General features: G+C 39.3%; 198 protein-coding genes, 2 pseudogenes and 1 riboswitch (2 of these 201 cut by a window edge). Of the genes and pseudogenes, 43 read left to right on the top strand and 157 right to left on the bottom strand.

Annotated features, from left to right (window positions below; translation table 11 throughout):
- From mgrA to EM808_RS02390, 8 genes and pseudogenes are all read right to left on the bottom strand, one after another.
- On the bottom strand, positions 1–34 hold the 5' portion of the coding sequence (gene mgrA / locus EM808_RS02355) for an L-glyceraldehyde 3-phosphate reductase (RefSeq protein WP_127735254.1). Its footprint begins 965 nt before the window's first position; only the first 34 of its 999 coding nucleotides appear in the window; the start codon lies at positions 32–34; its stop codon lies beyond the left edge, outside the window.
- A gap of 13 nt (positions 35–47) precedes the next feature.
- Positions 48–671 (bottom strand): SGNH/GDSL hydrolase family protein, encoded by a 624-nt coding sequence (locus EM808_RS02360; RefSeq protein ID WP_127735257.1) that lies wholly within the window; start codon positions 669–671, stop codon positions 48–50.
- Between the two features lie 232 nt (positions 672–903).
- The gene (locus EM808_RS02365) at positions 904–1,842 is read right to left on the bottom strand and encodes a metal ABC transporter substrate-binding protein (protein WP_127735260.1); all 939 of its coding nucleotides are present in this window, start codon (positions 1,840–1,842) and stop codon (positions 904–906) included.
- Between the two features lie 72 nt (positions 1,843–1,914).
- Positions 1,915–3,092: pseudogene (locus tag EM808_RS02370) on the bottom strand (GTP-binding protein).
- Positions 3,093–3,263: 171 nt separating this feature from the next.
- Complete coding sequence (locus tag EM808_RS02375; RefSeq protein WP_127735263.1) at positions 3,264–4,319, bottom strand: Gfo/Idh/MocA family protein; 1,056 nt, start codon at positions 4,317–4,319, stop codon at positions 3,264–3,266.
- An 18-nt stretch (positions 4,320–4,337) separates the two neighbouring features.
- Positions 4,338–5,306 (bottom strand): sugar phosphate isomerase/epimerase family protein, encoded by a 969-nt coding sequence (locus EM808_RS02380; protein WP_127735266.1) that lies wholly within the window; start codon positions 5,304–5,306, stop codon positions 4,338–4,340.
- 30 nt (positions 5,307–5,336) lie between these two features.
- Positions 5,337–6,368 (bottom strand): Gfo/Idh/MocA family protein, encoded by a 1,032-nt coding sequence (locus tag EM808_RS02385; RefSeq protein ID WP_127735269.1) that lies wholly within the window; start codon positions 6,366–6,368, stop codon positions 5,337–5,339.
- 23 nt (positions 6,369–6,391) lie between these two features.
- Positions 6,392–7,108 carry a ThuA domain-containing protein gene (locus tag EM808_RS02390; RefSeq protein ID WP_285849810.1) on the bottom strand — a complete coding sequence of 239 codons (717 nt, stop codon included), beginning with the start codon at positions 7,106–7,108 and terminating at the stop codon, positions 6,392–6,394.
- Positions 7,109–7,279: 171 nt separating this feature from the next.
- Here EM808_RS02390 and EM808_RS02395 point away from each other — a divergent pair, with 171 nt between their 5' ends.
- From EM808_RS02395 to EM808_RS02405, 3 genes are all read left to right on the top strand, one after another.
- Positions 7,280–8,185 carry a helix-turn-helix domain-containing protein gene (locus tag EM808_RS02395; protein WP_127735275.1) on the top strand — a complete coding sequence of 302 codons (906 nt, stop codon included), beginning with the start codon at positions 7,280–7,282 and terminating at the stop codon, positions 8,183–8,185.
- Positions 8,186–8,288: 103 nt separating this feature from the next.
- Positions 8,289–9,158 carry a hypothetical protein gene (locus EM808_RS02400; RefSeq protein WP_127735278.1) on the top strand — a complete coding sequence of 290 codons (870 nt, stop codon included), beginning with the start codon at positions 8,289–8,291 and terminating at the stop codon, positions 9,156–9,158.
- Between the two features lie 145 nt (positions 9,159–9,303).
- Positions 9,304–11,313: a metallophosphoesterase family protein gene (locus EM808_RS02405; protein ID WP_127735281.1), complete on the top strand. Its 2,010-nt coding sequence runs from the start codon at positions 9,304–9,306 to the stop codon at positions 11,311–11,313.
- Here the strand turns inward: EM808_RS02405 and nadE are convergent, their stop codons facing one another.
- The 5 genes from nadE to EM808_RS02430 form a co-directional block, all read right to left on the bottom strand.
- The gene (nadE, locus tag EM808_RS02410; protein WP_127735284.1) at positions 11,314–12,138 is read right to left on the bottom strand and encodes an ammonia-dependent NAD(+) synthetase; all 825 of its coding nucleotides are present in this window, start codon (positions 12,136–12,138) and stop codon (positions 11,314–11,316) included.
- A 21-nt stretch (positions 12,139–12,159) separates the two neighbouring features.
- Positions 12,160–12,774, bottom strand: a complete 615-nt coding sequence (gene nadD / locus EM808_RS02415) for a nicotinate (nicotinamide) nucleotide adenylyltransferase (RefSeq protein ID WP_127735287.1) — start codon at positions 12,772–12,774, stop codon at positions 12,160–12,162.
- A gap of 6 nt (positions 12,775–12,780) precedes the next feature.
- Positions 12,781–14,241, bottom strand: coding sequence for a nicotinate phosphoribosyltransferase (locus tag EM808_RS02420; RefSeq protein ID WP_205685830.1), 1,461 nt, complete (start codon positions 14,239–14,241; stop codon positions 12,781–12,783).
- Positions 14,241–14,810 carry a cysteine hydrolase family protein gene (locus EM808_RS02425; protein WP_127736675.1) on the bottom strand — a complete coding sequence of 190 codons (570 nt, stop codon included), beginning with the start codon at positions 14,808–14,810 and terminating at the stop codon, positions 14,241–14,243. Before EM808_RS02425 ends, EM808_RS02420 begins: the two co-directional genes overlap by 1 nt.
- A 127-nt stretch (positions 14,811–14,937) precedes the next feature.
- Positions 14,938–15,735 (bottom strand): NUDIX domain-containing protein, encoded by a 798-nt coding sequence (locus EM808_RS02430; RefSeq protein WP_127735293.1) that lies wholly within the window; start codon positions 15,733–15,735, stop codon positions 14,938–14,940.
- Positions 15,736–16,062: 327 nt separating this feature from the next.
- On the opposite strand from EM808_RS02430, the gene EM808_RS02435 reads away from it, so the two are divergent.
- The gene (locus EM808_RS02435; protein ID WP_127735296.1) at positions 16,063–18,036 is read left to right on the top strand and encodes a methyl-accepting chemotaxis protein; all 1,974 of its coding nucleotides are present in this window, start codon (positions 16,063–16,065) and stop codon (positions 18,034–18,036) included.
- 51 nt (positions 18,037–18,087) lie between these two features.
- Here EM808_RS02435 and EM808_RS02440 read toward each other — a convergent pair whose 3' ends face one another.
- Positions 18,088–19,686 carry an ATP-binding protein gene (locus EM808_RS02440; RefSeq protein ID WP_127735299.1) on the bottom strand — a complete coding sequence of 533 codons (1,599 nt, stop codon included), beginning with the start codon at positions 19,684–19,686 and terminating at the stop codon, positions 18,088–18,090.
- 264 nt (positions 19,687–19,950) lie between these two features.
- Here EM808_RS02440 and dpaA point away from each other — a divergent pair, with 264 nt between their 5' ends.
- On the top strand, positions 19,951–20,811 hold the full coding sequence (dpaA, locus tag EM808_RS02445; protein WP_127735302.1) for a dipicolinic acid synthetase subunit A: 861 nt from the start codon (positions 19,951–19,953) through the stop codon (positions 20,809–20,811).
- 51 nt (positions 20,812–20,862) lie between these two features.
- Here the strand turns inward: dpaA and EM808_RS02450 are convergent, their stop codons facing one another.
- From EM808_RS02450 to xylA, 3 genes are all read right to left on the bottom strand, one after another.
- The gene (locus tag EM808_RS02450; RefSeq protein WP_127735304.1) at positions 20,863–21,846 is read right to left on the bottom strand and encodes an aldo/keto reductase; all 984 of its coding nucleotides are present in this window, start codon (positions 21,844–21,846) and stop codon (positions 20,863–20,865) included.
- A gap of 20 nt (positions 21,847–21,866) precedes the next feature.
- Positions 21,867–23,357, bottom strand: coding sequence for a xylulokinase (gene xylB / locus EM808_RS02455; RefSeq protein ID WP_127735307.1), 1,491 nt, complete (start codon positions 23,355–23,357; stop codon positions 21,867–21,869).
- Positions 23,358–23,436: 79 nt separating this feature from the next.
- Positions 23,437–24,768, bottom strand: a complete 1,332-nt coding sequence (gene xylA, locus EM808_RS02460) for a xylose isomerase (RefSeq protein ID WP_127735309.1) — start codon at positions 24,766–24,768, stop codon at positions 23,437–23,439.
- A gap of 270 nt (positions 24,769–25,038) precedes the next feature.
- Between xylA and EM808_RS02465 the strand changes: the two genes are divergently transcribed.
- Positions 25,039–26,208 (top strand): ROK family transcriptional regulator, encoded by a 1,170-nt coding sequence (locus EM808_RS02465; protein WP_127735312.1) that lies wholly within the window; start codon positions 25,039–25,041, stop codon positions 26,206–26,208.
- 39 nt (positions 26,209–26,247) lie between these two features.
- Here EM808_RS02465 and EM808_RS02470 read toward each other — a convergent pair whose 3' ends face one another.
- The 12 genes from EM808_RS02470 to EM808_RS02525 all read right to left on the bottom strand — a co-directional run bounded on the left by EM808_RS02470 (position 26,248) and on the right by EM808_RS02525 (position 41,714).
- Positions 26,248–26,880: a YesL family protein gene (locus EM808_RS02470; RefSeq protein WP_127735315.1), complete on the bottom strand. Its 633-nt coding sequence runs from the start codon at positions 26,878–26,880 to the stop codon at positions 26,248–26,250.
- A 19-nt stretch (positions 26,881–26,899) separates the two neighbouring features.
- Entirely contained in the window at positions 26,900–29,020 is a 2,121-nt protein-coding gene (locus EM808_RS02475) for a glycoside hydrolase family 52 protein (protein WP_127735318.1), read from the bottom strand.
- Between the two features lie 23 nt (positions 29,021–29,043).
- Positions 29,044–29,940 (bottom strand): carbohydrate ABC transporter permease, encoded by an 897-nt coding sequence (locus EM808_RS02480; RefSeq protein ID WP_127735321.1) that lies wholly within the window; start codon positions 29,938–29,940, stop codon positions 29,044–29,046.
- Positions 29,941–29,959: 19 nt separating this feature from the next.
- Positions 29,960–30,838 carry a carbohydrate ABC transporter permease gene (locus EM808_RS02485; RefSeq protein ID WP_127735323.1) on the bottom strand — a complete coding sequence of 293 codons (879 nt, stop codon included), beginning with the start codon at positions 30,836–30,838 and terminating at the stop codon, positions 29,960–29,962.
- 74 nt (positions 30,839–30,912) lie between these two features.
- Positions 30,913–32,217, bottom strand: a complete 1,305-nt coding sequence (locus EM808_RS02490; protein ID WP_127736678.1) for an extracellular solute-binding protein — start codon at positions 32,215–32,217, stop codon at positions 30,913–30,915.
- A gap of 102 nt (positions 32,218–32,319) precedes the next feature.
- The gene (locus EM808_RS02495) at positions 32,320–33,105 is read right to left on the bottom strand and encodes a response regulator transcription factor (RefSeq protein WP_127735326.1); all 786 of its coding nucleotides are present in this window, start codon (positions 33,103–33,105) and stop codon (positions 32,320–32,322) included.
- Positions 33,084–34,850 (bottom strand): sensor histidine kinase, encoded by a 1,767-nt coding sequence (locus tag EM808_RS02500; protein WP_127735329.1) that lies wholly within the window; start codon positions 34,848–34,850, stop codon positions 33,084–33,086. Before EM808_RS02500 ends, EM808_RS02495 begins: the two co-directional genes overlap by 22 nt.
- A gap of 255 nt (positions 34,851–35,105) precedes the next feature.
- A complete protein-coding gene (locus EM808_RS02505) occupies positions 35,106–36,107 on the bottom strand; it encodes an MsnO8 family LLM class oxidoreductase (protein ID WP_127735332.1) in 1,002 nt (333 codons plus the stop codon).
- A 15-nt stretch (positions 36,108–36,122) separates the two neighbouring features.
- Positions 36,123–36,410 (bottom strand): DUF3219 family protein, encoded by a 288-nt coding sequence (locus tag EM808_RS02510; protein WP_127735335.1) that lies wholly within the window; start codon positions 36,408–36,410, stop codon positions 36,123–36,125.
- Positions 36,411–36,434: 24 nt separating this feature from the next.
- On the bottom strand, positions 36,435–39,605 hold the full coding sequence (locus tag EM808_RS02515; protein WP_127735338.1) for a DEAD/DEAH box helicase: 3,171 nt from the start codon (positions 39,603–39,605) through the stop codon (positions 36,435–36,437).
- Between the two features lie 105 nt (positions 39,606–39,710).
- On the bottom strand, positions 39,711–40,643 hold the full coding sequence (locus EM808_RS02520) for a TRM11 family SAM-dependent methyltransferase (protein WP_235856547.1): 933 nt from the start codon (positions 40,641–40,643) through the stop codon (positions 39,711–39,713).
- 162 nt (positions 40,644–40,805) lie between these two features.
- A complete protein-coding gene (locus EM808_RS02525) occupies positions 40,806–41,714 on the bottom strand; it encodes a S8 family peptidase (protein ID WP_412758962.1) in 909 nt (302 codons plus the stop codon).
- A gap of 345 nt (positions 41,715–42,059) precedes the next feature.
- Between EM808_RS02525 and EM808_RS02530 the strand changes: the two genes are divergently transcribed.
- Entirely contained in the window at positions 42,060–43,274 is a 1,215-nt protein-coding gene (locus EM808_RS02530) for an MFS transporter (protein ID WP_127735343.1), read from the top strand.
- Between the two features lie 41 nt (positions 43,275–43,315).
- Here EM808_RS02530 and EM808_RS02535 read toward each other — a convergent pair whose 3' ends face one another.
- The 4 genes and pseudogenes from EM808_RS02535 to EM808_RS02545 form a co-directional block, all read right to left on the bottom strand.
- Positions 43,316–44,863 carry a histidine kinase N-terminal 7TM domain-containing diguanylate cyclase gene (locus EM808_RS02535; RefSeq protein ID WP_127735346.1) on the bottom strand — a complete coding sequence of 516 codons (1,548 nt, stop codon included), beginning with the start codon at positions 44,861–44,863 and terminating at the stop codon, positions 43,316–43,318.
- A gap of 185 nt (positions 44,864–45,048) precedes the next feature.
- Positions 45,049–46,233, bottom strand: coding sequence for a methyl-accepting chemotaxis protein (locus tag EM808_RS02540; protein ID WP_268926485.1), 1,185 nt, complete (start codon positions 46,231–46,233; stop codon positions 45,049–45,051).
- 15 nt (positions 46,234–46,248) lie between these two features.
- Positions 46,249–46,794: pseudogene (locus EM808_RS29435) on the bottom strand (cache domain-containing protein); the annotation flags it as partial.
- A gap of 15 nt (positions 46,795–46,809) precedes the next feature.
- A complete protein-coding gene (locus EM808_RS02545) occupies positions 46,810–47,028 on the bottom strand; it encodes a hypothetical protein (protein WP_127735352.1) in 219 nt (72 codons plus the stop codon).
- Between the two features lie 262 nt (positions 47,029–47,290).
- On the opposite strand from EM808_RS02545, the gene EM808_RS02550 reads away from it, so the two are divergent.
- Entirely contained in the window at positions 47,291–48,496 is a 1,206-nt protein-coding gene (locus EM808_RS02550) for an MFS transporter (protein WP_164849557.1), read from the top strand.
- A gap of 318 nt (positions 48,497–48,814) precedes the next feature.
- Here EM808_RS02550 and EM808_RS02555 read toward each other — a convergent pair whose 3' ends face one another.
- Positions 48,815–49,837: an asparaginase gene (locus tag EM808_RS02555; protein WP_127735358.1), complete on the bottom strand. Its 1,023-nt coding sequence runs from the start codon at positions 49,835–49,837 to the stop codon at positions 48,815–48,817.
- 186 nt (positions 49,838–50,023) lie between these two features.
- On the opposite strand from EM808_RS02555, the gene EM808_RS29440 reads away from it, so the two are divergent.
- Positions 50,024–50,149: a hypothetical protein gene (locus tag EM808_RS29440; protein WP_259347133.1), complete on the top strand. Its 126-nt coding sequence runs from the start codon at positions 50,024–50,026 to the stop codon at positions 50,147–50,149.
- 80 nt (positions 50,150–50,229) lie between these two features.
- Here EM808_RS29440 and thrS read toward each other — a convergent pair whose 3' ends face one another.
- The 3 genes from thrS to EM808_RS02570 all read right to left on the bottom strand — a co-directional run bounded on the left by thrS (position 50,230) and on the right by EM808_RS02570 (position 54,642).
- Positions 50,230–52,152, bottom strand: coding sequence for a threonine--tRNA ligase (gene thrS, locus EM808_RS02560; RefSeq protein WP_127735361.1), 1,923 nt, complete (start codon positions 52,150–52,152; stop codon positions 50,230–50,232).
- An 801-nt stretch (positions 52,153–52,953) separates the two neighbouring features.
- Complete coding sequence (locus EM808_RS02565) at positions 52,954–53,853, bottom strand: PhzF family phenazine biosynthesis protein (protein WP_127735364.1); 900 nt, start codon at positions 53,851–53,853, stop codon at positions 52,954–52,956.
- Positions 53,854–53,880: 27 nt separating this feature from the next.
- On the bottom strand, positions 53,881–54,642 hold the full coding sequence (locus EM808_RS02570) for a GNAT family N-acetyltransferase (protein WP_127735367.1): 762 nt from the start codon (positions 54,640–54,642) through the stop codon (positions 53,881–53,883).
- A 231-nt stretch (positions 54,643–54,873) separates the two neighbouring features.
- Between EM808_RS02570 and EM808_RS02575 the strand changes: the two genes are divergently transcribed.
- Positions 54,874–55,332 carry a hypothetical protein gene (locus EM808_RS02575; RefSeq protein ID WP_328590367.1) on the top strand — a complete coding sequence of 153 codons (459 nt, stop codon included), beginning with the start codon at positions 54,874–54,876 and terminating at the stop codon, positions 55,330–55,332.
- Positions 55,333–55,487: 155 nt separating this feature from the next.
- Here EM808_RS02575 and EM808_RS02580 read toward each other — a convergent pair whose 3' ends face one another.
- The 4 genes from EM808_RS02580 to EM808_RS02595 form a co-directional block, all read right to left on the bottom strand.
- Positions 55,488–56,519 carry a MupG family TIM beta-alpha barrel fold protein gene (locus EM808_RS02580; protein ID WP_127735373.1) on the bottom strand — a complete coding sequence of 344 codons (1,032 nt, stop codon included), beginning with the start codon at positions 56,517–56,519 and terminating at the stop codon, positions 55,488–55,490.
- Positions 56,516–57,877 carry a PTS transporter subunit EIIC gene (locus tag EM808_RS02585; RefSeq protein WP_127735376.1) on the bottom strand — a complete coding sequence of 454 codons (1,362 nt, stop codon included), beginning with the start codon at positions 57,875–57,877 and terminating at the stop codon, positions 56,516–56,518. Before EM808_RS02585 ends, EM808_RS02580 begins: the two co-directional genes overlap by 4 nt.
- Positions 57,878–58,072: 195 nt before the next feature.
- Positions 58,073–58,981 (bottom strand): N-acetylmuramic acid 6-phosphate etherase, encoded by a 909-nt coding sequence (murQ, locus tag EM808_RS02590; RefSeq protein WP_127735379.1) that lies wholly within the window; start codon positions 58,979–58,981, stop codon positions 58,073–58,075.
- 551 nt (positions 58,982–59,532) lie between these two features.
- Positions 59,533–60,228, bottom strand: a complete 696-nt coding sequence (locus EM808_RS02595) for a glycosyltransferase domain-containing protein (RefSeq protein ID WP_127735382.1) — start codon at positions 60,226–60,228, stop codon at positions 59,533–59,535.
- 453 nt (positions 60,229–60,681) lie between these two features.
- On the opposite strand from EM808_RS02595, the gene EM808_RS02600 reads away from it, so the two are divergent.
- A complete protein-coding gene (locus EM808_RS02600) occupies positions 60,682–62,397 on the top strand; it encodes a methyl-accepting chemotaxis protein (RefSeq protein ID WP_127735385.1) in 1,716 nt (571 codons plus the stop codon).
- A 23-nt stretch (positions 62,398–62,420) separates the two neighbouring features.
- Here EM808_RS02600 and EM808_RS02605 read toward each other — a convergent pair whose 3' ends face one another.
- From EM808_RS02605 to EM808_RS02620, 4 genes are all read right to left on the bottom strand, one after another.
- Positions 62,421–62,903 (bottom strand): methylated-DNA--[protein]-cysteine S-methyltransferase, encoded by a 483-nt coding sequence (locus EM808_RS02605; RefSeq protein WP_127735388.1) that lies wholly within the window; start codon positions 62,901–62,903, stop codon positions 62,421–62,423.
- 22 nt (positions 62,904–62,925) lie between these two features.
- Entirely contained in the window at positions 62,926–63,597 is a 672-nt protein-coding gene (locus tag EM808_RS02610) for an HAD family hydrolase (protein ID WP_127735391.1), read from the bottom strand.
- 107 nt (positions 63,598–63,704) lie between these two features.
- Positions 63,705–64,820, bottom strand: a complete 1,116-nt coding sequence (locus EM808_RS02615) for a 5-methyltetrahydropteroyltriglutamate--homocysteine S-methyltransferase (protein ID WP_127735395.1) — start codon at positions 64,818–64,820, stop codon at positions 63,705–63,707.
- A 110-nt stretch (positions 64,821–64,930) separates the two neighbouring features.
- On the bottom strand, positions 64,931–65,845 hold the full coding sequence (locus EM808_RS02620; protein ID WP_127735399.1) for a LysR family transcriptional regulator: 915 nt from the start codon (positions 65,843–65,845) through the stop codon (positions 64,931–64,933).
- A 286-nt stretch (positions 65,846–66,131) separates the two neighbouring features.
- On the opposite strand from EM808_RS02620, the gene EM808_RS02625 reads away from it, so the two are divergent.
- Positions 66,132–66,401: an excalibur calcium-binding domain-containing protein gene (locus tag EM808_RS02625; RefSeq protein ID WP_127735402.1), complete on the top strand. Its 270-nt coding sequence runs from the start codon at positions 66,132–66,134 to the stop codon at positions 66,399–66,401.
- Positions 66,402–66,659: 258 nt separating this feature from the next.
- Complete coding sequence (locus EM808_RS02630) at positions 66,660–67,262, top strand: YflT domain-containing protein (RefSeq protein ID WP_164849558.1); 603 nt, start codon at positions 66,660–66,662, stop codon at positions 67,260–67,262.
- 657 nt (positions 67,263–67,919) lie between these two features.
- Here EM808_RS02630 and EM808_RS02635 read toward each other — a convergent pair.
- The 4 genes from EM808_RS02635 to EM808_RS02650 all read right to left on the bottom strand — a co-directional run bounded on the left by EM808_RS02635 (position 67,920) and on the right by EM808_RS02650 (position 72,971).
- Positions 67,920–70,511, bottom strand: a complete 2,592-nt coding sequence (locus tag EM808_RS02635; RefSeq protein ID WP_127735407.1) for an ABC transporter permease — start codon at positions 70,509–70,511, stop codon at positions 67,920–67,922.
- On the bottom strand, positions 70,508–71,191 hold the full coding sequence (locus tag EM808_RS02640) for an ABC transporter ATP-binding protein (RefSeq protein WP_127735410.1): 684 nt from the start codon (positions 71,189–71,191) through the stop codon (positions 70,508–70,510). The genes EM808_RS02635 and EM808_RS02640 overlap by 4 nt, the downstream gene beginning before the upstream one ends.
- 82 nt (positions 71,192–71,273) lie before the next feature.
- Positions 71,274–72,287, bottom strand: a complete 1,014-nt coding sequence (locus EM808_RS02645; protein WP_127735413.1) for a sensor histidine kinase — start codon at positions 72,285–72,287, stop codon at positions 71,274–71,276.
- Entirely contained in the window at positions 72,288–72,971 is a 684-nt protein-coding gene (locus EM808_RS02650) for a response regulator transcription factor (RefSeq protein WP_127735416.1), read from the bottom strand.
- A gap of 178 nt (positions 72,972–73,149) precedes the next feature.
- Between EM808_RS02650 and EM808_RS02655 the strand changes: the two genes are divergently transcribed.
- A complete protein-coding gene (locus EM808_RS02655) occupies positions 73,150–74,130 on the top strand; it encodes a ribose-phosphate diphosphokinase (RefSeq protein WP_127735419.1) in 981 nt (326 codons plus the stop codon).
- Positions 74,131–74,178: 48 nt separating this feature from the next.
- Here the strand turns inward: EM808_RS02655 and EM808_RS02660 are convergent, their stop codons facing one another.
- Positions 74,179–74,712, bottom strand: coding sequence for an NADPH-dependent FMN reductase (locus tag EM808_RS02660; protein ID WP_127735422.1), 534 nt, complete (start codon positions 74,710–74,712; stop codon positions 74,179–74,181).
- 62 nt (positions 74,713–74,774) lie between these two features.
- Positions 74,775–75,395 carry a superoxide dismutase gene (locus tag EM808_RS02665; protein ID WP_127735424.1) on the bottom strand — a complete coding sequence of 207 codons (621 nt, stop codon included), beginning with the start codon at positions 75,393–75,395 and terminating at the stop codon, positions 74,775–74,777.
- Positions 75,396–75,640: 245 nt separating this feature from the next.
- On the opposite strand from EM808_RS02665, the gene EM808_RS02670 reads away from it, so the two are divergent.
- The gene (locus EM808_RS02670; protein WP_127735427.1) at positions 75,641–76,264 is read left to right on the top strand and encodes a helix-turn-helix transcriptional regulator; all 624 of its coding nucleotides are present in this window, start codon (positions 75,641–75,643) and stop codon (positions 76,262–76,264) included.
- A 38-nt stretch (positions 76,265–76,302) separates the two neighbouring features.
- Here the strand turns inward: EM808_RS02670 and EM808_RS02675 are convergent, their stop codons facing one another.
- From EM808_RS02675 to EM808_RS02730, 12 genes are all read right to left on the bottom strand, one after another.
- Positions 76,303–77,190: a pirin family protein gene (locus tag EM808_RS02675; RefSeq protein WP_127735430.1), complete on the bottom strand. Its 888-nt coding sequence runs from the start codon at positions 77,188–77,190 to the stop codon at positions 76,303–76,305.
- Positions 77,191–77,232: 42 nt separating this feature from the next.
- A complete protein-coding gene (locus EM808_RS02680; protein ID WP_127735433.1) occupies positions 77,233–77,478 on the bottom strand; it encodes a YuzB family protein in 246 nt (81 codons plus the stop codon).
- Between the two features lie 184 nt (positions 77,479–77,662).
- Positions 77,663–78,400 (bottom strand): tRNA pseudouridine(38-40) synthase TruA, encoded by a 738-nt coding sequence (truA, locus tag EM808_RS02685; protein WP_127735436.1) that lies wholly within the window; start codon positions 78,398–78,400, stop codon positions 77,663–77,665.
- 88 nt (positions 78,401–78,488) lie between these two features.
- On the bottom strand, positions 78,489–80,003 hold the full coding sequence (locus EM808_RS02690; RefSeq protein WP_127735439.1) for a glycine betaine uptake BCCT transporter: 1,515 nt from the start codon (positions 80,001–80,003) through the stop codon (positions 78,489–78,491).
- 201 nt (positions 80,004–80,204) lie between these two features.
- Complete coding sequence (locus tag EM808_RS02695) at positions 80,205–81,185, bottom strand: aldo/keto reductase (RefSeq protein ID WP_127735442.1); 981 nt, start codon at positions 81,183–81,185, stop codon at positions 80,205–80,207.
- Between the two features lie 292 nt (positions 81,186–81,477).
- Positions 81,478–82,443, bottom strand: coding sequence for a glycoside hydrolase family 43 protein (locus tag EM808_RS02700; RefSeq protein WP_127735445.1), 966 nt, complete (start codon positions 82,441–82,443; stop codon positions 81,478–81,480).
- Positions 82,444–82,457: 14 nt separating this feature from the next.
- Positions 82,458–83,096, bottom strand: coding sequence for a YesL family protein (locus EM808_RS02705; protein WP_127735448.1), 639 nt, complete (start codon positions 83,094–83,096; stop codon positions 82,458–82,460).
- A gap of 3 nt (positions 83,097–83,099) precedes the next feature.
- Complete coding sequence (locus EM808_RS02710) at positions 83,100–84,362, bottom strand: arabinan endo-1,5-alpha-L-arabinosidase (RefSeq protein ID WP_205685832.1); 1,263 nt, start codon at positions 84,360–84,362, stop codon at positions 83,100–83,102.
- A 20-nt stretch (positions 84,363–84,382) separates the two neighbouring features.
- Complete coding sequence (locus EM808_RS02715) at positions 84,383–85,219, bottom strand: carbohydrate ABC transporter permease (protein ID WP_127735451.1); 837 nt, start codon at positions 85,217–85,219, stop codon at positions 84,383–84,385.
- A 13-nt stretch (positions 85,220–85,232) separates the two neighbouring features.
- Complete coding sequence (locus EM808_RS02720; RefSeq protein ID WP_127735454.1) at positions 85,233–86,180, bottom strand: carbohydrate ABC transporter permease; 948 nt, start codon at positions 86,178–86,180, stop codon at positions 85,233–85,235.
- 59 nt (positions 86,181–86,239) lie between these two features.
- On the bottom strand, positions 86,240–87,577 hold the full coding sequence (locus EM808_RS02725) for an ABC transporter substrate-binding protein (protein ID WP_396898649.1): 1,338 nt from the start codon (positions 87,575–87,577) through the stop codon (positions 86,240–86,242).
- A 930-nt stretch (positions 87,578–88,507) separates the two neighbouring features.
- The gene (locus tag EM808_RS02730; RefSeq protein ID WP_127735461.1) at positions 88,508–91,597 is read right to left on the bottom strand and encodes an efflux RND transporter permease subunit; all 3,090 of its coding nucleotides are present in this window, start codon (positions 91,595–91,597) and stop codon (positions 88,508–88,510) included.
- Between the two features lie 101 nt (positions 91,598–91,698).
- Here EM808_RS02730 and EM808_RS02735 point away from each other — a divergent pair, with 101 nt between their 5' ends.
- Complete coding sequence (locus EM808_RS02735) at positions 91,699–92,538, top strand: TetR/AcrR family transcriptional regulator (protein ID WP_127735464.1); 840 nt, start codon at positions 91,699–91,701, stop codon at positions 92,536–92,538.
- A gap of 56 nt (positions 92,539–92,594) precedes the next feature.
- Here EM808_RS02735 and EM808_RS02740 read toward each other — a convergent pair whose 3' ends face one another.
- The 12 genes from EM808_RS02740 to EM808_RS02795 form a co-directional block, all read right to left on the bottom strand.
- Positions 92,595–94,268 carry a sigma-54 interaction domain-containing protein gene (locus EM808_RS02740; protein ID WP_127735467.1) on the bottom strand — a complete coding sequence of 558 codons (1,674 nt, stop codon included), beginning with the start codon at positions 94,266–94,268 and terminating at the stop codon, positions 92,595–92,597.
- A 137-nt stretch (positions 94,269–94,405) separates the two neighbouring features.
- Positions 94,406–95,869, bottom strand: coding sequence for a sodium/proline symporter PutP (gene putP, locus EM808_RS02745; protein WP_164849559.1), 1,464 nt, complete (start codon positions 95,867–95,869; stop codon positions 94,406–94,408).
- A gap of 187 nt (positions 95,870–96,056) precedes the next feature.
- Positions 96,057–97,625, bottom strand: a complete 1,569-nt coding sequence (gene pruA, locus EM808_RS02750; protein ID WP_127735473.1) for an L-glutamate gamma-semialdehyde dehydrogenase — start codon at positions 97,623–97,625, stop codon at positions 96,057–96,059.
- Positions 97,626–97,678: 53 nt separating this feature from the next.
- Positions 97,679–98,593, bottom strand: a complete 915-nt coding sequence (locus EM808_RS02755; protein WP_127735476.1) for a proline dehydrogenase family protein — start codon at positions 98,591–98,593, stop codon at positions 97,679–97,681.
- Positions 98,594–98,914: 321 nt separating this feature from the next.
- The gene (locus EM808_RS02760; protein WP_127735478.1) at positions 98,915–99,685 is read right to left on the bottom strand and encodes a transporter substrate-binding domain-containing protein; all 771 of its coding nucleotides are present in this window, start codon (positions 99,683–99,685) and stop codon (positions 98,915–98,917) included.
- Positions 99,686–100,411: 726 nt separating this feature from the next.
- A complete protein-coding gene (locus EM808_RS02765) occupies positions 100,412–101,122 on the bottom strand; it encodes a GntR family transcriptional regulator (protein ID WP_127735481.1) in 711 nt (236 codons plus the stop codon).
- A gap of 76 nt (positions 101,123–101,198) precedes the next feature.
- The gene (locus EM808_RS02770) at positions 101,199–102,017 is read right to left on the bottom strand and encodes a fructoselysine 6-kinase (protein WP_205685833.1); all 819 of its coding nucleotides are present in this window, start codon (positions 102,015–102,017) and stop codon (positions 101,199–101,201) included.
- Between the two features lie 94 nt (positions 102,018–102,111).
- A complete protein-coding gene (locus EM808_RS02775; RefSeq protein WP_127735483.1) occupies positions 102,112–103,080 on the bottom strand; it encodes an SIS domain-containing protein in 969 nt (322 codons plus the stop codon).
- 138 nt (positions 103,081–103,218) lie between these two features.
- Complete coding sequence (gene pduL, locus EM808_RS02780; protein WP_127735486.1) at positions 103,219–103,785, bottom strand: phosphate propanoyltransferase; 567 nt, start codon at positions 103,783–103,785, stop codon at positions 103,219–103,221.
- A 160-nt stretch (positions 103,786–103,945) separates the two neighbouring features.
- The gene (locus tag EM808_RS02785; RefSeq protein ID WP_127735489.1) at positions 103,946–105,151 is read right to left on the bottom strand and encodes a M20 metallopeptidase family protein; all 1,206 of its coding nucleotides are present in this window, start codon (positions 105,149–105,151) and stop codon (positions 103,946–103,948) included.
- A gap of 122 nt (positions 105,152–105,273) precedes the next feature.
- The gene (locus EM808_RS02790; RefSeq protein WP_127735492.1) at positions 105,274–105,480 is read right to left on the bottom strand and encodes a hypothetical protein; all 207 of its coding nucleotides are present in this window, start codon (positions 105,478–105,480) and stop codon (positions 105,274–105,276) included.
- Between the two features lie 251 nt (positions 105,481–105,731).
- Positions 105,732–106,931, bottom strand: coding sequence for a phosphoglycerate dehydrogenase (locus tag EM808_RS02795; RefSeq protein ID WP_127735494.1), 1,200 nt, complete (start codon positions 106,929–106,931; stop codon positions 105,732–105,734).
- 121 nt (positions 106,932–107,052) lie between these two features.
- Positions 107,053–107,133: riboswitch (ZMP/ZTP riboswitch) on the bottom strand.
- 505 nt (positions 107,134–107,638) lie between these two features.
- Between EM808_RS02795 and EM808_RS02800 the strand changes: the two genes are divergently transcribed.
- Positions 107,639–108,031 (top strand): (deoxy)nucleoside triphosphate pyrophosphohydrolase, encoded by a 393-nt coding sequence (locus EM808_RS02800; protein ID WP_127735497.1) that lies wholly within the window; start codon positions 107,639–107,641, stop codon positions 108,029–108,031.
- Positions 108,032–108,158: 127 nt separating this feature from the next.
- Here the strand turns inward: EM808_RS02800 and EM808_RS02805 are convergent, their stop codons facing one another.
- The 9 genes from EM808_RS02805 to EM808_RS02845 all read right to left on the bottom strand — a co-directional run bounded on the left by EM808_RS02805 (position 108,159) and on the right by EM808_RS02845 (position 121,912).
- Positions 108,159–109,073 (bottom strand): dihydrodipicolinate synthase family protein, encoded by a 915-nt coding sequence (locus EM808_RS02805; protein WP_127735500.1) that lies wholly within the window; start codon positions 109,071–109,073, stop codon positions 108,159–108,161.
- A 171-nt stretch (positions 109,074–109,244) separates the two neighbouring features.
- The gene (locus tag EM808_RS02810) at positions 109,245–110,264 is read right to left on the bottom strand and encodes a threonine aldolase family protein (RefSeq protein WP_127735503.1); all 1,020 of its coding nucleotides are present in this window, start codon (positions 110,262–110,264) and stop codon (positions 109,245–109,247) included.
- Positions 110,265–110,380: 116 nt separating this feature from the next.
- Positions 110,381–111,964 (bottom strand): PTS sugar transporter, encoded by a 1,584-nt coding sequence (locus EM808_RS02815; protein ID WP_127735506.1) that lies wholly within the window; start codon positions 111,962–111,964, stop codon positions 110,381–110,383.
- A 331-nt stretch (positions 111,965–112,295) separates the two neighbouring features.
- Positions 112,296–115,031: a glycosyl hydrolase 53 family protein gene (locus EM808_RS02820; protein ID WP_127735509.1), complete on the bottom strand. Its 2,736-nt coding sequence runs from the start codon at positions 115,029–115,031 to the stop codon at positions 112,296–112,298.
- Positions 115,032–115,162: 131 nt separating this feature from the next.
- Positions 115,163–117,226 (bottom strand): beta-galactosidase, encoded by a 2,064-nt coding sequence (locus EM808_RS02825; protein WP_127735512.1) that lies wholly within the window; start codon positions 117,224–117,226, stop codon positions 115,163–115,165.
- Between the two features lie 31 nt (positions 117,227–117,257).
- The gene (locus EM808_RS02830) at positions 117,258–118,109 is read right to left on the bottom strand and encodes a sugar ABC transporter permease (RefSeq protein WP_127735515.1); all 852 of its coding nucleotides are present in this window, start codon (positions 118,107–118,109) and stop codon (positions 117,258–117,260) included.
- A gap of 3 nt (positions 118,110–118,112) precedes the next feature.
- Positions 118,113–119,369, bottom strand: coding sequence for a carbohydrate ABC transporter permease (locus EM808_RS02835; RefSeq protein ID WP_127735518.1), 1,257 nt, complete (start codon positions 119,367–119,369; stop codon positions 118,113–118,115).
- 87 nt (positions 119,370–119,456) lie between these two features.
- Positions 119,457–120,734: a sugar ABC transporter substrate-binding protein gene (locus tag EM808_RS02840; protein WP_127735521.1), complete on the bottom strand. Its 1,278-nt coding sequence runs from the start codon at positions 120,732–120,734 to the stop codon at positions 119,457–119,459.
- Between the two features lie 185 nt (positions 120,735–120,919).
- Complete coding sequence (locus EM808_RS02845; RefSeq protein ID WP_127735524.1) at positions 120,920–121,912, bottom strand: LacI family DNA-binding transcriptional regulator; 993 nt, start codon at positions 121,910–121,912, stop codon at positions 120,920–120,922.
- 268 nt (positions 121,913–122,180) lie between these two features.
- Here EM808_RS02845 and EM808_RS02850 point away from each other — a divergent pair, with 268 nt between their 5' ends.
- Genes EM808_RS02850 through galT form a run of 3 tightly spaced genes read left to right on the top strand, consistent with a single transcriptional unit; the run spans position 122,181 to position 125,846 of the window.
- A complete protein-coding gene (locus EM808_RS02850) occupies positions 122,181–123,350 on the top strand; it encodes a galactokinase (protein ID WP_127735527.1) in 1,170 nt (389 codons plus the stop codon).
- A gap of 16 nt (positions 123,351–123,366) precedes the next feature.
- Positions 123,367–124,368, top strand: coding sequence for a UDP-glucose 4-epimerase GalE (galE, locus tag EM808_RS02855; RefSeq protein ID WP_127735530.1), 1,002 nt, complete (start codon positions 123,367–123,369; stop codon positions 124,366–124,368).
- Positions 124,365–125,846, top strand: coding sequence for a UDP-glucose--hexose-1-phosphate uridylyltransferase (gene galT, locus EM808_RS02860; RefSeq protein WP_127735533.1), 1,482 nt, complete (start codon positions 124,365–124,367; stop codon positions 125,844–125,846). The genes galE and galT overlap by 4 nt, the downstream gene beginning before the upstream one ends.
- Before the next feature lie 33 nt (positions 125,847–125,879).
- On the opposite strand, the gene EM808_RS02865 is transcribed toward galT, so the two are convergent.
- From EM808_RS02865 to safA, 3 genes are all read right to left on the bottom strand, one after another.
- Entirely contained in the window at positions 125,880–127,037 is a 1,158-nt protein-coding gene (locus EM808_RS02865; protein ID WP_127735536.1) for an ROK family transcriptional regulator, read from the bottom strand.
- A gap of 94 nt (positions 127,038–127,131) precedes the next feature.
- Entirely contained in the window at positions 127,132–128,022 is an 891-nt protein-coding gene (locus EM808_RS02870) for a cation diffusion facilitator family transporter (protein ID WP_127735539.1), read from the bottom strand.
- Positions 128,023–128,299: 277 nt separating this feature from the next.
- A complete protein-coding gene (gene safA, locus EM808_RS02875) occupies positions 128,300–128,890 on the bottom strand; it encodes a SafA/ExsA family spore coat assembly protein (RefSeq protein ID WP_127735542.1) in 591 nt (196 codons plus the stop codon).
- Between the two features lie 175 nt (positions 128,891–129,065).
- Between safA and EM808_RS02880 the strand changes: the two genes are divergently transcribed.
- Entirely contained in the window at positions 129,066–129,458 is a 393-nt protein-coding gene (locus EM808_RS02880; protein WP_127735545.1) for a tautomerase family protein, read from the top strand.
- A gap of 41 nt (positions 129,459–129,499) precedes the next feature.
- Here the strand turns inward: EM808_RS02880 and EM808_RS02885 are convergent, their stop codons facing one another.
- From EM808_RS02885 to EM808_RS02905, 5 genes are all read right to left on the bottom strand, one after another.
- A complete protein-coding gene (locus EM808_RS02885) occupies positions 129,500–129,796 on the bottom strand; it encodes a putative quinol monooxygenase (RefSeq protein WP_127735548.1) in 297 nt (98 codons plus the stop codon).
- A gap of 125 nt (positions 129,797–129,921) precedes the next feature.
- Complete coding sequence (locus EM808_RS02890; RefSeq protein ID WP_127735551.1) at positions 129,922–130,356, bottom strand: MarR family winged helix-turn-helix transcriptional regulator; 435 nt, start codon at positions 130,354–130,356, stop codon at positions 129,922–129,924.
- A 133-nt stretch (positions 130,357–130,489) separates the two neighbouring features.
- Positions 130,490–131,704 (bottom strand): Bcr/CflA family multidrug efflux MFS transporter, encoded by a 1,215-nt coding sequence (locus tag EM808_RS02895; RefSeq protein ID WP_285849586.1) that lies wholly within the window; start codon positions 131,702–131,704, stop codon positions 130,490–130,492.
- A gap of 118 nt (positions 131,705–131,822) precedes the next feature.
- The gene (locus EM808_RS02900) at positions 131,823–132,845 is read right to left on the bottom strand and encodes a C45 family autoproteolytic acyltransferase/hydolase (protein ID WP_127735555.1); all 1,023 of its coding nucleotides are present in this window, start codon (positions 132,843–132,845) and stop codon (positions 131,823–131,825) included.
- A 190-nt stretch (positions 132,846–133,035) separates the two neighbouring features.
- Entirely contained in the window at positions 133,036–134,748 is a 1,713-nt protein-coding gene (locus EM808_RS02905) for a methyl-accepting chemotaxis protein (protein WP_164849560.1), read from the bottom strand.
- A gap of 244 nt (positions 134,749–134,992) precedes the next feature.
- On the opposite strand from EM808_RS02905, the gene EM808_RS02910 reads away from it, so the two are divergent.
- Positions 134,993–135,961 carry a Gfo/Idh/MocA family protein gene (locus tag EM808_RS02910; RefSeq protein ID WP_127735561.1) on the top strand — a complete coding sequence of 323 codons (969 nt, stop codon included), beginning with the start codon at positions 134,993–134,995 and terminating at the stop codon, positions 135,959–135,961.
- Positions 135,962–135,998: 37 nt separating this feature from the next.
- Here EM808_RS02910 and EM808_RS02915 read toward each other — a convergent pair whose 3' ends face one another.
- The 22 genes from EM808_RS02915 to EM808_RS03020 form a co-directional block, all read right to left on the bottom strand.
- Positions 135,999–136,805, bottom strand: coding sequence for a histidinol-phosphatase (locus tag EM808_RS02915; RefSeq protein WP_127736692.1), 807 nt, complete (start codon positions 136,803–136,805; stop codon positions 135,999–136,001).
- 129 nt (positions 136,806–136,934) lie between these two features.
- The gene (locus EM808_RS02920) at positions 136,935–137,402 is read right to left on the bottom strand and encodes a PTS sugar transporter subunit IIA (RefSeq protein WP_127735563.1); all 468 of its coding nucleotides are present in this window, start codon (positions 137,400–137,402) and stop codon (positions 136,935–136,937) included.
- 26 nt (positions 137,403–137,428) lie between these two features.
- Complete coding sequence (treC, locus tag EM808_RS02925; protein ID WP_127735566.1) at positions 137,429–139,102, bottom strand: alpha,alpha-phosphotrehalase; 1,674 nt, start codon at positions 139,100–139,102, stop codon at positions 137,429–137,431.
- 191 nt (positions 139,103–139,293) lie between these two features.
- The gene (gene fba, locus EM808_RS02930; RefSeq protein ID WP_127735569.1) at positions 139,294–140,163 is read right to left on the bottom strand and encodes a class II fructose-1,6-bisphosphate aldolase; all 870 of its coding nucleotides are present in this window, start codon (positions 140,161–140,163) and stop codon (positions 139,294–139,296) included.
- Positions 140,164–140,199: 36 nt separating this feature from the next.
- A complete protein-coding gene (locus tag EM808_RS02935; RefSeq protein ID WP_127735571.1) occupies positions 140,200–141,045 on the bottom strand; it encodes a sugar phosphate isomerase/epimerase family protein in 846 nt (281 codons plus the stop codon).
- A 14-nt stretch (positions 141,046–141,059) separates the two neighbouring features.
- A complete protein-coding gene (locus tag EM808_RS02940; RefSeq protein WP_127735574.1) occupies positions 141,060–141,935 on the bottom strand; it encodes a sugar phosphate isomerase/epimerase family protein in 876 nt (291 codons plus the stop codon).
- Between the two features lie 68 nt (positions 141,936–142,003).
- Entirely contained in the window at positions 142,004–143,041 is a 1,038-nt protein-coding gene (iolG, locus tag EM808_RS02945; protein WP_127735577.1) for a bifunctional inositol 2-dehydrogenase/D-chiro-inositol 1-dehydrogenase, read from the bottom strand.
- 72 nt (positions 143,042–143,113) lie between these two features.
- A complete protein-coding gene (locus tag EM808_RS02950; protein ID WP_127735579.1) occupies positions 143,114–144,532 on the bottom strand; it encodes a sugar porter family MFS transporter in 1,419 nt (472 codons plus the stop codon).
- Positions 144,529–145,443, bottom strand: coding sequence for a myo-inosose-2 dehydratase (gene iolE, locus EM808_RS02955; RefSeq protein WP_127735582.1), 915 nt, complete (start codon positions 145,441–145,443; stop codon positions 144,529–144,531). The genes EM808_RS02950 and iolE overlap by 4 nt, the downstream gene beginning before the upstream one ends.
- A 15-nt stretch (positions 145,444–145,458) precedes the next feature.
- Positions 145,459–147,369 (bottom strand): 3D-(3,5/4)-trihydroxycyclohexane-1,2-dione acylhydrolase (decyclizing), encoded by a 1,911-nt coding sequence (iolD, locus tag EM808_RS02960; protein WP_127735585.1) that lies wholly within the window; start codon positions 147,367–147,369, stop codon positions 145,459–145,461.
- Between the two features lie 11 nt (positions 147,370–147,380).
- Complete coding sequence (iolC, locus tag EM808_RS02965) at positions 147,381–148,376, bottom strand: 5-dehydro-2-deoxygluconokinase (RefSeq protein ID WP_127735588.1); 996 nt, start codon at positions 148,374–148,376, stop codon at positions 147,381–147,383.
- Positions 148,377–148,397: 21 nt separating this feature from the next.
- Positions 148,398–149,216, bottom strand: a complete 819-nt coding sequence (iolB, locus tag EM808_RS02970) for a 5-deoxy-glucuronate isomerase (RefSeq protein WP_127735591.1) — start codon at positions 149,214–149,216, stop codon at positions 148,398–148,400.
- Between the two features lie 82 nt (positions 149,217–149,298).
- Entirely contained in the window at positions 149,299–150,768 is a 1,470-nt protein-coding gene (gene iolA / locus EM808_RS02975) for a methylmalonate-semialdehyde dehydrogenase (RefSeq protein ID WP_127735594.1), read from the bottom strand.
- A 613-nt stretch (positions 150,769–151,381) separates the two neighbouring features.
- Positions 151,382–152,620, bottom strand: coding sequence for a sn-glycerol-1-phosphate dehydrogenase (locus EM808_RS02980; protein ID WP_127735597.1), 1,239 nt, complete (start codon positions 152,618–152,620; stop codon positions 151,382–151,384).
- Between the two features lie 44 nt (positions 152,621–152,664).
- Complete coding sequence (locus tag EM808_RS02985; RefSeq protein WP_127735600.1) at positions 152,665–153,714, bottom strand: aldose epimerase family protein; 1,050 nt, start codon at positions 153,712–153,714, stop codon at positions 152,665–152,667.
- A 22-nt stretch (positions 153,715–153,736) separates the two neighbouring features.
- Positions 153,737–155,245, bottom strand: a complete 1,509-nt coding sequence (gene arfA / locus EM808_RS02990; protein WP_127735603.1) for an arabinosylfuranosidase ArfA — start codon at positions 155,243–155,245, stop codon at positions 153,737–153,739.
- Positions 155,246–155,286: 41 nt separating this feature from the next.
- Entirely contained in the window at positions 155,287–155,556 is a 270-nt protein-coding gene (locus EM808_RS02995; protein WP_127735606.1) for a DUF6171 family protein, read from the bottom strand.
- Positions 155,557–155,565: 9 nt separating this feature from the next.
- Positions 155,566–157,056, bottom strand: a complete 1,491-nt coding sequence (locus tag EM808_RS03000; RefSeq protein ID WP_127735609.1) for an alpha-N-arabinofuranosidase — start codon at positions 157,054–157,056, stop codon at positions 155,566–155,568.
- 170 nt (positions 157,057–157,226) lie between these two features.
- Positions 157,227–158,717 (bottom strand): L-arabinose isomerase, encoded by a 1,491-nt coding sequence (araA, locus tag EM808_RS03005; RefSeq protein ID WP_127735612.1) that lies wholly within the window; start codon positions 158,715–158,717, stop codon positions 157,227–157,229.
- Between the two features lie 21 nt (positions 158,718–158,738).
- Complete coding sequence (gene araD / locus EM808_RS03010) at positions 158,739–159,464, bottom strand: L-ribulose-5-phosphate 4-epimerase (protein WP_127735615.1); 726 nt, start codon at positions 159,462–159,464, stop codon at positions 158,739–158,741.
- Positions 159,448–161,151 (bottom strand): ribulokinase, encoded by a 1,704-nt coding sequence (araB, locus tag EM808_RS03015; protein WP_127735618.1) that lies wholly within the window; start codon positions 161,149–161,151, stop codon positions 159,448–159,450. The genes araD and araB overlap by 17 nt, the downstream gene beginning before the upstream one ends.
- A 265-nt stretch (positions 161,152–161,416) precedes the next feature.
- Positions 161,417–163,657 carry a glycoside hydrolase family 127 protein gene (locus EM808_RS03020; protein WP_127735621.1) on the bottom strand — a complete coding sequence of 747 codons (2,241 nt, stop codon included), beginning with the start codon at positions 163,655–163,657 and terminating at the stop codon, positions 161,417–161,419.
- 363 nt (positions 163,658–164,020) lie between these two features.
- Here EM808_RS03020 and EM808_RS03025 point away from each other — a divergent pair, with 363 nt between their 5' ends.
- On the top strand, positions 164,021–165,136 hold the full coding sequence (locus tag EM808_RS03025) for a GntR family transcriptional regulator (RefSeq protein WP_127736695.1): 1,116 nt from the start codon (positions 164,021–164,023) through the stop codon (positions 165,134–165,136).
- A 46-nt stretch (positions 165,137–165,182) separates the two neighbouring features.
- Here EM808_RS03025 and EM808_RS03030 read toward each other — a convergent pair whose 3' ends face one another.
- Together EM808_RS03030 and EM808_RS03035 are read right to left on the bottom strand one after the other, a co-directional pair.
- The gene (locus tag EM808_RS03030; protein ID WP_127735624.1) at positions 165,183–166,460 is read right to left on the bottom strand and encodes a glycoside hydrolase family 27 protein; all 1,278 of its coding nucleotides are present in this window, start codon (positions 166,458–166,460) and stop codon (positions 165,183–165,185) included.
- A 109-nt stretch (positions 166,461–166,569) separates the two neighbouring features.
- Entirely contained in the window at positions 166,570–167,451 is an 882-nt protein-coding gene (locus tag EM808_RS03035) for a helix-turn-helix transcriptional regulator (protein ID WP_127735626.1), read from the bottom strand.
- A gap of 236 nt (positions 167,452–167,687) precedes the next feature.
- Here EM808_RS03035 and EM808_RS03040 point away from each other — a divergent pair, with 236 nt between their 5' ends.
- Positions 167,688–168,542, top strand: coding sequence for an STAS domain-containing protein (locus EM808_RS03040; protein ID WP_225314761.1), 855 nt, complete (start codon positions 167,688–167,690; stop codon positions 168,540–168,542).
- A gap of 55 nt (positions 168,543–168,597) precedes the next feature.
- On the opposite strand, the gene isdG is transcribed toward EM808_RS03040, so the two are convergent.
- From isdG to EM808_RS03100, 12 genes are all read right to left on the bottom strand, one after another.
- On the bottom strand, positions 168,598–168,930 hold the full coding sequence (isdG, locus tag EM808_RS03045; RefSeq protein ID WP_127735629.1) for a heme oxygenase: 333 nt from the start codon (positions 168,928–168,930) through the stop codon (positions 168,598–168,600).
- A gap of 13 nt (positions 168,931–168,943) precedes the next feature.
- The gene (locus tag EM808_RS03050) at positions 168,944–169,711 is read right to left on the bottom strand and encodes an ABC transporter ATP-binding protein (protein ID WP_127735632.1); all 768 of its coding nucleotides are present in this window, start codon (positions 169,709–169,711) and stop codon (positions 168,944–168,946) included.
- Complete coding sequence (locus EM808_RS03055) at positions 169,711–170,709, bottom strand: FecCD family ABC transporter permease (protein WP_127735635.1); 999 nt, start codon at positions 170,707–170,709, stop codon at positions 169,711–169,713. The genes EM808_RS03050 and EM808_RS03055 overlap by 1 nt, the downstream gene beginning before the upstream one ends.
- A gap of 2 nt (positions 170,710–170,711) precedes the next feature.
- Complete coding sequence (locus EM808_RS03060) at positions 170,712–171,662, bottom strand: ABC transporter substrate-binding protein (protein ID WP_235856548.1); 951 nt, start codon at positions 171,660–171,662, stop codon at positions 170,712–170,714.
- A gap of 8 nt (positions 171,663–171,670) precedes the next feature.
- Positions 171,671–172,426, bottom strand: a complete 756-nt coding sequence (gene srtB / locus EM808_RS03065; RefSeq protein ID WP_127735638.1) for a class B sortase — start codon at positions 172,424–172,426, stop codon at positions 171,671–171,673.
- A gap of 16 nt (positions 172,427–172,442) precedes the next feature.
- Complete coding sequence (locus tag EM808_RS03070) at positions 172,443–173,210, bottom strand: ABC transporter ATP-binding protein (protein WP_127735641.1); 768 nt, start codon at positions 173,208–173,210, stop codon at positions 172,443–172,445.
- On the bottom strand, positions 173,200–174,183 hold the full coding sequence (locus EM808_RS03075) for a FecCD family ABC transporter permease (protein ID WP_127735644.1): 984 nt from the start codon (positions 174,181–174,183) through the stop codon (positions 173,200–173,202). The genes EM808_RS03070 and EM808_RS03075 overlap by 11 nt, the downstream gene beginning before the upstream one ends.
- Before the next feature lie 17 nt (positions 174,184–174,200).
- Positions 174,201–175,082, bottom strand: a complete 882-nt coding sequence (gene isdE / locus EM808_RS03080) for a heme ABC transporter substrate-binding protein IsdE (RefSeq protein WP_127735647.1) — start codon at positions 175,080–175,082, stop codon at positions 174,201–174,203.
- A 105-nt stretch (positions 175,083–175,187) separates the two neighbouring features.
- Complete coding sequence (locus EM808_RS03085; RefSeq protein WP_127735650.1) at positions 175,188–178,478, bottom strand: NEAT domain-containing protein; 3,291 nt, start codon at positions 178,476–178,478, stop codon at positions 175,188–175,190.
- A gap of 112 nt (positions 178,479–178,590) precedes the next feature.
- Positions 178,591–179,049, bottom strand: a complete 459-nt coding sequence (locus EM808_RS03090; RefSeq protein WP_127735653.1) for an NEAT domain-containing protein — start codon at positions 179,047–179,049, stop codon at positions 178,591–178,593.
- 58 nt (positions 179,050–179,107) lie between these two features.
- On the bottom strand, positions 179,108–179,767 hold the full coding sequence (gene isdC / locus EM808_RS03095) for a heme uptake protein IsdC (protein ID WP_164849561.1): 660 nt from the start codon (positions 179,765–179,767) through the stop codon (positions 179,108–179,110).
- A gap of 237 nt (positions 179,768–180,004) precedes the next feature.
- On the bottom strand, positions 180,005–180,604 hold the full coding sequence (locus EM808_RS03100) for a thioredoxin fold domain-containing protein (protein ID WP_127735659.1): 600 nt from the start codon (positions 180,602–180,604) through the stop codon (positions 180,005–180,007).
- Positions 180,605–180,780: 176 nt separating this feature from the next.
- Here EM808_RS03100 and pepT point away from each other — a divergent pair, with 176 nt between their 5' ends.
- From pepT to rpe, 3 genes are all read left to right on the top strand, one after another.
- Entirely contained in the window at positions 180,781–182,010 is a 1,230-nt protein-coding gene (gene pepT / locus EM808_RS03105; protein WP_127735662.1) for a peptidase T, read from the top strand.
- A gap of 182 nt (positions 182,011–182,192) precedes the next feature.
- Positions 182,193–182,663 carry a hypothetical protein gene (locus EM808_RS03110; protein WP_127735665.1) on the top strand — a complete coding sequence of 157 codons (471 nt, stop codon included), beginning with the start codon at positions 182,193–182,195 and terminating at the stop codon, positions 182,661–182,663.
- A 214-nt stretch (positions 182,664–182,877) separates the two neighbouring features.
- Positions 182,878–183,525 carry a ribulose-phosphate 3-epimerase gene (rpe, locus tag EM808_RS03115; RefSeq protein ID WP_127735668.1) on the top strand — a complete coding sequence of 216 codons (648 nt, stop codon included), beginning with the start codon at positions 182,878–182,880 and terminating at the stop codon, positions 183,523–183,525.
- 40 nt (positions 183,526–183,565) lie between these two features.
- On the opposite strand, the gene EM808_RS03120 is transcribed toward rpe, so the two are convergent.
- The 6 genes from EM808_RS03120 to EM808_RS03145 form a co-directional block, all read right to left on the bottom strand.
- Entirely contained in the window at positions 183,566–184,717 is a 1,152-nt protein-coding gene (locus EM808_RS03120; protein ID WP_127735671.1) for a M20 family metallopeptidase, read from the bottom strand.
- 889 nt (positions 184,718–185,606) lie between these two features.
- The gene (locus EM808_RS03125; protein WP_127735674.1) at positions 185,607–186,308 is read right to left on the bottom strand and encodes a GntR family transcriptional regulator; all 702 of its coding nucleotides are present in this window, start codon (positions 186,306–186,308) and stop codon (positions 185,607–185,609) included.
- A 75-nt stretch (positions 186,309–186,383) separates the two neighbouring features.
- The gene (locus EM808_RS03130; RefSeq protein ID WP_127735677.1) at positions 186,384–187,793 is read right to left on the bottom strand and encodes a glycoside hydrolase family 1 protein; all 1,410 of its coding nucleotides are present in this window, start codon (positions 187,791–187,793) and stop codon (positions 186,384–186,386) included.
- A gap of 279 nt (positions 187,794–188,072) precedes the next feature.
- Positions 188,073–188,348 (bottom strand): YqhV family protein, encoded by a 276-nt coding sequence (locus EM808_RS03135; RefSeq protein ID WP_127735680.1) that lies wholly within the window; start codon positions 188,346–188,348, stop codon positions 188,073–188,075.
- Between the two features lie 92 nt (positions 188,349–188,440).
- The gene (locus EM808_RS03140; RefSeq protein WP_127735683.1) at positions 188,441–188,650 is read right to left on the bottom strand and encodes a heavy-metal-associated domain-containing protein; all 210 of its coding nucleotides are present in this window, start codon (positions 188,648–188,650) and stop codon (positions 188,441–188,443) included.
- A gap of 360 nt (positions 188,651–189,010) precedes the next feature.
- Positions 189,011–189,127, bottom strand: coding sequence for a DUF4023 family protein (locus EM808_RS03145; protein ID WP_127735686.1), 117 nt, complete (start codon positions 189,125–189,127; stop codon positions 189,011–189,013).
- A gap of 291 nt (positions 189,128–189,418) precedes the next feature.
- Between EM808_RS03145 and EM808_RS03150 the strand changes: the two genes are divergently transcribed.
- Positions 189,419–190,912, top strand: coding sequence for a peptide MFS transporter (locus tag EM808_RS03150; RefSeq protein WP_127735689.1), 1,494 nt, complete (start codon positions 189,419–189,421; stop codon positions 190,910–190,912).
- Between the two features lie 46 nt (positions 190,913–190,958).
- Here EM808_RS03150 and EM808_RS03155 read toward each other — a convergent pair whose 3' ends face one another.
- The 12 genes from EM808_RS03155 to nagA all read right to left on the bottom strand — a co-directional run bounded on the left by EM808_RS03155 (position 190,959) and on the right by nagA (position 203,548).
- Entirely contained in the window at positions 190,959–192,668 is a 1,710-nt protein-coding gene (locus EM808_RS03155; RefSeq protein WP_127735692.1) for an adenine deaminase C-terminal domain-containing protein, read from the bottom strand.
- 12 nt (positions 192,669–192,680) lie between these two features.
- Positions 192,681–193,742: an ABC transporter ATP-binding protein gene (locus EM808_RS03160; RefSeq protein ID WP_127735695.1), complete on the bottom strand. Its 1,062-nt coding sequence runs from the start codon at positions 193,740–193,742 to the stop codon at positions 192,681–192,683.
- 16 nt (positions 193,743–193,758) lie between these two features.
- Positions 193,759–194,547, bottom strand: a complete 789-nt coding sequence (locus EM808_RS03165; protein ID WP_127735698.1) for an ABC transporter permease — start codon at positions 194,545–194,547, stop codon at positions 193,759–193,761.
- Between the two features lie 6 nt (positions 194,548–194,553).
- Complete coding sequence (locus EM808_RS03170; protein ID WP_127735701.1) at positions 194,554–195,375, bottom strand: ABC transporter permease; 822 nt, start codon at positions 195,373–195,375, stop codon at positions 194,554–194,556.
- 24 nt (positions 195,376–195,399) lie between these two features.
- Positions 195,400–196,329: a nucleoside hydrolase gene (locus EM808_RS03175; RefSeq protein WP_127735704.1), complete on the bottom strand. Its 930-nt coding sequence runs from the start codon at positions 196,327–196,329 to the stop codon at positions 195,400–195,402.
- An 18-nt stretch (positions 196,330–196,347) separates the two neighbouring features.
- Complete coding sequence (locus tag EM808_RS03180) at positions 196,348–197,391, bottom strand: ABC transporter substrate-binding protein (protein ID WP_127735707.1); 1,044 nt, start codon at positions 197,389–197,391, stop codon at positions 196,348–196,350.
- 219 nt (positions 197,392–197,610) lie between these two features.
- Entirely contained in the window at positions 197,611–197,925 is a 315-nt protein-coding gene (locus EM808_RS03185; RefSeq protein WP_285849607.1) for a DUF2294 domain-containing protein, read from the bottom strand.
- 497 nt (positions 197,926–198,422) lie between these two features.
- Positions 198,423–199,877 (bottom strand): N-acetylglucosamine-specific PTS transporter subunit IIBC, encoded by a 1,455-nt coding sequence (gene nagE / locus EM808_RS03190; protein ID WP_205685836.1) that lies wholly within the window; start codon positions 199,875–199,877, stop codon positions 198,423–198,425.
- 75 nt (positions 199,878–199,952) lie between these two features.
- Complete coding sequence (murQ, locus tag EM808_RS03195) at positions 199,953–200,873, bottom strand: N-acetylmuramic acid 6-phosphate etherase (RefSeq protein ID WP_127735716.1); 921 nt, start codon at positions 200,871–200,873, stop codon at positions 199,953–199,955.
- A 4-nt stretch (positions 200,874–200,877) separates the two neighbouring features.
- A complete protein-coding gene (locus EM808_RS03200) occupies positions 200,878–201,594 on the bottom strand; it encodes a GntR family transcriptional regulator (protein WP_127735719.1) in 717 nt (238 codons plus the stop codon).
- Entirely contained in the window at positions 201,591–202,343 is a 753-nt protein-coding gene (gene nagB, locus EM808_RS03205; protein ID WP_127735722.1) for a glucosamine-6-phosphate deaminase, read from the bottom strand. The genes EM808_RS03200 and nagB overlap by 4 nt, the downstream gene beginning before the upstream one ends.
- The gene (nagA, locus tag EM808_RS03210) at positions 202,343–203,548 is read right to left on the bottom strand and encodes an N-acetylglucosamine-6-phosphate deacetylase (protein ID WP_127735725.1); all 1,206 of its coding nucleotides are present in this window, start codon (positions 203,546–203,548) and stop codon (positions 202,343–202,345) included. The genes nagB and nagA overlap by 1 nt, the downstream gene beginning before the upstream one ends.
- A 343-nt stretch (positions 203,549–203,891) precedes the next feature.
- Between nagA and EM808_RS03215 the strand changes: the two genes are divergently transcribed.
- Positions 203,892–205,439 carry a glycosyltransferase family 2 protein gene (locus EM808_RS03215; protein ID WP_127735728.1) on the top strand — a complete coding sequence of 516 codons (1,548 nt, stop codon included), beginning with the start codon at positions 203,892–203,894 and terminating at the stop codon, positions 205,437–205,439.
- A gap of 254 nt (positions 205,440–205,693) precedes the next feature.
- Here EM808_RS03215 and melA read toward each other — a convergent pair whose 3' ends face one another.
- The 5 genes from melA to EM808_RS03240 form a co-directional block, all read right to left on the bottom strand.
- Positions 205,694–206,995 (bottom strand): alpha-glucosidase/alpha-galactosidase, encoded by a 1,302-nt coding sequence (melA, locus tag EM808_RS03220; RefSeq protein ID WP_127735731.1) that lies wholly within the window; start codon positions 206,993–206,995, stop codon positions 205,694–205,696.
- A gap of 13 nt (positions 206,996–207,008) precedes the next feature.
- A complete protein-coding gene (locus tag EM808_RS03225) occupies positions 207,009–207,593 on the bottom strand; it encodes a YesL family protein (protein WP_164849562.1) in 585 nt (194 codons plus the stop codon).
- Between the two features lie 62 nt (positions 207,594–207,655).
- Positions 207,656–208,543 (bottom strand): carbohydrate ABC transporter permease, encoded by an 888-nt coding sequence (locus tag EM808_RS03230; RefSeq protein ID WP_127735736.1) that lies wholly within the window; start codon positions 208,541–208,543, stop codon positions 207,656–207,658.
- Positions 208,530–209,402, bottom strand: a complete 873-nt coding sequence (locus tag EM808_RS03235; protein WP_127735739.1) for a carbohydrate ABC transporter permease — start codon at positions 209,400–209,402, stop codon at positions 208,530–208,532. Before EM808_RS03235 ends, EM808_RS03230 begins: the two co-directional genes overlap by 14 nt.
- 64 nt (positions 209,403–209,466) lie before the next feature.
- Positions 209,467–210,771 carry an ABC transporter substrate-binding protein gene (locus EM808_RS03240; RefSeq protein WP_235856549.1) on the bottom strand — a complete coding sequence of 435 codons (1,305 nt, stop codon included), beginning with the start codon at positions 210,769–210,771 and terminating at the stop codon, positions 209,467–209,469.
- Between the two features lie 476 nt (positions 210,772–211,247).
- Between EM808_RS03240 and gntK the strand changes: the two genes are divergently transcribed.
- A complete protein-coding gene (gene gntK, locus EM808_RS03245; RefSeq protein ID WP_127735744.1) occupies positions 211,248–212,792 on the top strand; it encodes a gluconokinase in 1,545 nt (514 codons plus the stop codon).
- A gap of 38 nt (positions 212,793–212,830) precedes the next feature.
- Here the strand turns inward: gntK and gnd are convergent, their stop codons facing one another.
- Positions 212,831–213,793 (bottom strand): phosphogluconate dehydrogenase (NAD(+)-dependent, decarboxylating), encoded by a 963-nt coding sequence (gene gnd, locus EM808_RS03250; RefSeq protein ID WP_127735747.1) that lies wholly within the window; start codon positions 213,791–213,793, stop codon positions 212,831–212,833.
- Between the two features lie 85 nt (positions 213,794–213,878).
- Here gnd and EM808_RS03255 point away from each other — a divergent pair, with 85 nt between their 5' ends.
- The gene (locus EM808_RS03255) at positions 213,879–214,724 is read left to right on the top strand and encodes a MurR/RpiR family transcriptional regulator (RefSeq protein ID WP_127735750.1); all 846 of its coding nucleotides are present in this window, start codon (positions 213,879–213,881) and stop codon (positions 214,722–214,724) included.
- Between the two features lie 58 nt (positions 214,725–214,782).
- Here the strand turns inward: EM808_RS03255 and EM808_RS03260 are convergent, their stop codons facing one another.
- Positions 214,783–216,114 (bottom strand): GntT/GntP/DsdX family permease, encoded by a 1,332-nt coding sequence (locus EM808_RS03260; RefSeq protein WP_127735753.1) that lies wholly within the window; start codon positions 216,112–216,114, stop codon positions 214,783–214,785.
- Between the two features lie 234 nt (positions 216,115–216,348).
- On the opposite strand from EM808_RS03260, the gene EM808_RS03265 reads away from it, so the two are divergent.
- From EM808_RS03265 to EM808_RS03280, 4 genes are all read left to right on the top strand, one after another.
- Complete coding sequence (locus EM808_RS03265; RefSeq protein ID WP_127735756.1) at positions 216,349–217,203, top strand: manganese catalase family protein; 855 nt, start codon at positions 216,349–216,351, stop codon at positions 217,201–217,203.
- 259 nt (positions 217,204–217,462) lie between these two features.
- Positions 217,463–217,915, top strand: coding sequence for a MarR family winged helix-turn-helix transcriptional regulator (locus EM808_RS03270; protein WP_127735759.1), 453 nt, complete (start codon positions 217,463–217,465; stop codon positions 217,913–217,915).
- Positions 217,912–218,562 carry an HlyD family secretion protein gene (locus EM808_RS03275; protein WP_127735762.1) on the top strand — a complete coding sequence of 217 codons (651 nt, stop codon included), beginning with the start codon at positions 217,912–217,914 and terminating at the stop codon, positions 218,560–218,562. Before EM808_RS03270 ends, EM808_RS03275 begins: the two co-directional genes overlap by 4 nt.
- 9 nt (positions 218,563–218,571) lie before the next feature.
- Positions 218,572–220,422 carry a DHA2 family efflux MFS transporter permease subunit gene (locus EM808_RS03280; RefSeq protein ID WP_127735765.1) on the top strand — a complete coding sequence of 617 codons (1,851 nt, stop codon included), beginning with the start codon at positions 218,572–218,574 and terminating at the stop codon, positions 220,420–220,422.
- Positions 220,423–220,466: 44 nt separating this feature from the next.
- Here the strand turns inward: EM808_RS03280 and fabI are convergent, their stop codons facing one another.
- Positions 220,467–221,246: an enoyl-ACP reductase FabI gene (gene fabI, locus EM808_RS03285; RefSeq protein WP_127735768.1), complete on the bottom strand. Its 780-nt coding sequence runs from the start codon at positions 221,244–221,246 to the stop codon at positions 220,467–220,469.
- Positions 221,247–221,515: 269 nt separating this feature from the next.
- Here fabI and EM808_RS03290 point away from each other — a divergent pair, with 269 nt between their 5' ends.
- From EM808_RS03290 to EM808_RS03305, 4 genes are all read left to right on the top strand, one after another.
- Positions 221,516–221,719 carry a hypothetical protein gene (locus tag EM808_RS03290; protein WP_127735771.1) on the top strand — a complete coding sequence of 68 codons (204 nt, stop codon included), beginning with the start codon at positions 221,516–221,518 and terminating at the stop codon, positions 221,717–221,719.
- A gap of 21 nt (positions 221,720–221,740) precedes the next feature.
- A complete protein-coding gene (locus EM808_RS03295) occupies positions 221,741–222,037 on the top strand; it encodes a spore coat protein (protein ID WP_164849563.1) in 297 nt (98 codons plus the stop codon).
- Between the two features lie 627 nt (positions 222,038–222,664).
- The gene (locus tag EM808_RS03300; RefSeq protein WP_127735777.1) at positions 222,665–224,122 is read left to right on the top strand and encodes an amino acid ABC transporter substrate-binding protein/permease; all 1,458 of its coding nucleotides are present in this window, start codon (positions 222,665–222,667) and stop codon (positions 224,120–224,122) included.
- Complete coding sequence (locus tag EM808_RS03305; protein ID WP_127735780.1) at positions 224,109–224,837, top strand: amino acid ABC transporter ATP-binding protein; 729 nt, start codon at positions 224,109–224,111, stop codon at positions 224,835–224,837. The genes EM808_RS03300 and EM808_RS03305 overlap by 14 nt, the downstream gene beginning before the upstream one ends.
- A gap of 46 nt (positions 224,838–224,883) precedes the next feature.
- On the opposite strand, the gene EM808_RS03310 is transcribed toward EM808_RS03305, so the two are convergent.
- On the bottom strand, positions 224,884–225,642 hold the full coding sequence (locus EM808_RS03310; protein ID WP_127735783.1) for an SDR family oxidoreductase: 759 nt from the start codon (positions 225,640–225,642) through the stop codon (positions 224,884–224,886).
- Between the two features lie 189 nt (positions 225,643–225,831).
- Between EM808_RS03310 and EM808_RS03315 the strand changes: the two genes are divergently transcribed.
- Both EM808_RS03315 and EM808_RS03320 read left to right on the top strand, forming a co-directional pair.
- Complete coding sequence (locus EM808_RS03315; RefSeq protein ID WP_127735786.1) at positions 225,832–226,443, top strand: TetR/AcrR family transcriptional regulator; 612 nt, start codon at positions 225,832–225,834, stop codon at positions 226,441–226,443.
- A gap of 212 nt (positions 226,444–226,655) precedes the next feature.
- Positions 226,656–227,177: a DoxX family membrane protein gene (locus EM808_RS03320; protein WP_127735789.1), complete on the top strand. Its 522-nt coding sequence runs from the start codon at positions 226,656–226,658 to the stop codon at positions 227,175–227,177.
- Between the two features lie 51 nt (positions 227,178–227,228).
- On the opposite strand, the gene nrdG is transcribed toward EM808_RS03320, so the two are convergent.
- Positions 227,229–227,714: an anaerobic ribonucleoside-triphosphate reductase activating protein gene (nrdG, locus tag EM808_RS03325; protein WP_127735792.1), complete on the bottom strand. Its 486-nt coding sequence runs from the start codon at positions 227,712–227,714 to the stop codon at positions 227,229–227,231.
- Positions 227,711–229,555, bottom strand: coding sequence for an anaerobic ribonucleoside triphosphate reductase (locus tag EM808_RS03330; RefSeq protein ID WP_127735795.1), 1,845 nt, complete (start codon positions 229,553–229,555; stop codon positions 227,711–227,713). The genes nrdG and EM808_RS03330 overlap by 4 nt, the downstream gene beginning before the upstream one ends.
- Before the next feature lie 201 nt (positions 229,556–229,756).
- Here EM808_RS03330 and EM808_RS03335 point away from each other — a divergent pair, with 201 nt between their 5' ends.
- Together EM808_RS03335 and EM808_RS03340 are read left to right on the top strand one after the other, a co-directional pair.
- Positions 229,757–230,479 (top strand): alpha/beta hydrolase, encoded by a 723-nt coding sequence (locus EM808_RS03335; protein ID WP_127735798.1) that lies wholly within the window; start codon positions 229,757–229,759, stop codon positions 230,477–230,479.
- Positions 230,480–230,646: 167 nt separating this feature from the next.
- Positions 230,647–230,686: the 5' end (the start) of a 2'-5' RNA ligase family protein gene (locus EM808_RS03340; RefSeq protein ID WP_127735800.1), read on the top strand. Its footprint extends 473 nt past the window's final position; only the first 40 of its 513 coding nucleotides appear in the window; the start codon lies at positions 230,647–230,649; its stop codon lies beyond the right edge, outside the window.

Below are 230,686 nucleotides of genomic sequence, written 5' to 3' on the forward strand. Positions count from 1 at the left end.
ATTCGTAGCGATTTTCACTTGCTTGATATCCCATTCTCTTTCCCCCTTTACCTTTCATTTAAAAAAGCTTGAAGCCAGGTTTGTGCCATCAGCATATTCCCCGTGGTATTCATATGAACACCATCCGTTGTTAGCACTTGGCGGTCTGGCGTATTTAAATAGTCAATAAATGCTTGATGTGTTGGCACCAACAGGCAATTAAACTCTGCAGCGAGTTCCTGTACTGCCGTCACATAAGGCTTTAACAGTTTGTTTCCTTGTGCATTCACATCCTCCAGAATAACTGTCGGCTCCATTAAAATAACTTTGGCATTTGTATGTGTATGAACTTGCTCTATTAAGTCTGCATAGATGGCCTTAAAGCGGTCGTGTGACAATGCTTCTTGCTGAGGAGAATCGAGCTGTCGCCATACATCATTTATGCCAATTGATATCGACACATAATCTGGCTTTAAATCCAAGACATCCTCTTTCCACCGCTCTGCTAAATCAGGAACTCTGTTACCGCCAATACCCTTGTTAATGATTTTCGGGAGAGTCTCTGGCTTATTTATGGCAAGAAAGTCTCTTACATACCGGACATAACTGTTACCAATTTGCTCAGGGTCTTCATATCTGCCTGCTTCTGTAATGCTGTCACCGATGAACAGCAAAAGATCATTTTTATTCACGAAAGACCTACCTCTTTCCCATCACATTATGTAGCTGTCACTTTTGTATATTTTAAGCTGCCTAATAACTTTAAACGCTTTCATCCTGTTGTTTGCCCCAATACTAGCATTCTCTCACTCTATTTGCAATTGATTTTTAGACATTTACAAAAAATGAAAACGAATAGTTTATAATTAGACCCCTTTTTGCACAGATAAAGAGGATACCTAAATAAGGCATCCTCTTTTTGGTTTATGCAGACTGTGCTTGAACAATGGCATCTAAATTATTTTTCATGATAGAAATATAATCATGCCCGTTCTTTTGATCTTCCTCACTTACTAATTCTAGCGTGTTTAATACGGTCGTTTTCGCACCGATTTCTTTTGCAAGTGTCTCTGCAACCTTTGGTAATGCTACCTCTTCAAAATAGATAACGTTAATATCATGCTCCATAGCGAATGTTTTTAATTCAGCAAGCTTCGCTGCGGTTGGTTCTTGCTCTGGTGAAAGCCCTGCAATAGCAATTTGTTCAAGACCATAGTCGTGTGCCAAATAACCGAATGCTGCGTGCTGTGTAATCATTTCCTTTTTCGGGACTAAAGCAAGCTTTTCCTTATACTCGCCATCAAGCGCTGAAAGCTCCTTTAAGTACGTCTCACTATTCTTTTTATATTCGTCCTCATGAGTTGGATCTGATTCCATAAGGCTTGCTGTGATTGTCTTGACTTCTTTCATTGCCAAAGCTGGGCTCAGCCAGACATGAGGGTCCATTTCATGACTATGATCATGGTCATGATGCTCTTCCTCTTCTTCTGATCCTTCCATAAGGGTAATTCCCTTGCTAGCTTCCACAAAGACTGTGCCTTCACTCTCTGCTGCAGCCTCGATTGTTGGGACAAATGTCTCCATATACTCACTGTTGTAAATAAACAAATCTGCATCATGCACCTTTTTTATATCCTTCGGAGTTGGTTCCCAATCATGCGGTTCTGTTGATGACGGTATTAGTAGCTCCACATCAGCTTGATTCCCTGCAATTTTCTTCGTAAATTCGTACATCGGATAAAAGCTTGTCATTATTTTAAGCTGCTTTTCCCCATCGTTATTTGTTTGGACATTTTGTGCTCCACAGCCTGCCAGCAGTGCTACTGTTGCTGCGAGTACAATGCCCCATTTAGTTCTTTTCATGCTCTGTTCTCCTCCGATATCTACTATCCTTTTATAAATTTGTAATCATACGACTTAAAACCTAACCAGCTTTTACGTATACAATGGCAATGGATCTTGAAATGTCTGCCAGTCACCCCTCATTTCTTGATCTGTTAACAAACAGTCATCAAGCCCACTCTGGATTGCTTGCTTATCCATATTCAGACCAATAAATACTAACTCTGTTTGCCTGTCACCCCATGTTTCATCCCAACTACCCTGAACTTCCGGTTCCTCTGCCAGAACTGCCTTCCTCTCCTTATCTGGAAGACAGGCAATCCATTCTCCTGCTCCTTGAATGGACACAGAAGAACCGGCTTGTGAAAGCAGACCAATCTCATCATTTCTTGTCGCCAGCCAAAAGAATCCCTTTGCTCTGACTATTACAGATGGCCAATTTTCTAGCCACTTCATAAATCGCTCTGGATGAAATGGTCGTGCTTTCTTGTATACAATGGAAGAAATGCCATATTCCTCCGTTTCTGGAATATGCTCCTCCTGAAGCTCCTTTATCCAGCCAGCTGCTTGGCTTGCTTCATCTAAGTTAAACACATTTTTGTTCCATATATGCTCTAATGATAGCTTGCTGAATCGCGTTGGATGAATAGCCGCATCTGGATTAAGTCTCTTCAACACCTGCTGTAATTCGAAAACCGAATGCGCTGGTACAAGATCAATCTTGTTCAAAATAATGATATTCGCAAACTCAATTTGGTCAATCAGCAGATCTGCTATCTCTCGATCATCATGGTCATCTCTCCCAATATGTCTGTCTACTAACGTTTCTCCAGATCCATAATCATGCCAAAATCTATTGGAATCCACCACTGTTACCATTGCATTGATTTTGCAGATAGCTGCTAAATCAATGCCTGTCTCTTCATCCAAATATGTAAACGTCTGTGCGACAGGAACAGGTTCACTTATGCCTGAGGATTCGATTAAAATATGGTCGATTTCCCCTTCTTCTGCAAGCTTTTTTACCTCCAATAGCAAATCCTCTCTTAATGTGCAGCAAATGCAGCCATTTTGCATTTCAACAAGCTTTCATCTGTTCTTGTGAATCCGCCTTGCTCAATAAGTTTACCGTCGATATTCACCTCGCTCATATCATTGACGATAACGGCAATCCTTTCACCGTGCTTACTTGTTAATAGATGATTTAACAAGGTCGTTTTTCCTGACCCAAGATAACCACTGAGTACAGTCACTCCTATCCGTTCATTCAAAATTAACTCCCTCTTTCTTTAAAACGTAATAATTACGATTTACATAGTAGTTTATACTTAATTTGATCTTTTTTTCCTTTCTTATATTAATCGTAATCATTACGATTTGTAAAGAGGTTTTTTATTATATTGGAAAAACCTTTGCGGAAATAATCCCACAAAGGTTTAACATTAAGCTATTTCTTCCTGTGCATTTTCTTGGAAAATAACTCTTTCTCGTTTCTTTCCAGATTCATAAATGGCACAAATCATTTTTTGTGTTTTTAATGCATCCTCGCCCGTAATATCAGGTGCTGCTCCTGATTTCAATGACTCATAGAAATTATTGATTTGCTTCACATGGCTTACACCCCAGTATCCCTTTGCTCCATTGTCATAATGGAAGGTTTCCTGTGGATTATTGTCTGCGATGAACTCTCTTCCGTCCATTAACCTGACAGTCGCACGGTCTGCGACCATTTTCGCAATTCCTTGTTCACAATGCAGTTCAATTTCAACAGGTGCATCATATGTGTAGTAGTTAACTGCATGAAAGGCAGATACTACTCCATTTTGGAAAGAGATAACTCCTTCGGCCGAGTCCTCTACTTCAATAATTTCATGGGCACGGTTGCTGATAGTAGCATCCACATATTTAATGTCACTGTCAACGAACCATCTCATTAAGTCCAGCGTATGGATAGCCTGATCGATGATCACGCCGCCGCCTTCTTTTTCCCATGTGCCTTTCCAGTCGCTTTTTAAGTAATATTCATCAGAACGGTCCCATGTTACCGACAGTTTACCTGATTTAATTGCCCCGAGCTCTCCATTCACCAGCATGTTTTTAATAAGCTGGGAGCCTGGATTATAGCGATTTTGGAAGATGACTCCTAATGTAGTGCCATTTTCCTTTGCTGTTTCCACCATTTCTCTGGCATCGTCAAATGCAATTGACATCGGCTTTTCTGTCAAAACATGAATCTTTCTTTTGGCTGCTGCAATCGCAACAGGTGCATGCAAATGGTGTGGCAGACAAATATGGATAACATCAAGCTGCTCACTGTTAAACATTTCCTCATAATCTGTGTATGATGCACAATTATAAATTGCTGCTTTTGCGTCTGCTCTGTCCTTTTTAACATCACATACTGCGACAAGCTGTGCATCCTCTCTTGTTACTATTGATTGAGCATGCATCGGAAAAATATTGCCGCACCCTACGATTCCTACTTTATATGAAGTCATACTTAACATCCTCCTTTATTATGCCCACCACATTTGAGATGGCGCTTCTTCAATAACAACTGACTTAAGTGTTGATACAGCTCTTGCCAGTCCTTCTCGGATAGACATAAGCGGATCCTCATGTTCAATGCTGACAACATAGTCATAGCCATATGTTCGCAATGCACTCATCATATCAGACCATTCAGATGCACTGTGTCCGCAGCCTACTGACCGGAAAGTCCATGCTCTTGTTTGAACATTGCCGTATGGCTGCATATCTGTTAAACCATACATATTGGCATTATCCTGGTCGATATAAGTATCCTTTGCATGAAAATGATGGATGGCATTAGCCTTTGCTAATATTTTAATTGCTCCAACAGGATCAATTCCTTGCCACCATAAATGACTTGGATCAAGATTGGCGCCGATCGCGTCACTCGTTTCTTCCCTTAGTTTCAGCAGGGTATATGGTGTGTGAACCAAAAATCCGCCATGCAGCTCAAGACCGATTTTCACACCATGCTCGCTCGCATATTGGCCAACTTCCTTCCAATATGGAATAAGCTTTTCCTCCCATTGCCATGTTTTCACATCACTGTATTCTGTTGGCCATGGTGTTACAGGCCAATTCGGGAATTTTGCTCCCTCATGATCACCAGCTGTTCCAGAAAAACAATTAACGACAGGCACATTCATAAGAGAAGCAAGCTTAATCGTTTTCATCAATGTTTCGTGTGATTCTAATGCAAAATCCTTTTCAGGTGAAATCGGGTTTCCATGACAGCTGAATGCACTGATTACCAAGCCCCGCTTCTCTACCTGCTTCAAATAATCCTGTCTCTTTTCTTCGTCCTCCAGCAAGCCGTCCAAATCACAGTGAGCATTGCCTGGATATCCTCCTGTACCGATTTCAACAGCCTGAAGGCCAGCTTCTTTCACCGCATCAAGCATTTCCTCGAAATTTTTATCAGAAAACAGAACTGTAAAGACTCCTAGTTTCATAGCTATTCTCCCCTTTCAAACGTCCATAATCTATTTATTAATTTTCGCAATTTGCTTCGTTTCGTTTGATTTGATTGCACCTAATATAACCTCAAGGGATTTTTTCCCCTCTGCTCCTGTGATTAAAGGCTCTGTGTCAGACACGATGGAAGATACAAAGTGATCAATCACACCTGTTGCATTTTGGCCGCCAGCATCATTTGATTGGATTTTGCCAAGCTCATAGTTTACTATTTCGCCTGTTGCATATTGTACAATCAATGAATACTGCGGATGATCCTCTAGCCTAAGAATCGCCTTTTCACCATAAATAATCGTTGAGTTATCCTCTTTGCTTGTATAAGCCCAGCTTGCTGCCAATGTCCCAATGACACCACTTTCTGTTTTAAGAACACATACAGCGTTATCGTCAACATCTGCAAAGTCCTTCGCATTCGTTTCTACAAATGCCCCTACTTCCACGAACTCTTCTCCAAGCACATAGCGAAGCAGGTCTGTTTTATGAACACCTAAGTCTCCCATTGCCCCGATAAATGCTTTCTCCTTTTGGAAGAACCAGCTTTCCTTGCCGTCCACACTCCATTGCTCAGGTCCGCCATGTCCAAATGCAGACCGGAAGCTGTAAATTTTGCCGACTTCTCCAGATTTGATAAGTTCACGAGCTTTTTGATGCGATTTAACGAAGCGTTGGTTATGGCCGATCATTAGTTTCTTTCCGTTCTTCTTTGCTGCCTCGATCATCTGTGCTGCCTCTTCTGATGAAGTTGCCATCGGCTTTTCACAAAGAACATGCTTACCTGCATTAAGTGCATCAATTGAAATTGGCGCATGCAGATAGTTCGGCGTACACACACTGACTGCATCTATGTCTTTATCAGCAAGCAGCTCCTTATAATCTGTATAAGCCTTTGCACTGTACTCTTTGCCGATTTCAATGGCACGCTCTTCGTTAATATCACAAACAGCAACGATTTCGACTGCCTTATTCCAGCTGTATTCCTGCAAATGTCTATGCTGAGCAATACTGCCGCAGCCTATTACACCAATTTTTAATGTACTCATTATATTTTCCCCCAATTTATTGTTTAGTTTGCTGTTGGATTTTCTAACGGCTGACTGTTTCCATACACAGGTCTGTTTCTCGCTACAGGTTTCGCCCATTTCACTGCATTAATGATGACCTGCTGTACGTCTTTATGATGATATGTAGGATATGTCTCATGACCTGGTCTGAAATAGAATATCTTGCCATTTCCGCGCGTGTACGTGCAGCCGCTTCTAAATACTTCTCCGCCTGTAAACCAGCTTGTAAAAATCAGCTCATCTGGAGCAGGAATATCAAAATGCTCGCCGTACATCTCTTCTTTTTCTATTTCGATGTATTCACCAATCCCCTCTGCAATTGGATGACCTGGTGCTACAACCCACAGTCTTTCTTTGTCGTCCGCTTCTCTCCACTTCAAATCACAGCTTGTTCCCATAAGCAATTTGAATATTTTAGAGAAATGACCGGAGTGAAGAACAATAAGTCCCATACCATCAAGAACGCGCTGCTGTACCTTTTGTACAATTTCGTCCTTTACCTCTCCATGAGCAATATGACCCCACCAAATCAAAACCTCTGTCTTATTAAGCACTTCATCTGTAAGACCATGCTCAGGCTCATCCAATGTTGCTGTTTTCGTCTCAAAGCCTGCATTTTTCAAAATACTTTCAATACAGCCGTGTATACCTGTTGGATAGATTTCCGCTACAGTAGAATTTATTTTTTCATGGCGATTTTCATTCCATATAGTTATCAAGTTAGCCACACTCCAATATCGATTTATGGTATCATTATAAGAAATGAAAGCGATTTAATAAATGCTCAAAAATGGCTTCTTTTTATTCAAATGTGTCATTTATGAAAAATATAAAAAATATATTTTCATATGGAATAATGCCAGTATATTTTGAGTCGGGGGTCTTAACGCATGATTAAAAATACATATGAAGAGCTAGTAAATGAAGTCGTTCACTATGAAAATCCTTTATTATCTTTAAAGGTGTGGGAAATCAATGAAGAACCAGCATACACAGCTGCCATCGAAAAGGAGACATGGCATTTCCATAAAGAAGTTGAATTTCTGGCAATAATAGAGGGGAATTTGGCGATCCAGCACCAATATCAATCGACTGTCATTGGCGAGGGCGATACCTATATTATGGGTGCGTCCCAACCACACAGGACATGTAAGCAGTTTGAGGGGAATTTAAGATATATCGTGTTTCAAGTGGATTTATTGAAGCATTTTGACCAAAGCATACTTCCTTATCTGCACTGCTTTTCAGAGGTTACAACACCACTTCAGCATTTGAATTATATATTTAATCAGAATGACGCAACAAAGAAGCAGGTTTACAACCTCATTATTGAAATTTACATGGAGGCACAAAAAAAGGAAAAAGGGTACGAAATTGCCATTAATGCAGCAATTAAGAAGCTGCTCCTTCTTTTAATTAGGAATGACGAGGAAAACCTCCTAAAATTTGCGGATGCTGATTCCTTCACTCGCCTTAAGCCAGTGCTTGATTATATTGAGGACCATTTAAAGGATAAGCTTTTTGTCGAGGAGGCATGTGCCATCTTAAACTTAAGCTATCATTATTTTATTAAATATTTCAAAAAAAGCATGGGGGTTTCCTTTATTGACTATGTCAATCTAAAAAGAATAAAAAAAGCAGAGCTGCTTTTGTTAACAAGTGAAAAAAGTATTATGGAGATTAGCTTCGATGTAGGAATAAGCAATATTGCTCAATTTTATAAGCTTTTTAAACGACATAATCTCTGCTCTCCAAAGGAGTACCGGCTTCGCATGCAGCAAAATGCCGTAGTTTAAAGTACGTCTATGGCATAACTTAAGAAATTCTTAAGGTTTCCTCTCTATTATTAATACGGCTTATATTTTATGGTGCCGATTTCTAATAGAAGGGAATTTTTTTATGTCATTATCAGTTAGTAATTCTACTGCAGCTGCCTACTTACAATGGGCACAAAAGACTGCAGCAGAAGCAGCTTCAACGCAGGACAGCTCCCAGCAATCTTTTCAGGACATGCTTATTTCAAGCAGTCAGGTGAGTAATGTGCCGTCAGCTTACACACTTGCAGGTGTGAACGACACGACAGACTATGCATCATTAACAACAGACCAAAAGGTTGCTTTTCTTGAAAATATGCAAGCAAAAGCAGCAAAAGTTGGAAACGCAACAGATGCTTCACTACCTGAAGGTTTGCAGACTGCTTTCAGTACAATAAGTAACCTGCTTTCAGGCTTTACTGCAAACGAAAGCTCAGAGGAGGATGTCACTTCCCTATTTGATCAAGTCACAAAAGTTTTAGAGGATTCTAAACCAAAGGGAACAGCAATGCCTTTTGGCGCAGCGCCACCGCCAAATTCTGCGGAAACATCAGTTACGGACGAAAGCTATTCCGTTGAGCAGATGAGTCAATTTCTTGCTAACCTTATCAGCAGCTTAAATACGGAGGAAGAAGAGGATAAGGAGAATTCACTCCTTACAGATTCACTATCTGAAAATACAATAAACCAGCTTTCAAGCCTGGATTTAGGTTCTGCAGAAGAAGAGCAGGTCACTTCCCTTTTCGCTAGCATAATTGCTGATTTAGAGGCAGCAAAGCAAGAACAAATCAATACAAGTTCTGCAAGTATGAAAGATTCTGAAACAACGGATGAAGCATTTCCAAACAGCATCCAGCTATCTGGAACTTCTCTTCCACCAATAAATTGGAAACCAGCTACCAATACTGCTGCTGCCAGCACTTATGCTGCCATAAACAGCACATCGTTTTATTAAGCACTACAATATAAGGATGACGGGATTTACTGTCATCCTTTATTACCAGCTTAGTCACAGGTTTCTTCATCCACCAGTTAAAAATTCTCACATTTCTTGCACTAGGTGAATAGCCTAGAGTAAAAAGTGCGGGACGGTGATACCAGTGAATTTTCCTGACATATTAGCTGGTCCAATTTTGAGAAGAACAGAGAAAAAGGAGATATACTGCTGGATTGCTTTAAGCAAGTTAATCGATACACGGACAGTGATATATACTGTCCAGCAAAATGGTGACGAATTCTTCCTTAACTGTGTTAGCAGCAATTGTGAAACAACTATTGCCAGAATGGGAGAAAACCTATTTATCTATTTAATGAAGGCAACACCTAAAGAAGAAGCTTTTCCGACAGAGCAGCTTCTTGGATATAATGTGTTCTTTAGCGATAAATCTATCGAATGGAACTTAGCAGACTATCAATTACTCGACCACCATCATCCAAGCTCCATCGTTTATGGAAATTTGCCTCTTCCGTCCTTTTTCATCACAGAAGCTGAATCTGCCAGCTTTCTTTACGGCTCCTGTCAAAAGCTGCATGGAATCGGTAAGGATGCCCTTACGAAAGGAGACAGCCTGCTTGCAGACTGCTGGTCTGATTTAACGAAGAGACCATCCTCCCTTTTTCTTTTAGGTGACCAAATCTACGCAGATGATGTCGCCGACCCAATTACCCCTTTTATCCAATTACTTGGTGAAAAGCTGATTGGCAAACAAGAAGCTTATAAGGAATTACCAATTGTACTTGGACCAGTCTATGATATTACCTTTTCTCAAGTGAATGGCCGTGCAGAAATAATGAAGGAATTATGCTGCTTTACCTCAACAAAAGCAGCCAATCATCTGATTACATTAGGTGAATATGCAGCAATGTACTTGTTAAGCTGGAGTCCGGCTCTTTGGGAAACAGCAAAGGAAGCTAATTCGTTTTTGTCATTTGATGAGCTGTTAGCTGAGGATAAATATTATATGGATGAGACGTTAAACACAGACAAAGCATTGGAATCAAGACGAAAAGAATATGAAGAGCAAGCAAATTCACTGGCTCAATTTGCAAATTCTGTTCCCAAAATTCGCAGATTACTGGCAAATCTGCCTGTCTATATGATCTTTGATGATCATGACATAACAGATGATTGGAATATCTCTAAGGATTGGATGCAAAAGGTTAGCAATGCGCCGCTTGGCAGGCATGTAATCGCAAATGGATTGACTGCATACTGGGCATTCCAAGGTTGGGGCAATGCACCTGAAGCCTTTTCCGAACGATTTTTGGGTGGCATTCATGTAAGAATAAAAGGAAGTAGTATCCAAACAAAAGACTATCAATATTGGCTCTCGTCAATGTGGTTATTCTCCAATTGGCATTATACAATACCATCCACTCCTGTTACGTTAGTACTTGATACACGAACACAGCGCTTCTACCCTGAGAAAAGACCAAATTTAATTGGTTCCTATCTCAGCAAGCGGACGAAGGGTCCAAATCTTATAAAAAAGGAAGCATGGAAAAACTTAGAAAAAAGCCTTTATGCGTCTAACTGGAAAAAAGGAGAGAAGCTGATACTTCTGTCAGCAACCCCCTTATATGGTGTAGATCTTATCGAATCGTTCTTAAAAAGAATCGTCCTGCCAATCTCTAACACGATCCCAAAGCTGCAGGAAACAATGGATTTAGAATGGTGGAAATTTAATGGGCGTGGATACCATGAATTTCATAATTGGCTGGCAAAATGGGATCCCTCTGAATGTATCATTCTTTCTGGGGATGCACATATGGCATTTGCGCTTCATTCAGAGGTGGAGCATCAAAATCATGGCAGCAGAACGATTCATCAATACACGAGCAGTCCCATTAAAAATGAATCCTTTCGCGGACTTGCTAGTGTTGCTTTAAAAGGATCTCTTTTCTTAGGGAATCAGCTTATCAAAAAGAATGTCACACATCGCTATTGTGACCATCATTATCTCCTATGTGAAGGTGAAACAACATCTGATTATATTTGGAAGGAAAGAATCCAGCACGAGACACTGGACAGTGGCTTTATCATTAAAACAAATAATAATCTGGGCCTGCTTGAAGTTTCTCCACCTGGCATTACGAACAAATTCCTGTGATTATTGCCACGGATCGAACAAGGTGACAGGGCTTAAGCGCTTATGCTTTGTCACCACATATCTTGCTTCAATCCGCTCGGCAGATTCATAATCGATTTCTTTACCTTCCAAGTAATCGTCAATCACATCATAACGTAAGCCTAGCGCTGTTTCATCTGGAATTTGCGGCTTATTATCCTCTAAATCCGCTGTCGGTGTTTTTGTATATAAATGTTCTGGACAGCCTAACTCTTTCAAAATTTGTTTGCCTTGGCGCTTGTTTAGCCGATACAGTGGTAAAATGTCTGCCGCGCCATCACCGAATTTAGTAAAAAAGCCTGTCACTGCCTCTGCAGCATGATCTGTCCCCACAACAAGACCGTCTGTCGCACCAGCAATATCATACTGGACCTTCATTCTTTCCCTTGCTTTCACATTTCCCTTAAGAAAGTCTGCCTTCTCTCCCCTTCTAATGGGAACAGACGCAAAGCTTGCATCTACACTTGCTTGAATATTCACTGTAATTACCCTTGATGGCTTAATAAACTGGATAGCATCAAGACAATCCTGTTCATCAAGCTGAATACCGTATGGCAGCCTTACTGCAATAAACTCATACATCTGTTCTTGCTGCTCCAAGTTCAATTCATTGATAGCAGTCTGACACATAAAGCCTGCAAGTGTTGAATCCTGCCCGCCAGACAGTCCCAATACAAGTGCTTTACTTGCCTTATTTCTAGTTAAATACCCCTTTAAAAAATCAACACTTTTTCTAAACTCAATGGCTGGATCTATGTTTGGCTGGACATGAAGTGTTTTAATAATTTCTGCTTGAAGCTGTCTCATCTTTCCCTCTCCCTATTTACTCTATTTGTAAAGTTTGTTCTCTTTAATATATCTGTAGCAAGCGTCAGGCAATAAATACCGTGGCTCTCCCCCCATTGCCAGTTCTTCGCGAATATAGGTAGAGCTTATTTCCATTGCCAGTCCTTTATCAAGAAGATGAAAAGTACTGCCATCATCATTATTCCTCAATATAGGAGAGTGACTGATTGCCTTTAGCATGTCAATGCCATCTCTTGCCATAACAATAAACTTATTTTCGGCAATAAGCTCCTCCCCCTTCGCCCACTTCCCCTTCCCAATATCCACTAGCAAATCTGCTCCCATAATAAAATAGACATCATCATTAGGAAAAACTGCTTTAAAGTGCCGAAGCGTATTATAAGTGTAAATATTCCATGCCTCTTCCTTCATTTCATACTCATCTGCAGTAAATTTCGGATTGTTTTCGATTGCTAGCTCAAGCATTTTCCAGCGATGACTATCATCAATATGAAGCTGTTTATCCCGTCGTTTGCTTGAGCACGGCAGAAAAATCACTTTATCCAGCTTACAGCGGTGTGCAACAGTGCTTGCCGTCCATAAATGGACATTTGTGACTGGATCAAAGGAAGAGCCATAAATACCGATTTTCCCCATTTCTGATTACCTCCTTCCCATGCTTTTTTCAACTTCTTCTTGGACTTCTTTAATAAGCTTCATTTTGTTATTCCAGCATTTCTCGCTAAGATCAACTGGATATTCCTCTGGATTCAGCATGCGTTTATATTCATCCCAAAACAGCTTGAGATTATCTGCTGCATACCTTTGAATCTCTTGGAGAGACGGCTGTTCATAACAGCTCTTTCCATCCTTAATTGCTGTCACATGCAATTCTTTTGCCGTGTAATCTGTGACGAACTTGCTGATATATGTGTGAACAGGATGAAACATTTTCAGTCGTTCCTGTGTGACATCCTCACTAGCAAGTGCAAGATAGTCTCCTTCCGCATGACCGTTCCCTTTATTAATGATGCGGTAAAGCCTTTTTTGACCAGGTGTTGTTACTTTTTCCGGATTAGCTGAGATTTTTATCGTATCGGCCATTTCTCCATTATCTTCTTCAATACTGACAAGCTTGTAAACACCGCCAAGTGCCGCTTGGTCATATGCGGTAATCAGCTTTGTGCCAATACCCCACACATCAATTCTCGCACCCTCTGCTTTTACATTCATAATCGTATATTCATCCAGGTCATTGGACGCAATTATCTCTGTATTTGTAAAGCCTGCCTCATCGAGCATTTGTCTTGCTCTTTTTGATAAATACGCAAGATCGCCACTGTCCAGTCTTATCGCCTTAAAGTTGATGCGACCCGCAAATTCCTTAGCTACCTTGATTGCATTTGGCACCCCTGAGCGTAAAGTATCATACGTATCGACTAAAAAAACACAATCCTTATGGCTGCTTGCATAGCTCTTGAATGCTTTATATTCATCGCGATATGCTTGCACAAGCGCATGGGCATGTGTACCTGCAATCGGAATATCAAAGAGCTTCCCTGCTCTTACATTACTGGTTGCCGAAAAACCGCCGATATAAGCTGCTCTTGTTCCCCACAATGCAGCATCCAGTTCATGTGCCCTTCTCGTTCCGAATTCCATTGCCGTATTTTCACCAATTACCATTTTGATACGAGAAGCCTTTGTGGCAATCAAGGTTTGATAGTTTACAATATTGAGGAGAATTGTTTCTAACAGCTGTGCTTCTGCTAATGTTGCTTCAACCCTCAGCAGTGGTTCATTGGCAAACACGATTTCTCCCTCTTTCACACAATGAATGTCACCAGTAAAGCGAATTTCACTCAAATAGCTCAAGAACTCTTCTGAATAGCCAACCTCTCGCAAATACTCAATATCTGTTTTTGAAAAATGAAAGTTCTCGATTATGTCCATAACCCGCTCAAGTCCTGCAAAAACCGCATACCCATTTCCGAAAGGAAGCTTGCGAAAATACATTTCAAACACAGCCTTCCGTTCATGAACATTGTCCTTCCAGTACGTTTCTACCATGTTAATCTGATATAAGTCTGTGTGCAGCATTAAGCTGTCATCTGAATATCTCATTATTCATCCGCTCCATTTCTCTGAATGATTTTCGCTCCTAAAACTGTCTTAAAGTGCTCGATTGCCCATTCATGCCCCTTTAGTGAAAAGGAAGCAACCGCATCCTCATATATGACGAGGCTAAAGCCTTTATTATATGCATCAACTGCAGTATGAAGCACACATATATCTGTGCATAAGCCGACAAGATGAAGCTCCGTAATACCTCTTTCTCTTAACTTCAACTCCAAATCTGTCCCTGTAAAAGCTGAGTATCTTGTTTTGTCTAAATAATAAATATGATTGAACTGGCTATTTCTTTCATAAACCTCCCGCAAACTGCCGAATAAACTTCTGCCTGCTGTGTTCCTAATATTGTGGGGTGGAAATAATGCATACTCTGGATGATGTGTATCCCCCGCTTCATGCACATCAACAGCAAATACCGTATAATCACCATTCTGAATAAATTTCTCTGTAATAGATGTAACTTCTTTTTCTATTAATTCCCCCATCTCACCGCAGGATAATCTTCCATCAATTGAAGCAAAATCAACAGTATAGTCAATATTTATTAACGCCTTATTCACCATTTATTATTCCTCCCTAATTAAAATATTGTGGGTATTCATTTTGTTATTTGTAATTATTAAATTTCAAATTACTATAGTTAAAAAGAAGGAGGAAAGCTTTTTCTTTCCCTTCTTTTTATATACATTAATGATAAATGGATTCCATAATTTCATAATTATTAAAAACATATAGCTGGGATGGTCTAAATGAATTTCTTTTCGTCTTTTTAGGCGACCCGTCTACATCGATTGCTTTTTCAATAAATGGAAGCTTTGGTGCTTTTGTGAAAAAGACCGAATCATTCGAAATCCTTAAATCTTCTCCAACAGTCAGCAGCACCCGCTGCAGCTCTGACAGTGTAAATTCCTTTGGCAGGAAGCTTTTGGCTGCAGTAGTCGTAATCATGTCCCGCTTTATAAAGCGCAGTGCATCTTGGATAATTTCTTGATGATCAAAAGCCAAATTTAAAGCTGGTATCTCCTCTACATCAAACAACTCTACTTCTGCTGCATCATCATTTGCCTGACGCTTTTTTATATCTTCTTCTGGAACGATTGCATAAAAAGCATTTGATATCATCCAGCCCCTTGGATCCCGTTTAAAATTGTCATATACGCCAAAATGCATTATATGCAAACCATCCACATTTGTTTCTTCCTTTAATTCTCTTTTTGCTGCCATTAAAGCCGTTTCTTCCTTTCGTGCATCAACAAATCCCCCAGGAAGAGCCCATTTTCCACCCTCGATATTTGGATTTCCTTCTTGGTCTGTTTCAGCCCGCTTTATAAGCAAAAGCTTCAGTGTCATGGATGGTGGTGCTTTTTCCTCTGTTTTTTCTGAAACAATCGTGAAAATGGCAATATCAGCAGTATAGCCGTCAGGCGTTCGGTATTTTGTTGAATCATAATTTGCCAGTGCTTCTTTTTCTGTTTTATATTTCATGCTAAACCCTCTTATCGAATAGTAATTTGTAATTCATTAATTACTTGTTAATAACAATATACCTCCTTTTCCTTCCAATTGCAAGCCTAAAAATTATTAAATTTCCAAATTATAAAATGAAAGTCTCCTATCTTAAAGCACCTATTATATTGAAGTGTTAACAAATAAAGCATTTTCATTTCAATGATTTTGACAATAATATTTTTTTTCAGATTAAGTGCTTCAATTTCCTATCTTCAATGCCGAAATAAATCGTAATAAGATTGCAATCTCACCATAATTGGCTTTGATTGCTTTCTTGAAATTAAACTTAAGGAGAAAGCAGCAATGAAAAAATTACACATCACATGGAATTTAAGGGCAAAGCTTTACACAGCATTTGCTATTATTCTTTTAATTCCAACAATAGCAGTGGGCCTCCTTTCGTATAACAGTGCTAAAAATGAATTAGAAAACAGTTTATTAAAAAGTGCTGAAGAAAATGTTAAACTGCTTAGTTCAAACATAGACAATACGCTTTCCCCAAAGGTGCATGATGCAGGATTTTTTAGTGATTTACTGACTGCAGACATGTTTACAGAAGGAGACGATAATTCACAAGGAGTCCAAAAGCTCACCCAATATATCGGATTACATCCAGAAGCACAATCCATTTATATCGGTACAACAGATGGACGAATGATTTCATATCCAAAAACAGACCTTCCAAAGGATTATGACCCAAGGGAGAGACCTTGGTATCAAGCGGGAATGGATAGTAATGATGTAGTTGTTACAAGTCCTTATAAGGATTCAAGCACAGGAGATATGGTTGTTACTGTCACGAAAAAGCTGAAAGACGGAAGTGGCGTTTTGGCAATTGATATCAATATAAAAAGACTTGCAGAGACAGCGAGTAATGTTAATATCGGTGAAGATGGATATGCCCTGCTCCTTGATGCACAGCAGCTATTTATCGTGAATCCAAAAGGAGAAGCTGGTGCGAAGGCTGAACAAAGCTATTATAAGGAGCTTTACAAAGCAAACAGCGGGATCATCAACTATACCGCTGATGGCAGCGAAAGTGTTATGTATTACACGACAAATAAACTGACAGGCTGGAAAATAGCTGGAACTATGTATTCATCAGAAACAGAAGAAGCGGCTTCACCAATTTTAAACACTACCTTCCTTGTGATTGCTGTAGCAGTAGTTATTGGTGCAGCAATTGTCATGGTGATAGTAAGATCGATTGTCATCAGAGTGAGGGCACTCCAAAAGACAGCACAGAAAATCAGCAGTGGTGATTTAACAGAAGATATTAAAACGAATTCGAATGATGAAATTGGCAAGCTTGCTTTATCCTTCATTGACATGCAGACAAGCTTAAGAAGTTTGTTAGGAACTGTTGAGCATAACGCCGTTCAAGTGGCTGCTTCAGCCGAACAGCTTAATGCAAGTGCTGTGCAGACAAGTGAAGCAACAGAACAAGTGGCAGAAGCTATTCAAGAGGTTGCATCAAGCGCTGAAAAACAAACGTCAGGAATGGAAGAAAATATTTTAGCATTAAACAGAATTTCGGCAGGGACTGCTTCCATTTCTGAAAGCACTACTGCTGTTTCCGATTTGACAAGAGAAACAACCGAAAAAGCGGAAACAGGGGGCCGTTCTGTTAAGCTGACTGTTGACCAAATGAATCTTATCCATGCATCTGTACTAGATTCAAATGCAGTCATTCACTCCTTGTATGACCGTTCTAAAGAAATCGGAACTATCTTAAATGTCATTACAGCTATTTCGGAACAGACAAATCTTCTAGCATTAAATGCAGCAATTGAAGCTGCAAGAGCAGGCGAATCTGGCAAAGGTTTTGCCGTTGTTGCAGAAGAAGTCCGAAAACTCGCTGAACAATCCCAAAGCTCAGCAAGTCAAATTTCAGATTTGATTAAGGCCATCCAGCAGGACACAGAAAGCACTGTTCAAAAAATGGCTACTGTCGTTGAAAACGTTCAAAGTGGACTATCTGTATCGGAGGATGCTATTGAAAAGTTTGGTGATATTCTGTCCAGCATGAAGGAAATCTCACCAAAAATGGCTGATGTATCTAACACAATTAAGGAAATGCTTGTAGTCGTTAAGGAAGTAGAAGAAACAGCTTATGATGTTTCAGATATTGCGAAAAGCAATGCAGCTTCCTCAGAAGAGGTCGCTGCATCGACAGAAGAACAACTTGCAGCAATGGAGGAGATTTCCTCTTCGTCCCATACACTCTCTGTTATGGCAGATGAGCTACACGACATTATTAAAAAATATAAATATTAAAACAAAGCCGCCGCAGATTTGTCCTAAATCTGCGGCGGCTTTTCACTATCATTATTTTTCTGCAAGCGGAAGTCTAATTTCAATAGTCGTTCCTTGATTAACAGCACTTTCAATATGAAGATGACCTTTATGCTGTTCAATAATTTTGAATATCACCATATAGCCTAATCCTGTTCCCGTATCCTTTGTCGTGTAAAATGGAAGTCCGAGTTTTTTGATTTGCGCAGGGGTCATACCAATGCCATTATCCTCAATTTGAATAATCGCTTCCTTTTCCTCTGTCACATCTGTAAGAATTTTAATCGTTCCCCCATATGGCATTGCTTCCACACTGTTTTTAAAAACGTTCATGAAAACTTGCTTTAATTGGTTTTCATCACATTGGACTAGTATGCTATTCTCGTTATAATTTCTTTCCATTAAGATATTGTTCATATTGGCACTTGCCTGGAATAAGGAAACTGTTTCATCCATAATCTTCTGCAAGTCTTGTTTAACAAAGTGAACAGCATGCGGCTTAGAAAGAATCAAAAATTCCCCTACAATAAAATTAATTCGTTTTAACTCAGACATGATAAGGTCATAATGAGCTTTTTTATTGAAGTCATTTTCTAAATACTGAATGAATCCTTGTATCGTAGTGAGCGGATTGCGGATTTCGTGTGCAACACTTGCAGCCATCTGTCCGACAGCAGTCAGCTTTTCTGAATTCAACAAAAGCTGTTCTGTTTTCTTGCGATCAGTAAAATCCCTGAATTGAGCAAATGCACCCACTAGCGTCCCGTTGTTCAGAAAGATCGGAAAGCAATCAAGCAAGAAAATAAGGGTCTCCTTATCCTTTTCTCGCGTAAAGGAAATTTCAATATCTGTATAAGGTCTTTTCGTGTTAAGTACATTCTGCAAATATTCTCCAAAATACTTAAGATCCAAAATGCTCGCACCGATAATATCCTCTTTTTTCCATCCTGTTATATGTTCTGCAAATGCATTAAAATCAAGCAACCTACCACTTTGAGCAGCAACTAATATTCCGTTTCTCGTCGTATCCATGATGATCTTATTCAAAATATTTAACTCATGGTTTTGCCTAATTAAATCAATTTCCCTTTCAATCGTTTGATTCACAGTGGACAAGAGCGTCAGCATCAGAGGGCTTGCATGTTCAAGCTCTGTCATAATGGAGATGGTCCCAATAACCTTATCCTCCGTCCAGTCCATAATAGGCACTGCATAACAGGCTTTCGTATGGAGATGTGTATGATAATGCTGAAATCCTACTATTTCAACGCTTTTTTTATGCTTTAACGACAAAGAAATGGCATCAATGCCACAATCCTCTTCTTTAAAGCGTACTCCTTCTGCAATTCCGATTATTTCTGCATTCCGCATGCTTTGTTCATGACCAAGATTCCTCAGCAAATACCCCTCTGCATCACAGACAGAAGCGATAATCGGCATCTCCTTTAAAGAATCGAGGAATTTATCGAGAAAATACACAACGACATCCAAGATTTCCTGGTACTCCATATGCTTTTGAAGTAATTCCTCTTTATTCAGCCTCTCCGAAAAAACTGTCATCGCAGTTGGATTTAGTCCATTTTCCAGGCACTTTTGTTTAAGTGATTTAAAATCAATAGATGCTTTCTCCATAAAATTGCTCCCGTTTCGTTACATATATAATGAGTATTAATGTTTTATTAAGATTAAATTAATGAAAGGCGTTACTGCCATTTGCGTCGAATTATATCATAACAAAAAATTCATCCTTTTAGAGGAATAAATTGTTTATAACAATAAATATGTATCAACATTTCTTTGTTCTATGAAAATATATATTACCATAAGAACAGGACTATTTATCATAATTGTTTACTATTATTAAAGAGAATACACTTTTCATTTAGGAGGTCCAAGATGATTGATAACTCTACAATCCTGATTATCGGCGGTGATCAACGCCAGCTTCAAGTGATTGATAAGCTTGCCAAAACAGCTGGAAAGATTATTTTGATAGGCTTTGATCAAATACAGCTGGAATATGCTAATGTCCTCAAACAACGGATATCTGAAGTTGATTTCAGCAGTGTGGACAGAATCCTTTTGCCTATCCCTGGCATTGCAACTGATGGAAAAGCAGAATCAAAGTTTTCTAGTGAGGAAATTATTTTGACAGAAACTATGTTTCGGCAGACAAAAGAGGATTGCAAGATTTATTCAGGCATCATTACGCCATTTCTCGAATACATAAAAAAAACAACAGGACGAAGCATCATCCCCATCTTTTCACGAGATGATGTCGCTATTTTGAACTCCATCCCCACAGCAGAAGGTACATTAAAGATTGCCATAGAAGAAACAGACTATACGATACATGGTGCCAATGTAGTAGTATTAGGCTTTGGCAGGGTTGGCATGACCGTTGCTCGTCTTTTTGCAGCTGTCGGTGCCATTGTCAGTGTTGCCGTCAGAGAAACAGCTGACAAAGCAAGAGTACAGGAAATGGGCTTAAAGCCAATCTTGTTTAATACCTTATCGGAAGAGATAGCTACTCAAAACATTTGTATTAATACCGTTCCCTTTCATGTTGTCACAAAAGAGCTGATTGATGCCATGCCAGCACAGGCTTTCATTATTGATCTTGCCTCAAAGCCTGGTGGAACAGATTTTGCTTATGCAGAGGAAAAAGGAATAAAAGCCATTCATGCTCTCGGTCTGCCAGCTAAGGTTGCACCGACAACAGCAGGTGAAATCATCGCCGATATTGTCCTCGAATAGCATCTGATAATGCTTAAAAATGAGAAAAAGGGGCAGCTGCCCCTTTTTACGTTAATATGGTCCCCTAATATTGTTTTTCACTTTTTGTTGATAAAAGTCCTGCAGCCTTGTTTTTTCGGCTTGTGAAAAGGATTTTTCCTGCAATGCCACTAAGTTACCGATAACTTGCTGCTCATTTTTGAAGCCTGGGATTATACATGATACCTCCTCATGGTCAAGTATCCATCTTAATGAAGCTGATGCCATGGATTGGCGACCTTCTGCAATCCAGCGAAGTTCTTCTACTAGCTCCACTCCCTTTGAAAAACCAAGGCCAGCAAATGTCTCTCCAATATTAAAAGACTCTCCATTTTCATTAAATGCACGATGATCGTCCTCTTCAAAACGATGCCCTTGCGTAAATTTCCCTGTTAACAGCCCGCTCGCAAGCGGCAAGCGCACCAAAATCCCTGTGCCTTTCCGCTTTGCTTCTGGCAAAAGTGTCTCTAATGGCTTTTGGCGGAAAATATTAAAGATGACTTGCAGTGCATCAACGCCCTCATGATTGAGACATACCAATCCTTCTTCCACTGTTTCTACACTGACGCCATAGTGCTTAATTTTCCCTTCCTTTTTCAGACGGTCAAGGACTTCAAAAACACTGCCATCCTGAAGGATTTCAAGCGGCGGACAATGAATCTGATATAAGTCGATCGCCTCTCTGTTCAAGCGCTTCAAGCTATTTTCGCAAAAGGTCTGAACATTTTCGAATGTGTAAGTGTCAGCTGAATGAATATCTCCGCTCCGGCAAAATTTTGTCGCAATGTGAATGTCTTCTTCCTTACCCTGCGTCGCCATCGCAAGCAGTTCTTCACTATGCCCATTTCCATAGACATCAGCTGTATCAAAGAAGTTCACACCTTCTCCTATCGCCCGATCAAGCGATTTAAGTGCTTCAGCATCATTTGTTTTCCCCCAAGAGCCGCCAATCGCCCAAGTCCCAAAACTTACTTCACTTACCTTTAGACCTGTATTCCCCAGATGTCTATACTTCATTATTCAGCCTCCTATTTGTATTACTTTCGAAACTGTGTTAACTCCTCAGACAGCGTTTTTGTTTGACTGTACACCTTTTGGTAAATTCTATATAAAACTTCATACCTTGTAACATTCTCTGGAATGGGCTCAAATTCCTTCGCAGGCTGAAGCATTTTTTCAGCGCATTCCTGAAGGGAGATGTACCAGCCTGTACCAACTGCTGCAAGCATTGCCGCACCCATTCCAGGCCCCTGTTCACTTGATAGCTTTTGCACCCTTGCCTTAAAAATATCTGCCTGCATTTGCAGCCAGTCATCGTTTTTGGCTCCGCCGCCAATCGAGATAATCGTGTTGATTGTCTTTCCGCTCGCTCGAAAAATCTCAATCGATTCATTCAATGAAAAAGTGATTCCTTCCAGCACTGCACGAACAAAATCCCTGCGTTTGTGAGCAGCATCCATGCCAATAAAGCTGGCGCGAATTGCAGCATCTGGATGCGGTGTTCTTTCACCTGCCAAATAAGGAGTAAACAACAGTCCGTTTGCTCCAATCGGAACATTATTTAGTTCTTCCAGCAGTTCGTCAAAACCAATATTTTCAGCAAACGTTTCTTTAAACCAGCTTAAGCTATGCCCTGCTGCTAATGTTACTCCCATCGTATAGTAGGCATTTTCCTCACCATGATTGAAATAATGTACCTTCCCTTCAAAATCCTTGTCTGCTTTTTCTTCATAGGAAAGAACGACACCAGATGTGCCGATGCTGCAAAGTGTTTTTCCATCTGCAAGTATACCTGCCCCAATCGCGCCACAAGCATTGTCAGCGCCACCAGCGAACACTTTGCAGGATAAACCTGTTTGCTTCGTAATTTCCGCAGTAACAGTACTAACAAAAGCATGTGATTCCACAAGGGGAGGACAAAGGCTGCTATCAATTCCAAACAGTTCACAAAGCTCTGTACTCCATTCCTTTTTACTTATATCCAAAAGCAGTGTGCCTGCTGCATCGGAGTATTCTGTATGTATGTTTCCAGTAAGTCTAAAGCGCAAATAATCCTTTGGCAGCAGGAAAACAGCCGCTTGATTGAATATCTCCTCTTCGTATTGCTTAACCCATAGCAGCTTAGGCAGGGTAAAGCCTTCCAATGCTGGATTTTTTGTTATTTCAAGCAGTTTGTCCCCTGCTTTGTCGATAATAATTTGGCACTGCTCTGTCGTTCTCGTATCATTCCATAGTATGGCGTTCCGCAATACCTGCTTCTCCTCATTTAACAAAACAAGGCCATGCATTTGCCCTGAAAAGCTGATGCCTTCAATGTCCTCTTTCTCCCCTTCAAACACTTCCATTATTTCCGTTAATCCTGCAAGCGTTTTTTGGAACCATTCCTCAGGGTCTTGTTCACTATAGCCCGATTTTTCATGAATGAGCGGATAAGATTTTGATACTTCATGAACAACCTTCCCCTCTTTATCTACAAGCAAAATCTTTACAGCACTTGTACCTAAATCTACTCCTAAGCAATACTTCATATAAATCACCTCATTTTGTCATTTGTGTTTTAAAAAATGTGCTGGCAACAATCGTCCCAGCACATTCTTCCTTCTCCTTTTATACGCGTACAGTTGATAATGTTTCCAGTAAATATTGATTCACAATCGCTTTTAATCGCTCTTGACGTCCTGATTTATTTGTTACTTCCCCAGCTGCAAGTGCATATTGCTCTAATTTATGGAGGTTTGTTCTACCTTCGACAATATCCAGACCAATTCCTTCATTAAAGCTTGCATAACGATCGGCAATAAAGTCTTCCAGCACTCTGTCTTCTATCAGCTTATTTGCCACCTTAAGACCGATAGCAAATGAATCCATTCCTGCAATATGAGCATGGAAAAGATCTTCTGCCTCAAAGGAACCTCTGCGCACCTTTGCATCAAAGTTTAAGCCGCCTTTGCCAAGTCCGCCATTCATCAAAATTTCATACATCGCCAATGTCGTGCTGTACAAATCAGTCGGGAATTCATCTGTATCCCAGCCAATCAATGTATCTCCTTGGTTTGCATCAACAGAGCCAAGCATGCCGTTAATTCTCGCCACTCGCAATTCATGCTCAAATGTGTGGCCAGCAAGCGTCGCATGGTTTGCTTCAATATTGAATTTAAAATGATCCTGAAGATCATATTTCTGCAGGAATGCCAATCCTGTCGCCACATCAAAATCATACTGATGCTTTGTCGGTTCTTTTGGCTTCGGCTCAATTAGGAACGGGACATTAAAGTTAATTTCTTTCGCATAATCAATGGCCATATGGAAGAAACGAGCCAGGTTGTCTTGCTCTAATTTCATATCAGTGTTCAGCAATGTGTCATACCCTTCACGGCCACCCCAGAACACATAGTTTTCTGCACCTAATTCCTTGCCGATTTCAAGGCCTTTTTTCACTTTTGCTGCAGCGTATGCAAACACATCCGCATTATTTGATGTTGCAGCACCATGAACGTATCTTGGATGCGTAAACATATTTGCTGTATTCCAAAGCAGTTTCGTTTTGCTTGTTTTCATATATTCCTTAATCATCGCTACGATCGGATCGAGATTATCATATGTTTCTTTTAATGTATTTCCTTCTGGTGCAATATCAGAATCATGAAAGCAGAAAAACGGAGCGTTCAGTTTTTCAAATAATTCAAAAGCGGCTTCCACACGAGCCTTTGCCAAATCTAGGCCTCTTAAGTGATTCCACGGGCGGATGGCTGTACCACTTCCAAACGGGTCTGTGCCATCCGCTGTGAATGTGTGCCAGTATGCTACAGAGAAACGAAGCTGCTCTTCCATGGAAGCGCCATTTACGATTTCCTCTGGATTATAGTACTTAAAAGAAAAAGGATTTTTCGATGTAGGACCTTCATACTTTATTTTGTTAATGTTTTCAAAATACGCCATAGTTAACTGCCTCCCTATTACATTCATATTTTTGATATCGCTTACAAAATACAAGAAAAAGAAGAATCATATTTTCCATTCTCTTTCTATCTTCTTGTTAGCTATGAACCTATTATATCAGCGTCAACTTAGTTTGTCTATTGAATAAACTAAGTTTATTGCACTTTGTTTGTTTATTAGATAAACTTAGTTTAATTGTATTACTGTTTTGCCCTATTAATGATAAAATGGGGATATTATTTTCAAATTAAAGGGGGCTAAAATACATTCATGCCAATCACTTGGAACCAACAGCTCGTAAAAAAAGAAAACAAATCACTTGTACTTTCGCAAATTATCAATCATGCTCCCCTCTCCCGTGCAGATATCGCCCAGCGTTCTGGCCTTAATAAAGGCACTGTTTCTTCGCTTGTAGCAGAGCTCATTGAGGAAAAACTTATTAATGAATCTGGTCCAGGCGAATCAAGCGGCGGCAGACGCCCCGTCATGCTCCACTTTAATCATGGAGCTGGACATACGATTGGAATCGACCTTGGTGTCAATTATATCCTCGGCGTGCTGACGGATTTGAGCGGTAATATTGTTGTACATAAAAACGAAGCGTACAAAAACATCTCCTATGCAGATACGATAAGCCGAGTAGTAAATATAATCAAATTCTTAATAAGCGCAGCCCCTCCCTCTCCTTACCATATTGTTGGAATTGGGGTAGGCACACCAGGTATTGTTGATAACAAAGGCACACTTTTACTTGCACCAAACCTAGGCTGGCACGATATCCCTTTTCAAACAGAGCTGGAGAAAATCTTTCAAATCCCGGTTATTGTTGAAAACGAAGCGAACACTGGTGCTTACGGGGAAAAACGGTTTGGAGTTGGTCAGCATGCTGATAACTTGATATACATTAGCGCAGGTATCGGTATTGGTGCTGGAATTATTATTAATGGCGAGCTTTACAGTGGATTTACCGGCTATTCTGGTGAAGTCGGACATATGACAATTGATCGAAATGGTGCTAAATGTACGTGCGGCAACAAAGGCTGCTGGGAGCTTTATGCTTCAGAACAGGCTTTACTATCAAAAGCAAACACTAAGAACTCCCCAAAGGAAGTCGGTTTGGATGATATTATCAGCCTTGCAAAAGAAGGAAACAAAGAAATTCTAGAGACATTAGCAGAAATTGGCGAAAACCTGGCTGTCGGTATTATTAATATTATTCATGCCTTCAATCCAGAGCAAATCATTATCGGAAATCGGCTCGCTTCCTGTAAACAGTGGCTAGAGCCAAAGGTAAAGGAAGTCATCCAGCAATATACTTCTCCTTTTAATCAGACAGATATCAGAATTGATTTCTCTAGTCCATCTATGCCAGTGTCAGCCATTGGGGCAGCGGCGTTTTCGGCAGAGGCGTTTTTGAAGGCACAGCTTGAAATTAAATAAAAAAAGCGTGAGCAACGGAGCTCACGCTTTTTTATGCACCTAAACAGCCAGTCCTTTCCCCCCTCTTTTCTCAATCAACCTAAAGCTATAACTCCCTCCTGCCATCCATATCCACGCAATGGAAATACCACCGTAAAACGGAATAAGCCCGGGCATATATAATAAAAGACAAGCTGTCGCTATTGTAAGAACTAGCATCAACAGTGTGATATGCAGATGATATGCCCCAAGGAGCAGGGCATATTTAAGATAATCGCCAAGCTTTAAGTCATAATGGACAAAAATAGGAAAGAAGTATCCCAGCAGTGTGAGAAAAATCGCTGACAGCAGCAATAGCATACCTGTCATCATCCCTTTGATCAGGCCATCTGTATACTGGAGAAACCAATAATCCAAACAGAGAATCACACCAATTACCATTAAGAAAAGTCCTAATAAATTAGCTTTAAGAAATTCCTGTTTATAAATAGTATGAAATGTCCTCCACACAGGTATATCTGTTTCTCTATGAAGCCATTTCCTTATCACCGCAAACAAAGCTGTGGTTGCAGGCATAAACCCGAATACAAGCAGACCTGCTATTGTATATGCGATCCAGATGATATTAAGGTATGCTGTCTTCATGATCCACTCACATGCAATGAATAGTTTTCCCATCGATTTTGCCCACATATTTTCACCTCTTTTTGTTCTACTTACTTTCTGCAAGCCAAAGGATGCTTGTTACACCACGAGGGTAATATTTGCTTCCTGCAATCTCTCCTGCAATGATTTGATCGCTCCAGCTCCAAACTGAAAGTACTGGATGTGTCAGCCATTTAACATGGGCAGCGTCTGCTTTTGCCCCAGTTTCATCCCATTGCCATCCGAGAATTTCTCTTGCGATGAATTGGCTTAAGTAGATTTTGCTGAGCCATGAATTGCTGCTTGTTGACGAGATCTTCCAGCCACCGTCTTCAAACAGGCAAACCCCTTCTGTCATCACTGTTTCTAAATGCTTTTTCAATGCTTGAATATAAGGACCGAATCTTCCTGTATCTTCAAGTGCTTCCTTGCAATTGGTGAAGTATGGGAAAATAAGCCCTTCAATTGCTGGAATTATCTTCGAATCATTGCCCTCTCCAATTACTGCTGGGATATAGCCTTCTTCTGTCACATTTTCCACAATTGTATTGGCACATTTTTCTGCTTGGATGCCTGCTTGCTCTGCAAGCTCTGTCAGCCCATGCTCACTGAATATCTTTTCAAGAGCGACATAAGAGGCCCAAATTTTCCCTGCAAGATAAATATTATTTCTTGCTTGCCCTAATGAAACATCTAAGCTGTCATATGTCGTTATTTCAGCTCCTCCCATTACTCTGGAGGAATCAAGTCCCATTAAACCATTTCTCTTTTCAGGAATTGGATGATCCCTGTTCATTAAGCTTTCAAAACAGCTCTCTACTATCGGCATGTTCGTCTTTAGCCATGCTTCATCCTCCGTATGTGTCACATAAACAGCAGCACATAATACCCAGTTTACGAGCTGTTCATGTGTCATATAGGAAAAGCAGCCGTCAAGCCCATACAGCTCATAGGAAGAATAATGTGGACGGGAAATAGTATTAGCAACACCCATATCATGGGTAAAGCTGATGCCGCCATGATATTCGGTATCACTGTCAGGGAATCGGACTTTATCTTCGTAGCTGAAGCGCTCCACAAACATATCTAATTCATTTTTGACTGTCCATGGGTTCATTTTCAGCTCAAAGAATAGTTGATCAACAGTTAAATCAAATGTATTCATCATTCTGTATTCCCCTTCGTTGACAACCCAGAACGGCTCGTCATCGACACTTAGGAGCTGTGTGGAACCATAGTAGCTGCGAATAGAATGTATCAGCATGAATTTTTGGTCTGCCGATAAATGGTCAGCAGTAAGCAGACGATCGTCTGCAGCTTCCGCTCTTTCGGCAATTTCAGCAAAATGCTCCAAGGCAAAAGCTGCAACAGACTCGATATTTTTAAAGTACTTCGTATAGTAATAGGATGTATCCATTCCAGCCGTAGCAATGCCGCCGCGATAGAAGCAGACAGCAAACCGGTATGTCCTCACCTCTCCTGCAGGTACATCTGCGACAAGGGCACCGAGCGGACCTAAGCCGAATGTCCAGTTTTCCTCATTCGGTGTCGTCAGGATATTTTCCATGCTGAAATGCATTGCTGATTTCATGTCTGCATTACTTGCGGCAATTGCCGTTAGTCTGCCTTGTCCGATTCCGGCAATTCCGTCCATTGTATCATCGAGCCGTCGCATCGAGCTGTACGGGTCACTGCCTTCATAGCCAAAAAATGCTCGCCTAGCTTTTGTTCCGTTTGTATTATCAACCGTCAATTCTGCGAGAACAGCAGGCAGGAGAACTTTTTTCATTTCCTCCTCATTACCCGCTCCCGGCTCTGGTACAGATTCTACTTGTGTATAAATCTTGAAGGTTAAGTCCCCTGCTTTCCATGTATCTGTGCCTAGCTTAAATTCCCTTGTTATCTTCTCCTTTGGAAACGGAAAAATGATATTTGGCTTATCAGGATCAGGGTCCATGTTTTCAATATCATACCGTTTGCTTTCATCGTCTTCCTGATAGGCGAAAAACGGAAGTGCCTCGTAAACACCTTCTTTATCTAGGCTTTCAACACCAATATAAACATTCTTTTTTGGTGAACGTCCAAGCTCCAAATCAAGTCCCCCGCCTGCACCTGGAAATCCAAGTGTAAAGCTTGAGAATGCTCCAATTGGGGAGTGATGTGCGTTAAAAAACATATTTTCCGGCATAAATCACAGCTCCTTTTTCGTTTTTATCCTTTGACAGACCCTGCTGCTAATCCTTCGACAATTCGATTACTCAATGCAATAAAGGCAATTAATATTGGGATGATGCTAATCATTAACGTTGCTCCGATTGCTCCCCAATCTGTCAAATATTGACCGACAAAATTATTAACTCCAACAGTTAATGTCTTCCACTTATCAGAGCTGATAAAGGTATTGACGAAGACGAATTCATTCCAGTTATAAATCATATTAATAATGACGATTGTTGCCATAACTGGTGTTGTCATTGGCAAGGTGATTTGAAAGAAAATCCTGTGAATGGAACAACCGTCCATAACTGCTGCCTCTTCAATTTCCCGTGGTAGTGTTTGATAAAAGCCTAATAAAATCATTATCGTTAATGGCAGATTAAAGGCAGTGTAGGAAATGATGATAGAAATGGGATTATCAATCAGATGTATATTGTTAAAGAAGCTGAATAATGGAATCAAGGTGGAATGCAGCGGAATCATAATCCCTACCATAAACAGCCCAAGAACAAGCTTGCTAAATTTCCAATACATTCTTGTAATCGCAAATGTCACAAAGCTTGCTAGTATGACCGTCAACAAAACTGCGACAACAGTAATCCAAACACTGTTAAAGAAATACAGACTGATATTGCCCTGTGTCCAAACCTTTGCATAATTGCTCCATTGCGGATCCTTAGGCAAAGCAAACGGTGATAAACCAAACACTTCCTGATTTGTTTTCAGAGAAAAAAAGAACAGCCAGACTAATGGATAAATTTGAAATACTGCAATGATACCTAAAATAAGGTATAGGAAGCTGAAGCCGATTTTTGATCCGATAGAGCTCTTCGCCTTCGGTGAAAATGACTTACTTGTTTTCAGTCTTTTTTGTACGGATAGCTCACTCATTTTTATCACTCCCTTCGTATTAATACTGGACATCTTCCTTCGATGCAGTAAGCTTCTGAATGACCCAAGTCATAATTAGGCAAATGATAAGTAAGGCAAAGCCAATGGCACTGCCATAGCCAAAGTTATACGTTTTAAAGGCCTCTTTGTACATATAGGAAGCAATCACTTCACTCGAACCGTTAGGCCCGCCTCCTGTCATGACATAAATGAGGTCAAAGTATTTCAGCGAGCCGACAATTGCAAGAACAATCGTTACTTTAATAACTCCTGAAATGAGCGGTAGCTTTATTCTGTACGCTATCTGCAAAGGTGTTGCACCATCTATTCTTGCCGCCTCTATCACTTCCTCCGGCACGTTTTTTAATGCGGCATAATAAATAATGATATAGAAGCCAGCATACTGCCAAATAATCGGAACAAAGATGGCAATAAGCACAAGATTAGGATCTGCCAGCCATGTTGGTGTATTTTCCATACCGAACAGCTCGAGCAATTTATTAAGCATCCCGTTTGTCGGATCAAAAATTTTCAGCCACAGCTGTGCAATCGCAACAGATGATAACAGCATTGGAATTAAATATATTTTCCGCAGCAAATTGGCTCCTTTAATTCTGCTTGCAAGGATGATGGAAATAACTAAGTAGAAAATCAAACTTATCGCTGAAAATAACGCCAATAAGACAGAATGATATGTACTGTTCCAAAACATCTTATCCTTTATCAGCTGCACATAATTATCTAAACCAATAAACTTCATCGCACCAATTCCATCCCAATCCATCAGCCCGTAATAGCCTGTAAGGACAATCGGAATGTAAATCAGCACGAGAACCAGAATTAAAGCAGGCAGCACATATAAGCAAATGGCAAGTTTATTAGACATGACCGTTTTCATTCGCTAATCTCCCCTCCTTCTTTACTATTAGGGGCATAGGAATAATGCCCCTAAATGCATGTAACTTATGTTCGTTACTCCTCTTCTGATAATGCCTCTTCCTGCTTTTTCACAAAATCCTTTGGTGTCGCCTGACCGCCAAACAAGGATTGAATCATATCCAAATGGACTTGTGCAACACTTGAACTCATTTGTACATCTGCATAAAGAGTCAAGTTGGATGCACTGCCTAAATCATTAAGGATATCAATATACATTTGGTCAAGCTCTGTACTGGAAGTGTCAACAACTGTTGCCGGAATCACTCCAGCATCTGAGACTGAACGCTTGCCCCACTCCTTCACAAGGTAGGAAACAAAATCCTTTGATTCGTCCTTTACTTTGGAATTCTCTGATACAAATAAACCAACTCCAGGTCCGCCAACATAGCTGTTAATATCTCCTTTACCGCCTTCATATGTTGGAAATTTGAAATAGCCTACTTTATCTTTGAATTCTTGCGTAACATCAGGACTAGTTGTGTAGTTTGGCAGCTCCCATGTTGCCATTAAATACATGGCTGCCTGTTCATTCATGAAATAGCCTTTTGCCTCATCGTTTGATAAGCCATTGAATCCTTTGACAAATGCCCCCATGTCAACAAGCTTCTTCACTTCTTCCGCTGCTTTCAACAAAGCCGGATCTTCAAAGCTTCCAGAACGATTAATCGCATTTGCGAGAGCTTCAGAACCGCCAATGCGGTCGGCAAGGTACATATACCACATAGATCCTGTCCATCTGTCCTTGTTTCCAAGCGTAATTGGTGTTACCCCTTTGTCTACTAACGTTTTTACTACTTCAACGAATTGATCATATGTTTCTGGTATTTCAAGATTGTATTTCTCGAAGATTTCTTTGTTGTAGTAAACTGGTGTTATGTTCAGCTCAAGTGGCAACCCGTATGTTTTCCCATCCACTGCATATGCTTCTGTCGTCCCTGCAACAAACGAGTCCTTGAAATCGCTTTCGATTTTATCATCTAAAGGTGCAAGCATGTTTCCTTCCACGAAAGGCTTTAAGTAGCCGGCAGCCCATGTTACCCCAACATCAGGAAGTTCATTTGATGCAGATAAAACTTTGATTTTATCTTTGTATTGCTCATTTCCAAGAATTTCAGTTTGAATTTTTATATCTGGATGATCCTTTTCATATTGCTTGATGATATTATTTACTATCGTGTATTGTGCCTTTGAAGATCCTTCTGGCCATAGGTGCATAAATTTAATGACGGTTTTACCATCACTTGAAGCGCTTTCATTTGTAGACGATGAACATCCTGCTAATGCTAAGACAACTATCATGACAATGGACATCATAACGAAAATAGATTTGCGTCTAATCACTTTTTTGCCCCCTTTTTTTTAGTTTCTTTACACTATGAGTCTACCATCTTTTCTTATTGCCCTGAAAGGTCACTGTCATTAGGAAAAATACTACTTTTTTTAGAAAACCGTTACACTGTTTGTCCTTCTGTACATGCTTGGTGTGACTCCTTCTAACTCTCGGAAAATCTTAATAAAATATTTAGCTGTTTTATAGCCGCATTCCTCCGCAATATCTGCAATTGGATGCTTAGTGGAAATCAGCAGCTCCTTTGCATACTGAATTCTGCGCCTTGTTATATATTCACTAAAAGTTACTTTCATTTGTTCCTTAAAGAGCACACTTAAATAGCTTGAATTTAAATGGACATGCTCTGCGACTCCTTTTAAACTCAGCTCTAATTTTAAGTGCTGGTCAATATAATGAATTGCTTCTAGCACTGGTTCCTTCGTAGTTGTTTCTTTCAAGTTGAGCTTGAGCAGCTTTTCATCGACGACCTTTTCCATCATTTCTGCTCTTGTTTGCTTTGTTTCGATGGTAACAGCAGCTTCGACTGCTTCAATCAGCTTCTTTTTACTGACAGGCTTAAGTAAATAATTAACAACACCTAAGCGGAGTGCTTCTTGTGCATACTCGAACTCGGAATAAGCAGAAATAACGATTGCAACTGGTGATAGGCTTTGCCTTTTTATTTCCTGCAATAGCTTAAGGCCAGTTATTTGCGGCATTCTGATATCTGTTATTAATATATGAATCTTGTATTGCTTGACGAGTTCAATCGCTTCCTCGCCGTCTGCTGCAGCAATTATTTGCCACCTTTTATCTGCCCAAGCCTCCAGAGTATTCTTCATTCCTTGCCTTGCTTTAGGCTCATCATCGACAATTAAGATTGTTTTTGTATACATTCCTTTTCTCCCCCCATAATTGGAATTTCGAAGGAAACAGTTGTCCCCTTATCGCGCATACTCTTAATCTCCAGCCCCTCATGTCCATCCTCTTGGTAGTAGAGCTTCAACCTTTTAAATACGTTGGAAATAGCCATACCCTTGCCTTTAACCGAGGTAATCCCGCCTTTTGCCATCGCTTTCTTGATTTTCTCCAAGCTGTCTTCGGCTATACCTGCACCATCATCTTCAACCGTTACCAACAAGTTTTGTGTGTTTGACACATGTCTGACAGAAATGATAATATAACAAACCCCTATCTTGTTACCTGCACCATGTATAACGGCATTTTCTACCAGCGGCTGAATTAAAAACTTAGGTACCCTTACCAGTTCATAAGCCGTATCCATCTCAATGCGCCATTTTAGCTTATCGCCAAAACGCATTTGCATGATTTCCATATAATCGTTTATATGATTAAGTTCATCCTTCAAAAATACCCATTCATCCTCTTGGCTGTTCGTAATGGTATATCGAAACAAATTAGACATGGCCACAACTGTATCTGCTAGCTCCTCCTCTCCCTTTTCCTCAAGCGACCAATGAAGAGCATTAAGTGTATTGAAGAGAAAATGGGGATTAATCTGTGCTTGGATTGCTTTCAACTCACTTCTGCTCTTGACGATTTCCTTTTCATAAACCATTTTGATTAAATGATTTGTTTCTTTAACAAGTTGGTTATAGGTGCTATTTAACTCATTTATCTCATTAACAGACGGAAGCTTTGGATTCATCTCCAGTGATCCTTGACTCGCATGTCTCATTGTATTTGTGAGCCTGATTATGGGTCTTGTGATAATGGTCGATAAAAATAAAGAACAGATAAAATAAATCAGCAGACCGATTAGTCCAGAAACGAAAATGCTTGAACGAAGAACAGAAATTCCGCTTGTCAAAGCGGTGACAGGCGTTAGGATAAGCACAGTCCAACCTGTAATATCCGATTCCTCTCTTGTTACCATATAATCCTTTTTATTGATTTCAACAGTCGTACTGTCATTATGTATGATGGATTGTAGTGGCTTGTCATAATCAGTAATAATCGGCTCAAGCGCTTTATCAAGCAATATCGAATACTGATTTGTTTTATTAGTCAAATCTTTATTTACAAATTGGAAATACTCTTTATACATACTGATAAGGATATATCCGCCATTGGCATAGTTTTTGTCCATCAGATTAACTCGTCTGATTGCAAGAAAATAATTAGCATCATTCGGGTCTTCACCGATCCAAACAAGTCTTCCCTTTTCTCTCTTCGCCAGCTCCACCCAGCTCTTCCTTAATTTAAGAGGTGCATTTGCATCATCAAGTGGTAATATACGATGCTCTTCATTCGTAAAAAGCTGAAAAGAAAAAATGCCATCAGAGTTTGCTGTAATGGTGTTCACTGTTCCCATCAATTCCTGCAGCTCCAAAAATGGCACTTCCTTATTTTCATATTCCTTCGTCAAAAGCTTTTGTACTTTGTCGTTTGTTACAACTAGCTTTGAAGCCATGTTGATTTGCTCATACAATGATTCAAGCCTGCCATTTGCTTCCACAGCAACTTGTTTAATCTGTTTTTCCGCATTGTTTTTTAGCAAATAGGATACTTGATTAAAGGTGAGGATACTTACAATCAATAACACAATAAACATTGCTGACAGGAAAACTATTAGTATTTGGTTCCGTAATGTATTCCACTTTTTTAAGACTTTAAGCATAGTCTCCCCCTTTAATTATTGGACGCACCACTAATAAACAGCAGTTCACCCAACTTAGTTTATTAGATAAACAAAGTTGATATACTTTTCGGTACAATTATCTCTCTGCACCATTTTATGTAAGCCCTTACTCAATTCGAATTATACTATTTTTTTTAGATGGATGATATAGAGAGTATTAGTATTTAGAAAAAATTCTTTCATACATAAACATAGAAAAAGGGACCTCCTTACAGAATGTCCCTTCTCCCTAATTTATGAAAGCAATTCCTCTGCTATCAGCTTGTATGACTGTATTTTATCAGCTATGTCATAAGTAATGGTAACAATCATCATCTCGTCAGCGCCATATGTCTCACTTACTTTGCTAAGCTTGTTTTTGACTTCCTGCGGATTTCCGATGATCATTTTTTCCTTCATGGAAGTAAGCTTTTCGGTCTCTTCTTCTGTGAGCTCATAGTTTTTAGCCTCTTCTATTGATGGGACTCCTTTTTCCCCTTGCCCCTTTGCCCGTTGCAGTGACCAAATGAGGGAGCTTAAGGCAATAGCTTCTGCTTGTTCGGTTGTTTCTGCGCATATTACAGAAACAGCCACAATTACTTCAGCCTTGCTTTCCCCATTTTTGCGCTTTTTGAAGGCGAGCTTATACTGCTGAACAATTTCCGGTCCATCATTTTCACTCATAAAATGGCCAAATGTATAGGAAAGCCCAAGTGATCCTGCAAGAGCAGCGCTTTTTTTGCTTGTCCCAAGCAGCCATGGCACAGGCGCAACCGCTGGAACAGGTGCTGCTGATAATGCTGCTTGCTCATGAGCTGCAGGATATTCAGCATCCAAAAACTGCAGCAGCTCCTTGATGTTTTCAGGCATTGCCCACACCTGCTTAAGAAAGTTCTCGCTCAGGGCATTACTTGCTTCTGCTGAACCACCTGGTGCTCTCCCAATGCCTAAATCGACCCGATCAGGAAATAATGTTGCCAGCATGTTGTAGACCTCAGCAACCTTGTATGGCTTATAATAGGGCAATAGAACAGCACCTGCACCAATTCGGATTGTACTTGTATTAGCTCCAATATAACTCAGCATCACTTCTGGTGCTGAGCATGCAAGGCCTGGCAAGTCATGATGCTCTGCAAGCCAATAGCGTGTATAACCAAATTTCTCACCTGCTTGCGCCAATTTGGCAGACGCAGCTAGGGCAGCTTGGGCATTTTGATTTGTAGAAATCGGTGATTGATCTAAAATTCCTAACCTCATGAGGATGCCTTCTTTCTATCTATTCCTTTTTTCCAACAGTGTTAACGTAAATTCGCCCACATTTCCTTTTTCATATAAGTTCGTGACAGATGTTGAGTATTGTTGGATAGCTGCAGCAAAGGACAGCTCTGTTTCTGGAACGGTGACTTGAAAATCATTTTTGTACAATAATGTAGTAATGGCATGATAATCTTCATTTCCTACATCAAATACGACAGTAATAGAATGAAGGCCGTCAATTAACTCTTCTTTATAGCTTTTTACATGTATTACCGTATCATTAAGTTTAATTTTGTTTACCATAGCCCTAACATTCCCTTCTATTTTTTATAAAAGCAGGCTCCGTAATTCCTCTTCTGTAATGGATGACAGCACTGCTTCATCTGTATTGATAAGCTCATCAACAAGAAGCCGTTTCTTTTCCTGGAGCTCATGGATTTTCTCTTCAATCGTGCCTTTAGCCATCAGCTTGATTACTTGAACGACGTTTTCCTGGCCAATCCTGTGAGCTCGGTCGGCAGCCTGCTCTTCTACTGCAGGATTCCACCAAGTATCATAAAGAATAACCGTATCAGCACTCATTAAATTTAGCCCTGTTCCGCCTGCCTTTAGACTGATCAAAAAGTAGTCCCTTTCACCAGCATTATATCTATGGCACAGCTCTACTCTTTCACTCGATGGTGTGTTGCCGTCAAGATAAAAGAAAGGCATATCTCTAACAGCAAGCTCTCTGCCAATTAAATCAAGCATCTTCGTAAATTGAGAGAAAATCAGTACACGTCTGCCCGCTTGCTTGGACTCCTCTACCAATTGCATCAACTGCTCAAGCTTAGAGGATTTGCCATTATAACCGTCCACAAAAAGAGCTGGATGGCAGCAAATTTGTCTTAGTCTCGTCAACCCCGCTAAAATTCTAATGCGGTTTTTGCGTAGTGTCGCTTTATCGAGATGCTTGAATGTATCGTGGCGCAGTTTTGCTAAATAAGCACCATACAGTTTCTTTTGGTCTGGCAGCAAATCAACTGCTTCCTCCCATTCCTCTTTTCTAGGCAGCTCCATCAGCACATCCTCTTTAAGGCGTCGCAGCAGAAATGGTTTTATGCGCTGTGCTATTTGCTTTCTTGTCAGATTGGCATATTCCTTCAAGCTTCTGAACAGCTGTGGAAAAACAATATAATACAGTGACCACAGCTCTTCTATGGAATTTTCCACTGGTGTTCCTGTTAAGGCAAAACGGTTGTCTGCATGAATTTGCTTCACGGCCTTTGCCGTTTGTGTTCCTGCATTCTTAAAGGCTTGTGCCTCGTCAAAAAATGCTGTGTGGAAGACATGTGTTGCATACCATTTAATATCCTTGCGCAGCAACGGATAAGATGTAATAACAACATCCATGCCATCAAGCTCATCTAGCAGCTTTTTCCGCTCTATTGCAGCACCATCTATAACAACCGCTTGAATCTCTGGTGCAAATTTCATTATTTCCTGAAGCCAGTTATATGTTAACGAAGACGGACAAACAACCAAAATCGGCTTATTATCCTTTTTTATGGCGGGAAGTTCTGAGGCAATGAAGGTGATGCTTTGCAGCGTTTTCCCTAGCCCCATATCATCTGCCAGAATACCTCCAAAACCATATCGCGCAAGTGTTTTCATCCATTTAAAGCCTGTTTTCTGGTAATCCTTTAAGATGGATTGCAAATGCTCAGGCACCTCTATGTCAGAGCGTTCTGGATTTCGAATTACCTGCATAAGCTCCGCCATTGATTCATCTAATTCTAAAATACCTTGTTCTCCATCTGAAAAAAGGGATAGACCTTCAGTAAAAGGAAGCTCAAACATATCTACTTCCTCTTTCAGCTCTAGCTCTGGAAAGCGCAAAAACTGCTGAATTTTTTCAAATTCCCTAGTTTGCAAGGAAAGCAGCGAGCCGTTTTGTAGTCGGTAGTATTTGCGTTTCTCATCTAATGCAGACAGCAATTCCTTAATTTCTCTTTCTGGAAAGCCCTCCATTTCAAATTTGAATTCCAGCCAGTTAATGCGGTCCTTCTTCACCTTTACCCTGAATTTCGGAAAGCTGTTTCCTTTGAAAATGCGATTACGGACTGCTGTTGTAGCATATATTTGTACACTTAGCTTTAATTCTGGCAAGGTATTATACAGAAATTCATACTCCAGCTCCTCATTGTAGAGGATATAGCCGCTTTCTGTTTCGGCAAACGAGCTGTTTTCCATTATTTTCAGGATTTCATTTTCCTTTTCTTCCTCCCTGACAAAAGCACCTTGTGCAGGAACATCCCTGCTTTCAACAGGATTTATTACAATATGGCCATAATGAAATTCTAAACTGGCCAAGAGCCGATTATTGACACGGTCCAAATACAGTTTTGCCAATAGGGGTGTGCGAACAAACTGACTGCTTATATGCACACTGCCCAGTTTCCTTAAGTTAGGCGCTACCTTTTCCAGAAAAAACTCTGCTTGGTTTTGACGGATGGGAATATGATTTGTGCCAGTCTGCTCAAGCATCCCCTTTAACTCTGTTAGCCTTTGAATATCCTGACTGTCTACCTCATAGATTGTACCGCTTGAAACAACAGAATCATACATAGGAAGCAGCTGGATTTGTTCCATTCCAGAAATAGAGAGCTGATGATTACCTGTTTTCCCATACTCGAATTGGAAGATTAATGGCAGCTTTCCGCTAGAAAGGGTTAAGCCTTGATGTGTTTCTGCCCAACATTGAAATTCAACATGGGGCGCCTTTGTGAGCAGCTTACGAACCGATGGCCAAGAAGAGGGGGTGAGAAATACCATGTGCCTTTCCTCTGCCATTCCTGTCTTGCTTAACTGCGGCAAGTAGGCATTTTCGTCCTCAGCCACTGCCAACAGCCCTCCCAATAAAGCATCTGCCTCCTTAATAAAGCATTGTGTTTCTGGATTATGATTAATAGTTTCTGTTGTATAGACATTTGCTTGTTTCCAAGCAAGCAAAAAGGCGTGCATATTTGGTACGACAACATCATCAATACGCATTTCAACTGCAAGCATCACCCTTTTATTAACTTCCTCCACCCGACAAACAAAAACTGCTTTTCTTACTTCTCGATTCTCAAAATGACGTTGATGTGCACTTTTCCGTTTAGGCTGCAAATCAAAAATAGACAATAATTCGTCTGCAAGCAGATCCTCTCTCTGCTCGATATGTGGTGCGGTTTTCTTTACCTGATGCTCATAAACCGCCAGTAAAACTGCGGCCACATGCTGACAATCCTTTTGAAAGGAAGCAAGCTTTGGACAAGAGCATTCTGCTTGAATACTATCTGATGTCGTCTTTATGCTAACCTTAAAATCATCTGCACCATGGACAGTTGCTTTACATGTATCTGCATTAAATAATTGAAACGTAACTTTATTGCTTCTCACAAAAGAATCTCCTCGCTTGAAGGAGACATTGCCGCACATTTCTTTTATGATGTTTTTTGTTAACCTAACATTCATCTGGCTTTCTCCTTCTTCGACAAGTCCATTCGCTTTTTTTCTCTTTTTTCATTCTAACACCGTGCCTTATATGCAACAAACAATGTGCACTACTGAAAAATCCGATTATTTACAAACTAAAACATGCCTTTTAAAGCTGCCTTTGTTTGCTGTACAGCGGTCAACAATGCCAAAGCCGGCTTGTTGAATAGCCTCATCTACTTCTTCTATTGATACAATGACTGCTTTTTTAGCAAATCGTCTCGCACTTTTAAGCATTTCAAGCTTTTCTTCATACGGAAGTACAGAACAAAGATTGTAAGGCATATCAATAACAGCTACATCAAATGCACCCTTTACAGCTTTAATATCCTGTAATAGTACCTCTCCTTTTAAATGGAAATGGGCAATATTTTCTCGCGCTTTGCCTGTTACAAGCGGATTGATATCGCTGCCGACAATATCTATCCCCATCGACAAGGCTTCAATCAAAACAGTACCGATTCCACAGCAAGGATCAATTGCCTTAACACCTGCTGGATGGGGCACAGCAATATTAGCAACAGCTCTTGCTAGTCTTGTGCTTAATGCAGTGGAATATTGATTAGGCTTGTTTTGGTGCTCGAGCCAGACAGATTTACTTTTATGATAGTAACCAAATATCCAGCGGCCATTCGCAAACATAACTGCAAAGGTCTGTTTCGGGGTTTGTAAATCAACAGCTCCCTCTATATACGCCCCAGCTTCTCTCTCCATCCGTTTTCTGTCCGGAAATGGAATACTTCCGTCTCCTTTTATAAAAACGACTTTATAGGAAGCTTCTTTTAATCCTAGTTCACTAATTACGGACAACAGTTCGTGATAGCTTTCGCTTTCTGCAAGTATGTCCACCCTTCCTTTCATAAATGGACTTCTGCTTTGCTCAAGCTCAAGCTTGCTTTCGATGAAACCGGTGGAAGAGATACTGTCCTCTGGAAAAAGGGAGCGCATCTCAAGCTCGCATAAGTCTGTTTCATCCTCATGAAAAGATATGGTATAAAGATAACCTTTGATTTTCAATTAATAGACCTCATTCTAATTCATATTTATTATGCTATTATAATGGACTTCCAGAAGTATTACTATTAAACGGGCTATTAGAATTTACTTCCAGATATGCTATATGTAAACAAAAAAGATGCTCCTTTTAAAGGAACATCTTCTAAAAGCATAATAGCTTAGTTAAACTGATAGCATTTCTGTGACTGTCGACTGGATTGCTTCTGCAAGCTTTTCTGGTGCTGTTAAATATAACAGTCCATTTCCTTCCAGTTTCGGAGAGAAGCCAAGAGGAACAGTTCGTTTAATCAGCTGTGCATACAGCTCTGGTTCTGTTAGCTGTCTATCAAACTCCTGAACTGCAATTGCTTTGATTAAGGCTAGTCCGCCAGTGACATGCGGTGCAGCCATGGATGTGCCGCTAAGTCTAGCATATTGGCCATTTAAATAGGTGGACAGTATATTTTCTCCTGGGGCTGCAAGATCTACTTCCCTGTTGGAATTTGAAAATTCCGAAGAGCGTCGTGTGAAATTAACGGACCCGACACTGATTACCTCATTATAGGCTGCCGGATAGCCAAGCTCTTCTGTTGTGTCACGTCCATCTCCTTCATTTCCCGCTGCGCAGACAACAAGGATTTGGTTATCGACTGCTCTTTTGACGGCATCATGAAGGGCTTGGACATCATCTGGTCCGCCTAAGCTCATCGAGATAATATCAACATTTTGTTCGATAGCATAGTTAATTCCGTTGGCAATCCAATCATACTGCCCTGAGCCTTGTCCGTTAAGGACCTTCACGATAAGAAGGGAGCTTTCTGGTGCTGCACCTACAACACCATTAGCATTTTCAACAGCCGCAATCGTTCCTGCGACATGTGTGCCATGTCCGTTATAATCTGTATAAATATCTGGATTCGAGTTATCATCATCTGTAAAGTTATAGCCGCCAATTATGCGCTCCTGCAAATCAGGATGTGTCGTATCACAGCCTGTATCAAGGATTGCAATCTTCATTCCTTTTCCTTTCGATTTTCCCCATAATGCAGGTGCTTGAATTTGCTGTATTCCTGTTGGCACCTCATTTGTCATTTGCACCACTTGCTCTACTTTGTAAGGTATTACCTTCACTTCTGGTCTCAAAATATGATCCCTCCTGTAGGATTAGTAGTTTACATTAAATAGTTTAACAATTTAGCATATTCAAAAAAAGAGCCTTTCGACTCATATAAGAACACATGTTTTGCTGAAATTTGCCGATTTAATTTGTTTGCTCCTGATATAAATGACTCAACTAATAGACAGTAATTTCAAATACTTCTTAAAAGCAATGAAAATAACAGACACGAATCCTATTATCTTGCTAATTTCCTCTATACAATTTAAACAAATTAGATTATCATCTAATTAGATAGTAATCTAAAAAGGTGATAAATAATGTCCATTCTGACAAATGAAAAGAAGTATCAAAAGCTTTTTCTAGCTGGTCTAATTAATGGTATCGGCGATAGGTTTAGCCAGGTTGCTTCCCTGTCCCTTCTTTTACAGCTTGCTGATTCTGGCATGTCTGTCGGTATAACTCTTGCTCTTCGCATGCTGCCCTTCTTACTGTTTGGGCCATTTAGCAACAAAATTGCTGCTAAATGGTCCCGAAAAAATCTGCTGATTTTTACAGATGCGGCTCGGGCTGTCATAGCCATTTCGTTTTTCTTTGTTGAAAATGAAGCAGATATTTGGATTATTTATTCCGCCTCCTTTCTTTTGGCAAGTGGAGAGGCATTATATGCACCTGTAAGAAAAGCAAGCATTCCAGCAATTATTGCTCCCAAAAACTTGAAGGCTGTGAACGGTTTAGAACAGGTACAATTAGGCTTCGTCCTTGTTATTGGTGCATTGGCCGGAGGCGTTGTTTCCTATCTGTTTGGAATTCACGCTGCTTTTCTAGTTAATATTGTTTCCTTTATCGTTGCAGGTGCCTTCATTAACAGGATTGAAAGCTTGGAAAATCCGCAGAGCAATGCTGTTTCTCCTTCTGAATATAAAGGAAAAGGACTGTTTTCAGTGCTCTTCTCTTCCTCCTTATTCATCATGCTAATGAGTGCTGATATACTTGTTCCACTTGCCAATGGCATCGAAAATGTTCTTATCAGTGTGTATGCAAACAACACCTTTTTTGCAGGAGATTTAGGAGTAGGAATTCTTTATAGTGTGCTTGGGATAGGTTTTATCATCAGCCCGCTTCTCACTAAGTATATTAAGAGCCATTTCTTATATTTTGCCTATTTTTCCATGTTGATGGAAGGCTTCATTTTGCTGGCTGTAAGTCAAATTGATTCATTCATTATTATTGCGGTCTTGTTTGGACTTCTTACTATATTTGGAGGTGTCGGCAATGCCCTGCTAGACACTGTCATAATGAACGAGCTGCCACAAAAGCATCAAGGAGCTTATTTTTCCTTTTCTGCAACGATTGGAAATACGAGCTTGAGCTTGTCCATGTTTACCACAGGGCTGCTTTTGAATTTCCTAGAGCCGCGCATATTAGGAGCCATAAATGGACTATTATATATTGTCTTTGGAGTAGTGTATCTATTGTGGAGTTTTCTGCTCATTCGACTAAAAAAATGGCAAAAAGGAAATTTTCTACAGTAAATTTTAGAGAAAAAAACCTGTACCCTAATAAAGGTACAGGTTCATGTTGTCAGTATACCGGCAGATTTTTCAAAGCTGCGTACGCAGTTTCTACCATCATTCTTCGCTTCGTACAATGCTATATCAGCTTCATCCATAAGTGATGCGATAAGCTGCTCACTTTCGTTGTTAGCAATAACAGCACTTGTAACTCCTAAGCTTGCAGTAACATTAATTGCTGCTTCGTCTACCTTTACAGTGTTTTTCTCAACCTCATGACGAATTGCTTCTGCAACTTGAACAGCATCTAATTGAGAGGTATTAGGCAGGCAAATAATAAACTCCTCACCACCGTATCTGCCAATAAAATCAGCTGCTCTAATATGCTGTTTGGCAAATTGGACTACTTGTTTTAGGACAATATCTCCTGCTTTATGACCAAAAGTATCATTTACTCTCTTAAAATGATCAATATCAAACATAATAATTGCCACTTTATCCAGATCAAACAGCTCGTCTGTTTTCTGCAGAAAAAAGCTACGGGTATATACATTTGTTAAACCATCCACACTGGCGATAGCTTTTAACTGTTCCTGCATTAATATTCTTTCGGTAACATCCACAAATGTAATGATTTGGCCGAGATGCTTTTTCCTATGCAAAACGGGAGTAAACTTGATTTGATAATGAAGTGTCTCCTGCATATAATCTTGTTTTTCTCCTTTTACAACAATATCCAAAAGCGACTCGTTTCCCTTAAGCATTTCCTTTACAGATTTGCCGATTGAACGGCTGGTGATTGCTGGAACCATTGTTTGCATGACTGGATTAAAATCAACAATAACATTATTTTGATTTAATACCAAAACCCCTTCTTCCATGCTGTCAAATACCTTTTCTCTAGCAATCGGAGCAACACTGAACATTTGTAACGATATTATTGCCGCCCCATGAAAAATAAAAGAAACACTCATTGATATTGGCCCTAAATCAATGCCGTTAGGACTTAAGCCTGTCAAATAAAAAACACTGCCAAGTACAGGTACAAATAAACCTGCTGTCATTGTCGCAATCTGCCATTTAAAGCGCCTTGCTTTCCCCTTTCGAAGCTGTGCCAAAAGCAAAATAATGCTGCCTAAAACACATGCATATAAGAAAAAGGAATGGACATAAAACCACGGTCCGCCTTCAAGACTTAAGGTAGGAAAAGCCCCAGATGTGTCTACACCCACTGATTTATAATAGAAATGATGAAAATCATTCGTATAGTGAATCAATATCGTCAATGACGGAAGGCCGAAGAAAAAGTAGTACAAACGGCGACTCCACTTAACACCCACGTATTCCATGCACATGAATAATGTAAAAACCGGTATAAATGGCAATGCAAGATATTCAAGGCGCAGCCATATTTTCATATGCTCTAGTGTCGTGCTTGTCAGCTCGAACACATAAAAAAAGGTAAAGAGCATACAGCAGAAGGTTCCTAAAATATAGAAAATTCCTCCTGGAGCATTGCGTATACGGTAATAAGCATAAATACATAATAGTGCACTTAGCAGCCCGCCACATATATCAATAAAAGCAAACAGGAATAATTCTTGTGACATCTTTAATTCTCCATATTAGATTTTTACCCTCATATTTCTACCTTTTATTATATTCTATTTCCTAACAGCAGGGATATAAAAAAATAGACCCCTATTTCTCGTTAAATAGGGGCCATTTACTGATGAACTCAGGCTTTATCCGGTTTTTTACTTTTGCTATAAATAGCCTTAGAATATATTACCAATTAGACAGTGAATTTACGAATTAGTTCCTGCAGCTCTTCTGACATGCTTGAAAGTGATTTTGCTGATGCTGTAACTTCCTCAAGGACTGCAATTTGCTCTTCTGTACTTGCTGCAACACTTTCAGAAGCAGCGGTGTTTTCTTTCGCAATATTTGCCAATTCAAAGGAAGTGGAAGTAACTGACTGCATTTCTCCCGTTACACCTTTAACAATTTGCGAAACTTCTTCCATCTTTGGTGCCATTGTTTTAATTCCTTCAATAATTGCTTGAAATTTAACAATTGCTTCTTGCGATACGTCTATCCCTGTCTGAACACTATCTGCTGCCTGTTTCATTTTTTCGACAGTCTGTTCTGTACTTGTCTGGATATCCTTTATCAAGCCAGTAATTTGTTTAGCAGAAGTTTGCGACTGTTCAGCAAGCTTTCTTACTTCCTCTGCCACAACAGCAAAACCTTTGCCTTGCTCCCCAGCTCTTGCTGCCTCGATTGCGGCATTTAGTGCTAAAAGGTTTGTTTGCTCAGCGATGCCACTGATCACATTACTAATTTCATTAATTTCCTTCGAACGATTGTTTAATGACTTAATCATTTTATCTGATTCATTAACATGTCCAAAGATCGTGTTCATTTGATCAACTGTTTTCTTAACTGACTCTCCCCCTTCTGTTGCATGGTTCGCTGTCAGTCTAGCTTCCTTATTAACTATTTCAAAGTTCTCATGAATAGTACTGATACCTTGACCTACCTTTTCAATGGCTTTAGCCGTCTTTTCAATACCTATTGTCTGCACCTCTGCACCACCTGCGATTTGCTGAATGGATGAGGCAACATGGACAGTTGCTGTTTTTGTTTCTTCAGATGCTGCGGACAGCTCTTCAGCTGCCGCTGCAACTTGTTCTGTATTTGTGTCTACCTGTGAAATCAGCTCACGCAACGATTCCTTCATATCAGAGAAGGCATTTCCTAGCTCGCCAACCTCGTCCCTTGAGGTTACTTCTATCGGTTCTGATAAGTTTCCTTTACTGATAATAATGGCACTGTCCTTCAGTTTGTGAATTGGACGGATAATGGAGCGTGTTACAAGAACAGCTATTATAATGCCAACGATGATTGCGAGAATTTCAATGATTAATGAAGATTTCACAATGGGTGCTGATGCTGTATCTACTTCGCTTTTAAACATTGCTCCTGCAATTTTCCAGCCAGTCAATTTGTTTGTAGTGAAGGTCATGCTTTTCAGTTCACCATCGTAATCATAGTTCAGGTGTCCTTGATTACTTTCATAAAGCTCTGCCATAAAACTGTCTTTTGCTTCTGTACCAGATTTTTTCGTTGGATGGTATATATATTGTTTTTCCCTGCCAAGAATAAAGGAATAGCCTTCTTGTCCAATTGTCACTTTTTTTGCTACATCTTTAATAGAATCAACCTTTAAGTTAATTCCGATAATACCAGTTCCATCTGTAAGCTTCTTTGAAATAGTAACAACCATTTCCCCTGATGCTGATAAATAGGCATCAGATATAAAAGTATCTGTCGCAGCATCTGCGTTTTTATACCAGTCTCTTTCCCGTGGATCATAACCGTCTGGAAGCTTTTTAACAGGATACTGAATCATGTCTCCATTAGGTGTACCAACATAAATGCTGGCAGCCTCTGGATGAAGCGATGCATACTCGTCAAGTCGCTTTCTTAAATCGGAGTTTTTCTTTACACTGTTTTCATCTATCGAGATATTTTCAGCAAAAAACTCAGCGTCCTATACCTTCGGCTCTACCGTACTATCTATATACTCGTTCAGCAAATCTACACTTGCTTCTGCAGCATATGTTATTTGGTTTGAAATCGCCTTATTTGCACTTAAATAAGAAACTCCCCCTATCGTTATTGCTGGTATAATCACCAACAGTAAAAAGGTTAACAGCAGCTTCCTTTTAATCGTCATTTTTATTCTCTTTAACCCCTTTTTTTCCCCCATGTTGTCTCCTGCCTTTATCTTTTTATCTCCATCTAATTCCTATATCGACAGGAAAATTGCCTTATATATAAGAAAATATACCTATTATTTTCACAGTAAGTGGATAATACCCCAAAAATGATGAATCCGGTTTATGATCCAATTTATTGCATACCTTTTAGAAAGACTATATAATCAGCAAAGGATTCTTAATCCCCCCTACCCAATCAGGTATGGACTAATGATTTTAAAGAAAGCAAAAATTACTAAAGGAGCGCTTTATTTGAGTCAAGCAATTATGAATGATGCAAGTCACAAACGAAATTATCCCTTTATAACGTTTATTCTTTTCTGGTGTGGACTCACCCTCTTGACGAGCATGTATATCACCATTCCTCTTACCTCTGTCTTCTCAGAAGAATTTCAGATTACTTTGGACCAAACATCCTGGATAGGCAGTTCGTTTTCATTATGCTATGCACTTGGCTGCTTGCTTTACGGACCTATTTCCGATAAATACGGGCGAAAAGTATTAATGGTTACTAGTATCAGCGTCTTAACTGTCGTGACATTTATGATTGGGTTTGTTCATTCCTATCATGCTCTCGTATTTTTGAGAGCGGTACAAGGGCTAGTTGCAGCTGCTTTTGCGCCAATTTCTCTTGTGTATGCAGGTGAAATGTTTCCGCCAAATAAAAGGGTAACAGTTGTTGGTTTTATCAGCACAGGACTTCTTATGGCCGGAATAATCGGCCAGATTTTCAGTGGGCTTATTAATCAGCTACTCGGCTGGAATGCCATCTTTTTCATTTTAGGAATTGTCTATTTATTTTCAGCGGTCCTTGTTATTATCGCTTTGCCGAAAGAGGATTTACCAAAATCAAATGAGCATATTTGGAGTAAATTCAAGCAAATTAAACTATTATTTCATCAACCGCAGCTGCTTCTTTGCTTTGCTGTCACATTTATGCTGCTGTTCACATTAGTCGGAATGTATACCATTTTGGGGAGCTATTTATCTTCACCGAAATTTGGATTAACGAGTGATCAAATTCTGTATGTTCGTGCAGTTGGGATTATCGGGATGGTTGTTGCTTTTTTTGTTGGTTCTATCTCGAAACGATTCGGGGCATTAACAGTGATGCGGGCTGGTCTTTTTCTATCTGTTGTCGGATTATTCCTGTTAGGCTTCAGTACTTCTCTAACAGCCGTGGTTATCTTAAGTGTCATTTTTGTAGCAGGGATTGCGGTTGTTTCGCCTGTAATCATCTCGCTCATCAGTCAAAAGGGTGGGAATGCTAGAGGTACGGCGATTTCCTTCAATGCTTTCGTCCTGTTTCTTGGGGCGAGTGCAGGTCCAATCGTAGCGGTACAGCTGCTAAAAACAGGAATGCTGACATTGTCATTCATTATTTTAAGTGTTTGTCTGTTGATCGGTCTTGGAGTATCTTTCTTCCTTCGTTCTGCTGCACCAGCACAGGGTAGATAATGAAAAAAGAGGCTAAGACATAAGTATTAAAGTCTATTTCAAAACCAAACTATTTAATTGTTTATTGATTAATCGTTTGGTTTTTTATGGTTTTTCAGTTTTAAAAAAATAATTAAAAATCTTAGTGGAATGGAACGGAGGCCACTCGACTACTAGAGGAGGCCTCCATACCTCCCCGCGGAAAGCGAGTGGGTGAAGTGTAATGAAACGAACTAATTATAAAACTTCTCTCTATTTTATAATGGCATGCTATATTGTCTCAAAGTTAGATAACATTATTCGTGTTTAGATTGGTATTTTTGTTTTGTCCATCCCACTTTACTTATTTTCATCTGACCGTTTTGTAAGCAAAAAATTGGCTTTTACAGCGCCAATCTTTTCCTTCCTTGCATTATTTACAGGCGCTTCTGCATATTTAGAAAGCTGTTGATAAATTTGGTCGCTTCCAACGCCCAGCTGTTTGAGCACCTCGATTGTGGCGACACTAACTGCTCTTGTGCCTCCATCCTCGACCTTAATGGCAATTCCAATCCCCTGCTCTGTCAAACCGAGGCATTGAACGGCTTCTGCTCCTGCTTTCGAGACAATCTGTGATCTAAATGCCTTCATTAAATCTGTATCAAATCTGTTTGTCCCGCCAACCATTTCTGGATGTGTAATCATAGCATCCCGTATTCTTGCGAGTATTGCAGACCTTTGCTCATTCACTTGATTATCTGGCTTAGCAAGCCGTGCATATCCAAGTGCAGCATTTATTAATGGAATTTGATGAACAGGTACACCGCAGCCATCGACACTTAATTGAATATTATCCTTTGGAAAAGAGCATATCTCCGCAATAGCTGTTAGTATGCGTTGCTGCACTGGATGATGAACTTCACGATAGGAGCTGATTTTCTCCTGCATATGGACAGCTGTTGTCAGCATGCCCGAATGCTTTCCAGAACAATTGCTGTATACAGGTGTTACATCCTTACCTGCTCTTAACATTTTTTTATAGCCTTCCATATTCCAAGGTGTATGTGTGCCGCATTGAAGTGCCTCTTCCTTTAAATCGAGCTTGTCCAATATATTCAAAACCGTATTTCGATGATAATTCTCTCCACTGTGTGAAGCACAGCTAAGTGCAAGTGCGCTTGCGTCAAAAGCAAAGTGGTCTGCAGCACCTGTTTCCACTAGCGGAACAGCCTGAAATGGCTTCATGGACGAACGCGGAAATGTCATCCTGTAAGGATCTCCATACGAATACAGCAATTCCCCCTCTGTATTGACAACGGCAATATGGACATAATGCGAGCTTTCCACATGGCTTCCCCTATAAACTAAAATCGGTTTTTCCATCCCCAAACACCCCTAATCCACTGTAATTTACACTAAATTTTAATATAAACCAGAACTCTTGTCGAAATATTTTAAAAAATAACTACAATTCACTGCTAAAATAATTAGAGGGATAATTTCACGTATCATTGAAAGACTAAAAAAGCCACTTAAAAAACGGCACTACTCAATTTAGGAGGGATTTTCTTGGCGATACTTGTAACTATTATTTACACTTTGATTAGACTGCGTACGAGATTAGATTATTTCTTGAACCATTCTGCTTATAAGCTAAACGGTCTTCTTAAGCTGTTTGCAGTTCCAAGTGTCTAAAGTTATCTCTGCCTAAAAAAAGCACTGTCATACTGGTCGAGTTGTCTTGGCTAGTATGACAGTATTTTCCATTCACTAATTTATGCTAAGCTTCGATTATTCACTTTATTGCCGATAAATTTAAGAAATTCCTTTACCGACAGCTCTTCGCTTTCGTTTTCCCCGAACCTCCGAACATTCACAGTAGCTTCTTTTAATTCCTGATCCCCCAAAACGATAATATAAGGAATTTTCTCAAGCTGTGCCTCTCTTATTTTATAGCCCAGCTTTTCCTGACGTTTATCTACTTCCACACGAATTCCCGCTTCCTTTAATGCGGATTGGACTTCGAGGCAATAATCCAGATGAACATGTGAGACTGGAATAATCTCTACTTGGACAGGTGCAAGCCAGACCGGAAAAGCACCCCCAAAATGCTCGATCAGAATGGCGAAAAACCGGTCAAGGCTTCCCATAACAGCTCTGTGAATAACTACTGGCCGAACCTTTTCATTTTGTTCATTTATATAAGACAAATCAAACTTTTCTGGCATTTGAAAATCAAGCTGAATTGTTGCACATTGATGACTCCTATTTAAGGCATCCTTAATATGAAAGTCAATTTTCGGCCCATAAAACGCACCGTCTCCTGCATTTACAGAATAGTTAATGTTCATACTATCCAATACTTGCTGCAGTGCTAACTCAGAGGCTTCCCAAAGACTATCGTCCCCTAATGAATCCTCTGGTCTTGTTGATAGCTCCACCTTATAATCAAAGCCGAATGTGCTGTATACTTGATCAATCTGTGCAAACACATTTACTATCTCCTCCTGAATTTGATCCTCTCGAACAAATAGATGGGCATCATCCTGACAGAATGTGCGGACCCTAAGCATCCCATTTAAGGCACCGCTATATTCATGTCGATGGACTTGACCGAACTCTGCAAGGCGGATTGGCAAATCTCTGTATGAATAGAGATTATTTTTGAATATCAGCATATGGCCAGGACAGTTCATTGGCTTTAATGCGAATGATTGCTCATCAACATGGGAGAAATACATATTATCCTTATAATGATCCCAGTGACCAGATTGCTCCCAAAGTCTTTGATTCATCATGAAAGGTGTACGTACCTCCTCATAACCTGATCGCTCTTGTAACTCGCGCGAAAACTTTTCCAGTTCATTGCGGATTATCTGGCCCTTTGGCAAATAAAACGGCATGCCAGGAGCTTCCTCTGAAAACATAAATAAGCCTAACTGCTTTCCAAGCTTGCGATGATTTCTTTTAGCTGCTTCCTCTAAAAAATGTAAATAATCTTCTAAAGCCTGTTTAGTAGGAAAAGCTGTTCCATATATACGCTGTAGTGATTCATTTTCGCTGTCTCCCTTCCAATAAGCCCCTGAAACATTCGTTAAAGCAAATGCCTTCAACATGCCTGTTCTCGGAAGATGGGGGCCGCGGCAAAGATCGATAAATTCACCTTGCTCATAGATAGATATCTTCTCATCCTTAATTGCCTGCAGCAGCTCAAGCTTATATGGCTCCTCTCTTTCCTTCCAAATCCTTTCACCTTCTTCAAAAGACACCTCTATGCGGTTAATAGGCAAATCCTCCTTGATGATATTTGCCATTTCTTTTTCAATCATCGGTAAATCAGAAATGGATATAGATTTTTCACTTTTCACATCATAATAGAAACCATTTTCAATCACTGGACCTATGGCTAATTGGACGTTAGGATAAAGCCTTTTTAGTGCTTGTGCCATAACATGTGCTGCAGTATGGCGCAAAACAGTCAGCCCAACCTGTGAATCAATTGTGACGACTGAAAGCTGTGCATCCTCCTCTAAGCAAGTGTCTAAATCAGACAGTTTGCCATTAATAATGGCAGCTACTCCCTTTTTACGCAGGCTTGCACTTATGTCACCAGCAATAAACTTTGCAGTACAGCCCCTTTGATATTCCTTGCTCTTCCCATCCGGTAATGCTACGTTAATAGATTTTTCCTGATTCATTAACAATCAACTCCTAAAAAAATATATAAAAAAGCACACTCATCCCTATATAAGGGACGAGTGTGCTTATTACCCGTGGTTCCACCCAACTTCCCGCAAAGTTTCCTGCGGCTTTGGAGCTTTAACGCAGCTAACGATGCCCTTTCTAAGGCATTGCTCCAAGGTGGTAAATTATTTTCCTAAGCCGGGAAGATTTCAGCTTCACTTCCCTCTCTGCAGACCGTAAAAATAATTCATGTCCTTGTCATTGCATGTTTATATAAATAAAAAAGCACACTCATCCCTATATAAGGGACGAGTGTGCTTATACCCGTGGTTCCACCCAACTTCCCGCAAAGTTTCCTGCGGCTTTGGAGCTTTAACGCAGCTAACGACACCTTTTCAAAGGCATTGCTCCAAGGTGGTAAATTATTTTCCTAAGCCGGGAAGATTTCAGCTTCACTTCCCTCTCTGCAGACCGTAAAAATAATTCATGTCCTTGTCATTGCATGTTTATATAAATAAAAAAGCACACTCATCCCTATATAAGGGACGAGTGTGCTTATACCCGTGGTTCCACCCAGCTTCCCGCAAAGTTTCCTGCGGCTTTGGAGCTTTAACGCAGCTAACGATGCCCTTTCTAAGGCATTGCTCCAAGGTGGTAAATCATTTTCCTAAAGCCGGGAAGATTTCAGCTTCACTTCCCTCTCTGCAGACCGTAAAAATAATTCATGTCCTTGTCATCGCTTTTTATTATCCATTATATTACAACGGTTCATTAAACTTTGCAATAGTATTTTTATTTTTACCGAAAAAATCGCTTTATTGATTAACGGATATTTCCATACTCTTCACATAAACAGCAGTACCAGCAATTTCAATATCAAGACTTCTTTCTTTGTCTGATACCTTAACGAGAACCTTACCAGCACGGTCGATTTCCAAGCCTTGCTCTATCACAAGCTCAAAGGGTCTTTCTGCTTCTTTTTTTATAAATTCAGCATAATATGCCCCCATTACACCAGCTGCAGTTCCTGTTACTGGATCCTCCACTGTGCCGGAAAATGGAGACGAAAAGTGGCGAGCATGCATATCTGCATGTTCTAGCTCTGTTTCTAAACAAAACGGATGTAAGGAGGCCTTTGGAATTTCCTTAAGAATCTCAGGAAACAACTGATTTTGCGGCTTCATCCTTTTAAATACTGCAAGGCTTTTAATTGGTAGCAGCAATGTCCATATTCCTGTACTGCCATACATGACTGGCAGTACATCTGAAATATCATCTTCTGCCAAGCCTATTGCAGCTGCCAAGTCCGCTTTAGAACCTCCGAATTCCATAAACTTCGGTGCAGCCTGTTTCATTGTTATGTACAGACGATCGTTGTCGCTGATTTGCAGCTTGATTGGTAAAACTCCAGCTTTTGTTTCAATTGTCATATATTCCTTTTGAGGAAGTAGATTATGCTCATGTAACCCATATAAACAGGCAATTGTTCCGTGTCCGCATAAGTCCATTTCATGGCCTGGTGTAAAATAACGAATTCTTACATCTGCTTTATCAGATTTAGTGATAAAGCCTGTTTCGTTAAAGCCGACCTTAGAAGCAATTTCCTGCATCTCTGCTTCACTTAAAAGCTCGCCATCCACCACTACACCAGCTGGGTTCCCTGTATCAGGTTTTGTGCTAAAAGCATCATAATGATAAACCTTAACTGATTTCAATACGGGTTCGTCTCCTTGTTAAAAAAATTAGTTATTTGGCAACACCTTAACTGCTTCATACCTGAATCCAGCATATTGATAATTTTGCTTTTTGTACATTTCCTTTGGTGTATCTTCACCGTCTGCAACTAGAATAACTGTTTTGTCAGGGAAGGATTCCATGACAAGCTGCTGCAGATGTGCAGCTACTTTTTTTCGTTGGAATTCCGACAACACAAATAAACCATCAATCTCGACTGTTTGGTCCTGTATGATTATCTCCAGTCCACCAGCCGGAATACCCCCATAATAAGCCAGGACTTGCCAAAATTTCGAATTCTCAAAATGGAGCTTATTATTTTCTCGTTTACGTGCAGCAAACTCACTGCCATAGATACTATCCTGCTGATAACTCAATGCTAAAAAATCCTCAAGCTCACTATCGCTAACAGGAACTACCTCTATTTCCGGTTGCTTTTTGACTTTCGGAAAATTTAGCGGGTTTATCGTATACAATTCGGTAAATCCAATATCATAGCCTTCTCTGATCAGTTTGGCTAACACTTCTTTCTCTATCTTTTCATTCGGAGGAAAAGTAAATTTCAAATGTTTTTGATTTCTTTCCAAATGGTAGTCATGCAAATATTTTTCTGTTTTGCTGAACTCCTGTACATTTGGCATGCGCTTAAAAGCGATTAAATTACTGTCATAGCGAATAAGTAGTTTTGAATCATGCAGATGGACAAACATATCGCTTTCAAAGGCTGTAATGCCCTCGTTATGAATGTCCATATAAGATACTTCCTTCAAATCACATACCTCCCTGTGTAATCTCTAACATAAATTATACAATTTCTGTAAAAACATAATAATTATGGTGGTCTTTTGAAATACTATAAACATCAAGACGCTATCTTTCATTTTCACATGATGCGGCGTCCATAATTTTTAGATGGACATCTGCTTTTTTATATGTGGCTTTAACAATATACCTAATTACCAATTATCAGAAGGAAGCAGGCTGATTATAAGTTGAATAAGGTGACACTAGAAAGATTGTTATGGTCAATTGCTTTTCCTGGCTTTGGCCAGCTGCTCAATCACAAGTATTTAAAAGCACTGCTTTTCATCATGATGGAAATGGTGATTAACCGGCAATCTAATTTTAATCTTGCGATCATATCGAGCTTCCATGGCAATATTGACAAATCAATCGATAATATTCACTTTCAATGGATAATGTTTTATCCATGCCTTTATTTTTTTGCGATGTGGGATGCTGTAAAAGATACATATGACGATGAAGATTCATCCCCTCCTTACGCGTTTTTGCCCTATGCCTCATGCGCCATTTGTGTGACTGTCGGGCTAATTTATTGTCAAAAATGGACCATTTTCGGTATATTGCTTGGCCCAATATTTATGCCAATCCTCTGTGTGCTACCGGGTATTATCATAGGATTGTATGTTAAGAAATGGCTTTTAAAAAACAGCAGCTAAACAAAAAAGAATGCATCTACTATTTTTAGCCGCATTCTTTTTTACTTTCTTACAACGACTTTGATGCATAGCTACTCCGTTCAAGTTTATCATATATTCAGAAAAGTTTTTACAACAAAAAGCCCTGTATGGCTTTTAACAGGGCATTGTTCTACTTATCGATTGTTATATCTTGCTTCCATTTTCCACTCCAGCATTTGACCAGGTTGAATGTATGATAGAAGCTGTAAATCCTCACTATTAACTGTCCCTATCACATTTACTCGTTCATCTGCGGGAAGATTTCGCAGTACAACTTGCACTTCTCCACAGTAACGTCCGTATAAAGAATTATCCATTGTAATCATTCCACGCTGTCGTTCCACTGTATTGACTTGTGCGACAGATTCGTTTGTACGAGAATCCATTATCCGCAGCACATCACGAGATAAATCAGGACGTATACGGTTAATGCCTTCTTCTAAAACGGCAGAATGAATACGAATTGGCAGGATTTTATCTTTATCATATTTAATCAGCTTTTCTAACAATCCCTTTCCATGATCTGGATCTCCAATATACACATCTGTTATCCCAAGCTTATACAGCTCAACCGCCGCTGCAAACGGATGTATTTCCCGATGGCTCTCCAATGTTGGAAGACCGTCAAAAACAGGTCCCCGTTTTTCTCCAATTCCCGGGATAAAGGCACAAACCGGAATATTATATCTTTTAAATAGAATGGTTTGTGTCCGAAAAAAGTCTTTATCTAAACCAGTTTCACGACGAGGATAAAAATTATGCCAAGCGATTAGCCTTTTAGTGTTAAGTCCGTTAGCTATTAAGCTTTCCAGCTCTGCTTCTAAAATGGTACTGGCATTAACGGCAATGTGAAAACACTTTGATAGTTCTATCATTCTATTACTTTCGAAGAAATCATCTAATCTGATGCCAACAACACCTAAAGAGCTCAGTTGTTCCAAGCTTTCAACATTTAAATGGCGGGGTGTTTTCATTGATACATCAGCATAAACTTCCATACCACAGGCTTTAGCTGCCTTAAGCAATTTAGAAGCTTTGCTTGCAAGATTTCCTCTTTCCTCTGGTATATGCAGCGAAGTAAATGCCTTTCTTATTCCCTTTTGACTTGCTTCTATTATTCGTTGCTCTGCCAGTGGGTCATTTAGATAAAAGGAAATCCCAATCATTCAAACTCACTCGCCATTTCATCCTTATAGCCAAACAAAAACGTGAAAATAAATCCTGCTGTGTAAGCGATGATTAAACCTGCCAAGTAATACAGAATTTGCTGTGCATGAACAAGAAAGGAAAGCGGCAAGCCGGAAACCCCTACTGCGATTGTCGCAACTTTAAAGTAAGCCTGGAATGCTCCACCAATACCTGCACCAAGACAAGCTGTTAAAAACGGTCTTCCAAGTGGAAGGGTAACACCAAAAATCAACGGCTCTCCAATACCAAGCAAGCCGGAAGGAAGCGCACCACCGATTGCCCGTTTTAAACGTGCTTTTTTCGTTTTCATATAGATCGCAAATGCGGCACCGACCTGACCTGCACCGCCCATTGCTAAAATCGGCAACAGAGGATCATCACCAATCGAATTAATAAGCTCAAGGTGAACAGGGGTTAATCCCTGATGCAAGCCTGTTACAACTAATGGCAGGAAAGTCGCACCTAATACAAATCCTGCTACGACCCCGCCCATATCTAAAATAGACAGCAAACCTTTTGTTATTCCGTCCGAGATTAGACCGCCAATCGGCATAAACACGAGATATGTAACAATTCCTGTAATTAATAAAGCGATTGTTGGTGTTATGATAATATCAAGGGACTGTGGAACAATACGGCGCAACCGTTTTTCAACAATTGCGATAAAAATTGCAGCGAACAATACACCAATTAACCCGCCCCTGCCAGGCATTAACTCCTCACCGAAGAGGGTTATTCCTGCAACAGAAGGGTTAATAATTAATATACCTGCCACCCCACCTAGTGCAGGTGATCCTCCAAATTCCTTTGCAGCATTTATTCCGACTAATATTCCAAGATAAGTAAACAAACCGCTCCCAATAACCGTTAATATCATCGCAAGCTGAGATTCTGCTGACAGCCAGCCAGCCTGCACAACCGCCTTTGTAATCCCTGTAATTAATCCAGATGCCACCAATGCCGGGATAAGCGGGATAAAAATACTAGCGATTTTGCGCAAAAACATTTTAAACGGAGTAGAATTTTTTGTTTTTAATGTTGATTTTTTCTGCGCTGCAAGCTCCTCTAGCTTTAAGTCTCCTCCAGGTTCTAGCAGCTTTCCAAACTCTTCTGCGACTTTATTCACTTTCCCCGGCCCTAATATAACCTGTAATGTCTCCTCCTCAACAAGGCCTAATACACCGTCGATTTTTTTTATTGCTTGTTTATTAACAGCATTATCATCAATTGGTGTCACACGAAGGCGTGTCATACAATGTGTATATGCAGCAATATTAGCCGGACCGCCAAGCTGTTCTAAAATTTTTTGTGCCAAAACATGATTTTCCCCTGACATTTTAGTTCCTCCTTTAAAATCAATTCCAAAACAATTAAAATGTAACCGCTTAAATTTTTATGTTTGAGAAATTGAGATTCATAAGAACTTATCTCGTTTTTCCGCCTCACGTTTTTTTCAAATGATGCTCTTGCTTCCAATTACACGGCAGCTCCGTTGATAGCATCTAGTAGTACATTTGCCTGCTGCCATTTCTTAGCTCTCCACTATAGCAGTTGCTTTTCTTACATTACCTTCTGCTTTGTTTAAAAGTACTTTAGCCTGCGTATAGTCCTGATTGGTTTTAAGCATAACAATAGCTGTTTTCACTTCATTCTGTGCTTTTGCCAACATCTCTTTTGCTGATTCATAGGATGCGCCTGTTGTTTTACAGATGATGTGGATTGCTCTTTCCTTCAACTTAAAATTGCTTACATGTACATCTACCATAAGGTTTTCATAAGCTTTCCCATTTTGAATCATCGTAGCTGTTGAAATCATATTTAATATCATCTTTTGCGCGGTAGCAGCCTTTAGTCTTGTCGAACCTGTGAGCACTTCCGGTCCCACCTCTACCTCAATACATTTGTCTGCATACCCACTAATCAAAGATTGTTTATTGCAGGATAAGGCAATTGTTTTTGCGCCGACACTGCGTGCATAACAAAGCGCACCTATTACATACGGTGTCCTGCCACTTGCTGCGATTCCAATAACAGTATCATTTGCTGTTAAGCAGATGTCTTGTAAATCTCTGGCACCTAGCTCCTGATTATCTTCTGCTCCTTCAACAGCCTTAATAAATGCCTTTTCCCCACCGGCCATAATACCTTGAACTAAATCAGGATCTGTACTAAATGTCGGTGGGCATTCAACTGCGTCCAAAACCCCCAGCCTTCCACTCGTACCTGCACCAATATAGATGATGCGGCCTCCTTTTTTTAAAGACTCGCAAGCAAATTTGACAGCTGTTTCGACCTCTGGGAGCACTTGCTGAACCGCAATCGCTACCTTTTGATCCTCTTCATTCATCAGCCTCAGAATTTCCATTGTTTCTGCTGTATCTATATGCATTGTTCGATCATTGCGAGATTCTGTTGTTAGTAATTTGAGCTTCTGATCCATGCTTTAGTCCTCCATTTCTTTATTACACTTTTATTATAAGTATTTTGAAACTTAATTTCAATAATAATTTATTTATTTTAAAATTTTAGTTCAAACAGTCATAAAAAAAGAAACCCTGCATATATGGCAGGGTTTCATAAAGGAAGAACTAAGTTTCCAAAATATAAGAAGTCTATTATACAAATAAAGAGGCTGAGACAAAACAAAAGATAACCTTTCTAAACACGAATAATAAGATTACATCTAAATTTTAAAAATGAATCACGTGACTAAATAGAAAGTGGGTTTAATTAGTTCGTTTCATTGCGCTACAGCCACTCGCTTTCCGCGGGGAGGAAGCTGAGCCTCCTCGTCTTCGCCTGCGGGGTCTCAGCCTTTCCTCTATTTCCCGCAGGAGTCGAGTGTCCTCCGCTCCATTTCACTATTATTTCTAATCTTTGTATTAAAACTAAAAACCACAAAAACCGAACTACTTAATCGTTGGGTGATTAATTAGTTCGGTTTTTGCGCAGATTCACATACTTATGTCCCAGCCTCTTTTTACCAATATATTAAACCGTTTCAGGCTGCTCCATTTCCAATATAATATGGTCATGCAAATAACGGAAATAGCTGTTGCTTCCCCTGCTGTTTCCCTCTAAGCAGCCGAAAAAGAACCCAGTCACCCATGCGGCATAATTAAAGCTGAGCTGATCTCTTCTGCTGTAGTTTTTCACAAGCTTCCACCATTGCTCCATTAATTGCATGACATCAGGAGAATGGGTTTTGCGCAGAATAACATTGCTTTCAATTAGACCATTATGTTTAGGATAATACTCACTCTTTAACAGCGCGAGCTGCTTTCTGATGATTTTTTCATTATCCTTCCCATTTTTGATACATTCCTTCACTTCCTCATAAACACAATCTCTTACTGGATGTTTAAATGTATACAGCGTTTTATCGCCATTGATAAAATACTGTTCAATCAGTTGATCGATATCACCAATTATCTCCACATTTCCATCTACCCAAATGCTGTATTCATATTCAGGCAAAAAGAAATGCGGCATAATTTTCACCTGCCTGCACTGCCTAACAATATCCAAATCGCTTGGAGGAAGAGGTCTTATTTGCCATGTAGGTGAAATAAGTGTTGGATCATCTGTAAAGCATATGTAGTCACACTGATTAGATATGATTGCCGGCTCCTTCAATTCATCATAGTCTTTTGTAATTGCTGTATAGATTACCACTCTTTTTTTCATCAACCTTCTCCTCCCTATTTTATGTCACTGCAAAGCAACAACAAAATTCTTAATATTCAATTAATCACTTATTATATCATAGTTGATTTCTTAGTACTATTATGTAAGCCTTTTTGTTAATAGAACAAAAAGTATGCTAATTCTAGTAATTATCCGTTTATTAGCAGATTGAAACTTATTAACACTAAAAAAAGCAGATGCATACTGAAGCTTCAAGAGATTGGTACAAACTGGTTGTTAATAGTCTATCATATGAAAAAGTTTGATCTCAATGCGCAAATTATCTCTGCTTCTGCGGAGGTTCACACTTATGTCTTTGCTATTCTCCTCCACCTAGTCTTTCAACAAGCCTAAGGAAAAAAGAGGCAGGGCTTCCCTTCTTTAGAATGCATTCAAGCAGGCCGATATATGTATTAGTTTCAGGAAAATAAACTTAAAAAGGAGACAACCTCATTGAAACTGCTAAAAAACTTAAACATTACCAGAAAGCTTTTGATTATCACACTAGTAAGTGCTGCAGCACTTTGCTCCGTTGGTTTTTTAGGCTTAAATTATATTCGTGTTATGGCTGAGGATTCAGAAGTTATGTACAAGGAGAATCTGCTGCCGATAACAGATATGCTGCAGATTAGAATTAATACAAGAGCAAGCAGCGCTTATACACTTGAACTGCTGCTTACAAAAGATGCAGCTAAAAATAAAGAACTGCAGGAGGAAATTAAGTCTGCCTGGGAGGAAATTGATACACTTGTTGCTAAGATTGAGAGTGGCAAAATGACGGCGGAAGAAAAAGCACTGCTTGACCAGTTTAAGGAGGAGGTAACTCCGTTAACTGCCGGCAGAGATAAAGTGGTTAATCTTGCTCTTGCTAATAAAAACACAGAAGGCTATGAAATTTACTTAAAAGAAGTAGAAACAAACAGAGCAAAAGTAAACGAAACGTTAAAGGAGCTTGCTGCTGCGAAAACGAAGCATGCGGAAAAGATTTACACGAAAAGTAAGGAAACCTTAACTACAGTTACTATTTTTGTTGCGGCTGTCATCATTTTGGCTGTTTTGCTACTGTTACTATTGAGTTATATTATCGGCCAGATGATTGTAAAACCAGTCAAGGAAGTAAAAGAGCTTCTTTCTATGGCAGAGGATGGAGATTTTACTGTTAAAGGAAGCTACCAATCAAAGGATGAAATTGGCGAACTTGCTAATTCCTTCAATAATATGACAGCAAAGCTTCAATCTGTTTTCAGTACTGTATATGATTCTTCGCAACAGGTTGCTGCTGCTTCAGAAGAGCTGAGTGCAAGTGCGGAGGAAAACAGCAAAGCAAGTGAGCATATAACACTTACTATGCAGGAGCTTACTGTAGGAACAGATAAACAAGTTGATAAAATCGAAGACAGTGCCGATATCATCAGCAATATTACGACATATACAAAAACAATTGCTGATAATACAGATAAAATAACAAAAGATGTCCTTCATGCATCTCAAGTGTCTGCAGAGGGAAATGAAGCAATTACAGAAGTAAATAAGCAAATGAATTCTATTTATGCTAATGTTACCAGCTTATCAGAAGCTGTCCGAAGCTTAAATGAACGTTCAAATGAGATTGGAGAAATTACGAATGTCATCACTGGTATTTCAGCCCAAACAAACCTGTTGGCATTGAATGCAGCAATTGAAGCGGCACGTGCTGGAGAGCATGGCAAAGGCTTTGCAGTCGTTGCTGATGAAGTTAGGACACTTGCAGAGGAATCTACTAAATCAACAGAACAAATCTCGAATTTGATTCAATTAATTCAAAAGGATACAGAGTATACACTTCAAACAATGGAAAGAGCCTCACAGGAAGTTAACTCAGGCTTAACTGTCGTTCATACAGCAGGTGCTTCCTTCCAAAAAATCGAAACAGCCGTTAATGGTGTCGTCTCGCAAATTGAAGACATTTCAGAAGCACTGCAAAAACTAGCAAATGGAACAGAAACTGTTCATACTTCAATTGATGAAGTTAGTGATGTAGCAAAGGATTCTGCTTCCATCACACAAAATATCTCTGCTGCAACACAGGAACAGCTTGCCTCAATGGAAGAAATCACTTCCTCTTCTCAAGCGCTGGCCCTTTTAGCAGATGATCTACAAGCCATCATTAAGCAATTTAAAATTGGTTAACAAACAAACATGCCCTGAAATAATTATTTCGGGGCATGTTTGTTTTCATGCTCCAAAAGCCATTCCTTTCTCCATAAGCCGCCTGCATAACCTGTCAAGCTGCCATTGCTGCCAATAATCCGGTGACATGGCAGAACAATACAAAGCTTATTTTTTCCATTTGTACTGCCAACTGCCCGAACTGCCTTTTCATTACCGATTGCTGCTGCAATGTCTTTATAGGAGCCGGTCTTACCGTAAGAAATAGACGGTAATGTATTCCAGACATTTTTTTGGAAATCTGTACCTTCGACTATATATGGAAAAGAAAATGTCTCAAGCTCTCCTTTAAAATACAAATCAAGCTGTTGATAGCAATCTATTAATGATTTTGGCGTGTTTTCCGTCAAGGGATATTGCAAGATGTCTCTTTCTGTAAACAGTACAGAGTATACCCCTTCTTCAGTACCTGTGATTTCAACAATCCCAATTGGTGATTGATAATCAATCATATATTTATCGCTCATTTAACATTCCTCCAGCTATTTATTACATGTCTTGATTGAGTTTTTTTATCAGCATTGGAATCTCTGCCAAATCCTTCACGATATAATCCATTCCAGCACTGCTCCAATCAGAATTCTCTTTCCATACTCCCAGCATTCCAACATTACGGGCTGCTTCTATATCATTTCGTGGATGATCGCCTATAAAAAGACTTTCTTCAGGATTTACTTCCAGCCTTTGCAGCGCTCGCAGAAAAATGGCCGGGTCTGGCTTTCGCAAACCCTCCCATTCTGATATCAATATCGCATCAAAAAAGTGTTTGATTCCTAATGACTCTATATTACTTTGCTGAAACCGTCCATATCCGTTTGAGATGATTCCTAAGCGAAGCCCTGCTGATGAAAGCTGTGCCAACATTTCGTTTAAATGTGAAAAAGGCACACAGCTATATGGAAACTCCTCTATATAATCTTGCAGCAGCCCCTGCCAAGTGATTCCAGCCAAGTGAAATTCTTCAACAAGCTGCTGATAGACTTTATCCTTCCAAACATAGCCCTTTTCATCCAAGGTGATGAATCTGCTTATATATGTTTCTTTCGAAATATCGCTTGTCTTTTTTATTATGCGGTTATATTGTCGTTCAGCAAAATGCAGGACCGATTCGTTTCTGTTTAATAATGTTCCATCTAAATCAAACAAAACTGCTTTTATCATATAAACAGCCCCTACCTTTTCTTCCATTATAAACTATTGCTTTCAACATGGCTCAAGCCACAAAAAAACTGACTGAAAATTTTTCAGTCAGTCAGCTTTATAAAGCATTATTTCCAAACATCATTTGAAATTTCTACAACATGGCGGAGCTTATCCCATTGCTGCTCTTCTGTCAGCAGGTTGCCTTCTTCTGTTGATGCAAAGCCACACTGCGGGCTTAAGCACAACTGATTTAAGTCAACATAGCGTGATGCTTCTTCAATACGACGTTTAATAACATCCTTATCCTCTAGTTCACCGAATTTAGAAGTAATTAATCCAAGTACGATGTTTAAGTCTGGTCTGTTAACGAAACGGAGCGGTTCAAAACCACCTGAACGATCATTATCATATTCAAGGAAGAATCCATCAATATTTAAATGACCAAACAGCTTTTCAGCAACCGGCTCATAACCACCTGAAGAAATCCATGTAGAACGGAAATTGCCTCGGCATATATGCATCGTTACTTTAAAATCATCTGGACGATCAGAAACTGCTTCATTCAACGTTTCTAAATATTTTCTGCTTAAGTAGTCAGGATCCATTCCTTTTGCGCGCAGCTGCTCCTTCTGTTCTTCTGAACAAAGGTATGCCCATGATGTATCATCAAGTTGCACATAACGGCAGCCTGCATCATAAAACGCTTTAAGGCCCTTTTTGTAAGTTTGCGCAAGATCTGCGAAAAATTCATCTTGGTCCGGATACACAGCCTTGTCAACTTCACCGCGGAAATGAAGCATACTTGGACTTGGAATCGTCAATTTTGCTGTATGGTCACCAGCTGCAGCTTGAAGAAATTTAAAATCCTCAAGGAATGGGTGCTTGTCAAACCCAAGCTTGTCCGTAACCTTAATAGCACGTGATTTTGTTTGCTTTTGCTGGAATTGGATACCAGATCCAGTTTGATAACCTGTCACACCTTGTAGGTCCTCAAGAAAATCAAAATGCCACCATGCTCTGCGGAATTCTCCATCTGTTACAGCTTGAAGGCCAACTTCCTTCTGCTTTTCTACAATTCTGGCAATCTCTTCATTTTCTATTATTTTTAATTGCTCTGCAGTAATCTCGTCAGCTGCTCTTTGTAGACGCGCCTTCTTAATTGCCTCAGATCTCAATAAGCTTCCTACTTGGTCTGCGCGAAATGGTGCTGTTTTCTGTGATGATTTATCAATCGTTTGCATCTAATTCCCTCTTTTCCCTTTGTCGTTCCTATATTGTCTGTATATTAGCATAATTAAAAGGGTATAGAGTAACTGATAAAAGTAATTATCCGTTATAACTAAAAGCTATATCACTTAGTAGCATAGTAATCGACAAATCTTTTAAGCTCTTCTAAATAAAGGCTTGCAATCCTGCTTAATCTTGTTTTTTTGTTTACAATCCATCCTACTGAAATCGTTTCCTCTTCAGCTAGCGGAACAGAAACAATATCAGATCCATTTAAATCCGAGCTTAAAATCCCTGTTGAAATGGTGTACCCATTCAGCCCAATCAGCAGATTGAATAAAGTAGCACGGTCACTTACTTGGATTGATTTTTTGCGAGGAATAGTACTGAATATTTCCTCCGCATAATAAAAGGAATTAAACTCCCCCTGCTCAAAGGACAGCCGCGGATATGCTTCTAAATCTCCAAGCGTTACCGACGACCTTTTCGCTAGAGGATTTTGGGCACTCACAAAAATATGCGGACCCGCCTCAAATAAAGAATGGAAATCAAGTCCTTCTTGTTCGAGCATTTGCAGCATAACCTTTTCATTAAACGAGCTGACATAAAGGATACCAATTTCACTCCGAAAGTTTTTAACATCCTCAATGATTTCATATGTCCGTGTTTCCCGCAAAGTAAATTGATATTCGTCTGCCCCATGCTGTTTGATCATTTCGACAAATGCGTTAACAGCAAATGCATAATGCTGTGTCGATACAGAGAAAAGCTGTTGAGAAGGCGCGCTGTCAAAATACCTGCGTTCAAGCAGCTCCGCCTGCTCCACTACTTGGCGGGCATATCCAAGAAATTCAGCACCGTTTTTTGATAATGTGATTCCTTTTGACGTCCGTAAAAAAATCTCAAAGCCCATCTCCTTTTCCAGTTCTTTAACTGCCTTCGACAAGCTCGGCTGTGACATATATAAACGCCTTGCCGCTTCATTAATAGAGCCGCATAAAACTATTTCCACCACATACTTCAATTGCTGGAGTGTCATAAAATTACCTCCTGTTTTTTTATAGTTATGTATAATCGCTACCTGACTCATATTTATACTATTTATAAAGTAATTAATAGGTAGCTGTTCATCCACTGTCATTAATTTCTTGTAAATTTAATTTTTTACATAATATCATATTTTTATTGCTTATATAAGGGGATTAAGATACTATAGTTTTGGATTGGAAGAATATTTGTAAAATATTCCGATTTTTGCTAAAAAAAGCTCTTATTCTAGCGATATTAATAAAGTAGAAATTATCAAGAATGGTAAGGAGAAACATATGAAAACAATTATGAAAGCAACTTTGGCAACAGGCCTGCTTTTTAGCTTTACACTTGGCACAGTCCATAATGCAGAGGCTGCTACAAAAGTAGTTACCTACAAAAACTGCACAGAGCTAAATAAAAAATACAAGGGTGGAGTAGCCCGCGCTGCAAATGTGAAGAACAAAGGCGGAAAAACAAAATACAAGCCATACGTATCGAAAGCTCTTTATGATGCCAACAAAAAAAGCGATAGAGATAAAGATTTAATTGCTTGTGAAAAATAAATAGACTGAAAAAACCAGAACTTATCTTCCTTAGTTCTGGTTTTTTTTACACCTTTAACCACTTAAAAGTATTAAATGCTCTCCATACATTTTTAAATTGTACATGTAATTGGCATGATTAAACCATACCCGGACAAAATTAAACACATTCTTTCTTCCTTATTTTAGTAAATCTATCATTTCTGTTTAAACCTCCTCACAGCGGGAAAAAAGTTGATAAGAAAATCATTTTGAATTAGTCAAGGAGGATGAATGAAAATGGCAAAAAGTATAGTAGCTGTTTATGAGACTCCCCAAGAGACAATTGATGCCATTGAAAGATTAACTGCAAAAGGATATGAAGCAGAGGATTTTTCTGTTGTGACAAACAGAACAGACACGGATTATCTCGAATCACGAACAGATGCAAATATTGCCTCTGCAGAAGATAATGAATCTGCTGGTTTTTTTGAAAGATTAAAAAGCTATTTCACCATGGAGGACCTTGGATTTGGCGCAAATGAAAGCAAAACTGCCGACATAGACATACCAGCAGCAGAGCTGGATCAGTATTCAGACCAGCTGGAAGAAGGGAAGTTTTTGCTCGCTGTTGAAGGGGATGTTAACGAAATCACTGCAAACATAGCAGATGACTATCCAAATATGCGGCCATTAAATGACGTTAATCCGACAAACAGAGCACAAGGGATGAATATTTCCTTAGGGCCTAATGAGGATTATGAACGCAGGAACCCTGTATTTGAAGATACTCCAGATACGCCAATATTGGAAAGAAGAGCTGGGGGCAATAATAACAGAGAGGCAACAGATGAAGTCGTGCTAGATAGGTCCCTACCGCGAAATGAACATTTATCAAAATAGTAATCATCTATAAGAGAAAGCCGGATTTGCTTAGAGCAAATCCGGCTTTTTCAAGCTCTATTTCTTATCTTCAGTCAACCACAAAAAAAATCTAAAAGAAACAACAATAATTACAGATACTATTAAGTTTTCAAGCCACTTATAAGTTCCGGTCGCTGAATAATCAAAAAATACTAAAACAGTATAAACTAATATCAAATGTATCAGCAGAAACCATTTTCTAACAAACTCCAATTTACCACCTCTATATTTATCTTATTAGTATTATTTTTTATTTTAACGAAAGTAAATAACTATATGTTTTAAAACTAGTCTTCGTTTTTAATCCTCCTTCTTGTAAAGTACCCCCTGATGTCTTTCCAGTAATATATTAATAGAACCTTTTCAAATTAAAGCAGGTTATAAAGAGACTTTTAGTGTATCTGCAATAGCTACAATTGGTGAAATGCTTTATAAAAAGCAGTTTACCGCTGCAGCTAAAAAAATTATAAAAATCGGAATCAGATCAAATGTATTTACATTAGCAGCTCAATTATTAGTTTGGGAGGGACAATGCGTATATAAAATACAAGGGTTTTGGTAAACAAAAATAGAGCCCAATTAGTTTAGGCTCTAAGCTTGTGGAGAAAGAAAGGTATTTTCTCCACAAGCCTTGCATTAAATATTTTCCTGCTTCAATCCATCAATAATATTTTCTTTTTTTATTTTGACAGTTGCATACATCATCGCTAAACCAACGATGACAAAGATAGCGATAATTGAAAATAGCATGCTCATCCATGGTAATGCAAAACCATACTCAAATGTCTGTCTTATAGAGAAGTACAGCAGCACCATAACAGCGATGCTTAAAGGCAGGCCATACAGCAAGGCTTTTAATCCATAAAACATACTTTCGTATTGCAGCATTTTATTAAAGCCCTTCGGTGTCATCCCGACGGAACGAAGCATCGCAAATTCCCGTTTTCTTAATGCAATACTTGTGCTAATTGTATTGAATATATTTGCAACGGAAATCAGCGAAATAAGGATGATGAACCCGTACGTGAAAACAGACATAAACAGAAGCATTTGTTCATTTTCCTGCTTATTTTGATAAACATTGTATATATACATGTTTGAGGTTTTAACATCCTCTAGTTCCTTTTGGGTTGCAAGAGGATTAGAGCTGTTCAAATACAGTGACGTATCGAAAAAATTCTTTGTTTTTTCGTTATTAGTCAGCTGTGAAAACGTCTTGTCTGATACAATGATATCGATGCTGCCAACTCCTGCTGTATTCATGCCGAGTGGAAGCTTAGTTGTCATACCAGCAATTCCTACCTTACTTATTGTAGTGTCATTCTCGCCATCACTGTAATGCAGCTCGAAATTATCTCCTTTTTTAGCATGGACCGTAGTAGTTTCAATAAATTTTCTCGTATCGTAATCCTGATAGGAGATTTTGTCTATGAGAATTCCCATCGGGTTATTATCATCAGTGAAACTGTCTAACGAAACACCTGCCTCTTTTGCATATTCTTTAAAGCTTGCTTCATCAAGTCCGACAAGATGAGCCGTATACTGGAATTCCCCGTTCTTAAGTAAACTCTTGTCATCTGCAACCATTACTTTCAGTTCATCTGCAATAGCGCTTTCCTTAACCCATGTACTTAACATATATGATTCTCGTAATATCGTACTGTCCTCAACATATGAAAGCTTTGTTAACGGAATATAATCGCTCGGCTGCATAAAGCCAGAGCTGTATACTTGAATATCAAAGCTGACATTTTCCTGTGACAACTCCAGAGACTTTTTAATATTTGATGTAAAAAAGGCTACTGCTAAAAATAGGACAATGCTGATAACTAATGAAAAAACAGTAGCATGATATCTGCGTTTATGGCGTTTTAAATTTTTCAGCCCTATTTCTGCTTCTATTCCAAACAGCTTCCTTACAAGCTTTGATGTTTTGACTGCTTTCCCTGTCAGCTTCACATCCTGTGTTTGGCGGATCGCATCAATTGCCGAAATTTTTGAAGCCTTGCGTGCTGGCAAAAAGGCAGAGATAAAAATAGTAAAAACGGAAACTACTATAGCAATCAAAACAGAGTATGGTGTTACAACTAGCTCCAGCTTTTGGGATACACCTAAAGCTCCTTCAATAAATGAATTTAGGAAGATAAAGGTTGCACCAATCCCCCCAATTCCTGCTAATATGCCAATCGGAATACTAATAGCACCGATGACCATTCCTTCAAAAAACACCGCATTCCGCTTTTGTTTTTTCGTTGCACCAACACTTGAAAGCATTCCTAAATGTCTTGCCCTCTCTGACACGCTTATGGCAAATGCATTATAAATAAGTGCGATAGAACCGATGATAATAACAGCGACAATCACAGCACCGCTAGCATAAAGGGTTGTGCGCAGACTATCATTATCTGTTACTCCATAATAACGAAGCAGCTCATCATTGTATGTGATTTGTTTAGTATTTATCTGTTTCGCTAGGCCCTCTGCATGGTCAAATATAGAGCCATTTACTTTATTTAACACAACAACCGCATCTGCTGTATCTTTGTTGGAAATGGTTGTGAAATCAACATAGCTTAATGCTGTATAGCCAGCCTCCCAAGTATAAGCCCAAGACGGATTTTCCATAATTCCAACAATAGTAAAGGTTTTTTGGGCAGTATCAGCAAGCTCTTCTTTAAGATTTCCTTCTTCATCTGTAACAACGCTTAACTGCTGTGTCAGCTCCTCGCCTTCCGAATTTTCCCTATCAACCCGTTTACCTATATCTACCGTAATTTTATCGCCAATTTTATATGACGCATATTCTTCCACAATACTTTTTGAAAGTATTAACTCATTAGGATTTTCAGGAAGGCGCCCATCTTCCATTTTGATATGAAATGCGTTAAATCCAGCTTCATTAAATGCCTTATAGAAGATATACGGCTTATATATATTCGTGGCATCCTTTATCTTGGAGTATCCTAAATCCTTTGACAAAAAAAGCTCTTTTGTCGCATCATCCTTTTCTATTTCCGCAATTTGATCCTGGTTGACGTCCTTATATTTTAAATGCCATTCACCATCAGTAGAAATGGACTGTCTTATCGACAAATCAAGAAAGGAAACACCAAGTGTTGCCACTGCCATTATCATTGCCGTGGAAATAATAACACCAATGATGGTTACAATCGTTCGTCTTTTGTTTTCCTTTAAATGTCTGATGGTAAGCTTTTGGATGATATTCACGGTCGAATCACCTCATCCTTTGCAACCTTCCCATCCTCAATAGCTATGACTCTGTCTGCTTGCAAGGCAATCCTTTCATCGTGAGTAATAACAATCAATGTTTGATTAAAGGTTTTATTGAACATCTTTAATAATTCCATAATTTCCTTACTGTTTTTGCTGTCAAGATTACCTGTCGGCTCGTCTGCAAGCACGATAGCTGGATTACTGATAAGAGCACGGCCGATTGATACACGCTGCTGCTGTCCGCCAGAAAGCTGATTTGGCAAATGCCCTAGGCGGTTCTTCAAGCCAAGCACACGGACGATATCCTCAAACTTGCTGTTGTCCACCTCATGCTGGTCAAGCAATATTGGCAATGTGATGTTTTCTTCTACAGTCAAAATTGGGATCAAATTATAAAACTGATAAATAAGGCCGATTTGTCTTCTTCTAAAGATTGCTAAAGCTGTCTCATCGAGTGCGTAAATATCTGTATCATCTACTAACACCTTTCCGCTTGTTGGCCTGTCAACACCACCAAGCAAATGCAGCAAAGTTGATTTACCTGAGCCAGATGGACCTATAATAACAACGAATTCGCCTTTTTTGACTGTAAAAGATACATTGTCCAAAGCCTTAACCTCTGTATCTCCCTTTCCGTACACTTTAGACAGATTTTCAATTTTTAAAATATCCATTTGAGTTCCCCTTTTGTAATTGATTTATCTCTAGTTTATCTGCCTAAAATGACATATCGGTGACTCAAAAGTGACAATTTAGTCACTTAATGCTATTTATTGCCTGCTTATAAAATTTAATCTGGAAGGTAGTTCCCTCCCCTTCCTTACTTACAACCTCGATATCACCGTTTTGGGCGGAAATGATGCTGTATGCCATCGCAAGGCCAATACCAACGGAATCCTCTCCGGCATTTTCGCCTTTATAAAAGCGCTTAAAGATATGTGGCAAATCTTTTTTCGGAATTCCCTTCCCAGTGTCGCGAATGCTTATTTCCGTAAATAGGGCATTCTCAAAAAAGGAAAAGTAAATCTCCCCACCTTCTGCGGTATGCTCAATCCCGTTTTTTAAAATATTAAGGATCGCTTCTGCTGTCCATTTTAAATCTCCATAAAAAACTGCATTCCTGTCACCCTCCGTTTTAAGGGATTGCTGTTTTATATCCATTGGTATAAGAACTGCCTCTGCTGCTTTTTCAATCACTTGAATGACAGGAACCTTTTCCTTTTTGAACGTAACAGAGCCTGCATCAATTTTTGAGAGCTTTAACAAGGAGGATACAAGCCATTCAATGCGCTCTAGCTGAATGCGGATATTTCTCGTAAATTCTTGTCTTTTTTCTTCGGTTATTTTTCCGCTTAACAAATCAGCCATAACCATCATGGAGGTCAACGGTGTCTTTAACTGATGAGAAATATCGGAAATGGCATCGGTCAATTTCGATTTATCCTGTTTCAAGGAAGACCCTTGCTGTGAAAGCATCAATGTTACCTTATATATCTCGCTTTTTAGAATGCTTAGTTCGCCTTCATAATTATCTCTTATATCAAATTGATAATCTCCGTTCGCTATGCGGCGCAAGTGACCTGACAGCTTAGCTATTTCGCGATAGCGCCACCATGTAGAGAGAACCTGTACACAAATAAGCACCATACATGTTACAAACACATAAATAGCAGCAGCTACAGAGATATAAAGATAAGCGAACATAGTGGACAGCAATGCGATTATGGAAAGAATCAACAAGTAAAAGCGTAATTCCCGATTGCGAAGCATTTAATCACCCACCTTATAGCCCAAGCCCCGAACTGTTTTAATAATGGTTGGCTTTTGTGGATCATCTTCCAGCTTTTCTCTAAGTCTTTTGATGTAAACTGTTAATGTATTGTCATTAACAAAGTCCCCCGCAACATCCCATATTCTTTCAAGCAGCTGGGTTCTTGTCAGTACCTGGCCGATATGATTGGCAAAAATGAGCAATAATCTGTATTCTAATGCCGTTACTAAGACCTCTTCCCCATGTTTAAATACTTTCCCCTCCGCTGTGTTAATTGCTATATTTTCAATTTCTATCACAGGTTTTGCTTGCAATTGTTTATGATATCTTCGCAAAACAGATTTTATCCTTGAAAGCAATTCTCTTACTCGGAAAGGCTTTGTTATGTAATCATCAGCTCCCATATCCAAGCCCATTACAACATTCACTTCATCATCCAATGCCGTCAAAAAAATGACTGGCTTGTCCGAGTGCTTTTTAACATATTCACATAATTCATAACCGTTTCCATCTGGCAAGGACAGATCAAAAATACATAAATCAATTTGCTCTAAGTTTTCTATTATTGCTTTTTTGGCTGTTTGGACACTATGACAAAGAATTGTTTCATACTCCTCTTGATTTAAGCTGTATTCTATTCCGGATGCTATTGTTTTATCGTCTTCCACTAATAGTATTTTCATTTTTCCTTTCACTTCCTTTACACACATAAACCATAACTATATCCTATCTTATTTGATGGCTTGATTTTAAGTCAAAGGGGAATAATGTTGTTAAATAGGTTGCATTGGCACATCTAGTACCCTACAATACTTTATAGAGGCAGAATTATGCAAACGCTACACATATTAGAAATAAGAAATGTTACAGGAGGAAACCGTCGTGCCAAATACATATAAAGGATCTAAATTAAAAGTCTTCTCCTTAAACGCAAACCCAGAGCTTGCGCAAGAAATTGTCGAAAACTTAGGAACTGAGCTTGGGAAGTGTTCCGTTAAAAAATTCAGTGATGGAGAAATTCAAATCAATATAGAAGAAAGTGTCCGCGGCTGTGACGTTTTTGTCATTCAACCGACAAGTGAGCCTGTCAATCAAAGCATTATGGAGCTGTTGATTATGATTGATGCTTTAAAACGAGCATCTGTTAAGTGCATCAATGTTGTAATACCATATTATGCATATGCACGCCAAGATCGTAAAGCTCAGCCGAGGGAACCAATTACAGCTAAACTAATTGCGAACCTTATCCAAAAAGCAGGAGCAGATCGTGTTATTACAATGGATCTTCATGCACCACAGACACAAGGCTTCTTTAATATTCCAGTAGACCAGCTTCTTGCTATGCCGATATTGGCGCAATACTTATTGACAAAGGATTTTGCCAATGATGTTGTAGTCGTAGCACCAGACCACGGCAGTACAACGAGAGCACGTGAATTAGCAGATCGCCTGAAAGCGCCAATTGCTATTATTGACAAACGTGGCTCAAGAGAGATCGGTGAAAAACGAGAAGTTAATATTGTCGGAAACATTGAAGGAAAAACAGCTATTATTATCGATGATATTATTGATACAGCATACAGAGTCACGACTGCAACAAAAGCACTTCTTGATAATGGCGCAAAAGAAGTTTATGCATGCTGTACACACCCTGTTCTGTCAGAAATGGCAATTGAAAACATATCAGAGTCCCATATAAAGGAACTGATTGTAACAAACAGCATCCCTCTCACTGAAGAGAAAAAAATCAGCAAAATAACACAACTGACAATCGCTCCACTATTAAGCGACGCTATTTCCCGCGTTTACGAACAAAAACCTGTCAGTGTACTGTTTAAATAATGATAAAAAAAGAGATGCGGCGGGCTTACCATCGCATCTCTTTTTCTGTTAGGATATTGCCTTTTGCAATTTTATTAATTCATTTGCCAAATTATTAATTCTAGCTTTTACTTCCTTGCTGCTAATATCGTTTTCCACATTAAAATCATCATTATGGACAAAAACAGCCGTTGAAGGAATAAGTCCCTTTAAGTAGCTGAGAATTGGCTTAAGCTGATGCTCTGCTACAAGGAAGTGCTTATCTGTACCTGCAGTCATTATTATTCCTGTCACCTTCCCTTGAAAAGCATCAACAGGCAAGTGGTCAAACAAATTCTTTAAGGCACCTGGAATGGAGGCCTGATAAACAGGACTGCCTATAATAAGCAAATCAGCTGCAAGAATCTTCTTAACAACCGTAATGGTGTCTTCATTATAATCGCTTAGTGCCGTTCCCTTAACGAATTCCACATCATATTCCTTTAGATCAATCAGCTCTGTTTCAATAGTTGCATCAGCTAATTTTGCGGCAGCAAGCATCTCATTCACTGCTTTTGCTGTTTTTGATCCAACAAGCGAACCAGATACACCGACAAGCTTCATCCTAAAGCAACCCCTCTCTTATCTGAAAAAGATGCCCTTAATAGAAGGACATCTAAAAAATATTACTTTTTAAAGCTTGCATATTTTGCTGCAACAGCATCCCAGTTAATGATTTCAAAGAAGCTAGAAATATAATCTGGTCTTCTGTTTTGGTAGTTCAAGTAATAAGCATGCTCCCATACATCTAATCCTAGGATTGCATTGTTGCCTTCCATAATAGGATTGTCTTGGTTTGCAGTGCTAGTAACTTCAAGCTTTCCTTCAGCGTTAACAATTAACCAAGCCCAGCCAGAGCCAAAGCGAGTAGTTGCGCTTTGTGCGAAAGCTGTTTTGAATGCATCAAAGCTTCCGAATGCTGCTGTAATTGCTTCTGCCAACTCACCTGCAGGAGCATTGCCTTCTTTAGCAGGCGCGATTACTTCCCAGAATAATGTATGGTTAAGATGTCCGCCTCCGTTGTTTCTTACAGCCGTTCTAATTGCTTCTGGAAGCGCATCAAGATTGCTTAGCAATTCTTCTAGAGATTTTTCTTGTAATTCCGCTTTTCCTTCAAGAGCAGCATTCAAGTTGTTTACATATGTTTGGTGATGCTTCCCATGGTGAATCTCCATTGTATTTTGGTCAATTTGAGGCTCAAGTGCAGCAAATCCATAGTTTAAAGCTGGCAATTCAAATTTTGACATTTTGTAATCCCCCAGTATTATGTATTATTTATACTTATTAGTATAAAAAGTATATTTAAAGGATATCGCACAAAAGAGAATAATGCAATTATTTTTTTCCACTATTTTCACTTTTCCTGCCCATCATATGCTGGGAGCCTTATAAATGTTAACATTTTATACTTTATGGTATAATTAATTATTCATAACCAAGTTATGTTTAGAATGAAGGTTTAAAATACTCCAACATTAATGGAGGTCTATACATGGAAAAAAAACAAAATACAAAGGAAAAAATCCTCCATTTGCTCAAAAAAGAACAAGCATTGACTGTCAATGATCTAACCGAGCATTTGGAAATTACTCATATGGCTGTGCGCAAGCATCTTACTATTCTTGAAAAAGACGGGCTGATTCAAACGAAGGAAGTCAAGCAATCAATGGGTAGACCCATCCAAGTTTTTTCTTTAACAGAAAAGGCAGAAGCATTTTTCCCGAAAAACTACGAAGGCATCAGCATTGGATTTTTACAGGATATTGAGGATTTATATGGTGAAGGCTCAGTAGAACGGTTATTCGCAAAAAGAGAGGCAAGACTTATCCATGAATATGGAGTAAGAATGGACAGCAAGGATTCTTCTCAACGAATGAAAGAAATTGTTACAATTCAAAATGAAAAAGGTTATATGGCAGAGCTAAACCAGCTTGAAGGCAACACATATGAATTAATTGAATATAATTGTCCAATACTTGAGGTCGCAAAAGAGTTCAAAATTGCCTGTAAATGCGAAACAGAAATGCTAAAAGACGTTCTTCGTCCAGAAAGCATTGACAGAACATGCTGCAGGACAGAAGGAAGCAGTCATTGCAGATTTTTGGTTAAGTTTTAATGCATAAGAAAGGGAGCATAATTATATGCTCCTTTTTGTTATTTTGCAGGCGGTCCAAACTCACCGTGGTGAAAATCGCGAAAAGCCTGTTTTATTTCCTCCATCGTGTTCATTACAAATGGCCCATAAGGCACTATTTCTTCTTTTATTGGAGCTCCAGAATAGATGAGTACTTTCGAATTACGTTTATTTGCTTTTATCGTGAGCGTACTTTCATTTTCTTCTGTGCCATTTTCGTTAAAGGTCAGTGTCGCTACACCGTGCTTTTGCAGGTTTACTTTATTAATTCCGAAATCCATATCACCTGATAAAACATATAAAAAGGCATTATGATTTTCTGGTAGTTGATGCTTATAAGTCGTACCTTCACTTAATGATATTTCTGCTAATGTGATTGGCACAAGCGAATTTAACGGCCCTTGAACGCCAGCAATATCTCCCGAGAAAACCTTTACCTTTCCTCCTTCAAACTCAAAAGCAGGCGTATTCTCGCTGTATATATTTTGATAGATCGTTTCGCTATGCTTTAAATCCTTCGGTAAGTTCAGCCATAGCTGCAAAGTATGGGCAATATCATCTCCTACCCCTTCCTCTGCATGTCTAGCTGCCCAGCCTGCATTCATGTATTGCACATCCCCAGGCTCAAGGATATCTCTACCGCCAGCATTGTCGATATGCTCTAACCTGCCATCGACAACATACGTGATGGTTTGGAAGCCGCGATGTGGATGATCCGAAAATGCTCCTCTTTTAAACCAATCCTCTGCCATTAATATAAATGGATCAAAATCTTTCCATCCCTCAACAGGGAGTACCCAGCCTTTTTGTATGGAAGGGAACTCCGCTTCTTCATATTGAACATACCAATGGTTTTTGACATCTCTTCGAAAAATATTTTCTTGTTTCTCTATTATCTCTTTTTCCATTTCTCCCACCCCTTTTTCAAACTATATGCAATTAAACCAGTATTACGCATATATTGCCAATTCTGCTTCAATTTGATTTTTAATTAATGTCAAACATTCGTCTGCGGTTTTTGCAAAGATTCTTTTTCCATTAACAATGGCATAAGGTCTTTTTGCGCACATGCCACAAAAGGAAAGACAGCTGTTTTCAATTACGGCTACTTCCGGATATTCTGATTCGAGAATTTCCGCTAATGCTATGGAAGTAATGAGACTGCCATCACAAATTTCGACAACTACAATCCCCATTTGCTAATTTTCCTCCTTTAATATGTTTCATCTATTATAAAAAATGATATGAGTACTTTTTATACCTTATAGTATAATTAACGAAAATAAGGTTACTCCAATCTGTTATAAAAAGCAATTATTATGCTTGTATAATTTCATAAGAAAAAGGAAGCTGCCCACTCAGTCAGCTTCCTCCCACCTTTTATAATTTAATTTTTTCTAAATGTAAACCGCCTGCTTCTGCCATTGGTCCTGTTTGGACTCTTTCTTTTGATTGAATAATGGCAGGAATTTGTTGTGGCTGGATTTTTTTTAAGCCTACTTCTATTAATGTTCCGATAATTTTTCTGACCATATTGTATAAGAAGCCGTCGCCTTTTACTCTTATATGAATATATCCGTCTTCTTTTTCTATTGTTATAGAGTGGATTTCACGAACCATTGATTTCTTTTTGCTTTTTGCATTGGAATAGGCTGTGAAGTCATGGCTTCCAAGAAAGTGCTTAGCAGCTTCCTTCATTTTGGTAACATCAAGCTTTTCCTCAATATGCATGCTGTATTTGCGCATAAATGGATTCGTATGCTTCTCGTTCCATATTTTATACAAATAGGTTTTTTCCTTGGCATTATAGCGGGCATGGAAGCGTTCATGCACTTCTTCCACTTTAAGGACACTGATATCATTCGGCAAATACTTGTTTAAGTAATCTTTTATTTCTAACTCATTCATTTTTAAGTTTAATTTCACATTGGCTATTTGCTCAATGGCATGCACGCCGGCATCTGTTCTGCTGCAGCCGATAATTTGAATTTCCTCACCAGCCATCTCTGTCAAAACATTTTCTATCTTTCCTTGTATGGAGCTGTCCCCATTTCCGAGACGCTGCCAGCCTTTATATCTTCCACCATCATATGAAATCGTCATTTTATAATTAGTCATGTTGTACTCCTTTTCAGTCACTTTCTAAAGTGTAGCTTGTCTGAAGTCCAAGTACAACTTTTATTTTAAAAAAGAGCAATCCGAATATTTAGGATTGCCTTTTGCTTCTTAGATTTGCGAGCCTAAAATCCTTAACTTCCTGATTAACAGACTTCAATAAACTGACAGCCATAATAGCAATTACAATGGAAAATGGCAATGCAGCAATAATCATCGTATTTTGCAGTGCTTGCAGTCCACCTGAATATAAAAGCACAAGTGCCATAGCAGCAAGCAGGACTCCCCAAATTACCTTGAGGCGATTGCTTGGATTGAGCGATCCGTTCGTTGTCATCATGGCAAGGACAAAGGTTCCTGAATCAGCAGATGTAATAAAAAATACGCCGATAAGGATGATTGCCAGTATGGATAAAGTAGTGCTGAGTGGGAAGTTCTCCAAAACACCAAATAATGATTCTTCTGTCGCTAATCCGGAAATCATACCCATATTATTACTCTCTAACTGCATCGCAGTTCCGCCAAACACTGAAAACCATAAAAATCCAATCACTGCAGGGATGAATAATACAAAAGCAACAAACTCTTTTATCGTTCTACCTCTTGATATCCTTGCGATAAAAACGCCAACAAATGGTGACCATGCAATCCACCAAGCCCAATAAAAAATCGTCCAATTGTTAATCCATGCTCGTTTCTCTTCGTTGAGCGGAGCAATTCGGAAGCTCATATTTACGATGTTTTGCAAATATGCTCCAAGTGTATCTGTAAATAGATTTAAATTGAATAATGTTGGACCAATAATAAATAACAGTAATAACAAGATTCCTGCTAAAATCATATTGGCATTACTCAAGATTTGAATTCCTTTTCCAAGCCCGCTCAATGCGGAATAAATAAATAATGCCGTAACAATACAAATAATAATGAATTGTGTCGTGATATTTGTTGGTACACCATAAACAAAAGACAGTCCTCCATTAATTTGCACTGCCCCAAATCCAAGTGTTGTTGCAACGCCAAGTACAGTTGCAATAACAGCAATCGTATCGATCGCTTTACCTGCTATTCCTTCTGCTCTTTTGCCGATAACAGGCTTTAAAGTGGCACTAATTAATGAAACATTGCCTTTACGAAAGGTAAAGTATGCTAAACAAAGGGCAACAAGCCCATAAATAGCCCATGCATGAATACCCCAATGGAAAAAAGTATATCTCATCGCATCCTTCATGCCTTGCTCTGTTCCTGCCTCTCCCGTTGGCGAGCTTATCGCATAATGGCTTATCGGTTCTGCTGTACCATAAAACACAAGTCCAATGCCCATACCTGCACTAAAAAGCATCGCAAGCCAGGATATTCGCGAAAATTCAGGCTTATCATCCTGTTTGCCAAGCTTAATACGCCCAGCTGGACTGAACAATAAGTAGATACATACAACAAGGAAAAACGACACAATGATTAAATAATACCAGCCAAAACTGTTCGTAATAAAGCTTTGAACCGTATTAGTTAAATTCTCCAGAAAAGCTGGTGCTAGAATCCCAACTAGAACTAGAAGCAGCAATATCGCTGTCGAAATATAAAATACTATTGAAACTTTTTTCATAAAAATAAATTACTCCTAACTTATCCCTTTATGCCTTTTTCAAAAGAAAACCAGCCTTCCTCTTTACCCTTTTTCTGCTTAAATTAAACTAATGAAGCAAGACTGTCTCTTAAAGGTAGTGTTAGTATGTTCTTATTAACAGCATTTCATATCTCTTATGCAAAAAAAGAAACCATCCTCATGAATGGTTTCTTCGTTATTTTATTTAAATCCAAGTACAGGATGAGGAATATACGGTTCTTCAAGCTGCGCAATTTCTTCCTGTGATAATGTTACTGCGAGTGCTGAAACTGCATCCTCTAAATGAGACATTTTAGTTGATCCAATAATCGGGGATGCGACTGTTTCCTTTTGCAAGACCCAAGCAAGTGCAATTTGTGCCCGTGATACACCTCGCATTTCTGCAATCTGTGCTACTCGTTCTACAATCATTTTGTCAGCAGCAGCTGTTTGCGCATAAAGTGACTTTCCAAACTCATCTGTTTCAGACCGAGCAGTTGTCTCTTCCCAGTTGCGAGTTAACTTACCTCTTGCTAATGGACTCCATGGTATGACGCCGATTTTTTCTTCTTTGCATAGTGGAAGCATCTCGCGCTCTTCTTCTCTATATAATAAATTAAGATGGTTTTGCATAGTAATAAATTTTGTCCAGCCGTTTTTTTCGGCAATATGCTGCGCCTTCAGAAATTGCCATGCATACATCGATGAAGCCCCGATATATCTGGCCTTCCCTGCTTTGACGACATCATGCAGCGCTTCCATTGTTTCTTCAATTGGTGTGTCATAATCCCAGCGGTGTATTTGGTAAAGGTCGACATAATCAGTACCTAGTCTTTTAAGACTTTTGTCGATTTCACTCATGATTGCTTTGCGAGATAATCCGGCTCCATTTGGGCCTTGATGCATGCGCCCATGCACTTTTGTGGCTAGAACAATTTCATCGCGATCAGCAAAATCCTTTAATGCTCTTCCAACAATTTCTTCACTCGTTCCATCAGAATATACATTAGCAGTATCCAAAAAGTTAATACCAAGCTCAAGAGCTCGCTTAATAATCGGACGGCTCTCTTCCTCATTTAACACCCAGCTGTGATTGCCTCGCTCCGGGACCCCAAAGCTCATACAGCCAAGACAAAGTCTTGAAACATCCATGCCTGTATTGCCTAATTTAACGTATTCCAAAATATGTACACCTTCTTTCCAGGATTTAAGAATAAGTATAGTCCTATTCCTTCATTAGGACAAACATTTTACTTTTTCAACCATTGAATTATTTTCCATTGACTTATATCTAGCCGTTTGACTTTGTAACCGTTTTCAATTATACTGTTTTTAGGTTGGATGACATCCGTGGTCATCATCGGTACCTAGCGCAGGTGGAGCTGGTACTATTTTTATGCAATTTCTTGTAATCGATTCACAAGATACTAGGCAAAAGACAACTAGAAAAATCTAGTTGTCTTTTCGCAAACCATTAGCGATTATTAGCTATCGGTTTTCCGAATACAGGAAAACCGCTCTCATCCCATGTAAATACTTGTGCACGTGCATGACGATCCGGATTATCCAGAGGATCTCCATCCATTTCTGTATACGGGCGAGCATGATAGATAAGCACATCCTCTTTTCCGTCTTCACTTACCGTAAAGCTGTTGTGGCCAGGACCAAATTGGCCGTTTTCCGGTGCACTTTTGAAAACAGGCTCTTTCGATTTAGTCCACGAGTAACCGTCCAAAAGGTCTGCATCTGCATCTGCCCAAAGCAGACCCATGCAATAGTTTCCATCTGTTGCACTTGCAGAATAAGTGATGAAAACTTTATTATTGCGGATTATAACTGCTGGCCCTTCATTTACGAGGAAACCGATTTTTTCCCAGCCATATTCAGGTATTGTCAGCAAAAGCTGTTTCCCCTTTAATGTCCACGGGTTTTCCATTTCAGAAATATACAGGTTGGAGTTTCCAGGAATAGCAGGCTCCTTTTGTGCCCAAACATAGTACAGCTTATCGTTATGCTCAAACACGGTAGCATCAAGGCAGAAGCTTTCCTGTTGAGTCTTCACTTGCCCTTTTTCCTCCCATTTACCTGTGAGCGGATTTTCATCTCCACATTCAATTGCAAACATGCGATGCTGGAAAATATGATTTTTTGGATGACTGCTTGGTGCAGCAGCAAAGTAAATATACCATTTACCTTGCACGAAATGGATCTCTGGTGCCCAGATTAACTGACTTTGCGGACCTTCAGCATGCGCTTTCCAAACGGTTGCCTTTTCACTGTTTTCAAGGTCATTTAAACTTTTAGCTCTTCTTACTTCTATTTCTTGATAACCAGGTACAGAGCCTGTGAAATAATAATAGCCGTCTGTATGCTTATAAACCCATGGATCTGCACGTTGTAAAACTATTGGATTATTATATTTAGATGTTGTTTCAATCATGTCATTAACTCCCTTTACATGTTTTCTTGGATTATTTCCTCTTTAATAGCTCCCTTTTTCATTAATTCACCTGATATAAATCTTTCAATACAGATGATATAGATGCTAACGAAGCATAGCGGAAGAATAATGCTGAATTTATAAGCTGCTGCAAGCAGTACTAAGAAAAACAGCAGACTGAAAATACTCTGAACTGGCATAAGCAGCGGCAATGCCAGCACTAATTTCGCTTTTTGCTTAAACGTACCTTCCGTATGTATGGCAACAGGGAATGTATAAACGATTGCAGCCAAAACATAAATCATGATAAAGAGGAGCGGATAATAGAGCACTGCCAGACCAATCGCCATTTGTTTGACGAGCTGCATATCAATCCACAGCACATACAGAATTGCTCCATAAATGAGTGCTAAGCCATTCATTTTCATAAAGCCTTTCTTATATGCAGTGAAGAAGCTTTTGGCAATTTGAAGATAGGACGGGTAATCCGCTTTATATGCCTCCTCCTTTTGCAAATGGAATAATGCATAAGTGGCAGGAAACACTCCAAAAAAGCCAAGTCCAAGCACCACACCAGCAAGCCAGAGCAGATTCAAGTAAATGATATTTACCGCTTTATCCAGATAAATCATGATTTTATTTGACCACGCCATATACTAAACCCTCTTTCCAAAAATTGTGTTTCCGTTTGGTGTTAATCCGGAGAACGCAATTCCTTCTTTATCTTCTTTCCAGTTTTTGCATGCAAAAATAATAAATATCGTACCGCTTTTTTTATGAAGATATTGATGTTCTCCCAACGGCTCAAACTCTTTCATGTGACTTTCGTTTATGGTAAATAATTCGCTTTCTTTCATGGAGGTTGTATCATCAAAAGTGATGATCTCCCATATCCCCAGCAAATCCTTGTCTGACAGCGAATACACATCCAGTTCTTCATAATGCTCAGGAGAAACAACAGGCCAGCCGTTATTCAGCCAAAACATCTCTCGGATGAACGCAAAGTGATAAGGAGAACGCTCTTCAATCCGCACATGGTGAACCATGTAATTCTTCTTGCCCTCCGTAAATATGGAGTTATGGCCAGGGCCTATCCAGCTAATATCCTCTTTGAATTGATAGCTGCCAACAAGCTTTACTCCAATAGAGTCTGGCTGAATGTTTGTTTCTAGCATGCTGTTTCCATTTATGTCGACATAAGGTCCTGTTATTTCCTTTGACCTTGCGACCCTCACATTATAGCTGTCATTCAAACTATCATAAGAGGTGAACAAATAGTAATAATCCAATTCTTCATGATAATAGATAAAGGCACCTTCAATTGCTGTATCAACAGACTTGGGACGCTTTGCTAGAAGCGTGCCATAATCCTGTTCATTTTTTAGTCGACCTGTCTCCATATTCAGCTCGGCAATATAAATGCCGCCAAAGAAAGAGCCATAGCACATCCAGTACCTTCCATCCTTATCTGTAATAATATTGGCATCAATTGCATTATGTTTGGCTAAATTTGGATTTGTTTTTATAACGATTCCTTGGTCACTCCATGGCCCTGTAAGATGCTCGGCAGTTGCAAGACCAATGCATGACACTGTGCTTCCAAAAGTTGAAGCAGAATAATACATATAATATTTGTCGTTATGACGAATAACCTCTGGCGCCCACAAACCGCCTGCATTCGCCCATGTACCCGCCTCTGTTGGAATCCCCGCCAACGCAGTCCCAACAAACTCCCAGTGGACAAGATCTGTAGATTTCCTGATTGGCACACCTTGCGTAGGTTTGCCCTCAAAAAAGGTATCTGTTGCAAACATATAGTAGGCGCCGTTTTCCTTCACAATAGTTGGATCATGGGCCCCAAGCGTGCCCCATTGATAGGCTTGAACCTTGTCAAACCATTTTTTTGTATTCTCCTTCAACTAACAAGCCTCCTTAACCCTTATCCTTTTACACCAGATAAAGCGACTGATTCGATAATTTGCTTTTGGAATATGAGGAATACAATCAGCACAGGCAGCAAGGAAACAACTGATCCAGCCATGATTAACGGATAATCTGTCTGGATTGCGTAGGTTGCTTTAAGATTGGCGATAACAACCTGTAATGTTTGCTTCTCTGGGCTGTTCAAATAAATTAATGGCGCCAAGTAGTCATTCCATACACCCATAAACCAAAGGATAAACTGTGCTGCAACAGCAGGGCGAATGACCGGGAAAATCAGCTTAAAGAAAATTTGCAAATATCCCGCTCCATCCACCTTCGCTGCTTCAATAAGGGAGTAAGGTACATTCGCCAAATATTGTCGCAGGAAGAAGATCATAGTGATATTTCCGAATAATCCTGGCACGATAAGCGGAAGGAGCGTATCGACCCAGCCAATTTTTGAAAACATAACGAACTGCGGAATCATGATAATCGGGTATGGAATCATGATAGATGCCAACAGGATTAAGAAGATCCAATCCTTAAATGGCATTCTCAGCTTTGCAAATGCAAATGCAGCCATACTTGATGTAATTGTTCCAACGATTGTTACTGACAACGAAACAATAATCGTATTTTTTATCCCATATCCTAAAGTGTCCAGTTGAAACAGCTTTGTATAGGCATCAAACTGGAATGGATCTGGTATCCACTGCGGCGGTAAAGCAAATACGCCTGTTTTATCCTTTAACGAAGTAGAAATCATCCAAAGCAACGGACCAATCATCAAGATCGAACCAAGCGACAGGATTACATAAACGATGATATCCGTAATTCTTTTTTGCTTTTTCATTACTGCACACCTCCTAATCCAAGCTATAATCTGATTTTCTGTTTAAGTAGAACTGAATGACTGTCACGATGAAAATAAAGACGAACAAGATCAATGACATCGCCGAGCCGTAACCCATTTGGTAATATTTAAAGGCTTTTTGCCATACATACCATACGATGGATGCCGCACTGTATTCGGGGCCTCCAGTTGGTGTCATGATATTGATTTCTGTGAAAATTTGGAAACCACCGATAATGTTTGTGATAACTAAGAAAAAGGTAACAGGCTTCACCATCGGCCAAGTAATGTTCAGGAATTTCTGGTATGAGTTAGCTCCATCTAAATCTGCTGCTTCGTAAAATGACTTCGAAACACTTTGAATGGCAGCCAAATACAACAGCATGGAGTATCCTAGGCCTTTCCATACAGCCATCAAAATAATCGCCGGCTTAACAGTTGCCTTATTTTCAAGCCAGTTCGGTCCTTGAATACCGAAAACCTCCAACACTTGGTTCACTAACCCGAAATCCCCATTGTATGCCCAAGCCCACATGATAGATATGGCCGCAAGCGACGAAATAACAGGTATGTAATAAACCGTTCTGAAGAAAGTAGTGCCGCGCAATCCCCTGTTTAAAGCAATTGCCAACAGCAGTGCCAAACCAAGACCAATTGGTATCCCAATCATATAGAAGACCGTATTAAAGAGCGTTTGGTAGAAGTACGGATCTTGGAACAGTTTGACAAAGTTATCTAATCCGATGAAATTCATACGGTTTAGCCCATTCCAATCTGTGAAAGAAGCGTAAATGGAGTAGGCAAACGGATAAACAGAAAACAGTAGGAAACCTATAACAGGAGCGAGTACGAATAAAAAGGCGACTCGATGTTCCTGCTTATATAACGCGCTGGATTTTTGCTTTTTTGGTTTTTTCGGCTTAACATCTTTAGCGCCGACAACCGGATTAATGCCAGACATGCTTTTCACCCCTTTTAGCAATAGGCATCTGTGACTTGCCACAGATGCCTATTAATCTATTATTTTGACATTTTAGCTTGTTCGTTCGCTTCATCTAACAGCTTTTGCATTTTAGGCTGGATCTCTTTCAAGTATTCCTCTGCTGTCTTTTTGCCTTGAACAACTGGAGTAATATTTGTCCAGAACTCATCTAACCATTGAGAGTTATAAGTTGCAAATGTTGGATAAGGCACACCGTAATCTTGGACAATATCAAGGAACTCTTGTTTATTGCTAGGCACTGACTCTGTATCAGAAGCCCATTCCTCAGCCATATCTACAAGGTTAGGAATTTGAACCTGTGCATCAAGCAATGTTTGCTGTGCTTCTTCATCAGCTGATAAGTAGATTGCAAGCTCTGTTGCCAATTCAGGATATTGAGTCATTTCAGAAACAACAAGTCCTAATGAACCAACATAAGCGACTGATTTTCCAGCATCGCCTGATGGCCATGGCATTAAGTCATATTCAAAGTCAAGCTTTGCGTATGTGCTCATATCCCAAGGACCTACTGGGAAGAAAGCAAGCTCACCATTCATCCATCTTTGGTAAGTATCTAGCGTTTCTGCTTGAGATGCGTTTGGTGTTGTATTATATTTGTTCGACAGGTCTGAGAAAAATTGTAGAGACTTTGCAAATTCAGGTGTATCTACAGTAACTTTATCGCCTGCTTCGTTTAAGAAGGAAGCTCCATTACTGTATGCAAATGACTGCAATGACCATGTTGCGTTAAACCCACTCGCCCACTGATCAACTTCTCCGTCACCGTCTGTATCTTGAGTTAAGTCTTGACTCACTTTCAGGAATTCATCCCATGTATACGCTTTATCTTTATCTGGAATTGGAATGCCTGCTTTTTCGAACATATCTTTGTTATATCCTAAAGCGAAAGGACCAACATCCTTCGGTAATCCGTAAAGTGCCCCTTTACCTGATGTTTCACCATCATAGCGGTAGATGTCGACACCAAACTGCCATAAGCTGTTTAAATCAAAATCTGCTTTTTCTACATCCTCGGTAATGTCTCTGATAATTCCATTATCTACATAGTTTGCAATGCTTCCTGAATCAAGATAGAATACATCAGGCACATTGCCGCCAGATACAGCTGCAGATAGCTTAGTAGAGTATTGGTCAGCATCTGTATTGATGATTTTTACTTTCACACCTTCATGCTGCTCTTCAAATTTTTTGATTGCTGCAGTATAAGCCGTTTTTTCATCTTCGCCGCCTCTAAACATAAAAGTGATTTCTTTCTCATCGCTATTCCCGCTGCTTTTGCTTGAACATGCACCTAATAAAACCATACTTGCAACTAACAAAATAGACAGCAATAAATTTAGTTTCTTCATAATCAGTACTCTCCCCTAATTATTTTTTTGTACTGCCATGTATAAACGTGAATTCCCCTGCATAATCCCAAAGCCTTAAAAATAATTGCTTTTATACCTTTTAAAAGGTTTTTATAAATGAAAAGAAAGTAACGGAAGACTGTGTTAAATTTTCTTCCTTAACACAAAAACATTTTTCATGCCGTTTATTATCGATTTGTTGTTCATATAGCAGTAAGCGTGCATCCGACAAACAGTACCGACAAGGCACAAGAAATGCTTTGCGTTAAAGAGGGGCGGAACATTTTTTTAATCACTATATTGCCCTTCTCATTCTGCTTATGTATCTGATATCAACTATATAAAAACGTCATCGATAAAATATTTGCTCTATTAAACTTTTATCAGAGCCCCCTTTTATAAGAAAATACCTTACATATTATTTATACAATAAGCTGAAAACGCTGTCAATAACTATAATATAAATTTAACATTAATTTTTTATAACTTAGTTAACAAAAACATTAACTATTAATCATTAGTTCTTTTTATAAATACCATTTATTTATATTTCAGTTAACTTAGACATCATCAAACCAACTTAATTAATTAAATTATTAAAGTCAAGGACTTATTTAGCTGTTTGCACTATTTTTTCATAACGAAAAAGAAAAGGAAGAAGGCTTTGGTTTTTACTGTGGTTTTTTGTCTTTTTACGTTGAATTTTCGGGAAAAATAGAAGGCAGCTGTTTACGGTTATTTCAGTTGGTAAAAAGCAGCCGTTTTAATAGAATTTTTTTTAAAAGGAGATTTATTTTTCCGCTTTAGATACAAATAGGAAAAGACAAGACAGAGTCCCCCTGCGACAGAAAGAAAAAAAAGCCGGCAAACTTAATAGTGATAAGTTTGTCGGCTTTACTATAGAGGGCGGCTTATAATGCTGCCTCTTCTTATTTATTAGTTATCTTTAATCTCTTTACGGTTTTTCTTAAACATTTTAGAGAGAATCTCGTAAACGATTGGAACAATAAGTAATGTTAACAATGTTGAGCTTGTTAAACCGCCAATTACGGTAATTCCAAGTCCTTTCGAGATAATTCCGCTACCGCCATTCCCCACTGCAAGTGGAATCAATGCGCCGATTGTAGCAATGGCCGTCATCAGGATTGGACGAAGACGTGTTGCTCCGGCTTCAAGAATGGCATCACGCAAGTTCATACCGTCTCTTTCCATATGAATGATACGGTCTACTAATACAATGGCGTTTGTTACGACAATACCAATTAACATCAGCATACCCATCATTACGGAAACAGAGATCGTTTCACCAGCGATTAGCAGTCCTACAAACGAGCCAATTACTGCAAATGGCAACGAGAATAGAATAGCAAACGGTGCTGCCCCTTCACTGAAAGTTACAACAAGAATGAAGTATACAATCGCAATTGCAGCAATCATAGCAACTCCAAGCTGTGTGAACGTTTCAGACATATCAGCAGATACACCCGCTACGTCTTGCGTTACGCCGCTAGGCAAATCAATATCGTTAATCTTGTCATCTACTTTAGATGTTACTTTTGAAATATCATCTGTTGTGATAGTTCCTGAAACTGTCGCGTAGAATTCACCTTTGCTTCGATCAAGTGTATTAAGAGTAGTACCTTCCTCTACATCCACAAGATCCTTAAGCTTCATATTTGACCCAGTAGCTGTTGCTACTTCCGTATCAAGCAATTCATTCATTGTTTTTGGAACAGATTTCTCTTCCTGTTTCACAATAACATCAAGCTCTTTACCGTCTTTTTCAACAGTAGTCAGAACCTCATCAGAGCCTTGGTTGCTTAATGCCATTACAATTTGACCTGTAGTCAATCCGTACTGTAATAGATTTTCCTGGTCAACCTTCAGGATATGCTCTACATATGCTTCTTCTGCACTTGAAGATACATCTTTAAGCCCATCTGCATCTTTCATTACATCTTCAGCTTTTTTAACTGTTTCATTTAATTTATCTAAGTCTTCGCTATAGAAAGTATAGCTGATTTCATTTGTAGATCCTGACATGGAAGTGAAGTTTTGGCTCTTCCATTCGCCAGATTGACCAATATCTGCAATATACGTTTCAATATCTTCTTTAACTTCAGAGAAATTCTTCATGTCTGGATCAAAGATCAAGTACATGAGTCCGCCGCCAGCGCCACCGCCCATCATCGCAGCCGTCATGTCTGCATTGCTGCTATCTGTAATAGATGTTTGGACAGTATCAATGTCATCGCGCTTCAGCATTTCATCCTCGACAACTTGGATGTTATCTGAAGTTTGCTTTTCTGTTTCACCAGCTTCTGGTGTATAAGTTAAATACATAACTTTATCTTCTTCGCTTCCCATAAAGCTGAAGCCGATTAATGGAGTCAACGCCAAGCTTCCTGCTAGAAGCACAATTGCGATAGCAGAAGTAATAATTTTATGGTTTAATGCTTTTTCTAGTATTCCTCTATACCATAATGCCAGCTTTCCAACTTCTTTATGACCGCTTTCTGACTTCTCACTGTATAATTTTTTCTTAAATAAGAAGTGTGAAAGTGCTGGTACAATTGTAATAGCGACAATCAGAGATGCACCAAGAGCAAATGTCATCGTCAATGCGAATGGCATAAATAATTCTCCAACCATACCGCCGACGAAGATTAACGGAGCAAACACAGCAACAGTTACTAATGTAGACGATAGAATCGGCTTGAACATTTCAATTGTTGCCTCGCGGACTAACGCACGCCCTGTTAGCTTCTCTTCTTTAGAGTGCAGTCGTCTGTATATATTTTCTACTACAACGATGGAGTCATCGATTACACGGCCGATGGCTACAGTTATTGCTCCAAGCGTCATAATATTCAATGTGATATCCATCCACTTCAGAAGCAGGAATGCCATGAAAATGGAAACTGGAATGGACACTATTGAAATGATTGTAGATTTAATATCACGCAGGAACAGCAGAATAATAAGTACTGCGATCGCACCACCGAACACTGCTTTTTCAATCATTGTGTGGACAGAATCTTCAATTGGCTGTCCTTGGTCAAGTGTTACGTCAATAACTAAACCGTCAATTTTATCCTTTTCATCGTCAGCAAGATCTTTAACAGCATTTACTACATCAACTGTATTCGCTTGCTGGCCTTTAACAATCTGAATGGCAATAGCATTTTTCCCATTTGTACGCGAAATCGATTCTTCCTTACCGACAGCCTTAATTGATGCAATGTCGCTAAGTTTTACAAATGGTGAAGGATTGTCAGCTGTCGGTGTTACCGGAATCAGCATATCCTTTAATTGATTTATTGAAGTAAGCTTTCCGTCAACAGAAACAGCCTCTTCGCCTTCATTAAATTCATAAAGACCTAAAGATGTTGCCATATCACTTGCTTGAATAACTTGCTTAACAGAATCCTCTGTAAGATTCAGCTCAGCCATTTTCTCTTTATTATAGGAGAAGTCCACTTCTTCTACATGTTGGCCTGAAATGGTTGCAGATGCTACCCCATCAAGTTTTTCAATATCAGGAACAATAACGTCCTCTACTGTTGAAGTTAAATCAACAATATCTTGTTCTGTACTGCTTATGGACAATGCAACAACTGGCATCATGTTCATACTGATCGCAGATACAGTCGGAGCATCCACATCCTCTGGAAGTGTTACATTATCTAATGCAGATTCGAGTTGTCTCTTCTTTTCATCCATGTCAATGCCATACTCGTATTCCACTTGTATACTTGAAACACTGGAGCTTGAATTAGAATAGACGTTTTTCACATCCTCGAGCCCTTCCACTGCCTGCTCAATCGGCATGGACACATCATTCATTACTTGCTCAGGAGTTGCTCCTGGATAAACACCCGTTACCATTAAGTATGGAATGGATATATCCGGAATCGTCTCCGTTTTCATTTGTGTACCGGAATAAATTCCTGAAGCTGTGATAATAATGGTCAATAACCATACCGCTAGCTTATTCTTCAGTACGAAATTAACTATCCCTTTCACTTTTGCACCTACCCTTTATTGACTTTGTCGAACTAATTACTTATAATACTGACTAGCCAGTCATTTGTCAAATCATTTATAGCTAGGAGCTAAAAAAGACAATGTTAAAAAAACAACTAATTATGGACACTGCTTTAGAATTATTTGCCAAACAAGGTATTGCCTCAACCTCTGTTCAGCAAATTACGGAAAGCTGCGGAATATCAAAAGGGGCATTTTATCTTTCATTTAAATCAAAGGAGGAGTTGGTTCTCGAGCTTATTGACAATGCAATGAAACAGCTTGTATCTGACCTTGACTACCAAGTCAAACACACGCAAGTTAATGAGGATTCCTTGTATATGTTCTATGAATCTGTATTTTCTTCTTTTAAAAAACACTCTGACCAGGGAAAAATTTTCATGAATGACCATCATCTGTCTGTCAGCCCTGAGCTTATTAATAAGATACAATATTACGATAAGCTGATTAATAGCACCATTCTGCTTTTGATTGAAAAAGTGTACGGCAATTCTATTGACCATTTAAAATATGATTTGCTGTATTGTATAAAAGGCTTTCTGAAGACTTATTCTGAGTTATTTGTTTTTACAAAAATCCCGCTGGATGTCAGCCTTCTTTCAAAATCACTAGCAGAAAAAACAAACCTGCTTGCCATGCATGAAACAATCCCTTTTATAACAGAGGAGCTTTCCTATCTCATTGATTCTCCTGTAGAGAGCCCTGTAGACATAGACACCATTACAACCCTCTTAAGCTCACATGCTGAGGCAGCTGATGGAGATTATATCAAGGAGTCTTTAAATCTGTTAAAGGAACAAGCAAGTAATCAAACGATGAGTGCTGCCATCATAAACGGGCTCATTGAGAACATTCGCCACATCCCTAATGGAAAATGGCTCGCATATCTTTTGCGTCAATACTTTCAGCTTGAATCCTAAAAAGAAAACAAGTGGCGGGTTAGACTTGAAGTCATACCAGCCACTTGTTTTCTTTTTCAGCTTAGTCCGTATTCTTTTAGTTTATTATATAGTGTCCCTCGTGATATTCCTAACAGATTTGCTGCAGCACTTTTATTTCCATATGTTTTCCGTAAAGCTTCTTCTATTTCTTGCGCTTCATCCATTTTGGAAATGGAGCTTGAAGAAGACATAACAGTTTCATCCGTATTGTTGCGGATAAGAGTTTCTGGCAAATGCTCTAAGCCGATACGATCCGTATCATGCAAGACAATAACTCTCTCCACTATACTGCGCAGCTCTCTTACATTCCCCGGCCAGTCGTAGTTGCTGAAAAAAGCCATTACTTCTTCCCCAATGGAAGGAGGAGCTTTTTTATACTTTGCGCTAAATTCGTCGATAGACCTTTCTACAAGTGCAGAAATATCTTCTTTTCTCGTCCTTAACGGCGGAATATAAATATGAATGACAGACAGTTTATAGAAAAGCTTTTCATTTAGCTCTCCATCCTTCAAAAGATTTTCGACTGAACTGGAGGCAGATACAATAATCCTTGTTGGAGAAGTGATTGGCTCCATTCCTCCTACACGGTAAAAGGAATTTTCCACTAAATAGGTGAGCAGCTTTTCCTGTATGAACAAAGGCATTTTGTCGATATTTTCGATAAAAATAGTACCGTTTAAAGCCTGTTCAATTTTACCTGTAATGATGTTTTGCTTATCTTCTGTAAACGATGCCTTTTCAATGCCAAAAAGCTCTATCTCCAACAACGCCGGCGGAATAATCGAACAATTAATATTAACAAAAGGGCCTGTTGCTTTCGAACCACCATAATGGATAGCTTGTGCAAGCATTTCCTTTCCCGAACCAGTCTCCCCTGTAATGAGGACAGGTATATCTGCATGTGCCATTTTTTGAGCTATAGTAAGTGATTCTTGAAACTTAGGGCTGCTGCTGTCAAAGGATAAAAATGGATTTATCTTTTGAACAAGCAGTGTCGATGCAGAATCAAGTTCTTCGTTAAGCCGGATCATTTTGGTAATATCATGCTCTGAAGCGATACCGCCAATTATCCTATTATCAAGAATGACAGGTGTTGCGTTGATTAACACATGCGTGTCCGCATTCGGTCTGTGATATTGGCCTCTAACCGGATACCCCTCGTTAAGGATATGTTGCAGGACAATCGATTCATCACGGAAATGAGTGCTGATTTTTTCACCGATAATATCTGCTTTTTTTATTTTATATGTTTCCTCTGCTGTTGTGTTCCAGCAGACGACAATTCCTTCCTCATTAACAGCTGTCACAGAATCGTTTATTGTTTCAGCCAATGTTTGAAAATAAGCTGTGGTTTGTCTATTTTCTGCTTTGAGCATATTTATCCATGCGGCTTCTGTCATAATCCCAACTGGAGCATCGCCCTCAAGCCAGAGGACAGGACGGCGCCAATCAGCGGAATACGGCATATCGCCTGCCGATGCAGGCGCAGAAGGTAGCCAGGAAAGCTTATGCAGCCAATCAGAAATGCTGGCAGATTCTGCTCCTAACGCAATTATTTCATATTCATAATTGCCGATTATAAAGTATGTTCCGCCTGTCACAACGACAAAATTATACTCACGAAGTTTTGATTTTATCTCAGCTATTGACGTCTGTTTGTCTACAACCGCAAAGGAGCGGTCAAGCTGTATTTGTGCATGTTCGAACATACTATTACCCTTTCACGCTTTTTTACTAACTTTACCATACTCTCAAACCACATTGCTACTGGTAGATTTAAAGAAAGCGGATTGTATAGAAAAAAGCTGACCGAAAATCAAGGCATCAGCTTTCTCTAAATTAATTACTATACAGATTGCTTGTATTCGTCGAAGCTCTCTAATTGCTTTGCGTTCGGAGCTTCCGTTACCAAGCTTACAATCCAGATGGCAGCTAGACCTACAATAAATCCAGGGATAATTTCATAAAGATTATTTTTCAGTACATCAATACTAGCCCAAATGATTACCGTAACTGCTCCGCCAACTATGCCAGCAATTGCTCCCCATCTGTTCATTCTCTTCCAGCACAAACTCAAGAGAATAACAGGACCAAAGGAAGCTCCAAAGCCTGCCCATGCATAACCTACAAGAGAAAGAATAGAGCCATTCTTGTTAAAGGCAAGGAGTACAGCAATTACAGAGACAATTAGCACCGCAAGTCTACTGATTGTCAAAAGCTCCTTTTCACTTGCCGTTCGTCTGAAAAATGTCTTATAAACATCCTCTGTTAAAGAGCTAGCTGTTACTAATAATTGAGATGAAATGGTGCTCATAACGGCAGCAAGAATGGCAGCAAGCAGGAAGCCAGTAATAAGCGGATGAAACAATATCTCACTTAACTTGATAAAGATTGTTTCTGCATCCTTTATCTCCAAGCCTTGCTGCGTATAATAGGCAAGGCCGATAAATCCAGTAAACATCGCCCCAACAACAGAAAAGATCATCCAGCCCATCCCGATTCTTCTTGCCTTTTTTATCTCTTTCACAGATGAAATTGCCATAAAACGGACGATAATATGCGGCTGGCCAACATATCCAAGCCCCCATGCAAGCAAAGAAATAATGCCGACAACAGTTGTTCCTTTGAAAATATCAAACAGCTTCGGATTAATTTCTTTAATTGTGTCAAAGCCTGAACCTAAACCGCCAATCTCCATAATCGTCACAATTGGAACAAGAATAAGGGCCACAACCATAATCAAGCCTTGCACAAAATCTGTCCAGCTTACTGCCAAAAATCCGCCAAATAACGTATAGGCAATAACAACCGCTGCAACAATCCAAAGCCCTGCCTGATAATGCATACCGAATGTTGTTTCAAATAACACCCCGCCTGACACCATTCCAGATGAAACATAAAACGTAAAAAAGATGATAATAACTAGTCCTGATGTCAGTCGCAATATGTTTGATTTATCTTCAAACCTGTTTTCCAAAAAAGCCGGAATGGTCATCGAGTTATTAGCCACTTCTGTATATGCCCGTAAGCGTGGTGCTACATAAAGCCAATTTAAATATGCTCCTATCGTTAAACCTATCGCAATCCAAGAGGCACTTATCCCTTGGGTGTACATTGCTCCAGGAAGCCCCATAAGCAGCCAGCCGCTCATGTCAGCTGCACCTGCACTCAATGCGGTAACAGCAGGTCCAAGCGACCTTCCGCCAATCATATAGTCTGATAGATTTGATGTGCGTTTATAAGCAAAATAGCCAATTATAAGCATTCCAGCCATGTAAATTGCAATCGAAATCAAAATTTGAGTATTCAATCCCATCCCCCGTTCTCTTTTCTAAGACCTTTTATCTCCGTCTGATTCTTTTTTGATTTTCGAATATTCATTCTTTTGTAGGTAAAAAACCAGAAAAACCCTTAAGCGATTATGTATTTTTCTATTTTTTTCGCTTAATAGGAGATGCACCATCAAAAAGCACATCTCCTAGTCTACTATTTTTATATTATTTTTTTCGAGATGTCAACTTCGCTTGAGTAAATAATAGCAAATAATCAAACCCGCCAGCTTTCGAATCAGTCCCAGACATGTTGAAACCACCGAACGGATTAGCACCAACAAGCGCCCCGGTACATTTTTTATTAATATATAAATTTCCACAGTGCATGTTTTCGTGTGCATAGTCAATTCTGCTTGCGTCTTTGGAATGATAAGCGCCTGTTAATCCGTATTCTGTATTGTTGTAAATGTCGATTGCTTCCTGCCAATCAGCTGCTTTGGCAATAGCCAGAACAGGACCGAATATTTCTTCCTGCATAATGCGTGCCTGTGGGTTAACATCAGCAAATATAGTTGGCTCTATATAAAATCCATTGCCTTTTGACCGCTCGCCACCTGTAAGCAAATTCCCTTCTGTTTTACCTATAGCTATATAGCCCATGATTTTTTCAAATGACTTTTTATCGATGACAGGTCCAATTGCGTAATTCTCTTCTGGTAGACCAATTGTAAGGTTTTTTGTCAATTCCACTACCTTTTTGACCACTTCGTCGTAAACTGACTCTACAATAATTGCTCGTGAGCCCGCAGAGCATTTTTGTCCTTGGTATCCATAAGCAGAGGCAACAATCGCAGCTGCTGCTGCGTCCAGGTCAGCTGTCTCATCAACAACTACCCCATCTTTCCCGCCCATTTCAGCAATTACTCGCTTAAGCCAAATCTGCCCCTTCTGTACCTTTGCCGCTCTTTCATAGATTCTACAGCCAACCGCTCTTGATCCTGTAAACGAGATAAAACGTGTTTTCGGATGCTCAACTAAATACTCGCCAACCTCGATGCCATCACCAGGCAAATAGTTCAACACACCTGCAGGCAAGCCAACCTCCTCCATTAATCCAACGAACTTCGCAGCAATGACTGGAGTAGCATCAGCAGGCTTTAGAATAACCGTATTACCAGAGACTATAGCAGCAACAGTCGTACCAGCCATTATCGCCAGCGGAAAATTGAATGGAGAAATAATAATACCAACACCTAACGGGATATACGTAATTTGGTTGTCATCCCCCTCAACCTTTGTAAGTGGCTGGTGCACACTAGTCTGACTTAAACGAAGCATTTCTCTGCCATAAAATTCAAGAAAGTCAATTGCCTCAGCAGTATCAGCGTCTGCCTCTACCCAGTTTTTCCCTGACTCATAAACAAGGTAGGAGGAAAACTCATGCTTGCGTTCTCTCATCAATTCGGCAGCCTTAAACAAATAAGCGGCACGCTCTGCAGGAGCAACCTTTTTCCACGTTTCAAATGTTGCTAATGCTGTTTGCATTGCTTTTTCTGCTAGGTTAGTAGACCCTTTGCTGACAGTGCCCACTACCTCGTCTACATTACCAGGATTCACAGAGATTATTTCTTCTTCCAAAAATAGTTTTTCACTGCCGATAATAATTGGATACTTTCTCCCAAAGCCCTCTCTTACCCTCGCTAACGCAGCATGCATTGCCGTTTTATTTTCCTCTGCAGAAAAATCAGTCAGTGCCTCATTTTTGAATGTTGTGTATGGTACAGTTGTCGTCATAATAGTTTCAGTCCCCTTTGTTATTGTTTTTAAATAAAAACGTTGAAAGACACTTACTTAAAAAAATTCTTGACGATAAACCAAACGTTTGCAGGTCTTTCTGCGAGCCTTCTCATAAAGTAGCCGAACCAGTCAATACCGTAAGGAACATAAATCCTGACTTTATAGCCTTCCTTCACAAGTCTGTCCTGAAGGTCCTCACAGATTCCATAAAGCATTTGAAATTCAAATTGGTCTTTATGAATGCCGTATTCCTCCACAACCGATTTTGCATATTCAACCATTGCCTCATCATGTGTTGCTACAGCTGCATAGTTACCGTTCAGCAAATGCTGCTTAATTATTTTTTTGAAATTTTCATCGACATCCTTTTTTTCTGGAAAAGCGACACTTGGCGATTCTTTATAAGCTCCCTTCACAAGACGAAGATTAGCATGAAGATCATTTAAATCAGCGATATCTGCTTCTGTTCTGTACAAATATGCTTGCAGAACAATACCGACATTATTATATTCCTGGCGAAGCTCTTTATAAATATTGATGGATTCCTGACAATGACCATAATCCTCCATGTCAATTCTTACAAAATTTCCATATGACTTTGCACGGTCGAGGATATTACGCATATTCTTCATGCATAATTCTCTGTTAATATCCAAACCGAGCGATGTCATTTTCAAGGATAAATTTGATTCCGCCTTTGCCTCTGCAATAGCATCCAGTGTTTGGATACACATCGCAGCTGATTCAACAGCCTCTGCCTCTGTCGAAATAAATTCACCAAGATGGTCCAATGTCACGACCTTGCCTTCTTTATTTAATTTTTTTACAGCATCAATGGCCATATTGATTGACTCCCCTGCAACAAATCTTGCTGCACCCAACCGAAGTCCATATCTTTTTGCAAGTTTATTGGCAGGCTGATTTTTTGCTAATGATTGAAACATATTCCTCATAAGCACTTCCATTTTCCTTCAATCCTCCTTGTTTTCAAGCCTCTTGCTACATTTTATTCATGCTGCCGAAAAAAATTACTCCTTCTTTGAACAAATATGTTCAATCTGTTTATGTTTGTACAATGTTGTTTACTTAATCAAATTATATAATAAAATTATTCAGAATTGCATAAATTAGTAAGAGATTCTAACATATTATTTTACTTTTTACAATGAATATATTTATTTACCTAAAACTCCTGTAATTTGCGACAATAAAAAGGGACACAGACAATTCTGCATCCCTTTTATCCTAGTTTCTTCTATATTATATATCCCCTGCAATAAATCTACTTATTCCACTCCACCAAACCATTTTGAAACAAGCTCATCCAATTCTCCATTTTCCTTCATTACAGCTAGTTCTTTGTTAAATTTCTCTGTAAACTCACTATCCTTTTGAAATGCAATGGAAGCCCCGATTGTTTCATTATTAGGCACAGAGATGACCTTTAAACTGTCATTATTCTTTAAGTATCCTTTAGAAACAGCCTCTTCCATCAATACACCATCAAAGCGACCACTCTTCAATTCCTCTACCAAGTCAGGGACTCTGTCTCTAGTTTCCACTTGAAAGTCCACTTCCTTCTGCAGCTCTTTTGCTTTATCTGCTTGAATCGAACCGATTTGCACTCCAACCGTTTTCCCTTTAATATCTTCAAAAGACTGAACATCCCCATCTTTAGCAACAACCATTAAAATATCACTTCGGAAATAAGAATCTGTGAAGTCAACATTTTTACTGCGTTCAGGAGTCGGCTCCATCCCAGCCATAACGAAATCAACCTTCCCTGATTGAAGTGATGTAATCAATCCACTAAAATCCATATCCTTCACAACAATTTCATATCCAAGCTTCTCACCAAGCGCCTTAGCAATATCCACATCAAAACCAATAATATCCTCGCTAGTCGCTGTATCAATATACTCAAACGGAGAGTAATCAGCCGACGTTCCCATCACCAATTGCTTCTTATCCCCATCCCCGCCAGACGCACTTTTACCACAAGCAGCTAACAGCATACAAACTAACAGCAAAACAATCCCCAAAACCCTCTTCTTCAAAAAAACCCCTCCATCCAGCACATATGTATCTTATAATACGTTTTATGACGTTTTACTTATTTATACTACTTTCCAACAACATAGTCAACATATTATTAGAATTTACAGAAAAGTGCAGGGCGATTGTTTAGCGACGGAGAAACTGGAAGGCCTCGACTGAGATAAAGGAAACACGATGAGCGGTAGCGAATCGATGTTGACTTATCGCAGGGAGGGGACTGAAGTTTCGCAGACGCTGATCGCCCGGAACTGGACAATGAAAAGTGTAGGGTGCTTGGGTTTCGGCGACATGCATAAGACGAGATGGTCGAGAAGGGGATGTTCTTTCACCTTCTTGGACAGCTTGGCTTATGACCTCGAGCCGATAGCGCCCGGAACTGGACACTGAAAAGTGCAGATGGCCTGTTTAGCGCCGTATGGACTGGAGCACTTCGACTGAGATAAAGGAAACACACCGAACGATAGTGAGGGGATGTTGACTTATCGCAGGGAGACGTGTGAAGTCCAATAGGCGCTAGGCCATCGGAACTGGACACAGAAAAGTGCAGGGCGATCGTTTAGCGACGGAGAAACTGGAAGGCCTCGACGGAGATAAAGGAAACACGGTGAGCGGTAGCGAATCGATGTTGACTTATCACAGACCTCAAGCCAATAGCGCCCAATCGTTTAACACTCCCCATCCCAAATCAACAAAAAAGCAATCTTCCTGTGAAGATTGCATCATTATTAAAACGAAAATTTATAGCGTTCCCCAATAATATACTGTTTTCCTAAATAAACTGGGATATCATCATCAGAAACAACTGTTTCTAAATAGAAAAGCGGCTCTCCCACTGTCACATCAAGCAATGGTGCTTCTTTTTCAGAGGCTCTAGCTATTTCCAAGGAGGTTTCTCCAGCATTATTAAGGTTAATATTGTATTTTTCCTGAAGCAGCTCGTAAAGAGAGCCGTCGAGATTTTCTTCAAGTAAAAATTTATACCGTTTAAAGGAATAGAAGTTATTTTCGAGCATAAGCGGCAGATCATCTGCGAATCGGACTCTTTGGATGTGAATAAGCTGATCATCTGCTTCTAGCATCAGCCGTTCTTTTTGATTTGTGTCCGCGTCGATTATTTCCTTTTTAATAACCTTGCTTGTTACTTTTAAGCCATGTGCTTCACATGAAGCAGTAAAGCTTTTTAAATGGAGAATTTTCCTGTCAATCTTCTGTGTCTGAACAAATGTCCCTTTTCCTTGCTTTTTTACAAGATATCCTTCTTCAACCAGCTCAGTGATTGCCTTACGGACAGTAACTCTGCTTATATTATATTTATCGCTGAGCTCTACCTCTGTCGGAATCTTGTCACCAGCCTTCAAGCGGTTAGCAGTAATCTCTGTACGCAACGTTTCTTTCAGCTGAATATACAGAGGAACACGGTTCTCTTGCTTAATCATTTTTGCTGTCACCCACTATTTCATTCATTTACTCCAAGGATAACAAAGACGTAGCGATAAATAAATCATTTCCTCTTTAATAGGCCTTCCCATATCCAAACGCACCTTCTACAAGACAGGACGAAGCGGCAAATTCTGCCCCTTTAGCAAGAGCAGCTTCAATGCCTTCCTGTTCATATTGCAGTAAATGAACGAGAAAAGCAGTCAAAAAGGAGTCTCCTGCACCTAACGTATCCACAGCCTCAATCAGCCTTGGCTTTTGCTTATAAAAACTGTTTCCATCATATAGAAGTGCTCCGTCTGCTCCCATTGTCGCAACCGCTAATTTGTTTCCTAAAGAAATCATTTTCTTTAACGTATTCTTTGCCTCTGATAGTGATAAATGGCTGCATGACAGAAAGCTAAAATCAACATTCGGACCAATTTCAGACAGATACTCCTCAGTAAAATCGTCAGAGAAATCAAAGGAAATTGGCACACCTGCCGCTCTTAGCTTTGGCATCGCCTCTTCCATATAGCTATACTTGCTTGTATGCAGCAGGTCAAAGGATTGAATATACTTCATATCCTCCTCTTCTAATTGGAGCTTATGATATTGTCTAATACCACCTTCATTACTTTCCAAAAATACGCGGTCACCGTTCTCAAGGCCAACGAGAGCATATCCACTCTCCCCTTCGATTTCCTTACAGCGGCTTGTATCAATCTCTAATTCTTGTAGTACAGCCTTAATATGAAATGCTTCATCATCTGTCCCGAATATACCTAAATAAGCAGCACTCTCTCCAAGCATTTGTGCATAAACACTGAAGTTCAGCGCATTCCCCCCTGGATACATTACTCGTTTATATGTATATTTATCAACAACATTATCGCCAATCCCCAATACCCTCAACAAAATCCCTCCTCTGTGCTGTATATGTACTGTACACTGATTATACAATAGTGCTCAATTAATCAATTATGTCAAAAGAAAAGCGGATGCTGCCTTAGTAAGCAACTTTGCCCATATATCTTCTTGTTTCTAATGGGTGCTTTCTGATTTCTGCCAGCTCTGCCCGATAAACACTCAAAATGCTGTAAAACACAATAGGATTGAAAAATTCGACTACCTCATCATCAATCGTATTAATACCTAATTCCTTACAATCGACCACTTCTATCTTTTCGCCATATTGTTTTAAGAAAGTAAGAGCCCTTTCATCCAAAGGTCTTGTTCTGCCTTCATTCATAAGTAAAATATACGGTGTTTCCTTATCTGTCACCTCGAACGGTCCATGAAAATACTCACCAGAATGAATGGCCGAAGCATGCACCCATTGCATTTCCATAAGCGAGCAAATCGAGAACCCATAGGCGTGACCATAGGAAGCTCCACTTGATAATACGTAAAACATATTTTCATGCTGATATTTTTCCGCAAAGGCCTTAGCTCTTTCAGCCACTTGCACCCTTGCTTTAGCGATTATTGTATTAACCTGCTCTAATCCTTTCATGACCTTCTCGTAATTATCGTAGCCTTCTGTGCTGTGCAGTGCTTCGACAGCAATATTGAAAATAATAGCCATCGGATTGTCTTTTACGTCCGTTTCTTCGCCCCATTTATAAAGAATATTATAGTCGCTATTACTTATCAATGCCCCTGTTTCATTATGTGTTAATGTGATCGTTGCCGCACCATGCTCCTGGGCAGTTTTTGCTGCTTCTACCGATTCCTTTGTATTTCCACCATGTGAGCAAACAACAACAAGCGAGTGACTTCCAAGGGCTTTTGGGACTGCATGGACAAACTCATTGCTTGTATAAAGAGATACTCTCATCTGCTTCGCTTCACTTTTGAGGAAATATTCAGATAAGTACATATCAACTAAAGAGCCACCACATGCAACTAAATATAAATCTTTGATTCCTTCCTCCCTGTTTGCTTGAATTTCTCTAATAATATCCTTTACGTTCATGTCTATCTCCCCTATATCTATCAATCTTGTGCGTTTTAAAATACGTATTAAAACGTATTATTAATACAAATGATAACGACATATGTCTTTTTCGTCAACCACAAAAAAAAACGCGGCAGATATGCCCCGTTTTAACTGTTATTTTATTAGCTCTCCCGTGTCGCCTGTTTGAAGCCCTGCTGCGTTTGCTTCATCTGTATCGATATGCATGTCCAATGCATACGTATCCTTCACTCTAATAAGAACTTTGTTAAAGGTTAACTCTCTTTCTCCAGCTGTTTTTACACTCACATATTGCCCATCCTTCACACCAAAACTATCTGCGTCTGCATTTGTCATATGGATATGGCGTTCAGCAATAATAACGCCCTTATCAATAGTAATTTCGCCATTAGGACCAATGATCTTGATTCCTGGTGTGCCATCAATTTTCCCTGAAGGACGAATCGGAGGATTAATATGGAGCTTACGTGCATCCGTTTTAGAAATTTCCACCTGTGTTAACGGACGGATTGGGCCAAGAATACGAACTCCTTGTATTTCTGATTTATCTGTTTTAATTGTGACCGTTTCTTCTGCAGCAAACTCACCAGGCTGTGATAGCTCCTTTTTGCTTGTCAGTTCATAATTATCACCAAACAGCTTGTCCACATCTTCTTTTGTTAAATGGATATGCCTATTGGAAACACCGATAGGGATTTGCATCTGTCATCCATCTCCTTTACTACTAATTTTTTTACTTTTCCCTATTAAAAGAAGTTTAATCAGTATTCATCATATACTGTATCGCCTCAAAATGTCCTAAACAAACCCCTAAAAAATCAAAAGCCTATCGTCCTATAACGGATCCAAGACCATTTCGACCTTATTTCATGGTTATGGCTTTATTATCCGACGTTTTTCCTGCTAAATAATAATCGATAATAGCAAGCATTGCTTTTCCTGATGTGAGCATTGCCTTTTCATCAAAATCAAATTTAGGGTGATGATGTGGATAGACTGCTTGAATTTCCTCATTTCCTGCCCCAGTAAAAAAGAGCATTCCGGGAATTCCCTCTAAATAAAGCGCAAAATCTTCACTGACAAGCAGAGGGGGAACCTCATTCAATATGATTTCTGGGAGGGCAGAAGCAATAGCATTTGCAAAAATATCTGTTTCAGCAGGATGATTATAAACTGCGGGCATTCCAAGGTGGTATTTAAACTCATAGTCAGCCTTTTGGCTTGTGCAGATTCCTTTTATCGTATCCTCCATCGCTTCTTTAACAAGCTGTTGAACTTCCTTTTCATATGTTCTCACAGTCCCCTTCATTAAAGCAGAATCAGCAATTACATTTGCTGCATTGCCGGCATGGATGGAGCCTATCGTCAGGACGGCTGTTTTTTGGGGATGGACTCTGCGGCTGACAATGTATTGAAGCTGATTAATCAAAGCTCCCGCAATTGCTATTGAATCGACCGTATCATGCGGAGAGGATCCATGGCCACCCTTCCCTTTAATTTTTATGGAAAAGCCATCTCCTGCTGCTGTTGTATAACCTTTTGTAAATGAAATTTCTCCTGTTGGATTTAAGCTCCATAAATGGTTGGCAAATACCGCATCCACACCAGCAAGGCAATTGTCTGCAATCATCTGCTTTGCGCCGCCACCGCCTTCCTCTGCATGCTGGAAGAGCAGCACAACCTTGCCTGCAAGACTGTCCCGATTGTCATACAATACTTTGCCTACTGCGAGCAATGTGGCTGTGTGACCGTCATGGCCACATGCATGCATAACACCGTCAACCTTCGACTTATATGGCACCTCCTTTTCATCCTGAATCGGCAATGCATCAAAATCCGCACGTAAAGCAATTGTCTTTCCCGGTTTAGCTCCATTAATATAACCGAGTACTCCCATGGAACCAACGTTTGTTCTGATATCAATCCCGAAATCTGTCAAAATATCTGCAATCATTTTAGATGTTTTATATTCTTGGTTAGTCAGCTCTGGATACTGATGGAAATGCCGTCTCCACTCTACCATTTTTTCATACATTTTCTCCAATTGTTCATTCCAAGCTTCCAGCATTCCAATTCCTCCTCGATATAATTCAGTAAGTCCAGTCAAAATCTAGGATAATTTACTGAAATTCTTTTTATAATGTAATGCCAAGGCAGCAATACTTGCATACCTTGGCATCGTACTAACAGCTATTTACCACCAAAAAACTTTTTGAATTTCTCCAGTTCTTCCTTACTGTATTCCTTTGTTTTATCAAAATACGGATTATTTTCCAAAGGGTCTTTAGGGTCCAAATTTGTTTTCATGGAAAAAGCAGCCTGGTTAAGACCATCTCCAATAAGACGATCATCTAAACTGTTGAAGTCTGGCATTTTTGATCCTTTATCGTTTTCCATTATCCCACCTCCTATCCAAGCTTAGGGTGGGCTTTTCCTGTTATTTTATGTAAAGTTACTTATGCCTGATATGAGAGTTAACATTTGTAACTCTTTCTTAGATAGTTTTTTTGCGTTTTCTTTAAAATAATGGTTTCATTATACGTTTCAGGATTATACTGGTCAATTAATTCCAAGAAAATTTTGACTATTTATTCTATTAATAATTTTAATCATAAAAAAGCTCTCACCTTATAGTGAGAGCTTTCTTATTAAAGCACACGAGTAGTAACAATTCCTTCAATTTCACGGATTTTCGCTTCTAAGGAAGGAATGATATCTCCTTCGACTTCATTGTCGATATCAATCATCGTGTATGCATATTCACCACGGCTTCTGTTAACCATGTCTGCAATGTTCAAGCTGTAGCCGGAAATCGCCATTGTAATCTGTCCAACCATGTTTGGTACGTTTTTATGGAAAGCAGCAACTCTCTGCTTGCCTGTGTATGGAAGGTACACATTTGGGAAGTTAACAGAGTTCTTTATATTCCCTGTTTCTAAATAATCCTTCACTTGACGTGCAGCCATAATAGCACAGTTTTCTTCAGATTCCTGTGTTGATGCACCAAGATGTGGAACTGGAATGATATTTTTCATTTTCAAAACATTTTCGTTAGGGAAATCTGTAATATATCTGCCGACTTCTCCATTTTCTAAAGCAACAGCCATATCAATTTCGTTCACTAGCTCACCGCGAGAGAAGTTTAGTATTTGCACGCCTTCCTTCATAATGCTGAAGGCTTCTTTATTAAACATGCCTTTTGTATCATTAGTTAATGGTACATGAACAGTAATATAGTCGCTTTCTGCAAACAGCTGCTCAAGTGTCATAGCACGCTGTACATTTCGAGAAAGGTTCCATGCTGTATCAACAGAAATGAATGGATCAAAGCCGATAACATCCATATCTAAATCAAGCGCATCATTTGCAACAAGTGCTCCAATTGCGCCTAAGCCGATAACACCTAATGTTTTTCCTTTGATTTCCTTACCAACAAATTGCTTTTTACCTGCCTCAACAAGCTTTGGAATTTGCTCGCCTTCATCCTTTAGGTTTTTCGCCCAAGCAACACCATCAAATAGGTTTCGAGAAGAAGCCATTAAAGAAGTCAGCACCATTTCCTTAACAGCATTGGCATTTGCTCCTGGTGTATTGAAAACAACAATACCTTGTTCTGTGCATTTTTCGACTGGAATATTGTTAACACCTGCGCCTGCACGTGCGATTGCTTTTAATTTATCCCCAAAATCAATTGCATGCATATTATAGCTGCGAACGACAATTGCATCCGGATTTTCACTGTCATTATCAATGATAAAGTTTTCCTTTTTAAACACGTTCAACCCGCTGCCTGCGATATTATTCAAGGTTTTGATTGTTTTCACTTTGTCTAAAAGCGTTGTGCTCATGTTAATTGCTCCTCTTCCCATAAAATAGTTCGCAAAATCCTTTGCGATTTGACCAAAAATAGCCCAAAATCTCTTCCATAAAGAGAAAGAGGCAAAGGAAAAAGAGAAAGCTTTATTCCCTTACCTCTGCCCAGGCGAACGGCATCGACACCATGTGCTCCCCTACGGTTACCCCCGCGTTTCGCCAGTCACACACAGTCTTTTGATTTCTTCTAATTTAACAAATTCCCCTAAAAGATTCAATCATTATTTCAAAATTCACCAAGTTATTTATTTTCCAAATCTCACGGTACTTTTCTTAAATAATTTTTTCTTTCTATTATTCCTTCTTCCATTCATACTCTTATTCTACTAAAAAAGCTGTACGCCTTACCTAGCATGGGAAAGACTGGATATTTCTATAGCAGATTAGGCTGCTTTTACTTTTAGCATTTCTATTGCAAAAAAACACCAACTAATTCACTTCTAATGTATATTTATAGATGGTTGCCATGAAGGGGCTCATAATGCATATAAAGTTTAAGCAAAGAAAATTAGGACACAGCAAATTCTTATTTATTAAAATATGCTGTCCTCAAAAATTGGGACCAGCATATATAATAAATTCTCCTAAAAAGATAGCTTGGCATTTAATGCCCTTTTTGAAAATAGGCTCATTTCGAAAAAAATGCTATTATGATACCAAATGAACTAGGGGGATATACAAGTTGAATAAGGTTGTAAATGTAGTTGCAGGAATCATTGAAAACGAACAAAACGAAATATTATGTGCTCTTCGTTCACCAATAATGTCCTTGCCAAATAGATGGGAGTTCCCAGGAGGAAAAATTGAAGCAGGGGAAAATACCTTTACAGCTATAGAAAGAGAAATAATGGAGGAGCTTGGGTGCACTATTCAGGCAACAGAGGTCTTTCATATAAACACACATGAATATGATTCTTTTACCATTACATTAACTTGTGTGAAGGCAGCTATCGTCTCTGGCACTCCGGTAGCTAGTGAGCATGCCAAGTTGATTTGGCTAAAAAGGGATAGCTTGGAATCATTAAACTGGGCTCCTGCCGATATTCCAGCGGTTCAAGAATTAATGAGACAATAAACCATAATACTTATTCACACGCTCCATATACATGCCTTCACTTTTGCAAATGTATAAGCTCTTGCTGAAATTATTATATTCATAAGCATCCAAAAACAGCTTGTTCATCTGTTTTTGGATGTAGATTTTATTTTTTTACAGCAGGCAAAACACCTGCTTCTGTCAATATAGCTTTAACTTGCTCCTGTTTCTCTTGACTAAGCGGTGTTGATGGAGGCAGTACATATGTTGAAATGTTCAAACCGCACAGCTTTATCGCCTCTTTGATTACATTTACAAATGGGCTGTCAAGCTTGTATAGCTGCGGGAGGATGGCCAGTTGTTTGTATAGAGAAGTGGCTTCTGTTATGTCGCCATCTATGTAGGAACGATAAATGCCAACAGACAATTGTGGTGCAAAGTTACCGCTTGCAGAAATTGTGCCGTCTCCGCCAAGCTGGAGGGTATTTAACAGGTGATCATCATAGCCGCATAAAACGGAAAACTGCGGATGCTTACCTTTTACTTGCAGAATCATATCCCGAATATGGCCAATCGAATCAACCGTTTCCTTTATCCCAACAATATGAGGATAGTGATCGACAAGGCGGGCCACAAATTCAGGGCTCAAGTCTTGGCCTGTAAGATTCGGAAAATTATAAAGAAGAATGGGCAGGTCAACGGCTTCTGCAATATCACTAAAATAGCCAAAAAGATTTTCTTCCGTCAAGCTCCAATAATAAGGGTTTATTACCATTACTCCGTCAGCGCCAATTTTTTGAGCATGCTTGCTTAAGCTCACCGCTTCCCTTGCATTCGTACTGCCTGTTCCAATCAATACAGGTACCCTTTTGTTTACATAACCGACAGCAAACTCTGCTGTTTCCATCCTTTCCTCTGTGGACATTTGACTGAACTCACCACCGGTTCCGAGAAACAACAAGCCATTTACACCAGCGTCGATTAGCTTGTCAATTAAATGCCCCATTTCCACTTCACTAAGCCTTCCCTCCTTATCAAAAATCGTTGATACTGGGGGAATGATTCCACTGAATTTGTTCATTTCGTAATCCTCCTTTTCCGCTTGAATGTTCTCAGCCAAGAATAATAAAAACTGATTATGTAGTTTGATTATAACAGTGCTATTTTCATAATGTAAACACTTACATTTTTATTTTAAAAAACAAGCATGAAATAAAACTCACACTTGTTTCGTAAATTTTTTATATACCTATTATGCCTTTATATCCTTTAAAAACTGATGGACTGCTTCCTCTTTCGTTGCCCAAGAGGTTACTAAACGGATTGTCGATCTTTCTGCATCAAATTTACTCCATACTATAAAAGCATAATTTTTTTGCAGCTTTTGAATTCGTTCATTAGGTAAAATCGGAAAAATTTGATTTGTCGGAGAATCGATCAAAAATTCAATATTCTCCTTTTGCAGGCCTTCTCTTAAAAGACCAGCCATTTTGTTCGCATGTTCGGCAAGCTCAAAGAATAAATCATCACGGAATAGCTCTAAAAACTGGATGCCTAGTAATCTGCCTTTTGCCAGTAATGCTCCCTTTTGCTTAATATGATAGCGGAAATCTGCTTTCAAATCTTCACGAACAATAACTAGCGCTTCTCCAAGCAAAGCACCGTTTTTCGTGCCGCCAATGTAAAAGGCATCGACAAGATTAGGTAAATCACTTAATTGAAGATCATTGTTATCAGCACATAATGCAGACCCTAGTCTAGCTCCGTCCAAAAACAACAACAGATTATGATTGGCACAGAAGCTCTTCAATTCTTGCAGCTCGCTTTTTTGATAGATAGAGCCGATTTCTGTTGAATTAGATATGTATACAAGCTTTGGCTTGACCATATGTTCATCCGTATGTTCATCAAGCACCTGCTGAATATAAGCCGGTGTCAGCTTGCCATCCTCTGTGTCAATTGTGACAACCTTATGACCTGTCGCCTCAATTGCTCCTGTTTCATGAACAAATATATGACCGCTTGCTGGTGCAATCGCAGCTTCATGCGGTCTTAAAAAAGCCGATATCGCTGTAAGATTAGTTTGTGTCCCACCAGAAAGCAAATGAATATCTACATCCGTATTCTCCATTTTTTCTTTTATAAGATCAATTGCTTGCAGTGTAAAGCTATCCTCCCCGTAACCTGCTTCCTGTACAAGATTTGTTTCTATAAGTCCTTGCAGGATCTTGGGATGAGCCCCTTCACTATAATCGTTTTTAAAGCTGTACATCTTATGCCTCCAGTCTGGCAATAAAAAAATTGCCTAAAAAAAAATAGTACCTGTACTAATTATATTCGTTTTCCTAAATAAAAAAAATCCCATTATTTAAAATGGGATTTTTTTATTTAAACCGCAACCTCATCTTCACTCTTTTTAGCTGCCTTCTTTTTGGCCGGAAGCTTATTTGCAGCTAATGTAATCAGAAATGCTACGATAAGCGGCACTGCCATGGCAATGATGAAGCCTGTAATATTATTAGACAGAAAAGGTGCTGTAAAGGATGGCACATAAGCAGTTCCCCTTACATTAAACAGTCCGACAAGTGCTCCGCCTATTCCTGCAGACACAAGCGCTCCGCCAAAGACAATTTTATTAGAAAACATAAACGGATAGGCTGATTCAACGAATGTGCCAAAGCCCATATTAATTAAAAAGCCCGGTGCTGCAACAGCACTTTCGCCTCTGTCTCTTGGTGCAATGATGTTGGCAAGATTAATTCCTGCTGCTACCATAACTAAGCCGACCATATCGACAGCTCCTAAAAAGCTGTTGCCTGTTTTCTCCATTTCAAGCAGCACAATCGGCAGGATAGCGGCATGGTACACTCCACCTAAAATCGCCGGCCATATGAGCACACCTGCAAGTACGCCTGCAAGGATTGGATTAAATGCTACCGTTTGTTCAATGATCTCTTTAATTAAGTTTCCGGCTTGCAGTGCAACAGGGCCAATTAAATAGTAAACAATTAATCCAGCAATAAGTCCTGATAATCCACCGCTGACAATATTAACCGTTGTAATCGGAAATTTCCATTCGATACATTTGCGGAAGAAGAATTGCACGAGAATACCTGCGGCAATCCCTCCGATTATCCCGCCGATGATCCCACCTTGCACAGATAAGACACCTGCAATAACGCCTGCAATAATAGATACTTCATCCAATTCAGAAACTTGTTTAGCTGCAATAACTGCCAGCATAACTGGCAAGGCGTTTATCATTAAATCAAAAATATCAGTTAAGCCTTTTAATGCTGGTATTTGGCTGACTGCAAGAATAAGAGCCATCGCAATAAACCCTGGCAAAGACGAAACCATGATGCCTCTTATATTAATATTTTTCCACGGAGCTGCATTTGTTTGTTGAGCCTTTTCGTATGAACCGATGATTGGGTTAAACTTTATGTTCCAATGCTTACACAGGGAGGATATGAATGAAATGGCTCTTGTTCTGCTTGTTGACCCTGTCGTTCCAGAGGACGAAATAACATTTGCGCCCATTGAAGTCATTGCAGCCATAGAGGTTCCCCCTGTTCCCACAATCGGCAGCTTACTCTCAATGGCGGCAGCTAATGTTTCCTTGTTGACAGCTTTCGTGTCAGCACTCATCGCAATAATGCCGTCCACTTCCCCATTTCTTATGCTGTCTGCAATCATTTGATCAAGCTTTGCTGCTTCATGGTTAACCTCTTTTAAGGATGCCTCGAACAGAGGAAGCACAGCGTTCTCTTTATAGCCGTATATCCCGGCGGCTGTATTACTTTTAGCAGTATCCATCGATTCCTTTGCAGCGATAAACTGGATATTTTTCACATTCAATCCAGCTGCATGTGCTTGCTTTAATATTTCTTCCAATAGCTGTACTGGTTTAGCACCGCCGAGATTAAACAAGTTGCCGCCACTGCTGCCAATAATGACAATATTCTTCATGCATATCATCCCTTTTAATAGTATATGTATAAACTAACGCTTCTTTAGTTTGGTAGTTTGGTAAAGTGCTACCATACTAAAATAACATACATAGGTTAAATTCTCTAGTTATTTTTTGATAATTTAGAAGTATTTAAATTCGTATATATGTCTTAACTTGTAAATGCTTAGAGATAATTTTCTGGAGGAATTATCATTGACGATTAATTGGTGGATTCGGGCTTCAATTGGAATCATTCCAGTTGTTGCTTCAGTTTCACTCTCTTTATTTGTTAAATAACAATATACAAAAAAGCCTGTCACTCTTATCAGAATAGTGACAGGCTTGCTTTTATAGTTTATACAAAATTGCTCCGCTCACTAAAAGCACGGAACCTAACAGCAAGAAGTTAAAAATGCTTGTAGCTGTATCAGGCAGGCTGCTGCCTTTTTGTCCATTTTTGTGCTCCTCTTTCACTTGCTTATTTGTATCATTTTTTTCTGATTCTTGTTTTGGTTCCTCTTGGTTTACAGGAGTTGCACTGCTTTCCTCTTCATCTGCAGGCACTTCCTCCTGCTCGGTGGAGTCCTCTCCTTGATCGTCCTGTGCAGGTGGCGGTGTCTGCTCTTCCTCTTCACCAGCCTCCTCGTAATCCGCGGTCTTCACGAAGGAGAAATCATCCAGGCTTCCCCACGCGCCGGCGTTCGCTTGAATGCTTGCACCGATTGTAACCGTTCCATCTAAGACAAGAATATCGCTAATTTTCGGGTTTGCCCAATTATTCCACCCAGTAACATTAGTTGGCTCATCATATTGTTTATCAGTCGCTTTTACATACAGTTGCATGTCGGCAGCAGCTGCATCTCCGCCTTGAATAAACATGGAAGCATCATAATAGCCTGGGGACAGTCCTGTGATTGTCTGTTCAACAGTGAAATCCACGCCATCTGCTGAATAGAAATGCAATGAATGCTCGCCAGATTTTGCATCAGAAGCATTTTTCAAAAAGTCAGCATGTGGTGTTAGACTATTAGTATAGGCAATAGTCCACATGCTTTTGTCTTCCTCTTCAAAGCTTGCATTCTGCACATAGTTTTCTGGTTTAATAGTCAGATTTGCTTTAACGGTCATTTCGTTTTCCACTGTGCCATTTATGACATAATTACCTATTCCTGCTTGGATTGCTGCATTTAATGCCTTTTCATCCCAAGTAACAGCAACCGCTCCTTCTGTGCCATCATTATAAACAGCTGTTACAGTTTCAGGAAGCTTAATTGCTTCACCTGCTGCTGCCTCTATTGTAACCTCGGTCAGCTTTTCGATTTTTAATGGAGCCACCGCGCCTGTATTCACGTAGTTAAATACATTTAACGAAGCAAGCGGTTTTCCGTCAAAGTCGAATAACGCCTGGTTATCGACAGCACTTCCGCCGAACCACACGCCGGCATCATGAGAATCATATTCTGCAGCAAAGCTGGATGCCCAGCCAGAGCCATACTTCTCCCAAATCGCTTTATTTTGTGCTAAATTTTCCGGTGTGCCGACTGGAATCCAAGCAGGCTCCCAATAAAACACGCCAATGCCAGCATCACCTATATCGGCAACAGCCTTGATGACATCTCGGACTGCAGTTGCTTGTCCTTGAATGGTGACAGGATAATTTAATGTTTGCCCAGTGCTTTTTGGTGCTGTATTTTCATGGCCGTCACCATCATCACCTGTATATGTATACGATGTTTCTGCCACCATTACTTTTTTGCCATATGTGTCCGCGACATTTTTCAGAACAGATGTTAAGTTGCTTAATGTTCCATGCCAAAACGGATAGTAGGAGCTTGCAAATACATCATAATCGACATTGTTATCGTCAAGTGTTTTTGCGATTGATGCATAGCGGCCCGCTGTTTCTGGATTAGTGAAATGCAATGCTGTCAGAATGTTTGAATCCACTTCCTTGATTGCCCTGCTGCCTTCCTTAAACAGCTCAGACATTTTTGTCCAGTCCTTTTCTCCAACAAATCCACCGTTCGTTTCATTGCCAACCTGGACCATGCCGATATCAATGCCTTCGTTAAGCAATGCTTGCAGACTGTCCTTCGTATATGAATATAATGCTTTTTTCTTATCCTCAAAGCTTAAACTTGCCCATGCTTTTGGTGCCTGCTGTTTAGCAGGATCTGCCCAGAAATCAGAATAATGGAAGTCTACTAGCAGCTTCATTCCTTGTGCTGTAGCCCTTTTTCCGATTTCCTTTGCCTTTTCCAGATCATTCGTTCCACCGCCATAACCATTTCCGCTTGCATCATATGGGTCGTTCCAGATGCGGACACGTACATAATTGACGCCTGAATCAGCCAATGTCTTGAAAATATCCTGCTCTTGACCCTCTTGATTGTAATACTTCACCCCACTGTTTTCTTGGGAAATAATACTCGATACATCGACACCTTTAATAAAATCATCTTTTAACCCATCGACTTTTTCAACAAAAATATCACTTTGCACTGGTTCATTTGCACCATCCACCTTTACGAGTGAAAAACCATCCAAATAACCCCATGAATTTGGCTCGCCTGAAATTTCAGCACCGAATTCAACATTTGCTGTATCCTGAGACAGCTCAAACGTCAAAGTTTGCGTTTCCCAGTTGTTATAGCCTTTTGTGACAGCCTGACTTGTTTTGCTTGAACCGGCAAACAGTACAAGCTGTCCAGCTTCTTTATCTGCTCCACCCATTGCTTTCACTGTTAATTCATACTTCCCAGCAGGTAGCGTTTCAGCTGCTTGCTTCACTGTAAAGGTTTGTTTGCTTGCAGTGTCCTTTACCCAATACTTCAATGCATACTGACCTTCAGCAGGGCTTATCCATTCGTCTGATGCATAAGCAAAATGCTGCACCTCTACCTGACTATCATCTAAATTAGGAAAGCTCCAGGATCCGTCTGTCCAAAAGTCCGTTTCCATTCCACCATTAACTGCATAGCTGTTGTCTGCTGCTTTTGTATATGTCGGCAATAGACTTATCATTAAAATTAATACATATAATAAAGGAAGTATTTTCTTCGATTTACCGTACTTCTTGTTCATCAATATCACCTCTAATAAGTAAAATTTCACAAAAAAAAAGAGAATCCGAGCTACAGCGCAGTGCTTAATACAGTCATTTTTTAAAATGATGCATGATACTCCTTGCTGTGCTCGCATTCTCTTGCTAACCATTAGCCTTTTACTTTCTCTACTATTCTCACTTCATACTTATCTAGCTTTATGCTGCCATGAAGCTGTTCGCCTGTAATGACATCCTTCACTTCACTGCCAAGAACAAGTGGCTGCGTTTCTTCAGTAAAGTTCATTATAAAGAGATATTCTTTGCCTTCCTCTTGTCTCGCTTGAACAGATACTCCACTGCCATGTGTTATAGCATAATCTGGCTTTAACGACAGCTCTTCGATAAGCTTGCCGTAAAAGGCACGATGGAACTCATCGTCTAATCGGCCGCCGATATAATATGCTTTTCCACTTTCATAAGCATTGCTTGTTACTGCTGCTGTCTCGGCATAAAAATCTTCTTTGTAAACACCCTCCACATTAGCTGAGGCAATATTCAATACTGTCGCATAATCCTTCAGTACATAATCCTTCCCATCGTAATGGACAATATTAGCATCTTTCGGATAAAGGGTATCTGTCTCAACTGGATTCAAACCGAACACCTCTTGCAGGTCCTTATGCCAGCCTTTCATATAGGTTAAATCATGCTCATTCACGATTCCGCTTATATAGGTCATGATTAATGTACCGCCATTTGCCACATATTCCTTTAAGCGGGCAATTGTCTCTTCACTTGCTAAATAGAGCATCGGCACAACCAGCAAACGATATTTAGAGAAATCATTTTCTTTTGTAATCACATCAACTGGAACATCCTGCTCCCAGAATGTGCGATAATGCTGCTGCAATGTTTGCGGATATTGCTTCGTGTCTAACCCGTAGCCTTGCGCATCATTCAACGCCCAGTTATTTTCCCAATCATACAGGATGGCTGTATCAGCCTTGCGGTTGGTACCGACAATATCAGTCAGCTTTTCTAGTGTTTTACCGACTTTGGCAACTTCCTGGAACACCCTATTATCTTGACTGTTATCATGATCAACAACAGCGCCATGGAACTTCTCTGATGAGCCGCGCGATTTACGCCACTGGAAGTATAGAACGCTGTCAGAACCATGTGCAACCATTTGCATGGAAGAAAGCAAATGCATGCCAGGACGTTTCGCTTTATTGACTTTATGCCAGTTAACAGCACTTGGAGTTGACTCCATCAGCAAAAACGGCTGCTCCTTCAAGCTGCGGAATAAATCATTGATAAACCCTACCTTCACCGCTAAATCTGCAGTTGTTTCCCAGTCGTTATGCCATGCAGGATAGGCATCCCAGCTGATGACATCAACGTGACGTGCAAACTTGCTGTAATCAAGGCTTTGGAATGGAATTAAATCAAATGTATCTGCCATCAAGTTTGTCGTTATCGGAATGTCTGGTGAAATTTCCTTAATTGGAACAATTTCATTCTCAAAAAAGTCAATCGTCTGGTCTGTCACAAACCTGCGCCAATCCAAGTTTAAGCCGTGAACTGCATTCTCTCCAATCGAAGAAGGAGATTCAATTTGGGACCAGTCTGTGTAAGTGTGGCTCCAAAACGGTCCCCACCAAGCATCATTGACAGCCTTTAGGTTATTGTCATACTTCCTCTTCAGCCAGTTGCGAAAAGCTTCCTGACATGTATCACAATGGCATTCTCCGCCATATTCATTGGAAATATGCCACATAAGCAGTGCAGGATGACTACCATATCTTTTTGCAAGTAATCTGTTGATTTGCTGTGTTTTTTCTCTGTACACACTAGATGAGAAGCAATGGTTATGGCGTCCGCCGTGAAGCTGCTTCCTTCTTTGGCCATCAACACGCAGCACCTCAGGATACTTATGGGACATCCATGCAGGTCTTGCACCACTTGGCGTTGCCAATATCACCTTACCGCCAATGCCATGGATTCGTTCAATAACTTCATCGAGCCAATCAAACTTGTAAATGCCTTCCTCTGGCTCCAGCGCGCTCCATGCAAATATACCGAGTGAGAATGTGTTTGTGTGCGCTAACTGCATTAACTTAATGTCTTCAGCCAAAATGTCTGGACGGTCCAGCCACTGATCAGGGTTATAATCGCCGCCATGCAGCATGAATTTAGCATTTGTAACAAATGACTTCTCTTTGTTTGCCATAAAAGTCTCCTTTTTGTTTCCTTATTTTTAGTTAACCTTTTGTTCCACCTGCAGTCAGACCTGATACAAAGTTCTTTTGCAGCAAAATGAAGATAATGGCAATCGGGATACTTATTAAAATCGCTCCGGCAGCAAATGTAGTATAGCTTGCACCCATTACTTCATTAACAAGATTGTACAGACCAATCGGCAATGTGTAGGATTCTGGTGTCCGCAGAATGGTTGATGACAAAACGAAATCTCCTAACGGTCCGGTAAATCCGTTCATTGCTACAACAGCAATCATTGGTCTTGATAACGGCATGAGAATCTGCCAAAAGATCCTTGTATTGCTTGCACCATCAATTTTGGCACTTTCATCAAGGTCCATCGGTATGGAATCCATATACCCCTTCATTAAATACGTATTCATTGGGATTTGTCCGCCAATATACAACAGAATCAAGAGCCAATGGCTGTTCATAAGTCCAAGCAGCTGTGCCAAAACAAACAATGCAATCAATGCGGAGAACTGTGGAATCATTTGCAGCAGCAAAAATACAGTAAGTGCATTTTTTCTGCCTTTAAAACGGAAACGAGAAAACGCATATGCTGTGAATGACACGCTGATGACCGTTCCAATCATCGTAAATATGCTGATTTTCAGCGAGTTCATATACCAATTAGCATATTGTAAACTCTCTTTGCCTGCGAACAGCTCTTTATAATGATCCAACGTCGGATTGCTCGGAATAATGGACGTACTGATAAGGCTGTTGCCTGGATTAAAGCTTGCTCCGACTGTCCAAAGCAATGGATATATGATAATAATTGTCATAAAAGCCAAGATGCAATAGGAGACAAGGAGCCGTAGGATTTTTTTTTGCTTCATATTTGTCTTCATCTCTTATGCTCCTTCTTTAAACGAATTTGTGCGTCTAAACTGCCATAGTGCGATCGCAATAACAAATACAGACAGCAGTATGGTCAATGCTGCAGCCAAAGAATATTGACTTGATTGCATTGTCAGCTTATAAATCCATGACACTAGAATATCCGTTCCCCCTGCTGTGGAACCTGGCACTGCAGGACCTCCACCATTAAATAGATAGATAATGTTGAAGTTATTAAAGTTGAACGTAAACTGTGTAATGATAATTGGAGCCATCGCAATCAATATCATCGGCATGGTAATATGCTTAAATTTAGCAAAAATACTTGCACCATCAATGGTAGCTGCTTCATATAAATCGTCAGGAATAGACTGAAGCACCCCTGTTGTTACAAGGAATATATAAGGAAAACCAAGCCAGCCTTGCATCAGAATCAATGCGAGCTTTGACCAGCCAGCATCTGTCATCCATGGAACAGGCCCGATTCCCAATGCTGCTAATATATCGTTGTTGATCGCACCAAAGCTGTCATTAAAAAGCCCGGCAAAAATTAGAATCGTTACAAATCCAGGCACTGCCCAAGGTAATACAAGGATTGTACGGAAAAACTTCTTAAAGCGAATTTCCTTTTGGTTAACAAGAACCGCCAGTCCAATGCCAATACTGACTTGTACAGTTGACGCTACAAGTGTCCACACGACTGTCCATGCAAGGACATCAAAAAATGTAGAACGCCATATATCGACTGTAAAAATTTCAGCAAATGTTTTTAAACCAACCCAATCAGTTAAATGTGCTGGTGGGGAGTGGTATAGATCATAGTTCGTAAATGCTAAGGCAAAACTGAATAAAATGGGGAAAATGACGGCGAAAATTAAGATGAACAAGGAAGGACCACTCACAAGATATGGATAACCTTGTGCAATCAAATTATGATACTGGTCTTTTAAGGAGCTTAATTCCATGTTTTCATCACGTAATTTTCCATTTTTGTAGGCATCCTTTAGATTGAAGTAATAAATTGCCAATCCAAAACAAGTTACGATGATGGCAATGATCCCTTCTGCCAAAAGGAAAATGGAATTATCACGAGGCACCTCTGTTCCTAATGTGAATATTCCCCAAAAACCCATATTGAGCAAATCTCCAAATACTAAAAAGAACATAATGCCTATTAAAAGTAACAAAAGTCCCTTAACCCATTGTTTGTTATAAAACTGTCCCACTCCGGGAATAATTGATAGAATAAGAGCTTTATTGCGATGTTGCACTTTTTTCACCCCTTGAGTATCCGACTTTATGTAGTGAGCCGGAATTATGCAGTGCCAAACATGGAATGTTTGGCACTAGCCTTTTGTTTAGTTTCCGCTATGCTTCGCTTCAATCTGTCCTTTAACTGTCTCAACTGCCTGTTCTAGTGCATCTTTAGGCTCTGCCTTGCCTGTTGCGATCGTTTGCAGGGCAGCATCTACCGGTGTCCAAACTTCATTCATTTCCGGGATATTCGGTGTAAGCTCAGAAAATTGAGATTGCTCTGCAACTGCTTTAGCTACTTCACTTTCTTTTACAGCTGGATCATCTGCCAACGCCTGTACAGCTGGCACTTCTTGTGTCAGTTCAAATCTTGTTTTTGAATTTTCTTCATTCGTCAAATATACGGCAAGCTTTTCTGCAAGTTCTGCATTTTGTGAATAAGTACTAACGTTATAGCTTTTCACTCCAATAAATGCACTCATGTTTTTACCGTTTGAAAGCTCAGGCAATTTAACAACACCATAGTTAATTCCTGCTTTTTTGAATGGCTCCACATTCCAAGGACCGGAAATAATCGCTGCTGCCTTCCCTTCTGTAAACAGGGATTCTAGTACGTTAATTCCTTGTTCGCCGATAATTCCTGCTGGGAATAATCCTTCTTTATAAAACTTTTGGATGTATTCCGCGCCTTCCAATGCACCTGCACTATTCAAACCAATATCTTCCGGATTATAGGCACCGCTTCCATCTTTACCGAAAATATAGCCGCCATAGCCGCTCATTACACTTTGTGCGTAATAAATCTGGTCAAATAAAGCAAGGAAGCCGTATTTATCTCCAGATGTATTTTGCTTCGAATATTCATACCATTCATCTAATGTTTTTGGCAGTTTATCCTCAGAAATCAAATCTTTATTATAATAAAGGACTGTTGTTTCAACTGCTTTTGGCAAGCCGTATACTTTTCCATCAACCAGCTGTGACTGTAGTGCTGCTTCTGTATAAATAGATTGAGTGCTATCGTCAACAGCAAGCTCTTTAATCAATCCCTCTGTAACAGCTGTTCCAATTTGGTCACCTGCCATTGTTAAAACATCTGGTCCCGTTCCTGCTGGTCCATCTAACCGCAAATCCTCAATTTGTTTTGCATATGGTTTTTCGACAATTTTTACGGTGACATCATTTTCTTCCTCAAACTTTGCTACAATGTCTTTAATACCTGCTGATTTTTCAATATCTTCCCAGACTAATAGATCATAGTCTTTATTCGAGGAAGCTTTCTGGCCGCTTGAGCCTCCGCTTTCGTCAGGTCCGCAGGCTGCTAGTGATAAAGTTAAGGCAATACCGCCTATTAGGCTGAAATACTTTTGGAACTTTTTCATATATGGGACATCCTTTCCAATAGTTATCCTATTTGTAAGTTTATTGGTGAAAGCGTTTCACTAAAATCAATATAGCACCGACAACAAAATATGTAAACAATTAATTTACTTTATTAAGTAAATAATTTTACGAAACTATTTTTCTGCACAAAAAACCGACACTTCTTTTAAGTGTCGGTTTTTTGTTAATTTGTACTTCTCCTAACGATAAGCTCTGAGCCGAGATATAATGTTTTTACAATTTTTCTTTTATCAAGAACTCTTTCTAATAATAAGGCAATGGCGTTTTTACATATCTCCTTCATATCAATATGAAAGGTTGTTAATGGAGGCGATATGTACTTTGCAATACTGATATTATTTATACTGATAACACTCACCCTGCTTGGAATAGAAATTCCATGTTCATTTAATGCCTGGAGACTCCCAACAGCGATTGGATCAGCTGCTGTGAAGAAGGCTGTCGGCATGTCGTCTCCTAGCTTTTGGATTGCTCTTGACATTAGTGTATAACCATTTTCCACCGAAAATCCTCTTTGGCAAAAAATGTACTTTTCATTAAGCAATCCTCTTTCCTGCATGATTTCACGGAACATTTTTTCTCTTATATCCATTTCGTCCTCATCTGTATTTGGATTATGATAAGTTCCGCTTATTAAACCGATTTCTTTATGGCCCTTTTCCATTAGAAAATCGATTGTTTTTTTTGTTATTTGTGCCAAATCAGGACGAACGGAGTCATAGTGATCAGAATCAGGAGTCGTATCAATAAACACTCCATTCGCTGTAATCCCTCTTAGGTACGCTAATTCGGCATCAGAAAAAGAGCCGACTGCAATAAATCCTTCTATTGTATCTGGAATATTTTCGATTCCTTCTGATATTTTATATGTAGACATTTCCACGTTTGCTTTTTTTGCTGACTTTTCAATTTCAAGCCTCATATCCTTGAAATAAATATCCTCCAGCTCTTCTGTATCTGTCAGCCAATATAAAAAAGCAATATTTTTCACAAGTGGCCTTACAGTCTTTTTTCGGTAATTAAGCTTTTCTGCCACTTCATAAATTTTCTCTCTCGTTTCATCCGGTACAGATAAGTTTTTATCGTTATTTAAAACGCGCGAAACGGTCGAAACGGAAAATCCCGATTCCTCTGCAATATCTTTAATGGTAGCCATCTTTTACCTCCATGCCATTATCATTGACCATTTTTCTTTGATGTAATGAAATAAATAATATCTTTTTAGTATCAGTAAATTTTTTTACTTATTTTTTACTAAATTATATTAAATATTGATTCTTATGTAAACTCTTTTTTAAAAACACGCTAATTTTTAAATTTAAAAGGATTTTTATTGCGTCCCTAGAAGATTAGTAGTAATCTGAACATAGACTTAATTAAATTAATTAACAAAGTTAAAATACAGTCTAAAACAGGAGGCTATTATGAATACAAATTTTCCTTTACTCGAAACATTTCAGTCAATTTTTCATACAGATAAGAAGCCACGGACGTTTTTTGCACCAGGCAGAATTAACCTGATTGGTGAACATACTGACTATAATGGCGGCCATGTCTTCCCTGCTTCTATTTCGTATGGAACATATGCATTAGCAATAAAACGCAATGATTCTAAGTTTCGTTTTTATTCTGCGAACTTTTCTGAGAGCGGTATCATTGAATGTGATTTAGCTGCATTAGAATACAAAAGGTCCGATGATTGGGCGAATTATCCGAAAGGAATGATTCTTCATTTACAAAAGGCCGGCTTTCCAATCGATTCAGGTGCAGATATCTTATTTTATGGGAATATTCCTAATGGTGCTGGACTATCCTCCTCCGCTTCTATCGAGCTTGTAACAGGCGTCCTTCTTCAAGGGCTTTTCGACCTTTCCATTGAAAGGATACCGATGATTAAGCTTGGCCAACAGGTTGAAAATGAATACATCGGTGTTAACAGCGGAATCATGGACCAGTTTGCAATCGGAATGGGCAAAAAGGATTCTGCCATTCTACTAAACTGCCAAACATTAGAATATAAATATGCACCAATTCAGTTAGCAAACCATGTAATTATGATTATAAATACAAATAAGCAGCGCACCCTTGCCGGTTCGAAATATAATGAACGCCGCTCGCAATGTGAAGCCGCATTGCGTGATTTGCAATCAGAGCTTAAGATTGAAAGTTTGGGTGAATTAACACCAGAAGTTTTCGAGAAGGCACAGCATCTTATTAAAGATCCTATTAACCAAAAAAGAGCGAAACACGCTGTTTATGAAAATGCGCGAACATTGGAAGCGCTCTCTGAATTAAATAACGGTAATTTAACTAGATTCGGTGAGCTTATGAACCAATCACACACAAGCCTTAAAGACGATTACGAAGTAACTGGTATAGAGCTGGATACAATTGTAGAGGCCGCCTGGGGTCAAGCTGGAGTAATCGGTGCACGTATGACTGGTGCTGGGTTTGGCGGTTGTGCGATTGCCATTGTTGAAAAGGATAAACATGAGGACTTTAAAAAGAATATTAATGACATTTATAAAGAAAAAATTGGCTATGAGGCTTCCTTTTACACAGCAGCTATCGGTGATGGAGCAAAAGAAATTTAAAAAGGTGGGTTAATTTATGAGCATTTTAGTTGTTGGCGGGGCAGGATATGTCGGTTCACATGCTGTCCATCAGCTCCATGATCTTGGAGAAAAAGTAGTTGTTATTGATAACTTGGAGACTGGCAACAAGCAAGCATTACATCCTAATGCAATCTTTTACGAGGGGGATATACGCGATATAGATTTTCTTCGCACAGTGTTTGCAAAGGAAGAAATCAATGCTGTTATTCACTTTGCCGCAAACTCACTTGTTGGGGAGTCAATGGAAAATCCCCTTAAATATTATGATAATAATGTGCACGGAACGCAATTGCTCCTGCAGACAATGGTTGAATTTAATGTAAAAAACATTGTATTTTCCTCAACAGCTGCAACCTATGGAGAGCCAAATACTGTGCCGATTACGGAGGATATGCCGACTAATCCTGCTAATCCTTACGGAGAAACAAAGCGGGCGATGGAGAAAATGATGGAATGGGCCGATAAAGCGTATGGTATAAAATACGTTTCTCTTCGTTATTTCAATGTGGCAGGTGCAAGAAGTACTGGGGAAATCGGAGAAGACCATGACCCTGAGACACATCTTATCCCAATTATCCTACAGGCTGCATTAAACAAACGCCCTTCAGTCATGATATATGGTGATGACTATAATACACCTGACGGCACATGCATCAGAGATTATATTCATGTGGAAGATCTCATTGATGCCCATTTATTAGCCTTAAACTATTTAAAAGCGAACGGAAGCAGTGATATTTTTAATCTAGGCAGCAGCCAAGGCTTTTCGGTTAAAGAGCTCATTGCTGCAGCACGGAAAATAACAGGACGAGAAATCCCTGCTGTTATTGGTCCGCGCCGCGCCGGTGATCCAAGCACTTTGATTGCAAGCTCGCTTAAGGCGAGACAAGTGTTAGGCTGGAATCCTACACGCACATCGATTGAGCAAATTGTAAGTGATGCTTGGAGCTGGCATTTGTCCCATCCGGACGGGTATTTAAAGGAAGTGAACATATGATATTTGCTTATATCGACACGCTTGTTCTTAAAGCACAAGAGGCAAAGCTTATGGAGTCCGCAGATGCCATATATGCTAGAAACCAAGTGCTACAGCTCTTAAAGCTTGATGATTATACAGAGGAGATTGCTAGTGAGGATTTATCTCAGCACACAATTGCCGACATAATCGACTGGATTGTTTCCTATGCGACAACTCAAGGTGTCATCGAGAATCTAGTAGATATAAAGGAAATTTTGGCTGCCAATATCATGAACTGTTTTTTGGCACGCCCCTCTGTTATTAGAGATACCTTTTACAAGAAATATAAAGAATCTCCTGTTGCTGCAACGGAATATTTTTACGAACTGAGCAAGAACAGCAATTATATTCAATTGAATCGAATCAAAAATAATATTTCTTATAAAATGGATACAGATTATGGACTTATGGACATTACGATTAATTTATCAAAGCCGGAAAAGGACCCGGAGGAAATTAAGCGGGAACGTGCGCTGAAACAAGATGTCAAATATCCAAAGTGCCTCCTTTGTAAGGAAAACGAAGGATATGCAGGTCGAATCGGCCACCCTGCCAGATCGAACCACCGTATTATTCCATTAGAGCTTGCTGGTGAGACATGGAATTTACAATACTCACCTTACGTTTATTACAATGAGCATAGCATCGTGTTTTCAGACGAACATAGGGATATGAAAATTGATCGCCATGCCTTTGAAAGGCTGCTGCTTTTTACAAAACAGTATCCACATTATTTCATTGGCTCTAACGCAGATTTACCAATTGTCGGTGGCTCCATCCTTAGCCATGACCATTATCAAGGCGGTTCTTATGAGTTTGCAATGACAAGAGCAGAGGAAAGCTTCGCATTTACCTTAACAGGCTTTCCGCATATTGCTGCATCTGTTTTGAAATGGCCAATGTCAGTCATAAGGCTAAAAGGAAAAAACATCGCAGACCTAGTTGATGCAGGAGACTTTATTCTCAAAACGTGGCGAAGCTATACAGATAAACAAGCAAATATTCATGCATATACAGATGATGTTCCACATAACACGATTACTCCAATTGCGAGAAATCGGGATGGTTATTTTGAGCTAGACCTTGTTTTGCGAAATAATCGGACGACAGATGAGCATCCTCTTGGCATCTTTCATCCCCATGCAGATGTTCATCATATCAAAAAGGAGAACATTGGGTTGATTGAGGTAATGGGTCTTGCCGTTCTTCCGCCACGACTTAAGGAAGAGCTTCATGAAATCACATTGCTTTTACTCGGCAAAGAGAATAACGTCAATGAATATCATCAAGACTGGGCAAATAACATGGTAAAAGAATATGGGACAATATCGTCATTAGAAGAAGCAGAACAAATTGTTCGAAAAGAGCTAAGTAAAAAGTTCGTTAGAGTACTTGAGGATGCGGGTGTTTTTAAAGAAAGAAAATCTTTTCAAGCCTTCCTCGACACATTGAACTAGCACAATAAAGCTGAACCAATTTGGTTCAGCTTTTTAGCTTTGGTCAAACAGCTCAACAAGCAATAAGGAAACAGCTCCAAGGACGGTTGCATCATCCCCTAAGCTCGTGGCTATCACTTCTGTTTTCGCCGCTGTCTTCGTTAAGGCTGTCTTTTCAATTTTTCGTTTGATGGCAGGCAGCAAATAGTGTTTACTTTTCATGACACCGCCGCCCAAAACAATTCTGTCTGGATTCAATAAATGAATGAAGTTCGTTAGACCAATCCCAATCGTTTCGCCAATTTCAGCCAGAAAATCCGCATGCATCTTACTTCCTGTTTGCGCCAAAGCGTAAATTTCCTCGCCTGTAATCCGCTCCCCGCAAAACTCCATCGACCTTTCTGCAATCGCGATTCCACTTACTAATGTTTGAAGGCAGCCGCGATTACCACATTCACAAACAGCACCGTGCAAATCAATGGTCATATGACCGAACTCACCAGCAATGCCTTGCGCTCCATGATGCAGAAGACCATTTAATACGATTCCTGCCCCAACACCTCTGCCAATGTTAATTGCCACCATACTGTCGACACTGCCGTGTCCGCCAAACCACGACTCTCCTAATGCCATTGCTCTTGCATCATTTTCAATCTTAATAGCCAACCCGAATTCCTTCTCAAGGGCCTCTTTCACACGAATATTCCTTAAATTGATATTGGGAGCAACAAGCACCTCTCCTGCCTCTACATCCACAACACCATGCATAGCCATGCCAATCCCGATTACCTGGTCTCTGTCCATTGTGGAACAAGCAAACAGACCGGATACAGCTTGCTTTAATGTTTCGACAAACTCTTCATTTGTAATAGGCATTTGCAGTGCTGCTGTATTACGGTAATAAATTTCGCCCGTTAAATCCGTAATCACACAATCGACTGTTTCAGGACCTGCATCAACCCCAATCGCAAAAAAAGCCTTGCTGTTAATATGAAGCATTGTTGGTTTACGGCCGCCGCTCGATTCCCCAAGCATTGTTTCTATCACAAGACCTTCTGCCATCAACTCCCTGACTATGCTGCTGACAGTTGGGGGAGTCAGCTTTGTTTCCTTAGCAATTTGCGCTCTTGAGATTGGCTCTGACAACCTGATTTTGTTTAAAATGATCGTCTTATTAACAGACTTCATCCATTGAAAACTGCCACGTTCCACTAAAAAATCCTCCATCTAAAAAATCCTTATATATCCCTTATTATAGCACAATAGCCTTAAGCCGCTCTTTCAAAAAGGGTCGGCCTCAGGCTAATTAATAGTATGGATTCAAATGGATAAGCACTTCTTCAATATTGTCATGTTTTTTCATCAGCTTCTTCTTTATTTCACGCGACAGATCATGACCTTCCTTGATTGTTTTGTCATGGTCAATGGAAATTCGTAAATCGACAAGAACATAATGTCCGTGTTCCCTTGCTCTTAGCCTGTCTATTCTTTTCACTTCAGAGAAAGATGCGATGATACTTTCATAATCCTTCAAAATAGCTGAATCAATATTCCGTTCAAGCAAGATATCAAAAGCCTCTTTCAACATTTCCTTCGAAATTTTGAAAATTAAGTATGCCACAATGATACTCGCAACCTTATCACCAAACAGCAAAAACTTTATGTCAAACTTATCCCCAATAATAGAAAGAATAACCCCAACCGCTGCGGCAATGCTTGCGACAATATCGGCCTTGTGGTCAAAGGCAATTGCTTCGATTGCCTTACTCTTTTGTTCCTTAGCAATCTTCATGCTGTACCTGTATAAGTATTCTTTAGCGCCATATGAAATAATCGCAATCCACATTGCAAGTATATTAGGTGCTGTAATCGGATGAAACAGGCCGATAATCGCTTCGTAAACAACATATAATGATACGGCAAACAGAACAATACCGACAATCCCTGATACAATAACCTCTGCTTTTCCATGCCCATACGGATGCTCAAGGTCAGCAGGCTTGTTGGCAATTTTAATTACGAACAACACAATGACAGAGGCAAATACATCTGCAGCAGAGTGAATTCCATCTGCAAAAACTGCATCACTGTTTGCTGCCCAGCCTATTACTAGTTTTCCTATTGTTAATAAAATGTTACTTATAACACTAATCCAAGCTACTTTTTTCGCTAACTGTTCTCTTGTTGACAAAGCCATACTTCCCCTCTAAAAAAATCACCATTGTATCTTACCAAAAGCAGACCTTATGGGTCTAGAGAAAAATTGTTGGTACAAGCCACAACTATTTAACTTGCCAAAACTTCGTTCCTGCATTTAATCTTCCATTTATTGTACGTGCAGCGACAATAATGACCTATTCTTTCACCCTGTTTGCTTTTAGGGGAATGACTCATTTTCTTCAAATTAAGCAAGGAGAATATATGAATGAGGAGAATATATTGCCGCTTAATTATCCGCGGCAATATTCAAAAACTTATTTAGAAATAAACATTTGCGTCCAATAATGCCCTGACGCATAATAACCGACACCAATCTGAGTGAAGGAGCTGCTCAAAATATTTGCTCTGTGTCCGCTTGAATTCATCCACGAAGTAACAACCTGCTGTGCGGTTGTTTGCCCTTTTGCAATATTCTCACCAGCGGATTTATAGCTGATTCCATATGCTTTCATCATATTGAAAGGTGATCCATATGTTGGACTAGTATGGCTGAAATAATTCTTCTGAGCCATATCCATTGATTTATCTCTCGCAACCCTTGATAACTCCCAATTCTCAGTTAAAGGCTTAAGACCCGCTTTTTGCCTCTCAATATTACAAAGACGAATTACTTCACGCTCCACCGTTTTAACAGAGTCAATATTTGGAATGTTCAAGGTTTGGCCTGGATAAATCAAGCTTGGAGTTTTAATTTGGGGGTTCGCCCCAATGATTTCTCGAAGTCCAATTTGATATTTAACAGCTATTTTCCACATAGAATCCCCGCTTTTAACTGTATATGTATCAGCAAAAGCCATTGTAGGAATAGCAACTAAGCATAGTATTGCCATCAATATCTTTTTCATCTTATCACCTCCTTATCGGTGATAAGATGAGTCTTTTTCGGTAAAAATATACAAAAAGATTCCGACAAGAATAAGAAGAAATATCTACATCAAAAAGATGATATTATGGTGACATTTTGGTTAATTAATGATAATATGTTGGTATACAAAATCACCAACAATAGGAGAGGATAATATGCCGTTAATACGCTTTGATATGCTTGAAGGAAGGTCCGAAACAGAAATTACAAAAATATTGGATGTTACTCATCGTGTTATGGTTGAGGCATTCCAGGTACCAGAAAGAGATAGATACCAGATTGTTTCCCAGCACAAACCGTATGAAATGATTGTCCAAGACACTGGACTTGGCTTCTCTAGAAGTGAAAATGTCCTGCTTATCAGCATCACAAGCAGACACAGGACCGCCGACCAAAAGCAAACATTCTACAAAAACCTAACAAACGAGCTTGAACAACATTGTGGAATTACCGCTAATGATGTAATGGTATCCTTTACAATAAACGGGGATGAAGACTGGAGCTTCGGATACGGAGAGGCTCAATTTTTGACTGGCAAACTGACATAATAAAAGGGCAGAGATAACTTCTCTGCCCTTTTGCATCTATATTATAGTGCTAATTTCTCTGCTTGGAATACTTCTGCCTCAAGCGGTGCTGCCAAATATTCTCCAGCTTTAGAAACGAAGCCTTGGAAATGACTGCTTGCATTATGTTGTTCAATTGCTGCTTGATCTTTCCAGCCTTCAATCATGATAAAAGTATTTTCTTCTTCTACACTTTTTACAAGCTGATAAGAAATATTGCCTTCTTCTTCGCGAGACGCTTTAACAAGTGTGCTCACTTCTTCTAAAAATGCTGCTTCTTTACCTTCTTGTAATTTCATTTTTGCATGAATAACAAACATCGTTATTTCCTCCTCATAATCTTCTTTATTATTTAATGGTTACTACAGTATAGTGAAACTCAAAAGATAGACTTAATGAAATGAGCACCAAAAAATGATACCAAACTCTTTAGAGACTTATCCTTTTAAATTTCTACTGTAGATACATTTTTACTAAGGCGTGAAAGCATGTCCAGCAGTATTTCCTGCTCACTGGCACTAAAGCCGCTTAACGTTTGTTCAATAAAGCTTTTTTTCGCTTGGAGCGATGCAGCAATCTCTTGTCTGCCACTATTTGTTAAGCTTACCAATGTAACACGGTTGTCCTCTGCTTTTTTCCTTCGTGAAACAAGTCCTGCTGCTTCCAGCTGCTTCAAATGCCGCGTAACCGCTGCATTATCAATATTGATTTCTTTCTGAAGGGTACTTTGACTGATTTCATCTGCATTATAAAGTTGGTGCAGAATTTCAATTCTCGTAGGGCTTGAGCCTAGACATGATTCAAATTTCGAATTAACATTATTGTTCAGCTTTTGGAGCTGATAAAAAATCTGGAGCTGGATAACGCAATTATCACGCATAGAACTCTCCTTCCAAAACAATTAGTTGACATGTCAATAATTGATATATCAAATATAAACCTATTTTTCCCGATTGTCAAAGAATAAATACGCAAATAAAAACCGCTCCGAAATTTTCGAAGCGGTTAAGCATTTACTGCGGTGAACCAACAACACGGCGTCCTCTTCTGACTAACCCATAATAAGAAAGCAATGCCAAAAAGCTTGCGAGAAACATAATTGCTCCCATTGGAATAGCTGTTTGTTCTCCGGCAATCCCTACAAGCGGAGCCGAAATAGATCCAAGAATAAACGGCAGTAAGCCAAGTAATGCAGACGCACTTCCAGCAATATGCCCTTGAGTATCCATTGCCAATGAAAACGAAGTCGTCGAAATAATGCCGATGGATGATACAAAAAAGAAAATTGGGATAACAATTGCCAGTAATGGTGCTTGAAGCAAGAGTGCAATTAACAAAATTATTCCAGATATATTTGCGATGAATAAGCCTATCTGCAGAAACGTTTTTTCAGATAAAACATCTGCATACCTTCCAACCAACTGGGAGCCAATCATCAAAGCAATCCCGTTCATTCCAAACAGCAGGCTGAATGTTGTTGGTGATACACCGTAAATATTTTGATAGACAAATGGAGTGCCAGAAACATATGCAAAGATACCTGCAACAATAAAACCTTGTGTGAGTGCATATCCTCTAAACTGGCGATCCTTTAAAAGTGAGCCGAAATTTTTCAGGATTTGCCCAATATTGCTTGGCACCCTCCTTTCAGGAGGAAGTGTTTCTGTAAGCCTTAAAGACACGATTAAGGACAGAACAACCCCAACACATGCAAGGACAAGAAATACAACATTCCAATTACCAAAGCGCAGGATGGTGCTTCCGGCAACAGGTGCTAATATCGGTCCAAGATTATTAACAAGCATTAACAACGCAAAGAATTTTGTCAGTTCTTTGCCACTGTAGACATCACGAACAATCGCTCTTGAGATAACAATACCGCCAGCTGCTGAGAAACCTTGGATAAAGCGTGCAGCAATAAAGAAATAAATATTAGGGGCAAAGGAACAAATTACAGAGGCGATTAAGTAGACAATCAAAAATATAACTAAAGGTTTTCTCCTTCCAATCACATCACTCATTGGACCAATTACAAGCTGACCTGCTCCTAATCCCAGCAGACAGGTTGTCAAGGAAATTTGGACAAGTGACGCGGTTGTTCCATAATCCTCTACAATTGTCGGAAAGGATGGCAGATACATATCGATTGTAAGCGGGCCTAAAATGGCAAGTGAACCGAGCAAAAACGCTAAACGAAGCCTATTATTTTTTTTAAGTAAATCGGGCAAAATCCTTCCACCTTCCTAGTCGTTTAAATAATTTATACTTAACTAGCTACTATCATAACTTGATATCCTCCCTTTGAATAGATATATAAGATATTTTTATATAAAATATTTCCAGAAGCTAAGCTTTTGGCATATTTCCCATTAGTACTGTTTCAGAAATATTTTCTCCTTCGACCCACTTTTTAAAATCCACAAGAAGAGGCTTATCACTTCCGGCAAGACACGTCATAATGAAATGATCTTTAAAAGAATAGGAAAAGGTATGAAGCGTGCCAAAAAAGTTGTCATAATCAGTAAAAAACAGCGGAGAGCTGTCTGCACGGAAATAATCAAATAGCTCCTGCTGCTGCATATTAGGATAGCTCCATTCATCCAAATGCCTTTGCCTTTTAAGTGAGCCCTCTATATTGGCACGGTTATTGCAAGACATTGCTTCCGTTATAAAATGATTGGTACAGGCAAGTGAATCTTGCCCCAATCTAACCTTTACCTTTTCAGGACTCGTCTCCACAGCAGCTTTATTCCCTAATTTATCTCCAATGGAAAAATTATAGCAATTGGCATGAGGAATTCTTTCTAATAATTTTACAGCCTCCTCTACAGTGGCACATTGATCAAGCACCATTCTGCAGCTTATCCATGGGGAAACTCCTTTTGTGTATCCGTCATTACTGACAAAGTGAAAACCAATGGCAAGACCTTTTTCATTTATGCCGTCATGTCTGCCAATTAGCTGCAAATTATATCCTGCTGATGCATAATTGTTTTTAGATTGGATCAAAGAAAAAATCCCGTCATATAAAAGTGGAGAAAAATCGTAGTTTCTAGTATATACATCATTATGAATCCATGTCGTACAGCCCATTGCCTTTGTTTTCGGGACATCATAACCACTGAACAGTGCAGAGGCTTCCGCTAGGCTGACTTCCAGTGTATCCGCTAGACCATGCAGCTCCTCCAGAAGGTATGGAGCAAACTCCAAATAGATTGCTTCCATGTTTCGCATATCAATTTCAGGCTTTGTCACTTGTTTATAAATTTCCAAAATTTTAGGGTTCTTTTTTAAAAAAAGCCCATATTCCTGCCCAATTTCAAAGGAATTTTTTCTTAACTGCCAAATTTGAGCCTGTAATTTTGTCATTTGTATATCCCCCTATAATTTATTTGCTTTATATAATTAAATTTATAACAAAGAGCTTTATCAGACCTGTCAATTATTGCTCCTTTAAAACAGATTAATTTTGAGCTATCGCTTACGTTGAGAAACATAATGTGGAAATAAAAAAAGGCAAAGAGATATCTCTCTTTGCCTTTTTTAGGAAGTCTCTATATTACACTTTAAATTTACGAATAAGTTCTTGCAGACTTTCGGCAAGATTCGCAAGAGAGGAGGACGATGCTGCGATTTCTTCCATAGAAGCCACTTGTTCTTCTGTTGCCGCAGACACATTTTCTGTATTTGCTGCTGCTTCCTCTGCCATGCTATTAACTTCCATTACAGATACATTAATCACATCTGTATTATCCTTCAATTCCTTCAGTGAAACAAAAACTTCTTCAAATAAGTTTACTAGGTCATTAATAGACACTTCAATTTCTCCAAAGGAATTCCCTGCATTTTGCACGATATTCAAACCTAAATCTACTTCATTTTTCGCAGTGGACATTGATTGAATAGTGGTTTTCGTATCCACTTGGATTTGGCTGATAAGGCTTGTTATTTGTTCTGCTGATTGGGACGATTGCTCTGCAAGCTTTCTTACTTCATCAGCAACAACAGCAAATCCTTTTCCTTGTTCTCCTGCTCTTGCCGCCTCAATTGCTGCATTAAGGGCCAATAGATTAGTTTGTGATGAAATGTCCGTTATTGCCTTCGTAATTTCACCAATTTCCTTAATACGGCCTTCTAATGTATTTATCGACACAGAAAGATTGCCAACATTTGTATTAATAGAATTCATCTGTGTGGTAACTTCCTCAATATTTCGCAGACCTTTTTTGGAGGCTTCTGCTGTATTTTCAGCTGTTGCTGCTACCTTCTCTGCGTTTGCTGAAATTCTTTCTGTGCTTCCCGTTACATTATTAATTCCTTTAGAGCTTGATGCCATTAACGTCATTTGATTTTCTGAGCTTGCTGCAAGCTCCTGGATTGTCTCAGAAATATGCTCGCTTGCTTTGCTGCTTTCCTCAGAGCTTGCACTTAACTGCTCTGATGAGGAAGCAAGCGCTTGAGATGTTTCCCCGATTGTTTCGACAAGCTCTTTAATACCATCAGCCATACTATTGAAACTGATAGAAAGTGAGCCTATTTCATCCTTAGATTGATAACCAGCTCTTTCAGAGAAATCACCATTTTCGCCTTTTTCCATTAGACTTTTTAGCTTCTTAATAGGATTTGCAATCGTTCTCGAAATATAAAAACCAAATAGTACTGACAACAATAAGAACACTGCAATGATGCTTATTGAGATTACTAACGTTGTCTTATAATTATCTTTATTTTCCTGAGCGATTTTACTTGCTTGATCCTCATTAGCTTGCTGTAATGATTCAAGCAGGTCTGTCATTTCTTCCCGTTTTGTGATAACTTCTTGGGAATAAAGACGATACGCTTCCGCATTTTTGTTTTCCAATGCTAAGTCAAGTGCCTCACCTGTCGTATCGCTAATATCAGTCAGTGATTGTTTATACTTTTCAAGCGCTGATTTTTCTTCTGCTGACAAATCAAGCTGTTCTAATTTGCTTACATATTGATTTATTTCATCTGCTTCTTTATTATACATCTCAATAAGCTGTTCGTTTCTTGAATCATCCTCATTTAACATCAGCTCCAAAACAAAACGATCTGACGCTTGATCATCACTTACAATTTTAGATACCCAAGTGTTAGGAATCAAACGGTCGTTATACATCGCCTCTGATCCTTCAGCCATATTTTTCATGCCGTTGATTGCATAGAAACCGACTGTAATTAATGATATGGCACTGAATATAATAATCATTAATATTTTTATTGAAATTTTACTGTTTTTTACTAATTTCATGCCTTCTCTCCTCATTTTATATTTATTTCCCCTACTCTTTTTATCGTCCATCTCACAATGAATAATTAGCATTTTATATAATTTAATATTCTTGCATTTTTCCGATAGAGTAGATATAATATTACGTTAAATTTTGAGTTTCTACGTTGGAAATAACTTGAAAAATGGTTTACAATGGCTAATATAGGGAATTATTCATTGATGTGGAATAATCGTCTACTAGACTATTTAAAGGGGTGGCCATATGAAACAATTGAATTGGGCTATACTTGGACCTGGGTCCATTGCTGCTGACTTTGCGAAGGCGTTACATGACATTCATGGAAGCATATATGCAGTTGGTTCACGCACATTAGAAAAAGCGGAACAATTTGCAGAACAATTTAATATCCAAAAAGCTTATGGTAATTATGATGAAATGCTCCAAGATGACAGTATCGACGTTGTCTATATTGCAACACCACACTCTAACCATTATGAATACATCATGAAAAGTCTCGAGAATAATAAACACGTTTTTTGTGAGAAAGCAATTACTGTCAGTTCTGAACAGCTGCTTGATGCTGTTAAGCTGGCAAAGGAAAAACAGCTTGTATTGGCAGAAGCAATGACTATTTACCATATGCCTTTGTATAAAAAGCTGCGTGAAATAGTATCCTCTGGAAAAATCGGCAAATTAAAAATGGTAAATGTATTGTTTGGCAGTTCAAAAGAGGATGATCCAACAAATCGTTTTTTCAATATGGAGCTTGCAGGTGGAGCATTGTTGGATATTGGTACATATGCTCTTTCTTTCGCCAGATCCTTCCTTTCCTCACAGCCTGATGAGATATTGACAACAGTTAAAAAGTATACAACTGGTGTTGATGAGCAATCAGGAATCATATTGAAAAACAAGGATGAGGAAATGGCTGTCGTAACACTTGCAATGAGAGCAAGAACACAAAAGCTTGGCATTATTGCCGGAGATAATGGCCATATTATCGTTCCCGACTTCCCAAGAGCAAATATTGCCACCATCCATTACTTAGATGGCACACAAGAAACTGTTGAAGCAGGAGAAACCGCTAAAGCCCTTCATTATGAAATTGAAGATATAGAGAGGTTTATTGCAGACAAAGATCAGGAATCCACACTTCCATTAAGTATTGACGTGATGGAAATCATGACAGATGTCCGGAAACAATGGGGTATAAGCTACCCGTTTGAATAAAAAAAGCATGCAGCTAAACATTGCTGCATGCCTTTTTTTATAGCGGTGCTGTCTGTCGTTTTTGACCTACATAATAGACCATTTCTTTATAGCCAATTTGCTTAAGCTTTTTTTGTACTTCAAACAAATCATCCCCAATCCGTTCTGGGTTGTGGGAATCTGAACCGAATGTTATGTCGACATTATAATAAAAAGCCCGTTCAAGCATATCATCAGAGGGATACCAGCCGCCAACTGCTTTCATTTTTCCGGATGTATTCACCTCAATAGAGACACCTGACTCGCCGATTATTTTAAGGGTTTCATCAATGATTGGTGTTTGGATATCAGAAAAAGCCGGATAATACCCTTTCATTGCATCAATATGCCCTAATATTTGAAAAACACCGCTTTTTGCCGATTCCTGAATTAATTGATAGTAATCCTCTTTTTCTTTGATTCGCTGTGCCTCTGTCAGCACATCCCATCTACTCTTATCAAATATGCTTTTTCCGTTCACATAGTGGACAGACCCAATGATATAGTCAAACGGATATTTCTCGTACTCTTTTGTATATAAATGAAGATGGTGTGGGTAGAAATCGCTTTCGACTCCTAACAGAACCTCAATTTTTCCTTTATAAGCTTCCTTTAGCTTTAACACTTCCTCCACATAATGCACAAACTCACTTTTTGCCATGGAATAGCGGGGAAATGGCCTGTCATCCTCATGGAAAAACAAAGGTGAATGATCTGAGATACCAATATAATGAAGCCCTTTGTCGATGCCTGACTTAATGTATTCTTCCATTTTTCCGATTGCATGACCACATCTGTCATGATGTGTATGCAAATCAAACAAGATGCTTTTCATACGCCACTCCTCTTTGTTAACTCTATTTTAAAATAAGTATATACGAACACGTTTCATACTGTCATGTGAGGCGAATTGGAATACAAAAAAGACATGGAGAAATCCTCCATGCCCTCATATTCAAACAATTTTTATTTCGTTGTTTTCAATTACTACTTTTTCGTTTTCTTTCAGGTTTGTGAAGATGATTGGTGTAATGATGGAAGGAACTTTATCTTTAATTGCTTCAAAGTCAATATCCATCAGCTTTTGGCCTTGTTTCACCTTTTGTCCATCTTCAACATGTGATGTAAAGCCTTCACCCTTTAACGTAACAGTATCTAATCCAACATGAATTAGGATTTCTCTTCCGTTATTGTCCATTAAGCTTATAGCATGTTTTGTTGGGAATATGTTGACAACCTGTCCATCAACTGGTGATATTAGCGTACCATTTGTTGGATCTATTGCTGCACCGTCGCCCATCATTTTTTGCGAAAAGACTGGATCTGGCACTTCCTCGATAGGAAGGAGCTTCCCTTCTAATGGCAGGATAAACTTACTTTCCTCAGAGTTTGATTGATTTTTCTTGAACAAGTTTTTAAACATCGTGGCACCTCCATGTTTTACGCAGCTTATTTTTGCAAGTGAAATACAATTGATTCGTATGGACGCAATTCTATTTTCTGCAAATCCGCTTTTGAGTCAGAGTAGTTTGATATTAGTATGCTTGTGGAATAACCATCAACATCTACATGTGCTGGCAGCTCAAATTTACATGGTGTTTCATAAAAGTTGTTGATTACAATCAGCTTTTCTGCACCAACTGAACGTACATATGCAAAGATTTGAGGATCCTCTGGAAGCAATAGCTCATAATTGCCGTTTGTGACAATATCATACTCTTTTCTCAAGGATATTAACTTTTGATAATGATAGAAAATCGAATCTGAATCCTTTAAGGCAGCTTCTGCATTTATTTCTTGATAGTTTCTCGCTGTATTGATCCATGGTGTGCCTGAGGTGAAGCCTGCATTTGCCTCTTTGTTCCATTGTACAGGAGTTCTTGAGTTATCACGAGATTTTCGCCTTAAGATTTCTAATATTTCCTCTTCTGTTTTTCCCGTTTGTTTTAAAATTTGAAACATATTAATTGATTCAACATCACGGTATTCTTCAATAGAATTAAATTTAGGGTCTGTCATGCCAAATTCTTCACCTTGATAAATATATGGAGTACCCTGCATCATGTGAATAACTGTTGCTAGCATTTTTGCTGATTCCTTATGGTATTCCTTATCATTTCCATATCTTGAAACAACCCGCGGTTGGTCATGGTTACACCAGAACAGAGCATTCCAGCCTCCGCCAGTATTCATGCCAATCTGCCAATTCGATAATATTTCCTTTAAGGAAAAGAAATCCATCTCACCTAACGCCCACTTTTCACCATTTGGATAGTCAACCTTTAAATGGTGAAAGTTAAAGGTCATGCTAAGTTCTTCTCTTTCTGGGTTTGTATATTGAATGCAATGCTCCAATGTTGTGGACGACATTTCACCAACCGTCAGGGAATCATATTTAGAGAATACTTCCTTGTTCATCTCATGAATATATTCATGGACTTTTGGTCCGTCAGTATAATATTTTCTTCCATCACCAACAAAGTCATCAGGGAACTGTTGATTCTTTGAAATTAAGTTAATGACATCAAGTCTGAATCCATCAATCCCTTTTTCGAACCAAAAATTCATCATATCGTAAACTTTTTGGCGCAGCTCTTCATTCTCCCAGTTTAAATCAGCCTGTGTGACATCAAATAAATGAAGATAGTATTGGCCTGTTTTATCATCATATTGCCATGCATTTCCGCCGAATTTCGATTGCCAATTATTCGGCTCACTTCCATCTTCCTTGCCATCTTTCCAAATATAATAGTTTCGGTACGGATTATCTTTGGATGATGCTGCTTGTTTGAACCATTCATGCTCTGTAGATGTATGGTTGACGACAATATCCATAATGACTTTAATCCCTTTTTTATGGGCTTCACCTAATAAGTGATTAAAGTCGTCCATTGTACCGTATTCAGGATGAATGGAGAAATAATCACTAATATCATAGCCATTATCCTTTTGAGGAGAAGCATAAATTGGTGTAAGCCATATAACATCTACACCAAGCTTATTTAAATAATCCAGTTTTTCGACAATCCCTTGAATATCACCAACACCGCTACCGGTAGTATCATTAAAGCTTTTTGGATAAATTTGATATACTACTGCCTTTTCCCACCACGTTGTATTCATCTATAAACACCGCCATTATTTACGTTATGAATCCTGTATATACAGGTTATACTTTAATGATAACATGTATATACATGTTGTCAATTAAAAAATAATGCGTTTTCATTTTCGTTTTCCACTGACAAAGCAAAAAAGCTTATTGTGATTAGGTTTCACAATAAGCTTTTTTTTCATCCAATATTTACTTGTAGTTATGCCTCAAGCTTTATCGCTTTTCGGCTTGTTCTGAAGTCTTGGATTTTGTTTTTCACTGTTGCTATAATCGCTGCTTGACCTGGTGCAAGAATTGTTCTTGCATCATATACCTTAGCATCCTGAATAAGATTTTGACGCACGGCCTGAGCCCAAGCTTGCAGACATTCTGTGTTTACGTTGATTTTAGCATGACCTAGTTCAATTGATTTTTGGATTTGATGCAGTGGAATACCGGAACCACCATGCAGAACTAGCGGTACATTCGTAATTCTGGAAATATGCTCCATCTCCTTAAAACCAAGGACCGGCTCTCCTTTATACGGTCCGTGAACAGATCCTAATGCTGCTGCGAGGGCGTCAATCCCTGTTTCATTGACTAACTGCAAGCACTCATCTGGGTCTGCATAGGAGATTCCTCCGATTAATCCATCCTCATTTCCACCGACAGTTCCTACCTCTGCTTCAACGGAAACCCCGAAGTTTCTCGCATATTCGACGACTTCTTTTGTCATTCTAATATTTTCTGCTAGAGGTGAATGAGAGCCGTCAATCATAACAGAGCTAAATCCCGCATCTATCGCCTGCTTGCATCTTGCCACACTATTGCCGTGATCTAAATGGAGGGCTACAGGTACTGTAATTTCCAGTTCTTCCACTAATGCAGACACACCTGCTGCAATTATTTTAAAGCCTCCTAAATAATCAACTAATCTATCAGAAGCGGCAACAATGACAGGTGCTTGCTCATCTTGTGCTGCCTGCAATATTGCTTGAACCCACTGAAAGCTGTTCATATTATATTGACCGACAGCATACTTTTCTTCCTTCGCTTTTCTCAACATATCATGCATGGAAACAATCGCCATTGCTACACCTCCATTCTTCTTTTTACACAAGAATCTTTACAGAGCCTTCTCCACTTCAAAATGCTTTGAAATCACTTGCATTGTTGTTTCCTTTGCCGTTTTGATTACTTCTTCTGCATCAAGCTGATAATATTCTGGTCGGAATAATTCAACAGATACATGGTCTACACCCTTGTCTTTTAAAATGGCAAGAATGCTATCCAAGTCAATAGCACCGTGTCCAGGATACACACGATCAACATCCATTAAAATACCAGGCTGATAATCTTCAACATCATTAATATGGAAGATAAATATTTTTGCAGGATCTGTGTTTTCCAAGCTTTCTAGCGTTGAATTCATTGCATAGTATTGGAAGGTGTCAAATACGATACCAACATTGTGTCTGTCTACTTCCTTTACTACTTGATTGGCAAATTCCAATGTATTAATAGTCGCATGTGGATGGCCGATAAATTCAATTGCGAGCTTCACTCCATACGGCTCTGCCAAGTCAGACAAATCTCTTAACGTCTCGACACTGCTTTTGATAATGTCTTTACGCAGAATCTTCTGTTCGGAAACAAACGGTACTACAACAATATTCTTGCAGTCAATTACTTTAGCAATTTCAAGCATTTCCTTAAACTCTTCACGCAATGCTGCATATTCCTCTTCTGTACGGTTATTGAAGAATACTAGCGCATTTAATGACAATGGCTTGATATGATGTGTTTGGAAGTATGCAGCTAAATCCTCCAGTGAATGTGTTTTTAAGTAGTCTTTTAATTGATCGATTGATCTAATTTCAATATAGTCATAGCCATATTTCTCACAAAGCTCTAAGTCCTTTTCCAAGCTAGAGTTCTCTAATGTTGTCCCTTGATTTAACCCTATTTTCATAATGACAATCCTCCTTATTTAACTGCTGATAAACCTAAGCCTTGTTTAATCGAATTTAATGTCACTTCATTGGACCAGTCTGGTTTATCTGGGTATGCAAAAACAGAGTTTGTAACAATGCCGTTGAAGTTGAATTCTCTCAGCTTACGGTATAATGTATCAAAGTCAATTTCCCCTTCACCCGGATTTAAATGCTGGTGAACAGTCACATTTGCATTCGGTGGATTCACAATATAGCGTAATCCAAAGGCAGCTTTATGATTAAGTGTGTCAGCAATCAATACATGCGCCAACAAGTCCTTTGCTTCATCAAGTTGTTTTCCGATATCGCCGATGCCATCATCATAGAAGAAGGCATGTGCCACAGAATAAACTAATTTAATCCAATCCTTATCCAATGCACGAATCATGCGGACTGCCTCAATATTCAGTTCAATAAAGTCATGTGGATGTGATTGCAGATTAAGTGCAATACCTTCCTTTTCAAAAATAGGCATTAGCTCATCCATAGAGCGAATAAAGGATGCTTCACTTTCTGTTGGACGTGTTTTATCGCCGGCAAATTCACTATTCATTAAATCAACGCCCAAATCTGACGTAATTTCAATGCATCGCTTCCAGTTTCTTACTGCAGCCTGGCGTTCTAGTTCATTTGGGGAAGACCATTGCTGGACAGGCAAAACAGAGGAAATTTTCACGCCTGCATCTGAGCAATATCTCTTTAAATCCTTAATCAGCTGCTTATCAACTTTTGGATATTCGTAGAACCAAATGAAGTCCTTGCGCGGGGATAGCTCCACATATTCGTAGCCAAGTCTTGCTACATTGTCGATTGTTTCCTTTAACCCTGTGTTATCGCGAAAATGTGATGGATCATATGCTAATCTCATGTATTTAACCTCTTCCCTTTGTAATTTAAAAGAATGCACCTAGAAGGGGGAAGCCCCCTTCCTATAAATTATAGACTTGCAGTCTCTAATCCTTTTTTATAGAAATCAGGTTTATCTGCTAACACAACTTCTTCCTTGCCGCCGGATTGTTGGGACTTCACACAAGCATCTGCTGTTACTTGTGCAATATAGCCATCCCATGCTGTCGGTCCATTCGGCTCACCAGTTGTTTTAATAGAATCCATAAAGTCCTGTAGCTCTGCATCATATGCATCAAGAAAGCGCTGCTTCCAATCTACTAATATATTGGAACCTAATGTAGCATTTTTGCGATATGTGATGCTTTGGAATTCAGGAAGCTTTACAATTCCGTCTTCTCCTACAACCTCACACTGAATATCGTATCCATACTGGCAATTAACAGAGATTTCAACATTGATGATAATGCCGGAATGTGTTTCCAAGATGACGATTTGCGGGTCTCTTAAGTTATCATGTGCATATTTTGATTTTCTTGGGAATAGTACTTGTACCGATTTATAGTCATCATCTACCAACCAATGAAGGACATCAATCTCATGTACTAGCGTATCTGAGATCGCCATGTCTGTCGTATACATTTCATTAACCTCTGGGTTGCGGTGAGCGCAATGGATCAACAATGGTTCACCAATAAACTTATTGTCAATTGCTTCTTTCAGCTGAACATAACCGCTATCATATCGGCGCATAAAGCCAACCTGAACTAAGCGTTTGCCATGCTTCATTTCTGCTTCGACTATTCTCATGCAGCCTTCTGCAGTTGTTGCCAACGGCTTTTCACAGAATACGTACTTACCAGCAGCAATTGCCGCAAGCACACTTGCTTCATGTGCAGGTCCCCAGCTTGTTACAAATACAGCATCCACATCATTTGCAGCAACTAAAGAGACATCATCAGGATAAACTGCAGCATCCAATCCATATTGCTCAACTGCTTGTTTTGCCGACTCTTGATTTACATCCGTAACAGCGACTATCTTCCCGCCTGACAATGTATTTGTGATCCTTTTTATATGTTCCCGTCCAATCGCACCTGTTCCGATTACTCCAATATTTAATGTCATAGCTCTCATCCTCTTTCTGTTTATATAGTTATATTCATACTAGAATCCGCTTACAAAATTCCTTCTTATACCTTACTTTGCTTCCGGTATTGCATCGTCTGCGCTGTTCTTCCCATAATTGCGGAAGTCTTCTTCTAATTGCTCTAGTGTGCGGTCCTTCGTTTCTGGCAAATACTTTTTAACAAATAAAATCGCTAGAATGCCAAGACCAACAAAAACAAAGAATGTCGTTGATAAGCCAATTCCTGCCATCAATACTGGGAACAGCAAACCGACAAGGAAGTTCGTAATCCAAAGACAAAACACTGTTACACCCATGCCAAGCCCTCTGAGTCTTTGTGGGAATATCTCTGACAGCATTAACCATGTCACTGGTGAGATAGCACCTTGCTGGAAGGCTAAAAATGTTACAGTTAAGGATAGAACGATATATGGAAGTGCTGGTGATCCTTCCATAGTAAGAGAAAAGATTCCGATTAGCAGCAATGCAATGGTTGTGCCGATTTGGCCTGTAATCAACATTGGACGGCGGCCGACCCGACCGAGTAGCCAAATTCCAACAAATGTAGCAACAACAGATATGACACCGTTTGCAATATTACCTATTAATGCTGCTCTTGTCTCAAAACCGGCATCCTTTAATATTTCTGTTCCATAATACATAATGGAGTTAACACCTGTTATTTGCTGTACAACAGCAATTCCCAATCCGATAAACACAATTCTTCGGACCCACGGAACATTCAGGTCTTTAAAAGTTGCTTTTTTCATTTGTGACTGATCTGATAATGATTTCTCAATTTCTTTCAGCTCTGCTTGTGCTCTAGCCTCTGCCCTTACCTTTTGCAGCACGCGGAGTGCATCGCCAAGTCGGCCTTTAGAGGCAAGCCAGCGCGGACTTTCCGGGACAATGAGCATTCCAAACCATAAAAATACTGCAGGAAGTGATGCTATTACAAGCATGTATCTCCAAACATGAGCCGTATCGCCGAGTGTGTTTCCTAAGATGGCATTGAAAGTGAACGCGAGCAGCTGTCCTGATACAATCATCAATTCATTCTGCGTTACCATTCTGCCTCTGTTTTCAGCAGGCGACATTTCTGCAAGGAAAGCAGGAACGGTTACGGATGCACCTCCGACAGCAAGACCTAAAATGAAGCGGAAGGTAACCATTAATTCAACACTTGGTGCAAAGGTACAGCCTAATGTCGCAATGATAAACAAGATTGCGAGATATAGAATATTCTTCCGTCGGCCATGATGGTCAGACAATCTCCCCCCAAACATCGCCCCAAAAGCAGCTCCAAACAAGAGTGAACTCGTGACAAGACCTTCTGTAAATGGAGTTAAGTTAAGCTGATCCGCTTCTGACATAAAGGGGAGGGCCCCATTTATAACGCCTGTGTCGTAACCGAACAGCAGCCCTCCGAATGTAGAGATTAAAGTAATTTTCTTTAAATGTTTTTTATGAGGCTCCCCGCTTGAAGTCATACAACATTCCCCTCTTCCTTGTATGTTTGGACAAGCAAGTTCTGGTCAATATAATTTCTGGCAATAAGGGCATATTCCAAAGGGTTAGCGATAGCTGGATCTTGCTCAGCTTCAATGACAATCCAGCCGCTGTAATCAGTTTTCAGCAAATAAGCATATACTTCCGTGAAATCAATACAGCCATCCCCAGGTACTGTAAACATTCCACGGAGGAAGGATTGTAGAAAAGATAAGCCTTCATTGCTGCATGCAGTACGCTCACTTTCTCTGACGTCTTTAAAATGGACATGCTTGATACGGTTTCTGTGCTTGACGAGTAATGTCATATAATCTCCGTCAGAAACATAAATGTGGCCAGTATCATACAAAAGGTGAACATGATTTGCATCAGTATTATCCATTAAACGGTCTATTTCTGCCAATGTCTGTACACCAGTTCCCATATGATGATGATAGACGAGCTTTAATTGGTATGCTTCGGCAATTTTTCCCAGTTCATTTAACCCCGTACATAACAGGCTCCATTCTTGCTCTGTAAAGTGAGGCTTTGTTGTAAATACGTTCTCCGAGGTTCCTTGCACACTGTGTGTCTGTTCAGAGACAACCGCAACAGCTGCATGGACCTCCTGCAAGTATTTGCAATGCTCATGAAAAGCTGCTTTTGCCGATTCTATTCCATCTCTGATGATGAAGCTTGAGAACCATTTTCCTGCTATCTTCAATTTTCGCAAGCTAAGCTCTTTATTCAAAATGGTTGGTTCTGGAAAAAATCCACCTACTTCTGTTCCTTGAAAACCTGCAACTACAATATCACTTAACAAGTGCTGCAATGTATTACCGGCACCAATTTCGGGAATATCATCATTGCGCCAGCCTATCGGTGCAATCCCCCATAATATTTGAGTCCCCATCCCCATTCTCCCCTTTTAATATTGTTTTGCTTCTTGAAGTTTCGCTTTCCTTGAGTCGTTAGCTTTTTGAACACTTTCGCTATTGGAGGCTTCCGCTACACCAACATTCCACCAGCTGTCATAGCCATCTGTCATTGTCTTTGGCAGCACTTTCATTTCAATCAATGTAGAAATATCCTGTTTCTTCGCATCCTCTAACGCTGCTTTTAAATCCTCAACTGTGTTTGCTCGATAAACTTTTGCTCCGTAACCTTCTGCTACTTTAGCGTAGTCAATATTCATAATCTGGTTATCTGCAGTGCGGAACTCACAATCGAAGCTGCCACTGCCATGATCCATTTGCAGGTTGTTTATACAGCCCCAGCCTGAATTATCAAACAGAAGAACATTGATTTTTTGCTTATATTGCAAGGAGGTAATAAGTTCAGAATGAAGCATAAGGAAGCTGCCATCTCCGACAAAGGAATAAACTTCTTTTGAAGGATCTGCTAATTTAACACCAAGTGCTCCTGAAATTTCATAGCCCATGCATGAATATCCGTATTCAAGATGATACGTATTCGGTGTACTTGAATGCCATAAGCGCTGCAAGTCGCCTGGCAGAGAACCTGCTGAACAAATAACCGTGCTGTCTTTTTCTACCGTGTCATTAATGGTTAGCAACGCTGTTGTTTGTGCTAACTCTGTGTTTAATGCATCCGCATATTCATTCAGTATTTCTTGTGTAAAGTGATTTTTGATTTCAGGGTTGAAGCCTTCGCGGCTGAATTCAACACGTCCTAAGCGCTCTCTTTCTGTCAGCCACTCTTCTTTTAACACGCCGATTCTGCTTCCAAAGTCACTTTCATAACCGTCAAGCAGCGGGATTAAGCGGTCAAGCGTTGTTTTCGCGTCAGCTACAACTTGAAATGCATCGAACTTGTATGTTTGCATTCTGCTGACATTAATATTTAAAAATTTAGCTGAAGCAAAATCAAAAGCAGTTTTTGAGGATGTCGCAAAATCTGTATATCTTGTACCAATCCCGATAATTAAATCTGCTTCTTTTGCTGCTTTATTCGCTGCAAGTGTCCCAGTAATCCCCATTCCGCCCAAATTATTTTTGAAATCACTTTCCACAGTTGACTTACCCGCCTGTGTTTCAACAAGGGGGACATTGAATTTTTCTGAAAATGCAATCAAGCTTTCCCTCGCCTCTGAATATTTAGCGCCTCCCCCAACTAAAATAAGCGGCTTTTTGGAGGATTTTATCGCCTTAACAGCACCTTCCAGCTCACGCTCATGAGGAGCCTTCCGATCCACATAATGAACTCTTTTCTCAAAAAACTTAACATCGTAATCGAATGCTTCTCCTTCTACGTCTTGAGCAATACAAATTGTTGCCGGGCCAGCCTTCCCAGGATCTGTCATCACTTCAAAAGCGCGAAGTAAACTAGACATTAGCTGTTCTGGACGAGTGATACGGTCCCAGTAGCGGGAAACAGGCAAAAATGCATCATTTGTTGTGACAGCAATGCTGTATTCTTGCTCCATTTGCTGCAAAACAGGGTCTGGCTGTCTGGATGCAAAAGTGTCTGCAGGGATAAACAATACAGGAATGTTATTTGCATGTGCTGTAGCTGCTGCTGTAATAACATTGGCGGAGCCTGGTCCAGAAGATGTGGAAACAGCAAATATCTTCTGTCTGAGCATTTGTTTACTGTAGGCAATTGCTGCATGTGCCATGCCTTGTTCGTTTTTCCCTTGGATAACTTTTAAATGCCCTGGGTCTTGTTCGAGCGCTTGACCGATTCCTAAAACATTGCCGTGCCCAAATACATTAAAAATACCTTCGACGAAAGGAAATTCCTTTCCATCAACATGGATATACTGCTGATTCAAAAACTTGACCAGTGCTTGTGCTGTTGTCAAAGTAATCGTTTCCATTCTTTTGCCTCCTATCTTGGTGCTTCTATCTTTTCGTTCTTAGCAATTAGTTCCTCAATTTCTTCCACTTGTGGCATTGCTTCAGAAGAGCTGTGCTTGCTGACAACAATGGAAGCGGACGCGCTGCCGTATTTTAATGCTTCGCCGATCTTCTTGCCAGAAATTAATGCATATAAGAAAGCTGATGCATAGGAATCTCCGGCTCCAAAGGTTTTTAATACATTCGTTTTATAGGCTTGCGCTCTGAATACATCACCTGACTTCACATATGCGTATGAACCGTCAACACCATGCTTAATGACAATTAATTCTGCACTTTGGCCAAAGAGATGCTGCACTGTTTCTTGATTGCGCCCATCTTTCCTATTTTCCATCGCATCATACTCATCACGTGTCCCAATAATAATCTCTGCCTGTGATGCAATAAGAGAATAATAAACAGCTGTCTCTTCTGGAGATTTCCACGTATAAGGACGGTAATCGAGTTCAAATGCAACCTTAACGCCATTTTTCTTTGCAAGCTGAACCGCTTTAATTACCGCTTCCCTTGACGGACTTGCAGCAAGAGCTGTTCCTGATACAAGCAGCAGCTTTGCTTTTTTAATATATTCTTCGTTAACTTCAGAAGGCTCAAGATATAAATCCGCTACATCATCTCTGTACATCAGAATGCTGCATTCATCAGGGCTTTTTATTTCTGTAAAAGCAAGGCCTGTCTTATGACCATCTTTGTCTGTCACAATATTAGAAACATCAATGCCGACACCTTGCATATAGCTTTTGATGAATCGGCCATGCTGGTCATCAGCAATTTTACCGATGAAGCCGGCTTTTAAGCCTAACTTACTGCTGCCAATTGCTATATTTGCTGGTGATCCGCCGACATATTTGGAAAATGTCATCGTCTCTTCCATTGGACGGTTATATTCAACTGCATTTAAATCGATGCAGGCTCTGCCAATTGCAATTAAATCAAACTCTTTATCTGAATTGAATTCATATTTCATGGGAAGAATCCTCCTTATTTATCAGCGGTTTAAAATCCATTCATGATCTTTATCATTATGAAATTTCCATATTCTTGTTGGTCCTGCCATGACATTTAAATAGTAGGATGTATAGCCGTCAGGTACTCCGACAGGGTGATATCCTTTAGGAACAATGACCACATCCCCATTTTCTACTGCCATCGTTTCATCTAATGAGCGATCATCAGTATATACACGTTGAAACAAGAAGCCTTGTTTTGGATTGATTTCATGATAGTACGTTTCTTCCAAAAAGGATTCCTCTGGCAAATTGTCCTGGTCATGTTTATGGGGAGGGTAGCTTGACCAATTCGCAGTTTCTGTAATGACTTCAACAACGAGCAGGCTGTTGGCAGCAGGATGCGAATCCGGAAGGATATTATGGACAAGGCGTTGGTTATTGAATTTCCCTCTTTGCTCTACACTATTTTCTTCTGCTTTAATTAATTTTGTAGGCTTTGCTTCTTCTGATGGCGAATAGCAAAGGGCAACCTTGGCATTCGTGCTGGTTGCTGAGATTGTGAACTCAGCCCCGTTGGAAACATAGACACTGTCTGTTGGAATCCGTTCAAACACACTGTCTCGTGTGCCGATATTTTCAAATACAGCGGTGCCGTCACTGACAGTAATTTTTCCTGTCACAGCAACAATGCAGCATTCTTCAGAACCAAGCATCTCTTTGTATTGAGCTTTTTGGGATAATTCAATTAATTTAAAACCAACATAGTTTAACGGGGAGTTTTCTTTCGTAACATCATGGATAACTTTCACACCATCTATTGCTTCTGTATGCTGAAATTTGCGCAGCAGCTCACTCATGTGGTTTCCTCCTTAAGCCTTGCGATCAGAGCTTTAACTCTGATCGCGGCAAAAAATTCACGAAAAACAAGTAATCTATTTATCAATCAAAAGATGGCGATATATAACGTGCTGTGACGACTTTTTTACGAGTATAGAAGTCGACACTGTCCTTGCCGTTTGCATGAAGTGTTCCATAGAAGGAAGACTTCCAGCCAGAGAATGGGAAGAATGCCATAGGTGCTGGTACTCCAAGGTTAATTCCTAGCATACCTGCATCGATGTTTTCTCTGAAATAGCGGATAGAGGATGCATTTGATGTGAATAGACATGCACCATTTGCAAATTCCGACTGGTTGGCTATTTCGACTGCTTCTTTTAAGTTTTTCACACGCATGATCGACAAAACAGGAGCGAATATTTCCTCTTTCCAGATTGTCATATCTGTTGTGACATTATCAAAGATTGTTGGACCAACGAAGTATCCTTCTTCAGGGGCGTTTTTACGACCATCTGCAATAAGATTTGCTCCTTCGTCGATGCCTCTTTCAATATAGCCCAATGTTTTTTGTCTATTTTCTTCTCTGATAACAGGTCCTAAAAACACTCCATCCTCAAGGCCGTTTCCTATTTTTATACTTCTTGTTTTTTCTTCTAATGCAGCCATGAACTCCTCTGCTATCCCCTCTTCAACTGTAACAACAGCACATGCCATGCAGCGTTCACCAGCTGAACCGAATGCAGCTGAAACGACATTTGTAACCGTTTCTTCCAAGTTAGCATCATTTAAGACGATTGTATGGTTTTTCGCACCTGTTAGCGCTTGAACACGCTTTAAATTTTCTGAACCTTTTTTATATACATATTCACCGACAGGCTTTGAGCCAACAAAGGAGATAGCCTTGATTTCCGGATGCTCCAAGATGCCATTAACAACATCATGTGCTCCATAAACTACATTGAATACCCCTTTTGGAAGACCGGCCTCTGTGAATAATTCTACTAATCTTCTAGTTAATAACGGTGTTCTTTCAGATGGCTTAAGAATGAAGGTGTTGCCTAAAGCAATGGCCATTGGGAACATCCAGCATGGTACCATCATCGGGAAGTTGAAAGGCGCAATACCGCCGACTACACCGATTGGATAACGGTAGTTTGTTGCTTCTACGTCTGTTGCGATTGAAGCAAGAGAATCACCCATCATTAATGTTGGCGCACCTGCAGCAAACTCAACATTTTCAATGCCTCTCTGTACTTCTCCAAGCGCTTCCGTCAGGTTTTTTCCATTCTCGATTGTAATCAGTCTTGCTAGCTCTTCTTTATTTTTTGTTAGTAATTGCTGATAGTTGAATAAGATTCTTGCTCTTCTTGGTACAGCGACATTCTTCCATTTTTCAAACGCAGCTCTGGCAGCATTTGTTGCTTGTTCAATATCTTCCTTTGTGGAAATAGGAACACGACCGATGACTTCTTTTGTAGCAGGATTGTATACCTCTTCGTAAACAGTCGTATTGCTTTCAACCCACTCACCATTAATATAGTTTTTCAGTTTTTCAGCTGTAACTGTAGACATCCTCATTTCCTCCTCCAGATATTATTTCGGCTGTTTAACAGCTAATAAGTTGATTGTATCGCTTCCCTATTTACTTTAGTACGGCTGCAACCACCGTTCTCTTTTCATTATTTCGGGAAAACTTATTCATACTATCATCATTCTTGTTGTTATGTTTTGGTTATGTTTTGATAATTTATGATTACATCATAATACGGATAACGCTTTCAGTCAACCGTTTTCCTCTTTATTTTTTCATATTTTTGGAGATAAAGAGATAAAAAGGATGGTCTTCCTGCTATTTCTCGAGTAATTTCGATTTTAATCCGTGTTAAACAGCTTTATTTTCTGAGAGAATTGTCTAATAATCTAAATATTTTACAAATAAAGGGGATTTCCTCTATTTTTTTTATTTTTATTGAAAATGATTCTTGATACTTATCTTTGCTTTCTTTTCAAGGATGTATTCAAAAGTTAACCATCTATTTATCACCAAAGCAAAAAACCTGCTGATTTAAAGCAGCAGGTTTGTTTACCTTATCTTTTTTAATAGCCTGGGAAACAAGGGAGAACTAGCACTCTCCTTATTAAAAAAAATACAACCTGCTGTTGCGAACAGCAGGTTGTATTTCTCTTATACTTTTGCGACAGTGTCATACTCTGTTTGTAAAACTTCGTTAAGAAACTTCAAAACTGTGTAACGGTCGCGCAGGTTGTGGGCGTGCTTAAGGCTTTCTTGTACTAACGAGTCAGAAATGCCCAGCTCTTCTGGTGTAACTGGTCCTCCTAAGCTTTCCATTAGCTTTCTTGTATCTGCAGGATCTGGTATTGCTTGAATGATTTGTTTTATTTGATCCTTATTTTCTCTTATATTTACCAAGAGTTGCTCATGTTTTTCTTGAATTGCAGGATTGTCTAGTATATTTTCCAGCTCGGCAAGGAACTTTGTCTTATATATGGAGCTTAATAATATAGTAGTTACCCCGACTTTTGCTCCGTGAAGGACTTGTGGACGATTGTTTTTCAAAAGGTCCATTTCCCAGTAATGGGATAGATGATGCTCTCCGCCTGAAGCAGGATGTGATTGTCCGAACACGAGCATGGCAATTCCTGACTTAATCAGGCTTTCAATTAATATAGTAATGCCTTCCTCGTCTGCTGATGCGATTTTATCAATATTATTTACACATTCATCCAATGTAAGCTGGGTTAATTCTGCAGATAGCTCACAAAAAGGAGCGTTTGCTGCATAGCGCTCAAATTTCCAATCAGCAAGTGACGTGTATTTTGCAATGACATCACCGACACCTGCTGCAATCATTTCTTTTGGTGCGTTTTTCAACACATCAATATCAGCAAAAACAGCGATTGGGGACGTCATTTGAAATGTTTTCTTTTCCCCTCTAACAATAAGCGGTGCTCCTAATGATGTAAATCCATCAACAGAAGGTGCAGTTGGTACAGAAATGAATGGGATATTTAAAGTAGCACTGCAAAAGCGCGTGATATCATGGATAGTGCCAGATCCGACTGCAATCATAACATCACTGGTTTTTCCCGTCTCCAGCAGTACTTGGACAAGGGCCTTTTCATCTGCTACAACATCGCCGTTTTCATCTGGAGTAATTTGGCAGGAAGTTACTTTTATACCTTCTGCCTCCAGCAATTCTGCTAATTTTTCTCCAGCTGCTTTCATTGTCTTATCATCAGCTACGATCTTAGGATATTTAAATGACTTCTTGGTAAGGTAGTGAGCTACCTTGTTCAGCGCTCCACTCTTAACTACAATACTTTCAATCGGTATTTCATTATGTTCATTTTGGCAGCTGCATGTTTTACTTAAATCATGAATTTCGGCAATAAAGGTTTCCATTGACAGCTCCTCCTTTTAATTCACCATATCTTTTACTGCTAGCTTTAAGCTAATGTTCCAAAACGGTAGGTGGTTGTTGTTTTGTATTCCTTGTTAGCATCTATTATCCAGCTTGGAAAATCAGGCTGGTTAATGGCATCTGGAAGTCCTTGCGTTTCAAGGCAAAGTCCATGGTAACGTTTTGCTGGCACATCGCCAAATCTGTCAGACTCATCGATTTGGTTGCCTGTATACAGAACTACTCCTGCTTCATCGGTATTAATTGTAAGTGTTCTTCCAGACTCTTCGTCTACCAATAAAATTTCGTCTCTTTTTTCTTTATTTAATAGAAATGGATGATCATAGCCATCACCAGCAAGTGAAATTTGTGCTTCTCTTGATTCTGGCCCTGTTTTAATTAGTCTTCCTTCTCTAAAGTCGAAGGCTGTATGAAGGACATCTGCAACAACACCTGTCGGCAGCAACTCTTCATCCAATTCCAACACATGATCAGCATCTATTGTCAGCTTATGGTTCAGAATATCGCTTTTATAATTGCCGCTTAAATTGAAATACGAATGGTTTGTCATGTTGATAATTGTCTTTTTATCAGAAATGCCAGAATAACGGATAACCAATTCATTATTATTAGACAGTAAATAAGTAACAGTAAGCTTTAGCTCTCCAGGATATCCCTCATCGCCATCAGGACTTGTATGCGTAAACTGTACGCCAATTGAGCCAGCCTCCTCTACAGCCTCTGCCTCCCAGACAACCGTGTTATAGCCTTTTATTCCGCCGTGCAGGTGGTTGGGACCATCATTTTTAGCAAGTGTATAGCTCTGTCCATCCAATTCAAAGGATGCTCCTTTAATTCTGCCTGCAATTCTACCAACAACTGCTCCTAAAAAGTAGGAATCATTTTCATATCCTGAAAGTGAATCATACCCAAGGACAACATTCTCGATATTCCCCTCTTTATCTGGTGTCAAAATACTTGTGATAATACATCCGTAATTAATGCATGAAACCTCCATGCCATTATCATTTATGAGTTTATATTGAGTTACTTCCTTGCTGCCGATTTTCCCATAATGTTCTTTTGTTGATTTCATCAAATTCATCCTTCCATTTCATTTATCTTTTTTCTAAACGAATGACATTCCAAGAGAGCTTTGGCAGGACAGCTGTTATAATGCCGTCCTTCCACTCGGCATTTCCGTTTGTATGCGGTTCCACTTTTTGCTTTTCTGCACTGTTTTCTGCCTTAATATCATCATTTTCTAAAACGATGTGCTCGACAACCTGATAGTCTTCAAAATTACGAATATCACATTCAAGCAGCAGCCCTTCTTCCAAGTGACGATTTACCGCGAAAATAGTCAACTGTTCTTTTTCCTCGTTATAAACTGCTGTTGATTCTAAATAAGGAACATCTGTAAAGTCCTTGCTGTCGTACTTCGGACTAGAGACAATTGGGTTTAGCGAAACGCCTCTCCCGTAAACAGACGTATGCATATACGGATAGAATATGGTTTGCTTCCAAGCTGGCCCATTATCCTCTGTCATTATTGGGGCTATAACGTTGACAAGCTGTGCTAAACAAGCAATCTTCAGTCTGTCCGCATGCTTTAGCATCGTAATAAGCATGCAGCCAACAAGTAACGCATCCTCAAAATTATAAATATCCTCAAGCTGATGCGGAGCAATACTCCAAGGCTCAATTAACTTGTCATTTTCATTGCTGTGATACCAGACATTCCACTCATCAAAGGATAGATTTATTTTCTTTTTGCTTCGTTTTTTTGCTTTCACATAATCTGCAATCGATATGACAGAGGAGATGAAGTCATCCATTTCGAGTGATAAAGCCAGATAATTGGCTACATCATTAGACTGATTTCCGTAATATTGGTGTAAGGAAATATAATCTACATGGTCATATGTATGGTCAAGCACTGTTGCTTCCCAATCTGCAAATGTCGGCATATTGCGGTGTGAGCTTCCGCAGGCTACCAGTTCAATGGATGGGTCAACCCATTTCATCACTTTAGCAGCTTCTTGGGCTATTCGCCCATACTCTGCTGCAGTTTTATGTCCGATTTGCCAAGGACCATCCATTTCATTTCCTAAGCACCATGTTTTAATATTGTATGGTTCCTTTACCCCATGCGAAGCACGAAGATCACTGTAATAGGAGCCGCCTGGATGGTTGCAGTACTCAACGAGATTTCTCGCTGCATCAATTCCCCTTGTACCAAGGTTGACTGCCATGTTTACATCTGCTCCTACCAGCTTTGCCCATTTCATGAATTCATTCGTACCTACTTCATTTGTCTCTGTCGTTCTCCAAGCCAAATCCAATCTGCGCGGGCGGCTTTCAACAGGACCGACTCCATCTTCCCAGTTATAGCCAGACACAAAGTTTCCGCCTGGATAGCGGACAAGGGGTACTTGAAGTTCTCTAACTAGATTGATAACATCCTTCCTGAAACCGTTCTCATCTGCCTCCGGATGATTCGGTTCAAAAACACCTCCATATACAGCCCTTCCGAGATGCTCAATAAATGACCCATAAATTCGATTATCGATTTCTCCAACTTTGAAGTCCTTTTCCAGAATCATCTTTGCTTTATTCGCTGTCATATGCTCTACTTCCTTTCATTTAGAAGATTTTATTGTGAAGTTTATACAACTTTATGCCATTTTGGATTTCCTATATTAGGACAAGCCTTCCCTTTAAACTTGGCTCTATAGCGGATAATACAACCGCTATAGGCACATGTTGTTCCATATTGCAAGGAAGCACAAGAGGAGCAAATGCCAAGCCTTTCCTGATAAATGGAGTCACACACCAGCTTTTCAGGCGTTTCTGCTGCTTCCATAAGCAGCTCCTCAATGACTTCCTCTGAAACTATCACACTTTCAACACAGCCCTTGCATATATTTTCACTCATAGTCTCACCTTAATCTTCTGTAATTGCTAATGTGACAACAGACATTGGCGGAATGCTTACAGACAGCACACTTCCGTTTACTTCCACATCTTCAAACGCAACAGGCTTCACTGTTTCTGGTGCTTCAAAACTGTTGTGGGCATTCATCACATCTGCTTTGATAATTGTGCCAGACACTTTAGCAGCATTGCTTAATCCACGTAAATCCAGCTCAAAAGAGTTTCCATTAACATGGTCAATATTACAGAAGCTTACATGAATATTGCCATTTCCATCCTTCGATGCTGTTACACTAACCTGCGGCAGAGTTTCACCATTATATTCATACGTTCCGATTTGCGTATCCACACTCAACAGCTCTGCATCCTGATGTACTTTGTACATATCAAAAACGTGATATGTCGGCGTTAGAATCATTTCTTCTCCTTCCGTTAAAATCATTGCCTGCAGAACATTCACCGTTTGAGCGATATTCGTCATTTGGACACGATCACAGTGCTGATGGAAAATATTAAAATGCAATGCTGCAACAATTGCGTCGCGAATCGTATTTTGCTGATACAGGAAGCCCGGGTTTGTACCTGGCTCCACATCAAACCATGTGCCCCACTCATCAATGATCATGCCGACTCGTTTATCCGGATCATATTTATCCATGATGTTGCCATGCTTTGAAATCAATTCATCCATGTGGATCGCTTTCTTCATCGTGATGAACCATTCATCCTCAGGGAAGTTCAGTGCAGAACCTTTGCCAGTCCAGAAGTCGCCGGGAATCGTGTAATAATGAAGGCTTAACCCATCCATAAGATGTCCAGAATTTTCCATTAGTACTTCCGTCCAATTATAATCATCAACATTAGCACCGCCAGCAATCTTATAAATCTTGTTGTCCCCATAGTTCCTCACATATGTCTGATAACGGCGATAAAGGTCTGCATAATATTCTGGTCGCATATTGCCGCCGCAGCCCCAGTTTTCATTACCAACACCAAAATAAGTAAGCTTCCATGGTTCGTCTTTGCCATTTTCACGACGCCAATTAGCCATTGGCGACTCTCCTTCAAACGTCATGTATTCCACCCATTCGGACATTTCTTGGACAGTGCCGCTCCCCACATTTCCGCATATATACGGTTGTGTACCTAACAGCTCACATAGCAGCATAAACTCATGTGTTCCGAAATGATTATTTTCGACAACGCCGCCCCAATGTGTATTTACCATCCGTTTTCTGTCTTCTCTTGGACCAATTCCATCCTTCCAATGATATTCGTCAGCAAAGCACCCGCCTGGCCATCTCAAGACAGGGATATTTATTTTTTTCAGTGCCTCTAATACATCATTTCTAATTCCTTTTGTATTTGGAATCGGCGACTCCTCTCCAACCCATATTCCTTCATAAATACATCTGCCTAAGTGCTCCGCAAAATGTCCATATATATTTTTGTTGATTTTTCCCTTTTTTACATCAGTGTTGATGATTACCTTATTTGCCATCTTTATTTCCTCCTTTTATGAAAAAGCTATGTATTGCACAATTGCATGCGATAAAACGGCTGAAGTCAGAGCCTCCATTGTTCTAAAAATCTAGAATTGTAATGGAAGTTCTGACTTATCATGCTGTTTAATTGATTCATAGAAGAATCTACTAACTTTTTAATTGCTTGTTATTTTAAGCGATAGAACATATCGTTCCATTTCAATTCATTTTGGAATGCAATAGAGTTTGTGTCATTGTTAATGACAACAAGCTCGATGTCCACCAATTCTGCAAAGTCTCGAAGCTGCTCTGTTGAAACAACGTAAGAGAAGCATGTATGGTGAGCTCCGCCTGCTTGAATCCAATTTTCAACAGCTTGGCTTAAGGAAGGCTGTGTTTTCCACAACACTCTTGCAACAGGCAGATTTGGCATTTCCTCTTCTGGCTGTAGTGCATCCACTTCATTAACGAGAAGACGGAAACGATGGCCAAGGTCAATAATGGAAGCATTTAACGCCAAACCGCCTCTTCCATCAAACACGATCCGTGCAGGATCCTCCTTGCCGCCGATACCTAGAGGATGAACCTCAATTTTCGGTTTTGTTGCCGAAATAGTCGGGCAAACTTCAAGCATATGAGAGCCAAGAACCATTTCATTTTCTGGGTCAAAATGGTAAGTATAATCCTCCATAAAGGAAGTTCCTTCATTACCTGCAACAATTTTCATAAGACGAACGAGCGCTGCTGTTTTCCAGTCCCCTTCTCCTGCAAAGCCATAGCCTTGCTCCATCAGTCTTTGCACAGCTAAACCTGGAAGCTGCTTCATACCATGAAGGTCTTCGAATGTTGTTGTAAAAGCAGTATAATTACCTTCTTCAAGGAATGCCTTCATTCCTAATTCTATTTTGGCCTGTTCACGGATGGACTCCCTGATTGGCCCTTCCTCTAAACCTGCTGGGACAATATCGTACTTCTCTTCATATTCGGCCAACAATGCAGTAAGGTCCTCATCACTTACTTCATTCATCTTAGCGACAAGATCTCCGATTCCATACCCGTTCACTGTCCAGCCTAATTTAATTTGGGCTTCAATTTTGTCGCCCTCTGTAACAGCTACTTGGCGCATATTATCTCCAAATCTAGCAACTTTCAATACTTTACTTTCTGAGAACGCCGCTGCTGTTCTCATCCAGCTTCCAATACGCCCGCGAATTTCGTCATTCTCCCAATGACCAACGATGACCTTTCTGTTCAATTTTAATCTGCTTCCAATGAAACCATGCTCCCTATCACCATGTGCAGATTGGTTAAGGTTCATGAAATCCATGTCAATGGACTCCCAAGGAATATCTCGATTGTATTGTGTCGCGAAATGCAATAAAGGTTTTTGTAATGCTGATAAGCCTGCAATCCACATTTTTGATGGAGAGAATGTGTGCATCCACGTAATAATACCTGCACATGACTCATTTGCATTTGCCTCTAAAGCAAGTCTTCTAATAGAATCTGCATCCTTAACGACTGCTTTAAACCTTAGTTTATAGCTTAATGAAGAAGATGCGTCTAACGCATTTACCATTGTTTTTGAATGCTCCTCCACCTGCTTCAATACATCTTCTCCGTATAAGAGCTGGCTTCCAGTAACAAACCAAAATTCGTATTCTCTTGTCTTTAACATATTAATTCCTCCTGGCAATAATTAGTTTGACGTTTCTTGTTTTGTTTCTGCTTTGTTTTGTCCGTAATAGGCATTAGCACCATGTTTTCTTAAGTAATGCTTATCAAGCAAATATTGGTCAATCCACTCAACACCTGGATTCAGCTGCAGCGTATGAAGCGCCATTTTGGCAACCTCCTCAAGTACAACCGCATTATGCACGGCATTGTCAGCATCTTTCCCCCAGCAAAACGGCGCATGGCCTGTCACTAATATTCCCGGCAGTGCCTTCGGATCAATTCCCTCGTTACGAACTGTTTCGATGATGACATTACCAGTTTCCAGCTCATATGCTCTGTTTACTTCATCCTCTGTCAGCTTTCTCGTGCAAGGAACCTCACCGTAAAAATAGTCTGCATGTGTTGTTCCTAATGCTGGTATTCTTCTTCCAGCCTGTGCCCAGCTTGTTGCCCACGGAGAATGTGTATGTACAATTCCGCCAATTTCGGGAAATGCTCGGTATAAGGCAAGATGTGTTGCTGTATCTGATGAAGGATTCAAATCACCTTCTACTATATTTCCGTCTAGGTCTGTCACGACAAGGTCCTCGACCTTCAACTTGTCATAAGGAACTCCACTTGGCTTTATGACAACAAGCTTACTTTCTCTATCGATACCGCTTACATTCCCCCAAGTAAAAGTGACGAGATTATGCTGCGGCAGCATCAGGTTTGCCTCTAACACTTCCTGCTTAAGCTTCTCTAGCATAGTTATCCTCCTTGCTTGGTAAAGCAGATTCTTTTTTAATTTGCTTTAGTGTTTTCATAACATTATTTTCACCTCGTCCAAAGTAATCATAAAGACGAGCGTATTCATCAAAGAGCTTTCCATAAACGTTTACATTATTTTCGATTGGCTGATAAATATGATCTTTAATTCTGCCCATATCTTTAGCGGCTTCATTAATATGATCATAGCCACCTCTTTCCTTACCTGCTGCCACAGCACCAAACATGGCACTTCCAAGTGCTGGCGTTTGCGAGGATGCGGAAATCTTAATATCCATGTTCAGCACATCAGAATAAATTTGCATCATCAGTTCATTCTTTTCGGCAATGCCTCCTGCTGCATATACTTCATTAACAGGCACACCGCTTGCTCGAAATGTTTCAACAATCATTTTTGTGCCATAGGCAGTTGCTTCAATAAGTGCACGATAAATTTCCTCTGGTTTTGTTAAAAGGGTTGCGCCAAGCAAAACACCAGTCAAGTCAACATCAACGAGTGTTGATCTGTTTCCGTTCCACCAATCAAGTGCAAGCAGTCCGCTTTCGCCAACATTCAGCTTGCTTGCTTTTTCTGTCAGCAGCTGATGGATATTTAATCCTTTTTCCTTGGCTTCCTGCTCGTAGCTTTCTGGAACACAATTCTCTGTAAACCACTCAAAATGATCTCCAACACAAGACTGGCCTGCTTCATAACCTAAATATCCGGGAATTACACCATCTTCAACGACACCGCACATACCTGGCACAATTTCTTCTGTTTCGCCAAGCAGGATATGACATGTAGAAGTCCCCATAATCATAAGCAGCTTACCTGCTTCTGTTATCCCAACTGCTGGTACGGCAACATGTGCATCGACATTAGCGACTGCAACGGCTGTGCCAGCCTTTAAGCCTGTTAATTTAGCCGCTTTTTCCGTAATTTCTCCTGCCTTTGATCCAATTGAATAGATATCTGTAGACAGCTTTTCTTCTACTACATTTTCAAGCCGTGGATCGAGGGCTTGAAAGAATTCCTTGCTTGGGTAGCCATCCTGCTTATGCCAAATTGCCTTATAGCCTGCTGTACAGCTGTTTCGAGTGATTGTTCCCGTCAATTCGGAAATAACCCAATCTGTTGCTTCAAGCACTTGATCTGCTGCCTCGTAAATATCTGGTGCTTCATTTAAGATTTGCCATATTTTTGGAATTGCCCATTCAGAAGAAATCTTGCCGCCATAACGCTGTAAAAATGCCTCTCCTCGCTGTGCAGCAATTTCATTCAAGCGGTTTGCTTCATCCTGTGCCGCATGGTGCTTCCATAATTTCACGTAGCTATGCGGATTTTGCTTAAACTCTGGCAGGAAGCAAAGCGGAATGCCATTATTGTCTATTGGCAGGACCGTACAAGCAGTAAAATCTATGCCAACTCCAATAACATCTTCGTTAGAAACATTTGCTTTCTGCAAAACTTCCGGAATCGTAATCTGCAAAACTTCTAAATAATCAGCTGGATGCTGAAGCGCCCAGTCATGCTCCAGTTTTGTTGTTCCATCAGGCAAATATTCGTCCATTACACCATGCGTGTATTCTTTAACAGCAGTTGCCACCTCTTTGCCTGTTCCAACCTCAACAAGAACTGCTCTTCCTGATTGCGTTCCATAATCTACCCCTATTGAATACTTTGCCATGTAATAATCTCCTCTCTGATAAAGTATGCGTTTTCAAAAATGATAATTGGAATGTTGATCACTCTAATTCTTCATCCACATTACTTATTGGTGTTTTTATACGTACAAGAAGCAGCATATTCTGTTGTACACTGATTTCATATTCATCCTTACAACCACAATATTTATATCAACTTGTACGTATAACCTTAATGTCATTCTACCATCTCTGAAGATTATTTCAATCTCTTTTTTTATTTTTTTAAAATTTTATCCTCTGTTGTTTTTAGTCCCTTACAATCCGCAGCTCAAACACTTTAGGTACCCTCTTCTCTGCTTGTGCACGGAATGTAATGCGGGTGACTCCTTCTGTTACAACATTTTTTGGTAGCGTATATTTAATATAAACAAACTGATTCATTTCTTCCCATTCCAGCTTACCGTTCTGCAGCTTTGTTTCATTTGCAAGTACATCAAAGCCATGCATACTTTCCCATTCCTTTTTCGTATAAGCTACTATCAGACTATTTTCTTGGTCCTGCAACACCTTAAGAGCAAAGCTGAAATGTCCATTTGGCCATGTGTCTCGATATTTTCGATTTGACACTGTCCCAATCCCGACATGTTCTCCTGTAAATTGATGATCTCTTTCCGGCTGCATTTCTCCTGGCTGAACGAAGTCGATGCTTCTTGCTTCAAGCTCCTGCTCCTTTTGAATTGCTGCCTTATAAGATTTCTCTGCTTCAGCCCACTCAGCTTTCGTAAAAACATCCCAATAAACTGTCGCACTTCTATCATGAAGCAGGTGAAACGGTTTTAATTCCACATCTCTTGGATTCCCTATTCCTTCCAGCGCAAATGCCTCTTCACTTAACATGCTGATATGCTGTAACGGACTATCATCTGCTACTAGCACTGGTGTGAACAACAGGTCCTTCGTCTTTTGGGCATCACTTATCTCCCCCAAATCACCTGCTAGAACAATTGGTCCGTACAAAAATGCAACCCTGTTTGGATTATCAAGTATTGCTTCCTTACGAAGTGTCATCGGGATGTCAACCTCAAGTACATCTCCATCTTTCCAAGCTCTATCTATTTCTATAAGACTAGCTGGTTTAGTTTCATGATGATAATCCTCTCCGTTAATCGCAATGAACATTCCTTTTTCTGCCCAATACGGGTGTCTTAACGTTAAAGTAAAAGCCTTGTCTGCAGAGGCAGCTATTTCTATCCTGATTCTGCCATTCTTCGGGTATGCTGTTTTTTGCTCAACAACAACTCCCATTTCCTTCCACTCAAGTCGTGAAGAAATGTATTGATTGATGTAAAGCTTGCTTTCGTCATGAAAATAAATAGCATTTCCATGGCTTGCATGGTTTTCCATGCCTGATCCTACACAGCATGTAAAGCTGTCAAACTTTGAGTTATACTTTTTATGGCCACCCATATCGAGCGAAACGAAATAACAAACACTTCCATCACCTGGATGCTGGGATGCGAGTATGTGGTTATAAAGTGCTCTTTCATAATAATCTCCCTCCTCAGCAGTCGGTTTCCATCTGAAAAGATGCTTTGTCAATTTCAACATATTATACGAATTACATGTTTCGCATGTATTTTCACCTAATCTATCATTTACCTTACCTGCCTCGCCAAAATGCTCATTAAGAGAATTTCCTCCTATTACATAGGAATGCTCATGAACAACCGTATTCCAGAAGTACTCTGATATTTCCTTATATGTTTCGTTGCCGGATATCTCATACTGCCTTGCTGCAGCAACAACTTTTGGTATTTGTGTGTTGGCATGCTTTCCTGCGAGTGCATCCTTTTTATCTGCTAATGGATCAAGCACCTCTTTGTGATAAAATCTTTCTGAAAGTGCAAAAAAGCGCATTTCACCAGTATGTACAGCTAAATCAGCAAGCACCTCAGCCATTCCTCCGAACTCACATTTCAGCAATTCATCCATTTGTTCTTCTGAAAGGTCCTTTACCATATCCTCAAGCCAAAGCCCAAGCTTCGTTTCTACTGCAAGAGCCTTCTCATTATCTGTGTGCAAATAGGCATCCCGTAAGCCTGCAAACACTTTATGCATGGTATATAAAGGCACCCAGCCTCCATTCAAATCGAAGCCTTGGGAATAGATTTTTCCTTCCTTTACTTCCTGAAATATCGCTTTTCCTCTTGGAATTCCTGAGATTAATCCTGTTCCGTCTGCTTCCTGGCATAACGCAAGCTCCTCGACAATATAAGCCGCCCTGTCTTTGAATCTGCTGTCACCAGTCGCAGCAGCCATCAGTGAGCACGCAGATAAATAGTGACCTAAAGTATGTCCGGAAATACCTTGCTCCTCCCAGCCATTATAGTGGCTCGCTTTTGGTTCTAATCCGGCATATTCTCTATATCTAGACAATAGCTTATTTGGTTCAAGCTGAAGAAGATATTCCATGTTCAATTCCATTGCATGCTTAAAGGGACCATCTGTTATTCTTACTTGCGTTAAATCAAAAGCTTTAACTGCCATCAGATTCACTTTCCTCTCTATACTAGTAATAAGAATAGGTACTTGTTCTGAAATTGTATGGTTGTATTTATGTAAGCGTATTCTATACTAAAAATTCTATGATAGTTGTTCGTACATGTCAATAAATATCCTAATACAAATCTAGACATCTTTTAAGTTTTAGATAAAAGAATTGTCAAAAACCCGATGTTTTTCAGCAGAAAAACTGGGTTTACTCCCTTTAATAGCAACTCTTCTGTACGAACTACTTTTTCCGAAAAAATTTTATGATAGTCTTTTCCTGCTTTTTTTGGTACGATAGCTTTATATCTATTTTTGTACGTATAAGTTAAGGATATGGAAACACAAGAAAGTGGTGATAGTGTGGCACAAAAAACAAAATACAACATGGTTAAGGAACAAATTACTGAATGGATTACAACTGGGCAAGTCAAACCTGGGGAGAAAATTCATTCTGAAAATGAGCTTGTCAAAATGTTTGGAGTAAGCCGCCATACCATTCGCCAGGCAATAGGAGATTTGGTTCATGAAGGCTGGCTTTACAGAGAGCAAGGTGCCGGCACATTCTGCTCAGACAGAAAAACGGAAACTGGGTTGGGCTCTGCTGGTCAAGCAGGCAAGCGCACAAAAAATATTGGTGTTATTACCACTTATATATCTGATTACATCTTTCCTTCCATCATAAAAGGTATAGAATCATATTTATCAACAAAAGGCTATTCATTGACCTTCGCTTGTACAGACAATGACATTGACAAAGAAAAGCAATGCTTGCAGACAATGCTCGCTAGCAATATTGACGGGCTTATCGTCGAGCCGACAAAAAGTAGTAACTTTAATCCTAATATCAATTACTATTTGGAATTAGAGCAAAATAAAATTCCATACTTAATGATTAACCAATTCTACTCACAGCTTGCTCCTCCTTACATTATGGTTAATGATGAAAAGGGCGGTTATATTGCGACAGAGCATTTAATTAAGCTTGGCCATAAGCGGATTATTGGTCTTTTCAAAACAGATGATTTACAAGGTGTTAACCGCATGAAGGGCTTTATACAAGCATACAAGGATCATGCTGTTCCTTTCTTTCAGGATATGATTATTAACTTTACAACAGAAGATCAAGACAAATCGCTGGAAGCATTGCAGGAAATTCTCCAAAAAGAAGACAGACCGACTGCCATCGTTTGCTATAATGATCAGCTCGCCATAAAAGCAATAAGCATTTTACGGACTATGGGATTATCTATTCCAAATGATATTTCTATCTTAGGCTTTGATGATTCCTTTTTAACAGAGGCTTCAGAAGTAAAGCTGACCTCCATAACTCATCCAAAAATGAAAATGGGCGAAGAAGCAGCGAAATGGATTGTTGCTGCAGTCGAGAAGAAAAGCAAGCCGGCTCCATCGATTGTCTATGAACCACAAATTGTAGTTAGAGAGTCCACTGCTTCTGTGGCTGTCACGAAGCAGTAACTAAAATGGAAAGGGGCTGAACCAATGATTCAGCCTTTTCTATTTTTTATGTTAGTTTATAAAGTTTGCTGCTGTGTGGAGCAAGCCTCGCTTTAACAGTATCCTCTACATGGATGGATTCCTTTTCCCATACATCCTTAGCTGTCATTATTTTTGTCAGTCCGATGTCTTCCAACGGCACTTCTACTTCGCATTCAGCCTCGCCTATATTAAACAATGCTACATAGACAGAGTTATTAGGTGCTTTGGCTGTCCAAGCAACTTTATCACCATCTCTAAATATTAGTCTGCTGTCTGTGCCATTTTGGTTTAATTCAAGGATATCTTCGTTTGTTAGTAAGGACAGTGTCCAGCTGTCATTGTCCCGCAGCTCTCCACCAAACATGAGGGGCGAACGAAACACGGACCATAATGTCATCATTGTCACCTGTTCTTCCTTTGTGAACCTTGTCCAACGATCTGCACCGCCTCCATCAACAGAGCGAATGCCAATATGTCCTAATGGCAGCATATCACAATCAGGCCAATATCCTGGACCTGAAAGCCCACTCCATTTCTCACATCTCTCAAACATATCGTATAAAAGCTGCCATTGATCCCAATAATCGTCTGTCATTCGCCACATATTTGCATTATCCTGCAATACATCAGCAAATTCGAGCGGTGCAGGTCCTGGAGACAGACTTAACACCATATCTCTACCACAGTTATCGATTGCCTTTCTTATCAGCTTAATCTCGTCAACATGTGTGGTATAAAGCTTTGATGCAGCAATATCATCAACCTTTATGTAGTCAACTCCCCATTCGGCATACAGCTTAAATAAAGAATTATAATACGCCTCAGCACCAGATGTGTTTGCATCTACCCCATACATATCTGTATTCCACGGACAGATTGAATTTGGATGAGCGATGTCGCGGGCTGTATGGTCAGAATCTAAAATTCCTGTATTTTGATGGACTGCTTGCCTCGGAATTCCCCTCATAATATGGATGCCGAACTTTAATCCAAGGCTATGAACATAATCAGAGAGCGGTTTAAAACCTCTCCCTTCCGCTGAAGAGGGAAATCTGTTTACAGCAGGAATAAGCCGGGAATATTCGTCCATCTCCAGTTCTACAAAGGGCCGATACTGAGAGGAATTAGCGCCAGGCTCATACCATTGAATGTCTACAACAATATATTGCCATCCAAAATCCTTTAAATGCTTTGCCATATATTCAGCGTTCCCTTTGACTTCCTCTTCTGTTACTGATGCGCCATAACAATCCCAGCTATTCCAACCTAACGGAGGAGTCTGGGCAAAACGATGATGATTCATTTACCTTCACACCTTTCACGACAGAGTCTTTTATAGGCTAATCTTAAAGGAAACAAAGCATTGGCATCTACGATAACTTTTTGCTCATCTATGTAATATATTGCTATTTTCAATCCAATTTTAATTGATGTAAATAGGCATGCTCTGTCGCTAAGCGGAATTCACCAGGTGAAATTCCAATCCATTGATGAAAAACCTTGATAAAGTAACTTCCTGTTGAGTAGCCCAATTCTTGCGCAATTGCCTCCATTGTCATATCAGAATCTCGCAGCAGCCTAATTGCCTCTTCCATTCTTACCTTTGTCAAATACTCAATTGGTGTGTACCCGGTTGTTTTTTTGTATAATCTTGTAAAGTAATATTTTGAAAGATTAACTTTAGCTGCTATCTCTTCAAGACTTTGCAGTGATTGATATGTTGCCTCGATGTACGAAGCCGCTTCGGCAATGGAATCTGGCCATGAGTGTTTCTCTTTTTTTGCTGAAACATGATACCTGAACAATTCCATGACAAACTCATAAACAATGGCAGAGGCTCTGAACCCGTCCGTTATATGATTTTTCGCTGCACTGGCAAAAACACTTTTTAGTAAACGGATTGGCGAACTGTCTTCTGGCATTGAAAAGACCTGGCCAAGACTAGATACTGCATGGCGCCATTCCTCTTCAATATTTGTCGGCCGAAACATAATAAAGAGGACCTCCCAATCAGTATTGCTTTCTAAAAAGAAGTAGCGGTGATTGCTAGGAATCTCCACCATAAAGCCTGTTCCTTCCCCTAATTTATGAAGTGTTTTATCCACTTCTATATAACCGCAGCCTGCGAGCGTATATTGAAATAAAAAAAGTGGTCCATCCTTGCGAGTTAAGCCGTTCCAATGATACGACTCCTTTGAGATGATTTGGTTCCCCACTGCAAAAAGCTGGTAGAACGATTGATTTAATGTATCTAAAAACCGAAAACCATAGACTTCTTGTTTGTTATTTGTCATATGCTCTCCTTAATAAGTTATGTAAGCGCTTAAATATATTAGCAGCGCTATTTCCTTTGTTAGGCTTTTTTTCTATAATCATACAACATTACCATCTCTTCGGCTACATTTTTTAAAGCGTTTACAAAAGGTGATGTCAGATGAGGAACTTCGACACTTACTACCTCTATTCTATAGAGGTATAATAAAGAAATACTATGACGAAGAAAAAAACTAAACATTGGAGCTGATTCCTTTTGAAAGACGAATTAATGTACATTGGCAATAAAGTTATTAACAGCCAGCAAATTCTGGCTGTTAATATGAATGATCTGCTAAAGCAATTTTTTCAAGACGAGAATATGGAAGGCTTTGAAAGAATTGGTGAAGAAAAATTATCGCGCTGGAGTGCAAAATTGTTCACCATCATGGGCGAAGCGTTAAAGGATAATGACAAAAAACAAACGAATGAGCTGGACAACTGGGCAAGAGAAGCTGGAGGCAGCTTCGTGAAAAATTATGTACCACTTTCGGCAGCATTACGGTCGCTTACCATTTATCGAAATGTTATCTGGAATGTGTTCACTGTTGAGCTGGAGGAAAAATCATTTGCAGCCATAACAATGCTTGATGTTGGAAAAATAATCGACCCTTTGCTTGACGAAATCAGTGTTATTATCGGTAAGGTTTACGAGGAAAACAGCAGCAGATTAATGAAAATTGCCTATTCTGCTTTAGAGGAATTATCTGTCCCTGTTGTGCCCGTAGCAAAAGAAACGGCGATTATACCACTTATCGGTCAGATTGATACAGATCGCTCCCAGCTTATATTGGAAGTGGCGTTAGAGGAATCTGCTAGATTAAAGGTCGAATATTTGATTCTGGATATTTCTGGTGTCCCTATTGTTGACACAATGGTAGCAGATAATTTATTCAAGGTTGTTCATGCCCTTGATCTGATTGGTGTTAAATCCATTATTTCCGGAATTCGGCCTGAAATTGCCCAAACTATTATTACATTAGGAATCGATTTCAGCAAGGTGACAACATGTGCCAACTTACATACAGCACTTGCCAGCATTGGATTAAGAAGAGTGGCAGAGCCCTCTTAATCAATAGAAAAGGCATCCTGAATGGATGCCTTTTCTATTACTTTCACTTTTAAGATTAGCTGCCGGCAACCTCTTTAATAATCGGTTTTCTTTGCACCTTCACTTCATATTTTGTTGTTTTGTTTTCGATAATGAATTCTGGAACGCCTCCTCTATGTGCATGTGATTCTTTAAACTCCTCACTTCCTACCCATCCTAAAAAGCCTTCTTTGTTTTCCCATCTTGTGACAATAGTAATTTCCTCATAATCTGTTGTTCCAGCAGTCAGCAATACTTCTAATCCAATAAAGCCTGCTTTTTCTTCGATTTTTCCAATTCTATTAAATCTTTCAATGAATCCATCCGCAAATCCTTCTTTTACTTTAACAGTGTTAGTTACAATATACATTTTGTTTCCTCCTCTAATTTTTTGGAATAATTACTGGATAATTGTTCTCAAACTTAATTGATGCATCAATTTCATATACTTCTTTTAGTAACTGAGCAGTCAATATCGCTTGAGGCTTTCCTGTTTGATAAATTTCTCCACGCTTCATAACAATAAGATTGTCACTGTATGCGCCCGCATATTGAAGCTCATGTAATACCATAATGACGGTAATCTGATGGGTTTTATTTATTCTAGAAAGAATTTTCATTAGTTCTAGCTGGTGTGTAATATCTAAGAATGTAGTTGGTTCATCAAGCAATAAAACAGACGTCTTTTGAGCTAATGCCATAGCAATCCTCGCTCTTTGCAATTCACCGCCTGACAAATGGCCAACCATTCGATCTGCCATATTTTCTAATCCTGTTTCTCTTATTGCCCACGCAATAATCTCTTTATCCTCTTCAGATACGGGACCTGTAAGCCGTTGAAAAGGCACCCTTCCATATCCGACAAGTTCCTTCACTGTAATGCTTGGCAGCACCTCTTTTGCTTGCGGAAGCATCGCTATTTTTTGGGAATACTCTTTTCTTTTATATTTATGAATAGGCTGATTGTCCAATGTCACCAAGCCGTTATCTGCTTTTAAAAGGCGTGCAAATAATTTTAAGAGGGTAGATTTCCCCGAACCATTTGGTCCAACAATTGCGGTCATTTTTCCCTCTGGAAATTCAATGTTAATATCATGAAGCTGGAATTTTCCTTGTCTGAACTGCAATTCCTCTGATTTTAACACTGTCATTACACCATCCTCCTTCTCCGCAGCAGAATGATAAAGAAGGGGCCACCAAGTGCTGCCAGCAAAATACCGACAGGCAATTCAATTGGATCGAACAGACTTCGTGCTGCCGTATCAGCAATGACGACGAGTGCAGCACCGCCAATAATCGAAAAAGGCAGCAAAAATCGATAGTCCTCTCCAATCAGAAGACGGATAATATGCGGTACAACGAGGCCGACAAATCCAATCAAACCAGCAACACTGACAGCTATACCTGCTAAAAAGGATGCTAGCAGGATGATCAGCATGCGGATCAGTTCAACATTTTGTCCAAGTAGCTTGGCAGAGTCATCTCCTAGAATCAGTATATTGACAGGTTTAATGGCGAATAAGCTAATCAGCAGCATAATAATGGTATATGGCAAAATAATTTCGACATGATACCAGCTTCTGCCATTAAGGCCACCTGAAAGCCAGCCAATTACAGATTGTACTCTGTCACTGTACAGCACCATTACTCCATTCATAATGGCACCTAACACAGCATTCATCGCAACACCTGCCAGGATGATTTTAACTGGTGATGCCCCTTTATCCCATGCGAACAAATAAATCAATATTGTTGTTAGAAATGCACCGATAAAAGCAATAAATGGCAATAAATAGCTGTATTGAGGAAAAATGACCATTGTAACGATAGCGAATAATCCTCCGCCAGAGGAGACACCGATAATGCCCGGATCTGCCAAAGGATTTCTCATCACTCCCTGCAGCAAGGCTCCTGATGCAGCAAGGCATGCACCCACACATAGTCCCACAATAACTCTGGGCAGGCGGAGATTATAGACGATTTTTTCATACGTTCCCTCACCGCTCGATACAAGAGTAGTCCATATTTCTTTAAAAGAAACAGAAACTGCCCCAAATGAGATACCTGCATATATCGCAACAAGCAGCAGGAGCAGGAGACTAACAAGGACTGTTATCCGTTTTTTCTTTCTTTCTACATATTCCAACATGCTCACTCCAAATGATTTAACAATTCAACCAAGTATTGAACAGCGTCTACTGCTCTTGTACCTGGATTAGTGCCAAACAATTCGCTTGGCAAAACTTCAACTCTTTCCTTTTTAACAGCATCCAATGAAGTCCAAGCTGCATTTTGCTTCATTTCTTTTAAAAAGCCTTGCTTAATTTCCTCCGCATCACCATGTGTAATTAAGAGAACGGCATCAGGATTTGCCTCTACAACTCTCTCTGTATTTATTTGCGCATACTGTGGAAATTTTTCTAATGCAGGATAATCACTTGCTACATTAATCCCTCCAGCTGCTGCTAAAAAATCGCCGCTTAGTGAATTGGGCAATGCCGCCATATACGTTCCAGGAGCTCCGTAAACAAGCAGCACACGTTTATTCGTGTCCTTTAGCGCGGAAGCAGCAGTCTTTAATTCAACATCCAGTTCCTTAATTAATTGGGCAGCTTTGTCTGTCTTTTGTAGCATTTCACCATAAAGGGTGATTTGCTTTTTAATATCACTGATAGAATTTGCCTCTGTCAGGATTACCTTTGTTCCGAGCCCTTCTATTGTCGGAACATCCTCTTGATTAAAGCCAACATTTGCTAACACAACATCTGGCTGCAGCAAAGCGATTTTTTCATAATTCACTTCATGTGTTGTGCCAATTTCCTCCGCATCCTTTGCCACTTTGGCAAGCTGACCTTCATCGGAAAGCGTCGGTTTGCCAACTACCTCATTACCGAACGCATGCATTAAATCAACATCGCCGCTTCCTAATGCAGCAATGCTTTCCGGTGCTTTAGAAAATGTCACTGTTCGATTGGCAAAGTCCTTTATAGCAATAGAACCAGCTGTTGACTCTGCTGCTTCTCCTGTAGGCTTGCTACAGGCGGCAAGCAGGAGCGCCATACTCATCAATATCATTGTTTTTCCTATTTTTTTGTTAAACAAGATGTGCCTCAACTCCCTCTTTTCACTAGCTTCGCATGGACAACCAGTCTTCCTTCTAGTGAATCAATGGCATAATCACAGGTTGATAATGTAACAATGGAATCCTCTGGCTTAATATCCATATCTGCTTCATATAAGGATTTTTCCTCCAGCAAATCAACAAAATCGAGATACTCATTATCTGAAGAAAATTCAGTTTCTATATAATAAAAATCGGTTGTTGTTTGATAAACGGAAAAGACTTCTAGCTCATAGCCTTCATATAAAGAATCTAAGTGAATGGTTTTGTGCTTCTCAAAAAATGCTTTATCTAAATATTTTTTTAAACCGCTGAACATCGTACCATCCTTCATTCTATGTCCATAGATAATGGTATTTTTATTGTTTTCGAGTTTCTTATCATTTCGATAATCCAGAAAAATACTGCCGGCTCGCGTTTCTTCTTTTTTATAATTACGGGTCAAGTAAAACTCATTATCAGAGGATTGTAGGATAGGATAATTTATTTTTGTATCATCAACTGTTATCCAGCCGACCATATCTTGATTTATTTCCAGCAATGGATCAAATGAGGACCGGATAGCTGTTTCCTTATTGCCGTTGTCCACGTTTTGAGTTGGCTTATAGATTTCCTGCACCGTTTCCAGCACTTTTCTGTTTGTATAATAATCATACAAAGGAGGAACAAGCTTATAGACTGAGTAAACAAAGACTATTATTGCTGTGATGGTTATTATTCTTTGAATCATTAGCTTTGCTCTCATTACTTATCTCCCTTTCTTAAATGCTCAATGGAACGATGTATAAGCCTGTTTTGTCATCCTCATTAACGGCAATATGGACATCATATATTTCCTTGATTTTTTCCTGTGTAATCACTTGTTTCGGCGGCCCATACGCCTTAATAGCTCCAGACTTCATCACAATGACCATGTCTGAATAGCGCAAAGCCTGATTCATATCATGGAGAACCATTACAATGGTAATACCATGTACTTGATTTAACTCCCTAATTAAGGACAGCAGCTCTAGTTGATGATATATATCCAAGTACGTTGTTGGTTCATCTAGAAACAATATCTCTGTTTTTTGGGCAAGTGCTAGCGCAATCCAGACTCGCTGTCTTTGCCCCCCTGATAATGCACTTACAGGAGTATCCTTGTAGTTTTGCAGATTCGTACATTTCAGCGCCCACTCTATTGCATCTTTGTCATCATCATTTTCCTGTTTCCAGATTTTTTTGTAAGGTATTCTCCCAAATTGGATAAGCTCCTCTACTGTCATATCCTCTGAGATGTGGTTTGTCTGGTTTACCATTGCAATCTTTCTGGCAAAGTCCTTATGTTTATAGGAATAAATATCCTTACCATCAAGTGTTATCGACCCAGCGGAGTGTTTTTGACCTCTTGCCAGCAGTGATAATAGGGTTGATTTGCCACAGCCATTCGGACCAATAATAGTTGTTATTTTATTGTGTTCAATCTTTCCTTCCAAACTTTCCATAAAAGCTTTGTCATCATAAGAAAAGGATAGCTCCTTAAACTCCATTTAATTTATCCCCCTTTCTCAGCAAAAAGATCAAAAATGGCCCACCAATTACTGCCATTATCGTGGAAGCTGGTATTTCCAATGGTGCGATTAACAGCCTTCCAAAAGTATCGGCAGTCAATATTAAAAAGGCGCCAGCTAATGCGGAAAAGGGTATTAAAATATGGTGATTTGTTCCAACTAGCTGTCTTGAAATATGAGGAATGATTAAGCCAGCAAAGACAATAATTCCGGCAATAGATGTTGCAACAGCTGCGAGAAAGACAGCAATAACAGAAATAAGAATACGGACGAGCTGGATATTGACTCCTAGCTGGACAACCTTCTTATCTTGTAATTTCAGCATATTACACCATGGGCTTACTAAAAATGCCAAGATTATTCCAAGCAATCCTAATGGAACAATTAGCTCAACATCCTCCCATGTTTTCATGGTTAAATTTGATGCATTGGATGCGCCAACTGTTACATTAAAGTAAGCACATATATTAACTAACGCTTCTCTTAATCCTGTAAACATTGCGCTCACTGCTATCCCTGTCAGAATAACTCGTAGTGGCTTCAAGCCGGATTTCCAGGAAAGCATGTAAATAATACAGCAAGATACAGCTCCTCCTAAGAAGGCAAATAGCGTACTGCTGATAAACAATGAAGGTAAAAACAGCAGTCCAAATAAGGTGAAAAAGCTTGCGCCAGCAGAAATACCCATGATTCCAGCATCTGCTAATGGATTCCTCATGACAGACTGAAATAGCACACCTGACACGGCCAAAATTGCGCCTGTGAGGATGGAAACGATAATTCTCGGGAATCTGAGGTCGATAATGACATTTACTTCTTCACTATTACGGTGAAGTACCCCATCCACCAATGTCATCATGCCGACAGAAATGCTTCCCTTTGCAGCGGAATAAACAGTCACGCCAACAAGTGCTAAAATTACAACAATAAAACTAATGATTTTCTTATTCATGCATCTCTTCCTTTACGCTACTCATACATCATCTCCATAAGCTGATCTAATGCTTGGGTGATGTTCAAATTAGCAGTTGTAGCGAAAATCGGTTCTTCCAAGTCGTACACTTTTCCGTTTTTCACTGCGTTAAAATGCTTCCAAATATCATTTTCTGCAAATTCCTTATCAAATTCTTTGGCAACTTGATCTGGCACACCATGTGATAAGCGCAAAATAATATCAGGATTGGTTTGCTGCAGAAACTCTGTATTTGCTGATATGTATTCTGCGGCCTGACCCTCCACAGCATTTTTCCCACCCATTACTTCCACTAAATTGCCGACATACGAATTTTCAGTCGCGACAAGATAGCTTGCACCAGGGACACCGAGCAATATTAAAACAACTGGCTGCTCCTTATCCTTTGTTTCGTCCTTTATTTCCTTAACCTTTGATTCAATGGAGTCAACCAGCGTCTTCGCATTTTCAGCTCGATCATATTTTGCTCCAAGATCGTTTATAGACTGAATCATATTATCGACGCTTTCCAAATTCACAAAGGATGCTGGAATTTTCATGCTCTCAAACTTTTCGCTTAAGTCATATTCCAATGTCGTGACAGATAGTACTTCTGTCGGCTTAAGGGATTTGATGATTTCCATATCAGGGCTCATCGGATTGCCCACTTCTACCACATCTTTGTACCTTTCTGGAAGTGTATACTGTGTTGTTGGCACACCTGCTAAATCCACTTCAAGCTTATCCATGATTTCAGCAACAGCTAATGTTGTTGCCACAACGGTGTGTTCCATATCGGTTTCTGCCGGCTTGCTGGTTTTCACCTCACTTTTTTGTGCAGAGCAGCTAACAAGCAAAAGACATATACTTAAAAATAACCATGCTTTTACATATTTCATTTTTCCCCTCCTGTTTTCCAGCAGGAATTTTTTTACTATTTTCCCCATATACACAAAGACAGTTCTACGAGATAGAATTTCTTCCATCTCGCAGAACGGTATTTTTTATAATGTTCGAGACCGGTATTTTCTTATAAGAACAGCAATTGATGACAGCAATAATAGAAGATATATTCCTATTTGCGCTGTGTCTGCAGTTTTAGCATTAACTACTTTTCCGCTTGTTTCTGTAGACCCATTTGTCTGTTCACTGTTTGTATCTCCATCCCGGTTATACTCAAGATTGTCGTCACTGTTATTGTTTGTTGTTTCATCTGGTGTAGTTGTATTCGTATCTTCAGGATTGATCTGATCAAAGTCATTTTCAATTCCTGCTACTGGAAGATCTGAAACATCAAACAAGAAACGAATTTCGTACCAGTGATCATAATTCAACTCTGGAATAACAACATGGATATTGCCAACAGTTGGACTAGCTAAATCAGCAACAGGGAATTCAACTACTTTAGAATCTCCAGATTCGCTTATTACCTTCACAGCTTTAGAACCAACAAGGAATTCAGTGATAAAGTCTGTTTTAATTGTCAGGCGGGCAACTACTTTGCCATCCTTCACAATTAATTTCCCAGGCTTAACGAAATAAGAATCTGCCATTGACTTTTCATTTTTACTTGCATGTAATACAGAATAGTCAACAGTGTATTCTCCATCTTTTAAGACTGCATTTTCACCTTTATCATCTTGATCATTTGTATCTTCCTCAACATTTCCTGGAGTTTCTTCAGCTGGTTTTTCTTCCTCTTCATTTTCAGAGCCATTTTCTTCTTCGTTACCGCCACCAGTGTTGTCATTGCCTCCGGATTTTGTAGGCAGATTACTAGTATCATAGTCAAAGCGAACCGTATACCAATGATCATAGCCAATTGCCGGTACTTCGACATGAATTTCAGCAGAAGTTAAACCAGTCAAATCAGCAACAGAGAATTCCACAATTGTTTTCCCTGCACTTTGGCTGACAATTTTAGCGTCTTTACCGTTAATCTTAAATTCTGTAATATAGTCGCTGTATTCTACTTGTACAGTGGCATTGCCATTTTTTAATGTTACTTTGCCAGGCTTAGTAAAATATTGATCTGCCATAGATTTTTCATTTTGTAATGCATGCAAAATGCTGTATTGCAGGTCATACTCCCCATCAACAAATTCAGAGTTTGCACCCTGTTCTTCACCTGGTGTTGTGCCCGGATTTTCTCCTTCGCCTTCACCTGGTGTTGTGCCCGGATTTTCTCCTTCGCCTTCACCTGGCGTTGTGCCTGGATTTTCTCCTTCGCCTTCACCTGGTGTCGTCCCTGGATTTTCTCCTTCGCCTTCACCTGGTGTCGTCCCTGGATTTTCTCCTTCTCCTTCACCTGGTGTTGTGCCCGGATTTTCTCCTTCTCCTTCACCTGGTGTCGTCCCTGGATTTTCTTCTGGCTCTTCAACTGAAATAGAGCCTTCATCAAATACCATTCTCACGACATGGTTCATTCCATATGACATTGCTAACTGGATATTTGTAATATCGCTTAAGTTTTCCACTTCAAAACGGAGCACCTTTGTGTTGGCTGCAGCATCTTGTGAGATAACATCTGCATCCACATATTGTCCGTTTACCTCTGTTTTAAAGCCTGTTACAAAATTGCTGGATGACAGGTTTAGCTGTATATAACTTTTGCCATTTTCAACAATTAGCTTAGCTGGCTTTGATAAGTAATTCCCCATGCTGGAAGCTTCATCTGCGTTTTCTTTCCATACCTGATAGTCGATTGTGTATAGACCATCTGCTAGCGGCTCTTCTTCGCCTTCACCTGGTGCCGGCTCTGGAGTTTCTTCTGGCTCACTTACAGTAATAGTATTTTCATCAAATACCATTCTCACGACATGGTTCATTCCATATGACATCGCTAACTGGATATTTGTGATATCGCTTAGGTTTTCTACTTCAAAACGGAGCACCTTTGTTTTAGCTTCATCGTCTTGTGAAATGACTTCTGCATCCACATACTGTTCGTTTACCTCTGTTTTAAAGCCTGTTACAAAATTGCTGGATGACAAATTTAGCTGTATATAGCTTTTGCCGTTTTCAACAATTAGCTTAGCTGGCTTTGATAAGTAATTCCCCATGCTGGAAGCTTCATCTGCGTTTTCTTTCCATACCTGATAGTCGATTGTATATAGACCATCTGCTAGCGGCTCTTTTTCTTCCACAACAGGCAAGTTATCTGTGTTGAAATCAAATCTTACTGTGTACCAGTGATCATAATTAATTGTTGGTATTTCAACATGTATTTGTGCATCTGTTATGCCGTTTATTGATGCTACTGAAAACTCAGCAACTGTTTTTGTACCATCATTGCTAATGATTTTTGGAGCTTTACCTTCAACAGTAAATTCCGTGATTAAGCTGCTGTATTCTGTTTGGACAGTAATATTTCCATCTTTAACTATCACTTTACTTGGTTTTGTAAAGTAGTTGTCCGCTATCGATTTTTCTTCAGCAGTTCCATGTAAAACCGTATAGTCGACGTCATACTCACCGTCTTCATAAACGATTTCATCTTGTGGTTCAGCAGGTGTTTCCTCCCCTGCTTCTTCACTTGGGTTTTCTGGTGTTGTCACAGGCTCTTCTGCTTCTTCACCTGGTGTTTCTGGTGTTGTTGCTGGTTCTTCTGCTTCTTCACCTGGTGCTTCTGGTGTTGTTGCAGGCTCTTCTGCTTCTTCACCTGGTGTTTCTGGTGTTGTTGCTGGTTCTTCTGTTTCTTCACCTGGTGTTTCTGGTGTTGTTGCAGGCTCTTCTGCTTCTTCACCTGGTGTTTCTGGTGTTGTTGCAGGCTCTTCTGCTTCTTCACCTGGTGCTTCTGGTGTTGTTGCTGGTTCTTCTGTTTCTTCACCTGGTGTTGTTTGAACAGGCAATGAAGCAGTATCAAAATCAAACCTTACTGTATACCAGTGATCATAACTGATAGCAGGTACTTCAACATGAATTTCAGCAGAAGTTAATCCGTCCAAATCAGCAACAGGAAACTCTGCTGTGATTTTGCCGCCATCTTCACTTAATTGTGTTGTGGGAGTGCCGTTTACCTTGAACTCAGTAATGTAATTACTGTATTCAACCTGAACTTTAGCCTGCCCATCCTTAATGATTAGTTTTCCAGGCTTTGTATAGTACTGGTCTGCCATTGAGGCTTCATTACTTGTTGCATGCAAAATCGTATAGCCTACACTATATTCCCCATCTGCTACTACTGAACTGCTGTTCAACTCAGCAGCATAAGCACTGTTACCAGAAGGAATCACTGTACTTACGACGGAAAAGAGCATTACTAGAAACGCAAGAGCAATCTTTGTAGCCTTCATCCTTTTCTTTTTCTCCTTTTAAGTAAAATAGATAGCTTTTTTACATTCAATGCTTAATAAACCGGTATTGATGCAGATTTCTCTGCTTCACTCGTATTTTAGACTCTCTCCACTACTTCTTAGCCAAAGTAGCTGTGTCAAAGTCAAATCTCACTGTATACCAATGATCATAGCTAATTGCTGGAACCTCGACATGAATTTGAGCGCCAGTTAATGCCTCAAGATCAGCAACAGAAAATTCAGCCGTAGTTTTGCTGCCACTTTCACTAATCTTTGTTGCAGTAGTGCCATTTACTTTAAACTCTGTAATTAAATTGCTGTATTCAACCTGAACTTTAGCCTGTCCGTTCTTAACGATTAATTTTGCCGGCTTTGTATAGTACTGATCTGCCATTGATGCTTCATTATTTGTTGCATGCAAGATAGTATAGCCAATACTATATTCCCCATCTGCAATAACCGAACTGCTGCTAGACTCTGCAGCATATGCTTTGTTATCAAAAGGAATTACTGTACTACCAACGGAAAAGATTGTTACAAGAAACGCAAGTGCAATGTTTGCTGTCTTCATAATTTATTTCTCCCTTTTTAGTAGAATATGTAGCTATTTCACACTTCCATAACAGAAACTATTTAGCTAGTTTTTTTCTGTTTACAATAGAGATTACAATAATACCGACAGAAACTATCATTAAAACGGTATAGATAGTGATTTCTGACATGTCAGAAGTTCTCGGATTTTCAACTTTTTCTGTTGTTGTTTCCTTTGCTGTTGAGCTTGTTGCTGCTGTTTCTGTATCTGAGGTTGTATTTGTTTCATCTGAAGCTGTTGAGGTTGTTTGTGAAGAAAGAGCCTTTGCTGTGCTTTCATCAAAGTCAAACCTAATAGTATACCAATGGTCGTAATTCTGGTCTTCGACAATAACATGAATTTCTCCAGCAGTTGGACTGTTTAGTGAGCTCACATTAAATTGAACCACACTAGAATCACCACTTTTACTGATTTCAGTGACATTTGCGCCACCTACTTTAAATTCTGTGATCGCTGAAGTAGAAATTCCTACTTGTACTTTATGAACACCATTTTCGACAATTAATTTTGCCGGCTTTTTAAAGTATCCATCTGCCATCGAGGCTGAATCACTATCTGCACGCAAAACAGAATAGTTTATGGAGTACTCGCCATCTGTAAGTGCTGCAGCGAATGATTTGTTACTGACACCAACAGACAAAAGCGTAAAAATTGCTAATATTGCAACTATTTTTATTGCAACTTTCTGTTTAAGCAAGTATATACATCCCCTCTATATAGTTATATTGATAAAGCATAAGTTAGCGTTTTCCATTCACCTCTTCCTGTATTTGTTTTAGGCACAACCTGCCTAGGTTCATATTAAATGATAGTGATTCTCATTGTCAATGAGTTTTTTCTCAATTAGATAATATTATTCTCATTTAGTTGATAATTTGACTCATAAAAAAAGAGCAATTGCCATTATCACAACTGCTTTTTCTCAATGAAACTGTCATTTTCCCAACAAAGCTGCAGACTCCTCTACACCAATTCTATAACTTGAAAGTCTTCCATTCTCGATCTTAATCATTGTTGGAGTTCCGGTAATTTCTAGTTCAGCAGCTGATTGAGGAGCTTTGTTTTCAAACGGGGTCTGATGGACTGCAATTAGCTTATTATCATTTCCTTCTTGAACAGACCAAGAAACCTTCTTATCATTTATCAATTCAGCAAGATCAATATCGTCATTGATAATTTCTTGTCCGTTCTCCATCCTTCCAATCACCTTGTCCCATTTCTTATGATGGTTTTCCCAATCATACCAGCTTGCCGCATTTTCCTTTTCGCCCATGTCAACAATATACAAAGGAACCTCGCCTGCCTTGTTGTATGCTAAAACAGATTTTTCTAGTTGTTGACAATAGGAGCAGCCTTCCTGCCAAAAGTAAACGATATATCCCTTGTCCTTTTGTAAGAAGGTCTCCGTTGCTTTAATTCGTTTAATACTACTTATCGTCTCTTCACTTGATTCGCTTAATACTGAAATAATAATCCCGCCAGCAAGAATAAGGAAAACTGTAGTTAGAAGCACCCATTTCACCTTGTTATTCATCCTGTATCTCCTTTCGTTTATTCTTATTTTAGCGGATATATAAGCCTTTCAAACGGCAGGAAAACAGGAAAATCTGACATTATTGTGACAATTAGGTCCTTCTGTTTTTCAAAATTCAGACGGGCGAAATATTATATGGTAAAATCATATTAGATTTTTAAGAAGGAGATGGCAAAATGAAAAGCTCTATTATTGATCGATTTATTTCTTATGCTGTTATTGATACACAATCCAACGAGGAAAATACCGCATGCCCTTCCACACCTGGACAGCTGACATTAGCAAACAAGCTTGTGGAGGAATTAAAGGAAATTGGCATGGAAGAAGTAACAGTAGACGAAAATGGCTATGTTATGGCAACCCTTCCTGCAAATACGGAAAAGAACGTGCCAACAATCGGTTTTCTAGCTCATTTAGACACTGCTACTGATTTCACTGGAAAGAATGTCCGTCCTAAAGTTGTGGACCATTATGACGGGGGAGACATTGTCCTAAATCAAGACTTACATATCGTATTATCACCAGCAGATTTTCCAGAGCTGACAAAATACAATGGTCATACATTAATAACTACAGATGGAACGACTTTATTAGGTGCTGACAATAAAGCAGGGATTACAGAAATTATGACTGCCCTTATTGCTTTAAAAAAATCAGACATAAAGCATGGAAAAATCAGGGTCGCATTTACTCCAGATGAAGAAATCGGAAGAGGTCCCCATAAGTTTGATGTAAAGGCATTCCAGGCTGACTTTGCTTATACAATCGATGGCGGTCCTCTTGGTGAACTGCAATATGAAAGCTTTCATGCTGCAGGTGCAAAAATCACGGTGAATGGTACAAATGTCCATCCTGGTACTGCAAAAGGGAAAATGGTTAATTCCATGAAAATAGCAATGGAGCTGCAAAGCAAGCTGCCATCTGAAGAAGCTCCTGAAAAAACTTCAGGCTATGAAGGTTTTTATCACCTGCTTTCATTTGAAGGCGATGTGGAGCAAACAAAACTAGCCTATATCATTCGAGATTTTGACAGAGATTTATTTGAAAAGAAAAAGGCAAACTTAACTGCCATTGTTGCTGATTTGAACGAAAAATATGGAAAAAACACAGTCGTTCTTCATTTAAACGATCAATACTACAATATGCGTGAGAAAATTGAACCTGTGAAGGAAATCGTTGATATTGCTTATCAAGCAATGGAAAACCTCGGGATTACGCCAATTGTTGAGCCTATCCGCGGTGGAACAGATGGCTCCCAATTGTCTTATATGGGGCTGCCGACACCGAATATATTCACTGGCGGAGAAAACTTTCACGGTAAATTTGAATATATCTCTGTTGATAACATGATAAAAGCAACAGATACTATCGTCGAGATAGTCAGATTATTCGAGGAAAAAGCATAGGCTAAAAGGAGGCGCTATTAAACGGAAGCGCCTCTTTTTTTCACTTCACCATCCATTATTTATTTCGATTTCCTAAACATATTTTGTACTTTTCTTAGATTAGTATATAATAGTACAAGTGCTCAAATTATTGTTCGAATATGATAGACAAATAGATAGAAGCGAAAAAAAGGAGTTAAGCAATGGATTCGATTTACAAAACACATGAAGATTTAGCTGATAATACTGAACTGCAGCAACATATTTTGCAAACTTTTGGATTGCAGTCCAAAAAGAAGCGCGTTAAGAAAAAACTATTAAAGCAGCTTGTTTCCCAAGAAAGCTTGATCAATAAAGTCGTTCAAGAATTCCAATTTGATGGGCAAACACCAGCAGCTGCTGAAAAAGTACAGGTAACGGAGGAAAAAGTCCAGACAACTACGGAAGAAAAAGCAGTTGCAGAGACAAGCACTCCATCCTTTACTACTCTTCCAATAACTGCATTACTAAAAGTCGGCAAAGCGTTCTTTAAAGAAGAGGAATCTGTCCGTTATTATTATAATAAAAACAAGCCGGAACAATACAAAAACAAGGAGCTTCTTGTTCAATGTATTTCAGAGGGCTACTTGAATTCAACAGAGGAAATTCAAAAATCAATCGAACAATCCCTATAATTAAAAAGACCCAATCTTTGTGCTCCGCGTAAAGATTGGGTCTTTTCTCATATCTTCAACTTGGAACCGCATTCGGTATACTTCAATTTTCTTGGATGCTCTGTTATAATTTTTTTAGGAAAAGAATTGAAGCTTTTATTGCCATTTTCTTAATGGATGTGACATAAATGGAAAGCTTGCTGTATTACACTACATATGTTGGAGGCAATTATCTATGGTTAAAATAGCACCATCCATTCTTTCAGCTGATTTTGCAAAACTGGGAGAAGAAATAAAAGATGTAGAGCGAGGCGGAGCCGATTATATCCATGTGGATGTAATGGACGGCCATTTTGTTCCAAATATCACTATTGGACCATTAATTGTAAGTGCAATTAGACCGATTACAACACTTCCTTTGGATGTCCATCTTATGATTGAAAACCCTGATCAATACATTCCAGCATTTGCTAAAGCTGGTGCAGATATTATTACCGTTCATGCAGAGGCATGTCCACATCTTCACCGTACACTTCAGCTTATAAAAGAGCATGGTGTTAAGCCTGGTGTTGTACTTAACCCAAGCACACCTGTTGAAATGATTAAGCATGTGATTGAAGATGTTGAAATGGTCCTGCTTATGACTGTTAATCCTGGCTTTGGCGGACAGGCATTCATTCCAAGTGTACTGCCAAAAATTACAGAGGTACGCAAACTGGCTGATCAGTTCAATCCAGGCTTGGAAATTGAAGTCGATGGCGGTGTTAATGAGCAAACTGCCATTCTTTGCAAAGAGGCTGGTGCTAATGTTCTTGTTGCAGGCTCCTTTATTTATGACAGTGGCGATAGAGCAAAGGCAATCAAGGCTGTTCGTGGAGAATAAGCAAAAAAGCGAATCACTAGTGATTCGCTTTTTTGCTCTTTTATGCTGTCATTTTTACTTTTGCGGTTAATTTTGTTAAGACTGTTGCCAGCAGCAATGTTCGTTCAACAAATGTATTTAGCTCTAAATATTCTTCTTCACTATGGGCATTTCCACCCACTGGCCCCATTCCATCTATCGTCGGAATTCCCATTGAGCTTGTAAACGCGCCGTCAGATCCTCCACCAGTAAATGTATCCTTCACTTCAATACCAAGCTCTTTTCCAGCTTCCTTGATTATCTTTAATAGTTGGATAGATTGGCTGTTTTTTTCCATCGGCGGTCTGCTGATGCTTCCTTTCACTTCAATTTCTGTTCCTTCCACATCTGAGACCGCACATATTTCTCTAATTTGCTTATCAATTATTGGTGCTTGATCCATTTTTATCAGACGGACATCAACACCAGCTGTGGCAGAGGATGCAACTGTATTGATAGAGGTTCCGCCCTCTATCATTCCAACGTTTACTGTTATGCCGTCTTGATATTTTGTCAGTTTCTGAAGTTTAATTGTTTTGTATGCAAGCTCTTCAATTGCACTTCGGCCTTTTTCATGCTCAACTCCTGCATGGGCGGAGGTTCCCTTTACCTTAATCGTGTAACGTCCTCCGCCTTTTCTGGCAGATACAATGGACCCATCCTTTCTTCCCGGTTCTACAATTAAAGCATAATCCTTGTTTCGTGCTGTATGTTCAATAAGCTTCCTTGAGTTGGATGACCCAATTTCTTCATCACTATTTAGGACAATTTCCACATTTCTGATTGCGGAAGCATTAACCAATGCTAAGGCTTTTATCGCATATAGGACAGACACAAGACTGCCCTTCATATCTACAACACCAGGTCCATATGCTCTGTTTCCTTCTATGCGGAAGGGACGTTTTTCTACCGTTCCTTCTGGGAAAACAGTATCCATATGTGCAACAATAATAATTTTAGGATCTTTTGCATCCTGATGGCGTAGTACGAGATTATTCCCGGTCTTCTTTTCCTTTTTAATTGTTGACACAAATCCAGCCTCTCTAAATTCACCTTCGAGTATTGCTGCAATTTGGTCTACCCCTTTTTTTACATAGCTGCCACTGTCAATATTAACTAGTTCTTCGAGCAGCTCAATCATTTCCTTTTCCCTTTCTCTTAAATAGTCCTCCATTTTGGTGTTCCCCCCTGAATTATCTAACAGCTTATTCGATAAAGTTCCTATATAGATACTAAGAATTTAACTGTGTTTTCATGCAATAATATTGTTTGATTACTTTTTTATTTGTTGTTTTTATTACGATACCAAACAGCTTATTTCCTGTTTTTCATATCGCAGACAGCAGTTATCATTTGCCTTGATTAAGATTTCTTGTATGAATTTATATCAAGCTCGTTGATTCCTTTGTTAAATGATGAAGGCATGCATTGAAACTCCTTGTCAATAATAGTATATGCAAGCTTCATTCCGTTTGGAGACAGGGCTATTTCCTCTATATGTCATTTTTATTCATAATTATTATCTTTCCTTTAGAAGGGTTTATAAGGAATATAAATGAATCAAAATTATGGGGCCATCAAATAAGAATACCTCTCTTGTTTCCCTTGCTTCTAATAGTAAAGTATCCTTCCTGACGGTAAGTGCTTCATAAAATAATAGCATTCCATCTGGGGAAATTACGATTTGCTCTGACTCCTTGTTTATATTCTTTAAAATAGCTGGTGCATATCCTCTCCATTGCTGTTTATCCCAACAGCTGTGCTACTCCCATCCTGTGAATTAATATCCAGTCTTGAACCTTGTCATCACTATGTATAAAAGGTATTTATTTTCTCCATAGTCTTCAAACTTCTGCTCTACATTGATAAGCATCAATGAACAGTTAAATATTCCAATATATCCTTAACTTGATTCTGACACATAATTCCGTTACAAATTTACAGATTATTTAGAATAATTAACACTAATAACATCTAGTATAGGGACCCGAAATATTCTTGTCAATACAGGCCCGGCATTAGAATTAGATTCGTAATGAAAAAAGACTGCTTGTCAAAGCAGTCTAGAAGGTCAGTGCCAGCAATTTTGCGGAAGAATAATGATACTTCTCTAACGATACATTAAAAACAACGCCTGTGTTTAAAAACACCGTATTTTCAATAATTAACGCAGGGTCACCTTCTATCAGTTTCAAATGATCTCCATCTTCTTTTGAAAGTTTGTCACAGTATATAAGCTTATCAGCGAACCCTACCTTTAGCTTTAAATCGTCTGTTATGTAACGATAGATGGATGTTTGAGCTATTTCTGCATTTAAATAGGGCACTGCCTTTTTATTATAATAAGCTTCTTCCAGTACAAGTGGCTCACCATTAACGAAGCGAAGTCTTTTTATAAAGTAGAGGGAATCACCAGGTGCACATCTCATCTTTTTGGCCAATTCATCATTAGCCTTTATTAAAGACAGGTCAATAATTTGGCTGCTCATATCGTGTCCGGCTAATTCCTTTGTAAGACCTTGCATTTTTCTGATAGTTATACAGCCAGGCCGGGAAAATTCCCTTAGAAAAAGTCCGCTGCCTTGGACTTGATAAACATAGCCTTGGTCTGCCAGTATATTTAACGCCCGTCTAATCGTGTTTCTGCTCACTTGAAACTTTCGCATCAATTCCTCCTCTGTCGGAAGCTTCTCATCTGCTTGGAACTTCCCTTGGAGAATATCATGCTCTAAAACACTTGCGACCATCTGATATTTGACTGTCACTCAAATTCCCTCCCCTTCAAATAAAGAGGGGTATGCCTCTATCAACCTAGAAGTATACCCACTTTCCTTACGCTCTTAAAGCTCTTCTCCTCTTGTTTCAATAATTTGCTTGTACCAGTGGAAGGACAGCTTTTTCTTTCTTGCCAGATTATTATGATGGTCCACATAAATAAATCCATATTGCTTTTTATAACCGTTCAGCCAGCTTAATAGATCGATAACAGACCATGCATAATAGCCTTTTAGGTTAATGCCTTCGCTAATTGCTGTCTTCACAGCTTTTAGATGCTCCTCAATATATTTAATCCTTGGAACATCCATTATCTCATCCTCAATGACAGGATCTTCGTCACCTAGTCCATTCTCCGTGATATACAGCTTTACATCACCATATCTTTCCTTGATCATTCGCAGTCCTTCAAGGAATCCTTCTGCAGAGATTTCCCAGCCCCATTTTGTGTACACCTTATCATCCATCATGACCGTCCGGTACACACCGTCAAAGGATGGGTTCCCCGGTCTGCCTGTTGAATTATCACGACTGACCTCAATGGCTTCTGTGCCTCCTTGAATCCTTTCAACACGAGCCGGTTGGTAATAGTTAAGTCCGATGAAATCATTCATCCCAGCAGTTTCCTGCAATAGCTGAAGCTCCCCATCAGTCCAATTTGGAGTTAAGCCTTTTTCCTCTAATGCTTCTAACACATATTTCGGATATTCTCCTTTAAGAATAGGATCATAATACCAATATGTTTGATAGTAGTTGGCATGATTGGCTGCAAACAGATTTTCCTCGTTTCCGTCGACACTGAATGCTGGATTAAAAACATGCGTAATCCCAATTTCTCCGTATTGCTTCAGCTCTTTATATTTCTTCACAGCCATAGCATGTGCAAGGAACACATTATGAGTTGCTTGGAAATATTCTTTATGTGCATTTATTAAGCCTGGTGGATGTGCGCCACTTAAATATCCTAACGTACAAAAGACAATTGTTTCATTGAATGTAATCCAATGCTTTACTCTGTCACCGAATGCTTTAAAGCAAACTTCAGCATATTTAGCAAAAGCATTTGCTGTGCGTTTGTTTGTCCAGCTGCCATCCTCCTCTAACGGCAAAGGTAAATCCCAATGGTAAAGGGTCACAAATGGAACAATGCCGTACTTTAAGCATTCATCTATTAAATTATTATAGAATTCAATTCCTCTTGCATTAATTTCTCCATCTCCATCTGGAATAATTCGAGCCCAGGAAATGGAGAAGCGATAGGATTCCAGCCCCATTTCAGCCATTAATCGTACATCCTCTTTATAGCGATGGTAATGATCTACAGCAACATCTCCATTTGTTCCTTCAAATGTTTTTCCAGGTATCTTCGAGAAAACATCCCAGTTAGTCACACCTTTGCCATCTTCATTCCAAGCACCTTCTACTTGATAAGATGCAGATGCTGCGCCGAATAAAAAATCTTTAGGGAATTTCATAATTTGGAACCTCCATTATCAATGTTAGCAAGTATCATTTATTTATTAGAACTTCTTAAATTTATTGGTACAACTATATAGTAAACGCTTTCTATTGTTTTGTAAACGCTTTATTTTTTATTAAAAACTACCATTTAACATGGAATCACAGATTCTTTCATAGCAAGGCAATTGTAAGTACAAATGCATGGCCTTACAGTTGCGACGGAGCCAACTCCCCTTCCTTAGCGTAAGCAATACAAAAGAGCGAAGCCTGAAATCCAGGCTTCGCTCTTCCTTTTAACTGTTTCTTACTCCGTACAGGATAAAGCCCACACCTGTCAGTACAAAAAGCATTTTTCCGAAGGATATTTTATCGGCAATGCTAAACAAACCGATTGTTGTTGTTGCAATAAGTATCAGCGGTCCCACTATTGCTAGGGAACTGTTGATGATAAGTGCTTTTTCTATTTGATTGGCTTTCAGCATTAACATTGCTGCCGCTATTTCTATACAGCCTGACAGCAGTCTAAGCAAAGCCATACCTAACACTGCCTTTTCAAATAAAGAAAACATATTCTCCTCCTGTAAGTCTAGCAAATTTACTATAAGTATATGCACCTTCTAGATTTATAGGACATGTTTTCTTTTATTGGCAGTGATGGATATCAATGAACGGAGTGAAAGCCTTGCTCTTTTATTTTCTCCAAAACAGATTCCTTCGTAATCTGTTCCTCATGGTACATAATTTTCACTTCACCGTCTGACACATCAACAAGCGCTCTCTCTATTCCATTCATATTTAACAATGCTGATTCCAATGTTTCGATTGGCTGTGCATTTGTTGTCTCCTGTAAATAAACAGTCATTTCCTTCATTGTAATACTCCCTTTCATACATTCTTTGTATAGTAAGTAGAGTACCCGTTATGGCTTACAAACATGCTTTTTTTAGTTGAAAATTTACAGCTTTTATCCTGTTGAATTGTCTTGATGCAATGTGCACAACAGCCTAACTCCTCTGTAAACACATACCACTTTTGACAGTTCAGGCATTTTTTATGTAGCTTCTCGTTTATTAGCAAATCATATCCATAATATGTTACTACACGCTCAATTTTCACCTAATCCCTCCCTTAACAGCACTCTTTACATTATGCAAATAGGGTTAGGTGGTGCTTATCCGAGAAAAATGGAATAAAAAAGGTGCCCATTTGAATAAAATGGGCACCCTGTAAATTAATGCTGTTTGTTAGGAAGGCTGCTCTCTGGATGACCTTTTCCTTTATGTTTGTTTTTCTCTTGCTTTTTGTTGTTTTCCTTTAAATTTGCTACAAATTCACTTGTATCTTTCATACCTTCACACCTCCTATAGAATATAAACATTTGTTAATTTATCCGAATGTGATAAAATAAATTCTATTTCTTCACATTTCCGTTTATTCCAATTTATACCTAAAAAACTTATATAGGTATAATAAAATAACAAATTACTACGATAAACTACATAAAACTATAACGAAATAAAAATTGGAAAAACATGTTTAATCCTTTAACGCACAATATTGTTCGATATATTAAAAATCTTTTTGACAAAACATCTGTTTTTTCAGTATTATATTAGAATACTAGAGGAGGTTCTTAATAATGCTAGACTTAAATAAACAGAAAATTGTGGACAGTGTTCCACAAAAGGGTTTTTTTGGTCATCCAAAGGGACTTTTCACTCTGTTTTTCACAGAGTTCTGGGAGAGATTCTCCTATTATGGGATGAAGGCTATCCTCGTTTACTACATGTACTATGAAGTAACAAAGGGCGGACTTGGCATTCCTGAAACTACTGCATTTGCCATCACGTCCATTTACGGATCACTTGTTTATATGTCAGGGATCATCGGTGGTTGGTTGGCTGACAGAATTTTTGGTACTTCTAAAGCAGTATTTTATGGCGGAATTTTCATCATGCTTGGTCATATTGTTTTAGCAGTACCAGGAAGCATCAGCATGTTCTTTGTATCAATGGTGCTTATCGTTATTGGTACAGGCTTACTTAAGCCAAACGTATCAAGTATTGTCGGCGATATTTATTCACAGCAGGACAATCGCCGCGATGCAGGCTTCAGTATTTTCTACATGGGTATTAACCTTGGCGGATTCCTTTCACCTCTAATTGTCGGTGAAATCGGTATGAACACAAGCTTCCATTTAGGCTTTGGTCTTGCTGCAATCGGTATGTTTATTGGACTATTAGTATTCATGTTCACAAAGAAAAAAAATCTTGGTTTAGCAGGAACAATTGTTGCCAATCCGTTATCTGCTACTGAAAAGAAAAAGGTTTATACAATCATCGGTATTGGCATTGTTATTATTGCCATCATTTTAGCAATTACTATTCCAGCTGGCATTCTTACATTTGACACTTTCGCTATTGTGGTAGGAATTCTTGGATTCTTGATTCCAGCTATCTACATTACGGTAATGTATCGCAGTCCGAAAACGACATCTGACGAACGCTCCCGTTTGATTGCTTATATTCCATTATTCTTGGCATCTGTTATGTTCTGGGCAATTCAGGAGCAAGGTTCAACAATACTTGCAGGATATGCAGACAAGCGTACACAGCTTGATTTTGCTGGCATGCACTTGTCACCAACATTATTCCAATCACTGAATCCATTATTTATCATTGTGTTTGCACCAATTATCGGATGGCTTTGGGTTAAGCTTGGCAATCGCCAACCGTCCATTCCTAAGAAGTTCTCAATCGGATTGCTGTTTGCAGGTCTTTCCTTCTTAGTAATCCTGCTTCCTGCTTATTTTGGCGGAGAAGGCTCACTTGTAAATCCTTTATGGCTTGTACTTAGCTATTTCATCGTTGTTATCGGGGAGCTTTGCTTATCTCCTGTAGGTTTATCTGCAACGACTAAGTTAGCACCTGCTGCATTCTCTGCACAAACAATGAGCCTTTGGTTCTTGTCAAATGCTGCAGCTCAAGGGTTGAATGCACAGATTGTTAAATTCTACTCTGAAAAAACAGAAATGATGTACTTCGGTATTATCGGTGGCTGTTCGATTGTATTAGCCATCGTATTATTCCTTCTATCTCCAGCAATTCAAAACAAGATGAAGGGCATTAAATAATAGCACGAAAAAAAAGAACTAGATCACCTATCTAGTTCTTTTTTTGTTATTCAACCACTAAAGAAACAACCTTTCCTTTATTCACATCAATCAATCCATGATCAGTAATTTTTAATGCTGGGCTTACTGGTAGTGATAATGTGCTTAATGACATGATTGCATTATAATGTTCATAGCCGAGTGTGTGGAGTGTTGCTGTTAAATGTTCTACTTGCTTGGAAATAATAGCTAATGGCTCTTCTGAAAGAATACCACCAACAGGCAGTGGTACATTTGCAAGAATTTCGCCATCAAGGACACAGCAAATTCCGCCTTGCTGCTGGATTACTGCATTTGCAGCTATCACCATATCCTCCTTATTTTGACCGAGCACAAGAAGATTATGATTATCATGAGAATAGGTTGTTGCTACAGCACCTTTTTTGAGAATATCGCCGCCGATTAAGCCTCTTGCACTATTGCCGTTTTTTCCATACCGTTCAAATGTGGCAAGAAGTCCGTATGCACTTGTTTCCCATTGCAGCTTACCAGCTTCAACAAGTAATTCATCATGCTTTTCCTCTGTAAAGGTAGAGCCGTTTTTCACATTCATCGTGCGGCAGATTACATTGCCGTCTTGCTGTGGAAGATTAACATGGAAATCTGCCTCTTCCAGTTTGCCCATACTTACACTTTCATAGAAGTAATCAGGGAATTGGCGGCTGCTTGCTTCCTGTACATAGGAGATTGCCTCATCGTATACTTTTTTACCTTTTTTATACACCTTTTGTATGTGGAAGCTGTTTAGCTCTGAAACTAACAGGAAATCTGCGAGCTTGCCAGGTGCAATTGCTCCTCTGTCATACATTCTCATTCTAGCAGCTGGTGTATAGGTACAGGCATAAATCGCTTTTTCTGGGGGCATTCCCATTGCGATGGCTTTTTTGAGGAGAACATTTAAATGGCCTCTGTTTTGCAAGGAATCTGCCATCACATCATCTGTCACAAAACAAAAATGCTCATCCACTTGATGCTCCAGCAAGTAATTCATCACTTCATTTGTCATTGATTTTTCCTGAATTTCAAGGAACATGCCAATAGCAATGCGCTCCTTCATTCCTTCAACGGTCTGATGCGTATGATCTGAAGTTACTCCTGCAAAGGCAAGCATCTGCAGCTCAAGGTCAAGAAGCTTCGGAACATGACCTTCTATTATCAGCTCTGGATAGTTCTTTGTTATATAAGCTAATATTTGATTCGTTTTACCGCCTGGCTTGGAAATGACATCATAATAATTCATGATTTCTCCAAGGCATTTTATGTCCTCTGTTTGCAGCAGCTCCTCGATATCTTCTATTTCAATCGCACCACCAGTTGTTTCCATGCTAGTTGCAGGAACCGAGCTTGGAATAGCATAGAACATGTCCAATGGATAGTTCTTGCTTGCCTTAATCATCTCTTTCACACCTGCTATTCCAAACACGTTTGCCATTTCATGAGGCTCTGGTACAATCGTTGTCACACCATTCTTCAGTAATCCATAAGAAAATGTTGCTGGTGTTACCATTGTGCTTTCTATATGAAGATGGATATCAATCAAGCCTGGTACTAAATACATGCCATTTGCATCTATTATTTCTTCTGCCTCAAAGGTTTCACTGCCTTTTATTCCGATATAAAAGAACTTGCCATCCTTAACAGCTGCATTTCCCTTAGTAAATTGCTTGAAATAGCTGTTGTAAACCATTGCCTCTTTTATTAGCAAATCGACTTTCATCGTTGATCCCTCCTATTCTACAAGCACCATCTGATCCTTTGGAATAATTAAGACCACTTCTTGTCCAGTATGATACGGTGCTATCATTTCTTTATTGACAGTGAAATCACCGATTGGTGTGCTGACAACATATTGATAGCTTCTGCCGAGGAATGTTGTTATTTTTATTTTGCCTGGGATTCCGTTCGGTGGAAGAACTTGTGTTTCATTCCATTCCGCAAGAATGAAGTCATCTGGTCGTATAGCGCCTACCTTTTTATTCGGGCTCATATGCTCATGCCTATCAAGTGTGAATACACGGCCATTCTTTTGAAGCTCTACTAGTTCCCCTTTATCTTCTCTGCTCTCAAACTCGATGAAGTTTTTAAAGCCAATGAAATCTGCTACAAATTTTGTTGCCGGATATTTATAGATAGTTGACGGATTACTTAATTGTTCGATTACACCTTTATTCATAATTGCTACTTGATCAGAAATAGAGAAGCATTCTTCTTGGTCATGTGAAACATACACTGTTGTTATTCCAAGCTCTTGCTGAATTCTTCTTATTTCCACACGCATATTGACACGTAAATTAGCATCCAAATTACTCAATGGTTCATCAAACAACAAAATATCTGGTTCAATTACTAGCGCTCTTGCGATTGCTACCCGCTGTCTTTGTCCTCCTGAAAGCTCTCCAGGAAATCTTTTTCCATAGCCTTCTAGATTCACGATTTCTAACATGCGCTCGACGCGCTTTTCTATCTCTGCCTTTGAAACTTTACGCAAACGAAGTCCGAACGCAATATTATCTGCCACAGTTAAATGAGGAAACAGGGCATAATTCTGAAACACAAATCCGAAGTTCCGCTTATTGACTGGAACCTTTGTATAATCCTTATCTTTGAACAAAAACTTTCCATTTGTTGACTGCAGGAAGCCGGCAATCAAACGTAATGTTGTTGTCTTACCGCAACCGCTAGGACCAAGCAAGGAAACAAGCTGCCCTTTTTCTATCTCAAGATTAAAATCCTTAAGGATTTCTTTTTTGTTATATGCTACAGATATGTCTTGTAATGTAAACAAAGCCATCCTTATTCATTCCCTTCTATCTTTTTGTAAAGTAGGATAATCCCATCAATCGCTCTACGATAAACATAAACAATGCGGTGATAATCATAAGCAATACAGATATTGCCGCAACTGTTGGATCAAAGTAGTTTTCTACATACAACAGCATCTGAATTGGGAAGGTGCTCACACCTGGCCCTGTCATGTACACAGAAATATCGACATTATTAAATGATTCCAAAAAGGCAATCATTACTGCCGCAATGATACCTGACTTAATATTTGGGATAACGATTGAAAAAAATGTACCGATTCTGCTTGCTCCCAAACTAAGTGCTGCTTCCTCAATAGAGAAGTCAAAATTAGTTAAGCTGGACGAAATGACGCGAATGATAAACGGGAGCATGATGACCGTATGGCCGATAAAAAGGGACGTATAAATCGGCAATTCATATGCAACAACAATGTATCTTAAAAACGAAAAACCAAGCACAATTCCTGGAATAAGAATTGGTGAAACAAATATTCCATTAATAATTCCCTTACCTGCAAAATCAAATCTGCTTAATGCATATGCTGCCGGTACACCAAGCAACAATGCTAGAATATTCCCTGCTATTGAAACGATGATAGATGTCTTGAAAGTACTCAAGAACATTTCTACTTTAAAAATATTTTCATACCATTTAAATGAATACTCTTCTGGTGGAAACTTTAAGATGCTTCCGCCCTCAAAAGAAGTAATTGAAATTATTAGCAATGGCCCAAGTAAAAAAACAAAAACAAGGAATGTAAACAGGGCCAATCCTCTATTCTTTTCCTGCATACACCTCTACCCCTTCGGATTAAGTTTTTTTGCTACTCCATTCATTATGGAAATGATAATAAAGGTCACAACTATCATGATTGTTGCCACAATAGAAGCTAGCTTCCAATCATTTAATGTAATCGCATTTTGATACAAGAACGTGGAGATAACTCTCTGCTTTCCGCCTAATAACGCAGGTGTCGTGTAGGCTGTAAAGCTGCCGACAAACACTAGAATGCTGCCTATTACCAGCCCAGGTACACATAATGGTACGACAATCTTTAAAAAGACACCGAGCTTGGATGCACCAAGACTCTCTGCAGCCTGCAGCAAATCCATTTCGATATTTTCCATTACTCCAACAAGTGTCACGATAACTAATGGAAGAAACAAATGCACCAGACCGATAATGATGGCTGTAGGTGTATAAAGTATCTCAAGCGGCTGGTTAATAAGCCCTGCTCCTAAAAGCAGCTTATTGAGCACCCCGTTTTTACCGATAATGATCATCCAGCTAAAAGAGCGCACAACAGGGCTTGTTAACAGCGGAAAGATCGTTAAAAGCAGGAATACTGCTTTTTTACGTGCTTGAAGCTTTGAAATGTAATAAGACACCGGAAAACCGATCAGTATACAAATGATTGTCGTCAACAGACTGACACGCAATGTCGTTAATAATATTTTGATGAAATAATCATCTTTAAAGAAATCAACATACCCTTTTATACTAAATGTTCCATTATCATGAAAGGTTGTCCCGATCATGGATAAGATTGGAATAACCATAAACACAGTCAAAAACAGTAATCCTGGCAGAAGCAACAGGTATAGATATCTTTTCTTCATCTCATCACTCCCTGTTTTTTTAATTTAAGAATTTAAGATTTTAATAAACATTGCAAAAAAAGCTTCTGCATCGACTTCAAGACATACTTCCAAATTAGGCTGCTTGTTTAAACGATTTTGAAAATCACAAACGAGCTGCCCATCACATAGCTCACTTTTCGTTTCTACATCTACATAATGCTTTTCTGTTACAGCAATTGTATTGTTAATAGCAATCCCAACCGCTAACGGGTCGTGCATGGCACATGCATGCACGCCGTAGCGAGAATAATATTTCTCTTGATAGTCTCTTGTGCTTTCTTCTATATAACTTGCAAGCTTTTCATTTTTCAGCTTGCTGATATGTTCCTTAGTCAGCAATGCCTTTCTTGTCACATCCAATCCAACCTGGACAATGGCCGGAAAACCAGCCTGAAGAACAATTTTTGCAGCCTCTGGATCCACATATGCATTAAATTCAGCTGTAGGTGTTATATTGCCGACTCCTTTAACTACACCGCCCATAAAAATTACTTTTTTGACATGCTTTGTTATTTGCGGACATTTCTTAACTGCTAAAGCTAAATTTGTAAGAGGCCCAGTACAAACAAGTGTGACCTCTCCGGAAAAACTTAAGATAGAGTTAATAATGAAATCTGGTGCAAATCCATCACTCACCACATTGCGAGCAGGAATATCCTTTAACGCACCTCCAAGCCCATCCTCTCCATGAATGCGGTGTTCGAAAAACGGCTCTCGGAAAAGTGGCGTTTCCGCCCCTTTAATAACGGGTATTTCTGTTTCTTCAAGCAAATCAAGGATCTTACATGTATTAACGGTCGCTGCATCTAAAGAAACATTTCCGTTTACTGTCGTTATTCCCAACAGGTCGAATTTTTTGCTTTTTACGGCAAGAAGGATGCCGATTGCGTCATCAATTCCTGTATCCACATCAAGTATTAGCTTTTCAGGCATTCTAGATTCCTCCTACTCTTATTGAATTAGCTCTCTGTTCCAGCGATCAATCCAACCTTTAAGATTATCATTAACAAATTTCATATCCATCGTATGAAGGCTGTTGATTAAGTCTTCTCCGTATGTTAGTCCTTCTGCTTCTTCATCTGACAATTGAACGTCAACATTAACTGGGGAATCAACTTTATTTTTTGCTGATTTCTCTTGAGCCTCTTTACCAAGAATATAGTTTATGAATTTTTCAGACAGATCCTTTTGATCAGTACCTTTTACAACGTTCATTGTGTTCATAACTGCATAACCGCCTTCAGCAGGTGTGACAAATTCTGCATTTGGAACAGCTTCTTTCAAGTCAGCAAAATACATTTCCATAATTGGACCAGCTGCTATTTCACCTTGCGCGAACATGTTAACATATTCAGATGTTTGTCCATATTCCTTCACAACGCTTGGCATAATTTCCTTCAAGGAAGTGAATGCTGCATCCTCATTAAATGTTTCTTCACCTTTTACCATTGACGCTATATCTACCATCATTGGTCCTGTTGTTGAAGTGATGCTTGGGATCGTGATTTTACCTTTCATATCAGCGCTCCATAAATCCTTCCAAGAAGTGATCTCTATAGGAGACTCATCTGGATTATAGGCAATTCCGAACTGGGCAATTGTATAAGCAGGTCCATATTCTTCTCCAAGTGGAGCTTTAGCGACATCATAGATTTTATCTACGTTAGGAATATTTTCACGATCAATCGTGTCGAATAGGCCATCTTGAATGCCTTGCTGTGCATAATAGTCTGATAGGAAAATAACATCTACATCTGAGTTGCCTTGTTTAATTTTGTTAAGACGGTCTGCATTATTACCTGTGTCTAACACGATCTCTACGTTGTTTTCCTCTTCAAATGGCTTATATATTTCTTTACGGAAGAAGTCCTCATTGAATCCCCATGTGGAAACAACCAGTTTTTCCTTTCCTTCACTTTCAGAACCTTCGTTTGAACCGCATGCTGCTAATAAAAGTAAAGATGATGCTGCAACTGCTTGAATAATTTTCTTCATTAAGAGCCCCTCCATTTTTATTGATTATTTTTTTATATAATTGCTGCTTATACTCCCCTTTTTATCCTGCTGGTAAAAGCAGAACAAAAAAAGACAATCTTAAATAGAATCATTCTTCTACTTAAGATTGTCTTTTCTTTGATAAACAAAGGGAAAACTATCTTTAGTCTTTATATTTCGGCGTTTCACTCAGATAAATCCAAGCAAAAATCCAATATTTTATTTCAAGACAATATTTGTAAAGGCAAATTGAGTGAATGAATCATAATCTCTTAATATAGCTTCTATATTCCAACCGGTTTGTTCCTCGACCTGAGTTCTGAACTTTTTCTTGAATAGCAGAGACAGATGAAAGTCTACTTCAAGCTTTAAGCTTGGTACTTCACCTTCTAATGCAGCAGATCTAGAAGCTCTCGGATGCTTGGCTTGCAAGGTTATTATATTTTGGTCGATTGTTACCTTTAGCAAAGTGGTGCCAGCACCAAATAAATCTTTTGATACTTTATTATAGATTTGAGAAAGCAATCTCTTCATTTCATTCGAATCTATGATAATCACCTGCCAAACAATTTATATCTGTATTATACATACCTTTTTATCCTCTGACAATAGAATGTGCGTTTTTTAATTAAAAAAATATAAGAAAACAGATATTAATATAATTTTTTACACCAAAATACGAACTATCCAACCTAAAACTTTATTATTATACACATAGAGATTCTAGAAAAAAGCACTCTTAGTCGTATATTTTATCCTTTAACCTGCAAAAATACGAGGCACTTGTCAGATTATCTGACCTAATTCCTTTGCAACTGGGTCCATTTTAATATTGTTACATCATATCATTATTAAATTATTTAGAAAATTACTTTTTTAAAAAAAGAGCAGGATTCTTTGGAATCCTGCTCTTTAGAAAGAATGAACTACTTAAAGGATAGTTTCCCACTAACCAAATAAGAGTCACACCCCTCTGCTTCAACCCGAGACAATTTTAAATTTATGTTTTTATTATTTGTCTGCTCTAAGTCTTATTTTTCTTCCTGTCTAATCTTCTCGATTTCGTCTGCTACGAATTGCACTTGTGTACCGACGATTACTTGAATGCTTGTCGGTCCGACAATATTGATTCCCGGCACACCTGTAGCTTTGATTTTGCTTTGATTAACTGTATTCATATCTTTCACTTCAATTCTTAATCTTGTTACACAGTTATCAACAGATGCGACATTTGCATCTCCGCCCAAGCCCTCGTAAATTTCTGACGCCATAACAGCAAACTTATTGTCATTATTTATTGGTGCTGTAGCAACCGCTTCTTCTGCTGTTTCTTCTTCTCGTCCTGGTGTGGACAAATTAAACTTCGTGATAAGAAAACGGAACAGTGTGTAATAGATACACGCGAAAACTAAACCTTGAACAATCAGCATATACGGTTTGTTTGCAAGTGGCAGTCTTGAGCTTAAAATAAAGTCAATTAAACCTCCACTGAAGGAAAAACCTGCAGTCCAATGGAAGGCAGCCGCAATTGCCAAGCAAAAGCCAGTAAGCACTGCATGAACTAAATAAAGTCCAGGTGCCGCGAACATAAAGGCAAACTCAATTGGTTCGGTAACACCTGTTACGAATGCAGCAATACCTGCTGCCAGCATAAGGGACGCAACTTGCTTCTTTCTTTTTGTTTTTGCTGTATGGTACATTGCTAAAGCAGCTGCTGGCAAGCCGAACATCATCACAGGGAAGAATCCTGCTTGATACATGCCTGTTACACCTTTTTCTCCTTTACCAGCCCAGAAGTTCCCAATATCATTGATGCCAGCTAAATCAAACCAGAATACGGCATTTAAAGCATGATGGAGACCTGTCGGAATAAGCAGCCTGTTGAAGAAGCCATATAAACCAGCTCCAATTGCCCCCAGCTTACTGATTTGTGTTCCAAATGATACTAAGCCACTGTATATTGCCGGCCATAAGAATAAGAGAATAACTGCAACTACTAGCATGCTGACAGCACTTAAAATCGGAACGAGTCTTTTTCCGCTGAAAAACGCAAAAGCGGCGGGAAGCTGTGTTTTACTGAACTTGTTATACATAACGGACGCAACAATACCGGATAGCATCCCAATAAAGGCATTTTCAATTTTTGTGAAAGCGACATTCACATCCTCCGGATTAATGCCTTGAAGCATTGCGACGGAATCTGTGGATAATAGTGTTTTAATCACGAGAAAAGCAACTAAACCACTTAATGCAGCAGAACCGTCCTTATCCTTAGATAACCCTAACGCCACCCCTACTGCAAACAAATAGGGAATATTATCAAGAATGGAAGAACCAGCCTTGATTAGAAAAGCGGCTGTTGGACTGTCTGCTCCCCATCCTGAAGGGTCGATTGCATAACCTATCCCCATAAGTATCGCTGCCGCTGGCAATACAGCTACAGGCAGCATTAAAGCTCGACCAAGTTTTTGCAAATAAGCTTTCATCATTTTTTCCCCTTTAGTTTCTTAAATAAAAGATACTCTATATATAATGACTGTAGAAAAACCTTTCCTTTATATTTAAGGTTTTAATTCCTTCACATCATGGAAGTACTGTTGAATTGCTTTCTTTAAATGACCAGCAGAGCCTTCCAAAAATGTCTTTGCTTCCTTTAATGTGCTGCCTGTCAATAGAATAAAAGCAGCTGATTTCAGGTCATGATTTGTGACCTCAAGTGCTGATTGCGCCTCTTCCTCTGTTGCAGCTGTCATGTTTACTAGCATCTGCACTGCTCTGTTTACAAGCTTTTTGTTAATCAGCTTCATATCTATCATTTCATTTTGATACGTTTTGCCAAGCTTTGTCATCGTTGCGGTCGAGAGCATATTCAAAATCATTTTTTGGGCAGTTCCTGCCTTAAGTCTTGTTGAACCCCTAATAACCTCTGGCCCTGTTGGCGCCTCAATCCCGATATCACAAATTGCTGTTAATGCAGTACTCTCGTTGTTGCTAATCCCAACTGTAAGTGCGCCAATGTCAGCTGCATACTCAGCTGCAGCAAGGACGAAAGGCGTAGAGCCGCTCGCAGTTACTCCGATAACAACATCTGCTTGTGTTAGGGAATGGCTTTTCAGAGCAGTAATGATCCAGCTATCGTCGTCTTCTGTTTCCTCAAGAGAATTCCACATCGCCTCATATCCACCTGCAAGCAGAGGAACCCATCTGTTTTGCGCAATGGAAAAGGTAGGGACTAATTCAACTGCATCAACGACAGCTAATCTCCCGCTCGTTCCTGCTCCTATAACAAAGCATCTGCCTCCAAGCTGCCATCTAGCAGCAATCGCCTCAACAGCCTTGCTTATATGAGTAAGTGCCCCGCGGACTGCCCCTGCAACTGCTTCATCTTCTTTGTTCATGAATTGGACAATCTCAAACGAGGACCATTCATCCAACCCAATACTCTGAGGGTTTTGATGCTCGGTTCCTGTTAATTCGTTCATATTTTCACCTCTTCATATCGATGACAAATTTATAACGATCTCCTCTGTATATCGATTTAACATACTCAAACGCTTCACCGTTTTGTAAATAGCTGAACCTTTCAATTAGTAAAACAGGGTCGCCTTCTTCAATTTGCAAGATAGAGCATTCGCTTTTTTGAGCAAGTGATGATTCCAGTGTTTGTGTGGCATGACTGATTTTGAGATTCAACTCGTTTTCAATATATTCGTAAAGAGAGGCATGAACAGTATTTTCTGTTAAATCAGTGATGATATTTGCCGGTAAATAGGATATTTCAAGTGCCATTGGACTTTCATCTGCCAGCCTCAGCCGGCTCACTTCATATACCGGCACACCTTCTGTTATCTTCAGCTTTGCGGCAATATTCTTGTCCGAGCTTATTTGCTGGAAGGAAAGAATTTTCGTTAACGGCTTTAATCCTCTTGAACGCATATCCTCTGAAAAGCTCGTCAAACCAGAAAGGGGCTGCTCAACCTTTTGTTCTGCGACAAATGTTCCTTTTCCCCGCTTTCTAACTAAGATGCCTTCATTAACAAGATTATTGATTGCTTGACGGACAGTCATTCTGCTTATGTCGTATTTCTCTGAGAATTCTCGTTCAGAGCTGATTGGGTCTCCTGGATTGAGTCCTTTCACAATCTCCTTGATTTCCATCTCCAGCTGAAAATAGATTGGAATATGGGAATCCTTAATAATCAACGGTTAACACTTCCTTCTTTTTCCTTTAATAATGCCAATGCTTCACTGTCTGCAATAATTGTTACATCAGGATGTTCCTTCAAAATAGAGGCAGGGATATCCTCTGTCACATCTGTTTTGAAGAGGTTATATAATATTGGTGCTTTTTTTGCCCCTGATGCCAGTAAAATGATTTTTCTGCTTTTCATAATAGTCGATATTCCCATTGAAATAGCGTGTGTTGGCACATCATCCTTATTCTCGAAATATCTTGCATTAGCTTCTCTTGTTGATGGATCCAATTCAACTACACCAGTCTTTGAGGAGAAGGGTGTTCCAGGCTCATTAAACCCAATATGGCCATTCTCGCCAATTCCAAGTACTTGAAGATCCACTCCGCCTAAATCTTCAATCAGTTGCTCATAATCCTTTGCATCTTGCTCATATGGCGGTGTTTCCGCCTTTGGAAGATGAATATTTTCTCGTTTAAGGTTGATATGGTCGAACAGGTGCTTATCCATATAATAGGTATAGCTTTGATCACTTTCCTTTTCTAACCCGACATATTCATCTAAGTTAACTGTTTTAATGTTTTCATAAGATGTTGTATTTTGCTTATAGTCGTCTATAAGTCGTTTATAGGTTCCTGCAGGTGTTCCTCCAGTTGCCAAACCAATCACAGCCTCTGGCTTTTCCTTCACCAGATTAATTACCACCGCTGCTGCTTGCTCACTCATTTGTTCATAGTTATCAACTTCAATCCATCTCATTACAATGCACCTCCAGATTTTGTTGCAATTATTCCTTTGCATATAGTCAAGACCACTTCATTGTTTGCATTTAATACAACCAAGTCTGCGTCCTTCCCAGTTTTTATACTTCCTTTTTTATCCAAAACACCAATCTGCCTTGCTGGATTATAGGAACCCATTATGATGACATCCTCTAAGGAACAGCCTGTAAATGCCATCATATTAGTAAGAGCATCATTCATTTTTAACGTGCTGCCAGCGAGGGCTCCACTTTCTAACAGAGCTTTTCCATCTTTAACAATCACCTTTTGGCCACCGAGTGAGGAAATTCCATCTTCCAGCCATTTTGCTCTCATGCTGTCAGTAATTAAGATAATTTTATCCTTCCCTTTTTGCTTAAACGTCAATTTGACGATTTCCGGGTGAATATGAACTCCATCGACAATCATCTCTGTCGTCAGCTCATCATGAAGGAGTGCACCACCTGCTGTTCCAGGATCTCTATGATGGAAGCCTCTCATCCCATTATATAAATGGGTAACATGATTCACTCCCGCGTTGATTGCATCGACTACCTCTTCATATACAGCATCAGTATGGCCCATTGAAGCAACAATGCCATTTTCTTTTAAATAGGCTGCCAACTCTAGCCCATTTTCTTTTTCAGGCGCTAATGTTACTAGTCGAATATGGTCACAAGCAAGTGCATTCCATTTTTTGAAAAGCTCAATGTCTGCCGTCTTAATAGCATTTAGCGGCTGTGCCCCTGCTCTCTTTTCATTAATAAAGGGGCCTTCAAGATGAATTCCTAGCATTTCTGCTTTACCTGGACTATTGTCCGTTTTCATATAGGAAGCAATGCTTTCTAAAGCAGCTTCAATCTCTTCTTGCCCTTGTGTCATAGTTGTTGCCAAGAAGCTAGTCGTTCCTTCATACGGTAAAATCCTGGCGATTGTCCCTAGACCATCCTTCGACCCATCCATCGCATCAGCATCTTTTGCCCCGTGAATATGAATATCAATCATTCCGGGAATGAGTTTGCTCCCCTTTGGAAAAGATATTGTCTGTACATTCTCTTTCTCCTCTTTCCAATCAGCAATTTTCCCATAAGACTGGATGCTTCCTTGTTCGATAAACAAGAAGCCATCGTAAATAACTTCCTCTTCTGTATAAATGGTTAAGTCCTTAAGAAGTAAAGACTCGCCAGTACTCTTGATTGACATAACATAATCCCTTCTTACTTTCATTTATTTATAAACTATATAACTAGATGTCTATACCAGTTATCTTAACATGTATTAATTCTAGCAAAAATCTGCAATATTGCTAGAATTATGTAAGATTATTTGGTCCTTTACTGGAAACCGCTTACAGACAAATTATAAAGGAAGACTATTTACTTTGTCAATACAGCTTATAGTCTTTACTACCTTTTGGATTTTATTACTAAAATAAGCATGATTTTAGGAAAGATGTATAGTTTTATATTAAATATTCAATAATGATACTACCCTTTTTAATCATTTAGAAACATTAATAAAACTATACAGAAAGCTTGGATGATAGATGAAACTTCTCTCTTTTGCTTTGAAAAATAAAAATGTCAGCGACTACGAAATTATTCAGCATCAAAGTAAAATAATGGATCCTCTTGTAACAGTAGTCACCCCTGTTTTCAACAATGCTGCCACAATTAAGAAAACAATCGATTCTGTTTTAAATCAAACATTAATAGATCAAATTGAATATATTCTTGTAGACGATGGTTCAACAGACAAGACTCGGTCCATTCTCCTTGATTATAGTAGTAAACATCCAAACATAAAGCTTGCACTGCTAAAAAGGAATACTGGCACACCTGCTTTTCCTAGAAACTTAGGAATAGAGCTTGCTAGAGCTCCGTATATTTCGTTTCTTGATGCCGATGATTGGTTCGAATTATCAGGATTAGAGAAGCTTTATCGCGTGCTTGAGGAGACCGGCGATGATTATGTTGTCGGGAAAACGGTGAAAATACGGACGGATGGAACCTCTATTGTAGGCGAACACGAATCCAGCACAGAGCGGAGAAGTGTTCCACCAGCCTCTATCCCCCATATTTTCCATCACTTAGGGCCAAGAGCCAGAATGATGAAAACAAGGATAATTAAAGATAACAATATCCAATTCCCTGCAATGAAGTTTGCAGAGGACAAGCAGTTCTTTATGGATGTATTGGCCTGCTGCAAAACAATCTCAACAACTAAAGAAGTCATCTACTATTTGAACAGGCAAAATGAAAATAATGGCTCCTTAACTTCACGCACAAATGTGCTCGACAAGATGAAATGCAATCAAAAGGTAATACGTTACTTTAAAGAAAAAGAGCTTGATTCTGATATTAAAAAGATGATATTAAACAGATTGTTCGAATTCGACTGCTTTACAGGCTTCATCAATCGCTATCATACGCTTAGAACAAATAGTCCGACATACAAACAAAAAGCCAATGACTATATGAAGAGAAAAGCCTATACTTGGACAATGAAAAAAACATTAAAAGCAGCAAATGATTTGGATTATGACATTACCGACCATTTCTTTAAACCGATTAACAAGGTGTGCTATGAGCTTTTCAAGAAGGGAAAATATAGCGAGATTGAAGAACTGTTTCGGTGGCATGCAAAAGAAAAAATCAAGAGCTATCATTTTCTTGAAAATAAAGCCTTCTTTATAACACCATTGCAGGACCCTTATAAATATATCCAGATCCCAATGTATGCAGAGCTCATTGACTGCATTGTCGTTAATGACCATATCCAACTTCATATAAAAGCAGTTGGTGATGATTCTGCCTGCATAAATGAGCTTCTGCTTCGCAACAGGCAGTCACAAGCCTCAGAATTTATCGTACAAGCCTCTGTGCAAAATAATGGTGAAGGCGTTTTGTCATTGCCGATAGATTGGATACATTCTCTGCCGAAATCTATTTATACTATTTATTTACGCTACAATGACTATCAAAAGGTCCAATTGCATATTCCAAGGCTAATGGAAAGCTTAAAAAGTGCGCAGCACAAAAATCTCCACTTTTATTCAACCATTAATCAGAACTTAGCATTGAAAGTTAAATAGTGTTAAAAAAGGAAAGTAAGTTGTTAAGCCTAGAATAAAACTGAACTATTCTATCGATGGTTCCGTTTTTTGTGTTTTGGATTTAAATACATAAATGAGAAACCATAGTGTAATGGAGCGGAGGACATTCGACTACTAAGGGAAATAGAGGAGGCTTTAGCCTCCTCCCCAAGCGAGTGTGTGTAGCGTAATGAAACGAACTAATTTTAAAGCCATATTCTATTAAGAATCACTTCTTAGTCTATTTTCTGTTATCATTCAAATTTTGGCAGCCAATCTCCGTGTGCTTCTATTAAATCGTCACACATGGCAACAATATCATCCATTGACAGTTCTGCTGCTGTATGTGGATCGAGTAAGGCTGCTTGATATATATGTTCTCTTTTTCTTGAGACAGCAGCTTCAATTGTTAAAAGCTGTGTATTTATATTCGTTCTGTTTAATGCGGCCAGCTGTTCTGGAAGCTCCCCAATATAGCATGGCAATATTCCGTTTCTATCAACAAGACATGGTACCTCAACACATGCTTTTTCAGGTAGATTGCTAATAAGCCCGCCAGTATTCAGAACGTTTCCGCCAAATTTAAAAGGTATATTTGTTTCAACTGCCTCAATGATTCGTGACCCATATTCATGGGAGCGCACATGTGTTAAATTGCTGTTATGTACAAGCTCCTCCCGCATTTTTTTCCAGTTTTCGATTTGCTGGACACAGCGACGCGGATATTCATCTAACGGAATCTGGAATCGGTCAATCAGTTCAGGATAACGGCTCTTTATAAAGTATGGATGGTATTCGGCATTATGCTCTGATGACTCCGTTACATAATATCCGAATTTATCCATTAATTCGAATCGCACCATGTCTGTATGCTTATCCAGCTGCTTTTCCTTCGCACGTCTCTTTATTTCTGGATAGAGGTCCTTCCCATCTGCCTTTACCTCCAACAGCCAAGCCATATGGTTAATACCAGCAATTTTCTCCTCCACATTTTTGGCTTTTATCCCGAGTGATTTTAATAAATGTGATGTACAAACCTGAACACTGTGACAAAGCCCGACTGTTTTGACATTTGTGTAGCGCAGCATCGCTCCAGTAAGTGCTGCCATCGGATTCGTATAATTTAGAAACAATGCATCTGGACAAACCTCCTCCATGTCCGCAGCAAACTCAAGCATGACAGGAATTGTTCGTAAGCTCCGAAAAATACCGCCGATTCCAACAGTATCTGCGATTGTCTGGCGCAGTCCGTATTTCTTTGGAATCTCAAAGTCTATGACCGTACTTGGCTTATAGCCGCCGACTTGAATAGCATTTATGACATACTTTGCTCCTCTTAGTGCTTCCTTTCGGTTTGTGTACGCCTTTATAGTAACATGGCAATTATAATTATTTTTCAGATTGTTTAGCATATTCTCTGAATCCTTGAGCCGCACCTCATCAATATCAAACAGAGCAAACTCAAAACCCTCAAGTGCAGGTACCATCATACAATCTCCCAGAACATTTTTTGCAAATACAGTGCTTCCTGCACCGATAAATGTGATTTTAGACATACATTTCTCCCCTTTAATCGTTTATCATCCTGCTATTTTTTTGTTTACTCAGTATGTTTCGATGTGCATGTTTGACATTCCAAGTCAGCCACAATGCTACAGTGCTTCCGAAGAAGAACAAGAAGAAGCCTGCAAGCTGGCTGTATGCAGCAAAAATCGTGATGCAGCCGATCATCATAACGGCGCTCTGTACAATCCGTGTAATGCTCATAAACAGCATATCTCTTAACACTTCTTTTATTGTCCGTTTTTTCTCTACTAATAAAGGAAATAAATACGGCAGCATGATGAGATATACAAAGGTAATAGTCAGTAGAGTATATCTGAAAATGGCAAAAATAGTACTCTCAGCTTGGAAAAAAAACTGTAAATCGACATACAGCAATATTCCTGCAAATAGAATAATTGCTCCAAGCAAATTCGCCTGTATGAAATATGCTTTAAACTTAGCAACAAACATCGGAAATATCGGACCGTCGTCTGTCCCATCCATCCATTGTCTAATTAAATAAAACATTGCTGCAGCAGCTGGAAAGAAGCCAAACAGAATAAGGCCGCCAAGCGTGAAGAGCATCCATAGTGCATTAACATAAAGCAAACGGTACACCCATATGCAAGCTTTCATCAGTTTGTTGTTGATAAGATCACCCCATTAATGAATCAACCTTTAGAGCCAGTCAAAGCAATGCCTTCAATAATTTGTTTTTGCGCGAAAATGTACACAATGATAACAGGAATAATAGAGATTGTTGTACCAGCCATCATCAGTGACCAGTCTGTAAAATATAAGCCTTTAAACGTATTAAGGAGCAGTGGCACTGTGAATTTTTCAGGCGTCGTTAAATAAATCAACGGCTCTAAAAAGCTGTTCCAAATTCCCATAAAAGCAAATATCCCAAACGCAGCAAGCGCTGGCTTTATCAATGGCAGAATGATGCTTCGGTATATCCTAGCAGGGTTTGCTCCGTCAAGAACAGCTGCTTCAATCTGTTCATTCGGTATGCCTCTAATAAACTGTCGCAGCAAAAACACACCAAAGGCATTGAATAATCCTGCCGGAATGATTAAGGATAAATGCGTATCAATCCACCCAAATGCGTCCATAATCAGGTAAAGCGGGACCATCGTCACTTGCTTTGGAATCATCATTGTCGCCAAAAACAGGATGAACAGCAGATTAGAGCCACGAAATCGCATTTTCGCAAATGCAAAGGCAGCCATCGAACAGGTCAGCAAGTTTAACAGGACAACGATTGCCGTTATATAAAAGCTATTAAAATATGCTTTTGCAAATGGCATTGCTGTTAAGGAATTCGGGTAGTTTTGGAAATTAACAGGATTCGGGAACCATTTTGGCGGCACAAGGAAAATTTGGGACATATCTTTAAGAGAACTGCTTATTGTCCAAAGGAAGGGAGCAACCATTAAAAATGCTCCAGCAATCAGCACAAGATGGAGCAGGATGCGCAGCAATGAAATCTTTTTCTTTTTACGTAATGGAACAGCTGCTTGAGGGACCGGATTCACTGATGCGTCATTGATCTTCATAATGCACCCACCTTTTCGACATTTTAAATTGAATAAGCGTAAACACTAGAATAATGACAAACAATACCATTGCCGCTGCAGAGCTTATACCCATTTTGAAATCGACAAAGGCTGCTTCGTATATATGATATACAAATGTGTAGCTCGATTTCGCAGGACCGCCGCTTGTCATGACATATGCCTGATCGAAAACCTGGAAGGAAGAAATGACAGCCATAATGGCAATAAAAAAGGTTGTCGGTGACAAAAGCGGCAATGTAATATGGCGAAGCTTCTGCCATTTTGTCGCCCCGTCTATCTCTGCTGCCTCATAGTAGGATTTAGAAATCCCTTGAAGTCCTGCTAAGAAGATGACCATATTATGACCTAACCCCCACCATATGCTCAAAATCGCAATGGATGGCATTACCCAATTTGTATCAGTCAACCACATTGGCCCTTGTATCCCAAAGTTAGCGAGAACTTGATTTAATATGCCGAAATCTCCATTTAAAATCCACATCCAGATAACTCCGATTGAAACAGAGCTTGTTACTACAGGCATAAAGTAAAAAAGTCGATAGAAGTTTTTTCCTTTGATTTTATTAAGAGCAACCGCTACCGATAAGGACAAAGCGATGCTTGCAGGAATGACTAAAATTGTATAATAGGCCGTATTTCCTAAGGCTTTCCAAAAATCCGGATCCTGAAATTGATCTATATAATTGGCTAACCCTATAAATTCCTTCGCCCCAAATCCGTCCCATTTCATAAAGCTTAATGTCAATGTGAAAAGAACTGGTATTAATGAAAACAAAATTAATCCTATTAATTGTGGAGCCAAAAACGCATAGCCCCAAAGGTTTTGCCGGCCTCTCATCGCGTTCACCCACCTTTTTTAAGATAGAAGGTGAAGAATAAACTCCTTCACCTTCGTTTTTATGTCATTCAGATTTATGCTCTGCAATCATTTCTTTTGCTTTTTTCGTTATTTTTTCTACAGTAGTCTTGGCGTCATCTTTGCCAAGGTACATAAGGTCCATGATGTCATTGACTTCTTTATCCAAGCCTGGGATAGTCGATTGGATTGCATTTGCAAATCCTTTTTCCCTTGCTTCAATGATGTAGTTTACATGCTCTGGAACATTGGAGCTAGTGATGGCATCGTCAATTCCGTTAATAGACGGAATCGCATTTCCAATACCGTTCAAGCGCTGCTCCTGCCCAACTTTAGATGTATAGTAAGAAACAAATTTCATCGCTGCTTCTTTATTTTTAGAATCTTTGTTTGCTGCAAGGTAAGCTGTCGGAATTGCCACTGGCTCTTGCTTGTTTTCTGTGTTGGATGGCCATGAAATATAATCCCATTCTAATGATTTGTTTTCATGGAAAAGCGGTGTGAACCATCTTCCGGCAGTAACCATGCCAACTTGCCCAGACATAAACATCGCTTCTGAGCCCTGGCCTTTAGGAAGAGACCCGGAATAAGTAAAGTTTTTGCCCTTAACCATTTGTTCTAAGAAGGACATCGCTCCAATCCCTTTTTCATTTTGATCTAAAATAAATTCGCCAGTTTCTTTATTGTAAATTTCTCCGCCGTTTGCCCAAATCCAGCTAAAAAGTGTGTTCCATGAATTATCTACAATCAAACCGTATTTGCCGCCGTCCCGCAGCTTATCTGTTACTTCTTTCATCGCGTCAAAGTTCCATTTTCCCTCGTCATAAAATTCTTGAGGAGACTTAATACCTAAATCTGAAAACAGCTTTTTATTGTAATAAATAAGCATCGGATTACAATCTACTGTGATGCCATATATTTCATTGTCTTTTTTAGCAGCTCCCCATAATCCTTCTGCGAACTCTTCCGGCTTAGCATAGCTTTCTGAGCCGTTCATAAATTCACCTAATGGTGCAAGTTTGCCAGTTTCAATGATTTTTGAAATGTCACCATCTCCAACATAAAACACATCTGGTGCCTGACTTCCCTGCAGCTGTGTTTGCAGCTTTTGGATATAGCCATCACTTGGAATTGGCACAAGTTTCACTTTAATGTCCGGGTTCTCTTTCATGAATCCATCCACAGCTTTTTGGTATACCTTTATTTCTGCAGGATTTCCCCATGCTGAAAAGGTCAGCTGGATTGTTTCATCGGAGCCGGAAGTGCCTGAATTAGAACTGCACCCTTGAAGTATTGGCACCAGCAGCAAAATAAGAACGATAAACAAGGCAATAACTTTACTCTTTTTCATAGTTCTTCCCCTCACTCTCTGTGTCTTGTTTGCTAAATTATATAGGGATAACTCACTCCCATGTAAAATTCAGCAGGTGTTACAACTACGAGACAAACTTGCAACCGCTTACAAATTTCCGTAAAAATTTTTTGTATAACTATGATGTCAATAAGGTAAATCGGATTAGCTTAAAATGAAAACGCTAACAATTACAAGTATTAGTCTACTTGCCCACATTTACTTATTCAAGAATTTCCCATCCAAAAATTCCGCTATAATTCGAGTTACGAAGTGCTTTTTTGTCGCCGTCAAGTTTGATTTCTCTCGCTGTTTCTTTTATTCTTTTAATGAAAACAGTTCCAAAAATAAATAATTTGCTTTAAAATAAAAGGATAAGAAAAAATTTTTCTAAATATTTTCCTATTTAAAGAAATTTTTTTTGTTACCTTTGACCCTTATTTATATTCAGGATTTTACTATAAAGGAGATTTAATATGGTTAAGGATTCCTTCTATTTAGGTGTTGATATTGGAACAACTAGTACAAAAGCTGTTTTGTTTGGAGAAGCCGGCAAAGTAATCAGCATGCATCATGTTGAGTACCCTTTATACAGCCCAGCACCAGCTATTGCCGAACAAGACCCTGATGAAATACTTTCTGCTGCGAAAGAAGCAATTAAAACAGCACTTTCAAAAGGCAATGTCGAGCTAAAGAAATTAAAGCTTGTTTCCTTCAGTGCAGCAATGCATAGCCTTATTGCAATTGATAACAATAACAAACCACTGACAAAATGCATCACTTGGGCTGACAGCCGTTCAGCAGCATGGGCTGACAAAATTAAAAACGAATTGAATGGACTGGAAATATACAAGCGTACAGGTACACCAATTCACCCAATGTCTCCCCTTGCAAAAATTGCTTGGCTCCGGACAGATCACCCAGAGATTTTTGCTAATACAGCTAAATTCATCGGTATTAAGGAATATATCTTCCACCATTTCTTTGGTGAATACATTGTCGATTATTCCATTGCCTCTGCTACAGGTCTTTTCAATCTTGAACAGCTTGATTGGGACAAGGAAGCGCTTGAAATAGCTGGCATAACGCCAGAACAGCTGCCTGAGCCAGTACCGACAACTCACTCCATCACTGGCTTGAAGGATGAGCTTTGTGCGGAACTTAGCCTAACTTCGGACATACCGTTCATCGTTGGCGCAAATGATGGTGTTCTTTCCAATCTTGGTGTTAATGCGATTGATCCTGGTGTTGTAGCTGTAACAATCGGGACAAGCGGCGCAATCCGCACTGTAACAGATAAGCCAGTAACAGATCCAAAAGGTCGGACTTTCTGCTACTGCCTTACCGAAAATCATTGGGTTGTTGGCGGTCCTGTCAACAATGGTGGAATGACGTTTAGATGGGTTCGTGATGAGCTTGCTTCCTCAGAAGTGGAGACAGCTAAGCGCTTAGGAATTGACCCTTATGAGGTGTTGACGAAGATTGCTTCTCGGGTTCTTCCAGGAGCTGACGGGCTTTTGTTTCACCCATATTTAGCTGGTGAAAGAGCACCACTTTGGAATTCAGATGCTCGTGGCTCCTTCTTCGGACTTGGGCTGCATCATAAGAAAGAGCATATGGTCAGAGCCGTGCTGGAAGGCGTAATCTTGAATCTATACACAGTGATGCTTGCATTGCAGGAGGTAATTGGCGAACCGAAGCAAATTCAAGCTACTGGCGGTTTTGCCCGCTCAGAGCTTTGGAGACAAATGATGGCTGACATTTTCAATCAAGAGGTCACAGTTCCAGAAAGCTTTGAAAGCTCCTGCCTTGGCGCGGTTGTCCTCGGCATGTATGGACTAGGAGAAATAAACGATTTCAGTATTATGAAGGAGCTTGTTGGCAGCACACATGCTCATAAACCAATTCAAGAAAATGTGGAAATTTATGAGGATCTAACACCAATCTTCATTCGCATCTCCAGATTGCTTAATAATGAGTACGAATACATCGCTGACTTCCAGCGCAAATGGGTTAAATAACAAGCAAGGCTGCAGTCATATGCTGCAGCCTTCCTTTGTTACTTCTTCTCAACACTATGGCCCCCAAATTCATTACGCAACGAGGCAACTACTTTTCCTGTGAAGGTATCCTCTTCTAATGAACGATAACGCATCATAAGCGACAATGCAGTAACAGGCATTGCTACTTGAAGATCCAAGGCTGTTTCAAGCGTCCACTTACCCTCACCAGATGAATGCATGACTCCTTTTATCCCCTCTAATTTCGGGTCTTTTGCAAAGGCATTTTGAGTTAGCTCCATAAGCCAAGAACGGATGACAGAGCCATTATTCCATACCTTCGCAACATTCTCATGATCATAATTGAATTCGCTTTTCTCCAGCAATTCAAATCCTTCAGCTATAGACTGCATCATTCCATATTCTATTCCGTTATGGACCATCTTCAAAAAATGTCCGCTGCCTGCTTCCCCTGTATACAAGTAACCATTTTCCACACATAAATCCTTGAAGAGACTCTCAGTCTGCAAGAAGATGTCCTTATCTCCACCTATCATCATACAAGCTCCATTTCTAGCACCGCTTGTACCTCCACTCGTTCCTACATCAAGATAATGGATGCCTTTCTTCTTAAGCTCTAAAGCTCTGCGGACTGTATCCCGATAATGTGAATTTCCGCCTTCAATTATAATATCGCCATCACTTAATGCAGCACTAAGCTCTGTTAAAACATCCTCTGTTATCTTCCCTGATGGAACCATTACCCACACAATTTTGGGACCTGCCAAACTATTTGTTAACTCTGCTATGGTTTTAACTCCGACAGCACCTGCATTAGAAATTTTTGTAATAGCGCTTTCATTTACATCAAAAGCTGTTACACTATAATTATGATCCAAGAGATTCTCTGCTAAGTTAAAGCCCATTTTTCCGAGGCCAATTATTCCAATGTTCATTTTTAGAACACTCCTTTTACGAAAAAAATTTTCTTCCTTTCTTTTATTATACGAAATTTTTTTCATTAATGAAAGCGTATTAAAAAATATTTTTTCTTATGTTGATTATGCTATACTATACATAAAATTATGTCGAAAGGAATCAGACGATATGGCACAAAATTGCTTAGGAAAAATCCGCTCCTATTATGCTAGACTAAGTGAAAAAGAAAAAAAGATTGCTGATTATATATTAGAAAACCCTGAAAAAATCATTCATAGTACTATTAATGAGCTGGCAGAGGATTTAAATGTGGCAGATGCAACCGTTTTTCGGTTCTGCAAACGTATTGGATTTAAAGGCTATCAAGCAATGAAAATTGCCCTCGCCTCCGAAATAATTGAGCCTATACAGCATATTCATGAAGAAATAAATGAACAGGATAATGTAGCCACAGTAACAGAAAAGGTTTTTATGTCGAATATCCGCACACTAGAAAATACTTTACAGTTAGTCAATGGAACGTCCATCCAAAAAGCCGCAGATTTTTTGCTTGCAGCACACCGGGTAGAGTTTTACGGAACTGGTGGGTCGGCAGTTATTGCAATGGATGCTTTTCATAAATTTGTGCGAACAGGAATAAAAGCGTTTACATTCATTGATTCCCATTTTCAGCTTATGTCCGCATCACAGCTATCCGATCGCGACGTTGCCGTCATCATCTCCCACTCTGGGACTAATAAAGATACCATCAATATCTTAAAAACAGCAAAAACAAACGGTGCTAAAACAATTAGCATTACAGGTTATCCTAAATCACCGATAGCTCAGCATGCAGATGTTGCACTGTTTACAAGCTCAGAAGAAACTGAATTTAGGTCTGAAGCACTTTCCTCCCGTATTGCGCAATTAAGCTTAATTGATGCCCTTTATGTGAATATGATGATATTAAATAAAGACACTGCAAATAAATCGCTTAAAAAAATCAGAAATGCTATTTCAGACACAAGAATGTAACAAAAAAAGGTGCTAAAACCAAGACTTAGATCTTGGTTTTAGCACCTTTTTTGTTGCCTTATACAAATAAGTCTAAAATCAATACTCCTGCAAATGCAACGAATGATAATACTGTCTCAAGGACTGTCCATGTTTTAAATGTTTCCTCTACTGACAGACCTAAGTATTCTTTTACCATCCAGAAGCCTGCATCATTAACATGGGAGAACATTAAGGAACCAGCACCAGTTGCTAATACAAGCAGCTCCACGTTCACTCCAGACATACCTGCTATAATCGGTGAAACAATCCCTGCTGCTGTCGTTAGTGCGACTGTTGCAGATCCTGTTGCAATACGGATAAGTCCGGCAATCATAAATGCTAAAACTAATGGTGATAATGATAAGCTTTCAGACATGTTTCCGATTGTTGTACCAACACCACTGTCAATCAATACTTGTTTAAAGGCACCACCAGCACCGATAATCAACACAATTGACCCAACTGGGAGAATACAATCTTCGGTGAACTTTTTCAATTTTTCCTTGCCGATACCTTGTTTAAATCCAAGGAAATAAAATGCAAAGAATACAGCTAGCAGCAGTGATACTAACGGACTACCAACAAAAGCCAATGCCTTCATAACCTCATCAGGCAAAAATTTCATATATGGTGCAGCAGTTCCAATAATCATCAGCAGGACAGGAAGCAAAATCGCGAAGAAAGAAATACCAACACTTGGCAGTGACTTTTCGTCCTTTTCCTCCACTTTAACTAATTCTGGTTCCCCTTTCGGAAGAACACGTTTATGAATATATTTTGCAAAAAGCGGACCGCCAACAATTCCGGCAGGCAGAGCAATAATTAATGAATACAGTAATACTTTTCCTAAATTTGCATCAAAGATTCCAATTGCGGCAATCGCACCTGGATGTGGAGGTACTAATCCATGCACAATGGATAAGCCTGCAATCCCTGGCAAGGCAATTAACAATATGTTTTTCTTTGTCGCTTGTTGGATGGAAATAACAAGTGGCAGCAGTATTAAAATACCGACTTCAAAGAAAACCGGAATTCCAATAATAAATCCTGAAAGGAACATTGCCCATGGCAGTTTCTTTTCTCCAAAAATCTTCACAAAGAAGTTAGCAATTTGTAATCCTGCCCCAGATTCGGACAGCATTTTCCCTAGTATTGTTCCAAGCGCTAAAATTCCGACTAAATGGCCTAATACGCCACCTACCCCCGTCTCATAAGCGCTTACAATTTTATCCCATGATAATCCTGAGAAAATAGCCAAAAATAAACTTGCTACTGTCAAACTAATAAAAGCATGCCATTTAAACAGGGAAACTCCTAATATTACAAGGACGATTGAAACTAATGTAATTATTAATAAGTATGCATCCATTTGATGTACCTCCACTATTAGAGTTGATTTGTAAGTGTTTTCATTTCTATGCTCTTATTATACGAAAAAAAATTTCTTTCATCAACTATTATTTATGAAAAAAATATTTTAACAATTTAAATTCTTGCATCTTTTTTAATTTATCCCATTATTCCTTTTAAAATAATGGGATAAAAAAAGAAAATTAATAAACAATAAACTAAGAAAAAAAAATATCCCATTGGAGGTATCATCTTGTATTTCTATAAAGAAGACTTAATTAATGTAATCGTTCCTGATAAGCCAGACCCAGCTGCTGCCAAAGTGCTTCAAGAAGCATTAGGAGGCAGATTTGGCGAAATGAGAACACTGATGCAGTTCTCCTTCCAAAGCGCTAACTTCCGTGGAAAGGCAAAGCAATACCGTGACTTAATCCGCGGCGTTTTTCTTGAAGAGCTAAGCCATGTGGAGCTTGTTCAAACAACCATTAATCAACTTCTAAATGGTTCTGGCGATATTGGTGTAGGTTCTGTCGGCGAAAGCGATGCACCACTTCATATCGCAACAGAAAATGTGAACCCACATCATTATATTATGGGTGCACAGGCCTCACTTCCTGTTGATGCTGCTGGAAACCCTTGGACAGGTGCTTATGTATACAGTCATGGCAATTTAGTCGCTGATCTTCTTGATAACTTAGTTCTTGAATCAACAGGTGTCCTGCAAAAATCACGCTTATATGAAATGAGTTCGAATAAAACATTCCGTGAAACTTTAGCGTTCTTGATTGTTCGTGACAATGCGCATCAAAATGCATTTGCAAAAGCACTTGAAACATTAGGTGTAAACTGGGCAAAGCTGTTCCCTGTTCCAAACTATGATATTAATAAATATCCAGAATGCCGTAAATATGTTGATTTAGGCTTCCATAATGCTCAATTCAACTTCCGTCTCGACCCTACAAGAATTGGTGAAATATTCCAAGGTGAATCTCCAAGCAGAAATAAAGGCGAGCTTAAAGTAATTGAACCACCACAAGGCTATCCTGTGCCCGAGCTTCCTGATATGCCGAATGAGCACAGCCCTGGTTTGTATGATTTGAATAACTGATTTATTAAGAGACCCTGATGTTAATAGGGTCTTTTTTTGGTAAATTAATCCGTTTTTCTTCTATATTAAATAGGTCTTTGTATCGTTTATTATTTTCTCATCATTTTTTTAACTTCTTTTAATGTTACTCCCTCTAATTTATGCGAAGATAGCTCATGCGATATAGTTCGTATACGAACTATTTTTGACAAGCTATTAATTCCAGCATTTTTTGTGTCTGGTTGGGTATTTTATTTCTTAAGGGAACAGGAGGCATAATGTGAAAGAGGCTTTGAATAATGAGTTGATTAGATCCTACGCAAAGATAAATAAGGCTTACTATCAGCTTCTCAAAGATGATGCAGATCAGATGGGTTTGACTGCCGTTCAACTTAAAGCATTATATCGGGTTTCTTTTCAACCGAACATAAGCTTAGGTGAGCTTGCTGACAAATTGCGTCTGACGAAAAGCACAGTCAGTGGTGTTGTCGATCGCCTTGTACAGCAGGATATGATTGAACGAACAACTCAAGCTAATGATCGAAGAGCTGTTAATCTGCATCTAACCAAGCTTGGACATGAGAAACTTGAAGCATTGATGCAAACCGACTCTGTTGTTGCCCTGAAAATCAAAGAAATAATGCAATTCCCTGAAGAGGACATCCAAAAACTGCTAGAATTAAACAACAAAATTTTAACGATTCTCAATTCTAAGGAGGACTTACAAGAATGAACGCAAGACGCATGATACTTATTAACATCATCCTACTTATTGTTTTAGTGGGTGGCGGTTTTACAGGTTATTATTTCTATGATAAATCTGTTTCTTACATCTCAACAGATAATGCCCAAATTACGGGACAACAAGTGAGCATTGCTTCACCTGCAACAGGTAAATTAACAGCATGGAGCGGTGATGTCGGCGAGAAATTTGGCAAAAATGAAAAAATCGGGACAGTGGAAGTAACAACTGAAACTGGAACATCAAAAATTAATGTTAATGTTCCTGCAAACAGCACTGTTGTTCAATCATCAGCAGTAGAAAATTCTTTTGTTGCAGCAGGTACTTCTTTAGCTAAAGCATATGACATGAATAACCTATGGGTTACAGCAAACGTTGATGAAACAGACTTAAACGACGTAAAGGTTGGCCAAGACGTTGATCTATATGTAGATGCATACCCAGATACAACTTTAACTGGTAAAGTAGAATCTTTAGGCTTAGCAACATCAAGCACATTCTCATTGCTTCCTAGCAGCAATTCATCAGGCGACTACACAAAAGAAACGCAAGTCATTCCTGTTAAAGTCTCAATTGATAACTATGGTGGTTTAGATTTAGTTCCTGGTATGAACGTAACTGTGCGAATCCATAAGTAGGTGATGACGATGACGATATATATCGCAAGCTATGCAGTTATCAGCATTATATTGCTCCTCACCATAAACTACCTGATTAGGAAACAAAGCAGAAAACCAAAACAGGAAAAAGTAAGCAATACAAGTAAGGATGAACCTATCCAAGAAAATGAAATTTCTCATAGCTCCATTGCGCAAGAAGAAAGTCCGATGGAGGAAGCAATAAATGAAACATTAAGCAAGTCTGCGATTACAGAACCGGCGTTAGAGTATGTCAGTGATCCAGATAATGCTGAAAGACATGACGAAAACGAAATACCTGTTAAAGAAAAAGACATTAAACAACAAGCAAGAGTAGATTTCGAAGGCAGTAAAGGAAAAATTATCGCTGCCGTTATGCTGGGTGCATTCGTTGCCATTCTTAACCAAACATTATTGAATGTAGCTATCCCGCATATTATGAACGATTTGAATGTTTCAACAAGTACTGTTCAATGGTTGACAACTGGTTATATGCTGACAAATGGTGTGTTTATTCCAATCACTCCGTTCTTAATCAGCAAGCTTGGAACCAGAAAGCTGCTCATACTCGCTATGTCTGCTTTCACCATCGGCTCATTAGTATGTTCTGTGTCTACAGGCTTCAGCATGCTAATGATTGGACGTGTCATCCAGGCAGCTGGTGCTGGTGTTATTATGCCTCTTCTAATGACAACATTCTTGACTATCTTCCCACCTGAAAAACGTGGTACTGCAATGGGTATCATGGGGGTTGCGATGATTTTTGCTCCTGCTATCGGTCCTACACTTTCAGGATGGCTAATTGGTCATTATTCATGGAGAGTATTATTTGATCTTGTTATTCCTTTTGGAATCATTGATTTAATCATCGCTACTATTTGGATGAAGGATGTTACACCACGCACAAATCCAAAATTCGATTTATGGGGCTTTGTCACTTCTACTATCGGATTAGGCTTCTTGCTTTACGGCTTCAGTGAAGCAGGTAATGATGGCTGGGACAGTGGTGTAGTTATTGGTTCTCTTATCACGGGTGTTGTTTTCTTAGCACTGTTCGTTTGGCGTGAATTTACTACTGAAACTCCTATGCTTGATCTAAGGGTTTTCAAGTACGATATTTATGCATTAACTACAGTAGTAAGCATGGTTGTCAACATGGCAATGTTTGCAGGTATGATTCTACTTCCAGTTTACCTTCAAAACATTCGCGGCTTTACCGCATTGGATTCTGGTTTATTAATGCTTCCAGGAGCAATTGTAATGGGGATTATGTCGCCGATTGCTGGTAAGCTGTTTGACAGATTTGGTGCAAGACCACTTGCAATCATTGGGCTGGTTATCACTGTATTGACAACATGGGGCTTTACACAATTGACAATGCAAACAACCTATGCACATATCATGATGCTTTATATCTTCCGTATGTTCGGAATGTCCTTCATCATGATGACCGTTATGACAGAGGGTATGAACCAGCTGCCAATGCATTTGACAAGCCATGGTACAGCAGCCTCTAACACGGCTAGAACTGTTGCCGGAAGTATTGGAACAGCATTCCTTGTTACTGTTATGACTAACAGGTCTACATTCCATACTGCAAATTACAGTAATATTATCACAAGCGACAATCCGTTTATCGCTGAAAAACTAGGTCAGCTTGGTCAAGGATTCGCAGCATTAGCTGGTATCCCTTCAAGCTCTGGTCAAGCACTCGCTGTTTCGACTATTTATGGAAAAGCAGTTGTGCAGGCAACAATTAACGGAATAAACGATGCCTTTATCGTCGCGACAGGCATCTCAGCACTAGCACTTCTCTTGGCATTCTTCATTAGAAGATCAACACCTAGAAAAGTTAAGTAATACAAAAGAGGCTATGAAATTTCATAGCCTCTTTGTTATATTCATCAGCCAAGGATGTTATAGCCTGAATCTACATAAATAATTTCGCCTGTAACCCCTCTTGACAGCTCACTGATCATCGCCAATGTCATATCGCCGACCTCATCCTGTGTAACATTTCTTTTTAATGGAGAAGTTTCTTCAATTTTATGAAGGATAGCATTAAATGAACCAACACCTTTTGCAGCAAGTGTGCGAATTGCACCAGCAGAAATAGCATTTACACGGATATTATCTTTACCCATTTCTAATGCCAAATACTTAACAGATGACTCAAGTGCAGCTTTAGCAACACCCATTACGTTATATCCACTCACAGCACGTTCAGCGCCAAGATAGCTCATTGTTGTAACAGTTCCACCTTCTGTCATGTAAGGCTTCGCTTCCCTTGCTACAGCAATTAAAGAATACGCACTAGTATCCTGTGCAAATGCATAACCTTCCCTTGAAGTATTAATAAAGTCTCCTTTTAAATCCTCAGCATGAGCAAATGCAACAGAATGAACAACTCCGTGAATCACGCCTACTTTTGAGCCAATTTCTTGGAATGCATTCTTAATGCTGTCATCACTGTTTACATCACATTGAACAATTAACTTAGCATCATAACTGTTATCTGACAATAATTTAGTTAATTTACTAAGTGAGCGATCAAGTCGGTATGTAAAAATTAAATTTGCACCAGCCTTGAACAAGGATTTAGCAACACCCCAAGCAAGACTTCGTTCATTTGCAACACCCATAATAACGATGTTTTTGCCTTTTATTTTCAATAAATCTTCCATATTGTCCTCCTAATTTGACAAGTCACTTTTACAATCTTACACCTAGTTTTAGTACTTGGTTCTAATACTATTATAGCATAAACCAACATTAAATAAGCCACCCGTCTTGTTAAATTGACATTTCACATCCTCCCTCCTTATTATGGCTAAGTATATGTTATAAAAACTAAGTGTTACTCAATTTGTTCTCTCATTAGAATTCCTTAAAAGGATAAAACAGCAGCACCAAATCAATACTAAGCCTATAAAAGTTTTGGGAGGTGAACAGCTTGACCGAACTTACAATGAAGGAATTGGCATTTATGGAGGATGAAATTCGCGCCGAGACGATTACTGCTAAAACATTGAACTGGTGTGCAGCACAATGTCATGATGAGACACTAAAAAGCACACTTGAAGCTATGGCAGAAAAACATCAGCTAAAGATTGCTGACCTGTCTCAATATTTTAACAGAACGTCAAATATTCAATAAACTGCGTAAAGGATGAATGAAATGCCAAACAATATCGAAGGGCGCGGCCTGACAGACAAGGAAATGCTCCAGCTTTGTTTAGAGCTTGAGAAAGGGCGCTGTCACAGTATTAGCACTGTCATACTAGAAACGTCACACCAAGGGCTCCGTGACATTTATGAGCAGGCCTTTGCAAATGCCAGCTCAAACCAATACGAGCTTTTTACCATCATGAATGAAAAAGGCTGGTACAAAACAGAAAAAGCGTCTATAGAACAAATCAGTAACGTACAGGAGCTAATGCAAAATAATTTGCATCCTGATGATACATTTAAATAAGAAATCAAAAGGGATGGAATAATACATTATTCACCATCCCTAATTTAATCTAACTTCAACGCAATGGACCTTATGTTAAGGGTAATAAATGATGCCAGACTTTAAAAGTAGCCCGTTCCATTGCTTATGTCCTCCGCTTCATTCCACTAACAAGTTTAAAGTAAAATCCAAACTAAAAGTCTGCCACGCTTAAAATAGTTCCGTTTACGATAACTTAAACACTTATGTTTTAAGTGTTTTGACAAGCTCAAAAAATCTTCAGGAGTGTTATCCATTAGCTTTTGTAATCAATCCCTGCTTAATTTTAAGAAAAATGACGATTTTAAGCATCAGAAAGGAATTTATAAGAAAAAATAAGATGATTTAAAAAATCATTTCTTATCATTGTTAGTGTATTGCAAACTCTTTCATTTCTGAAAAATCAAAGTTTGTCTGTACATCCTCTCTTTAATGGCGTAGATAATATTATTTATTCTTAAAATCATATCTGTACAATTTTACATTTATTTAGTATGATTTTAATTATGTTTTATGTCAGATTATCTTACATACAAACAAATGTTTATCAAAAAGGATTTATTTATCCTAGTTTTCCAACATAGAAAAAGTACAAAAGGAGCTATATGAATGAAGATAAAAACAAGATTTCCAAAGTTAATTTTGTTCTTTGTAGTTTTACTGACTGCGTTAAGTATGCTTTCTCCACTAACAAATGTGAAGGCTGCAGAAAAAACATATCAGATTGCTACAGATATTACTTTTGCTCCATTTGAATTCCAAGATACGAGTGGTGAGTTCGTCGGAATTGATATGGACCTTGTTGCAGCAATTGCTAAAGATCAAGGATTTAAATATGAAATAAAACCACTTGGCTTTAATGCTGCCGTTCAAGCACTTGAATCTAAACAAGTAGATGCAGTTATTGCGGGAATGAGCATAACTGATGAAAGAAAAATAAAATTCAACTTCTCTGACCCGTATTTCGATTCAGGAATAATTATGGCCGTTAGTGAAAGTAATGACGATGTTTCATCTTATAATGATTTAAAAGGCAAAAAAGTTGCAGTAAAAACTGGTACAGAAGGTGCCAGCTTTGCTGAAAGTATTAAAGATAAATATGGTTTTTCTATTGTTACATTTGATGACTCTGCAAACATGTACGAAGATGTAAAAACAGGAAACTCTGTTGCTGTTTTTGACGATTATCCTGTATTAGCATACGGAATTAAGCAAGGAAATGGCTTAAAAAGCGTTACAGATAAAGAAGCAGGTGCTTCTTATGGCTTCGCCGTTTCAAAAGGTGAAAATGCCGAGCTTTTAGAAATGTTCAACACAGGTCTTGCTAACTTAAAAGCAAGTGGTGAATACCAGAAGATAATGGATAAATATTTAGAAACTGGCTCTAACACTGCTGCTACAAAAGACACTGGGTTTTTCGGTCTATTGAAAGAAAGCATGCCTAGCTTGATGACAGGTTTGAAAATGACATTAATTCTAACTGTTGTTTCCTTAATTATTGCAACAATAGTTGGTATTGTTTTCGGATTAATGCGTATTGCAAAAAGTAAATTATTAAGCACTATTGCTATGATTTATATTGACATTTTCCGTGGTACACCATTGATTGTTCAAGCATTCTTTATTTACTTCGGTATTCCGGCAGCATTTGATTTCCGTATTACTGCATTTGTCGCTGGTCTGATCACATTGAGCTTAAATGCTGGTGCTTATATGGCGGAAATCGTCCGCGGCGGTATTCAATCCGTTGACAAGGGGCAAATGGAGGCTGCACGAAGCTTAGGTCTTCCTTACGGTAAGGCTATGTTGAAGGTAGTACTACCACAAGCAATTCAATTAATGATCCCGGCATTTATTAACCAGTTCGTCATCACATTAAAGGACACCTCTATCCTGTCTATTATTGGCATAAACGAGCTGACGCAAAGCGGTAAGATTATTATTGCAAGAAATCTAGAATCATTCCAAATGTGGATTATCGTCGGCATTATTTACTTTATTGTTATCATGATCTTAACGAAAGTATCGAATGTTCTAGAGAGGAGGATAAAAAATGGCAAAGCTTAATGTCACTAACTTGAAAAAATCATATGGCAGCCTTGAAGTATTAAAATCAATTGATTTGCAGGTCCAAGAAGGAGAAGTTGTATGTCTGATCGGCCCTTCTGGTTCTGGAAAAAGCACATTGCTGCGCTGCTTGAATATGCTTGAGGAAGTAACAAGCGGAGAAGTTGTTGTTAATGCTCAAAAGCTGACAGATAAAAACACTGATATCAACAAAGTCAGAGAAAATATCGGCATGGTATTTCAGCATTTTAACCTCTTCCCTAACTTGAATGTCTTAGGAAATATTACACTTGCTCCTGTTGAATTGAAAAAGGCATCGAAGGAACAAGCTAAAGAAAAAGCCCTTCAGCTTTTAGATCGTGTTGGATTAAAGGATAAAGCATCAGAAAACCCAGCTAAATTATCTGGTGGCCAAAAGCAACGTGTGGCTATTGCACGCGCGCTTGCAATGAATCCTGATATTATGCTGTTTGATGAACCGACAAGTGCTCTTGACCCTGAAATGGTCGGAGAAGTGCTAAACGTTATTAAACAATTGGCACAAGAAGGCATGACGATGGTTATTGTGACACATGAAATGGGCTTTGCACGCGAAGTGGCAGACAGAGTCATATTTATGGATGGCGGTTATATTGTCGAAGAAGGAACTCCACAAGAGATTTTCGGCAATCCGCAAAACGAACGTACACAAGACTTTTTAAACAAAGTACTTTAATAAAAACAGAGGCGTACCTTTTTAAAGGTACGCCTCCTTTTTATTATTAAAAAGCTGTCCAGCCTGCATCTGCAGTAATTACTGTGCCATTAACGAAGCTTGACTCCTCAGATGCAAGGAATAGTGCAACATTCGCCACTTCCTCTGGCTTGCCGATACGAGGGTTTACACCAAGACCTGGCTGCACTCTTCCCATTCCAAACGCATTAACATTTGTCATGGAAGCACCGATGTTTGTTTCGACTCCTCCTGGAGCAATCGCATTACAGCGAATGCCTTTTTGCGCATACATGTATCCAGTGTTTTTAGTGAATCCAACAACCGCATGCTTAGAAGCAGTATAAGCAGCGCCTGCCCTTGCACCTTGTAGTCCGCCTGCAGATGCTACATTGATAATTACACCGCTCTCCTTTTCCAAGAAAATCGGAAGAGCCTTCCTTGTTGCACGCATGACACTTGTTGTATTAATAGCAAATATCCTGTCCCAATTATCATCTTGAATATCACCTGCAGGTTCAAAGTTATCCATAATTCCTGCATTATTTACTAAAATATCAAGTGTGCCGAATGTTTGGATTGTCGCATCAATTAAATTTTGGATGTCCTCTTCCTTTGCAACATTTGCTATGACTGCAATTGCATTACCACCATTGGATTTAATTTCTTCTACAGTTGCATTTGCTGCATCCACGTTAATATCTGAAACAGTAACCTTTGCCCCTTCTTTTGCATAAAGAAGGGCAATTTGTTTTCCCATCCCTGATCCTGCTCCTGTTATAACTGCAACTTTGTCTTGAAGTCTCATATTTATACCTCCATATAGTGGCGAATATATAGTATCCGCTTTCACATTTTGTAGTTTACCCTGCTAGTTATAGTATAATAACAGTAAGAATCAAGGACAATCAGCAAACAAGACGGCCTTTGTCTATTATCCAACAGACCAGCTAAAAAAGCTGTACAAGTCCTTTTTAATGAACATTTGAGGTGACATATGTCCAGTAAAAATGAATACCTTGATAAAAGAATACTCAAATCGAAAAAGGCATTAAAAGCAGCGTTTCTTTTGCTAATGCAGGAAAAGAACTTTAAGGATATAACAATCACAGATATTGTCCAAACAGCTGACTTAAACCGAGGCACCTTTTATAAGCATTTTGCTTATAAAGAAGAACTATTGAATGAAATTATGGACGATGTAATGACAGATTTTATTGCTTCTTACCGCGAGCCTTATAAAAATTCTGAAACCTTTGAAGTGAGTAAATTAACTTCTAACGCAATTAAAGTGTTCGATCATGTTCAAAAGCATGCGAGCTTTTATAAGCTGATCATACACTCTGAAATTTTTGCTGGATTTCCATATAAGCTTTGTCATGTACTAAAGGAATTATCCATTCAAGATTTACATGTACATGAAAATGACGCTCACATTGACAGAGAATTAGCTGCAAGTTATTCTGCCTATGCCATCTATGGCATGATTATTGAATGGATTGAAGCTGGTTTTAAATACAGCTCAAGCTATATGGCCGAACAATTGCTACTAATCATCAACAGGAACACAACAGTTGGTGTATTTAAACCGAGCATTGAAAATACGTAAGTGATGCTTCTCCTTTATGCAAAAAGGAGAAGCTTCTATTTGCATAAAAATCATATTTCGGTGATTTTTGACACACCCTTGAGGAAGAATTCAAATTTCAGACACAATCTCTTGGCTTATTTGTGAACTATTTCACAATTTTAGTTTTTCCTTCCTTTTTTTTGCTATATTTAACTTGTAAGAAATAATAAAATAAAGGAAGGATGAACATTATGTTTAATGCTTTTTTAAGAGAAAATAAAGTTGCTTCTGTCATTTTAACTGTTATTCGTTTATTTCTTGGTTATTCTTGGTTTAAATCTGGTTTTGGAAAATTGACAGGTGATGGATTCGATGCAAGCGGATTTTTGACAAATGCAATTAAAAACCCTGTTACAGGTCCTGACGGCGCCGTTTACGGCTGGTATACAAGTTTCATAGAAGGCTTTGCGATGCCGAATGTTGGATTATTTAACGTATTAATACCAATAGGAGAATTGCTTGTCGGCCTTGGACTGATTCTCGGATGCTTAACAACTGCAGCTGCCTTATTTGGAGTAATAATGAACTTCTCTTTCCTCCTTGCAGGGACAATTTCTCATAACCCTACAGATATACTAATGGGATTAATCATTATGTTTGCAGGCGTGAATGCAGGATACTATGGACTGGACAGATGGGTGCTGCCATTCTTACGAAAAACTATTCTTAAAGACAATAAGGAAAAACCGTTATCTCCTAACTTAAGAACTTAATTTATAAAAGTCCAGAAAGCATGTGCCAACAGCACATGCTTCTTCTTTTCGTTATATTATATAAAGCAATGTTTTTTCCTCTGATAGACTGCGTGAGCAGTCTATCAGTCTTTGGTTCCTACTTCCCATAAATGACAAGGTCAAATCGCGTTTTTCAGCTACAAAGGGACCATCTACGACGACATCGATCAGCTTGCATATCGCTTTGCTGCTTTGGCGACTGATTAGCTCCTCCCATGTATATCCGGTATAGCACCATATATTTTTTCCTCTTTCCTTCAGTGCTGAGGCAAGTGTAAGTAATTCATCGTGACATTGATAAAAGGGCTCTCCACCACTAAACGTAATATCATTGAGAGTATTCTTCATCAAAAGTTCAAAAATCTCCATTGTTTTCAGCTCCTTGCCACCAGCCACATTCCAGCTTTGCGGATTGTGACAGCCTCTGCATTTATGAGGACAGCCAGCGAAAAAAACAGTGCTTCTTAAGCCTGGACCATCTACAATACTGTCTTGAATGATATTTAAAACCCTCATAAATGCTTCACACGATCCTTCTCTTCTGACCGTTTCGCTGTGTTCCACTTATCCAGCGATCCAACAAGATATCCGGTTATTCTGCGTATCCGTTCAAAGTTTTTCTCGCCGACAGCACTGCAGCTTGGACAGCAGTTATCAATAATTCCCTTGTAACCGCAGGAAAGACACCGATCAACAGGATGATTAATACTGCCATACCCGATGCCAGCTTCCTTCATTGCCCGGACAATTTGTTCCATCGCTGCATGGTTTTTGCTTGCATCTCCATTCAGTTCTAAGTAAGTTATATGTCCTCCATTAGTCAGCTGGTGAAAGGGTGCTTCTTTATTGATTTTTTCAAGGGCGCTGATTTTGTAATAAACTGGTATATGAAAGCTGTTAGTAAAGTAAGGGCGATCTGTCACTCCCTTTATCGTACCGAATTTCCTTCTTGCTTCCCTTTGTGCCTTGCCTGCAAGCGATTCAGCTGGCGTTGCCAAAAGAGAGTAGTTTAATTTTTTTTCTATTGTCGCTTCATCAGTCCTTTTTCGCATATGATGGATGATTTGTAATCCAAGCTTATAGGAATCCTCCTGTTCGCCATGATGAAAGCCTGTTAAGGCAACAAGCGCTTCAGCAAGACCTACGAACCCAAGCGACAATGTTCCCTGCTTCCAAATTTCCTCCAGTGTATCTTCAGGGTTAAGCGACTCACCATTTGTCCATACACCTTGTGTAAACAGAAATTTAAAGGTTGCTGCCTTTTTCCTTCCTTGAAATTGATAACGCTCATATAATTGCTCGATAGCAATATGTATATATGTGTCTAAGCGCTTAAAAAAATCCTCCGTTGAATCAGATTCCAATGCAATAAGGGGAAGATTGAGACTTGTGAAGGAAAGGTTTCCCCTGCCAATACAGCCAGCATCTCCATGGATATTTCCCAGCACTCTCGTTCTGCAGCCCATTGTTGCTGCTTCTGACTCTTTTGTGCCATTATAATACTCTTTGTTAAAAGGAGCATCGAGAAAAAGAAAATTAGGAAATAGCCTTGTGCTTGTCGTCTCAATAGCAAGCTGGAAAAGGTCATAGCTTACATCTTCTTTGTGGTAATTGATGCCCTCCTTCACTTTAAAAACAATAATCGGAAATATAGGTGTCTCCCCTTTACCTAGACCTGCCTTCACAGCAAGCAGCAGGCTTTTAATGAGAAGTCTTCCTGCAACAGATATATCTGTGCCTAAATTTATCGATACAAACGGTGTCTGCCCCCCGCCTCTTGAATGCATGCTGTTGCATTCATGGACAAATGCCTCACATGCTTGGTATGTTTCTTCCTCTGTCCATCGCCAAGCGATTTCATGTACTTCTTCATCGCTTCTATAAAGTTCAGCTACTTTACTTCTGTTACGAAGAAACGACTTTTGGATGTATGGAGCCAGGTCATAGTCAAATAGCGGGATTGCTTGTCCTCCATGCTGCTGGTTTTGATTTGCTTGCAGGATAATGGATGTCAATGCCAAAGCACTCGTTATGCTCTTCGGTTCCCGCATATAACCATGCCCTGTATTGAAGCCACCCTCCAATATCTTTCCTAGTGGAATTTGACAACAGGTTGCAGTCCCAGATGAATAAAAATCAAGATCATGAATATGAATATGCCCACTTAAGTACGCACTCTTTGCTTGTGCTGACAGCAGCCTTTCTATAGTAAAATGCTTTGTTGCGGCAGACGCAAAATGCATCATATGACTCATTGGCGCCATTCCATCCATATTGGCATTCTCCTGAATCAGGTCTACCCCATTACCCCTTGATATATCAGTAAACTCCTTCATTAACTCTTCATATATGCCCATTCTTTCCTCTCCCTTTTAGTGAATTCTTTTTCCATTATAAATGAATCTTTTTAAAAACATCTATATGTAGTATACAATTCACAAAACGTACACAATATCTAGTTATAAAGCTTATTCAAAAAAATCAACAGGTCTCCTCAAAAACAGCTTTTTTATGCTAAACTAAAACGGAATGAATAAAATAATAAGGAGCATGCCTTTATGTCAAAAGGGACAATTAAAGAAATTTTATTCTACAGCAATGAATTACAAGAGGAGATAAAACTGCTTGTTTATTTGCCTCCAGACTATTCTGCTTTATATAAGTATCATCTATTAATCGCCCAGGACGGAAAGGATTATTTTCAACTGGGGCGGATAGGTAGGATTGCAGATGAGCTGCATTCTAATCACCAAATTCAAGGGACGATAATTGTCGGAATACCTTATAAAGACATCGCTGACAGAAGGGCTAAATACCATCCGGACGGAGAACAAATGCAAAGCTATGTTCGTTTCCTTGCACATGAGCTTGTTCCATTTTTGGACAACGAATTTCCGACATACCAAATGGGACTTGGACGAGGACTTATCGGTGATTCATTAGGTGCGACTGTATCCCTTATGACTGCATTAAAGTACCCGCATACATTCGGCAAGGTAATGCTGCAGTCTCCATATGTAAATAAGGAAGTACTGACAGCTGTTGATGCATTTCAGTCCTTTCATCTTCTTGAAATATTTCATATAATCGGAAAACAAGAAACCGCAGTCAAAACCTCGAGCAATACAATAGAGGATTTTCTTGAACCTAATCGGGATTTGGCTAACCTGCTCCATAAATCGAATGCTGATTACTATTACGAGGAATTTGATGGAAATCATACATGGAAATTCTGGCAGCCATACTTAAAGAATATTTTAACGCAAATGTATCCAAGCTAAATTAGCAACATTTTATATATGAAAATAATGAAAAAACAGATATTTTTGAACATCATTTTATAAATTTGTTATAATATCTTACAGATACTGCAAAAACTGCAAGTAGGGCTGAAAATGCCTGCCTTTAGAAGAACATTACTTGAAAAGACGAAATGGGGGTTTCAACCATGAAATATGGCATCGCTATTTTTCCAGGAAAAGAACTGC

Origin of the sequence: Niallia taxi (assembly GCF_004005475.1) — a bacterium.
Taxonomy (GTDB): domain Bacteria; phylum Bacillota; class Bacilli; order Bacillales; family Cytobacillaceae; genus Niallia; species Niallia taxi.

Excerpts from the sequence above, each read along its gene's own strand:
- EM808_RS03140 (WP_127735683.1), bottom strand. The coding sequence starts at position 188,650 with ATGAAGGAAATGACTGTTTATTTACAGGAGACAACAAATGCACAGCCA.
- EM808_RS02715 (WP_127735451.1), bottom strand. The coding sequence starts at position 85,219 with ATGAAAAAGCAAAAAAGAATTACGGATATCATCGTTTATGTAATCCTG.
- EM808_RS03330 (WP_127735795.1), bottom strand. The coding sequence starts at position 229,555 with ATGGGCATATATGAAGAGTTAATGAAGGAGTTTACTGATATATCAAGG.
- EM808_RS02665 (WP_127735424.1), bottom strand. The coding sequence starts at position 75,395 with ATGTCAAAATTTGAATTGCCAGCTTTAAACTATGGATTTGCTGCACTT.
- EM808_RS03185 (WP_285849607.1), bottom strand. The coding sequence starts at position 197,925 with ATGAAGAGATTGCTTTCTCAAATCTATAATAAAGTATCAAAAGATTTA.
- EM808_RS02815 (WP_127735506.1), bottom strand. The coding sequence starts at position 111,964 with ATGAAGAATATTGTCATTATTGGCAGCAGTGGCGGCAACTTGTTTAAT.
- EM808_RS02940 (WP_127735574.1), bottom strand. The coding sequence starts at position 141,935 with ATGAGATTAGCATATGATCCATCACATTTTCGCGATAACACAGGGTTA.
- EM808_RS02475 (WP_127735318.1), bottom strand. The coding sequence starts at position 29,020 with ATGCCGGAAAATATGTTTTTTAACGCACATCACTCCCCAATTGGAGCA.
- iolE (WP_127735582.1), bottom strand. The coding sequence starts at position 145,443 with ATGGGGACTCAAATATTATGGGGGATTGCACCGATAGGCTGGCGCAAT.
- EM808_RS03145 (WP_127735686.1), bottom strand. The coding sequence starts at position 189,127 with ATGAAAGATACAAGTGAATTTGTAGCAAATTTAAAGGAAAACAACAAA.
- EM808_RS02950 (WP_127735579.1), bottom strand. The coding sequence starts at position 144,532 with ATGACTTCAAGCGGGGAGCCTCATAAAAAACATTTAAAGAAAATTACT.
- EM808_RS02870 (WP_127735539.1), bottom strand. The coding sequence starts at position 128,022 with ATGGCTTTGTCAACAAGAGAACAGTTAGCGAAAAAAGTAGCTTGGATT.
- EM808_RS02810 (WP_127735503.1), bottom strand. The coding sequence starts at position 110,264 with ATGTACAGCTTTAAAAACGATTATAGTGAAGGGGCTCATCCCAAGATC.
- EM808_RS02630 (WP_164849558.1), top strand. The coding sequence starts at position 66,660 with ATGGCAAAAAGTATAGTAGCTGTTTATGAGACTCCCCAAGAGACAATT.
- EM808_RS02480 (WP_127735321.1), bottom strand. The coding sequence starts at position 29,940 with ATGAGTGAGCTATCCGTACAAAAAAGACTGAAAACAAGTAAGTCATTT.
- iolC (WP_127735588.1), bottom strand. The coding sequence starts at position 148,376 with ATGAAATATGAATTCAATTCAGATAAAGAGTTTGATTTAATTGCAATT.
- nadD (WP_127735287.1), bottom strand. The coding sequence starts at position 12,774 with ATGGGGAAAATCGGTATTTATGGCTCTTCCTTTGATCCAGTCACAAAT.
- EM808_RS03180 (WP_127735707.1), bottom strand. The coding sequence starts at position 197,391 with ATGAAGAAAATTATTCAAGCAGTTGCAGCATCATCTTTACTTTTATTA.
- EM808_RS03300 (WP_127735777.1), top strand. The coding sequence starts at position 222,665 with ATGAAGATAAAAACAAGATTTCCAAAGTTAATTTTGTTCTTTGTAGTT.
- EM808_RS02595 (WP_127735382.1), bottom strand. The coding sequence starts at position 60,228 with ATGAAAAAAAGAGTGGTAATCTATACAGCAATTACAAAAGACTATGAT.
- EM808_RS02840 (WP_127735521.1), bottom strand. The coding sequence starts at position 120,734 with ATGAAAAAGTTCCAAAAGTATTTCAGCCTAATAGGCGGTATTGCCTTA.
- EM808_RS02755 (WP_127735476.1), bottom strand. The coding sequence starts at position 98,593 with ATGGAAGTGCTTATGAGGAATATGTTTCAATCATTAGCAAAAAATCAG.
- EM808_RS02620 (WP_127735399.1), bottom strand. The coding sequence starts at position 65,845 with ATGACACTCCAGCAATTGAAGTATGTGGTGGAAATAGTTTTATGCGGC.
- EM808_RS03275 (WP_127735762.1), top strand. The coding sequence starts at position 217,912 with ATGAACGCAAGACGCATGATACTTATTAACATCATCCTACTTATTGTT.
- EM808_RS03070 (WP_127735641.1), bottom strand. The coding sequence starts at position 173,210 with ATGGAGTTTAAGGAGCTATCCTTTTCTTATGATGACAAAGCTTTTATG.
- EM808_RS03260 (WP_127735753.1), bottom strand. The coding sequence starts at position 216,114 with ATGGATGCATACTTATTAATAATTACATTAGTTTCAATCGTCCTTGTA.
- iolB (WP_127735591.1), bottom strand. The coding sequence starts at position 149,216 with ATGAGTGAGCTGCTGCGCAAATTTCAGCATACAGAAGCAATAGATGGT.
- EM808_RS02660 (WP_127735422.1), bottom strand. The coding sequence starts at position 74,712 with ATGAAGCTTGTCGGTGTATCTGGTTCGCTTGTTGGATCAAAAACAGCA.
- EM808_RS02535 (WP_127735346.1), bottom strand. The coding sequence starts at position 44,863 with ATGTCACAAGAATTATTCCTGTTTGCTTTTATTGATATATGTGGCGGG.
- iolD (WP_127735585.1), bottom strand. The coding sequence starts at position 147,369 with ATGGAAACGATTACTTTGACAACAGCACAAGCACTGGTCAAGTTTTTG.
- arfA (WP_127735603.1), bottom strand. The coding sequence starts at position 155,245 with ATGACAGCGAATAAAGCAAAGATGATTCTGGAAAAGGACTTCAAAGTT.
- EM808_RS03120 (WP_127735671.1), bottom strand. The coding sequence starts at position 184,717 with ATGGAGGACTATTTAAGAGAAAGGGAAAAGGAAATGATTGAGCTGCTC.
- EM808_RS03035 (WP_127735626.1), bottom strand. The coding sequence starts at position 167,451 with ATGACAAATAACAAACAAGAAGTCTATGGTTTTCGGTTTTTAGATACA.
- EM808_RS02910 (WP_127735561.1), top strand. The coding sequence starts at position 134,993 with ATGAAACAATTGAATTGGGCTATACTTGGACCTGGGTCCATTGCTGCT.
- fba (WP_127735569.1), bottom strand. The coding sequence starts at position 140,163 with ATGGCGATTGTTTCCATGCATGATATGTTGAGAAAAGCGAAGGAAGAA.
- galT (WP_127735533.1), top strand. The coding sequence starts at position 124,365 with ATGATATTTGCTTATATCGACACGCTTGTTCTTAAAGCACAAGAGGCA.
- isdE (WP_127735647.1), bottom strand. The coding sequence starts at position 175,082 with ATGAAATATGTAAAAGCATGGTTATTTTTAAGTATATGTCTTTTGCTT.
- treC (WP_127735566.1), bottom strand. The coding sequence starts at position 139,102 with ATGAATACAACGTGGTGGGAAAAGGCAGTAGTATATCAAATTTATCCA.
- EM808_RS03130 (WP_127735677.1), bottom strand. The coding sequence starts at position 187,793 with ATGAAATTCCCTAAAGATTTTTTATTCGGCGCAGCATCTGCATCTTAT.
- EM808_RS02605 (WP_127735388.1), bottom strand. The coding sequence starts at position 62,903 with ATGAGCGATAAATATATGATTGATTATCAATCACCAATTGGGATTGTT.
- galE (WP_127735530.1), top strand. The coding sequence starts at position 123,367 with ATGAGCATTTTAGTTGTTGGCGGGGCAGGATATGTCGGTTCACATGCT.
- EM808_RS02885 (WP_127735548.1), bottom strand. The coding sequence starts at position 129,796 with ATGTTTGTTATTCATGCAAAAATGAAATTACAAGAAGGTAAAGAAGCA.
- EM808_RS03175 (WP_127735704.1), bottom strand. The coding sequence starts at position 196,329 with ATGCCTGAAAAGCTAATACTTGATGTGGATACAGGAATTGATGACGCA.
- EM808_RS02775 (WP_127735483.1), bottom strand. The coding sequence starts at position 103,080 with ATGAACGTAAAGGATATTATTAGAGAAATTCAAGCAAACAGGGAGGAA.
- EM808_RS02380 (WP_127735266.1), bottom strand. The coding sequence starts at position 5,306 with ATGAAACTAGGAGTCTTTACAGTTCTGTTTTCTGATAAAAATTTCGAG.
- EM808_RS03110 (WP_127735665.1), top strand. The coding sequence starts at position 182,193 with ATGGATTCGATTTACAAAACACATGAAGATTTAGCTGATAATACTGAA.
- nagB (WP_127735722.1), bottom strand. The coding sequence starts at position 202,343 with ATGAGATGGATTGAAGTTGATAACTATGAACAAATGAGTGAGCAAGCA.
- EM808_RS02365 (WP_127735260.1), bottom strand. The coding sequence starts at position 1,842 with ATGAAAAGAACTAAATGGGGCATTGTACTCGCAGCAACAGTAGCACTG.
- nadE (WP_127735284.1), bottom strand. The coding sequence starts at position 12,138 with ATGAGACAGCTTCAAGCAGAAATTATTAAAACACTTCATGTCCAGCCA.
- EM808_RS02900 (WP_127735555.1), bottom strand. The coding sequence starts at position 132,845 with ATGACAAAATTACAGGCTCAAATTTGGCAGTTAAGAAAAAATTCCTTT.
- araD (WP_127735615.1), bottom strand. The coding sequence starts at position 159,464 with ATGCTAGAGAAGCTTAAGCAGGAAGTGTTAGAGGCAAACCTGATGCTG.
- EM808_RS02980 (WP_127735597.1), bottom strand. The coding sequence starts at position 152,620 with ATGGAAACCTTTATTGCCGAAATTCATGATTTAAGTAAAACATGCAGC.
- EM808_RS02430 (WP_127735293.1), bottom strand. The coding sequence starts at position 15,735 with ATGAAATATAAAACAGAAAAAGAAGCACTGGCAAATTATGATTCAACA.
- EM808_RS02935 (WP_127735571.1), bottom strand. The coding sequence starts at position 141,045 with ATGAAAATAGGGTTAAATCAAGGGACAACATTAGAGAACTCTAGCTTG.
- EM808_RS02700 (WP_127735445.1), bottom strand. The coding sequence starts at position 82,443 with ATGATTGAAACAACATCTAAATATAATAATCCAATAGTTTTACAACGT.
- EM808_RS03050 (WP_127735632.1), bottom strand. The coding sequence starts at position 169,711 with ATGACAGTGTTAAAATCAGAGGAATTGCAGTTCAGACAAGGAAAATTC.
- EM808_RS02385 (WP_127735269.1), bottom strand. The coding sequence starts at position 6,368 with ATGAGTACATTAAAAATTGGTGTAATAGGCTGCGGCAGTATTGCTCAG.
- EM808_RS02680 (WP_127735433.1), bottom strand. The coding sequence starts at position 77,478 with ATGGGGATTGTAGTTGTCGAAATTTGTGATGGCAGTCTCATTACTTCC.
- EM808_RS02845 (WP_127735524.1), bottom strand. The coding sequence starts at position 121,912 with ATGGCTACCATTAAAGATATTGCAGAGGAATCGGGATTTTCCGTTTCG.
- EM808_RS02995 (WP_127735606.1), bottom strand. The coding sequence starts at position 155,556 with ATGAGTGAAAATATATGCAAGGGCTGTGTTGAAAGTGTGATAGTTTCA.
- melA (WP_127735731.1), bottom strand. The coding sequence starts at position 206,995 with ATGTCTAAAATCACATTTATCGGTGCAGGAAGCACTGTATTTGCAAAA.
- EM808_RS02905 (WP_164849560.1), bottom strand. The coding sequence starts at position 134,748 with ATGAAATTAGTAAAAAACAGTAAAATTTCAATAAAAATATTAATGATT.
- EM808_RS02555 (WP_127735358.1), bottom strand. The coding sequence starts at position 49,837 with ATGGAAAAACCGATTTTAGTTTATAGGGGAAGCCATGTGGAAAGCTCG.
- pruA (WP_127735473.1), bottom strand. The coding sequence starts at position 97,625 with ATGACGACAACTGTACCATACACAACATTCAAAAATGAGGCACTGACT.
- EM808_RS03315 (WP_127735786.1), top strand. The coding sequence starts at position 225,832 with ATGTCCAGTAAAAATGAATACCTTGATAAAAGAATACTCAAATCGAAA.
- xylA (WP_127735309.1), bottom strand. The coding sequence starts at position 24,768 with ATGGCGTATTTTGAAAACATTAACAAAATAAAGTATGAAGGTCCTACA.
- EM808_RS02420 (WP_205685830.1), bottom strand. The coding sequence starts at position 14,241 with ATGAGATATTCAGATGACAGCTTAATGCTGCACACAGACTTATATCAG.
- EM808_RS03255 (WP_127735750.1), top strand. The coding sequence starts at position 213,879 with ATGGCACAAAATTGCTTAGGAAAAATCCGCTCCTATTATGCTAGACTA.
- EM808_RS02820 (WP_127735509.1), bottom strand. The coding sequence starts at position 115,031 with ATGAACAAGAAGTACGGTAAATCGAAGAAAATACTTCCTTTATTATAT.
- EM808_RS02375 (WP_127735263.1), bottom strand. The coding sequence starts at position 4,319 with ATGACTTCATATAAAGTAGGAATCGTAGGGTGCGGCAATATTTTTCCG.
- EM808_RS02735 (WP_127735464.1), top strand. The coding sequence starts at position 91,699 with ATGTTAAAAAAACAACTAATTATGGACACTGCTTTAGAATTATTTGCC.
- nagA (WP_127735725.1), bottom strand. The coding sequence starts at position 203,548 with ATGTCAATCAAGAGTACTGGCGAGTCTTTACTTCTTAAGGACTTAACC.
- srtB (WP_127735638.1), bottom strand. The coding sequence starts at position 172,426 with ATGAGAGCAAAGCTAATGATTCAAAGAATAATAACCATCACAGCAATA.
- EM808_RS02500 (WP_127735329.1), bottom strand. The coding sequence starts at position 34,850 with ATGCTTAAAGTCTTAAAAAAGTGGAATACATTACGGAACCAAATACTA.
- EM808_RS02440 (WP_127735299.1), bottom strand. The coding sequence starts at position 19,686 with ATGGAGAAAGCATCTATTGATTTTAAATCACTTAAACAAAAGTGCCTG.
- EM808_RS02540 (WP_268926485.1), bottom strand. The coding sequence starts at position 46,233 with ATGTTTAAAAGCGAAGTAGATACAGCATCAGCACCCATTGTGAAATCT.
- EM808_RS02765 (WP_127735481.1), bottom strand. The coding sequence starts at position 101,122 with ATGATTAAGCAAGAGAACCGTGTTCCTCTGTATATTCAGCTGAAAGAA.
- EM808_RS02465 (WP_127735312.1), top strand. The coding sequence starts at position 25,039 with ATGCCAATCACTTGGAACCAACAGCTCGTAAAAAAAGAAAACAAATCA.
- EM808_RS02510 (WP_127735335.1), bottom strand. The coding sequence starts at position 36,410 with ATGGTAAACAAAATTAAACTTAATGATACGGTAATACATGTAAAAAGC.
- EM808_RS02615 (WP_127735395.1), bottom strand. The coding sequence starts at position 64,820 with ATGCAAACGATTGATAAATCATCACAGAAAACAGCACCATTTCGCGCA.
- EM808_RS03320 (WP_127735789.1), top strand. The coding sequence starts at position 226,656 with ATGTTTAATGCTTTTTTAAGAGAAAATAAAGTTGCTTCTGTCATTTTA.
- EM808_RS03310 (WP_127735783.1), bottom strand. The coding sequence starts at position 225,642 with ATGAGACTTCAAGACAAAGTTGCAGTTATAACAGGAGCAGGATCAGGG.
- EM808_RS03235 (WP_127735739.1), bottom strand. The coding sequence starts at position 209,402 with ATGAGAGGCCGGCAAAACCTTTGGGGCTATGCGTTTTTGGCTCCACAA.
- EM808_RS03075 (WP_127735644.1), bottom strand. The coding sequence starts at position 174,183 with ATGAATAAGAAAATCATTAGTTTTATTGTTGTAATTTTAGCACTTGTT.
- EM808_RS02690 (WP_127735439.1), bottom strand. The coding sequence starts at position 80,003 with ATGAAAAAAGTTTCAATAGTATTTTATATTTCGACAGCGATATTGCTG.
- pduL (WP_127735486.1), bottom strand. The coding sequence starts at position 103,785 with ATGCAAATCCCTATCGGTGTTTCCAATAGGCATATCCATTTAACAAAA.
- EM808_RS02890 (WP_127735551.1), bottom strand. The coding sequence starts at position 130,356 with ATGCGTGATAATTGCGTTATCCAGCTCCAGATTTTTTATCAGCTCCAA.
- iolG (WP_127735577.1), bottom strand. The coding sequence starts at position 143,041 with ATGACATTAAATATTGGAGTAATCGGAACAGGTGCGATTGGACGGGAA.
- EM808_RS02805 (WP_127735500.1), bottom strand. The coding sequence starts at position 109,073 with ATGAACAAATTCAGTGGAATCATTCCCCCAGTATCAACGATTTTTGAT.
- EM808_RS02880 (WP_127735545.1), top strand. The coding sequence starts at position 129,066 with ATGCCGTTAATACGCTTTGATATGCTTGAAGGAAGGTCCGAAACAGAA.
- EM808_RS03090 (WP_127735653.1), bottom strand. The coding sequence starts at position 179,049 with ATGAAGACAGCAAACATTGCACTTGCGTTTCTTGTAACAATCTTTTCC.
- EM808_RS02650 (WP_127735416.1), bottom strand. The coding sequence starts at position 72,971 with ATGAAAATACTATTAGTGGAAGACGATAAAACAATAGCATCCGGAATA.
- EM808_RS03335 (WP_127735798.1), top strand. The coding sequence starts at position 229,757 with ATGTCAAAAGGGACAATTAAAGAAATTTTATTCTACAGCAATGAATTA.
- fabI (WP_127735768.1), bottom strand. The coding sequence starts at position 221,246 with ATGGAAGATTTATTGAAAATAAAAGGCAAAAACATCGTTATTATGGGT.
- EM808_RS02655 (WP_127735419.1), top strand. The coding sequence starts at position 73,150 with ATGTTACAGGAGGAAACCGTCGTGCCAAATACATATAAAGGATCTAAA.
- gntK (WP_127735744.1), top strand. The coding sequence starts at position 211,248 with ATGGTTAAGGATTCCTTCTATTTAGGTGTTGATATTGGAACAACTAGT.
- EM808_RS02675 (WP_127735430.1), bottom strand. The coding sequence starts at position 77,190 with ATGGAAAAAGAGATAATAGAGAAACAAGAAAATATTTTTCGAAGAGAT.
- EM808_RS03240 (WP_235856549.1), bottom strand. The coding sequence starts at position 210,771 with ATGAAAAAGAGTAAAGTTATTGCCTTGTTTATCGTTCTTATTTTGCTG.
- EM808_RS03085 (WP_127735650.1), bottom strand. The coding sequence starts at position 178,478 with ATGAAGGCTACAAAGATTGCTCTTGCGTTTCTAGTAATGCTCTTTTCC.
- EM808_RS03230 (WP_127735736.1), bottom strand. The coding sequence starts at position 208,543 with ATGAAGATCAATGACGCATCAGTGAATCCGGTCCCTCAAGCAGCTGTT.
- EM808_RS03135 (WP_127735680.1), bottom strand. The coding sequence starts at position 188,348 with ATGTTTTCTTTATTTGAAAAGGCAGTGTTAGGTATGGCTTTGCTTAGA.
- EM808_RS02740 (WP_127735467.1), bottom strand. The coding sequence starts at position 94,268 with ATGTTCGAACATGCACAAATACAGCTTGACCGCTCCTTTGCGGTTGTA.
- EM808_RS02670 (WP_127735427.1), top strand. The coding sequence starts at position 75,641 with ATGGAAAAAAAACAAAATACAAAGGAAAAAATCCTCCATTTGCTCAAA.
- rpe (WP_127735668.1), top strand. The coding sequence starts at position 182,878 with ATGGTTAAAATAGCACCATCCATTCTTTCAGCTGATTTTGCAAAACTG.
- EM808_RS02400 (WP_127735278.1), top strand. The coding sequence starts at position 8,289 with ATGTCATTATCAGTTAGTAATTCTACTGCAGCTGCCTACTTACAATGG.
- EM808_RS02920 (WP_127735563.1), bottom strand. The coding sequence starts at position 137,402 with ATGTTTAAAAACTTGTTCAAGAAAAATCAATCAAACTCTGAGGAAAGT.
- thrS (WP_127735361.1), bottom strand. The coding sequence starts at position 52,152 with ATGAATCAGGAAAAATCTATTAACGTAGCATTACCGGATGGGAAGAGC.
- EM808_RS02610 (WP_127735391.1), bottom strand. The coding sequence starts at position 63,597 with ATGATAAAAGCAGTTTTGTTTGATTTAGATGGAACATTATTAAACAGA.
- EM808_RS02485 (WP_127735323.1), bottom strand. The coding sequence starts at position 30,838 with ATGAAAACGGTCATGTCTAATAAACTTGCCATTTGCTTATATGTGCTG.
- EM808_RS03305 (WP_127735780.1), top strand. The coding sequence starts at position 224,109 with ATGGCAAAGCTTAATGTCACTAACTTGAAAAAATCATATGGCAGCCTT.
- EM808_RS02640 (WP_127735410.1), bottom strand. The coding sequence starts at position 71,191 with ATGGATATTTTAAAAATTGAAAATCTGTCTAAAGTGTACGGAAAGGGA.
- EM808_RS03170 (WP_127735701.1), bottom strand. The coding sequence starts at position 195,375 with ATGAAGAAAAGATATCTATACCTGTTGCTTCTGCCAGGATTACTGTTT.
- EM808_RS03295 (WP_164849563.1), top strand. The coding sequence starts at position 221,741 with ATGCCAAACAATATCGAAGGGCGCGGCCTGACAGACAAGGAAATGCTC.
- EM808_RS02795 (WP_127735494.1), bottom strand. The coding sequence starts at position 106,931 with ATGAGCACAACGCTTTTAGACAAAGTGAAAACAATCAAAACCTTGAAT.
- EM808_RS02495 (WP_127735326.1), bottom strand. The coding sequence starts at position 33,105 with ATGTATACAAAAACAATCTTAATTGTCGATGATGAGCCTAAAGCAAGG.
- nagE (WP_205685836.1), bottom strand. The coding sequence starts at position 199,877 with ATGAAAGCTTATTTGCAAAAACTTGGTCGAGCTTTAATGCTGCCTGTA.
- pepT (WP_127735662.1), top strand. The coding sequence starts at position 180,781 with ATGAAAAGCTCTATTATTGATCGATTTATTTCTTATGCTGTTATTGAT.
- EM808_RS02825 (WP_127735512.1), bottom strand. The coding sequence starts at position 117,226 with ATGGCAAACAAAGAGAAGTCATTTGTTACAAATGCTAAATTCATGCTG.
- EM808_RS02515 (WP_127735338.1), bottom strand. The coding sequence starts at position 39,605 with ATGAATGTTAGGTTAACAAAAAACATCATAAAAGAAATGTGCGGCAAT.
- EM808_RS02850 (WP_127735527.1), top strand. The coding sequence starts at position 122,181 with ATGAATACAAATTTTCCTTTACTCGAAACATTTCAGTCAATTTTTCAT.
- EM808_RS02530 (WP_127735343.1), top strand. The coding sequence starts at position 42,060 with ATGTCCATTCTGACAAATGAAAAGAAGTATCAAAAGCTTTTTCTAGCT.
- EM808_RS02625 (WP_127735402.1), top strand. The coding sequence starts at position 66,132 with ATGAAAACAATTATGAAAGCAACTTTGGCAACAGGCCTGCTTTTTAGC.
- EM808_RS02395 (WP_127735275.1), top strand. The coding sequence starts at position 7,280 with ATGATTAAAAATACATATGAAGAGCTAGTAAATGAAGTCGTTCACTAT.
- iolA (WP_127735594.1), bottom strand. The coding sequence starts at position 150,768 with ATGTCTACAGTTACAGCTGAAAAACTGAAAAACTATATTAATGGTGAG.
- EM808_RS02545 (WP_127735352.1), bottom strand. The coding sequence starts at position 47,028 with ATGGGGGAAAAAAAGGGGTTAAAGAGAATAAAAATGACGATTAAAAGG.
- EM808_RS02470 (WP_127735315.1), bottom strand. The coding sequence starts at position 26,880 with ATGTGGGCAAAATCGATGGGAAAACTATTCATTGCATGTGAGTGGATC.
- EM808_RS02505 (WP_127735332.1), bottom strand. The coding sequence starts at position 36,107 with ATGAGGTTAGGAATTTTAGATCAATCACCGATTTCTACAAATCAAAAT.
- nrdG (WP_127735792.1), bottom strand. The coding sequence starts at position 227,714 with ATGAGGGTTTTAAATATCATTCAAGACAGTATTGTAGATGGTCCAGGC.
- EM808_RS03280 (WP_127735765.1), top strand. The coding sequence starts at position 218,572 with ATGACGATATATATCGCAAGCTATGCAGTTATCAGCATTATATTGCTC.
- EM808_RS03150 (WP_127735689.1), top strand. The coding sequence starts at position 189,419 with ATGCTAGACTTAAATAAACAGAAAATTGTGGACAGTGTTCCACAAAAG.
- dpaA (WP_127735302.1), top strand. The coding sequence starts at position 19,951 with ATGATTGATAACTCTACAATCCTGATTATCGGCGGTGATCAACGCCAG.
- EM808_RS02720 (WP_127735454.1), bottom strand. The coding sequence starts at position 86,180 with ATGTCTGGCATTAATCCGGTTGTCGGCGCTAAAGATGTTAAGCCGAAA.
- EM808_RS02785 (WP_127735489.1), bottom strand. The coding sequence starts at position 105,151 with ATGCTGGAAGCTTGGAATGAACAATTGGAGAAAATGTATGAAAAAATG.
- EM808_RS02435 (WP_127735296.1), top strand. The coding sequence starts at position 16,063 with ATGAAAAAATTACACATCACATGGAATTTAAGGGCAAAGCTTTACACA.
- EM808_RS03100 (WP_127735659.1), bottom strand. The coding sequence starts at position 180,604 with ATGAATAACAAGGTGAAATGGGTGCTTCTAACTACAGTTTTCCTTATT.
- EM808_RS03155 (WP_127735692.1), bottom strand. The coding sequence starts at position 192,668 with ATGAAAGTCGATTTGCTAATAAAAGAGGCAATGGTTTACAACAGCTAT.
- EM808_RS03055 (WP_127735635.1), bottom strand. The coding sequence starts at position 170,709 with ATGTTGGAATATGTAGAAAGAAAGAAAAAACGGATAACAGTCCTTGTT.
- truA (WP_127735436.1), bottom strand. The coding sequence starts at position 78,400 with ATGACTAATTATAAAATGACGATTTCATATGATGGTGGAAGATATAAA.
- araA (WP_127735612.1), bottom strand. The coding sequence starts at position 158,717 with ATGTTAAAGACAAGAGAATACGAATTTTGGTTTGTTACTGGAAGCCAG.
- murQ (WP_127735379.1), bottom strand. The coding sequence starts at position 58,981 with ATGGATCAGAAGCTCAAATTACTAACAACAGAATCTCGCAATGATCGA.
- EM808_RS02645 (WP_127735413.1), bottom strand. The coding sequence starts at position 72,287 with ATGCTTCGCAATCGGGAATTACGCTTTTACTTGTTGATTCTTTCCATA.
- murQ (WP_127735716.1), bottom strand. The coding sequence starts at position 200,873 with ATGAACGAATTAACAGGAACCGAGCATCAAAACCCTCAGAGTATTGGG.
- EM808_RS02450 (WP_127735304.1), bottom strand. The coding sequence starts at position 21,846 with ATGAAGTATAGACATCTGGGGAATACAGGTCTAAAGGTAAGTGAAGTA.
- EM808_RS03215 (WP_127735728.1), top strand. The coding sequence starts at position 203,892 with ATGAAACTTCTCTCTTTTGCTTTGAAAAATAAAAATGTCAGCGACTAC.
- EM808_RS02985 (WP_127735600.1), bottom strand. The coding sequence starts at position 153,714 with ATGAAATCAACAAAAGAACATTATGGGAAAATCGGCAGCAAGGAAGTA.
- safA (WP_127735542.1), bottom strand. The coding sequence starts at position 128,890 with ATGAAAAAGATATTGATGGCAATACTATGCTTAGTTGCTATTCCTACA.
- EM808_RS02705 (WP_127735448.1), bottom strand. The coding sequence starts at position 83,096 with ATGGCGTGGTCAAATAAAATCATGATTTATCTGGATAAAGCGGTAAAT.
- araB (WP_127735618.1), bottom strand. The coding sequence starts at position 161,151 with ATGGCAAAGTATTCAATAGGGGTAGATTATGGAACGCAATCAGGAAGA.
- EM808_RS03030 (WP_127735624.1), bottom strand. The coding sequence starts at position 166,460 with ATGAATCATCATCGTTTTGCCCAGACTCCTCCGTTAGGTTGGAATAGC.
- EM808_RS02830 (WP_127735515.1), bottom strand. The coding sequence starts at position 118,109 with ATGAAGACAAATATGAAGCAAAAAAAAATCCTACGGCTCCTTGTCTCC.
- EM808_RS03165 (WP_127735698.1), bottom strand. The coding sequence starts at position 194,547 with ATGCAGGAAAAGAATAGAGGATTGGCCCTGTTTACATTCCTTGTTTTT.
- EM808_RS02585 (WP_127735376.1), bottom strand. The coding sequence starts at position 57,877 with ATGTCAGGGGAAAATCATGTTTTGGCACAAAAAATTTTAGAACAGCTT.
- gnd (WP_127735747.1), bottom strand. The coding sequence starts at position 213,793 with ATGAAAAAAATTTCGTATAATAAAAGAAAGGAAGAAAATTTTTTTCGT.
- EM808_RS02525 (WP_412758962.1), bottom strand. The coding sequence starts at position 41,714 with ATGACAAATGAGGTGCCAACAGGAATACAGCAAATTCAAGCACCTGCA.
- EM808_RS03160 (WP_127735695.1), bottom strand. The coding sequence starts at position 193,742 with ATGGCTTTGTTTACATTACAAGACATATCTGTAGCATATAACAAAAAA.
- EM808_RS03000 (WP_127735609.1), bottom strand. The coding sequence starts at position 157,056 with ATGGCAAATAAGGTAATCATCAACACTGATGTAAAAAAGGGAAAAATC.
- EM808_RS02580 (WP_127735373.1), bottom strand. The coding sequence starts at position 56,519 with ATGATTGGGATTTCCTTTTATCTAAATGACCCACTGGCAGAGCAACGA.
- EM808_RS02790 (WP_127735492.1), bottom strand. The coding sequence starts at position 105,480 with ATGGAAAACGATAAAGGATCAAAAATGCCAGACTTCAACAGTTTAGAT.
- isdG (WP_127735629.1), bottom strand. The coding sequence starts at position 168,930 with ATGTATATTGTAACTAACACTGTTAAAGTAAAAGAAGGATTTGCGGAT.
- EM808_RS03020 (WP_127735621.1), bottom strand. The coding sequence starts at position 163,657 with ATGGCAGTTAAAGCTTTTGATTTAACGCAAGTAAGAATAACAGATGGT.
- xylB (WP_127735307.1), bottom strand. The coding sequence starts at position 23,357 with ATGAAGTATTGCTTAGGAGTAGATTTAGGTACAAGTGCTGTAAAGATT.